Source organism: Tsuneonella deserti, from assembly GCF_014644315.1.
Taxonomy (GTDB): domain Bacteria; phylum Pseudomonadota; class Alphaproteobacteria; order Sphingomonadales; family Sphingomonadaceae; genus Tsuneonella; species Tsuneonella deserti.
In genome coordinates, this window is the sequence record NZ_BMKL01000001.1 from 2,284,918 (window position 1) to 2,510,330 (window position 225,413).

218 protein-coding genes and 1 pseudogene (2 of these 219 only partly in view) are annotated in these 225,413 nt (G+C 64.3%); 121 read left to right on the forward strand and 98 right to left on the reverse strand.

From position 1 onward, the window contains the following. Nucleotides 1-263, forward strand: the end of a protein-coding gene (ribA, locus tag IEW58_RS11310; RefSeq protein ID WP_188645792.1) for a GTP cyclohydrolase II. It extends 802 nt beyond the left edge of the window; 263 of the gene's 1,065 nt are visible here — the last part of the coding sequence; its start codon lies off the left edge, out of view; its stop codon occupies nt 261-263. Here ribA and asd read toward each other — a convergent pair. The 7 genes from asd to recQ form a co-directional block, all read right to left on the reverse strand. Beyond that, nucleotides 260-1,129 carry an archaetidylserine decarboxylase gene (gene asd / locus IEW58_RS11315; protein ID WP_229658560.1) on the reverse strand — a complete coding sequence of 290 codons (870 nt, stop codon included), beginning with the start codon at nt 1,127-1,129 and terminating at the stop codon, nt 260-262. The two genes, ribA and asd, sit on opposite strands and share 4 nt — an antisense overlap. A gap of 59 nt (nt 1,130-1,188) precedes the next feature. Further along, nucleotides 1,189-1,452 (reverse strand): DksA/TraR family C4-type zinc finger protein, encoded by a 264-nt coding sequence (locus tag IEW58_RS11320; protein ID WP_188645208.1) that lies wholly within the window; start codon nt 1,450-1,452, stop codon nt 1,189-1,191. A gap of 49 nt (nt 1,453-1,501) precedes the next feature. Next, a complete protein-coding gene (locus IEW58_RS11325) occupies nt 1,502-2,485 on the reverse strand; it encodes a right-handed parallel beta-helix repeat-containing protein (RefSeq protein ID WP_188645209.1) in 984 nt (327 codons plus the stop codon). A 61-nt stretch (nt 2,486-2,546) separates the two neighbouring features. Next, nucleotides 2,547-2,816, reverse strand: a complete 270-nt coding sequence (locus tag IEW58_RS11330) for a hypothetical protein (RefSeq protein WP_188645210.1) — start codon at nt 2,814-2,816, stop codon at nt 2,547-2,549. A gap of 3 nt (nt 2,817-2,819) precedes the next feature. After that, complete coding sequence (locus tag IEW58_RS11335; RefSeq protein WP_188645211.1) at nt 2,820-3,020, reverse strand: type II toxin-antitoxin system antitoxin; 201 nt, start codon at nt 3,018-3,020, stop codon at nt 2,820-2,822. Between the two features lie 12 nt (nt 3,021-3,032). Continuing rightward, a complete protein-coding gene (locus IEW58_RS11340; protein WP_229658561.1) occupies nt 3,033-3,947 on the reverse strand; it encodes an SPFH domain-containing protein in 915 nt (304 codons plus the stop codon). A 103-nt stretch (nt 3,948-4,050) separates the two neighbouring features. Beyond that, nucleotides 4,051-5,841, reverse strand: coding sequence for a DNA helicase RecQ (recQ, locus tag IEW58_RS11345; RefSeq protein WP_188645212.1), 1,791 nt, complete (start codon nt 5,839-5,841; stop codon nt 4,051-4,053). A gap of 127 nt (nt 5,842-5,968) precedes the next feature. Here recQ and IEW58_RS11350 point away from each other — a divergent pair, with 127 nt between their 5' ends. From IEW58_RS11350 to phhA, 7 genes are all read left to right on the forward strand, one after another. Beyond that, the gene (locus tag IEW58_RS11350; protein ID WP_188645213.1) at nt 5,969-6,280 is read left to right on the forward strand and encodes a hypothetical protein; all 312 of its coding nucleotides are present in this window, start codon (nt 5,969-5,971) and stop codon (nt 6,278-6,280) included. Between the two features lie 96 nt (nt 6,281-6,376). Continuing rightward, complete coding sequence (locus tag IEW58_RS11355; protein WP_188645214.1) at nt 6,377-6,589, forward strand: hypothetical protein; 213 nt, start codon at nt 6,377-6,379, stop codon at nt 6,587-6,589. A 5-nt stretch (nt 6,590-6,594) separates the two neighbouring features. Beyond that, nucleotides 6,595-7,755: an acyl-CoA dehydrogenase family protein gene (locus IEW58_RS11360; RefSeq protein WP_188645795.1), complete on the forward strand. Its 1,161-nt coding sequence runs from the start codon at nt 6,595-6,597 to the stop codon at nt 7,753-7,755. Then, nucleotides 7,755-8,999 (forward strand): CoA transferase, encoded by a 1,245-nt coding sequence (locus tag IEW58_RS11365; RefSeq protein ID WP_188645215.1) that lies wholly within the window; start codon nt 7,755-7,757, stop codon nt 8,997-8,999. The genes IEW58_RS11360 and IEW58_RS11365 overlap by 1 nt, the downstream gene beginning before the upstream one ends. Next, a complete protein-coding gene (locus tag IEW58_RS11370) occupies nt 8,996-10,210 on the forward strand; it encodes an acetyl-CoA C-acetyltransferase (protein WP_188645216.1) in 1,215 nt (404 codons plus the stop codon). The genes IEW58_RS11365 and IEW58_RS11370 overlap by 4 nt, the downstream gene beginning before the upstream one ends. Then, nucleotides 10,210-11,055: an HTD2 family dehydratase gene (locus IEW58_RS11375; protein ID WP_188645217.1), complete on the forward strand. Its 846-nt coding sequence runs from the start codon at nt 10,210-10,212 to the stop codon at nt 11,053-11,055. Before IEW58_RS11370 ends, IEW58_RS11375 begins: the two co-directional genes overlap by 1 nt. A 47-nt stretch (nt 11,056-11,102) precedes the next feature. Then, a complete protein-coding gene (phhA, locus tag IEW58_RS11380; protein ID WP_229658562.1) occupies nt 11,103-12,041 on the forward strand; it encodes a phenylalanine 4-monooxygenase in 939 nt (312 codons plus the stop codon). A gap of 84 nt (nt 12,042-12,125) precedes the next feature. On the opposite strand, the gene IEW58_RS11385 is transcribed toward phhA, so the two are convergent. The 5 genes from IEW58_RS11385 to IEW58_RS11405 all read right to left on the reverse strand — a co-directional run bounded on the left by IEW58_RS11385 (nt 12,126) and on the right by IEW58_RS11405 (nt 17,888). Continuing rightward, a complete protein-coding gene (locus IEW58_RS11385) occupies nt 12,126-12,413 on the reverse strand; it encodes a hypothetical protein (RefSeq protein ID WP_188645218.1) in 288 nt (95 codons plus the stop codon). A gap of 88 nt (nt 12,414-12,501) precedes the next feature. After that, nucleotides 12,502-12,756 carry a GlsB/YeaQ/YmgE family stress response membrane protein gene (locus IEW58_RS11390; RefSeq protein WP_188645219.1) on the reverse strand — a complete coding sequence of 85 codons (255 nt, stop codon included), beginning with the start codon at nt 12,754-12,756 and terminating at the stop codon, nt 12,502-12,504. 89 nt (nt 12,757-12,845) lie between these two features. Further along, nucleotides 12,846-13,655, reverse strand: coding sequence for an undecaprenyl-diphosphate phosphatase (locus tag IEW58_RS11395; protein ID WP_188645220.1), 810 nt, complete (start codon nt 13,653-13,655; stop codon nt 12,846-12,848). Nucleotides 13,656-13,729: 74 nt separating this feature from the next. Next, complete coding sequence (locus IEW58_RS11400; RefSeq protein WP_188645221.1) at nt 13,730-15,901, reverse strand: M13 family metallopeptidase; 2,172 nt, start codon at nt 15,899-15,901, stop codon at nt 13,730-13,732. 148 nt (nt 15,902-16,049) lie between these two features. Next, on the reverse strand, nt 16,050-17,888 hold the full coding sequence (locus IEW58_RS11405; RefSeq protein WP_188645222.1) for an ABC transporter transmembrane domain-containing protein: 1,839 nt from the start codon (nt 17,886-17,888) through the stop codon (nt 16,050-16,052). 148 nt (nt 17,889-18,036) lie between these two features. On the opposite strand from IEW58_RS11405, the gene IEW58_RS11410 reads away from it, so the two are divergent. The 3 genes from IEW58_RS11410 (at nt 18,037) to IEW58_RS11420 (ending at nt 21,140) form a co-directional block, all read left to right on the forward strand. After that, nucleotides 18,037-19,281, forward strand: a complete 1,245-nt coding sequence (locus IEW58_RS11410; protein ID WP_188645797.1) for a polyhydroxyalkanoate depolymerase — start codon at nt 18,037-18,039, stop codon at nt 19,279-19,281. Between the two features lie 75 nt (nt 19,282-19,356). Then, the gene (locus IEW58_RS11415; protein ID WP_188645223.1) at nt 19,357-19,944 is read left to right on the forward strand and encodes an SRPBCC family protein; all 588 of its coding nucleotides are present in this window, start codon (nt 19,357-19,359) and stop codon (nt 19,942-19,944) included. Beyond that, nucleotides 19,941-21,140, forward strand: a complete 1,200-nt coding sequence (locus tag IEW58_RS11420) for a zinc-dependent alcohol dehydrogenase (RefSeq protein ID WP_188645224.1) — start codon at nt 19,941-19,943, stop codon at nt 21,138-21,140. Before IEW58_RS11415 ends, IEW58_RS11420 begins: the two co-directional genes overlap by 4 nt. On the opposite strand, the gene IEW58_RS11425 is transcribed toward IEW58_RS11420, so the two are convergent. The 6 genes from IEW58_RS11425 to IEW58_RS13975 all read right to left on the reverse strand — a co-directional run bounded on the left by IEW58_RS11425 (nt 21,124) and on the right by IEW58_RS13975 (nt 25,628). Then, a complete protein-coding gene (locus IEW58_RS11425; RefSeq protein WP_188645225.1) occupies nt 21,124-21,738 on the reverse strand; it encodes a DUF4126 domain-containing protein in 615 nt (204 codons plus the stop codon). The genes IEW58_RS11420 and IEW58_RS11425 overlap by 17 nt on opposite strands. A 61-nt stretch (nt 21,739-21,799) precedes the next feature. After that, the gene (locus tag IEW58_RS11430; protein ID WP_188645226.1) at nt 21,800-22,369 is read right to left on the reverse strand and encodes a carboxymuconolactone decarboxylase family protein; all 570 of its coding nucleotides are present in this window, start codon (nt 22,367-22,369) and stop codon (nt 21,800-21,802) included. Nucleotides 22,370-22,409: 40 nt separating this feature from the next. Next, nucleotides 22,410-23,588 carry an acetyl-CoA C-acyltransferase gene (locus IEW58_RS11435; RefSeq protein WP_188645227.1) on the reverse strand — a complete coding sequence of 393 codons (1,179 nt, stop codon included), beginning with the start codon at nt 23,586-23,588 and terminating at the stop codon, nt 22,410-22,412. Between the two features lie 33 nt (nt 23,589-23,621). Further along, the gene (locus IEW58_RS11440; protein WP_188645228.1) at nt 23,622-24,071 is read right to left on the reverse strand and encodes a MaoC family dehydratase; all 450 of its coding nucleotides are present in this window, start codon (nt 24,069-24,071) and stop codon (nt 23,622-23,624) included. Between the two features lie 58 nt (nt 24,072-24,129). Beyond that, a complete protein-coding gene (locus IEW58_RS11445; RefSeq protein ID WP_188645229.1) occupies nt 24,130-25,509 on the reverse strand; it encodes a DUF5935 domain-containing protein in 1,380 nt (459 codons plus the stop codon). Then, nucleotides 25,506-25,628 carry a hypothetical protein gene (locus IEW58_RS13975; RefSeq protein ID WP_268237114.1) on the reverse strand — a complete coding sequence of 41 codons (123 nt, stop codon included), beginning with the start codon at nt 25,626-25,628 and terminating at the stop codon, nt 25,506-25,508. Before IEW58_RS13975 ends, IEW58_RS11445 begins: the two co-directional genes overlap by 4 nt. A gap of 67 nt (nt 25,629-25,695) precedes the next feature. Here IEW58_RS13975 and IEW58_RS11450 point away from each other — a divergent pair, with 67 nt between their 5' ends. The 4 genes from IEW58_RS11450 (at nt 25,696) to IEW58_RS11465 (ending at nt 34,545) form a co-directional block, all read left to right on the forward strand. Continuing rightward, complete coding sequence (locus tag IEW58_RS11450) at nt 25,696-26,925, forward strand: TIGR04063 family PEP-CTERM/XrtA system glycosyltransferase (protein ID WP_188645798.1); 1,230 nt, start codon at nt 25,696-25,698, stop codon at nt 26,923-26,925. 44 nt (nt 26,926-26,969) lie between these two features. After that, nucleotides 26,970-28,274, forward strand: a complete 1,305-nt coding sequence (locus IEW58_RS11455; protein WP_188645230.1) for a hypothetical protein — start codon at nt 26,970-26,972, stop codon at nt 28,272-28,274. A 188-nt stretch (nt 28,275-28,462) separates the two neighbouring features. Then, entirely contained in the window at nt 28,463-33,103 is a 4,641-nt protein-coding gene (gltB, locus tag IEW58_RS11460; protein WP_188645231.1) for a glutamate synthase large subunit, read from the forward strand. A gap of 5 nt (nt 33,104-33,108) precedes the next feature. After that, entirely contained in the window at nt 33,109-34,545 is a 1,437-nt protein-coding gene (locus tag IEW58_RS11465; protein ID WP_188645232.1) for a glutamate synthase subunit beta, read from the forward strand. A 22-nt stretch (nt 34,546-34,567) separates the two neighbouring features. Here IEW58_RS11465 and IEW58_RS11470 read toward each other — a convergent pair whose 3' ends face one another. After that, nucleotides 34,568-35,350, reverse strand: a complete 783-nt coding sequence (locus tag IEW58_RS11470) for an enoyl-CoA hydratase (RefSeq protein WP_188645233.1) — start codon at nt 35,348-35,350, stop codon at nt 34,568-34,570. Nucleotides 35,351-35,429: 79 nt separating this feature from the next. Here IEW58_RS11470 and IEW58_RS11475 point away from each other — a divergent pair, with 79 nt between their 5' ends. Further along, on the forward strand, nt 35,430-36,209 hold the full coding sequence (locus IEW58_RS11475; RefSeq protein WP_188645234.1) for an SDR family NAD(P)-dependent oxidoreductase: 780 nt from the start codon (nt 35,430-35,432) through the stop codon (nt 36,207-36,209). 4 nt (nt 36,210-36,213) lie between these two features. Here the strand turns inward: IEW58_RS11475 and IEW58_RS11480 are convergent, their stop codons facing one another. After that, entirely contained in the window at nt 36,214-37,026 is an 813-nt protein-coding gene (locus IEW58_RS11480) for an acid phosphatase (RefSeq protein ID WP_188645235.1), read from the reverse strand. A gap of 242 nt (nt 37,027-37,268) precedes the next feature. Continuing rightward, the gene (ung, locus tag IEW58_RS11485) at nt 37,269-37,961 is read right to left on the reverse strand and encodes a uracil-DNA glycosylase (RefSeq protein ID WP_188645236.1); all 693 of its coding nucleotides are present in this window, start codon (nt 37,959-37,961) and stop codon (nt 37,269-37,271) included. Nucleotides 37,962-38,042: 81 nt separating this feature from the next. Here ung and IEW58_RS11490 point away from each other — a divergent pair, with 81 nt between their 5' ends. Genes IEW58_RS11490 through IEW58_RS11500 form a run of 3 tightly spaced genes read left to right on the forward strand, consistent with a single transcriptional unit; the run spans nt 38,043 to nt 39,923 of the window. Continuing rightward, on the forward strand, nt 38,043-38,663 hold the full coding sequence (locus IEW58_RS11490) for a ribonuclease D (RefSeq protein WP_188645237.1): 621 nt from the start codon (nt 38,043-38,045) through the stop codon (nt 38,661-38,663). Nucleotides 38,664-38,688: 25 nt separating this feature from the next. Then, nucleotides 38,689-39,354, forward strand: coding sequence for an LPS export ABC transporter periplasmic protein LptC (gene lptC / locus IEW58_RS11495; RefSeq protein ID WP_188645238.1), 666 nt, complete (start codon nt 38,689-38,691; stop codon nt 39,352-39,354). After that, on the forward strand, nt 39,354-39,923 hold the full coding sequence (locus IEW58_RS11500) for an LptA/OstA family protein (RefSeq protein ID WP_188645239.1): 570 nt from the start codon (nt 39,354-39,356) through the stop codon (nt 39,921-39,923). The genes lptC and IEW58_RS11500 overlap by 1 nt, the downstream gene beginning before the upstream one ends. Before the next feature lie 9 nt (nt 39,924-39,932). Here IEW58_RS11500 and IEW58_RS11505 read toward each other — a convergent pair whose 3' ends face one another. The 5 genes from IEW58_RS11505 to IEW58_RS11525 all read right to left on the reverse strand — a co-directional run bounded on the left by IEW58_RS11505 (nt 39,933) and on the right by IEW58_RS11525 (nt 46,013). Next, nucleotides 39,933-41,321, reverse strand: coding sequence for an exopolysaccharide biosynthesis polyprenyl glycosylphosphotransferase (locus IEW58_RS11505; RefSeq protein WP_188645240.1), 1,389 nt, complete (start codon nt 41,319-41,321; stop codon nt 39,933-39,935). 83 nt (nt 41,322-41,404) lie between these two features. Then, entirely contained in the window at nt 41,405-42,442 is a 1,038-nt protein-coding gene (locus IEW58_RS11510) for a DNA polymerase III subunit delta (RefSeq protein WP_188645241.1), read from the reverse strand. 3 nt (nt 42,443-42,445) lie between these two features. Next, nucleotides 42,446-42,937 (reverse strand): LPS assembly lipoprotein LptE, encoded by a 492-nt coding sequence (gene lptE / locus IEW58_RS11515; RefSeq protein WP_229658563.1) that lies wholly within the window; start codon nt 42,935-42,937, stop codon nt 42,446-42,448. After that, nucleotides 42,934-45,453, reverse strand: a complete 2,520-nt coding sequence (gene leuS, locus IEW58_RS11520; RefSeq protein WP_188645242.1) for a leucine--tRNA ligase — start codon at nt 45,451-45,453, stop codon at nt 42,934-42,936. The genes lptE and leuS overlap by 4 nt, the downstream gene beginning before the upstream one ends. Nucleotides 45,454-45,560: 107 nt before the next feature. Continuing rightward, on the reverse strand, nt 45,561-46,013 hold the full coding sequence (locus IEW58_RS11525; protein ID WP_188645800.1) for a DUF3576 domain-containing protein: 453 nt from the start codon (nt 46,011-46,013) through the stop codon (nt 45,561-45,563). A gap of 333 nt (nt 46,014-46,346) precedes the next feature. On the opposite strand from IEW58_RS11525, the gene IEW58_RS11530 reads away from it, so the two are divergent. The 4 genes from IEW58_RS11530 to IEW58_RS11545 all read left to right on the forward strand — a co-directional run bounded on the left by IEW58_RS11530 (nt 46,347) and on the right by IEW58_RS11545 (nt 49,513). Further along, nucleotides 46,347-47,114 carry a hypothetical protein gene (locus tag IEW58_RS11530; protein ID WP_229658564.1) on the forward strand — a complete coding sequence of 256 codons (768 nt, stop codon included), beginning with the start codon at nt 46,347-46,349 and terminating at the stop codon, nt 47,112-47,114. A gap of 113 nt (nt 47,115-47,227) precedes the next feature. Next, the gene (phbB, locus tag IEW58_RS11535) at nt 47,228-47,950 is read left to right on the forward strand and encodes an acetoacetyl-CoA reductase (protein ID WP_188645243.1); all 723 of its coding nucleotides are present in this window, start codon (nt 47,228-47,230) and stop codon (nt 47,948-47,950) included. 46 nt (nt 47,951-47,996) lie between these two features. Continuing rightward, nucleotides 47,997-49,271 carry an SAM-dependent methyltransferase gene (locus IEW58_RS11540; RefSeq protein ID WP_229658565.1) on the forward strand — a complete coding sequence of 425 codons (1,275 nt, stop codon included), beginning with the start codon at nt 47,997-47,999 and terminating at the stop codon, nt 49,269-49,271. A 2-nt stretch (nt 49,272-49,273) separates the two neighbouring features. Further along, complete coding sequence (locus IEW58_RS11545) at nt 49,274-49,513, forward strand: ribbon-helix-helix domain-containing protein (protein ID WP_188645802.1); 240 nt, start codon at nt 49,274-49,276, stop codon at nt 49,511-49,513. A 69-nt stretch (nt 49,514-49,582) separates the two neighbouring features. Here the strand turns inward: IEW58_RS11545 and IEW58_RS11550 are convergent, their stop codons facing one another. Continuing rightward, nucleotides 49,583-49,825, reverse strand: coding sequence for a hypothetical protein (locus IEW58_RS11550; RefSeq protein WP_188645245.1), 243 nt, complete (start codon nt 49,823-49,825; stop codon nt 49,583-49,585). 63 nt (nt 49,826-49,888) lie between these two features. Continuing rightward, the gene (gene murA, locus IEW58_RS11555; protein WP_188645246.1) at nt 49,889-51,172 is read right to left on the reverse strand and encodes a UDP-N-acetylglucosamine 1-carboxyvinyltransferase; all 1,284 of its coding nucleotides are present in this window, start codon (nt 51,170-51,172) and stop codon (nt 49,889-49,891) included. A 79-nt stretch (nt 51,173-51,251) separates the two neighbouring features. On the opposite strand from murA, the gene galU reads away from it, so the two are divergent. Then, nucleotides 51,252-52,130, forward strand: coding sequence for a UTP--glucose-1-phosphate uridylyltransferase GalU (gene galU, locus IEW58_RS11560; RefSeq protein ID WP_188645247.1), 879 nt, complete (start codon nt 51,252-51,254; stop codon nt 52,128-52,130). Continuing rightward, nucleotides 52,127-53,473, forward strand: a complete 1,347-nt coding sequence (locus IEW58_RS11565; protein ID WP_229658566.1) for an SLC13 family permease — start codon at nt 52,127-52,129, stop codon at nt 53,471-53,473. Before galU ends, IEW58_RS11565 begins: the two co-directional genes overlap by 4 nt. Here IEW58_RS11565 and IEW58_RS11570 read toward each other — a convergent pair. The 6 genes from IEW58_RS11570 to glnE all read right to left on the reverse strand — a co-directional run bounded on the left by IEW58_RS11570 (nt 53,470) and on the right by glnE (nt 61,248). Beyond that, nucleotides 53,470-54,774, reverse strand: a complete 1,305-nt coding sequence (locus tag IEW58_RS11570; protein WP_188645248.1) for a cytochrome P450 — start codon at nt 54,772-54,774, stop codon at nt 53,470-53,472. The two genes, IEW58_RS11565 and IEW58_RS11570, sit on opposite strands and share 4 nt — an antisense overlap. Before the next feature lie 2 nt (nt 54,775-54,776). Then, complete coding sequence (locus tag IEW58_RS11575; RefSeq protein ID WP_188645249.1) at nt 54,777-56,309, reverse strand: acyl-CoA synthetase; 1,533 nt, start codon at nt 56,307-56,309, stop codon at nt 54,777-54,779. 144 nt (nt 56,310-56,453) lie between these two features. Further along, complete coding sequence (locus IEW58_RS11580) at nt 56,454-57,143, reverse strand: M23 family metallopeptidase (protein ID WP_373284775.1); 690 nt, start codon at nt 57,141-57,143, stop codon at nt 56,454-56,456. 144 nt (nt 57,144-57,287) lie between these two features. Continuing rightward, nucleotides 57,288-58,088: a ferritin-like domain-containing protein gene (locus tag IEW58_RS11585; RefSeq protein WP_188645250.1), complete on the reverse strand. Its 801-nt coding sequence runs from the start codon at nt 58,086-58,088 to the stop codon at nt 57,288-57,290. Continuing rightward, nucleotides 58,085-58,555 (reverse strand): peroxiredoxin, encoded by a 471-nt coding sequence (locus IEW58_RS11590; protein ID WP_188645251.1) that lies wholly within the window; start codon nt 58,553-58,555, stop codon nt 58,085-58,087. The genes IEW58_RS11585 and IEW58_RS11590 overlap by 4 nt, the downstream gene beginning before the upstream one ends. A gap of 2 nt (nt 58,556-58,557) precedes the next feature. Next, nucleotides 58,558-61,248, reverse strand: a complete 2,691-nt coding sequence (gene glnE, locus IEW58_RS11595) for a bifunctional [glutamate--ammonia ligase]-adenylyl-L-tyrosine phosphorylase/[glutamate--ammonia-ligase] adenylyltransferase (RefSeq protein WP_188645252.1) — start codon at nt 61,246-61,248, stop codon at nt 58,558-58,560. On the opposite strand from glnE, the gene IEW58_RS11600 reads away from it, so the two are divergent. Genes IEW58_RS11600 through IEW58_RS13980 form a run of 3 tightly spaced genes read left to right on the forward strand, consistent with a single transcriptional unit; the run spans nt 61,247 to nt 64,216 of the window. Continuing rightward, nucleotides 61,247-63,067: a M28 family peptidase gene (locus IEW58_RS11600; RefSeq protein WP_188645253.1), complete on the forward strand. Its 1,821-nt coding sequence runs from the start codon at nt 61,247-61,249 to the stop codon at nt 63,065-63,067. The genes glnE and IEW58_RS11600 overlap by 2 nt on opposite strands. 10 nt (nt 63,068-63,077) lie before the next feature. Then, nucleotides 63,078-64,058, forward strand: a complete 981-nt coding sequence (locus IEW58_RS11605; protein WP_188645254.1) for an agmatine deiminase family protein — start codon at nt 63,078-63,080, stop codon at nt 64,056-64,058. 35 nt (nt 64,059-64,093) lie between these two features. Then, entirely contained in the window at nt 64,094-64,216 is a 123-nt protein-coding gene (locus IEW58_RS13980) for a hypothetical protein (RefSeq protein WP_268237115.1), read from the forward strand. Here IEW58_RS13980 and IEW58_RS11610 read toward each other — a convergent pair. The 3 genes from IEW58_RS11610 to IEW58_RS11620 all read right to left on the reverse strand — a co-directional run bounded on the left by IEW58_RS11610 (nt 64,213) and on the right by IEW58_RS11620 (nt 68,889). Next, entirely contained in the window at nt 64,213-64,956 is a 744-nt protein-coding gene (locus IEW58_RS11610) for a sulfite exporter TauE/SafE family protein (protein WP_188645255.1), read from the reverse strand. The genes IEW58_RS13980 and IEW58_RS11610 overlap by 4 nt on opposite strands. Before the next feature lie 22 nt (nt 64,957-64,978). Continuing rightward, nucleotides 64,979-67,012 (reverse strand): threonine--tRNA ligase, encoded by a 2,034-nt coding sequence (gene thrS / locus IEW58_RS11615; RefSeq protein ID WP_188645805.1) that lies wholly within the window; start codon nt 67,010-67,012, stop codon nt 64,979-64,981. Between the two features lie 239 nt (nt 67,013-67,251). Further along, nucleotides 67,252-68,889 carry an alkaline phosphatase D family protein gene (locus tag IEW58_RS11620; RefSeq protein ID WP_188645256.1) on the reverse strand — a complete coding sequence of 546 codons (1,638 nt, stop codon included), beginning with the start codon at nt 68,887-68,889 and terminating at the stop codon, nt 67,252-67,254. Between the two features lie 131 nt (nt 68,890-69,020). Here IEW58_RS11620 and IEW58_RS11625 point away from each other — a divergent pair, with 131 nt between their 5' ends. From IEW58_RS11625 to IEW58_RS11650, 6 genes are all read left to right on the forward strand, one after another. Beyond that, the gene (locus tag IEW58_RS11625) at nt 69,021-69,275 is read left to right on the forward strand and encodes a DUF6356 family protein (protein WP_188645257.1); all 255 of its coding nucleotides are present in this window, start codon (nt 69,021-69,023) and stop codon (nt 69,273-69,275) included. A 5-nt stretch (nt 69,276-69,280) separates the two neighbouring features. Then, nucleotides 69,281-70,009: an alpha/beta hydrolase gene (locus IEW58_RS11630; protein ID WP_188645258.1), complete on the forward strand. Its 729-nt coding sequence runs from the start codon at nt 69,281-69,283 to the stop codon at nt 70,007-70,009. A gap of 13 nt (nt 70,010-70,022) precedes the next feature. Beyond that, the gene (locus tag IEW58_RS11635; RefSeq protein ID WP_229658567.1) at nt 70,023-70,838 is read left to right on the forward strand and encodes a tetratricopeptide repeat protein; all 816 of its coding nucleotides are present in this window, start codon (nt 70,023-70,025) and stop codon (nt 70,836-70,838) included. Then, nucleotides 70,835-71,818 carry an LLM class flavin-dependent oxidoreductase gene (locus tag IEW58_RS11640; protein WP_188645260.1) on the forward strand — a complete coding sequence of 328 codons (984 nt, stop codon included), beginning with the start codon at nt 70,835-70,837 and terminating at the stop codon, nt 71,816-71,818. The genes IEW58_RS11635 and IEW58_RS11640 overlap by 4 nt, the downstream gene beginning before the upstream one ends. Nucleotides 71,819-71,967: 149 nt before the next feature. Next, entirely contained in the window at nt 71,968-76,683 is a 4,716-nt protein-coding gene (locus IEW58_RS11645; RefSeq protein WP_188645261.1) for an NAD-glutamate dehydrogenase, read from the forward strand. 44 nt (nt 76,684-76,727) lie between these two features. After that, nucleotides 76,728-77,966, forward strand: a complete 1,239-nt coding sequence (locus IEW58_RS11650; RefSeq protein ID WP_188645262.1) for an NAD(P)/FAD-dependent oxidoreductase — start codon at nt 76,728-76,730, stop codon at nt 77,964-77,966. Here IEW58_RS11650 and queG read toward each other — a convergent pair. Then, nucleotides 77,950-78,969 carry a tRNA epoxyqueuosine(34) reductase QueG gene (queG, locus tag IEW58_RS11655; protein ID WP_188645806.1) on the reverse strand — a complete coding sequence of 340 codons (1,020 nt, stop codon included), beginning with the start codon at nt 78,967-78,969 and terminating at the stop codon, nt 77,950-77,952. The two genes, IEW58_RS11650 and queG, sit on opposite strands and share 17 nt — an antisense overlap. 87 nt (nt 78,970-79,056) lie before the next feature. Between queG and IEW58_RS11660 the strand changes: the two genes are divergently transcribed. From IEW58_RS11660 to msrB, 4 genes are all read left to right on the forward strand, one after another. Continuing rightward, the gene (locus IEW58_RS11660; protein ID WP_188645263.1) at nt 79,057-80,052 is read left to right on the forward strand and encodes an ABC transporter ATP-binding protein; all 996 of its coding nucleotides are present in this window, start codon (nt 79,057-79,059) and stop codon (nt 80,050-80,052) included. Further along, nucleotides 80,049-81,257 (forward strand): ABC transporter permease, encoded by a 1,209-nt coding sequence (locus tag IEW58_RS11665; protein ID WP_188645264.1) that lies wholly within the window; start codon nt 80,049-80,051, stop codon nt 81,255-81,257. The genes IEW58_RS11660 and IEW58_RS11665 overlap by 4 nt, the downstream gene beginning before the upstream one ends. A 115-nt stretch (nt 81,258-81,372) precedes the next feature. After that, nucleotides 81,373-82,701, forward strand: coding sequence for a cytochrome P450 (locus tag IEW58_RS11670; RefSeq protein ID WP_188645265.1), 1,329 nt, complete (start codon nt 81,373-81,375; stop codon nt 82,699-82,701). 50 nt (nt 82,702-82,751) lie between these two features. Further along, on the forward strand, nt 82,752-83,243 hold the full coding sequence (gene msrB, locus IEW58_RS11675) for a peptide-methionine (R)-S-oxide reductase MsrB (RefSeq protein ID WP_188645266.1): 492 nt from the start codon (nt 82,752-82,754) through the stop codon (nt 83,241-83,243). Nucleotides 83,244-83,325: 82 nt separating this feature from the next. Here the strand turns inward: msrB and IEW58_RS11680 are convergent, their stop codons facing one another. The 3 genes from IEW58_RS11680 to IEW58_RS11690 all read right to left on the reverse strand — a co-directional run bounded on the left by IEW58_RS11680 (nt 83,326) and on the right by IEW58_RS11690 (nt 84,364). Continuing rightward, entirely contained in the window at nt 83,326-83,592 is a 267-nt protein-coding gene (locus tag IEW58_RS11680; protein ID WP_188645267.1) for a GlsB/YeaQ/YmgE family stress response membrane protein, read from the reverse strand. 179 nt (nt 83,593-83,771) lie between these two features. Beyond that, nucleotides 83,772-84,071 carry a CtrA inhibitor SciP gene (gene sciP, locus IEW58_RS11685; RefSeq protein ID WP_188645268.1) on the reverse strand — a complete coding sequence of 100 codons (300 nt, stop codon included), beginning with the start codon at nt 84,069-84,071 and terminating at the stop codon, nt 83,772-83,774. Beyond that, the gene (locus tag IEW58_RS11690; protein ID WP_188645269.1) at nt 84,071-84,364 is read right to left on the reverse strand and encodes a hypothetical protein; all 294 of its coding nucleotides are present in this window, start codon (nt 84,362-84,364) and stop codon (nt 84,071-84,073) included. The genes sciP and IEW58_RS11690 overlap by 1 nt, the downstream gene beginning before the upstream one ends. Nucleotides 84,365-84,520: 156 nt before the next feature. Between IEW58_RS11690 and mnmA the strand changes: the two genes are divergently transcribed. Continuing rightward, the gene (gene mnmA, locus IEW58_RS11695; protein WP_229658649.1) at nt 84,521-85,690 is read left to right on the forward strand and encodes a tRNA 2-thiouridine(34) synthase MnmA; all 1,170 of its coding nucleotides are present in this window, start codon (nt 84,521-84,523) and stop codon (nt 85,688-85,690) included. Here the strand turns inward: mnmA and IEW58_RS11700 are convergent. After that, on the reverse strand, nt 85,657-86,031 hold the full coding sequence (locus IEW58_RS11700) for a hypothetical protein (RefSeq protein WP_229658568.1): 375 nt from the start codon (nt 86,029-86,031) through the stop codon (nt 85,657-85,659). The genes mnmA and IEW58_RS11700 overlap by 34 nt on opposite strands. A gap of 11 nt (nt 86,032-86,042) precedes the next feature. Here IEW58_RS11700 and IEW58_RS11705 point away from each other — a divergent pair, with 11 nt between their 5' ends. Further along, a complete protein-coding gene (locus IEW58_RS11705; RefSeq protein ID WP_188645808.1) occupies nt 86,043-87,164 on the forward strand; it encodes a serine hydrolase domain-containing protein in 1,122 nt (373 codons plus the stop codon). Here the strand turns inward: IEW58_RS11705 and IEW58_RS11710 are convergent. From IEW58_RS11710 to pdxH, 3 genes are read right to left on the reverse strand one after another with little or no spacing between them, the layout of a single operon-like run. Next, complete coding sequence (locus IEW58_RS11710) at nt 87,149-87,943, reverse strand: PhzF family phenazine biosynthesis protein (RefSeq protein ID WP_188645271.1); 795 nt, start codon at nt 87,941-87,943, stop codon at nt 87,149-87,151. The genes IEW58_RS11705 and IEW58_RS11710 overlap by 16 nt on opposite strands. Further along, nucleotides 87,940-88,911, reverse strand: a complete 972-nt coding sequence (locus IEW58_RS11715) for a cation diffusion facilitator family transporter (protein WP_188645272.1) — start codon at nt 88,909-88,911, stop codon at nt 87,940-87,942. The genes IEW58_RS11710 and IEW58_RS11715 overlap by 4 nt, the downstream gene beginning before the upstream one ends. Next, on the reverse strand, nt 88,908-89,516 hold the full coding sequence (gene pdxH, locus IEW58_RS11720; RefSeq protein WP_188645273.1) for a pyridoxamine 5'-phosphate oxidase: 609 nt from the start codon (nt 89,514-89,516) through the stop codon (nt 88,908-88,910). The genes IEW58_RS11715 and pdxH overlap by 4 nt, the downstream gene beginning before the upstream one ends. A 147-nt stretch (nt 89,517-89,663) precedes the next feature. Between pdxH and IEW58_RS11725 the strand changes: the two genes are divergently transcribed. The 5 genes from IEW58_RS11725 (at nt 89,664) to IEW58_RS14105 (ending at nt 94,485) form a co-directional block, all read left to right on the forward strand. Then, nucleotides 89,664-90,125 carry a hypothetical protein gene (locus IEW58_RS11725; RefSeq protein WP_188645274.1) on the forward strand — a complete coding sequence of 154 codons (462 nt, stop codon included), beginning with the start codon at nt 89,664-89,666 and terminating at the stop codon, nt 90,123-90,125. 732 nt (nt 90,126-90,857) lie between these two features. Next, complete coding sequence (locus IEW58_RS11730) at nt 90,858-91,835, forward strand: DnaJ C-terminal domain-containing protein (protein ID WP_188645275.1); 978 nt, start codon at nt 90,858-90,860, stop codon at nt 91,833-91,835. Between the two features lie 23 nt (nt 91,836-91,858). Next, nucleotides 91,859-92,896, forward strand: coding sequence for a YihY/virulence factor BrkB family protein (locus IEW58_RS11735; protein ID WP_188645276.1), 1,038 nt, complete (start codon nt 91,859-91,861; stop codon nt 92,894-92,896). Then, the gene (fabI, locus tag IEW58_RS11740) at nt 92,893-93,696 is read left to right on the forward strand and encodes an enoyl-ACP reductase FabI (RefSeq protein ID WP_188645277.1); all 804 of its coding nucleotides are present in this window, start codon (nt 92,893-92,895) and stop codon (nt 93,694-93,696) included. The genes IEW58_RS11735 and fabI overlap by 4 nt, the downstream gene beginning before the upstream one ends. 507 nt (nt 93,697-94,203) lie before the next feature. Further along, the gene (locus IEW58_RS14105) at nt 94,204-94,485 is read left to right on the forward strand and encodes a DUF5681 domain-containing protein (protein ID WP_373284776.1); all 282 of its coding nucleotides are present in this window, start codon (nt 94,204-94,206) and stop codon (nt 94,483-94,485) included. Here the strand turns inward: IEW58_RS14105 and IEW58_RS11750 are convergent. Beyond that, nucleotides 94,451-94,765, reverse strand: a complete 315-nt coding sequence (locus IEW58_RS11750) for an ADP-ribosylglycohydrolase family protein (protein WP_188645279.1) — start codon at nt 94,763-94,765, stop codon at nt 94,451-94,453. The two genes, IEW58_RS14105 and IEW58_RS11750, sit on opposite strands and share 35 nt — an antisense overlap. A gap of 28 nt (nt 94,766-94,793) precedes the next feature. Next, entirely contained in the window at nt 94,794-95,528 is a 735-nt protein-coding gene (locus IEW58_RS13880) for an ADP-ribosylglycohydrolase family protein (RefSeq protein WP_229658569.1), read from the reverse strand. A gap of 758 nt (nt 95,529-96,286) precedes the next feature. Between IEW58_RS13880 and IEW58_RS11760 the strand changes: the two genes are divergently transcribed. From IEW58_RS11760 to IEW58_RS11810, 11 genes are all read left to right on the forward strand, one after another. Next, a complete protein-coding gene (locus IEW58_RS11760; RefSeq protein WP_229658650.1) occupies nt 96,287-97,273 on the forward strand; it encodes a YqaJ viral recombinase family protein in 987 nt (328 codons plus the stop codon). Between the two features lie 220 nt (nt 97,274-97,493). After that, entirely contained in the window at nt 97,494-97,745 is a 252-nt protein-coding gene (locus tag IEW58_RS11765) for an ERF family protein (protein ID WP_188645281.1), read from the forward strand. A gap of 400 nt (nt 97,746-98,145) precedes the next feature. Then, nucleotides 98,146-98,499: a DUF968 domain-containing protein gene (locus tag IEW58_RS11770; RefSeq protein ID WP_188645282.1), complete on the forward strand. Its 354-nt coding sequence runs from the start codon at nt 98,146-98,148 to the stop codon at nt 98,497-98,499. 262 nt (nt 98,500-98,761) lie between these two features. Further along, nucleotides 98,762-99,550: a sulfite exporter TauE/SafE family protein gene (locus IEW58_RS11775; RefSeq protein WP_188645283.1), complete on the forward strand. Its 789-nt coding sequence runs from the start codon at nt 98,762-98,764 to the stop codon at nt 99,548-99,550. A gap of 222 nt (nt 99,551-99,772) precedes the next feature. Continuing rightward, the gene (gene cysD, locus IEW58_RS11780) at nt 99,773-100,687 is read left to right on the forward strand and encodes a sulfate adenylyltransferase subunit CysD (protein ID WP_188645018.1); all 915 of its coding nucleotides are present in this window, start codon (nt 99,773-99,775) and stop codon (nt 100,685-100,687) included. A 2-nt stretch (nt 100,688-100,689) separates the two neighbouring features. Next, on the forward strand, nt 100,690-102,600 hold the full coding sequence (cysN, locus tag IEW58_RS11785; RefSeq protein ID WP_188645019.1) for a sulfate adenylyltransferase subunit CysN: 1,911 nt from the start codon (nt 100,690-100,692) through the stop codon (nt 102,598-102,600). Beyond that, the gene (locus tag IEW58_RS11790; RefSeq protein ID WP_188645284.1) at nt 102,597-103,355 is read left to right on the forward strand and encodes a 3'(2'),5'-bisphosphate nucleotidase CysQ; all 759 of its coding nucleotides are present in this window, start codon (nt 102,597-102,599) and stop codon (nt 103,353-103,355) included. Before cysN ends, IEW58_RS11790 begins: the two co-directional genes overlap by 4 nt. A 36-nt stretch (nt 103,356-103,391) precedes the next feature. Next, a complete protein-coding gene (locus IEW58_RS11795; protein WP_188645285.1) occupies nt 103,392-104,423 on the forward strand; it encodes a polysaccharide biosynthesis protein in 1,032 nt (343 codons plus the stop codon). Beyond that, nucleotides 104,420-105,550, forward strand: coding sequence for a polysaccharide biosynthesis C-terminal domain-containing protein (locus tag IEW58_RS11800; protein ID WP_188645286.1), 1,131 nt, complete (start codon nt 104,420-104,422; stop codon nt 105,548-105,550). The genes IEW58_RS11795 and IEW58_RS11800 overlap by 4 nt, the downstream gene beginning before the upstream one ends. Continuing rightward, nucleotides 105,550-106,704 (forward strand): non-hydrolyzing UDP-N-acetylglucosamine 2-epimerase, encoded by a 1,155-nt coding sequence (gene wecB, locus IEW58_RS11805; RefSeq protein WP_188645287.1) that lies wholly within the window; start codon nt 105,550-105,552, stop codon nt 106,702-106,704. Before IEW58_RS11800 ends, wecB (IEW58_RS11805) begins: the two co-directional genes overlap by 1 nt. Next, a complete protein-coding gene (locus tag IEW58_RS11810; RefSeq protein ID WP_188645288.1) occupies nt 106,697-107,929 on the forward strand; it encodes a glycosyltransferase family 4 protein in 1,233 nt (410 codons plus the stop codon). Before wecB (IEW58_RS11805) ends, IEW58_RS11810 begins: the two co-directional genes overlap by 8 nt. Here the strand turns inward: IEW58_RS11810 and IEW58_RS11815 are convergent. Then, the gene (locus IEW58_RS11815) at nt 107,926-109,086 is read right to left on the reverse strand and encodes a DUF1501 domain-containing protein (protein ID WP_188645289.1); all 1,161 of its coding nucleotides are present in this window, start codon (nt 109,084-109,086) and stop codon (nt 107,926-107,928) included. The two genes, IEW58_RS11810 and IEW58_RS11815, sit on opposite strands and share 4 nt — an antisense overlap. After that, entirely contained in the window at nt 109,077-110,414 is a 1,338-nt protein-coding gene (locus tag IEW58_RS11820; RefSeq protein WP_188645290.1) for a DUF1800 domain-containing protein, read from the reverse strand. The genes IEW58_RS11815 and IEW58_RS11820 overlap by 10 nt, the downstream gene beginning before the upstream one ends. 128 nt (nt 110,415-110,542) lie before the next feature. On the opposite strand from IEW58_RS11820, the gene IEW58_RS11825 reads away from it, so the two are divergent. From IEW58_RS11825 to IEW58_RS11865, 9 genes are all read left to right on the forward strand, one after another. Beyond that, on the forward strand, nt 110,543-111,580 hold the full coding sequence (locus tag IEW58_RS11825) for an acyltransferase family protein (protein WP_188645291.1): 1,038 nt from the start codon (nt 110,543-110,545) through the stop codon (nt 111,578-111,580). A 12-nt stretch (nt 111,581-111,592) separates the two neighbouring features. Further along, nucleotides 111,593-112,186: a sugar transferase gene (locus tag IEW58_RS11830; protein WP_188645292.1), complete on the forward strand. Its 594-nt coding sequence runs from the start codon at nt 111,593-111,595 to the stop codon at nt 112,184-112,186. A gap of 2 nt (nt 112,187-112,188) precedes the next feature. Continuing rightward, nucleotides 112,189-113,082, forward strand: a complete 894-nt coding sequence (locus IEW58_RS11835) for a sulfotransferase family protein (protein WP_188645293.1) — start codon at nt 112,189-112,191, stop codon at nt 113,080-113,082. A 23-nt stretch (nt 113,083-113,105) separates the two neighbouring features. Beyond that, on the forward strand, nt 113,106-114,209 hold the full coding sequence (locus IEW58_RS11840; protein ID WP_308419275.1) for a DegT/DnrJ/EryC1/StrS family aminotransferase: 1,104 nt from the start codon (nt 113,106-113,108) through the stop codon (nt 114,207-114,209). A gap of 1 nt (nt 114,210) precedes the next feature. Next, nucleotides 114,211-115,215 (forward strand): glycosyltransferase family 4 protein, encoded by a 1,005-nt coding sequence (locus IEW58_RS11845; RefSeq protein ID WP_188645295.1) that lies wholly within the window; start codon nt 114,211-114,213, stop codon nt 115,213-115,215. A 14-nt stretch (nt 115,216-115,229) separates the two neighbouring features. Continuing rightward, entirely contained in the window at nt 115,230-116,426 is a 1,197-nt protein-coding gene (locus IEW58_RS11850) for a glycosyltransferase family 4 protein (protein ID WP_188645296.1), read from the forward strand. Further along, nucleotides 116,426-117,760: a nucleotide sugar dehydrogenase gene (locus IEW58_RS11855; protein WP_188645297.1), complete on the forward strand. Its 1,335-nt coding sequence runs from the start codon at nt 116,426-116,428 to the stop codon at nt 117,758-117,760. Before IEW58_RS11850 ends, IEW58_RS11855 begins: the two co-directional genes overlap by 1 nt. 51 nt (nt 117,761-117,811) lie before the next feature. Next, nucleotides 117,812-119,287, forward strand: coding sequence for a hypothetical protein (locus IEW58_RS11860; RefSeq protein ID WP_188645298.1), 1,476 nt, complete (start codon nt 117,812-117,814; stop codon nt 119,285-119,287). An 84-nt stretch (nt 119,288-119,371) separates the two neighbouring features. Next, nucleotides 119,372-120,646: an oligosaccharide flippase family protein gene (locus IEW58_RS11865; protein WP_188645299.1), complete on the forward strand. Its 1,275-nt coding sequence runs from the start codon at nt 119,372-119,374 to the stop codon at nt 120,644-120,646. 820 nt (nt 120,647-121,466) lie between these two features. Here IEW58_RS11865 and IEW58_RS14110 read toward each other — a convergent pair. Both IEW58_RS14110 and IEW58_RS11875 read right to left on the reverse strand, forming a co-directional pair. Further along, nucleotides 121,467-122,225 carry a sulfotransferase family protein gene (locus IEW58_RS14110; RefSeq protein ID WP_188645300.1) on the reverse strand — a complete coding sequence of 253 codons (759 nt, stop codon included), beginning with the start codon at nt 122,223-122,225 and terminating at the stop codon, nt 121,467-121,469. Further along, nucleotides 122,222-122,899 carry an FkbM family methyltransferase gene (locus tag IEW58_RS11875; protein ID WP_188645301.1) on the reverse strand — a complete coding sequence of 226 codons (678 nt, stop codon included), beginning with the start codon at nt 122,897-122,899 and terminating at the stop codon, nt 122,222-122,224. The genes IEW58_RS14110 and IEW58_RS11875 overlap by 4 nt, the downstream gene beginning before the upstream one ends. A 331-nt stretch (nt 122,900-123,230) precedes the next feature. Here IEW58_RS11875 and IEW58_RS11880 point away from each other — a divergent pair, with 331 nt between their 5' ends. Continuing rightward, the gene (locus IEW58_RS11880; RefSeq protein ID WP_188645302.1) at nt 123,231-124,298 is read left to right on the forward strand and encodes a CgeB family protein; all 1,068 of its coding nucleotides are present in this window, start codon (nt 123,231-123,233) and stop codon (nt 124,296-124,298) included. Here the strand turns inward: IEW58_RS11880 and IEW58_RS11885 are convergent. The 5 genes from IEW58_RS11885 to IEW58_RS11905 are packed head-to-tail and all read right to left on the reverse strand — an operon-like array spanning nt 124,279 to nt 130,625. After that, nucleotides 124,279-125,046: a sulfotransferase family 2 domain-containing protein gene (locus IEW58_RS11885; protein ID WP_188645303.1), complete on the reverse strand. Its 768-nt coding sequence runs from the start codon at nt 125,044-125,046 to the stop codon at nt 124,279-124,281. The genes IEW58_RS11880 and IEW58_RS11885 overlap by 20 nt on opposite strands. 3 nt (nt 125,047-125,049) lie before the next feature. Next, the gene (locus IEW58_RS11890; RefSeq protein WP_188645304.1) at nt 125,050-126,267 is read right to left on the reverse strand and encodes a tetratricopeptide repeat protein; all 1,218 of its coding nucleotides are present in this window, start codon (nt 126,265-126,267) and stop codon (nt 125,050-125,052) included. A gap of 3 nt (nt 126,268-126,270) precedes the next feature. Then, the gene (locus IEW58_RS11895; RefSeq protein WP_188645305.1) at nt 126,271-128,481 is read right to left on the reverse strand and encodes a GumC family protein; all 2,211 of its coding nucleotides are present in this window, start codon (nt 128,479-128,481) and stop codon (nt 126,271-126,273) included. A 10-nt stretch (nt 128,482-128,491) separates the two neighbouring features. After that, nucleotides 128,492-129,241, reverse strand: coding sequence for a polysaccharide biosynthesis/export family protein (locus tag IEW58_RS11900; RefSeq protein WP_188645306.1), 750 nt, complete (start codon nt 129,239-129,241; stop codon nt 128,492-128,494). 19 nt (nt 129,242-129,260) lie between these two features. Continuing rightward, nucleotides 129,261-130,625 (reverse strand): O-antigen ligase family protein, encoded by a 1,365-nt coding sequence (locus IEW58_RS11905; RefSeq protein WP_188645307.1) that lies wholly within the window; start codon nt 130,623-130,625, stop codon nt 129,261-129,263. Nucleotides 130,626-130,962: 337 nt separating this feature from the next. Between IEW58_RS11905 and IEW58_RS11910 the strand changes: the two genes are divergently transcribed. From IEW58_RS11910 to IEW58_RS11940, 7 genes are all read left to right on the forward strand, one after another. Next, a complete protein-coding gene (locus IEW58_RS11910; RefSeq protein WP_188645308.1) occupies nt 130,963-132,861 on the forward strand; it encodes a polysaccharide biosynthesis protein in 1,899 nt (632 codons plus the stop codon). A 251-nt stretch (nt 132,862-133,112) separates the two neighbouring features. Further along, nucleotides 133,113-135,269 (forward strand): calcium-binding protein, encoded by a 2,157-nt coding sequence (locus tag IEW58_RS11915; protein WP_188645309.1) that lies wholly within the window; start codon nt 133,113-133,115, stop codon nt 135,267-135,269. A 313-nt stretch (nt 135,270-135,582) separates the two neighbouring features. Further along, the gene (locus IEW58_RS11920) at nt 135,583-137,310 is read left to right on the forward strand and encodes a type I secretion system permease/ATPase (protein WP_188645310.1); all 1,728 of its coding nucleotides are present in this window, start codon (nt 135,583-135,585) and stop codon (nt 137,308-137,310) included. A gap of 17 nt (nt 137,311-137,327) precedes the next feature. Continuing rightward, nucleotides 137,328-138,671, forward strand: a complete 1,344-nt coding sequence (locus IEW58_RS11925; protein WP_188645311.1) for an HlyD family type I secretion periplasmic adaptor subunit — start codon at nt 137,328-137,330, stop codon at nt 138,669-138,671. Further along, nucleotides 138,664-140,262, forward strand: a complete 1,599-nt coding sequence (locus IEW58_RS11930; RefSeq protein ID WP_188645312.1) for a TolC family protein — start codon at nt 138,664-138,666, stop codon at nt 140,260-140,262. The genes IEW58_RS11925 and IEW58_RS11930 overlap by 8 nt, the downstream gene beginning before the upstream one ends. Nucleotides 140,263-141,510: 1,248 nt before the next feature. Next, a complete protein-coding gene (locus tag IEW58_RS11935; protein WP_188645313.1) occupies nt 141,511-142,521 on the forward strand; it encodes an NAD-dependent epimerase/dehydratase family protein in 1,011 nt (336 codons plus the stop codon). A 37-nt stretch (nt 142,522-142,558) separates the two neighbouring features. Beyond that, a complete protein-coding gene (locus IEW58_RS11940) occupies nt 142,559-143,869 on the forward strand; it encodes a UDP-glucose dehydrogenase family protein (protein WP_188645314.1) in 1,311 nt (436 codons plus the stop codon). A 50-nt stretch (nt 143,870-143,919) separates the two neighbouring features. Here IEW58_RS11940 and IEW58_RS11945 read toward each other — a convergent pair whose 3' ends face one another. The 8 genes from IEW58_RS11945 to IEW58_RS11980 form a co-directional block, all read right to left on the reverse strand. Beyond that, entirely contained in the window at nt 143,920-144,498 is a 579-nt protein-coding gene (locus IEW58_RS11945) for a hypothetical protein (RefSeq protein WP_188645315.1), read from the reverse strand. Between the two features lie 86 nt (nt 144,499-144,584). Continuing rightward, complete coding sequence (locus tag IEW58_RS11950) at nt 144,585-145,106, reverse strand: demethoxyubiquinone hydroxylase family protein (RefSeq protein ID WP_188645316.1); 522 nt, start codon at nt 145,104-145,106, stop codon at nt 144,585-144,587. Continuing rightward, nucleotides 145,103-145,573 (reverse strand): disulfide bond formation protein B, encoded by a 471-nt coding sequence (locus IEW58_RS11955; RefSeq protein WP_188645317.1) that lies wholly within the window; start codon nt 145,571-145,573, stop codon nt 145,103-145,105. Before IEW58_RS11955 ends, IEW58_RS11950 begins: the two co-directional genes overlap by 4 nt. Continuing rightward, the gene (locus IEW58_RS11960) at nt 145,573-146,925 is read right to left on the reverse strand and encodes a S41 family peptidase (protein ID WP_188645318.1); all 1,353 of its coding nucleotides are present in this window, start codon (nt 146,923-146,925) and stop codon (nt 145,573-145,575) included. Before IEW58_RS11960 ends, IEW58_RS11955 begins: the two co-directional genes overlap by 1 nt. Before the next feature lie 83 nt (nt 146,926-147,008). Further along, entirely contained in the window at nt 147,009-148,229 is a 1,221-nt protein-coding gene (locus IEW58_RS11965) for a murein hydrolase activator EnvC family protein (protein ID WP_188645319.1), read from the reverse strand. Between the two features lie 19 nt (nt 148,230-148,248). Further along, nucleotides 148,249-148,671, reverse strand: a complete 423-nt coding sequence (locus IEW58_RS11970) for a 23S rRNA (pseudouridine(1915)-N(3))-methyltransferase RlmH (RefSeq protein WP_188645320.1) — start codon at nt 148,669-148,671, stop codon at nt 148,249-148,251. A 69-nt stretch (nt 148,672-148,740) separates the two neighbouring features. Beyond that, on the reverse strand, nt 148,741-149,163 hold the full coding sequence (rsfS, locus tag IEW58_RS11975; protein WP_188645321.1) for a ribosome silencing factor: 423 nt from the start codon (nt 149,161-149,163) through the stop codon (nt 148,741-148,743). A 741-nt stretch (nt 149,164-149,904) separates the two neighbouring features. Next, nucleotides 149,905-150,171 carry a hypothetical protein gene (locus IEW58_RS11980; protein WP_229658570.1) on the reverse strand — a complete coding sequence of 89 codons (267 nt, stop codon included), beginning with the start codon at nt 150,169-150,171 and terminating at the stop codon, nt 149,905-149,907. A gap of 171 nt (nt 150,172-150,342) precedes the next feature. On the opposite strand from IEW58_RS11980, the gene IEW58_RS11985 reads away from it, so the two are divergent. The 4 genes and pseudogenes from IEW58_RS11985 (at nt 150,343) to IEW58_RS11995 (ending at nt 151,918) form a co-directional block, all read left to right on the forward strand. Continuing rightward, nucleotides 150,343-150,564: a hypothetical protein gene (locus IEW58_RS11985; protein ID WP_188645323.1), complete on the forward strand. Its 222-nt coding sequence runs from the start codon at nt 150,343-150,345 to the stop codon at nt 150,562-150,564. Further along, nucleotides 150,564-150,929 carry a hypothetical protein gene (locus tag IEW58_RS11990; RefSeq protein ID WP_188645324.1) on the forward strand — a complete coding sequence of 122 codons (366 nt, stop codon included), beginning with the start codon at nt 150,564-150,566 and terminating at the stop codon, nt 150,927-150,929. The genes IEW58_RS11985 and IEW58_RS11990 overlap by 1 nt, the downstream gene beginning before the upstream one ends. Continuing rightward, nucleotides 150,926-151,090: pseudogene (locus IEW58_RS14115) on the forward strand (transposase); the annotation flags it as partial. The gene IEW58_RS11990 and the pseudogene IEW58_RS14115, both read left to right, overlap by 4 nt. A gap of 30 nt (nt 151,091-151,120) precedes the next feature. Next, nucleotides 151,121-151,918, forward strand: coding sequence for an IS1595 family transposase (locus IEW58_RS11995; protein ID WP_188645325.1), 798 nt, complete (start codon nt 151,121-151,123; stop codon nt 151,916-151,918). Nucleotides 151,919-151,927: 9 nt separating this feature from the next. Here IEW58_RS11995 and wecB (IEW58_RS12000) read toward each other — a convergent pair whose 3' ends face one another. Both wecB (IEW58_RS12000) and wecC read right to left on the reverse strand, forming a co-directional pair. Further along, a complete protein-coding gene (wecB, locus tag IEW58_RS12000) occupies nt 151,928-153,079 on the reverse strand; it encodes a non-hydrolyzing UDP-N-acetylglucosamine 2-epimerase (protein WP_188645326.1) in 1,152 nt (383 codons plus the stop codon). A 179-nt stretch (nt 153,080-153,258) separates the two neighbouring features. Next, nucleotides 153,259-154,560 carry a UDP-N-acetyl-D-mannosamine dehydrogenase gene (gene wecC / locus IEW58_RS12005; protein WP_188645327.1) on the reverse strand — a complete coding sequence of 434 codons (1,302 nt, stop codon included), beginning with the start codon at nt 154,558-154,560 and terminating at the stop codon, nt 153,259-153,261. Nucleotides 154,561-155,293: 733 nt separating this feature from the next. Here wecC and IEW58_RS12010 point away from each other — a divergent pair. Next, entirely contained in the window at nt 155,294-155,542 is a 249-nt protein-coding gene (locus IEW58_RS12010) for a hypothetical protein (protein WP_188645328.1), read from the forward strand. Nucleotides 155,543-156,146: 604 nt separating this feature from the next. Here IEW58_RS12010 and IEW58_RS12015 read toward each other — a convergent pair. Further along, entirely contained in the window at nt 156,147-157,109 is a 963-nt protein-coding gene (locus tag IEW58_RS12015; RefSeq protein ID WP_188645329.1) for a helix-turn-helix domain-containing protein, read from the reverse strand. Between the two features lie 349 nt (nt 157,110-157,458). On the opposite strand from IEW58_RS12015, the gene IEW58_RS12020 reads away from it, so the two are divergent. From IEW58_RS12020 to IEW58_RS12065, 10 genes are all read left to right on the forward strand, one after another. Continuing rightward, nucleotides 157,459-158,061, forward strand: coding sequence for a hypothetical protein (locus IEW58_RS12020; protein ID WP_188645330.1), 603 nt, complete (start codon nt 157,459-157,461; stop codon nt 158,059-158,061). Between the two features lie 80 nt (nt 158,062-158,141). Next, nucleotides 158,142-158,714: a hypothetical protein gene (locus IEW58_RS12025; protein WP_188645331.1), complete on the forward strand. Its 573-nt coding sequence runs from the start codon at nt 158,142-158,144 to the stop codon at nt 158,712-158,714. Between the two features lie 34 nt (nt 158,715-158,748). Next, complete coding sequence (locus IEW58_RS12030) at nt 158,749-159,291, forward strand: hypothetical protein (RefSeq protein WP_188645332.1); 543 nt, start codon at nt 158,749-158,751, stop codon at nt 159,289-159,291. 25 nt (nt 159,292-159,316) lie between these two features. Next, on the forward strand, nt 159,317-159,901 hold the full coding sequence (locus IEW58_RS12035) for a hypothetical protein (protein WP_188645333.1): 585 nt from the start codon (nt 159,317-159,319) through the stop codon (nt 159,899-159,901). 17 nt (nt 159,902-159,918) lie between these two features. Continuing rightward, nucleotides 159,919-160,482 carry a hypothetical protein gene (locus tag IEW58_RS12040; RefSeq protein WP_188645334.1) on the forward strand — a complete coding sequence of 188 codons (564 nt, stop codon included), beginning with the start codon at nt 159,919-159,921 and terminating at the stop codon, nt 160,480-160,482. A gap of 1 nt (nt 160,483) precedes the next feature. Next, complete coding sequence (locus IEW58_RS12045; RefSeq protein ID WP_188645335.1) at nt 160,484-161,077, forward strand: hypothetical protein; 594 nt, start codon at nt 160,484-160,486, stop codon at nt 161,075-161,077. After that, nucleotides 161,074-161,649, forward strand: a complete 576-nt coding sequence (locus tag IEW58_RS12050; protein ID WP_188645336.1) for a spore coat protein U domain-containing protein — start codon at nt 161,074-161,076, stop codon at nt 161,647-161,649. The genes IEW58_RS12045 and IEW58_RS12050 overlap by 4 nt, the downstream gene beginning before the upstream one ends. 24 nt (nt 161,650-161,673) lie before the next feature. After that, entirely contained in the window at nt 161,674-162,423 is a 750-nt protein-coding gene (locus IEW58_RS12055) for a fimbrial biogenesis chaperone (protein WP_188645337.1), read from the forward strand. A 2-nt stretch (nt 162,424-162,425) separates the two neighbouring features. Next, the gene (locus IEW58_RS12060) at nt 162,426-164,903 is read left to right on the forward strand and encodes a fimbria/pilus outer membrane usher protein (RefSeq protein WP_188645338.1); all 2,478 of its coding nucleotides are present in this window, start codon (nt 162,426-162,428) and stop codon (nt 164,901-164,903) included. Then, nucleotides 164,900-165,985: a hypothetical protein gene (locus tag IEW58_RS12065; protein ID WP_188645339.1), complete on the forward strand. Its 1,086-nt coding sequence runs from the start codon at nt 164,900-164,902 to the stop codon at nt 165,983-165,985. The genes IEW58_RS12060 and IEW58_RS12065 overlap by 4 nt, the downstream gene beginning before the upstream one ends. Nucleotides 165,986-166,000: 15 nt before the next feature. Here IEW58_RS12065 and IEW58_RS12070 read toward each other — a convergent pair whose 3' ends face one another. Then, on the reverse strand, nt 166,001-166,300 hold the full coding sequence (locus IEW58_RS12070) for a hypothetical protein (RefSeq protein WP_229658571.1): 300 nt from the start codon (nt 166,298-166,300) through the stop codon (nt 166,001-166,003). Between the two features lie 566 nt (nt 166,301-166,866). Between IEW58_RS12070 and IEW58_RS14120 the strand changes: the two genes are divergently transcribed. Continuing rightward, complete coding sequence (locus IEW58_RS14120) at nt 166,867-167,274, forward strand: PilZ domain-containing protein (protein ID WP_373284777.1); 408 nt, start codon at nt 166,867-166,869, stop codon at nt 167,272-167,274. A gap of 290 nt (nt 167,275-167,564) precedes the next feature. On the opposite strand, the gene IEW58_RS12080 is transcribed toward IEW58_RS14120, so the two are convergent. The 3 genes from IEW58_RS12080 to IEW58_RS12090 are packed head-to-tail and all read right to left on the reverse strand — an operon-like array spanning nt 167,565 to nt 170,540. Beyond that, on the reverse strand, nt 167,565-168,188 hold the full coding sequence (locus IEW58_RS12080; RefSeq protein WP_188645342.1) for a nicotinate-nucleotide adenylyltransferase: 624 nt from the start codon (nt 168,186-168,188) through the stop codon (nt 167,565-167,567). A 2-nt stretch (nt 168,189-168,190) separates the two neighbouring features. Further along, complete coding sequence (locus IEW58_RS12085) at nt 168,191-169,246, reverse strand: aldo/keto reductase (protein WP_188645343.1); 1,056 nt, start codon at nt 169,244-169,246, stop codon at nt 168,191-168,193. A gap of 25 nt (nt 169,247-169,271) precedes the next feature. After that, entirely contained in the window at nt 169,272-170,540 is a 1,269-nt protein-coding gene (locus IEW58_RS12090; protein WP_188645344.1) for a glutamate-5-semialdehyde dehydrogenase, read from the reverse strand. Between the two features lie 239 nt (nt 170,541-170,779). On the opposite strand from IEW58_RS12090, the gene IEW58_RS12095 reads away from it, so the two are divergent. Both IEW58_RS12095 and IEW58_RS12100 read left to right on the forward strand, forming a co-directional pair. Next, nucleotides 170,780-171,931, forward strand: a complete 1,152-nt coding sequence (locus IEW58_RS12095) for a M23 family metallopeptidase (RefSeq protein ID WP_188645345.1) — start codon at nt 170,780-170,782, stop codon at nt 171,929-171,931. Further along, the gene (locus IEW58_RS12100) at nt 171,882-172,316 is read left to right on the forward strand and encodes a bactofilin family protein (protein ID WP_188645346.1); all 435 of its coding nucleotides are present in this window, start codon (nt 171,882-171,884) and stop codon (nt 172,314-172,316) included. Before IEW58_RS12095 ends, IEW58_RS12100 begins: the two co-directional genes overlap by 50 nt. A gap of 12 nt (nt 172,317-172,328) precedes the next feature. Here the strand turns inward: IEW58_RS12100 and IEW58_RS12105 are convergent, their stop codons facing one another. From IEW58_RS12105 to IEW58_RS12125, 5 genes are all read right to left on the reverse strand, one after another. Then, on the reverse strand, nt 172,329-174,023 hold the full coding sequence (locus tag IEW58_RS12105) for an AMP-binding protein (RefSeq protein ID WP_188645347.1): 1,695 nt from the start codon (nt 174,021-174,023) through the stop codon (nt 172,329-172,331). A gap of 48 nt (nt 174,024-174,071) precedes the next feature. Continuing rightward, a complete protein-coding gene (locus IEW58_RS12110) occupies nt 174,072-174,776 on the reverse strand; it encodes a DUF1013 domain-containing protein (protein WP_188645348.1) in 705 nt (234 codons plus the stop codon). A gap of 86 nt (nt 174,777-174,862) precedes the next feature. After that, entirely contained in the window at nt 174,863-175,015 is a 153-nt protein-coding gene (locus IEW58_RS12115) for a hypothetical protein (protein ID WP_188645349.1), read from the reverse strand. A 62-nt stretch (nt 175,016-175,077) separates the two neighbouring features. After that, nucleotides 175,078-175,704, reverse strand: a complete 627-nt coding sequence (locus IEW58_RS12120; protein ID WP_188645350.1) for a glutathione S-transferase family protein — start codon at nt 175,702-175,704, stop codon at nt 175,078-175,080. Then, complete coding sequence (locus tag IEW58_RS12125; RefSeq protein WP_188645351.1) at nt 175,697-176,707, reverse strand: NAD(P)H-quinone oxidoreductase; 1,011 nt, start codon at nt 176,705-176,707, stop codon at nt 175,697-175,699. Before IEW58_RS12125 ends, IEW58_RS12120 begins: the two co-directional genes overlap by 8 nt. A 107-nt stretch (nt 176,708-176,814) precedes the next feature. Here IEW58_RS12125 and IEW58_RS12130 point away from each other — a divergent pair, with 107 nt between their 5' ends. The 4 genes from IEW58_RS12130 (at nt 176,815) to IEW58_RS12145 (ending at nt 182,355) form a co-directional block, all read left to right on the forward strand. Further along, complete coding sequence (locus tag IEW58_RS12130; protein WP_188645352.1) at nt 176,815-177,018, forward strand: DUF1192 domain-containing protein; 204 nt, start codon at nt 176,815-176,817, stop codon at nt 177,016-177,018. Between the two features lie 158 nt (nt 177,019-177,176). Then, a complete protein-coding gene (clpA, locus tag IEW58_RS12135; protein WP_188645353.1) occupies nt 177,177-179,552 on the forward strand; it encodes an ATP-dependent Clp protease ATP-binding subunit ClpA in 2,376 nt (791 codons plus the stop codon). An 8-nt stretch (nt 179,553-179,560) separates the two neighbouring features. Further along, nucleotides 179,561-181,306 carry a M1 family metallopeptidase gene (locus tag IEW58_RS12140; RefSeq protein ID WP_188645354.1) on the forward strand — a complete coding sequence of 582 codons (1,746 nt, stop codon included), beginning with the start codon at nt 179,561-179,563 and terminating at the stop codon, nt 181,304-181,306. A gap of 44 nt (nt 181,307-181,350) precedes the next feature. Further along, nucleotides 181,351-182,355, forward strand: a complete 1,005-nt coding sequence (locus tag IEW58_RS12145) for a ligase-associated DNA damage response exonuclease (RefSeq protein ID WP_188645355.1) — start codon at nt 181,351-181,353, stop codon at nt 182,353-182,355. A 16-nt stretch (nt 182,356-182,371) separates the two neighbouring features. Here the strand turns inward: IEW58_RS12145 and IEW58_RS12150 are convergent, their stop codons facing one another. After that, nucleotides 182,372-182,674, reverse strand: a complete 303-nt coding sequence (locus IEW58_RS12150; RefSeq protein ID WP_188645356.1) for a hypothetical protein — start codon at nt 182,672-182,674, stop codon at nt 182,372-182,374. 81 nt (nt 182,675-182,755) lie between these two features. On the opposite strand from IEW58_RS12150, the gene IEW58_RS12155 reads away from it, so the two are divergent. The 3 genes from IEW58_RS12155 (at nt 182,756) to IEW58_RS12165 (ending at nt 186,218) form a co-directional block, all read left to right on the forward strand. Continuing rightward, nucleotides 182,756-184,348, forward strand: a complete 1,593-nt coding sequence (locus IEW58_RS12155; RefSeq protein WP_188645357.1) for a cisplatin damage response ATP-dependent DNA ligase — start codon at nt 182,756-182,758, stop codon at nt 184,346-184,348. Between the two features lie 21 nt (nt 184,349-184,369). Continuing rightward, nucleotides 184,370-184,882: a DUF1993 family protein gene (locus IEW58_RS12160; RefSeq protein WP_188645358.1), complete on the forward strand. Its 513-nt coding sequence runs from the start codon at nt 184,370-184,372 to the stop codon at nt 184,880-184,882. A 73-nt stretch (nt 184,883-184,955) separates the two neighbouring features. Beyond that, a complete protein-coding gene (locus IEW58_RS12165) occupies nt 184,956-186,218 on the forward strand; it encodes a SulP family inorganic anion transporter (protein WP_188645359.1) in 1,263 nt (420 codons plus the stop codon). Between the two features lie 12 nt (nt 186,219-186,230). Here IEW58_RS12165 and IEW58_RS12170 read toward each other — a convergent pair whose 3' ends face one another. Genes IEW58_RS12170 through IEW58_RS12195 form a run of 6 tightly spaced genes read right to left on the reverse strand, consistent with a single transcriptional unit; the run spans nt 186,231 to nt 190,818 of the window. Then, nucleotides 186,231-186,515 carry a DUF167 domain-containing protein gene (locus tag IEW58_RS12170; protein ID WP_188645360.1) on the reverse strand — a complete coding sequence of 95 codons (285 nt, stop codon included), beginning with the start codon at nt 186,513-186,515 and terminating at the stop codon, nt 186,231-186,233. Then, nucleotides 186,496-187,077, reverse strand: coding sequence for a gamma carbonic anhydrase family protein (locus tag IEW58_RS12175; RefSeq protein ID WP_188645361.1), 582 nt, complete (start codon nt 187,075-187,077; stop codon nt 186,496-186,498). Before IEW58_RS12175 ends, IEW58_RS12170 begins: the two co-directional genes overlap by 20 nt. After that, nucleotides 187,074-187,619 carry a GNAT family N-acetyltransferase gene (locus IEW58_RS12180; RefSeq protein WP_188645362.1) on the reverse strand — a complete coding sequence of 182 codons (546 nt, stop codon included), beginning with the start codon at nt 187,617-187,619 and terminating at the stop codon, nt 187,074-187,076. The genes IEW58_RS12175 and IEW58_RS12180 overlap by 4 nt, the downstream gene beginning before the upstream one ends. After that, nucleotides 187,616-188,167, reverse strand: coding sequence for a GNAT family N-acetyltransferase (locus IEW58_RS12185; protein WP_188645363.1), 552 nt, complete (start codon nt 188,165-188,167; stop codon nt 187,616-187,618). The genes IEW58_RS12180 and IEW58_RS12185 overlap by 4 nt, the downstream gene beginning before the upstream one ends. Beyond that, nucleotides 188,164-189,159, reverse strand: coding sequence for a porphobilinogen synthase (gene hemB, locus IEW58_RS12190; protein WP_188645364.1), 996 nt, complete (start codon nt 189,157-189,159; stop codon nt 188,164-188,166). Before hemB ends, IEW58_RS12185 begins: the two co-directional genes overlap by 4 nt. 45 nt (nt 189,160-189,204) lie before the next feature. Beyond that, complete coding sequence (locus tag IEW58_RS12195) at nt 189,205-190,818, reverse strand: M23 family metallopeptidase (protein ID WP_229658573.1); 1,614 nt, start codon at nt 190,816-190,818, stop codon at nt 189,205-189,207. A gap of 143 nt (nt 190,819-190,961) precedes the next feature. Here IEW58_RS12195 and IEW58_RS12200 point away from each other — a divergent pair, with 143 nt between their 5' ends. The 6 genes from IEW58_RS12200 to IEW58_RS12225 all read left to right on the forward strand — a co-directional run bounded on the left by IEW58_RS12200 (nt 190,962) and on the right by IEW58_RS12225 (nt 196,364). Further along, nucleotides 190,962-193,481 carry a helicase-related protein gene (locus IEW58_RS12200; protein WP_373284778.1) on the forward strand — a complete coding sequence of 840 codons (2,520 nt, stop codon included), beginning with the start codon at nt 190,962-190,964 and terminating at the stop codon, nt 193,479-193,481. 13 nt (nt 193,482-193,494) lie between these two features. Then, nucleotides 193,495-193,806, forward strand: a complete 312-nt coding sequence (locus IEW58_RS12205) for an RNA-binding S4 domain-containing protein (RefSeq protein WP_188645365.1) — start codon at nt 193,495-193,497, stop codon at nt 193,804-193,806. Next, nucleotides 193,803-194,141 carry a ferredoxin FdxA gene (gene fdxA / locus IEW58_RS12210; RefSeq protein WP_188645366.1) on the forward strand — a complete coding sequence of 113 codons (339 nt, stop codon included), beginning with the start codon at nt 193,803-193,805 and terminating at the stop codon, nt 194,139-194,141. Before IEW58_RS12205 ends, fdxA begins: the two co-directional genes overlap by 4 nt. Nucleotides 194,142-194,420: 279 nt before the next feature. Further along, nucleotides 194,421-194,954 carry a CarD family transcriptional regulator gene (locus IEW58_RS12215; RefSeq protein ID WP_188645367.1) on the forward strand — a complete coding sequence of 178 codons (534 nt, stop codon included), beginning with the start codon at nt 194,421-194,423 and terminating at the stop codon, nt 194,952-194,954. 218 nt (nt 194,955-195,172) lie between these two features. Further along, nucleotides 195,173-195,976, forward strand: coding sequence for a head GIN domain-containing protein (locus tag IEW58_RS12220; RefSeq protein ID WP_188645368.1), 804 nt, complete (start codon nt 195,173-195,175; stop codon nt 195,974-195,976). A 55-nt stretch (nt 195,977-196,031) separates the two neighbouring features. Further along, nucleotides 196,032-196,364, forward strand: coding sequence for a hypothetical protein (locus tag IEW58_RS12225; RefSeq protein ID WP_188645369.1), 333 nt, complete (start codon nt 196,032-196,034; stop codon nt 196,362-196,364). Here IEW58_RS12225 and IEW58_RS12230 read toward each other — a convergent pair. Next, a complete protein-coding gene (locus IEW58_RS12230; RefSeq protein ID WP_188645370.1) occupies nt 196,361-197,302 on the reverse strand; it encodes an L-threonylcarbamoyladenylate synthase in 942 nt (313 codons plus the stop codon). The genes IEW58_RS12225 and IEW58_RS12230 overlap by 4 nt on opposite strands. Nucleotides 197,303-197,351: 49 nt before the next feature. On the opposite strand from IEW58_RS12230, the gene IEW58_RS12235 reads away from it, so the two are divergent. After that, nucleotides 197,352-199,088: an acyl-CoA dehydrogenase family protein gene (locus tag IEW58_RS12235; RefSeq protein WP_229658574.1), complete on the forward strand. Its 1,737-nt coding sequence runs from the start codon at nt 197,352-197,354 to the stop codon at nt 199,086-199,088. Then, complete coding sequence (locus IEW58_RS12240; RefSeq protein ID WP_188645371.1) at nt 199,085-199,930, forward strand: ATP-binding protein; 846 nt, start codon at nt 199,085-199,087, stop codon at nt 199,928-199,930. Before IEW58_RS12235 ends, IEW58_RS12240 begins: the two co-directional genes overlap by 4 nt. Here the strand turns inward: IEW58_RS12240 and IEW58_RS12245 are convergent. Then, nucleotides 199,906-201,366, reverse strand: a complete 1,461-nt coding sequence (locus tag IEW58_RS12245) for a PQQ-dependent sugar dehydrogenase (protein WP_188645372.1) — start codon at nt 201,364-201,366, stop codon at nt 199,906-199,908. The two genes, IEW58_RS12240 and IEW58_RS12245, sit on opposite strands and share 25 nt — an antisense overlap. A gap of 62 nt (nt 201,367-201,428) precedes the next feature. On the opposite strand from IEW58_RS12245, the gene msrC reads away from it, so the two are divergent. After that, a complete protein-coding gene (msrC, locus tag IEW58_RS12250; RefSeq protein ID WP_188645373.1) occupies nt 201,429-201,911 on the forward strand; it encodes a free L-methionine (R)-S-oxide reductase MsrC in 483 nt (160 codons plus the stop codon). 107 nt (nt 201,912-202,018) lie between these two features. After that, nucleotides 202,019-202,891 (forward strand): YMGG-like glycine zipper-containing protein, encoded by an 873-nt coding sequence (locus IEW58_RS12255; protein ID WP_188645374.1) that lies wholly within the window; start codon nt 202,019-202,021, stop codon nt 202,889-202,891. On the opposite strand, the gene IEW58_RS12260 is transcribed toward IEW58_RS12255, so the two are convergent. The 10 genes from IEW58_RS12260 to IEW58_RS12305 all read right to left on the reverse strand — a co-directional run bounded on the left by IEW58_RS12260 (nt 202,878) and on the right by IEW58_RS12305 (nt 213,157). Further along, nucleotides 202,878-205,343: a fimbria/pilus outer membrane usher protein gene (locus IEW58_RS12260; RefSeq protein ID WP_188645375.1), complete on the reverse strand. Its 2,466-nt coding sequence runs from the start codon at nt 205,341-205,343 to the stop codon at nt 202,878-202,880. The genes IEW58_RS12255 and IEW58_RS12260 overlap by 14 nt on opposite strands. Further along, nucleotides 205,315-206,061: a fimbrial biogenesis chaperone gene (locus tag IEW58_RS12265; RefSeq protein ID WP_188645376.1), complete on the reverse strand. Its 747-nt coding sequence runs from the start codon at nt 206,059-206,061 to the stop codon at nt 205,315-205,317. Before IEW58_RS12265 ends, IEW58_RS12260 begins: the two co-directional genes overlap by 29 nt. A gap of 27 nt (nt 206,062-206,088) precedes the next feature. After that, the gene (locus IEW58_RS12270; protein WP_188645377.1) at nt 206,089-206,562 is read right to left on the reverse strand and encodes a Csu type fimbrial protein; all 474 of its coding nucleotides are present in this window, start codon (nt 206,560-206,562) and stop codon (nt 206,089-206,091) included. Nucleotides 206,563-206,743: 181 nt separating this feature from the next. Beyond that, nucleotides 206,744-207,166 (reverse strand): Csu type fimbrial protein, encoded by a 423-nt coding sequence (locus tag IEW58_RS12275; protein WP_188645378.1) that lies wholly within the window; start codon nt 207,164-207,166, stop codon nt 206,744-206,746. A gap of 184 nt (nt 207,167-207,350) precedes the next feature. Beyond that, nucleotides 207,351-208,319 carry a ParB/RepB/Spo0J family partition protein gene (locus IEW58_RS12280; RefSeq protein ID WP_188645379.1) on the reverse strand — a complete coding sequence of 323 codons (969 nt, stop codon included), beginning with the start codon at nt 208,317-208,319 and terminating at the stop codon, nt 207,351-207,353. Then, nucleotides 208,316-209,092, reverse strand: coding sequence for a ParA family protein (locus IEW58_RS12285; protein WP_188645380.1), 777 nt, complete (start codon nt 209,090-209,092; stop codon nt 208,316-208,318). The genes IEW58_RS12280 and IEW58_RS12285 overlap by 4 nt, the downstream gene beginning before the upstream one ends. Further along, nucleotides 209,089-209,718: a 16S rRNA (guanine(527)-N(7))-methyltransferase RsmG gene (rsmG, locus tag IEW58_RS12290; RefSeq protein WP_188645381.1), complete on the reverse strand. Its 630-nt coding sequence runs from the start codon at nt 209,716-209,718 to the stop codon at nt 209,089-209,091. Before rsmG ends, IEW58_RS12285 begins: the two co-directional genes overlap by 4 nt. Continuing rightward, nucleotides 209,715-211,553: a tRNA uridine-5-carboxymethylaminomethyl(34) synthesis enzyme MnmG gene (mnmG, locus tag IEW58_RS12295; protein ID WP_188645382.1), complete on the reverse strand. Its 1,839-nt coding sequence runs from the start codon at nt 211,551-211,553 to the stop codon at nt 209,715-209,717. Before mnmG ends, rsmG begins: the two co-directional genes overlap by 4 nt. A gap of 55 nt (nt 211,554-211,608) precedes the next feature. Continuing rightward, a complete protein-coding gene (mnmE, locus tag IEW58_RS12300; protein ID WP_229658575.1) occupies nt 211,609-212,874 on the reverse strand; it encodes a tRNA uridine-5-carboxymethylaminomethyl(34) synthesis GTPase MnmE in 1,266 nt (421 codons plus the stop codon). A 25-nt stretch (nt 212,875-212,899) separates the two neighbouring features. Then, nucleotides 212,900-213,157 (reverse strand): DUF6489 family protein, encoded by a 258-nt coding sequence (locus IEW58_RS12305; protein WP_188645384.1) that lies wholly within the window; start codon nt 213,155-213,157, stop codon nt 212,900-212,902. Nucleotides 213,158-213,252: 95 nt separating this feature from the next. On the opposite strand from IEW58_RS12305, the gene IEW58_RS12310 reads away from it, so the two are divergent. Genes IEW58_RS12310 through IEW58_RS12320 form a run of 3 tightly spaced genes read left to right on the forward strand, consistent with a single transcriptional unit; the run spans nt 213,253 to nt 215,969 of the window. Next, nucleotides 213,253-213,954: a dienelactone hydrolase family protein gene (locus IEW58_RS12310; RefSeq protein WP_188645385.1), complete on the forward strand. Its 702-nt coding sequence runs from the start codon at nt 213,253-213,255 to the stop codon at nt 213,952-213,954. Further along, nucleotides 213,951-215,561, forward strand: coding sequence for an FMN-binding glutamate synthase family protein (locus IEW58_RS12315; protein WP_188645386.1), 1,611 nt, complete (start codon nt 213,951-213,953; stop codon nt 215,559-215,561). The genes IEW58_RS12310 and IEW58_RS12315 overlap by 4 nt, the downstream gene beginning before the upstream one ends. Nucleotides 215,562-215,570: 9 nt before the next feature. Beyond that, nucleotides 215,571-215,969, forward strand: coding sequence for a nuclear transport factor 2 family protein (locus tag IEW58_RS12320; protein WP_188645387.1), 399 nt, complete (start codon nt 215,571-215,573; stop codon nt 215,967-215,969). A gap of 39 nt (nt 215,970-216,008) precedes the next feature. Here the strand turns inward: IEW58_RS12320 and rho are convergent, their stop codons facing one another. The 3 genes from rho to hemE form a co-directional block, all read right to left on the reverse strand. Continuing rightward, entirely contained in the window at nt 216,009-217,274 is a 1,266-nt protein-coding gene (gene rho / locus IEW58_RS12325) for a transcription termination factor Rho (RefSeq protein WP_188645388.1), read from the reverse strand. A 166-nt stretch (nt 217,275-217,440) separates the two neighbouring features. Beyond that, nucleotides 217,441-217,884, reverse strand: coding sequence for a CopD family protein (locus tag IEW58_RS12330; protein ID WP_188645389.1), 444 nt, complete (start codon nt 217,882-217,884; stop codon nt 217,441-217,443). Between the two features lie 31 nt (nt 217,885-217,915). Beyond that, a complete protein-coding gene (gene hemE, locus IEW58_RS12335) occupies nt 217,916-218,941 on the reverse strand; it encodes a uroporphyrinogen decarboxylase (protein ID WP_188645390.1) in 1,026 nt (341 codons plus the stop codon). A gap of 327 nt (nt 218,942-219,268) precedes the next feature. Between hemE and IEW58_RS12340 the strand changes: the two genes are divergently transcribed. The 10 genes from IEW58_RS12340 to IEW58_RS12385 all read left to right on the forward strand — a co-directional run. Beyond that, on the forward strand, nt 219,269-220,111 hold the full coding sequence (locus tag IEW58_RS12340; RefSeq protein ID WP_188645391.1) for a pyruvate, water dikinase regulatory protein: 843 nt from the start codon (nt 219,269-219,271) through the stop codon (nt 220,109-220,111). Beyond that, nucleotides 220,108-220,707, forward strand: a complete 600-nt coding sequence (locus IEW58_RS12345; protein ID WP_188645392.1) for a Maf family protein — start codon at nt 220,108-220,110, stop codon at nt 220,705-220,707. The genes IEW58_RS12340 and IEW58_RS12345 overlap by 4 nt, the downstream gene beginning before the upstream one ends. Next, complete coding sequence (locus IEW58_RS12350; protein ID WP_188645393.1) at nt 220,704-221,555, forward strand: shikimate dehydrogenase family protein; 852 nt, start codon at nt 220,704-220,706, stop codon at nt 221,553-221,555. The genes IEW58_RS12345 and IEW58_RS12350 overlap by 4 nt, the downstream gene beginning before the upstream one ends. After that, the gene (coaE, locus tag IEW58_RS12355) at nt 221,552-222,145 is read left to right on the forward strand and encodes a dephospho-CoA kinase (protein ID WP_188645394.1); all 594 of its coding nucleotides are present in this window, start codon (nt 221,552-221,554) and stop codon (nt 222,143-222,145) included. The genes IEW58_RS12350 and coaE overlap by 4 nt, the downstream gene beginning before the upstream one ends. 69 nt (nt 222,146-222,214) lie before the next feature. After that, the gene (gene dnaQ / locus IEW58_RS12360) at nt 222,215-222,901 is read left to right on the forward strand and encodes a DNA polymerase III subunit epsilon (protein ID WP_188645395.1); all 687 of its coding nucleotides are present in this window, start codon (nt 222,215-222,217) and stop codon (nt 222,899-222,901) included. A gap of 41 nt (nt 222,902-222,942) precedes the next feature. Next, nucleotides 222,943-223,512, forward strand: coding sequence for a ribosome hibernation-promoting factor, HPF/YfiA family (hpf, locus tag IEW58_RS12365; protein WP_188645396.1), 570 nt, complete (start codon nt 222,943-222,945; stop codon nt 223,510-223,512). Nucleotides 223,513-223,596: 84 nt separating this feature from the next. Further along, nucleotides 223,597-224,058 (forward strand): PTS sugar transporter subunit IIA, encoded by a 462-nt coding sequence (locus IEW58_RS12370; RefSeq protein WP_188645397.1) that lies wholly within the window; start codon nt 223,597-223,599, stop codon nt 224,056-224,058. Next, nucleotides 224,045-224,509, forward strand: coding sequence for a PaaI family thioesterase (locus IEW58_RS12375; RefSeq protein ID WP_188645398.1), 465 nt, complete (start codon nt 224,045-224,047; stop codon nt 224,507-224,509). Before IEW58_RS12370 ends, IEW58_RS12375 begins: the two co-directional genes overlap by 14 nt. Before the next feature lie 3 nt (nt 224,510-224,512). Further along, complete coding sequence (locus IEW58_RS12380) at nt 224,513-224,845, forward strand: DUF1491 family protein (protein ID WP_188645399.1); 333 nt, start codon at nt 224,513-224,515, stop codon at nt 224,843-224,845. Nucleotides 224,846-225,045: 200 nt separating this feature from the next. Then, nucleotides 225,046-225,413: the 5' portion of a cell wall hydrolase gene (locus IEW58_RS12385; RefSeq protein WP_188645400.1), read on the forward strand. It continues 292 nt past the right edge of the window; 368 of the gene's 660 nt are visible here — the first part of the coding sequence; its start codon is at nt 225,046-225,048; its stop codon lies off the right edge, out of view.

Sequence of the window (225,413 nt, forward strand, 5' to 3'; positions counted from 1 at the left end):
ACGTGGGCTTCGACACGGTGGAAGCCAACCAGCGGCTCGGCCTGCCTGACGAGGCCCGCGACTTCGGAATTGCCGCGCGCATGCTCGAACTTCTCGGAGCCCGCAGCGTGCGGCTGATGACCAATAATCCCGCCAAGGTGGATGCTCTCAAGGCGGCAGGGGTCGAGATCGCCGAGCGTGTCCCGCACCAGCTCCCCGGGAATCCGCACAACATCCGCTACCTCGCCACCAAGCGCGACCGCGCGGGGCACCTGCTGCTCTAGAGGCGGTCGCCGATCGCCTGACCCATCCTGACGGTGCGGCCGGGTGCGAGGTGCGGCAGCCACTCGACCCGCCCCGGCTCGAACAGCAGCACTACGGTCGATCCGAGGTAGAATCGTCCCATTTCGTCACCGGCGGCGAAAGCGGGCCCGTCCGAGAATTCGTGAGCCTCGATCGCTTTGCCATGAGGAGTCACCCGTCCGCCCCATACCGTCTCCACCCCGGCCACGATCATCGCCCCGACCATCACGCTCGCCATCGTTCCCAACGGCGTTTCGAACAGGCAGGCAAGCCGCTCGTTGCGGGCGAACAGCCGGTCGACACCGCTAGCCGTGACTCCGTTCACCGAGAACAAGTCCCCCGGCACGTAGCGCGTCGACTTGAGGCTACCGCGCGCGGGCATATGCACGCGGTGGTAATCGCGCGGCGAGAGGTAGATCGTGATGAACCGCCCGCCTTCGAACCGCGCTGCCGCCTCCTCGTCGCAGGCCAGGAGTTCCGCTACCGAATAGTCGCGCGCCTTTGCCTGGACGATCCGGCCGCGCTCGATCGGACCCAGCTGGCTGATCGCGCCGTCGGCAGGGCTCAGGACATATTGAGCTTCATCGACCAGCGGACGAGTGCCGGGTTTCAGCGCGCGGGTGAAGAAGGCATTGAAGGTAGGATATTCGCTCGCCGGCAGCGCGGCTTCGCTCATGTCGACATCGTAAGCAGCGATGAAGTTGCGGATCAGCGCGTCCTTGATCCGCGGGGAGGTGTTGTCGGCAACCCGTCCGGCGAGCCGCGACAGCGCGTGTTGCGGAGCCAGGTGTTGCAGGCGGATGAAAGCGGGAGCCAGGTGTTGCAGGCGGATGAAAGCGGATGACATGGCGCGGGCCTATGGGGCAAGGTGCGCTGCCGCGCCAGCGCCGCCGCCGGCGGCAAAACTCATCGCAGCTGGCTGTCCTTGCTGCCTCGCCGGTTGATCGCGGAATGGCGCACCTCGCTGTCCCGCTCCGTCTGGCAGGCGACGCACGTGCGCACGCCGGGTAGCGCGCCGCGTCGGCGCTCGGGTATGCGCTCTCCGCAGTCGTCGCAGAATTCCGCGCTCGGGCCCCGAGCCATTCGCGCGCGCGCAGCCTCGACCGCGTCCTTCACGGTATCGTCGATCTGGTCCTGAACCGCTCCGTCGCGGGTCCAACCGCCTGCCATCGCTCCTGCTCCTTGCGGAACAAACGGGCAGGAAGCGTGGCGGGTTCCTTCAGCGGCGCTTGAACGGCTTCAGGCCAGTGCCGAGCACGTTCGATCCGATCGCGAGCTTGTCGCCAGACCAGTCGGCCACGAAGGCGCTCGTCCGGCGCACATCGGGCGCGAAGCGAGCGTCGTTCCCCGCGATCGCTAGGCCGTCGGCGGAATGCGTGTGGTCTTCGGCAGCGACCGCGATGAACGTGGAGTAATTTTCCTTGTCGCGCCCTTGGACGAACCAGTTGTTGGTGATCTGGCCGCCCGATCCCTCAGGCAGGTCGATCATGTAGTTCGTTCCGCGGCCGGCTGAGTCATCGAAGCTGTTGGCCGCGACCTCCACCATCCTCGCGCGCGATTTGAGATAATGGCCGCCGGTGCCGCGCTCGAAGCGGGTACGGGTCACGCGCAGCTTGCCGTAGTCGCCGACATAGACCGAATGCGCGCAGCCTGCCGAATCCTCGCAGTTGCCGAGGCCCGAAAAGGTGCTCTTGTCGATCACGATCGTCCCGGCAGGATCGCTGCCGGTCAGGATGCCCTGCTGGCTGTCGACGAACCAGCTTTGCGCTACGATGAGATCGCCCCGCTCCAGGCGGACGCCTGCCCCGTTGTGATCGGGCACCGCCATACCGCGAAAGGTCAGCCCGGAAATGCGGGCGGAGCGGCCGCGCAGCACTAGCGCTGCCTTACCCTCGCAGGTGGTCGAATCGAAGATCACGGAGCCGGGCTGGACGGCCAGATAGGTCACGGTGCCCGCTTCCTGCACCGCGCACTCGCGATAAGTGCCGGGCGCGATCGCGATCGAGCCGGTGCCTTCGCCGATCGCCCCGACCGCTTGCTGAAGGGTCGCAAAGCCGCGGCCGCTCTCGATGACAGTGAACGCTGGCTCGCGCGGCTCGGCGAACAGCGCGGCGAGCGGAATGGCCGCCACGGCGGCTGCCGCCAACGCGCCGACCAGAAGGATCGACGGGCGGGCAGGTGCGACGCGGGCGTGGCTTTCCATTCCGCTGGCACTATCGAAGAAGGGTTAACACCGCCCTAAAATTGCGAGTGGTGCCCCTCGCTCAATCACGGTTGCCCCACCGCCACCGCCATCCGCCACGCGTCCGGCGATACGCGACGACCGCGAAGATTATCGTCGCGATGGCAATGCCCGGCAACGCCAGCATCGGGCCGATGTCGCGGCGGGACTCGGCCAGCGTCGCCAACCCGATCACAACCCCGATATAAAGGGCGCTGACCGCCCAGCCCTGCCAGGTAATCGGCAATCCGGCGCCGTACCCGAACCGCTTGGGTGCGAACCAGTCTCCATCTTCGAAAAACTTGTCCAGCATCGCTCAATCTCCCTTGGGCGGGCGCCCTCGCCGTGCCTTCGCGCGCGCCTTGAGCTCGTATCCGCGCGCCTCCAGCGCCTCGCGCAGCAGCATTTCGATCTGCGCATTGGCGCTGCGCAGCTCCGCCGATGCCAGCCGCTCGACCGCGGCGTGGACCGCCGGATCGAGGCGTAGGGCAAAAGCCTTCCTGACGGGCGGAGCCACCGGCTTGCCGTTCTACTGGTAGAGCGTTCCGGCGTTGACCACCGGCTGGGTATCCCGCTCGCTGCACAGAACGACCATGAGGTTCGAGACCATCGCCGCGCGCCGCTCGTCGTCGAGTTCTACGACGTTCTTCTCGCTCAGCATCGCGAGCGCCATCTCCACCATGCCGACCGCGCCTTCGACCAGCGTGGTGCGCGCGGCGACGACCGCTTCGGCCTGCTGGCGGCGAAGCATCGCCCCGGCAATCTCCTGCGCATAGGCCAGGTGGGTGAAGCCGCATTCGTCAACCGTGATGCCGGCCTGCTGCAGCCGGGCAATCAGTTCGGTGCGCAGTTCGGCGCCGACCTCCTCATGATGGCCGCGCAAGGTGACGTCGGCATGGGCGAAGTCGTCGTAGGGATAGCGCGCTCCGATGGTGCGTACCGCCGCCTCGATCTGAACGGTGACAAAGGCCTTGTAATCATCGACGTCGAACAGCGCCTGGGCGGTATCGACCACCCGCCAGACCACCTGAGCGGCCATTTCGATGGGATTGCCGCGCAGGTCGTTCACCTTGATCCGGTCGGAAATGAGGTTGTTTGCGCGAACCGAGACCTTGCTCTTGCCGATCCACGGCCAGATCCAGCGAAGACCTTCGGTCCGGTCGGTCCCTGCGTATGACCCGAACAGGGTCAGCACGGCTGCCTGGTTGGGCTGGATCATGTAGAATCCGATGGCGACGACCCCGGCGACAAGCGCCGCGCCGACCAGCTTGATCACGAAGGCCAGGATAACCGGCTCGGGCGAGCCCTCCGCCGGGATCCCGCTCGCCACCAGCCACACCGCGAAGGCGACGGCCGCCAGCAAGACCAGCAGCATGAGGTATCCATTGAACGCGGCTGCTGGCCGTTCGTTGCTCCTGACCATTCCCTGTTGCTCGACCGACATGACGAATCGCTCCTCGATATAATTATGATATCATATTTATATCGAAAGATGGCGCGGTCAAACTGTTTCCGCAGAAGGGGCCAACCGGTGTGCGCGTACCATTTTAGCGTTCGTGGGCGCGGATCGCGTCGACGAACGCCTGGCCGTAGGCCTCGAGCTTGCGCGCGCCGACGCCGCCGATCTCTGCCAGCTCCCGGAGTGTCTGCGGCTTGAGCGCCGCCATCTCGCGCAAGGTAGCATCGTGGAAGATCACGTAAGGTGGCAGGCCGGCGCTGCGGGCCAGGTCGCGGCGCACTTCGCGCAAGGCCTCGAACAGGGGGTCGCCGACAGGGTTGCTCTCCCCGCCACGCCGCCGGGAGGATTGCGGCGGCACCACGATCTCCACGCTGCGCTCGCCCGTCAGGATCGCCTTCGCATCGCCGCCCAGCTGGAGCCCGCCGTGCTCGGTCGCGACCAGGCTCCCGCGCGCCTGGAGCGCGCGGGCAACCGGCTGGATAAGCCGCGCTTCCTCCGCGTCCACGATGCCGAACACGCTCAGCCGGTCATGACCGCGCTGGACGATCCGGTCGTCCCCCACTCCGGTGAGTACTTTCTGCAGGTGGCCCAGTCCGAAGCTCTGGCCGGTCCGGTAGGCCGCGCTGAGCAGCTTGCGAGCGATCTCGGTCGCGTCGGTCACGCCCGGCGCTTCGAGGCAGTTGTCGCAGTTGCCGCATGCTTCGGGAGGATCCTCCCCGAAGTGTCGGAGCAGCACCGCGCGTCGGCAGCCCGCGGTCTCGACAAGACCGGCAAGTGCGTCCAGCCGCGCGCGTTCGGATCCGCGGCGGTCTTCGGGCACTTCGCTCAATCGCTGGCGTGCCTGGGCGAAATCGCCCGCGCCCCACAGCATCAGAGTCTGCGCGGGGTCGCCGTCACGCCCCGCGCGGCCGGTCTCCTGGTAGAACGCCTCGATCGACTTCGGGATGCCGGCATGCGCGACGAACCGGACGTCGGGCTTGTCGATGCCCATCCCGAAGGCGATCGTCGCAACGATGACCATGTCCTCGGACGCGACGAAGCCAGCTTGGTTGGCGGCGCGCTCACCGGGTTCGAGCCCGGCGTGATAGGGAAGGACGGGCCGGCCGCTTGCGGCTGCCAGCTGCCCCGCCAGTTTCTCCACTTTCGCGCGGGTCGGCGCATAGACGATGCCCGGGCCGGGCTCCGAGCGCATCAGGCCGACGAGCTGGTGAACGATGCTGTCGCGGTGCGCGATGCGGTAACGGATGTTGGGCCGATCGAACCCCGCGACCATCAGCCCTTCCGCGGGAATGCCCAGCTGGACCAGGATATCGTCCCGCGTGTGCGCGTCTGCCGTGGCGGTGAGCGCAAGACGCGGCACCCGCGGAAAGGCATCCATCAGCGGGCGCAGCAGGCGATAGTCCGGGCGGAAATCGTGGCCCCATTCCGACACGCAATGCGCCTCGTCGATGGCGAACAGCGCGATGCGGGCCGACGACAGCAATTCCCGGAAAGCCGGCTGGCTGGCTCGCTCCGGAGCCACGTAGAGCAAGTCCAGCGCGCCCGCGCGGAACGCGTCGAGTGTTTCGCGCCAGTCGGCATCGGCGCTGGTCAATGTCGCCGCGGCGATCCCGTTCGCACGTGCCGAGCGGAGCTGGTCGTGCATCAGCGCGATGAGCGGGCTCACCACCACCGTGGTGCCCTCGATCATCGTGGCAGGAAGCTGGTAGGTGAGCGACTTGCCTGCGCCCGTCGGCATGACCGCAAGGGTCGATCGCCCCGCGAGCACGCGCCCGACCACATTGGCCTGGATGCCGCGGAAATCGTCGAAACCGAACACATCGCGCAACGCCCCGCGCGCGGCGTCCAGGGAGTATGCTTCGCTTGCGACCGTCGCCATTGACGCGGGCCATTGCACAGCGGGCTCCGCAGGGAAATGCGGGCGCCCCTAAAAGTGCGCGGATTGCGGTGGAATCGCGACGCGGGTAAAGGCCTTGCCGACCCATTACCCCAACGGAGAACCCGCCATGAAGAAACTCGCCCTCGTCCTTGCCCCGCTCACTTTCTCTCTGACAGCCTGTGGCGGTACCGATGACGCGTCGACCGCGGCCGAAGCTGACACGGTTGAAATGCCTGCGGACGAGGCGATGGCTGGCGTGACCGCCGAGCCGGCCGCCGATCCGAGCGCCAACGCAACCGCCGACGCCGCCGCCGAGCCGACCGAGGCCGCCACTCCCGCGACCGCGGTCGAGGCAGGCGAGAACGCCGCGGACGTTGCGGCGCGCGCGCAAGCCGCTGCGGCCGCTGCCGAGGCGACCACGGAAGCCGCCCCGCAATAATATGTCGCCTTCGGGCGCTAGAAAACACGAAGCGGGCGAATCGCATCGGCGATTCGCCCGCTTTCCCTTTTTCGCAGGCACGGTATGGCAAGGGCCATGCGTATGCTCGCCTTGGCTCCCCTCGCCCTGCTGGCCGCCTGTGGCCCATCGGAAAACGATCCGGGTCCGGGAGGCGTGACCGTGGGCGAAGCGAAGGCTCTCGATGAGGCGGCCGAGATGCTCGAGCACCGTCGCCTTCCTCCCGAGGCGCTGCCCGACGCAAGCCAGTCGCCCGCGTCATCGGACAACGAAAAAGGGAAAGCGGAATGAACGGTATGGACCCCGAGCTGTTCGAGCAGTTCATCGAGCAGCTTGAACGATACGTGCGCGAGCGGCTCATTCCGGCCGAGCGCGAAGTAATCGAGGCCGACCGCGTCCCGGACGAAATCGTGCAGGAAATGCGCGACATGGGCCTGTTCGGCCTGACCGTGCCCGAGGAATACGGCGGCGCGGGGCTCAATACCTCGCAGTACGCGCGCGTCGTGAAGACGATGGCCTATGCCGCGCCCGCCTACCGCTCCATCTTCTCGATCAACGTCGGCATGTTCAACTCGGCGATCAAGAACGGCGGGACGGAAGCGCAGAAGACCGAGTGGTGGCCGCGCATCGCCGCCGGCGAGATCGCCTGCTTCGGCCTGACCGAGCCGGGCTCTGGCTCCGACAGCGCGGCGATGGCGACCACCGCGCGGCCCGATCCTTCGGGCAACGGCTGGATCCTCAACGGGACCAAGCGCTACATCACCAACGCCCCGCACGCGGCGGTCGGCCTGATCATGGCCCGCACCGAGAAGGAAGCGCTGCCCAAGAACGCGCACGTGTCCGCCTTTATCGTGCCGATGGACACCCCCGGCGTCACCGTCGGCAGCCCCGACCACAAGATGGGCCAGTCGGGCAGCCACATCGCCGACGTGATCCTTGAGGACGTCCACGTGCCGGGCGAGGCGCTGCTGGGCGGAGAGACCGGCAAGGGCTTCGTGTTCGCGATGAAGAGCCTCGACAACGGGCGCATCTCGGTCGGCGCGGCGGCCACCGGCTACGCCCGCCGGGCGCTCGACAGCGCGCTGCGCTACGCCACCGAGCGCAAGGCGTTTGGCGAGCCGATCGCGAACTTCCAACTGATCCAGCAGATGCTCGCCGAAAGCGAGACCGAGATCTACGCCGCCGAGTGCATGATGACCGACGTCACCGCGCGTGCCGACCGCGGCGAGAACATCCTGCGCAAGGCGGCCGCCTTCAAGGTGTTCGCCTCCGAGATGTGCGGCCGGGTGGTCGATCGGGTGGTGCAGATCTACGGCGGCGCCGGCTACCTCGCCGAATACGACGCCGAGCGGTTCTTCCGCGATGCGCGCATCTACCGCATCTACGAAGGGACCACGCAGATCCTCCAGTTGCAGATCGCCAAGCATATGCTGCGCGATTTTGCAGCGCAGGCCTGATGTACCAGCTCCTATCAGACCTGAGCATCGTCGAGGTTTCGAGCTTCGTCGCCTCGCCCACCGCCGGGCTGTACTGCGCGCAGATGGGGGCGGAGGTGATCCGCATCGACCAGATCGGCGGCGGGCTCGACTACGATCGCTACATGCAGACCGCCGAGGGCCGCAGCCTCGCATGGGAGAACCTCAACCGCGCCAAGAAGTCGGTCGCGCTCGACTTGCGCAGCGGCGAGGGACGCGAGTTGTGCGTTGAGCTCGCGCGCAAGACCGGGCAGCTCATTACCAACCTGCCCGAAAAGAGCTTCCTCAGCCACGCGGCGGTCAGCGAAGGCCGGCCGGACATGGTCTCGGTCCGCATCATGGGCTGGCATGACGGGCGCCAGGCGATGGACTTCACCGTCAACGCGGCAAGCGGCTACCCGCTGATGACCGGTCCCGCCGAATGGGACCAGGACACCGCGCCGCCGGTCAACCAGGTGCTCCCAGCGTGGGACTTCATCACCGGCGCCTATTGCGCGTTCGCGCTGATGGCCGCGCTCCACCACCGCGCCGCCACCGGCGAGGGAAGCGAAGTGCGCGTCCCGTTGGGCGACGTGGCGATGGGCACGGTCGCCAATTCGGGCGCGATGGCCGAGATGCTCTATCGCGGAAGCGACCGGGAACGGCTCGGCAACGCGATCTGGGGCGCCCTCGGGCGCGATTTCGTGAGCCGCGACGGCAAGCGCTTCATGGTCGCGGTGCTGACGCCGAACCAATGGAACGCGATGGTGTCGGCGCTCGACATCGCGGAGTCGATCGCCGCGCTCGAAGCCGACACCGGCGTCGCGTTCGCCCGCTCCGACCACAACCGCTTCGTCCATCGCGAGGCACTGTTCGCAATCATCCAGCGCGCTGCGGGCGCGCTCGATTACGCCGAGCTGGCGGACCGCCTGACCAAGGCGGGCGCCACGTTCGAGCGCTATCGCACGATGTTCGAAGCCGCGAACGACCCGGTGCTGGTGGCGGACAACCCGCTGTTCGGGCCCTCGCCCGCCAACCCGAGCGGTTTCGCATACCCCGCCCCGCGCAGCCTAGCGCATCTTGGCGGCCAAGAGCCCGGCAACCCCGCCCCCGCGCCTTACCTCGGCCAGCATAGCGAGGAAGTGCTCGCCACAAGGCTCGGTTTGTCGACCGGGGCCATCGCAGGCCTTATCGATCGCGGCGTGGTCGCGCCGAGCGACAAGGAGAACTTCAGGAAGCACGCATGACAAAACGCCGCGCCGCCATCGTCAGCCCCCTGCGCACGCCGGTGGGCAAGTTCCTCGGCACGCTTGCGCCGCTCGGCGCGGGCCAGCTAGGAGCGGTGATCCTCAAGGCGCTGATCGAGCGCTCGGGCATCGATCCGGAACGGGTCGACGACGTCGTGTTCAGCCAGGGCTACGGGAACGCCGAGGCGCCCGCGATCGGTCACTGGTCGTGGCTCGCCGCGGGCCTCCCGCTCGAAGTTCCCGGCTATCAGCTCGACCGGCGCTGCGGGTCAGGGCTGCAGGCCGTCGTCAATGCCGCCATGATGATCGAAAGCGGCCATGCCGACGTGGTCGTCGCTGGCGGATGCGAGTCCATGTCCAACGTCGAGCACTATACAACGGCCCTGCGCGGCGGCGTGAAGGCAGGTAACGTGGAGCTGTGGGACCGGCTTACCCGTGGCCGCCTGTTGAGCCAGCCGGTCGAGCGTTTCGGGGTCATCAGCGGCATGATCGAGACCGCCGAGAACCTCGCAAAGGATTACGGCATCACCCGCGAAGAGGCCGATGCCTACGCCGTGCGATCACACCAGAACGCCGCCGCCGCGTGGGACGCGGGCAAGTTCGACGCGCAGCTCGTCCCCGTCGAGGTGCCGCAACGCAAGGGCGATCCGCTGGTCTTCGCGAAGGATGAAGGCTTCCGCGCCGACGCCAGTATGGAAGCGCTTGGTAAGCTGCGCGCCCTCGAAGGCGGCGTTGTCACCGCCGGCAACGCCAGCCAGCAGAACGATGCGGCCGCCGCCTGCCTCGTGGTGGCGGAGGACAAGCTCGCGGAACTCGGGCTCGAGCCGATGCTGTGGTTCAATGGCTATGCCGCGGCCGGGTGCGATCCCAGCCGCATGGGCATCGGTCCGGTGCCGGCGGTCGAGCGGCTGTTCAAGCGCACCGGCATGACTTGGGACCAGATCGACCTCGTCGAACTCAACGAGGCATTCGCCCCGCAAGTGCTGGCGGTGCTCAAGGGCTGGGGCTGGTCGGACGACGACAGCCGGCGCGAAATCCTCAACGTCAACGGCTCCGGCATCAGCCTCGGCCACCCGATCGGCGCGACCGGAGGGCGCATCCTCGCCGACATGGCGCACGAGATGGATCGGCGCCAGGCACGCTTCGGCCTCGAGACGATGTGCATCGGCGGTGGGCAGGGAATCGCCGCGGTGTTCGAACGCGCCGCCTGATGCCGGAAACCCGCGACGACTGGTCGGCCTGGATCAGCCGGGAGGAGCGGCGCAGCGACCGTCTCACCCCCGCGCTCGCCGCGCGCTGGCTGGCGACGTTCGACCTTCCCACGTCGACCGAGGGCGCGCTGCCGCAGGGCATCCACTTCTGCCTCTGCACGCCAGACGCGCCGACCGCCGCGCTGGGCGCGGACGGTCACCCCGCGCGTGACGAGACGCCGGACAGCTTCTTCCCGCCCGTCCCGCTGCCGCGCCGGATGTGGGCGGCAAGCGACGTCCATTTCCTCGCGCCGATCGCCATCGGTGCGAGCATCGAGCGCACCTCGCGCATCGCCTCCATCACGCCGAAGTCGGGCAAGAGCGGCGAGATGGTCTTCGTCGAGGTTGCGCACGAAACCCGCGCTGACGGCACGCTGGCCGTGCGTGAGACGCAAACCCTCGTCTATCGCGAAGCGGCGGCGACGGATGCGCCCCTGCAGCCCCCGCCGCGTGGAGAACATCGCTTCGGCGCTGGCGAATGGCAATCGCATCGCGCTCTGGAACCCGGCGAGCCGCTGTTGTTCCGTTTCTCCGCGCTGACATTCAACAGCCATCGTATCCACTACGACCTCCCTTACGCTCGGGGCATCGAGCGTTATCGGGGTCTCGTGGTGCACGGTCCGCTCATGGCGAGCCTCCTGCTCCAGCTTGCCGGACCGCTCAGCCGCTTCTCCTTCCGCGCGGTCAGCCCGGCGATCGCGGGGGAACCGCTACACCTCGTGGTGCGCGAGGACGGCGGCGCGCTCACGCTCGGCGCGTTTGCCGAAGACGGCCGCCAGATCGTCAGCGCGGAGGGATCGCGCTAGCGATTTGCGGGCACCGGGCGCGGGTGCTAGACGTTTCACCTGAAACCATGGCCACTCCAACAACGCCCGAACCCGACTTTACCGACCTGCCGGAAATGCCGGCGGACGTCTTCGCCGCACCGCTCAAGAAACCCGCGCACGTCGGTGAGGACTGGCTCGAGCCCAAACAGGCCGATTATTCGAGCGAAGACGACGCGATCTGGAACGACCTGTTCGCGCGGCAGATGGATGTCCTCCCCGGCCGGGCCGCCAGCGCCTTTATGGCAGGGCTGCAGAAGCTCAACCTCAATCGTGGAGGGGTGCCCGAATTCGGCAAGCTGTCCGAAGACCTGTCCGCCCTGACCGGCTGGTCGGTCGTGCCGGTGCCGATGCTGATCCCCGATCACGTGTTCTTCTGGCACCTCGCCAACCGTCGTTTCCCGGCGGGCAATTTCATCCGCACGCGCGAGACGTTCGACTACATCGAGGAGCCCGACGTCTTCCATGACGTGTTCGGCCACGTGCCGATGCTCACCGATCCAGTCTATGCCGACTACATGCAGGAATACGGGCGCGCCGGATGGAAGGCGATGCGTTACAACCGCCTCAAGGCGCTGGGCGCGCTCTACTGGTACACGGTCGAGTTCGGGCTGATCGAGGAAGCCGGGGGGATCAAGGCCTATGGTGCGGGCATCCTCTCGGGCCCTGCCGAGATCGTCTACGCGACCGAGGCGCAGAGCCCCAATCGCATCATGCTCAACGTCGACCGGGTGATGCGCACCGATTACGTGATCAGCGACCTGCAGCCGACCTATTTCGTGATCGAGAGCTTCGAGGATCTCTATCGCCAGACGGTGGAGCGCGATTTCGACAGGCTGTATCGCAGCCTTGGCCCCGGCTTCACTTATGCCAACAGCGCGGTGATCGATCTCGACAACGTGTTGCACCGCGGCACCCAGGAATACCTTCTTCGCGGGGGACGCGGTAGCGGCGCCCGGCCGGTCTGAGGTCCGGCCCCGGCCAATCGCGTACGCAAAAAACCGGCCCGGGATCACTCCCGAGCCGGTCTTTTTTTGCGCTGTAAGTAAGACTTACTGGGCAGCCGGGGTCGCGGTCGCGGCCGGGCCGGCGGCGCCGGTCTGGTCGGCGGCTTCACCGGCCTGCTCCATGGCGTCGGCCTTGGCTTCGGCCTGGTCGGTCATGGCGTCGGCCTGCTCGTCGGTCATCGCGCCAGCGTCTTCGGCGGCTTCAGCCTGCTCGTTCACGACTTCGGCCTGCTGCTCGCCAGCGTCCTCGGCAGCGTTTTCCTTCGGGCCGTCGCAGGCAGCAACGGTAAGGCCGAGGGCGAGAGCCGACGACAGGGCAATGAGTTTCTTCATTTCAGTCTTCCCCTTCTTGGATGGGAGGCCTGCATAACCAAGCAGGCCGGGTGGTGTAAGCAAAAAATGTCCAAACTTGGGCGGGAGGCTACGAGGCGCGCCGCGCCCAGGCCAGGTTGAACGCCAGGAGCACCGCGGTCGCGCCGGCCAGGGCGATCAGCAACGCTTCGGCGGAAAGCCCCACGAGCAGCGAACCCGAACTGGCAAACGCGCCGACGACCAGCGCACCCAGTACCCCGATCCCCACGTTGAGGGCAATCGACTGCCCGTCGTCTCCCCGGCTGATGATCGAGGCAAGCCAGCCAAGAATGCTACCCAATGCGATCAGCACCACGAAACCCACCGTTCTTCTAGCCTTGATCCATCATAGGTTAGGAGAAGTGCTGCGGAAGCGGTTGGTTCCGCGCACCAGTCATCGCTTTCGCCATCCTTCTAGCGCAACGCCAACCATGCAATCGCCGCGGCGCCGAGCGCGATGCGGTACCATGCGAACGGCGCGAAGCCGCGGCGGGAAACGTAGCCGACGAACAACCTGATGACGATAAGTGCGACGATGAACGCGACGCCGAAGCCGACCGCCACTTCGGTCCAGCCCACGCCAGCCCCGCTCGCCAGTTCCTCGCGCTTATCGATCAGGCTGAGCGCCGAGGCACCGAGCATCGTCGGGATGGCCAGGAAGAACGAGAATTCGGCCGCGGTCTTGCGGCCCACCCCGAGCGCAAGCGCGCCCATGATCGTCGCGCCCGAGCGGCTCACCCCCGGAACGAGCGCAAGACACTGCGCGAGGCCTACCCCCAACGCCTGCCGAAACGGCATGTCGGCCACGCCGGTTTCGTCGCTCGGCGTCACCGCACGCTCGACGGCGAGAATGGCGATTCCCCCGGCTATCAGCGCCCAGGCGACCACGGTCGGGCTTTCGAGCAGGTCGTAGATGTAACCCCTGAGCGCGAAGCCAAGAACCGCCGAAGGGAGGAAGCCCAGCAGCAGGTTGCGGGCAAAACGAAGGCCGGCAGGCTCCAGCTTCAAAACGCCGATGCCGGAGCTCCACAGCGTCCGCCAGTATTGTACCACCACTGCCAGGATCGCGCCCAGCTGGATGACGACGTTGAACACTTCCCACTGCGCGGCATCATAGCCGAACAGTTCGCTCGCCAGGATCAGGTGTCCGGTCGAGGAGACGGGAATGAATTCGGTGAGACCCTCGACAATGCCGAGGAGAATTGCGGTGAGGATCAGGTCCATGCGCCCGGCCTCATGAAGCAAGGGCGGCGCAAGTCAATGACCCGCGCCGCCCCTTTGCGGTCAACCGAAGCCGATTACCAGATGCGGATGCGCTTCTCCGGCGGCAGGTAAAGCGCGTCGTCTGCAGTGACGCCGAATGCCTTGTACCATTCGTCAAAGTTGCGGACGACGCCGTTCACCCGGTACTGCTCGGGGCTGTGCGGATCGGTCCGCAGGCGCTGGCGGGCGGCGTCCTCACGCTGCTGCGAGCGCCAAACCTGCGCCCACGAAAGGAAGAACCGCTGGTCGCCGGTCAAGCCGTCGATCACCGGCGCCTTCTTGCCGCCGAGCGACATCTTGTAGGCCCGGTAGGCGACCGACAGCCCGCCAAGATCGCCGATGTTCTCGCCCAGGGTAAGACGTCCGTTGACGCAGGTCTTGCCGTCGTCGAGCGGGCACAGCGCGTTGTACTGCTCGACCAGCGCGTTGCCGAGCTTGTCGAACGCGGCGCGGTCGGCGTCGGTCCACCAGTTGCGCAGCATTCCGGTGCCGTCGGACTTCGAACCCTGGTCGTCGAAGCCGTGGCCCATTTCATGGCCGATGACCGCGCCGATGCCGCCGTAGTTCACCGCAGGGTCCGCCGTCAGGCCGAAGAACGGCTGCTGCAGGATGCCGGCCGGGAACACGATCTCGTTCTTGGTCGGATTGTAATAGGCGTTCACCGTCTGCGGCAGCATGCCCCATTCGGTGCGATCGATCGGGCCGCCGAGCTTGGACAGCATGTCCCGGTATTCCCACTCGGCCGCCGCCATGCGGTTGGCGAGAGGCTGGCCCAGGGTGATCGCGAGGCCGGGATAGGTTTCCAGCTCGTCGCGGTAGCCGATCTTGGGATCGAACGCGGCGAGCTTGGCCAGCGCCTCCTTCTTGGTCGCCGGGCTCATCCACTTGTTTTCCTGGATGCTGACGCCAAGCGACTTGCGCAGGTTGGCGACCAGATCGACCATCGCCGCCTTGTTCTCAGGCGGGAAGTAGTGCTGCACGTAAGCCGCGCCCACGAGTTCGCCAAGCAGGCCCTCGGCCTCGCCGATCGAGCGCTTCCAGCGGGCCCGCTGCTCGGGCGTTCCGTTCAGGGTCTTGCCGTAGAAATCGAACTGGGCCTGGTCGATGTCGCTCGGCAGAACGGCGGCGTTGGAGTTGAGGAAACCCTTGACCATCCACGCCTGCAGCACCTCCAGCGGGGTGGTTTCCACCAGCTTCATCATGGCCGGGGTGCCGCCGCCGATCTTGGCCAGCGTCGCCTCGTCGAGACCGAGCTCGGCCGCACGCTCGGGGCTCGGCGGAAGGTCGCCGACGATGAAGCGGTCGGTCTTGCCGAAGCCGGAAGCTTCCATCAGCGCGGCGATCGGAAATGCCGGGTCCAGCGCCCCCAGCTCCGCCGGGGTCAGCGCGTTGTACGTGAGGTCGCGGTTACGCCGGGTGGCGCGGTCCCACGAGACCTTGCGCGCCGTAGCGTCCTCGAAGGCATAGACCTTGGCAGCCATGCCGGCGGCATCGTCATATCCGGCCTTGCCGAGGAGGAAGGTCAGGTAATCGCGATACTTCGCCTGGATCGCCTTGCCCTTGTCGCTCTCGTCCAGGTAGTAATCGCGGTCCGGCAGGCCGAGCGCGCCGGAGCCGACAGCAACCGAGTAGCGCGTCGGCTCCTTCGCATCGACGGTCACGCCGCCGCCGATCGGCGAAGGATAGCCAACCGTGCCCCACAGCGTCGCCATCTTGGCAAGCGTGTCGGCCGACCGGATCTTCTCGAGGTAGGGCTGCGCCGGAGCCATGCCGGCGGCGTCGATGGCGGCGGTGTCGTTGAAGGCCTTGTAGGTTTCGACGATGCGCCTTTCGTCGGCGCTCAGCGCGGCCGGGTCCTTGGCCACCAGCTCGTCCACGAGCTTCTTGACGTCCGCGGTCGATTTCTCCGCCAGGAGGTTGAACGCGCCGAAGCGGCTGAACTCGGGCGGCAGCGGGTTGGCCTTGAGCCACTTGTCGTTGGCATAGGCGAAGAAGTCGTCACCGGGGTCGATCGACTTGTCGATCGCCGCGGGATCGAAGCCCCACTTGCCGAACGTCATCGTCGGCAGCGGAGCGGGCGCCGGAGCCGTGGTGGCAGCGGCGGGGGTGGCGGCAGTCGGAGCAGCCGGTGTGTCCCCGGCCATTGCGGGCGCGGTGATGGCGAGCGCGAGCGCGCTGGCGCCGGCGGCGAAAATCCTGATGGTCATGGTGATTCCTTGCTGTCCCCTCGGGGCGCGACATGCCCCGATCCACGGCAGACCTGAAACGCACGCGCGCACCAGGTCAATTCCGTTCGTCGATGGTAGTGGGCGCTTGGTAGAACCTCGCTCCTGAGGCCGGGATGAACGCGGAGCCTCAGGCGGCCTCGGTGGCGCCGAACTGGAGCGCCGCGAGGCGGGCGTAAAGCCCCCCGCCCTCGGCCAGCACTCCGTGGCTGCCCTGCTCGACGATGCGCCCGTCGTCCATCACCACGATCCGGTCGGCCGCGCGCACGGTCGCGAGGCGATGCGCGATAACGAGCGTTGTGCGGTCTTTCATTAACCGGTCGAGCGCGTCCTGGACCAGCCGCTCGCTTTCCGCGTCCAATGCGCTGGTCGCCTCGTCCAGTAGCAGGATGGGCGCCGATCGCAGGATTGCGCGCGCGATGGCGATGCGCTGACGCTGTCCGCCCGAAAGCTGGGTCCCGTTCTCGCCGAGGAAGGTATCGAGCCCTTGCGGCAGCGCACGCAGGAAGCCCTCCGCATTGGCCGCGCGGGCCGCTTCCCAGATATCCTCGTCGCTCGCGTCCCAGTTTCCGTAGCGCAGGTTGTCGCGCGCGTTGGCGCTGAACAGAACCCCTTCCTGCGGCACGAAGGCAATCCGCTTGCGGATTTCAGCCGGGTCGGCGCTGGTCAACGGCACCCCGTCGATGCGGATGGTACCCGCCTGGGGGTCGTAGAACCGCTCGACCAGCTGGAAGATCGTGCTCTTGCCCGCGCCCGACGGGCCGACAATGGCGACCGTCTCGCCCGGCTGCACCTCGAGCGTGAAATCGCGCAGGGCGGGTGTCTCCAGCCTGGTGGGATAGCGAAAGCTGACATTGCGGAACGAGAGCGATCCGCGCGGCGGCTCTGGCAGCGCCTCGGGCCGGGCAGGAGGCGCGATGGCGGGTTTTTCCTCCAGCAATTCGGCCAGTCGGCTCGCCGCGCCCGCTCCGCGCAGGAGATCCCCGTAGACCTCGGTAAGCGCGCCGAACGATCCCGCGACAAGACCGGCGGTGATCACCACCGCGGCGATCGTGCCACCGGTGATCGCACCGCTCGCGACCCCGACTGCGCCGCGGTACATGAGCATGACGATCGCGCCGAAGACGACGAGAATGATCAACGAAGTCATCGCAGCGCGAATGAGGATGCGCCGGCGCGCGGTGGCGAAGCTGCGCTCGACCGCGTCGCGAAACCTCTGCCGCTCACGCTCTTCCTGATTGAACGCCTGGACGATCTTCATCGCGCCCAGCACTTCGGCGGTCATCGCCCCGATGTCGGCGACCCGGTCCTGGCTGGTGCGTGAGACAGTTCGCAGGCGCCGGCCGAACACGCTGATGGGAATGACGATCGCCGGGATGACCAGGACCATCCACATGGTAAGCTGCGGTACCAGCCAGAACAGGTACGCCGTGCCGCCGATCGCCATCAGCAGATTCCTCAGCGCGACCGACACGGTCGTGCCGACCACCTGCTCGATCAGCGTGGTGTCGCTGGTCATGCGGCTGGAGATTTCCTTGGGGCTGTTCTCCTCGTAGAAACCGGGAGCCAGCCGCAGGAGATTGTCCTGCACCCTTTGCCGGATATCGGCCACCACCCGCTCGCCGAGCCAGCTGACGAAGTAGAACCGCATCGCCGTGCCGAGCGCCAGCACCACGACGACGAGCGCCATCAGCTCGAAGGCATGGCGGATGCGGTCCATGTCGCCGCCGCTGGTGAAGCCTTCATCGATGATGAGCTTGAAATAGGCCGGGATCGCCAGCGTCGCGCTGGCCGTGATGGTCAACGCGATCAGGGCGAGCACCACGCGCCCCGGATAGCGCCCGGCCTGGCGCCAGATCATGATCAGGGGCCGCACCGAGCGCGCCGCGTTCGGATCGCGCTGCCTGCGACGGAAGCGGCCACGCCGATCGGAGGAAGTTTCGGGAACGTCCGGCTCGATTTCGTCCATGCCGCGCACATAAGGACCGGCGCGGCTTAAATCCACGCCCTTCACACGCCCGCGGACCCGGCGCGCTGTTTGTGCGTTGCACAAGATTCCGAACATGGGCACGATGCCATACCGCGCGCCCGAAAGGCGCTCTGCCGAGGAAACCGAATTGCTCTACCAGGCATACGAAATGCACCGGACATGGCTCAACGGCGCAAGCGCGTGGGCCTCGATCACCGCGGAATTCCTGTCCAATCCGCGCTATCCGGCAGGTTATCTCGGCATCGGCCCTGCCGCCGCGAGCGCGCTCGAAGTATTCGCCCATGCCGCGCAGAGCCGCGGCAAGCCCGCCTTCGGCATCGAGACGGTGACCGTCGGCGGCCGCGAGCGCCCGATTACCGAGACGGCGGCCTACACCAGGCCGTTCGGCGACCTGCGCCGGTTCGTGCGTCAGGGCCTGCCCGCCGACGCTCCCAGGGTGCTGATCGTCGCACCGATGAGCGGCCACTATGCGACGCTGCTTCGCGGCACGGTCGAACGGATGGTGGAAAACGCGGAAGTCTTCATCACCGATTGGGCCGACGCCCGCAGCGTGCCAACTTCGGAGGGCACGTTCGATCTCGACGATTACATCGACTATCTGATCGAATTTCTCGCCTTCATCGGTCCGGACACGCACGTGCTGGCGGTATGCCAGCCTTCGGTGCCGGCGCTGGCTGCGACGGCGGTGATGAATGCCGACAAGCATCCCGCGCGCCCTGCCACTTTGACGATGATGGGCGGCCCGATCGACACCCGCTGCTCGCCCACTTCGGTCAACGACCTCGCGATGGAGCGCCCGATCGCATGGTTCCGTCACAACGTGATCGCAACCGTGCCGGCGCAGTATCCCGGGGCCGGACGCCGGGTCTATCCCGGGTTCCTCCAGCTCGCCGGGTTCATGAGCATGAACCTCGGCAACCACCTGATGAGCCATTACGAGATGTTCAAGCATCTCACCGCGGGTGACGAAGCGAGCGCCGATGCAATGAAGGCGTTTTACGAGGAATACCGCAGCGTGTGCGACATGACCGCCGAGTTCTATCTCCAGACAGTCGAGGAGGTGTTCCAGAAACATTCGCTGCCGAACGGCACCTTCACCCATCGCGGCAAGCCGGTCGACCTCGGCGCGATCCACGACACGGCGATTCTCGCGGTCGAAGGCGAACGCGATGACATCTCGGGCATTGGCCAGACAAAGGCGGCGCTGGACCTCGCCACAGGGTTGGGAAAGGGAAAGAAAGCCTACCTGCTCGCCGAGGGCGCGGGACACTACGGGATTTTCAACGGCAGCCGCTGGCGGGAGAAAGTCGCCCCGGTCGTGGAGAAGTTCATTGCACGGCACGGCGCGGGAAGGCTGCGTGCCGCCGCTTAACCGGCGTTAAGATCGGAACGTAACTTCGTCACGGGGGGTTGGCCGGTTGTAGCGAGGCAACCGAGGACCACTCCTGTGACCGACAATTCCCCACCGGCGGACGACGCGCCGGTCGCCTATTCAAAGACCGCCGATCCGGACCGCGCGCTGCTTGAGGAGGCGGTGACGATCCGCCGTCCGGCAAACGAGCTCTATGCCTTCTGGCGCCAGCAGGAGAACCTCGCAGGCGTGATGGAGAACGTCGTCAGCATCGAAAAGCTCGACGACAAACGCTCGCGCTGGACCGTCAAGGCACCGGCTGGCCGCGAGGTTAGCTGGGAATCGGTTATTACCAACGACATTCCCGACCGCGAGCTTACCTGGCAGTCCGCAGAAGGCGCCGACATCGCCAATTCGGGCCGAGTCCGCTTCGAGGAAGCGGGCGAGCGAGGCACGGTGGTGCGCGCAACCATCGCCTATGATCCGCCCGCCGGGATCGTCGGCCAGCTCGTTGCGAAACTGTTCCAGCGCGAACCACGCATCCAGACCCGGCGCGATCTTCACCGCTTCAAGCAGCTGATGGAAACCGGCGAGATCACCACCAGCGCGCGCACCCGCGCCCAGCGCGAGAACCGCAACGAAGATCAGACCACGACCCGCGAACTCGAGGAGAACCCGGCATGAAGGCGATCACCTGGCACGGGAAGCACGACGTCCGCTGCGAGAGCGTCGACGATCCCGAGATCCTCAATCCGCGCGATGCGATCATCCGCATCACCTCGACCGCGATTTGCGGTTCGGACCTCCACCTCTACGATGGCTACGTCCCGCAGATGATGCCCGGCGACATCCTCGGCCATGAGTTCATGGGCGAAGTGGTCGAGATCGGCGCCAAGAGTACGCTCAAGAAAGGGCAGCGCGTGATCGTGCCGTTCCCGATCGCCTGCGGCCAGTGCTTCCACTGCAGCAAGCAGCAGTATTCGTGCTGCGACAACAGCAATCCCGCCGACAAGATGGACTTCGGGCGCGAGCAGCTCGGCCAGCCGATGGCGGGCATATTCGGCTACAGCCACCTCACCGGCGGCTACGCGGGCGGGCAGGCCGAATACGTGCGGGTGCCCTACAGCGACGTCGGCCCGTTCGTGATCCCCGATGACAGTCTCGAGGACGAAAAGGTCCTGTTCCTGACCGACATCCTGCCCACCGGGTGGATGGCGGCGGAGAACTGCGACATCCAGCCCGGCGATACCGTCGCCGTGTGGGGTTGCGGCCCCGTTGGCCTGTTCGCGGTGCAATCGGCCTTCCTGATGGGCGCTGCCCGCGTCATCGCCATCGATCACTTCCCGCACCGGCTGGAGCTGGCGAAAAAGTTCGGTGCCGAGACGCTCAACTTCGAGGAAACGAAAGTCTACGAAGCGCTGCAGGACATGACGGGGGGCATCGGGCCCGATGCCTCGATCGATTGCGTCGGCCTGGAGCCGCACGGCCTGTACGTTGACAACATCATCGACCAGATCAAGGTCTCGACCTTCCTCGGCACCGACCGCGGACACGTGATCCGGCAGATCATCATGGCCACGCGCAAGGGCGGCCACGTGTCGATCCCCGGCGTCTATGGCGGCTTCATCGACAAGTTCCCGATCGGCGCGATGATGGAAAAGGGGCTGACGGTGAAGACCGGCCAGACTCACGTGCAGAAATACACCCAGCCGCTTTATACCGCGATCGCGGAAGGCAAACTCGACATGACCTTCCTCATCAGCCACCGGATGCCGCTCGAAGCGGGGCCCGAAGGCTTCCAGAAGTTCCACGACGAGCAGGACACCTACACCAAGATTGTCCTCAAGCCGGGGATGAGCGAGGCTAAGCTGGCGGCCTAGGCTTTGCGGGAGAGTTGCGGCGGCCGAACAGCCGCCGCAGCACCCTGCGCGCGAGCAGCAGCAGCCACACGGTAAGGGCGAGCAACCCAATGGCAATCCCCCCGGCCACGTATGGGTGCGCGTAGGTGAGCCACAGCAATCCGGCGCTGGCGATGTCCTCCACTGTCGAGACGGCCACGTTGCTGAACGGCTCGGGGCTGGTGTTGACCACCGCCCGCGCGCCGGCCTTGCCGCCATGCGCCGCGAGCGCCGCCCCTCCGCCGAGCAGGAATGCAATGGCCTGCGTTGCCGGATCGCTCGGATCGACGATTGCCAGCGCGAGAAGCGCACCGCCGATCGGCCTTACGAAGGTATGCACCGCGTCCCAGGCACTATCGAGCCAGGCGACCTTGTCCGCGAACAGTTCCGCGACCGCCGCCAGCGCCGCGATGCCCATGACCCACGGGTTCGCCAGCGCGTCCAGCGCGTGCAGGTGATCGGGTAGCGGCAGCGCGCCGAGCCGCATCGCCAGACCGGTCGCGAAAACCGCCAGGTACAAACGCCAGCCGGCGAGTAAACTGACACTGCCGGCGAGCCCGAGAACTTCGACTATGCCCATCGCGCCTCTCCTTTGCGCGGTTCAACGCACAGGTGCCCGTTTAGGCCCCGCGGGCCGACGCTCAGCGCCGGTCGAGTTCAGGGTCGGGCTGTTGGTCGCCTTCGAGCTGAACACCGAAGCTGTTCAGCATCATGGACACCTGGGTGTACTGGCCCACCGTGAAGACCAGATCCATCCGGCCCTTGTCGCCCAGCTCCGCGAGGGCGGCCCAGGTCGAATCCGCGACGAACTGGTCGTGGTGGAGCTGGTCGCAGGCGGTCAGGATCGCGTGCTCCAGCGCGCTCCACTGACCGGCGCCCGGCCCGGCCTTGAGCGCCTCGATCTCCTCGCGCGAGATGCCGGAGCGGAGGCCAATGGCGCTGTGCTGGGCGAACTCATAGCCCGAACCGCAGTTGAAGCCGGTCCGCAGGATCGCGAGCTCGCGCTGGCGCGGAGTGAGCGCGTTCCTGCGCGAGAGCACGTAATTGCCCCAGCCGAGGAAAGCGGCGAGCGCATCCGGGGCATGGGCCAGGGTGAGGAAGATGTTGAGCGGCTCGGCGCCCTCGCGCATCACCGGCGCCAGCGCCTCGACCTGCTCATTATCGAGCATTGCCGGGTCCAGCGGGGCGATGCGCGGGGCGCGGAGCCGCATTTTTACAACGGCCTCAAGCAGCGGAGCGATAGGCCCACGATCAAAGCACTTCGAACAGGCCAGCCGCGCCCTGGCCGCCGCCGATGCACATCGTCACGACGACATACTTCACGCCGCGGCGCTTGCCTTCGATCAGCGCGTGGCCGACGCAGCGCGCACCGGTCATGCCGAACGGATGGCCGATCGACACCGAGCCGCCGTTGACGTTCAGGCGATCGTTGGGGATGCCGAGCTTGTCGCGGCAGTAGATCACCTGGACCGCGAACGCCTCGTTCAGCTCCCACAGGCCGATGTCGTCTATCTTGAGGTCGAACCGCTGCAGCAGCTTGGGGATCGCGAAGACCGGGCCGATGCCCATCTCGTCGGGCTTGGTGCCCGCCACCGCCATGCCGACGTAGCGGCCCATCGGGGTGAGCCCGCGCGCCTTGGCGACTTCGGCTTCCATCAGCACCGAGGCGGCGGAGCCGTCGGCGAGCTGGCTGGCGTTGCCGGCGGTGATCGTGTGGCCTTCGCCCATCACCGGCTTCAGGTTCTGGAGCCCTTCGAGCGTGGTGTCGGGCCGGTTGCAGTCGTCCATCGAGATGGTGACTTCCTTCTGGCTCGTCTCGCCGGTCGCTTTGTCGGTCACGTTCATCGTCGCGGTGACGGGGATGATCTCGTCGTCGAGCTTGCCCGAGGCCTGCGCGGCAGCGGTGCGCTTCTGCGATTCGAGACTGTACTCGTCCTGCGCCTCGCGGCTGATGTTGTAGCGCTTGGCGACCACTTCGGCGGTGCCGATCATCGGCATGTAGATGTCCGGGTGCAGCTTGAGCAGCGCCTCGCTCGGCACCAGCTTGCCGCCGCCCGCGGCCATGCCGCTGATCGATTCCAGGCCGCCCGCAACGCAGATGTCCATCCGGTCGACGATGATCTGCTTGGCCGCGGTGGCGATGCTCATCAGGCCGCTCGAGCACTGACGGTCCATCGTCATGCCCGGGACGCTGTCGGGGAAGCCCGCCATGAGAGCGATCTGGCGGCCGACGTTCATGCCCTGCATGCCCTGTTGGCTGGCGCAGCCCATGATCACGTCGTCGATCTCGGCGCCCTTGAGTCCGGCACGCTCGGCGGCGGCCTTGACCGAGAACGCGCCCAGCTCGACCGCGTGGGTGGCATTGAACGCGCCGCGCCCGGCCTTGGCGAGCGGGGTGCGGGCGGTGGAGACGATGACTGCGTCACGCATGGGAAATGTCCTGCTTGGGTATGGAAAATCGGATCAGACGAAGAACTGCATGATCCACTCGGTGATCAGCGCGGGCTTGTCCTCGCCCTCGATCTCGATGGTGATCTCGTGAGTCTGCTGCCACTGGCCAGGGCGCTTTTCCTCGAGCTCCAGGAGCTTCCAGTGGCCGCGGATGCGCTTGCCGCTGCGGACGGGCGAAATAAAGCGGGTTTTGTTGCCGCCATAGTTCACGCCCATCTTCACGCCGTCGACCTTGGGCAGGTCCGAGTTGGCGGAAAGGTACGGGATCATCGACAGCGTGAGGAAGCCGTGGGCGATCGTGCCGCCGAACGGGGTCAACTTGGCCTTGTCGGGATCGATATGGATGAACTGGTGATCGCCGGTCGCCTCGGCGAACATGTTGATCCGCTCCTGGCTCATCTCGACCCATTCGCTGGTGCCGATCTGCTGGCCGACCTTGGCCTTTACTTCCTGCGGGGTCATGCGCCTCTCCTGCGTTTGAAACCACGGTATGGCGCAGCTTCATGGCGCATGGAAAAGCCTAGCGCAACGGCGCAGCCTCTGCCGTTACGGCAAGCGGAGCCACGCGCGGGCGAACCCGCTTGCCACGCGGCGAATCGGCCAGCTTGCACCAGGTCCAGAGCGCGCATTGCACGCCCAGCAAAGTCAGGATGAACGGCTGGTAGGCGATGCCCTGGAACAGCGATCCGACCAGATAGACGATCTGCCCGAACTGCAGCGCGCCCGCGAGCGGCGCCTGCCATTGCTCATCTGCCCCCGCGCGTTTTCTCCAACGGCGCCGGATGCGCTCCATCTGCCATAGGCCCAACCCGTGGATCCACAGCCACAGCATGAGCCCGGGCCAGCCCTGCTCGCCGAGCATCTCGAACACTGCCGAATGGTAGGCGCGCGCCTTGTCGGTGTGGTCCTCGTACCGGACCGCGCTGGTATTGCCGCCATCCGCGGTGCGCACCGGCAGCTTGTAGCTGAACGAATTGCCGCGGTAGGCATCGAAGCCCCCGCCCATCGGGTGGCTGTTGGCGTAATCGATGGTCCATTCCCACACCGCGACGCGGGTGGAGGCGGACCTGTCCTCGTCGTGAGTTTCGAGCGTCCCCATCCGCTCGTAGTAGCTCTGGGGCAGGAACGGCAGCGCCATCAGGCCGAGCATCGCCGCGCCGCCGATGTACAGGAAGCGGCGCTTGACGTCGCGCAGCATGAGCACGCCGAGGACGGCAAGGCATAGCAAGCCGGTGCGCGCCTCGGTCCCGATGGGAATGAGGACGCACGAAAAGATCAGCGCATAACCGAACAGCTTCACCCGCCAGTCGGGCGGAAAGACGGTGCCGTGCTTCATTGCCCACAGGATCAGGGGGATGATCGCGATGGCGACCGTAGCAATGGTCGAGCTTTCGTACATGCCGGTGTTGTTCTGCACGAAGAGGTACAGCACGCCGTAGCCGCCGCCGCCGGTCGCGGTCTTGATCCCGCCGTCGATCACGATCGCGCCCGCGGTGAGCACCATCGTCAGCACCACCGCCTCGAATCGCAGGCGGGTCGTCAGGGTCAGCGGCAGGAAGATTGCAAAGACCAGTGCTTTCCACACCCACTCCCACTTCATCGCAGCCGCTGCGGGGAAATCGGCGTTGGCGGTCGTCACCGCGCACCAGGCGAGCAGGATCGTCAGCAGGACCTGGCGAAAACCGAAGCGCGCGCCGTGCTTGGGATCGGCCAGCAGCCAGCCGCCGAATGCGGCGCAGAAGGCGATCAGCGAGACAGGCAGCGCGGCGACGAAGCGCCAGCCGATGTCCTGCGGCGCGAGCGTATCGATATAGATGTAGGTCAGCACCCACAGGAACGGCCGGCGCAATCCCAGCGCGAGGAACGCCGCGATGAACAGGAACAGGCCGAGGTCGATCACGGCTCCATCGGCTCCTGCCCGGCGGGCGGATCGCGGTCGAGATCGTCGCGGCTCATCAGCCGCACCGCCATCAGCAGCAACAGTCCGTGAGTGAGGGCCAGGGAGAACAGGTCGATCATGCGCCCGTCTGCGCTACACCCACGCGGTTGACGCGCCGTTAAGCCTATCGTGAGACAAGCTGACGGCATGACCCGCGTGCTGCACGTCCTCGACCATTCGCTGCCGCTCCATAGCGGCTATACCTTCCGCACCCGCGCGATCATGACCGCCCAGGCGGCATCCGGGCTGGATGTGCGGGGGATAACCGGACAGCGCCATGCGGCGGACGGGCCGGTGGCCGAAGCGGTCGACGGCCTGTTGTTCCACCGCACGCCAGGCGCCGCCAGCGGCCCGGCGGGGCTGCGCGAGTGGCGGGAGATCGCCCGCCTGGCCGGAAGCATCGAGAAACTCGCCGCCGAATGGCGACCTGACGTGCTCCACGCGCACTCCCCGGCCTTGTGCGGACATGCCGCCCTCCGCGCCGGCCGTGCGCTCGGCATCCCGGTGGTCTATGAAATTCGCGCCTTCTGGGAAGACGCTGCGGTGGGCAACGGCACGGGGCGTGCCGGATCGGTCAAGTACCGTCTCACCCGCGCACTCGAGGACCGGGTCGTGTCCGAGGCCGACGCCGTGTTCACGATCTGCAACGGCCTGCGCGACGATCTGATCGGGCGCGGCCATTGCGCGGGAAAAATCGGCCTGTCGCCCAACGGCGTGGACCTCTCGCTGTTCGGCGATCCACCTCCGCGGGATGATGGGCTGGCGGACAGCCTGGGCATCGGCAACGGTCCCGTGATCGGCTTCATCGGCAGTTTCTACGATTATGAAGGGCTGGACGATCTCATAGCCGCCTTGCCGGAGCTGCGCTCGCGTCATCCCGGCGCATCGCTGCTGCTCGTGGGCGGAGGACCGGTGGAAGCGGCCTTGCGCGCGCAGGCAGCCGCCTCTCCGGCAGGCGAGGCCGTGCGTTTCACGGGCCGCGTGCCGCATGGCGAGGTCGAGCGGTACTACTCGCTGATCGACGTCCTGGCATATCCGCGCAAGGCCAGCCGGCTGACCGAACTGGTCACCCCCCTGAAGCCTCTGGAAGCAATGGCGCAAGGAAGGATCGTCGCGGCCAGCGACGTGGGCGGCCACCGCGAACTGATCGAGGACGGCGCCACTGGCGCGCTCTTCCCGCCTGACGACCCGGCAGCCTGTGCCGCCGCGCTCGCCGATCTGGTTGATGCCCGTCCCGACTGGCCCGCCATGCGCGAGCGGGCCCGCAGCCACGTCGAGGGCAGGCACGACTGGGCCAGGAATATTCGTCGTTATCAGGACGTTTACCACCACCTGATAGGCCGGGGCACGAACCGGGAGCTGTCCGCCGCCGCCTGAGCGCGGCCGGGCCTCGAAAGCTCTCGCGGCAACGGGGTTACAGTGTGAGCGACAAGCCCAATCGAAAGAAGGCCAGCCAGCCTCCGGTAAGCGCGCATCCGGCGTTCCCGGTGATCATCGCAGTGTGGTTCGCCGCGCTGCTGGGAATCGGCAGCCTCGTCCTGCCGATCGGCCTGTTCGAACGTTATGCCGCGGCTATCGGCCTGGCAGACGCATTCGAAGCGGCTCGCCCACCGTTCGGAATGACGGCACGCGCAATCATCGCGCTGGTCGCTGCGTCCCTGGGCGCGCTTCTCGGTATCTTCCTCGCACGCAGGGTTGCTGCTGCGAACGCACCCCGCTCGATCGACGAGGCAGATCCGACACCAGCTTATGCCGCAGACCTGCAGGCCAAGCGGCCCATTTCGGCGCATGAGGAACTATTCGACGGCGGTCTGGACGCGGACGAGCTCCCGCAGGTCTGGCACGACTCCGGCCTGCTCCGGAGGCGGGCCCGAGCGGCTGCCGGCCTCGAGGATGTCGACGAACCCGCGCCAGCCGCATCGCCTGCGCCCGAGGGACTGGAAGTGGCCGACGAGCCGCTCGACCTGTCGGCCTTCAGTGAGCCGGAAGTTGCGGCCCTTCCGGACGAAAGCGTTGCCATGGCCGAACCGGAGCAGGAAATGCCGAACGCCGGGACGGACATCGTTCGCGACGCCCCTGCACTTGCAGGAAGGCCGCTGGGCGAGCTGGGAATGGTCGAGCTGGTCGAGCGGTTCGCGATGGCTCTCCAGCGCCACCGCGAGGTAGCCGACTCCGCGACTGCCGACGTCATGACAGCATCCGCCCCCGCCCCGGCGATCATGCGTGAATGGAACTTCGAGGAGGGCTTCGACCATGATTGGGACGAAGCGAATCCGCTGCCCGATCTGGACCTTCCCTCATCCCTGTCGGTGCCGGACGCGCCCCGCCAGCCGCTCACGCAGGAGCCGGATGAACATTTCGGCGACGACATGGAGGATGACGACAGCACTGCCGAATATCCGTCGTTGCTCGCCATGAAGAGCCCCGTGGGCCTGTCGCGCCAACCGGTCCGCATCGCCGACGATGACGCCGATGCAGTCGACGAGCCGGTCGTGGTGTTTCCCGCCCAGGGCAACCGGAGCACGGCGCCCGCGTCCGATAGCGACGAGGTTGGCGCACCCGCGCCTCGCCCACTCGATGCGCGCCTGGCTCGAGCGCAGGCGGCAGCACGCGCCTATGCCGCCCGAAGCCATGCGGCGCCCACGCCCGGACGGAGTGGCAACCCCAATGAACAGGCCCTTCGCGCGGCGCTGGAAAAGCTGCAGAAATTGAGCGGGGCTGCCTGACCGCGCCCTCGGGCCGAAAGCCGCGCTTTAGCCGGCTCAATCCCCGGCGCGATTGATAAAGCTGCTCCGTTTCGCCAGAAAACCCGTCCGCGATAGTTTTGCTGCGTCCGGTGGCAGGGTGAATCGCGCTTCGTTGCCGAAGCGCCCGGTTTGGCGCGCGTGCGGCAAGTCGGGATGGGTCAGGTTCGATGGATTTTCCGCGCCCCCAGGGGCTGTACGACCAGCGTAACGAGCACGATTCGTGCGGCGTCGGGCTGCTGGCGCACATCAAGGGCGAGAAAAGCCACGAGATCGTCGCCCGCGCGCTCGAAATTCTGGCCAACCTCGATCACCGCGGCGCGGTCGGCGCCGATCCGCTGCTGGGCGACGGCGCGGGCATCCTGATCCAGATCCCCGACCCGCTGTTCCGCAAGTGGGCCGGCGACAACGGCCACGAGCTTCCGCCGCAGGGCGAATACGCCGTCGCCCAGTGCATGATGCCGCAGTCGGACGCTGCCCGGCAGCATGTCACGCAGCAATTCGAGCGCTTCATTCACAAGGAAGGCCAGCGCCTCGTCGGCTGGCGCGACGTGCCGACGACCCTCGACGGACTGGGGCGCGCGGTGGTCGAGCGGATGCCGGTCATGCGCCAGTGCGTCATCGCCCGCGGGCCCAATTGCGCCGACCAGGATGCTTTCGAGCGCAAGCTGATCGTCATTCGCAAGCAGACGCAGAACCCCTTGCGCAGGCAGGAGGAAAAGCTCGGCATCGCCGGGCTGACCCAGCTCTACATCCCGAGCTTTTCCAGCCGAACGATCGTCTACAAGGGGCTGCTGCTGGCGAACCAGGTGGGCAGCTTCTACGACGACCTGCGCGATCCCGATTGCGTTTCGGCCCTCGGCCTCGTCCACCAGCGCTTCTCCACCAACACCTTCCCCAGCTGGCGCCTCGCCCACCCCTATCGCTTCGTCGCGCACAACGGCGAGATCAACACGGTGCGCGGCAACGTGAACTGGATGAACGCCCGCCGCCGCACGATGGAATCCCCGCTGCTGGGCGCCGATCTCGACAAGCTGTGGCCGATCATCCCGCACGGGCAGAGCGATACCGCCTGCCTCGACAACGCGCTCGAACTCCTGCTGCTCGGCGGATACGACCTGGCCCACGCGATGATGATGCTCATGCCCGAAGCGTGGGCGAAGAACCCGCTGATGGATCCGGCCCGGCGCGCGTTCTACGAATACCACGCCGCGCTGATGGAGCCGTGGGACGGCCCGGCGGCGGTGTGTTTCACAGACGGCCGCCAGATCGGAGCCACGCTCGACCGCAACGGCCTGCGCCCCGCGCGCTACTGCGTGACGAAGGACGATCTCATCTGTCTCGCGTCGGAAAGCGGCGTGCTGCCGTTCGCGGAAGAGGACATCGTCCGCAAGTGGCGCCTGCAGCCAGGGCGAATGCTGCTGGTGGACCTGGAGCAGGGCCGCATTATCGAGGACGAGGAGCTCAAGGCCAGCCTCGCCGCCGCGCACCCTTACGCCAGGTGGCTCAAGGCGGCGCAGTACAAGCTGGAAGACCTCGATCACATCGAGCCGGAGCTTTCCGCCGTTCCCGCTCCGACGACCGACCTGCTCGAGCGCCAGCAGGCGTTCGGCTACACGCAGGAAGACGTATCGAAGTTCCTCGAGCCGATGGCGCAGGCGGGCGACGATCCGATCGGTTCGATGGGCACCGATACGCCCATCGCGGTGCTGTCCAATCGGCCGCGGCTGCTGTTCGACTACTTCAAGCAGAACTTCGCGCAGGTCACCAATCCGCCGATCGATCCGATCCGCGAGGAACTGGTGATGAGCCTGACCAGCATGGTCGGCCCGCGCCCCAACCTGCTCGGGCGGGACGCCGGCACGCACAAGCGGCTGGAGGTGTCCCAACCGATCCTCACCAATCAGGATCTCGCCAAGATCCGCTCCGTGGAAGCGGCGCTCGACGGCGCATTCCGCTGCGAGACGATCGACATCTGCTGGGACGCCAGCGCAGGCGCCGAAGGGCTCGAGCTCGCGATCAAGGAGATGTGCTGGGCCGCCACCGAAGCGGTGCTGCAGGACCACAACATCCTCGTCCTGTCCGATCGCGCCCAGAGCGAGGATCGCATTCCCATCCCCGCGCTGTTGGCGACCGCCGCGGTGCACCATCACCTCGTCCGGCAGGGCTTGCGCATGCAGACCGGCCTCGTCGTCGAGACGGGCGAAGCGCGCGAGGTGCACCACTTCTGCGTACTCGCCGGATACGGGGCGGAGGCGATCAACCCCTACGTCGCTTTCGAGACGCTCGAGGAAATCCGCCAGACGCGCCTGCCCCACCTGACCGGCGCGGAAGTCGAGAAGAATTACGTCAAGGCGATCGGCAAGGGCATTTTGAAGGTGATGTCCAAGATGGGCATCTCGACCTACCAGTCGTATTGCGGGGCACAGATCTTCGACGCGGTCGGCCTGTCGAGCGCGTTCGTCGACAAGTACTTCACCGGCACCGCCACCACGATCGAGGGCATCGGCCTCACCGAAGTGGCCGAGGAGGCGGTGCGCCGTCACGCCGCTGCTTACGGCGACAATCCGGTGCTTGAGCACATGCTCGATGTCGGCGGCGTCTACCAGTTCCGCATCCGGGGCGAAGACCATGCGTGGACGCCTTCCACGGTCGCCGACCTGCAGCACGCGGTCCGCGGCAACAGCAAGGAACGCTACGACGAGTTCGCCGCAGGCATCAACGCGCAGTCCGAGCGCCTGCTGACTATCCGCGGGCTGATGGAGTTGAAGCCTGCCGAGACGCCCGTACCGCTCGATGAAGTCGAGCCGGCAGCCGAGATCGTCAAGCGCTTCAGCACGGGCGCCATGAGCTTCGGTTCGATCTCCAGGGAGGCGCACACGACCCTGGCGATCGCAATGAACCGCATCGGCGGCCGCTCGAACACCGGCGAAGGTGGCGAGGAGGCCGACCGGTTCAAGCCGCTTCCCAACGGCGACACCATGCGCTCGAAGATCAAGCAGGTTGCCAGCGGACGGTTCGGGGTGACCACCGAGTACCTCGTCAACTCGGACGACATCCAGATCAAGATGGCCCAGGGCGCCAAGCCCGGCGAGGGCGGCCAGCTTCCCGGCCACAAGGTCGACAAGGTCATCGGCCGGGTGCGCCATTCGACGCCCGGAGTGGGCCTCATCAGTCCGCCGCCGCACCACGACATCTACTCCATCGAAGACCTCGCGCAGCTCATCCACGACCTCAAGAACGTGAACCCGGTCGCGCGCATCTCGGTCAAGCTGGTGAGCGAAGTGGGCGTCGGCACGGTCGCCGCGGGCGTCGCCAAGTGCAAGGCGGACCACGTCACCATCTCGGGCTATGAAGGCGGCACGGGGGCGAGTCCGCTGACTTCGCTGACCCACGCGGGCAGCCCGTGGGAAATCGGCCTGGCCGAAACCCAGCAGACGTTGCTTCTCAACGGTCTTCGCAGCCGGATCGCGGTGCAGGTCGATGGCGGCCTGCGCACGGGCCGCGACGTCGCGGTGGGCGCGCTTCTCGGCGCCGACGAGTTCGGCTTCGCCACCGCACCGCTGATCGCGGCCGGCTGCATCATGATGCGGAAATGCCATCTGAACACCTGCCCGGTCGGTGTTGCGACGCAGGACCCGGTGCTGCGCAAGCGGTTCGCCGGCACGCCCGAGCACGTGATCAACTACTTCTTCTTCGTCGCCGAAGAATTGCGCGTGATCATGGCCGGGATGGGCTTCCGCACAGTGCAGGACATGGTTGGCCGGGTCGACCGGATCGACACCAGGCGCGCCCTGCACCACTGGAAGGCGCAGCAGGTGGATCTAACCCGCGTTCTCCACACCGTCGCGCCGTGGGAAGGACAGACCACGTTCCATTCTGATGAGCAGGACCATGCGCTCGGCGGCGCGCTGGACAACGAGCTCATCGCCTCCTGCCGCCCGGCGATCGATGGGGGCGAGCGGGTTCATCTCAGTTTGCCGATCCGCAACGCCAACCGCGCGACCGGGGCTATGCTGTCGGGCGAGATCGCGAAGGCGCACGGCCATCGCGGGCTCAAGCCGGACACGATTAGGATCGATTTCACCGGCGTGGCGGGCCAGAGCTTCGGCGCGTGGCTGGCGCATGGGGTGACCTTGAGCCTGACGGGTGATGCCAACGACTACGTCGGCAAGGGCCTGTCGGGAGGGCGCATCGTCGTCCGCCAGCCTGACGGGGTGGCGCGCGATCCGGGCCGCAACATCATTGTCGGCAACACCGTCCTCTACGGAGCCATCGCGGGCGAAGCCTATTTCAACGGCGTCGCGGGCGAGCGGTTCGCGGTGCGCAACTCGGGCGCCGTGGCGGTGGTCGAAGGTTGCGGCGACCACGGCTGCGAGTACATGACCGGCGGCGCGGTGGTGATCCTCGGGCCCACCGGACGGAACTTCGCGGCGGGAATGAGCGGCGGCATCGCCTACGTCTACGACGAACACGGCAGCTTCGAGAATCTGTGCAACCTGGCCCAGGTGGAGCTTTCGCCGGTCGATCCCGAACGCGATGCCGAGGACGGAACCGGCCGTCCGCTCCAGCGCGCGCGGGGGGTGGACGACGCCGGGCTTGGCGACATGCTGCGCCACGATGCCGAGCGGTTGCGCGTGCTTATCGAACGGCACAAGCTGCATACGGGCAGCGCGAAAGCCGGTGCCATTCTGGACGACTGGGACAACGCGGTCCGGCGCTTCGTTAAGGTGATGCCGACCGATTACGCGCGGGCGCTGCGCCAGCTCGAGGCCGAACGCGAGGAGGCCGCCAGCGTGGCGGCGGAATAGGCGATATGGGCAAGATCACCGGCTTCCTCGAACACGAGCGCAAGGATCGCGGTTATGCCGATCCGCGCGAACGCGTGCGCCATTACAAGGAGTTCATCGTCCCCCATCCCGAGCCCGACCTGCGCCTGCAGGCGGCCCGGTGCATGGATTGCGGGATCCCGTTTTGCCACACCGGCTGCCCGGTCAACAACCTGATCCCGGACTGGAACCACCTCGTCTACGAGGCCGATTGGAAGGATGCGCTCGACAGCCTCCATTCGACCAACAACTTCCCGGAGTTCACCGGCCGCATCTGCCCCGCCCCGTGCGAGGCGGCGTGCACGCTGAACATCATCGACCAGCCGGTCACCATCAAGTCGATCGAATGCGCCATCGCCGACCGCGGCTGGCGCGAAGGCTGGATCGTTCCCCAGCCTCCCGAGCACAAGACCGGCAAGCGGGTGGCGATCGTCGGCAGCGGCCCCGCGGGCCTTGCCTGCGCACAGCAACTTGCCCGTGCCGGCCACTCGGTAACGGTGTTCGAGAAGAGCGACCGCGTCGGCGGCCTGCTCCGCTACGGCATTCCCGACTTCAAGATGGAGAAGCACCTCGTCAACCGGCGGGCGGTGCAGATGGAAGCCGAAGGGGTGACCTTCCGCACCTCTACCGAGGTCGGCGTCGACATCTCCTTCGCCTCGCTCAAGGAGAATTTCGACGCGGTGGTCCTGGCGGGGGGCGCGGAAGATCCGCGCCAGCTGCTCATTCCCGGGGCCGAGCTACCCGGCGTGCGCCTGGCGATGGAGTTCCTCACCCAGCAGAACAAGCGCAACGCGGGCGACGACGAAGTGCGCGCCGCGCCGCGCGGCAGTCTCGTCGCGACCGGCAAACGGGTGGTGGTGATCGGCGGCGGCGACACCGGATCGGACTGCGTGGGCACCTCCAACCGGCAGGGCGCCGCGAGCGTCGTCCAGCTCGAGATCATGCCCCGCCCGCCGGAGAAGGAGGACAAGGCGCTCACCTGGCCGCACTGGCCGATGAAGATGCGCACATCGTCGAGCCACGAGGAAGGCGTCGAGCGCGATTGGGCGGTGCTGACCAAGCGCGTGGTGGGAGAAGGCGACACGGTCACCGGCCTCGAGTGCGTCCGCGTCGAATGGCGCGAAGGACGGATGGAGGAAGTCAGGGGCAGCGGGTTCACCATCCCTGCGGACCTGATCCTGCTGGCGATGGGATTCGTCGGCCCGCGCAAGGGCGGCCTTCTCGAACAGGCGCGGGTCGCGCTCGATCCGCGCGGCAATGTCGCGGCCGACACGACCGGCTACGCCACCAGCGAAGACAAGGTGTTCGCCTGCGGCGACATGCGCCGCGGCCAGAGCCTTGTGGTATGGGCAATCCGAGAGGGCCGCCAGACCGCGCGGGCGGTAGACGAGGCCCTGATGGGATCGAGCGAGCTGCCGCGCTAGGTAATGATTGCGCCGGGCCAGGTCAGGCCTGGTCGCGCCCGCGCGCCTGGATCGCCGATCTTCGCGCCTCGACTTCCTCGGGCCGGACGCCCCGGTTCGCCGCGCTCGATCGTGCGTGCTCAAGCGCCAGCCCATCTCCGAAGCTCGCCGCGTAGCCGTCGTCGATCAGCGCCTTGTACCCGGCGAGGAATGCGGGATCGATGCCCGCCATGTCGGACGCCAGCCGCCGCGCCTCGGGCAGGAGTTGCCCGCGCGGGACAACCCGGTTGACGAGCCCCCAGCGCTCGGCGGTGACCGCGTCGATGAAATTGCCGGTGAAGCTCAGTTCCTTGGCGCGGCTGATGCCGATCATCCGGCTAAGCTTCTGCGACAAGCCCCAGCCCGGCACGACCCCGACCCGCGCGTGGGTATCGGCAAAGCGCGCATCCTCGCTCGCGAGCAGCACGTCGCAGGCGAGCGCCACTTCGAAACCCCCGGTAATCGCCACCCCGTTGATCGCCCCGATCACGGGCTTGCGGCAGCTTTCGATCGCCTTGACCGGGTTCTCGTCGGCCCCTTCCGCGTTGGCCGCGCCGAGCGCACCCTCGGTCGATCCCAGCTCCTTGAGGTCGAGCCCGGCGGTAAAGGCGCGGGTGCCGGCCCCGGTCAGGATCACCGCCCGCACCGCCGGATCGGCATCGACGGTGCGCATTACCTCGAACAAGCGGTGACGAAGCGCCTTTGAGAGCGCGTTCATCGCCTCTGGCCGGTTGAGGGTGACGGTGGCGATTCCGTCTGCGATTTCCAGGAGAACGAGGTCGGTCATGACCGCCACGCTACCGCATCACGCGGTGCTTGCAATCGCCCCCGCAACGCGGCTCAATGCGGTCAGAGGAGAACCATCGATGCCCTTCAAACCCTTCGACCTGACCGGCAAGGTCGCGCTCGTCACCGGCGGCAACTCGGGCATCGGCCTCGGCATGGCCCAGGGCCTCGCCGCGGCGGGCGCGTCGGTCGCGATCTGGGGCCGCAACGCCGCCAAGAACGCCGCCGCGCGCGAGACGCTGCTCGCGGAAGGAGGCGCGGTCGAGGCGCTGGAAGTCGATGTGGCGGACGAGCAGGCGGTGGTGGACGCGATGGCCGAAACCCTCGCCCGGCTGGGCCGCATCGACACCTGCATCGCCAACGCGGGGGTCGGCGGCGGGGCGCCGTTGACCGAGCAGACGACCGAAGAGTGGCGACGGGTGACCACGGTTAATCTCGACGCGGTCTTCTGGACGTTTCGCGAAGCGATCCGGCACATGGTCGAACGCTCCGAAAAGGGCAATGCCGGCGGTTCGCTGCTGGTGACGAGCTCGGTTTCCGCCATCGACGGGGCGCCACGCAACCAGGCTTATGCTTCCAGCAAGGCAGGGGTGCTGGCGATGGTGCGCGGAACCGCCGTCGAGTTCGCCCGCTACGGCATCCGCGCCAATGCAATCCTGCCCGGCTGGATCGCGACCGAAATGACCGAGCGCCTGCAATCGTGGGATGCCTTCAACGACAAGGCGATCGGCCGAGTGCCCATGCGCCGCTGGGGCGAAGGCGAGGATTTCGCCGGCATCGCGGTCTATTTCGCCTCCGACGCCAGCCGCTTCCACACCGGCGATTCGGTCATCATCGACGGCGGCTACACGATCTACTGAAGGCTCAGCCCTGCGCGAGCGCAGCGGCTTCGGCCGCGCACGAAGTCGGCGCGGGCAACGAGCCTTTCGCTTCCGCCTGGGCCCTGGCGAGATCCTCGCGGAACGCGGGGTCGGACTGGAGCCGGGCGAACGTCGCGGCGGCGAACACCCTGCCCGCTTCGACATCGCTTTCCCAGTGGACGTTGCACACCCGGCGGCTCTCGCCGAACTCGATGCCGCGACGGGTCAGCGCCGCCGCCTTGTCGGGGAACACCGCGGCGAGCAGCAGCCCCGCGCCGTAGCCGATCGCGCTGTGACCCGAAGGGTAGGAGCCATTGTGCCGCAGCGCTTCTTCCGAAGCCGGGTCGCAGGTCGGCTTGTCGTTGACCGTGAACGGCCGCGCGCGGTTGTAACGCGCCTTCACGCCGCTGGTGGAGGTGCCGAAATCGGCCGTCGCCCGGCGGAGCAGGTGCATGATCGCAGGTGTCGCGGCATCCGATATCGCCACCCCCGCGGTGCACGAGAACGCGCCGTTGACCCCGCCAGGGCCGAGGTTGGCGTCGGCGGCCGAGAGCCGGAAACGCTCCGTCCCGTGGAGCGCCAGGCCCGCCGCGCTCAGCGCCTCGTCGCGCTTCATCGCCTCGCTGCCGGCAGCCGGCGGCGCGCCGACCAGCGTCTCGCCGGCTGGCAAAGGGCCGGGGAAGTACGCGGGCCCCATGTCGAATGCTGCCCGCGCAGAGGGCGTGGCCACGGCGACCGGCGCGCCGGCGCTCTCGGGGGCGGCGGCCGTGCAGCCGGCCACTAGCAGTACGAGCGAGCATGCGAAGATGCGGTTCATGGGCGGGAGGACTCCTGCGGTGGACGGCTGCCGTGCTATCGCGCACGCGCCTGCCCTAAAAGCATTTTCCTACAGCCGCTTGCCCGTGCTTGACCGGCGGGATGGATGGGCATGACGCACGCATCGGCACCCGGCCCGTGGAGGCCCCGCGCGGAAGGTTACACTCCGAAGGGCAGATTTCGGCGCAACTTGCTGATATCACGTCAGAAAAACGCAAGGCCGAGTTTTTACTCGACCCCGGTTCAGTGGTCCACGCGCCAGTCGATCGTGCCCCGTCCGTGGCTTTCGAGAAACGCGTTCGCCCGGCTGAAGGGCCGGGATCCGAAGAAACCGCGATAGGCCGACAGCGGGCTCGGATGGGGACTGCGGATCACGAGGTGCCGGGTATTGCCTTGCAGCGCGGGAATGCGCTTCGCCTTGGCTTGCGCATGGGCGCCCCACAGGATGAACACGCTCGGCTCCGCGCGCTCCGCCACCGCTGCGACACAGGCGTCGGTGATCGCCTCCCACCCTTGGCCCGAGTGACTGCCCGCGCGGCCGCCTTCGACAGTCAGGCTCGTGTTGAGCAGCAACACGCCCTGCCGTGCCCAGTGCGACAGGTCGCCGTGTGCCGGCGGCACGATCCCCAGATCGCTTGCCAGCTCCTTGTAGATGTTCGCCAGGCTGGGCGGCACGGCGACCCCTTCGGGCACCGCGAAACACAGGCCCATCGCCTGGCCCGGTCCATGGTAGGGATCCTGCCCGAGGATGACGACCCGCACGGCTTCGAGCGGAGTCAGTTCGATGGCCTTCAGCCAGTCTTCGCGCGCTGGATAGACCGGCTTGCCCGCGGCTTCCTCGGCCGAAAGCCAGCCGGCGAGCCGCCGCGCCTCGGGCGCGGAGAGCACCGGCTCAAGCACCGCGCGCCAGCTCTGGGGGATCGCCTCGCTGTCCATCCGGGACGGGCTAGGCGTCCCGTGACGCCGCCGCCAGCGCCCCTTTCCCTCTATCCCCAATAGGCCTAAGGCCCTGCGCGCATGACCGTTCATTTCCACGAAGAAGACCTGCCGGCCGGCGTGACGTTCGCCGACGGGCCGATCGCCATCGACACCGAGACGATGGGCCTCGTCACCCACCGCGACCGCCTGTGCGTCGTGCAGCTTTCCGATGGTCACGGCGACGAGCACCTCGTCCGCTTCAACCCGGGCAGCGCGTACGACGCACCGAACCTGAAAGCGCTGGTGGGCGATCCCGATCGCCTCAAGCTCTACCACTACGCCCGCTTCGATCTCGCCGCGATGTACTTCTATCTCGGCGTGATGGCCGCGCCAGTGTTCTGTACCAAGATCGCCAGCAAGCTGACCCGCACCTACACCGACCGCCACGGGCTCAAGAACCTCGTGTCCGAATTGCTCGCCGCCGACCTGTCGAAGCAGCAGCAGCTCAGCGACTGGGGCGGACCGGAACTCAACGAGGCGCAGCGCGAATATGCCGCTTCGGACGTGCGCTATCTGCACCGGCTTCGGGAAGTCCTGACAGGGCGGCTGGAACGCGAGCAGCGGATGGACATCGCCCAGGCCTGCTTCGATTTCCTGCCCACCCGCGCCCGGCTCGACCTTGCCGGGTGGGCCGATCGCGACATATTCAGCCACGATTGAGGCGGACGGGCGTTAGAAGGCTGCCATGGTAATCCAGCGCCGCATCGAGACCCAGGAGGCCAAGGAGCTGCGCAATGCGCGCCGTCACTTCGCCGCGCCCGGGGGGCGGCATGACCGCGTCATCTCCTTCCTCGCCAAGGCCTTGCCGATGGCCATCGGAGTGATCGCCGCGCTGATGGTGGTGACGCCGCTCAGTCCGCGCGGAGAGATCAGCTTCCTGCTCGACCGGACGAAAGTCGCGGTGATCGACGAGCGCCTGCGGGTGGACAACGCGATGTACCGCGGCGCCGACGCCCAAGGGCGGCCGTTTTCCCTTACCGCAGGCGAAGCGGTGCAGAGGTCCGGCCGGGAGGGCATCGTTCGCCTGACCGACGTGGTCGCCCGCATCCTGCTGCGGGACGGACCGGCCAGCGTCCAGGCGAGCGCCGGGCAGTACGATATCCGCAGCGAAGTGGTCAGCGTGCCCGATGGCGTCGTGGTCACCGCAGCCGATGGGTATCGCATGGTTGCCAACGGGGTCAGCGTCGACTTGCTCAACAAGCGGCTCGAAGGAAGCGGCGGGGTGTCCGGGGCGATCCCTGCGGGCACCTTTTCCGCCAACCGCCTGAGCGCCGACCTCCAGGCGCGCACGGTGGCCCTGGCCGGCAACGCGCGCCTGCATATGATCCCCGGCAAGCTGAGGATGCCCTGATGACCCGTTTGACGACCTCTCGCCACCTCGCCACCGCGCTGCGGTGGGGCCTTGCCGGCTTTACGGTCACTGCCGCCGCGATGGCCGGCATCCAGGCGGGCGCGCAGGCGATTGCCGGCCACAATTCCAATGCCCCGGTAAATTACGCGGCAGATCGCATAGAACTGCAGGACAGGCAGAACCGCGTCGTGCTTTCCGGGAACGTCGATATCAGCCAGGCGGGCTTGCGCATCCAGGCCGCGCGCACGCAGGTCAATTATACCGACGCCGGCAGCCTGAAGATCCAGCGCATTCTGGCGACGGGCGGCGTTACCGTTTCGCGCGGTGACGAACGTGCCGCGGGCGAAGTGGCGGTTTACGATTTCAATCGCCGCGTGATCACCATGGCGGGCAACGTACGCCTGCGCCGTGGGAGCGATACGCTCAACGGAGGGCGTCTGGTGATCGACCTGAAGAGCGGGGTCTCAAGCGTGGATGGCAGCGCCAACGGTTCGTCTTCGGTCACGGGAGCGGTGCGCAACACCGGCAGCGGACGGGTCAGCGGATCGTTCTCCGTGCCCCAGAACTAGGCGGGTTTCCTAGAACGCCTGCCGGTGGACCATCACGCCGAGGGTCTTGAGCACGATCAGCGCGTCGCGCCACGGGCTCCAGGTGCGAATGTATTCAAGATCGGCCCGAAGCCGGTTTTCGAGATCCTCCTCCTGCGCGGTCGCACCGCGGTAGCCGCGGATCTGCGCCAGTCCGGTGACGCCCGGTTTCAGGGAATGACGGTGCCAGTAGTCGTCGTTGACCTGCCAGAACAGCTTGTCGCCGGCGTAGGAGCCGATCGCGTGGGGACGGGGGCCAACCATGCTCATCTCACCGCGCAGCACGTTCGCCAACTGGGGCAGCTCGTCGATGCTGGTCCGGCGGATGAAGCGGCCGATGCGCGTGACCCGGTCGTCATCTCGTGAAGCGGACCGCTTTCCGTCCGCGTCGGTGTCGTGAACTCTCATCGAGCGGAACTTGTACATTCCGAAAAAGCGGTTCCCCCGGCCGAGGCGGCGCTGGACGAAGAACACGGGTCCTCCGTCCTCCAGCTTGATGAGCAGCGCCACGAGCAGCATGAGGGGCGCCAGGGCGACAAGTCCCGCCAGCGACAGCGCCACGTCGAAACCGCGCTTCAGGACCCGCTGGCGCAAGCCCAAAGGCCCGGTAGAAACGATCAGCGCGCTCCAGCCGTCCTGAACCGACAGCCCAATGGGCGAAAGGTGTTTCAGCTGATCAGTCACCAGCTCGCCGCGGACGCCCGACGCGCGCAGGATATAGGCCCATGCTCCGCGGGCTTCCTCCTCGCAGCTCACGATCACGCGGTCCATGTTGACGAGATATCGCCCGACCCGATCAAGGGCCTCGGGGTCGTCTACGTCGGGCGCCAGCCCATGCTCGGCGGCGTCGAGCCGAATGGCGTGACCGATGGCAACTTGCGGGCCTCCGGCGTCGATGTGCAGCAAGTTGTTGACCGCCGGACCCCACGAGCGGGCGAACTTGCGGATGACGACCGCCCGGCTTGCGGCGATAAGCAGGCCACTCGCGAAAAACCCGCCGGTGAAGACCACACGCGAAAAGTCGGCGGTGCTCTTGGTATAAAACGTGACGAAGATGAGCAGGCCGCCTGCCAGCGCGAGCGCCCCAAGCGCGCTCTTGGCCGCAAATCGCCAGTCCTGCAGCGACTGAATGGAATAGGCCCGCTGATACAATGCCAAGGTGAGATAAAGCGGCATCAGAAGCTGTGCCTGCAACAGTCCGTACTTCACCGGCTTGAAGTTGAGATAGAGCCAACCAGCTAGGCTGAACGCCGCCAGGATCAGGGCCACATCGAGTAGCAGGAATGCCAAGTAGGCGCGCAATCGTGTCCGCTCGAGCGAGGGAGCCAGCGGCGTAATGGTGAGGGCTCTGCGCAGCCCAGGAGCTAGAGGCGCATTCATGCGAGGGCTCCGTGGTTACCCGGCAATGATAACCGACTCGTTTCCAAAAGGAAATCGATTAAACAATCAGGGATATGGCCGGGTCAGCGGCTGGCCGCACGGGTCAGGCGGGTCAGCGCCTGGGCAATCAATGTCTCGCCCGCGCTGCTGTTGCCGAGCAGCTCGCGGTGGAGGTCTATCAAGCGCGCGACAAGCCTCTCCATCCGCGCACCGCGCCACAGAGCCAGCTGCGCGGCGAGATCCTTTTCGTCCTTCCAGAAGATACGCCGGGCGCGGGCTTCGTTGCTGACAAGAGTCGCAGGGTTTTCGCGTGGTCCCAACCGCGCGTTGAGCTGGGCAAGCTGGGCTACCCGCCGCTCAAAGGCCAGCAACAGGCCCACGGGGTTCAGCGACAATTCGCGCATCCGGCGAAGCTCGTCCGAAAGTCGCGCGCTCTTGCCGCCGAGCACCGCGTTGACGACCGGCATGAACCCGTCATCCTCGGTCCTCGCCCCGACAGCGGCGAACGCTTCGGCATCCCCCGCGACGGGAGCTGACGGGCTAGCATCAAGGTACGTAGCCAGCTTGAGCACCTCGGACTGGGCGAGCCTGCTGTCGAGGCCGGCGGCCCTCGCGATGCGCTCCGCCATGTCGCCGGACAGCTTGAGACCCAACTCGTCGCCCATGGTGCGGACTGCGTCGCGCACTTGCGCAAGGTCGGGCGGCCAGAATATGCCTACCAGCGCGTCGGAGCGCTTTTCCAGCAGTTTGGCAGTGCGCGATTTATCGGTGGCGGACGTGGCGACGACCACGACCGGGCAGGCGGCGCCTTCGCCGGCGTCAATCAAGGCAAGATGGTTGGCGAGCGCATCGAATGCCTCGTCCCCGCTTGCACGCACGAAGATGTGGCGCGCGCCCGCAAAGAGAGAAATCGAGCGCGCCTCGTCGGCGAGAAGCACTGGATCACGTCGGAGATCAGCGCCTACGAGATCGATCCGTTCGCCCGGATCGTCCAGCATGGCGACGGTTCGCTGGGCGGCAGCGGCTGCCCCGGCTTCGTCCGACCCGCAAAAGAAGAACACGCACGCCTGGCGAACCGCGCGCGGGGCGACCGCCTGGAAATCCTTCTGGGTCGCTTTCATCCGTTACTTGGCCGCGCGCAGCGTCAGCGCAAGCCGCGTGGTTATCTGCGACGCCACTTCTCGCGCCAGATTCTCCAGCGCCGTCTGTTCGGCAGCGATGGTCGCATATTCGCTGGAAACGACGTCGATGCCGGCATCGGATCCCGCGGTGGCATCGACGAGGATTTCGCCATCGGCAAGATCGACCAATTGGTAGCGGGCGCGCAGCGTGCGCCGCTCACGGCCGATCGTATCGTCGGAGAGAACGCCCAAGCCCTCGAGCCGGTCGTCGAGCCGGACATCCAGCCTGTACCGGGCTGCCCCGCCATCGGCTGCACCGAGGAGATCGATCAGGGCGTTGCGCACCAGCCAGCCCGATTGCCCCTCGATCGCGGGCACCTCGACCGAGCCAAGCCCCCGCGCCACGGCACCGTTGCCCCCGCCGCCGTACATCGGCTGCAGCCCGCATCCCGCGAGCCCCAGACCGAGGGCAAGAGGCGCAAGAAGGCGAATCATGCGACGATGTTCACCAGCCGGTCGGGCACCACGATCACCTTGCGCACCTGAGCTCCATCGAGCGAACGCTGGACCTTGTCCGACGCCAGCGCAAGCGCTTCGAGCTCGGGCCCCGGCAGGCCCTTGGCCACTGTCAGCGTATCGCGCAGCTTTCCCTTCACCTGGACCGCGATGGTGACTTCGTCTTCCACCAGCATTGCAGGGTCGACATCGGGCCACGCGCTTTCCGCGACCAGCCCGGCGCCGCCCATCGCCGCGTGCAGAGATTCGGCAAGGTGCGGCATCATCGGCGAAATGAGGCGAGGCAGCAGACGGAGCGCCTCGGCCCGGTCGGGACCGGGGGCAGCCCGGTCGATCGCGCCAACGAATTCATAGATCTTCGCTACCGCCTTGTTGAACGCCAGGGCCTCCACGTCGGCGGCGACCCCGGCGATCGTCCGGTGAGTGAGGCGAGCCAGCGACTTGTCCCCTTCGCCCTCCATCGAGGGAGTAGCGCTTGCCAGACGCCACAGGCGCTGCACGAACCGGCCGCATCCTTCGATGCCCGCTTCGGACCACGGCAAGTCGCGCTCCGGCGGGGAATCCGAAAGCATGAACCAGCGCACGGCATCGGCGCCGTAGCGGTCGACCATCGCGTCGGGGTCGACGACGTTCTTCTTCGACTTCGACATCTTGACGACCTTGCCGATCGTCACCGCCGCGCCATCCGCCTTCAGGGTGGCGCCGTTGCCCGAGCGCTCCACTTCTTCCGGTCCAAACCAGACTTCCCGCCCATCGGCCCGGCGCGAGTAAGTTTCGTGCGTGACCATCCCTTGAGTAAAGAGCGAAGCAAACGGCTCGGCGAAGTCGATCATTCCAATATGATTGAGCGCACGCGTCCAGAAGCGCGCATACAGCAGGTGCAGGATCGCATGCTCGATGCCGCCGATGTATTGTTCGACCGGCAGCCACCGGGCGACTTCCTCCTTGTCGAACGGCTTGTCGGCAGGTTGGCTGGCAAAGCGCAGGAAATACCAGCTCGAATCGACGAAGGTGTCGAGCGTGTCGGTCTCGCGGGTCGCCGCGCCGCCGCACGAGGGGCAAGTCGTGTACTTCCACGTCGGATGACGCTCGAGCGGGTTACCCGGGGTCTTAAAGTCGACATCCTCGGGCAGCACGACCGGGAGCTGGTCCTCGGGCACCGGGACGATCCCGCACACTGCGCAATGAATGAACGGGATCGGCGTGCCCCAATAGCGCTGGCGCGAGACGCCCCAGTCGCGCAGGCGCCATACAGTTCGGCCCTCGCCGCGTCCTTGGGCTTCGAGCCGCCGAATCACTTCCTGCTTCGCGTCCTCCACGGACATCCCGTCGAGGAACTCCGAATTGACGAGGATGCCTTCGCCCGATTCGGCTTCGCCCGCAAACGGCTCGCCGGCCTCGTCCGCGCGCGCGGCGACGACGCGCGGGATCGGCAACCCGTATTTCGTTGCGAATTCGAAGTCGCGCTGGTCGTGGCCTGGCACCGCCATGATCGCGCCGGTCCCGTAATCCATCAGCACGAAATTGGCGATGAACACCGGCAGGTATGCGCCAGTGAACGGGTGCTTCGCCCCGATGCCGGTATCGAAGCCTAGCTTCTCGGCTGTCTCCAACTCCGCCGCGGTGGTCCCGCCGCGCTTGACCTGCTCGATGAACCTGGCCGCGTCGCAGTTCATCGCCGCCACGCCCTGGGCCACCGGATGGTCGGGCGCGACCGCAACGAACGTCGCGCCGAAGATCGTGTCGGGCCGCGTTGTGTAGACGGGCAGACTGTCGCCGTTCGACAGGTCGAACGAGAACTGCAGGCCCTTGCTCTTGCCGATCCAGTTCTCCTGCATCAGCAGAACCTTGTCGGGCCACTGGTCAAGCGCGCCCAACCCCTCGAGCAGCTCCTCGGCGAACTGCGTGATCTTGAGGAACCACTGCGACAGTTTGCGCCGCTCGATCGCCGCGCCCGAGCGCCAGCCCTTGCCGTCGATCACCTGTTCATTGGCGAGCACGGTCATGTCGACCGGGTCCCAGTTTACCTCGCTCTCCTTGCGATAGACGAGCCCGGCTTCGTAGAGCTTCAGGAACAGCGCCTGCTCGTGCCCGTAATATTCGGGATCGCAGGTGGCGAATTCCCGGCTCCAGTCGAGCGCAAAGCCCAAGCGCTTCAGCTGCGATTTCATGTGCGCGATGTTGGCCCGGGTCCATCCGCCGGGATGAACGCCCTTTTCCATCGCGGCGTTTTCCGCCGGCATCCCAAACGCGTCCCACCCCATTGGGTGGAGCACTTCATGCCCCGTCATCCGCTTGTAGCGCGCCAGCACGTCGCCCATCGTGTAATTGCGCACATGGCCGACGTGGATTCGCCCCGACGGATATGGGAACATTTCGAGCACGTAGCTCTTGGGCTTGCTGCTCGCGCTGTCGGCGCGGAAGCTTTCCGCCTCATCCCAGGCGCGCTGCCACTTCGTATCGGCGGTGGCGGGGTTGAAGCGTTCCGAAGTCATGCTGCTGCCTTAGCCCTCGCCCTCGGCTTGTCGAAGGGCGACTGACACCGCGAGCGCTTGATAATAGTCCTTTACCTGTCGCTCACGATCGGCGGCAGGTCGCCGTGTCAGCCGGCGATGGCCTGACGGCGCAACTGACGCGCCTTGGTCAGGATGATGTCTTCCAGCTTCTGCACGGTGGCTGCCTGCACCGGAGCATCGACCCATTGGCCGCCTTGCGAAACCTGGCGGCTCGCAGCGACGCGCACCGCGTCGGCGCGCAAGTCCCGATCGAGGATCGAAACCGTCATCTTCACCCGTTCATTGGGATCGCGCGGATTGGTGTACCAATCGGTCACGATGACGCCGCCGGCGCTGTCCGACTGGAGGAGCGGTGCGAAGCTCACCGTCTCAACCGCTGCCCGCCACAGGTAGGCATTGACGCCGATGGTCGTCACCTGGCTTGCAGCGAGATCGGCCTTGGGCCGCTCGTTCTGGGCACCGCAGGCGGCGAGCGCGGCAAGGACGGCAGTCACCGCGACGGCGCGGGTCAAACGGATGGGGCGCGAAATGGCGGTCATGCTCGTGGCAACGTCCTCAATGGTGTCTTGCATCGCCTCTAGTCGGGCCGGGCGGCGCGGGCAAGCATCGCCTCCCATCCCTGCCCACCGGCAGTGAACGCGGTGTGAATCGCGTCGCCGCATGCGGGTGTTGGCTGCATGCAACAGTTCGGTCCGTAAATTTGTCCTGCTTTTGGAATGGCTAGCCAAGTGCTTGTCCTGACTTTACCTATTATCTTGATGGGAAGCATCTCCATTGAGTCGTGTCCGGCAAAAGCCGGGTGACTCAGCGGACGTTAAGGCAACAAGGTCTTTGTTCGCGCGCGGGCAGAGTTTTTGTGTGAGGGACAACAGGTGGCAGGCGCAGGCAGTGCGAAAAGCAGGAAGGTGGTCCGGGAGCGGCTCGCTCCTGCCCTGATCGCTGTCTCGCTCGCGCTGGGTGCGGTCCCGACTGCGGGTCTCGCAGTCACTGCGGTCAGCACGGCACCGGTCGTGGCTTCGAAGTCGATTCTTCCGTTTACTCCCGCCAATGTCGATCCCGCAATTGCGCGCCGGGTCGCAGCCAGCATCGCGGCTCGTGGACAGGAGATGCGGTTTACTCCGGCGGGCACTTCGTTGGAGCGTGACCGCGTCGTTACCGTGGCAATCCGTGTGGACCGCGATGTGGCCCGGGCTATCTCCGTGCGCAGTGCCATCAAGGCGGCCCAGGGCGAGGCTGGCCTGGCGCCCTCGCTCGCCGCGCTCTCACCTGCGCGGGTGAATCTCGGCATCTCGCGCGGCTATCAGAGCTTCGCCAAGCCCAGCGCCCCCGCGCTGGATCTGAAGAAGGTCGACTTGCCCGATCTCGCCAGCTTCCGCCCGCGGGAAGGAGTGAAGGACACCCCGGGACGTCTCCAGCCGCGTATCGCTCTGGAGTCGGAAAGCCGCACCGGACGCAGCCGTGGCACCCTCGAAGGTGCCGGCGAGCAGGCGGTTGATCTTGGCGCGGGTTATCGCCTGTCACGCAACCTCAACCTGACCGCCGGCGTGCGCCTGACTCAGGATCGCGACCGCCTCGCGCCCCTGACCGACGCGGTGCGCGACGATCAGGCGGTTTACGTGGGCACCCAGTTCCGATTCTAGCGGCGCCAGCCCTGACACCATCGCCCCGCCCGGCATCCGCGGCGGGGTTTTTGTTGCGCGAGCAACCCGTTCGCCTAGTCTTCCCTGACAATAGAACAGGATGAGGAGCCGTCATGGCGCGCGTTGCAATTGTCACCGGAGGGACCCGCGGGATCGGCGCTGCAATCAGCCTGGCGTTGATGAAGCAAGGCCGAACCGTCGTCGCCAATTACGCCGGCAACGAAGCGAAAGCCCGCGAATTCTCCGACGCTCACGGGATCAGGGCCTACAAGTGGGATGTCGGCGATCATCAGGCATGTCTCGACGGCTGCGCGCAGGTGACGCAGGAAGTGGGGCCGGTTGATATCGTGGTCAACAATGCCGGGATCACGCGCGACGGGACGCTGGCGCGAATGAACTTCGACGACTGGAACGATGTCATGCGAGTGAACCTGGGTGGTTGCTTCAACATGGCCAAGGCGTGCTTTCCCGGCATGGTTGAGCGCGGCTGGGGCCGGATCGTCAATATCGGAAGCATCAACGGCCAAGCGGGGCAGTACGGCCAGGTCAACTATGCTGCCGCCAAGAGCGGCATCCACGGGTTCACCAAGGCGCTGGCACAGGAAGGCGCGAAGAAGGGCGTGACCGTCAATGCCATCGCGCCAGGCTACATCGACACGGACATGGTCGCCGCCGTCCCCCCGCCAGTGCTGGAAAAGATCGTTGCCAAGATTCCCGTCGGCCGGCTGGGCCATGCTGAGGAAATCGCGCGCGGCGTCGTCTTTCTGACAAGCGAGGACGCCGGGTTCGTCACCGGTTCGACAATGAGTATCAATGGCGGGCAGCACATGTATTGAGGGGCCCGAAGTCCCTGCAAACCGCGGGGTGCGAAGAGGTATCCGAGTGACACTCAGCGAAAACCTTCTCGAAAAAGTGCTCGTCCGTGCCGTCCGCAAGGGGGTATTGGTGGTGACGCGCTCCGATGGCACCAGCCGCAGCTTCGGCACCCCTGTTGCCGGCTATCCCGAAGTGGCGATCCGCCTGTGCGACAAGCGTGTCGCGCGCGACGTGCTGACCGATCTCCGCCTGGGCTTTGGCGAGGCCTACATGGACGGACGGATCGCGATCGAGCGCGGCGATGTCATGCAGCTCGTCTCGCTCATGCGCGCCAACAGCCGCTGGGAGGAGGGCCGCAGCCTTGCGCCACCTTCGATGGGGCGGCGCATCGGTAATCGCATTGTCTCGCTCACGCGTTCGTTCAACGATCCGCGCCGCTCGCGTAGAAACGTCGCGCACCATTACGACATCGGCAACGATCTCTACCGCTTGATGCTCGATGTGGAGCATATGCAGTACAGCTGCGCCTACTGGCCCCGCGACGGGATGACTCTCGGCGAAGCGCAGGAGGCCAAGCTGGCCCATATCGCGGCGAAGCTCCATCTCAAGCCCGGCAACAAGGTACTCGATATCGGATGCGGCTGGGGCGGCATGGCGATCTTCCTGGCGAAACGTGCGGGGGTGGAAGTTCTCGGTATTACGTTGAGCGCCGAACAGCTGGATCTCGCCAGGGAGCGGGCGGCTCAGGCCGGCGTGGCCGACAAGGTCCGGTTTGAACTGGTCGATTATCGCGATCTCGCTGCGAGGGGCGAGCGCTTCGATCGGATCGTTTCAGTGGGGATGTTCGAGCATGTGGGACAGCCTCAGTTCGAAACCTTCTTTCGTGCATGCGCCACGATGTTGGCCGACGACGGCGTCATGCTGCTGCACACCATCGGCCGTTTCGGGACACCTGGCAGGACCGATGCGTTCACGGAGAAATACGTTTTTCCCGGCGGCTACATCCCGGCGTTGAGCGAAACCGTCGCCGCGAGTGAAAAGGTGCGCCTCATCGCCACCGACGTCGAGACCCTGCGCCTGCACTACGCTTACACAATCCATGAATGGTACCGGCGCTGCATGGAGCATCGGCACAAGATCGTTGCGCTCTATGACGAACGGTTCTTCCGCATGTGGACGTTCTATCTCGCCGGGGCGGCGACAATTTTCGAGAGCGGGGGAATGGGCAATTATCAGATCCAGTACGTGAGGAACCGGCATGCGCTTCCCATTGCACGTGGTTATTTGCAGGAAAACGAGCAGGCGCTGCTGACCGAGCATGCCAGCTCGCCTGGTCAGTAGAGCTGCCGGTGGAGGGAACCCCCTACCATCCGCCCGTCAAGCGATCGGTCGAGATCGCAGGCCACAAGACATCGATCAGCCTGGAGCCCTGGTTCTGGGACAGCTTGAGGGAAGCAGCGGCGCAGCGCGGCATGGGGATCAACGCTCTGGTCGCGAAGATCGACGAGGAGCGGATCGCTTCGCCGACGCCGTGCGGACTTGCGGGAGCAATCCGCCTTTGGCTGGTCACCAATCTCCCATGAAAAACGGGCGGAGCCGCTATGGCCCGCCCGCTTCTCGCCCCGTCAGGAGCGATCCAGCCCGTTGCTCCTTCAATAGGTCGCCGGGGGATCGCTGGCGGGGAAGCTTTCGTCGCTCGCCTGGTCGGCCTTGTCCCAATCGCGAGCGGTATCGTCGCGCATTGATTCCGGGCCGGCATTTCGTACTGGAGAGGGTCCACTTGAGGGCTGGCCACCGGCAAATGCGGCGCGCCCCTCATGACCGGCGTTCTTCTGGTAGTATTGATATCCGACGTAGCCGAGGGCGCCGAGCGCCGCGAGTTTCAGCAAGGCCATTGCGAGGTCTCCTTCTTGGCTGATCAACGCCGACGGAGGCAGTCGTTTCCCGCAAATGCGACTCTATTCGTCGCCAACCCGCTCCACTTGGGCGCCGACGAGGGCGAGCTTCTCTTCCAGCCGCTCGTATCCGCGGTCGAGGTGGTAGAGACGCCGCACCTCGGTCTGCCCTTCGGCGGCGAGCCCGGCGATCACCAGGCTCATCGAGGCGCGCAGGTCGGTGGCCATCACTTCGGCCCCGGTCAGCTTGCCGACGCCGTGCACGATGGCGGTTCGGCCCGACGTTTCGATGTGCGCACCCATTCGGTTGAGCTCGGGTACATGCATGTAGCGGTTTTCGAAGATGGTCTCGTGAAGCACGCTGGTGCCCTCGGCGACCGTCAGCAGCGCCATGAGCTGCGCCTGCATGTCGGTCGCCAAGCCCGGATAGGGCGCGGTCGACAGGTTGACTGCGCGCAGCGGCCCTTCCGCAGTGACCCGCACGCCCTTCTTTTCGGCTTCTGCACGTACCCCGATATTGCGCAACGCGTGCAGCGTCGCCGACATATCGTGCACCTCTGCTCCCTCCAGCAGTACATCGCCCCCCGTGATTGCCGCGGCGCAGGCGTACGAACCCGCCTCGATGCGGTCGGCCATTACGCGGTAGGTCGCGCCGTGCAGGCGCCTGACCCCGTGGATCGTGATGTCCGAGGTGCCAATTCCCTCGATCTCGGCTCCCATTGCCACGAGCAGGTTGCACAGGTCGACGATCTCGGGTTCGCGCGCGGCGTTGTACAGGCGGCACGTGCCGCTGGCGAGCGCCGCGGCCATCAGCGCGTTCTCGGTCGCGCCGACGGACACGACCGGAAAGTCGTACTCCCCGCCGGGCAGGCCACCATCGGGGGCGCGTGCCCGCACGTAGCCTTGGGCCAGCTCGATCTCGGCGCCGAATGCTTCGAGAGCTTTCAAGTGCAGGTCGATCGGCCGGTTGCCGATCGCGCAGCCTCCCGGGAGCGATACGGTCGCCTCACCCATCCGGGCAAGCATCGGGCCGAGCACCAGGATCGAAGCGCGCATCTTGCGCACCAGATCGTAGGGCGCGACCGTGCCGGTGATCCGCGTCGCCTCCAGCGTCATGACCCGGCCGAAGTCCTCCGGCCGATTGCCCTGGATCACCGTGGTCACCCCGAACTGGTTCATCAGGTGCTGGAATCCATCGATGTCGGCCAGGCGCGGCAGGTTGCGCAATGTCACGGGCTCATCCGTCAGCAGCGCGCACGGAATCAGCGTGAGCGCGGCGTTCTTCGCACCCGAAATGGGGATGGTGCCCGACAGGCGCTTTCCGCCCTCGACGATGATCTTGTCCATCGGCGACGCTCTAGCGCGATTCGAAAGCGCCGCAAGCGGCCGGTTGCGCGGGGCGGGAGCGCTGCTATCCCCGAGGTTGATGAGCAAGCATAAACCGATCCGCAAAGCGGTCTTTCCGGTCGCCGGCCTGGGAACACGTTTCCTCCCGGCTACCAAGGCGATTCCGAAAGAAATGCTGCCCGTCGTCGACCGGCCGCTGATCCAGTATGCAGTGGATGAGGCCCGCGAGGCAGGGATCGAGCAGATGATCTTCGTCACCGGCCGCGGCAAAAGCGCGATCGAGGACCACTTCGACATCGCGTTCGAACTGGAAGCGACAATGGCGGGGCGGGGAAAGGATCTGTCGGTTCTCGAGCCTACCCGGCTCATGCCCGGCGACTGCGTGTATGTCCGGCAGCAGGAGCCGCTCGGCCTCGGTCACGCGATCTGGTGCGCCCGCGACATCGTGGGCGACGAGCCATTTGCGATCTTCCTGCCGGACGAGTTGATGCACGGCAGTCCGGGGTGCATGACGCAAATGGTTGAAGCCTACGGGGAAGTCGGCGGCAACCTCATCAGCGTGCTCGAGGTACCGCCAAGCGAAGTGTCGAGCTACGGCGTCATCGCGCCGGGCGAGGTTTCCGGCAAACTCACGGAAGTGACCGGGCTGGTGGAGAAGCCGCCCGTCGACGAGGCTCCGTCAAACAAGATCATTTCGGGCCGCTACATCCTGCAGCCGGAAGTAATGCACATGCTCGCAGCACAGGAAAAGGGTGCGGGAGGGGAAATCCAGCTGACTGACGCGATGGCGCGCATGATCGGCAGCCAACCATTCCATGCGCTCACTTTCGACGGCCGCCGGTTCGATTGCGGCAGCAAGACCGGTTTCGTCGAGGCGACGCTGGCAATCGCGCTCGAGCGTGAGGACATGGGCGAGGAAGTGCGCACGATGGCGGAGCGTCTGCTGGACGGGTCGTGATCCCGACACCCCCATTCATCGAGGCGATCGGGCTCACCGGCCAGCAAGCGGTGACTTTGGCCGTTCTTGTGGCGGTCGTCGGGGCCCTGATACTGGACCGGTTCCGCGCCGACGTCGTCGCGCTCACCGGAGCGGCGGTCCTGCTGATGACCGGCGCAGTCAAGCCCTCGCAGGTCGAAGTCGCCTTCGCCAGCCCGGCGATCATCGCACTCGCGTCGCTGTTCGTGATCGCCTACGCGATGGAAAGGTCGGGCCTACTCGACCTGGCAATTCGCGGGGGCGTCTGGCTGGCCCGCAAGGCTGGCGCGAGCGGGATCTGGGTCGTCATGACCATCTGCGGCGCGGTGTCGGCATTCCTTAACAACACGCCCATCGTCGTGCTCGCCGCCCCCGTCATCCGCGATGTTTCGACCAGCGTCGGCCTCGACCCTCGCCGCTATCTCATGCCGCTGTCCTATCTCACGGTCCTCGGCGGCTGTTGCACCTTGATCGGAACTTCGACGAACCTGCTTGTCAACGACATGGCACGGGCGAGCGGCAGCGCGACTTTCTCCATGTTCGAGATTGCGCCAGTTGGCATTTCGGTGGCGCTGGCGGGCGGGGCGTTTCTGTTCTTCTTTTCCGCGCGGCTGATCCAGTTCGACAGCCCGGCAGAACCTCCATCGACACCTGCAGCGTTGCTGCCGCGACACGGCGACCAGTCGGCCTCGATCGGCAACGCCGAGGTGTTCGCCCCGCAACACCGGTTCCGCCCCTGGCGCGCGCTTGCTTCGCTGACGGTCTTCATCGGCGCGGTCGCCGCGGCATCGATGGGCGTTGCGCCGATCGCCGCGACTGCCTTCGCCGGCGCGGTTTTGCTGATCCTCATCAAGGTGATCGACGCCGACGAAGCATACCGCGGCCTACGCCCGGAAATCCTCATGCTGATCGCCGGCATGGTGGTGATCGGGGTAGCGATCGAGGAGACAGGACTGGCCGGGGCGGCGACCGACCGGCTGGTGGGTGGCATCGGCCCGCTGGGCCCGCTGTTCGCGCTGATCCTGTTCTATGGAGCCGCGCTTCTGCTCACCGAGATTCTGTCCAACGCAACCGTGGCAGTGTTGCTCACTCCCGTGGCAGTCAGCCTGGCCGAGGGCCTGGCGGTCAGCCCCAAGCCCTTCGTGGCTGCCGTGATGATTGCCGCGAGCGCCGCGTTCGCCACCCCGTTCGGGTATCAGACCAACGCGCTCGTCTATCAGCTCGGCAAGTACCGCTACATGGATTTCGTGCGCGTCGGCCTGCCGCTCGACCTGATCACCTGGGCGGCCGCCTGCGTTACGATCCCAATATTCTTTCCCTTCTAACTGGCGGCCTTGATCCGCAAGGGCAGCGATTTCAGCCCGCCGACGAAAGTCGAGTTCGATCGCTTCGCCTCGCCCGCCAGCTCGACGGTGTCGATTCGGTCGAGCAGTTCCTCGAACAGGATGCGCATCTCCAGCCTGGCAAGGTGCAGGCCGAGGCACTTGTGCGCGCCCGCTCCAAAAGCGAGGTGGCGGTTGTTCTCGCGCGAGGCGTCAAAGCGGCGTGGGTCGTCGAACTGCGACGGGTCGTGATTGGCCGCGACGTAGTTGATCATGATCCAGTCGCCCTTGGCGATCTTCTGCCCGCCGATTTCGGTATCCTCGGCCGCAGTGCGCATGAAATGCTGCACGGGGGTGGTCCAGCGGATCGATTCCTCGACGATTCCCGCGAGAAGCGAGCGGTCAGCCTTTACCTTGGCCCATTGCTCGGGGTCCTGCGCCAGCGCGAGCATCGCGCCCGCCGTGCTGGCGCTGGTGGTGTCGTGGCCAGCCGCAGCGACGATGATGTAGTACCCCATCATGTCGCGGTCGTTGAGCGCCTCGCCATCGACGGTCGCGTTCGCGATCGTACTCGCCACGTCGCCGGTCGGGTTGGCGCGCTTTTCTGCCGTCAGCTTGGCGAAATAAGCCTCGAAATCCTTGACCGCCCCCGCGACAATCTGGGTGATGACCTCGGGCGGGAGGTCCTTCATGCCCGACTGGTTAAGGTCTTCGTCCTGACCGCCGAACATCTGCTGGGTGAGCATGAGCATCCGCGGCTCGTCTTCCTCGGGCACGCCCAGGATCTGCATGACCACGTGCAGCGGATAGGGTGCGGCGACCGTCTTGCAGAAGTCGACCTCCTCCCCGCCCGTAAGCAGCCGATCGACCGCCGCGCGTGCGATGGTGCGGATTTCGTCCTCCAGCCCGCGCAGGTTCTTGGGCATGAACCAGTCCTGCGTCAGCTTGCGGTACTTCATGTGCGTGGGCGCATCGAAGGTGACGAGGCTGGCCACCATATGCTCGCTGCCGCCGGAGAACTTCTTGGCGAATTCGATTCCGTCGGTGGTGCTGAACACCACCGTATGCGGATTGTTGAGAAAAAGGGCGTTCTCCTTCGAGACGCGCATCATGTCCTCGTAGCGGGTGAGCAGCCAGAACGGCGGGTGCAGGCCAGGTTCGGCAGCCTCGATCCGCGCCACCGGCAAATGCTCGCGCAACCAGTCGAAAGTGCCGAGCAGATGATCCCATTCGGCATAGGCCCTGGGATCGATTACCTCCCGGGCAACTTCGGGTGGAGCGATGTTCGAGACAGCGGTAGCCATAGTCATGCCTCCTGAGTGGCGCGCGCCCGATATTCGTCCTTGAGCTTTCGCTTGTAGAGCTTGCCATTGGCCTCGCGCGGGAGTTCGGCGCGGAAATCTATCTCGCGCGGCAACTTGAGCCGGGCAAGCTTGGTGCCAAGGTAGTCGAGCAGTTCCGCTTTGAGGCCTTCACCGGCGCTTCCCATGTCCGCTGGCTGGACGACTGCCACCACCCGCTCTCCCATGTCGGGGTCTGGCGCGCCGATCACCGCGGCGTCGGTTACCTTGGGGTGCGTAATCAGCAGGTTTTCGATCTCCTGCGGGTAGATGTTGACCCCGCCCGAGATGATCATGTTGCTGCGACGGTCTGTCAGATAAAGGAAACCGTCCTCGTCGAGCTTGCCGATGTCGCCCAGCGTGGTCCAGCCTTTCTCGTGGGTGGCTTCGGCCGTCTTTTCCGGGTCGTTATGATAGGCGAACTGGTTCTCGTTTTCGAAAAACACGACGCCTTCGTGGCCTACAGGCACTTCGTTGCCCTCGGCATCGCAGATGTGCGGCACCCCCATGATAGGCTTGCCGACCGATCCGGGATGATCGAGCCACTGTTGCGAGGTGAGGAAGGTCATCCCGTTCCCCTCACTGCCAGCATAGTATTCGAGGATGATCGGCCCCCACCACTGGATCATCGCCTGCTTGACATCGACCGGGCAAGGTGCGGCGGCGTGGATGGCCCGCTTGTGGCTCGACAGATCATACTTGCTACGCACATCCGGCGGCAGCTTGAGCATGCGCACGAAGTGGGTCGGCACCCACTGGCTGTCGGTCACTTTGTACTTCTCGATGGCGGCAAGCGCCGCCTCCGCGTCGAACTTCTCCATCACCACGACGGTGCCGCCCAGGCTGTGCGCCGTCATCGTCCAGCGGAACGGAGCAGCGTGGTAGAGCGGACCAGGTGACAAGTAGACGACGCTCCCATCCGTCGGCCAACCGAAGGCATGGGCGGCCAGCATCAGCAGCGGCGAAACCGCCATGTGATCGGGATCGGGGGGGCTGACCGGCTTGATGCCTTTCGGGCGCCCGGTGGTGCCGGAGCTGTAGAGCATGGCCAGCCCGAGCGATTCGTCGGCGATCGGCTCGGCCGGCATACCGGCGAGAACGGCGGCGGCATCCGCGTCGGTGTCGAACACCAGTTGTTCGACTTGCGGTGCGAGGCTCCGGAGTTCGGCGAGCCGCTCGGTGAACTGCGCCGAGCTTATTAGCAGTTTCGCACCACTGTCCTCGAGGATGTAGGCCACCTCATCGGCCGTCAGATGCGTCGAGATCGGTACCAGGATCGTGCCCGCACGCTGGTTGCCCCAGGCAATCTCAAGGTATTCGGAACGGTTCTCGAGCCAGAGCCCCACCGTGTCGCCCGGACCGATGCCCCGGCTGCGAAAAAGCTGCGCAACGCGGTTGGCAGCCGCCTCCATCTCGCCGAAGGTCACCACCTTGCCGCTGGAGGCCATGATGATTGCCGGATGGTCCGGCCTGGAAAGTGCGTGAGTCGTCGGATGCATCTTGTTCTCCCATCGGGGAGACTAGTTTCATGTCGCAACCGAGCAAGCGAAAAGGGGCGGCGAGATCAAGCTCGCCGCCCCTTTTTTCGCCCTCTCCCGAAGGGCCGCGCCTGCCGTTTTCAGTCAGGCGATAATAGCGTGCGCTCAGCGAGCGGCGAGCGCCGTGCCGCCAGCACGGCCGGTTTCCGCCATGTAGGGAATCGGATTGACCGCCTCGCCCGATACCCGGACCTCATAGTGCAGGTGCGGACCGGTCGAACGGCCAGTGGTGCCGACGTAACCGATAATGTCGCCCTTGTTGACGTGCTGGCCGGCGGCAACCGCCAGGCGGCTCATGTGAGCGTAGCGGGTTTCAAGGTCGCTGCCGTGTTCGATCGCGACATAGAGGCCGTAGCTCGAAAACCAGTCGGCCCGCTCCACCTTGCCGTCAGCGGTGGCGTAAACGGGGGTTCCGACAGGCGCGGCCAGATCGATACCCTTGTGAGCACGCATGCCGCCCAGAACGGGGTGAGTGCGCATGCCATAGCCGCTGCTGGTCGAGCCGACGGCCAGCGGAGCGCGCGAGGGAATCGACACGCCCTTGGTGGGCGCGGTCGGAGTGGAGATCGAAGTCGGGCCACCCTGATCGAGCGAGCGCCAGGTCGAGAAAAGCTGCTTGAACTGCTCGTCGGTGCCCGAAACGCCTGCGGCCTTGGCCTCGCGCACTGGAGCGGCGATATCGGCCGCGGCAGCGCTGGCGTTCGCAAAGGCCGGCGAAGCGCCGATCGTGAAAAATGCGCCAAGCGCTGCGGCTGCGGCGACGATCCGACGCTGGAAAAGGCTTGCGACCAAAATACCCGTCCTTTTTTCATGCGACACCCCCCCGGGCGCCGCAGCGAACCCATTGCGAAAGCGCGCAAAAGCGGCCTTGCAACATTTTTTTGAGACTGATCGGAACCCCCCGCCGTCTCGTGGATTATGGACTAACCGCGAGAAAGTTTACGAAGCAAGCGCGGCGCACGCTGTCAGCGATAAACCGGCTGCCGAACGCGCTGAGTCGTTGAACGGAGGCTTCAGCCCGCCGCGGAAGTGCCTGCGGACTAGCGAAATCCAGTAGCTTTCCGGATGGACGTCCCGTTTCCGGGCGCATTCGGCGAAATGTCTTGCACCCGCCGCGACGTGACGAATTTCGTCGTCAAGGATTCGCTCGAGGATTCGCACCCCCGCTTCATCACCCTGGGCGCGAACCCGCGCGAGCGTTGCGGGAGTCACGTCCAGCCCTCGTGCTTCAAGCACCATTGGCACGATGGCGAGGCGCGCCGCCACATCGTGCGCCGTTTCTTCGGCGGCCTGCCAGAGCCCATCGTGAGCCGGCAGTTCCCCGTATCCGCTGCCCATTTTAGCCAGATGCCGGTCGATAAGCGCGAAATGCATGGCTTCTTCGCCAGCAATGGCCAGGAAGTCCGACATGAACTCTTCGCCCATCTCCCTGCCGAACCGGCCCGCCATGTCGAGCGCAAGGTCGATTGCTACGAATTCGATATGCGCCAGCGAGTGCCAAAGCGCGCGTCGCGTCCGCTCCGAGCCGCCCTTGCCTCGCTTGGGCATCCGGTTCGGCGGCAGCAGCTCGGGCCGCGCCGGACGGGTTGGCCGCTCCGGCATCGGCTCGTCGAAAACAAACTCGAGCCGCCCAAGCCGCCAGTCTCGAGCGACGCGGCGCGCAGCCATGATCTTGGCATGCGGTTCGGCGATTAGGAGCGCGGTGCGGATGGCTCCGCCGACGCTCTGCCTGGTCCTCACAAGCTGCGCGCCGCGTCGAGCACTTCGTTGGCGTGGCCCTTGACCTTTACCTTGTCCCAGATGCGCGCGATGCGGCCTTCTGCGTCGAGCAGGTAGGTCGTGCGGACCATGCCGATGAACTTCTTTCCGTAGAGCTGCTTCTCGGTCCAGATGCCGAGCGCATCGGACAGGCCGCCCTCGGCAGCATCGGTGGCGAGCGGCACGGCAAGAGACTGCTTGGCGATGAACGCCTGGTGTTTCGCTGGCGGGTCCTTGGAAACTCCAAGCAGTGCAACGCCCGCTTTGGCGAAGTCATCCGCGAGAGCGGTGAAGTCCTTGGCCTCGGTGGTGCAGCCCGGGGTGTTGTCCTTCGGGTAAAACCAGATGACCGCCGGCCGACCCTTGAAATCCGAGGGGCGGATGGTCGCGCCGTCAGGTGTCTCGAGGGCGATGTCGGGCATGAGATCGCCCACGGATGGTCTGCTCATGTCTATATGTTCTCCAGCGGTTCGCCGAACGAATCGGCCCATGCAGCGGCCACGTCCTGCCGCGCGGCGCCGAATGCGTGCAAGAGCGAGGGCAAATCCGCGTGACCGCATGCCTCGGCAAGCGCCGCGGCGGGTGCGGGCGGCGGTTCGGCGAGGTCCGGCGCGAGCAGGCGGCCTGCGACGAGCATCCTGGTCATCAGCGCCAACGATTCGCGCAGACCTTCGGGAACGAGGCCCTTCGCCCGAAGTGCGTCCACTGCATTGCCCAGATCGGGATCGAAAGCTGTTCGCTCGCGCAGTTGCAGGAAGTGAACCAGGAATTCGAGATCGACGAGGCCGCCGCGCGCAAGCTTGGCGTCCAGCACTCCCTGCGCCGGCTTGTGCGCGGCCATCTCCGCGCGCATGCGCAACACGTCTTCGCGCAAGGTCGCCGGGTCGCGCGGCTGTCTCAGCACGCCATCGATGATCGCCTGCAGCTCAAGGCGAGCTTTAGCGCTTCCGGTAAGGGGGCGTGCCCGGGCGAGCGCCATGTGCTCCCACGTCCACGCTTCTTCGCGCTGGTAGCGCGCAAAACTGTCGAAACTCACCGCCAGCGGTCCCTGCGTCCCTTGGGGCCGGAGCCGGGTATCGACCTCGTACAGCGCGCCTTCGGCGGTCGGGACGCTCAGTCCCGCGGTAACGCGCTGCGCGAGCCGGTTGAAATAGTGCGTTACGCCCAACGGGCGCCGACCGTCCGATTCCCCGGCGAAAGTTCCGGTGAAGAGGTAGATCAGGTCGAGGTCCGAGGCATGGGTGAGCGTTCCGCCGCCCAGCCTGCCCAGCCCCAGCACCACCAACTCGCCGCCCGGGACACGCCCGTGCACCGCCTCGAACTCCGCGACGGCAGCCGACTGCACCGTCTCCAGCGCCGCTTCGGCAGTGCGCGACAGCGCTTGGCCGATTGCGAGCGGATCGTGCACCGCCGCCACCGTCTGCAGGCCGAGCGCGAAGCGCATCTCGCCGGTCACTCTCCTCACCTGGTCGAGCCGATGCTCGTAATCGTTGCGGTCGTTGCCGATGCGCATGCGCCGGGCGACTTGTTCCACCGGTCCGGGCAGATCGAGCGCCCGCCGGTCGATCAAGGTATCGAGCAGTTCCGGCCGGCGGCCGAGTTCATCGGCCAGCGTCGGCGCCAGCACCAGGATGCGAACCAACTGGTCGAGAAGCGCCGGCCGCTGGACCAGCAGGTTGAACAGGTTGATCGCACTGGGGGCAGCTGCAAGCACCCGCTCCCACCGGTTCAAAGCCTGGTCGGGTTCAGGGGCTGCGGCGAGTCGCTCGAGCAGGGCGGGAAGGAGAGTTTCGAAGGCGGCACGTGCGGGTTCGGAACGCAGCGCGCGGATTCGGCCATCGCTCCAGCCAGCGATGCGCTCGGCTACCCTGTCCGGCTCGGCGAAGCCGAAATCCCCCAGCCGCGCGGCCAGAGCATCCCCGCGTGCGGGAATGCTTGTACCGGAATCATCTTCATCGATCAGGGAATCGTAGCGAGCAGCGACCGCTTCGGTAATCGCGGCGAGCTCTTCCAGGAGCGCACTTGCGCTCATCCCTTCCAGATTCGCGACGTTCTCAAGGTCCTCGCCCGCGGGCAGGACGTGGGTCTGCTGGTCCCCGACCATCTGCAAGCGGTGCTCGATCGTGCGCAGCCGATCGTACGCCTCGCCCAGTGCACGAGCATCCTCGCGCTCGACGATTCCCGCTGCGGCGAGCGCATCCAGCGCCGGCCGGGTACCGCGAGCGCGCAGCGAGGGATCGCGCCCCCCGTGAATCAGCTGGTGCGTCTGAGCGAAGAATTCCACCTCGCGGATCCCGCCGCGTCCAAGCTTGAGGTTAAAGCCAGGACCGGGAGACCGAGGGCCGGAATGACTGGCGCGAATACGCGCCGTAAGCCGGCGAACCTCGCCGATCGCCCCGAAGTCGAGGCTTCGGCGCCAGACGAACGGCCGGATCGCCGCGAGGAACGCCTCGCCCGCGTCGATGTCGCCAGCAGCCGCGCGCGCGCGAATGAAAGCGGCACGCTCCCACGCCAGGGCCGAGCTCTCATAATGCGACAGGGCGCCCTGGAGCGGGATGGCCAGCGGGCTGACCTCCGATGCGGGCCTGAGGCGCAGGTCCACGCGGAAGACGAAGCCATCGGCTGTCACCTCGCTCAGCAGCCGCACTATCTCGCGCGCATAGCGCTGCGCCGCCTCTCCCGCCTCGTCGCGCTCGCGCTTGGGCAGCCTAATCGGATCGTAAAGAAGGATGGGGTCGATGTCGGAACTGTAGTTGAGCTCGCACGCCCCGTGCTTGCCAAGCGCAAGCGCGATCATTCCGGCCGGATCCGCGCCAGGAACCCGCTGGCGAATGGCTGCCCGGATCGCCCTGTCGAGCGATCGATCGGCCAGGGCGGAAAGTTCTTCCGTCACCCGCGCCAGCGGGAATGCGCCGGCAAGATCGCCGATTGCGAGCGCGGCGGAGAAGGCCAGCCGTTCACGCCGCAGGGCACGCCCGACATCGTCAATGCCTTCGCCAGCCTCTCGCGCCCAGTGCAACGCCGCTTCCCCCTGACCCGCTGAAAGGAGATCCGCCAAGTCGGGCAATCGATCGAGGGCGTGCCCAAGGAACGGCGCATGGGCCCGCGCGCGTTCGATCGCTTCCTGCCAGTCCTGCGCCATGCGGCGGACTCAAGCCGATAGGCTCGTCTGGCGCAAGCGGCGCGATGTGCCGAACCCGAGCGGGTTGTGCGGCGCGGGTCAGCGTGGCAGGACCCGCGGAGCTCCCGCAAAAGCCGGAAAGGTCGCCGCCTTGCTCTATCGCCCGCTCGCCGCCATCGTCTTCTTTTCGCTGGCCCTGGCCGGATGCACGACCACCGCGCCCCCTGCGCCCGCCTCCATACCCGATGCGCGCGCGGCCGTCGCGCCATCCATCCCGCTGATGCAGGAAGTGACCAAGCGGCTGTCGGCGGACGATTTCGAAGGCCGGGCGCCGAGCACCGCCATCGAGCCCAAAGTGCTCGATTATATCGTGGCCGAATTCAAGAAGGCCGGCCTCCAGCCGGGTAACCACGGCGAGTGGCTGCAGGAAGTCCCCACCGTCGAGATCACCGGCAGCAACTACACCCCGCTGACCGTTTCCGGGGGCGCGAAGCCCCTGAGCTTCGCTTTTGGTGACCAGTACGTCGCAACCAGCTACCGCGTGACTCCGGTGACGAAGATCCAGGAAAGCCCACTTGTCTTCGTGGGCTACGGCATCAATGCGCCCGAGCTCGGCTGGAACGATTATGCCGGCGTCGACATGAAGGGGAAGACCGCGGTCATCCTGGTCAACGATCCGGATTACGCGATGGAAACGCAGGACGGCCTCTTCAAGGGGCGCCGGATGACCTATTACGGGCGCTGGACCTACAAGTTCGAGGAAGCCGCCCGCCAGGGTGCCGCGGCCGCGATCATCGTCCATGACACCTTCCCCGCCGCATACGGCTGGAATGTCGTCAACTCGAGCTGGACCGGCGCGCAGTACTACGTCCAGACGCCCAACGACGGGATGGACCAGACGATGGCAAACGGCTGGGTGCAGAAGCCCGTGGCCGAGGCGATCCTGGGTGCTGCGGGCAAGAACCTCGCCGCCCTCACCGCCGCCGCCCAACAGAAGGGCTTCAAGGCCGTGCCGCTCGGCCTCAATGTCAGCTTCGGGTTCGACAACGCAGTACGCAAGGCGACCTCGCACAATGTGATCGGCATCCTCCCCGGCACGACGCGCAAGGACGAATACGTGCTCTACTCGGCGCACTGGGACCATCTTGGCCGCTGCACGCCCGACAGCACGGGCGACGATATCTGCAACGGCGCGGTCGACAATGCGACCGGCGTAGGAGCGATTACCGCGCTCGCAGATGCCAATCATCGCGCCGGTCCGACCCCGCGCAGCCAGGTATTCATCGCGCTCACGCTCGAGGAATCGGGGCTGCTCGGCTCCGAATTCTACGCTCAGAATCCGGTCTATCCGCTGTCGCAGACGGTAGGCGGGGTGAACGTCGACGCGCTTCAGCCCGGCGGCAAGACGCGCGATTACTCGATGACCGGAGGCGACAAGTCGGAGTTCAACGACCTGTTCCGGCAGGTACTGGCCGAGCAGGGCTATGTGGAAGCGGCCGAAGAATCCCCGGAGAAGGGAAGCTATTACCGCTCCGACCACTTCAGCATGGCCAAGCGCGGCGTGCCGATGTTCGACCTCGGCCGCGGCAGCGACTTGGTGAACGGCGGGGTCGAAGCAGGCAGGGCGGCCGCCGACGACTACACCGTCAACCGTTACCATCAGCCGAGCGACGAGTGGTCGGATACCTGGGACTGGACGGGCATGACGGCCGACCTGGCGCTCTACTACCGGCTGGGCCGCCTGCTCGCGACGGGCACGACTTGGCCGAACTGGCGTGCCACCGATGAATTCCGCGCGATACGCGACAAGGACTGCGCCGCCAGCCCGGCGGGCTGCTGAACTGCCGCTTATGACCGCGACATTGCCGCCCGAATGGGCACCGCAGGACTGGCTGTGGATCGGCTTCCCGCACGACGCCGAGGAATGGCCGGAGGTACTTGGCCGCGCGCAGGAGCAGATCGCTGCTTTCGCCAATGCCGTTGCCGAAAGCGGCCAGCAGGTGAGGCTGCTGGTCCGCGACCCAGCCAACGAGGCCCGTGCGCGCAGTCTGGTGTCCGGCGCGGTGACGCTGGAACGGCGCTGCTTCGGGGACGTGTGGCTGCGTGATACCGGCCCCTTGGTGCGCTCGGACGGCACGGCTCTGCGCTGCCGGTTCAATGGCTGGGGCGGCAAATACCTGATGGAAGGCGACCAGGCCATCGGCGCCGAACTGGCGCGCGATGCAGGACTGCCGGTGACCGAATCGGACTGGATTCTCGAAGGCGGCGCGATCGACACCGATGGGACCGGGCTCGTCGTCACTACCGAGCAGTGCCTTCTCAACCCCAACCGCAATCCCGAACTTTCGCGCGGCGAGATCGAAGCGCGGCTTCGGCGTGACCTCGGCTTCGACCGGGTGCTGTGGCTGGGGGACGGGCTGCTCAACGACCACACCGATGGGCACGTCGATAACCTGGGCAGATTCGTCGGGCCGAACCGGATAGCCCTGCCGTGCGCCACCGGGCCGGACGATCCGAATGCTCGGATCTATGCCGATGCCAGAAGCCGCGCGGAGGCGTTTGGCGTTGAGGTGGCCGAGATTCCCTCGCCGGGCCTTGTGACCCGCGCCGATTTCATCGAGCCGGCCAGTTACGCCAACTTCGCGGTCACAACGAACCTGGTGGTCGTGCCGACTTTCGACTCGGTGCACGACGAGGACGGGGTTGCCGCGATTGCCGCGCTGTTCCCCGATCGCGCGACCGTTGGCCTGCCGGCAGACGCCGTTCTCGCAGGCGGAGGCGGTTTCCACTGTGCCAGTCAGCAGATGCCGCGACTCAGCAGCGGACTTTAACCCCGCCTTAGTCTTTCCGGTCGCAAGCTGCGTTCATGGCAAGAGCTGTCGCCCGCGTCCTGACGACCGAATCGCCGATGTGCGAGATCATCCGGTTTCTGCTCGCGACGGCCTGTCCGCTCGCACTCATTTTCGCCGGGCGCGCGCTGCCCTTCTAGGCAGTTGCCAGCTTCAGCACGGCTCCGCCCGCGGCCAGGCCGAGCATGCCGCCCGCAATCCAGCGCCAGGCTGTCGGGTCGATGCGCCCAAACGCCCGCGCGCCCGCCCAGTTGCCGATAAACACCGCCGGGTAGAGACCAAGCGCGATGGCCGCCTCCCGCCACGTCGCCACGCCGAGCACGATCGCCGTGAGAGCGCCCGCTGCCTGCGTAACCATGAACACCGACATCATCGAAGCCCTTGCGATGGCCGGGGGTATCGGCCGCCGGACGTAGTAGGGCACCACCGGCGGGCCGGGCATGCCGGCAAAGCCAGTGAGGACCCCCGCGGCAAGACCCGTCGCCACCGTCTCGCCGCGCGCGGGCTTCGCATGCGGACGTGGCGGCAGGAGGACGGCGACAAACGCGCCAAGCGCGATCAAGGCTATCAGCAGCCGCGCGACCGGGGGGGATATGGCCGACAGGCCCAGCACGCCGAGCGGTATTGCCACAAGCGCCGCTGCGGCGATGACCCAGGCCGAGCGCTCGCTTTCGGATACCTGTTTCCGCAGGCTCACGAGACTGATGGCGAACCCGAGCCAGTTGGCCGAGACGACGGCCTCCACCGGCGGGATTGCCAGTCCGAGTATCGGGACCAGTAAAATGGCCATGCCGAAGCCCGCCAGCCCGCGCACGAAACCTGCAACGAGCGCGGCGGCGATACCGGTGGCTATCGCTGCCGCGGTCAGGCCAAGGATCATCGGCGCAGAATCACTGCCCCAATCATCGAGCGGCAGCGAGATCCGGCGGGGTCGCCTCGCGCTTCAGCAATGCGATGGCCTCGTCGAGCGAAATTACCTTCTGGTGCTCGGCCCCCAGGGTACGGAGCGCGACGGTGCCCTCCTCGGCCTCGCGTTTGCCGACCACCAGGAGATGCGGGACTTTTGCGAGGCTGTGTTCGCGCACCTTGTAGTTGATCTTCTCGTTGCGCAGGTCCGATTCGACGCGAATTCCGGCCGCCTCGAGTTGGGTGACAACCCGCTGCGCATAGTCATCGGCGTCGGAGACGATCGTCGCCACCACCGCCTGGGTCGGGGCGAGCCAGACCGGCAGCTTGCCGGCGAAATGCTCGATCAGGATGCCAATGAAGCGCTCGTATGAGCCGAAAATCGCCCGGTGCAGCATGACCGGACGGTGTTTCTCACCGTCTTGTGCAACGTATGACGCATCGAGACGCTCCGGCAGCACTCGGTCGGACTGGATCGTGCCGACCTGCCAGGTGCGGCCGATCGCATCGGTCAGGTGCCATTCCAGCTTCGGCGCATAGAAAGCGCCTTCCCCCGGCAGCTCTTCCCAGCCGTATTCCTCGGTAGCGAGACCCGCATCGACCACCGCCTGGCGCAGCTCGGCCTCAGCCTTGTCCCAATCTGCGTCGGAGCCGTAGCGCTGCTCGGGCCGCAGGGCGAGCTTGACCGAATAAGTGAAGCCGAAGTCGCGATAGATGCCGTCGGCCAGCTCACAGAACTTGCGCACTTCCTCGACGATCTGGTCCTCGCGGCAGAAGATGTGCGCGTCGTCCTGCGTGAACTGGCGCACCCGCATCAGACCGTGCAACGCGCCGTGCGGCTCGTTGCGGTGGCAGCAGCCGTTCTCGTAAATGCGCAGCGGCAGGTCGCGATAGGACTTCAGGCCCTGGCGGAAGATCAAGACATGCGCCGGGCAGTTCATCGGCTTCAGCGCCATCCACTGCGCCTCTTCCGACACCAGCGGTCCCTCGTCCTCGGTGTTGGGCACCTCATCGGGGATGACGAACATGTTCTCGCGGTACTTGCCCCAGTGGCCTGACTGCTCCCACTGGCGGGCGTCCATCACCTGCGGGGTCTTCACCTCGCGGTAGCCGCCGGCGTCGATCTTGCGGCGCATGTAGGCTTCGAGTTCGCGCCAGATTTGGTAGCCCTGCGGATGCCAGAACACGCTGCCGTGCGCTTCTTCCTGCAGGTGGAACAGATCCATCTCGCGGCCCAGTTTGCGGTGGTCGCGCTTGGCGGCTTCTTCCAGCCGGTGGAGGTGCGCGTCGAGCTGCTTCTTGTTGAGCCAGCCGGTGCCGTAGATGCGCGTGAGCTGCGCGTTGTTCTGGTCGCCGCGCCAGTACGCGCCGGCGACGCGCATCAGCTTGAACGCCTGCGGATCGAGCTTGCCGGTCGAGGGCAGGTGGGGCCCGCGGCACATGTCGAGCCACGCGCCCTCGCTGCCGGGCTGGCCCGAGTGATAGACCGTCAGTTCCTCGTTCTCGGGCAGTTCGGCCGCCCATTCGGCCTTGAACGTCTCGCCGTCGGCGCGCCATTTGTCGATCAGTTGCTGCCGGCTCCAGACCTCGCGCACGAGCGGCTTGTCGGCGCGGATGATCTCCCGCATTTTTTCCTCGATCGCCGGCAGGTCATCGACCGAGAACGGCTCGCGGCTGGCAGGCGCCATGACGTCGTAATAGAACCCGTCGTCGGTCGCGGGACCGAAGGTGATCTGCGTGCCGGGCCACAGCGCCTGGATCGCCTCGGCGAGCACGTGCGCGTAGTCGTGGCGCGCCAGTTCGAGCGCCTCGGCCTCGTCGCGGCCGGTCACCAGCGCCACTTGCGCATCGCCCTCGAAGGGGCGGTTGAGATCGCGCAACTCCGCCCCCGAACCATGATCGACGCGCGCGGCCAAGGCCGCCTTGGCGAGACCCGGTCCGATCGCCGCGGCCACATCGGCGGGGGTGCTCCCCTGCGGCATCTCGCGAACGGATCCGTCGGGCAGGCTGATCTTGAGAAGCTCGGTCATCGTCACACTCGTTTCTTCGTCTGGCGCGCCCATGGCAGAAAGCCCGTGCGCGGCAAAGGCGTCAGGAAAACGAGAACCGGTTTCGGGAGCATGACGCCGCTCCACCCGAAACCGGGCGGCGGCGGTGCGCGGGTCTAGGCCGTCACCATCCGCCCCCGGCGCGCCGGGGTGGTGGTAGTCAAGGTAAGGCCGCAAGTGCGCTGCATCGCGGACGGATATATGCCCGGGAGGTTAACGGCTCAACCCTCGGTGAACACGCGCGCGCCGTGATTGGAGGCGAGCCGCCGCGTGTCGCTGTGCTTGCTGTCGCGGCGCCGGACCGTGTCGGCGAAGCGCCACTCGCAAGCTGCTTTCTCCTGCGTCAATTCGACCGCCATGTAGCCCCTGCGCGAGGTGTCGCACCACTTGAGCGGCGCGTTCGCTCCCACCAGCGCCCGGGCGAGCGCGGTCGGCTTGACGAACGGCAGGTAGCTTTCCGCGCCAGGCGAACTGACCGACGTGCCACCGAACTCGACTCCCGCCCCGCCCAGTTCGAACGCCCAGGCGTTATGACTGTCGCCCGAAAGCACCACGAGATTGGCGTCCGCATCGCGCGCCGAGTCGAGCAGGCGCTTGCGGGCTGCCGGATAACCGTCCCACGAATCCATGTTGAACGGGATGCCGGCCGCGGTCGCCGCCAGCAGGCCCGCCATCTGCTCTTGCGCCAGCTTGGCGACCTCGGGCGAGAGATCGAGCGAGACGGTCGGCGGCAGGAGCAGCGAGCCCATGACCACCTGCTGGACCAGCACCTGCCACTTGCGTCCGGACCTGACCGAGGATTTCATGGCGCCCGCCAGCCAGCGCTCTTGCGCCGGCCCCATCATGGTCCGCTTCGGGTCCATGTAAGCACCATCATGAAACGCCTTGAGCGCCGCCTGCGCCTGGTCGGGCGCCATGCCACGTACCACTCCCGACAAATCGAATTGCCTGTCGCGCGCGATGAGCCGTGTTTCGAGCCGGAACAGCGTCGCGAGATCGCCGATGTCATACTGCGCGTAGCTCTCGTCGCTGATCGGCAGCCACTCGGAGCGCGCCTGCATCGCGGCCTTCTTGCGCGCAGTCCACGTCCCCTCGGTTGCCGGCGTGTGATTCTCGGCCCCACCCTTCCAGGTGTCGTTTGCCGTCTCGTGATCGTCGAACACCGCGATCATCGCATAGAGCTGGTGCAACCGCAGGAGATCGGGATCGCTGCGGTAGCTGGCATAGCGCATGCGGTAATCGGCCAGGTGCACCGCCTCGCTCAGCGGCTGCGGGGTGCGTCCGGCTACACGCTGCTTTTCGGTCGGGTAGGTATCGTGATCGTATTCGTAAAGGTAGTCGCCAACGTGCACCGCCAGCTCGAAGGCGTCGTCCTCGGCCGCGTGGGCATAGGAATTGAAATAGCCGAAGCCGAGGTTGGCGCAGCTGAATACGGCCATCCGGAATTTCTCGGTCGCGCCTTCCGGCAAAGTGCGCGTGCGGCCGGTAGCGGAGATCGAGCCGTCCGGCGCGATGAAGCGGTAGTGGTACCAGGTGCCGGGCTTCAGCCCCTTTGCGTTTGCCTTGGCGCACCAGTCGCGCCGCGGTGAGGCGACTGCGCTGCCGCCGCTGGCGATGCGCGCGAAATCGGCGCTTTCGGATACTTCCCAGCGCAGCTTCGCGTCCTGTCCGGTCGCATAGCGGGTCCACAGCAGGACCGACCTCGCCGAAGGTTCGCCGCTCGCGACACCGTGGGTGAACCCTTGCGCCGTCTGGGCACGCAAGGGAGCCGCCGCCATGCCGAGGCCGACGATGCCCCCCGCAAGCAGACCGCGGCGATCGATGGCGATTCCGGGCGGTCCTGGCGGTTGCGATGACATAGCGCGGCGTCTCCCCGAGTGTTCGCAAATGCTTTTCGCAGGCTTGACTTCGCAGACAAGCGGCAAATGCCCGGTTGGACAGCGCGCGCCGGATTGTTAGGACCGGGTCCCGGAATCTGGAGCGAAGCCCAATGTTCAACCGTCTGTTCGTCGATCACCCGCGCTCCGTGGATGAAAACTACGTCGAGCATTTCGCGGTCGCATCGAAGTTCGGCTTGACGATGATTCGCGGCGGCATCTGCGCGCTGATCCATGCCCTGGTGCCCGGCTGGTGCGTCACGACGGGCAGCGACACCATCCAGCGCCTTAACCGCATCATGGTCGAGCAGCGCCGCGCAAAGGGGCGCGCGGTGATGGAGCTTCAAACCGTCGACTGGGTGATCTGACGGGCGTGGGCGAGATCGCGTTCCACTCGCTGCCAGACGGACGCCGGATCGCCTTCCGTCACAATCCGGGAGCCGGCCCGGCTCTGGTATTTCTTCCCGGCTACATGAGCGACATGGACGGCGGCAAGGCGACCGCCGTCATGGCCTGGGCGCAGGAGCGTGGGCGGGAATGCCTGCTGCTCGATTATTCCGGCTGCGGCCGATCGGAAGGTGACTTCGCGGACGGCACCCTCACGCGCTGGCGGGACGAAGTGCTCGCGCTGATCGAGGCGCAGGTCCGGGGCCCGGTCGTCCTTATCGGCTCGTCGATGGGCGGCTGGCTGATGCTGCTGGTGGCGGAACGGTTGGGTAACCGGCTCCACGCCCTCGTCGGCATCGCGGCCGCGCCCGATTTCACCGACTGGGGCCGGTCGGACGAGGACAAGGAAAAGCTCTCCGCGGGTGAAACCGTGTTCGACCCCAATCCTTACGGCCGCGAGCCGACCCCGATGCATCCCGGCTTCTGGGCCGATGCGCAGGCCAGCGGCCGCCTTGACGGCGAGATCGCACTCGACTGCCCGGTACGCCTTATCCACGGGATGGAGGACGAGGACGTACCGTGGGAAGTTTCCCAGCGGCTATGCCACGCGCTGCGTTCGCGCGATATTCAGCTCATCTTCGTGAAGGACGGGGATCACCGGTTGAGCCGCGAGCAGGATATCGCCTTGCTGCTGCGGACCATCGCCCCCATCTGAAGGCCGCTTGCCCATGCTGTCCGTTCTCGTCCCCCTGATCATGCAGGTCGGCATCGCGCCGACTACCGCGCCGGTCAGCGCCGTCCCGCCCGAGCTGCGCGACCGCCCCACCCGCAACGGCGGGACGCCCGATCGTCCGGCCAGCCAGGCGGCGATCGAGGTGTGCCTCGACAGCGCGCGGACCGACCCTGAAAAGGCGCGGGCGCTGGCCGAGGAGTGGGTTTCCCGCACGACCGGTTTGCAGCGCGCCGCGGGTCAACATTGTCTGGGCGTGGCGTCGGCCAACGAAGGCGACTGGGACGCAGCCGCAGCCGCCTTCCTCGCCGCGCGAGACGAGGGTGCCGATGGACCGTTCAGGGCCCGGATGGGCGAGCTTGCCGCCAGCGCGCTGCTTGCGCAAGGCAAGGCTGAAGAGGCGCTCGCCGCTCTCGATGCCGCGAAGAACGAGGCAGCGGGCGATACCGCGCTCGCCGGCACGACGGCGCTCGACCGGGCGACCGCGCTCGTCGCGCTGGATCGGATCGACGAAGCAGCAACGGCGCTTGCCGATGCGCGCGCTCTGGTGCCTTCGGATGCCCATGCCTGGCTCCTCTCCGCCACCCTGTCGCGCCGCACCGGCGATCTGGCGCTCGCCCAGACGCAGATCGAGCAGGCCGCTACCCTCGAACCGCGCGATCCTGCGATCGGTCTTGAAGCCGGCGTGATCGCCGCACTCGCGGGTCGTGACGACGCGGCGCGCAAGTCGTTCGAATCCGTCGTTGCCGCTTCGCCCGACAGCGCGCAGGGCGCGGCAGCGAAGCAATACCTCGCGCAGTTGGGTGAGCGATGATCCCCCTTACGGTCCTTGACCTGGTGCCGGTGCGCGAAGGCGGCACGCTTGCCGAATCCTACGCCGCCACCGTCAGTCTCGCGCAGGCTGCGGAGCGGCTCGGCTACAAGCGGTTCTGGGTGGCTGAACACCACGCGATGGACGGTATCGCCGGCGGCGCGACTTCGGTGGTGCTGGCTCACGTCGGCAATGCGACCTCGACCATCCGCATCGGCTCGGGCGGGATCATGCTGCCCAATCACAACCCGTTCGTGATCGCCGAGCAGTTCGGCACCCTCGACGCGCTGTTTCCGGGCCGGATCGACCTCGGCCTCGGCCGCGCGCCCGGCGCCGGGCCGGAACTTCAGCGCGCGCTGCGCAAGAACCTTCACCAGGCTGCCGAATTCTTCCCGCAAGACGTGGTCGAGCTGCGCGCGCTTTTGACCGGCGAGCCCGAGCTGCCGATCCGTGCGACGCCGGGCTATGGCGCGAACATCGAGATGTGGATGCTCGGATCGAGCCTGTTCGGCGCCAATCTCGCCGCGCAGCTTGGCCTGCCTTACGCGTTCGCCTCGCACTTCGCGCCCGACCATCTCGACGCCGCGCTGGCATTGTACCGCGAGCGCTTCCAGCCCTCGCGATGGCTCGACAAGCCTCACGCGATGGCCGCGATGACGGTGTTCGCCGCCGAAACCGACGCCGAGGCCGAGCTTATCGCCAGTTCGCAGCAGCAGAGCTTCGTACGCCTTCGCACCGGCAACCCCGGCAAGCTCCCGCCTCCGGTCGCCGGATACCGTGACACGCTGCCGATGCAGGCGCAGAGCCTGCTCGCCCATATCGGACAGGCCAGCGCGATCGGCGCGCCCGCCACCGTGCGCGAGGCGGTCGGGCGCTTCGTCGAACGAACGCAGGCGGACGAGATCATCGTTTCGGGCGCTGCGTTCGATCCGGCAGCGCGCGAGCGTTCCCTGGAGCTCACGATAGACGCGTTGCGGGGATAAAAGCATCGTTTGCCGTAGCGGCGGGAACGCGGCTTGCGGTTCATCCGGCAAAGGCCTAACGCGCCACATTGCTGCACGGTGCAGCAACATTGTAACACGGGCCCGCGTGCCTCCACTGGCTGCAACGGGCGGGCTCAGGAGCACGCAGGATGGCCGCCAAAGCCGACGATTCGAACCCGATCTCCCCTCGCAAGCAGGGAGGCGGAGATCGGCTCGCCGGCGCGCTGGCCGAGCGGATGGCCGCGTCGCTCCTGCCAGGCGACACCGCTTTCGCTCCGGAGCAGCTTCGCCAGGCCGCCGATTTTCTTCTCGAAGCGGCCGCCAGGCGCACCAGCGGCGAGCCGGTCGTAACCGTGGAATCCGCGGCCGAAGGGCGGCGCTTCATGCGCATCGCGCTGGTCAACGACGACATGCCTTTTCTCGTCGATTCGGTCGCGGCGACTGTCGCAGCCCACGGGGTCGCCATCGACCGGCTGGTCCACCCCGTCATCCCGGTACGGCGCGACGCGAACGGCGTCCTGACCGATCTGCCAGCCGGGCCTCCCAATGGCGACCCGCGCGAATCGATGATCTATCTCGAGACGCCGAGGCTCGACGCGCGCGAACGGCGTTCGCTGGATAACGACCTCGCGGTGACGCTGGCCGACGTGCGCGCCGCTGTCGCCGATTGGCCGAAGATGCGGGCGGCCATGCGAAACGATGCGGACGCGCTCGGCGACAGCGAGGGCGCGGAACTGCTGCGCTGGCTCGAAGGCGGAATGCTGACGCAGCTCGGCCACCTCACCCGCAAGCGGGACGGAGCGCAGACGAACCTGCTCGGCATCTGCCGAAAGAGCGCCAAGGCGATCCTCGCCGACCAGTCGTTCGAGCGCGCATTCGCCTGGTTCGAAGACGGCGGTCGCGCGCCGCTGATCGTCAAGGCCAACCGGCTGTCCAACGTCCACCGGCACGTCCCGCTGGACCTGTTCATCGTCCCGCTCCACGAAAACGGCAAGCTTGCCGCGCTGTCGGTGCACGCCGGAGTGTGGACGAGCGCGTCGCTCGCAACTCCCCCCGCGCAAGTGCCGCTGCTTCGCGCGCAACTGGCCGCGCTCAACGAGAAATTCGGGTTCGATCCGGCAAGCCACACGGGCAAGGCGCTGGTCCACGCGCTGACGGCGCTGCCGCACGACCTCATCATCGGCTTCTCGGACAACGACATCGAGCGGGTCGCCACCGCGATGATGAGCCTGGTCGACCGGCCCCGGCCGCGCCTGGTTCTGGTCGAGGCGCCGCTCTCGCGCCACCTGTTCGCCTTCGTCTGGCTCCCGCGCGACATGCTGTCGACACAGGTTCGCCTGCGCATCGCGAGCCTGCTTGAGGAAGGTGCCCAGGCCAAGGCGCTCGACTGGAGCCTGCAGGTCGAAGGCAGCACGCTGGCCATGCTGCGTTACGTCCTCGACTATCGCGACAACGCCGGAACAGTCGACAGCGAGCCGCTCGAGGCGGCGATCGAGGCGCTTCTGCGCGGCTGGGGCGAGGCGGTCGAAAGCGAACTCGCAACCGACGGAGACGCTGGCCGGGCAGCGGCGCTGGCGACCCGCTACGCAGACAGCTTCCCCACCCCGTACCGCACGACATACGGGGCCGCCGAGGCTGCGAGCGACATCCGGCGCCTGCGCCGACTGTCAATCGCCGAAAGCGAGAGCGACGGCAGCCGGGCGCTGCGCGGCGTGCGTCTCTATCGGAGCGAAAGCGACGAGGAGGGGCGCCTGCGCCTGAAGGTGTACCAGCATCAGGGCCTGCTGACTCTGTCGGATGCGGTCCCGGCGCTGGAGAACTTCGGCTTCGAGGTGATCGAGGAGCGAGCCACCCCCCTCGACGAGGGCCGCGTGGGCACGATCCACGACTTCATCCTCGCACACGGCAACGGCGAGTCCATTCCGCAGCTCCTCGAACGGGCCGAAGCGCTCGAGCAGGCGATCGCCGCGGTCCTCAACGGAGAGGCCGAGGACGACGCCTTCAACCGGCTTGTCGTCGGAACCTCGCTTTCCGTGCGCGAGGCGGACTGGCTGCGTGCCTTCTACCGTTACCTGCGCCAAGCCGGCATCGGCTTCACCATCCAGACGGTGGTCGATGCGCTCGGCCGCGCGCCGCAAGTCACCCGGTCGCTGGTGGCCCTGTTCGCCGCGCGCCACGACCCGGCTTTTTCCGGCGACCGCGACTTGGCTGCCGAAGAGCAAAACCAGGCTATTCGCCGAGGCCTGTCGCAAGTCGCCGCGATCAACGACGACCGTCTGCTGCGCCTCTATCACGCGACCATCGACGCCGTGCTGCGCACCAATGCCTTCGCCCCTGCCGCGCGCGAAGCGCTCGCGTTCAAGCTCGACAGCGCGCTCGTTCCGGGTCTGCCCAAGCCGCTGCCCTGGCGCGAGATCTTCGTCTACTCGCGCCGCGTCGAAGGGATTCACCTGCGCGCCGGGCCTGTAGCCCGCGGCGGCCTGCGCTGGTCCGACCGGCGGGACGACTTCCGCACCGAAGTACTCGGCCTGATGAAGGCGCAGCGGGTGAAGAACGCCGTCATCGTGCCGACCGGTGCCAAGGGCGGGTTCTACCCCAAGCAGCTGCCCGACATGGCCCGCGACCGCGAGGCCTGGGCGGCGGAAGGGCGCGCCAGCTACGAGGTGTTCATCCGCACGCTGCTGTCGGTCACCGACAACATCGTCGGCGACAAGGTGGTGCATCCCGATAGCGTCGTCATCCGCGATGGCGACGATCCCTACTTCGTGGTCGCCGCCGACAAGGGTACCGCGACGTTCTCCGACGTCGCCAATGCCATCGCGGAAAGCCGGGACTTCTGGCTGGATGACGCGTTCGCCAGCGGCGGTTCCAACGGCTACGACCACAAGGCGATGGGCATCACCGCGCGCGGGGCCTGGGTTTCCGTGCAGCGCCATTTCCTTGAAATGGGCGTCGACGTGCAGAAGGAGCCGGTCCGCGTTGCCGGTTGCGGAGACATGTCGGGCGACGTGTTCGGCAACGGCATGCTCCTGTCGAAGGCGATCAAGCTGGTCGCTGCGTTCGACCACCGGCACATCTTCCTCGATCCCGATCCCGATCCGGCGGCGAGCTGGAAGGAACGCAAGCGGATGTTCGGCCTGCCGCGCTCGAGCTGGGAGGACTACGATCCCAAGCTGATCAGCAAGGGCGGCGGCGTGTTCGCCCGCAGCCTGAAGACCGTCCCACTATCGAAGCAGGTGCGCGAGGCGCTGGGCGTCGACGCGGCCGAGATGGAGCCCGAGGCGCTGATCGCGGCGATCCTCAAAAGCCCCGTCGATCTCCTCTGGTTCGGCGGCATCGGGACGTATCTCAAGGCGTCTACCGAGAACAACGCGCAGGTCGGCGACCCGGCGAACGACCCGCTGCGGGTCGATGCCGCCGACGTCCGCGCGAAGGTGATCGGTGAAGGCGCCAACCTCGGTGTCACGCAGGCAGCCCGGATCGAGTTCGCGCTGGGGGGAGGACGCATAAACACCGACTTCATCGACAACTCCGCCGGTGTCGATTGCTCGGACAACGAGGTGAACATCAAGATCGCGCTCGCGGCCGCCAAGCGCGAGGGGGAGCTGACCGAGCCCAAGCGGATCAAGCTGCTCGAAGCGATGACCGACGAGGTCGCGCAGCTCGTGCTGGAGGACAACCGGCTGCAGGCGCTGGCCCTGTCGATAGCCTCGCGCGGGGGCGCCACGGCGGTCGGTTCCCACACGCGGCTGATTGAGGCGCTGGAGGATCGCGGGGCGCTCGATCGCAAGACGGAAGGCCTTGCCGAGGGCGACGCGCTGGCCCGCCGGGCTTCCGATGGCATCGGGCTTACCCGGCCGGAACTTGCGGTGCTGCTGTCGTCGGTCAAGCTGGTGCTGCAGTCCTCGATCGAGGCCAGTCCGCTGGCGGAGGACCCGCTGCTGGAAGACACGCTGCTCGCCGCCTTCCCCGAGCCGATGCGGGGGCCTTATCGCAAGCAGATCCTGGGCCACCGGCTGCGGACCGAAATCGTGGCGACCAAGCTCGCCAATCGCATGGTCAACCGCCTGGGACTGGTGCACCCGTTCGAGCTGGCCGAAGAGGAAGGCGCCGGGCTCGCCTCGGTCGCCGGCGCCTTCGTGGCCGCCGAGCGGCTGTTCGGTGCGCCCGCCCTGTGGTCCGCGCTCGAAACCGCGGCGATGCCCGAAACGGCGCGCTTGATGTTGTTCGAACGGATGGCGGCAGCCATGCGCGGGCAGATGGCAGACCTCTTGCGAGCGGGAGGAAGTGCGTGCGAACCTTCGCGACTGGTGGACGAACTGGCCGGCGGCGTCGAGGAGCTGTCGGCGGCGGCCGACCGCCTGCTCGCTCCCGAATCGCGCCAGCAGTCGGCGCGGCTGAAGGCGATGTTCGTCGAAGCAGGCGCGCCGGAGCCGCTCGCGGCGCAAGTGGCGCACCTGTTCGATATCGACGGCGTCGTCGGGCTGGCAGGTCTTGCCGGCCATGCGGGGATCGCGCCCATGGCGCTCACGGGCGCATTCACCCGGCTGGGTGAACGGCTCGGTCTCGACTGGGCGCAGGGCACCGCCAAGTTGATGAACCCGTCTGACGTGTGGGAACGCCTGCTGGTCGCCGGCCTGGCGCGCGATTTCCAGCAGATGCGGCTCGACTTCCTGCGCCGCCTGTCGCGCAGAAAGGATGGCAAGACCGATCCGGCAGCGACAGTCGATGCCTGGACCGATGAGCATCGCGACGAGATTCGCCAGTTCCGCTCGATGATTGGCCGCGCGCAAGGGCAGAGCCCGGTGGCTCCCGCCATGCTCGCGCAGATCGCCAGCCAGGCGCGCAACCTGCTCGGGCGCTAGCGCGTTCGCTTGACGGCGCCGCTGTTTGCGGCAAGTCCGCGCGCATGGACAGTGAGCCCCAGCGCGCGGACATCGTCATCGTCGGCAGCGGCCACGGCGGCGCACAGGCGGCGATCGCGCTCCGCCAGCAAGGTTTCGAAGGCTCGATCATGATGATCGGGCGCGATCGCTCGCCCCCTTACGAACGTCCGCCTCTGTCGAAGGAATATCTCGCCCGCGAAAAGCCGTTCGAGCGCATCCTCATTCGTCCGCCCGCCTTCTGGGACGAGCGGGAGGTGACCCTGCGCCCCGGCACCGTGGCGACCGCAGTCGATCCGTCGGCCCATACCATCAAGCTCGCTGGTGGCGGTGAGGTTGGATACGGCAAGCTGGTCTGGGCCGCCGGGGGCGATCCGCGGCGGCTGTCTTGCGCCGGCGCGGACCTGTCCGGCGTCCACGCCGTGCGCGACAAGGCCGATGCCGACCGCATCATGGCTGAGCTCGATAACGGTGCGAAACGGGTGGTTGTCGTGGGCGGTGGCTATATCGGTCTCGAGGCTGCCGCAGTGCTGACCAAGCTCGGCTGCACGGTGACCCTGCTCGAGGCGCTGCCCCGCGTACTGGCGAGGGTGGCGGGCGAGCCGCTCAGTGCGTTTTACGAGGACCAGCACCGTGCCCACGGCGTGGACCTGCGGCTGGGCGCGACCGTCGATCGGATCGAGGGCGAAAACGGCTGGGTCAGGCGGGTCGTTTTGGAGGACGGGGAGGCAATCGCCTGCGACATGGTCGTGGTCGGTATCGGCATCGTCCCCGCCGCAGGGCCGCTGATCGCTGCGGGTGCGGCGGGCGCCAACGGAGTCGACGTCGATGAATTCTGCCGGACTTCCCTGCCCGACATCTACGCCATCGGCGATTGCGCCGCGCACGCGAGCCGATGGGCGGCTGGCGCGGTCATCCGCCTCGAATCGGTGCAGAACGCGCACGACATGGCGACCACGGTGGCCAAGCATATAGCAGGCTTGGAAGAGCCCTATGGCGCTTTCCCCTGGTTCTGGTCGAACCAGTACGATCTCAAGCTGCAGACCGCCGGACTCTCGCTCGGTTACGACGAGGCGGTTCTGCGCGGAGATCCCGCAGACGCGAAGTTCTCGCTGGTGTACCTGAAGGAAGGCCGCGTCATCGCGCTCGATTGCGTGAATGCGACCAAGGACTACGTCCAGGGCCGCAAGCTGGTCGAAGCGCGCGCGGCGCCGGACCGGGGCCTGTTGGCCGATCCGGCAGTGCCGCTCAAGGAGCTGCTGTAAGCTCGCCCAGTGCCCAGCGGGCTGCCTCCGCGACGACGGGATCAGGGTCGGCCGCCAGTGCCCCGACGGGCTCGACAAGCGAGGCGTCCCGCGAATTTCCGGCCGCGACCAGGCAGTTGCGCACGAAGCGGTTTCGCCCGATCCGCTTGACAGGGCTGCCCGAGAACAGCGCGCGGAATCCCGCGTCGTCGAGCGCCAGCAACTCGGCGAGCCGGGGCGCGGCCAGCTCCGCGCGCGGCAGGAATGCCTTGTTCGTAGCCGCCACGCTGGCGAACTTGTTCCAGGGACAAACCACCAGGCAATCGTCGCAGCCGTAGATCCGGTTGCCCATCGCCTTGCGGAACTCGTGCGGAATCGGACCGGCATGCTCGATGGTGAGATACGAGATGCAGCGCCGCGCATCGAGCTGGAAGGGCGCGGGAAAGGCGGCGGTGGGGCAGGCGTCCTGGCACGCGGTGCACGATCCGCAGCGATCCGGGTGCGGCTCATCCGGGAAGAAATCGATCGTGGTGTAGATCGCCCCCAGGAAAAGCCACGAGCCGTGCTGGCCGCTGACCAGGTTGGTGTGCTTGCCTTGCCAGCCGAGGCCGGCCGCCGCGCCGAGCGGCTTTTCCATCACCGGCGCGGTATCGACAAACACCTTGACCTGCTGGCTGGGCGCTTCGGCAACCAGCCAGCGCGCAAGCCGCTTGAGCGCCTTCTTTACGGTATCGTGATAATCGCGTCCCTGGGCATAGACCGAGATGCGCGCCCGGTCCGGCGCTCCGGCAAGAGCCAGCGGATCGGCGGCGGGCGCGTAGCTCATGCCGAGCGCGATCACGCTCCTTGCCTCGCTCCATAACCCCTGGGGCGACGCACGCTCCGCCATGCGGCTCGCCATCCACTCCATGGACCCGTGGCGCCCCTGGTCGACGTATTGCTGCAGCCGTGCCGCGCGCGCAGCGTCGGGCGCGGCCGAGGCGAAGCCCACTGCCGCGAACCCCTCGACGTGGGCCTGCGCCATCAACCGCTCGCGCAATTCACCGAGGCCTTGCTCGTTAACCAAACTTGGGGTTGCTCCCGTTCACGCCGCACGGTTAACGCCGGACGCATGAACGCTCCGCTAAGCGCTTCGCTTCCTCCCGGCAACTTGGCCGAAGCGCCTTCGGGTCCGCTGGCGATCGAGGCCATCGGCCTCGTCAAACGCTTCGAAGGCACGCTCGCGGTCGATGGAGTGGACCTCGCGGTGCCGCAGGGCGCAATTTATGGCGTGCTCGGCCCCAATGGCGCGGGCAAGACCACGACGCTGCGCATGCTCCTGGGCATCATCGACCCGGACGAAGGGGTGCGGCGCGTGTTCGGGCACGAGCGCCCGCACGACATCGCGCGGCTGATCGGCTACCTGCCCGAGGAGCGCGGGCTCTACCCATCGATGAAGGCGGACGAGGCAATTGCCTTCCTCGGGGCGCTGCGCGGAGTGCCGCTCGCGGAGGGACGCCGCCGGGGCCGGGAACTCCTCGAGGAGCACGGCCTGGGTCACGCCGCCGACAAGACCATCCGTCAGCTTTCCAAAGGCATGGCGCAGACCGTCCAGCTCCTGGGAACGCTGGTTCATCGCCCCCGCCTCGTCGTCCTCGACGAGCCGTTCAGCGGACTCGACGCGATCAACCAGGGCAAGCTCGAGGCGATGATCCGTCGCCTCGCCGCGGAAGGCACCACGGTCATCTTTTCCACCCACGTCATCGCCCATGCCGAGCGGCTCTGCGAAGGGGTGGCGATCATCGCGGGCGGGAAGGTACCCTACGCCGGCAGCGTCGACGCCGCGCGGGACCGGATCCCGGCGCAGGTGCGGCTGGAGACTGCCTCGCCCGACGGGGCATGGCGCGCCGCCCTGCCCGCGGATGCGCGCAGCGAAGGGCGCTACTGGCTGTTCTCGTTGCCCGAGAGCGGGATAGAGCCGCTCCTGCGCGCCCTCATCGAAGGAAACGCGGGCATCCTCTCCCTGTCGATCGAGCGCGCCGGGCTGCACGATGCCTTTGTCGAGATCGCGGGTGAGGCAGCCGCGCGCGCGCTCCAGGAAAACAGCGTCACGGAGCAAGGCCGATGAACGACGGCACGTCACGCCTGTCGCTCGCGCAGGCCGCTTATGTGGTGGCGCGGCGCGATTTCCGGGCGATCCTTTTTTCAAAGGCGTTCCTGTTCTTTCTGCTCGGGCCGATCTTCTTCGGCGGGATCAGCATCGGCGCGGCTTCGATCACCCAGAAGGCGGCCGAAAACCGCGATCCGCCGATCCTGGCGGTGACGATGTCGCAAGCCGATACCGACGCCCTGGTTGCCGCGCGTGACCGGCTCGATCAGCTGATCGACCTGCCGCGGATGGAACGCGTCGCCTCGAACGAAGCGGATCCCGGCAAGGTGCTGGCGGATACGAAGCGCAACTTCGGTGCGGTGCTCGCTGGCACTCTCGAAGCACCGCGCCTGATCGGCACGCCCGAGCGGATCGAGCGGTGGCGCGGGGAGGTCGCGCTGGCCGCAGCCGCCGCGAGCGGTAGCGGAACGAGCTATCCCGAAGTGGCCTTGCAACCGACAGCCACCAGCGGCGCGAGCCAGAAGAGCGGCAGGGTCGGCACCGCGACCGGCGCGCTGACGCTGCTTTTCCTGCTGACGATGCTGCTGGCGGGCATGGTGATGTCAAACCTGGTCGAGGAAAAAGCCAACAAGATCATCGAGATTCTCGCCGCGGCGATTCCGATGGACGCGGTATTCCTCGGCAAGCTCGTGGCCATGCTCGGCGTCAGCTTCGTCGGTATAGCGGTGTGGGGCGGGCTTGCGTCGGCAGTGGCGCTCGCGGGCGGGGCCGGCATCGGCATGCTTCCCGCACCCGCGGTGGGGTGGCCGTTATTCGCCGTGTTGTTCCTGGTCTATTTCGCGATGGCCTACCTTCTGATCGGATCCGTGTTCCTCACGATCGGCGCAATGGCGCCGACCGTGCGCGACGTGCAGACGCTGTCCATGCCCGCGACGATGCTGCAATTGGGCATTTTCTTCCTTGCCACCTACTCGACGAGCGACCTGGGCTCGCCGGTCGAACTGGCCGCCACCGCCTTCCCGTTGAGCAGTCCCTACGCCATGGTCTCGCGCGCGGCACAGCAGCCCGACCTCTGGCCGCACCTCGTTGCGCTCGCCTGGCAGGCGCTGTGGGTGTCGCTTTTCGTGCGTTTCGGCGCACAGCTGTTTCGCCGGCTGGTGATGAAGTCGGGTCCGCAGGGGTCAAGGTCCGGCGGCCGATGGCGGTGGTTGCGCGCGCGCTGAATCGCGCTGCCGGTCGGTCGCATTTCGCAACGCACTATTGACAGCGCGGTAAGCAAGCGCAGGATGCACCGTGAAGAGGCGGCCGAAAAGGAGTCGCCCCCAAGGAGAGAGATCGATGGCGACCCAGCCGCTTGAGGCCCCGGCCCAGTGGACCACCGCACCACGCGCGGTTGACGCGCTGGATCAGGCGCTGCGCGAGAACCCGCAGGCGCTGCCGCATCATACCGAAAAGTGGGACGTCAGCCGGTCCGACATCTATGTCGAGGACCGCTGGCAACCGATCTTCAAGGAGATGCGCGCGGCGGGCGATCTGCACAAGGTCAACGAAAGCCCGTTCGGCCCGCACTGGAACGTCGTCACTCACCGGGCGATCCAGCACATCGAGGCGCTGCCGGAACTTTATTCTTCTGCCGACGGGATCACCATCCTCGAGGCCTTGAGCGACGAGAAGCTCGCCGAGCTGGGCCGCGAGCGGTTCGAGCTACCGATGTTCATCGCGATGGACCGGCCCAAGCACACCGGCCAACGGCGCACCGTGGCACCGAAGTTCACGCCTTCGTCGATTGCGGAAATGGAAGCGGAAATCCGTCAGCGCACCGGCGAGCTGCTCGACACTCTGCCGCGCAACAAAGTGTTCGACTGGGTCGATACCGTGTCGATCGAGTTGACCACCGGGATGCTGGCGATCCTGTTTGATTTCCCGTGGCCTGACCGGCGCCTGCTGACGTTCTGGTCCGATTGGGCAGGCGACACTGAAATCGCGCTGATCCGCGAACTGGACATCCAGCGCCAGGGCATCCTGCGCGAAATGGGCGCCTACTTCATGCAGCTGTGGCAGGAACGCGCCAACAAACCGCCCCAGCCCGATCTCATTTCCATGATGATCCACTCGCCTGCGATGAACCAGATGAGCCCGGAAGAATTCATGGGCAACCTGGTGCTTCTGATTGTCGGCGGGAACGACACTACCCGCAATACCATGAGCGGGATCATTCATGCGTTCGACAAGTTCCCCGACCAGCGCAAGCTGTTTGAAAACGATCCCTCGCTGATCCCCAACGCAATCCAGGAAATCCTGCGTTACCAGACGCCGCTGGCGCACATGCGCCGGTTGGCGACCGAGGACAGCGAACTGTTCGGACAGACCGTGAAAAAGGGGGAGCGGCTGGTCCTGTGGTACATCTCGGCCAACCGCGACGAAACCGTATTCGAGAATCCCGACGTGCTCGACATCCGGCGCGAGAACGCGCGGCGGCATCTGTCTTTCGGCTACGGCATCCATCGCTGCGTCGGTGCTCGCCTGGCCGAGCTGCAGCTGCGCGTCCTGCTGGAAGAGATGCACAAGCGGCGCATGCGCGTCCATGTGGCGGGCGACGTGGAGCGGGTCCGGGCGAACTTCGTGCACGGTTTCCGCAAGATGGAAGTCGAGATCACCGAATTCTGAGGACGCATGTTCAGCGGCGGTTGAGCGAGTTGCAGGTAGGGAGAATCCTTATGCTGGCTTCGAAGAACCGCCGCTCCTTCATCTCGTGGCTGGGCGCTGCGGCCAGCGTGCCCGTGCTTGCCGCCTGCGGCGGTTCTCCGGCGCAGGCTCGCGCGTGGCCCAAAGGCCTCAGCGATGCGCAGTGGAAGGCGAAGCTAAGCAAGACCCAGTACTGGGTGCTGCGGCAGGCCGGCACCGAGCGGCCGTACTCGTCCCCGCTCAACAAGGAACACCGGAAGGGCACGTTCGCCTGCGCGGGCTGCGGGAACGCGCTCTATTCCTCCGCGACCAAGTTCGAAAGCGGCACCGGTTGGCCCAGCTTCTGGCAACCGCTTCGCGGTGCGATCGTCACCGACACCGATTACAAGATCGGCGTGCCTCGGACCGAAGTGCTGTGCGCAGACTGCGGTGGACACCTGGGACACGTTTTCAATGACGGCCCCAAGCCGACTGGCAAGCGCTATTGCATGAACGGCGCCGCGATGGTCTTTCGCGCCGCGTGACCGTCAAAGGCGGCATCTGCGCAAAAAAATAGCGGCGAGGGCACGAGCCCCCGCCGCCGTTTCCTGAACTTGGAACTCGTCGTTAGCGGACGCGGCCGCGCTGAACGAGGTTGACGATCGCCAGCAGGACGATGGCGCCGACGATCGCGACGAGGAACCCCGGGAGGTTGAACGTCTGGATGGTGGTGTCCATGCCGAGGAAGGCGTTGGCGATCCAGTTGCCGAGCAGGGCACCGATGATGCCGACGATGATGTTCATGATGATGCCCATCGACGCGTCGCGCGCCATGACCATGCTTGCCAGCCAGCCAGCCACACCCCCGACGATGATAGCGATAATCCAACCCATAACGGCATTCCTCCTGTTATTGCGCCCCTGGTGCGCATCGTACGCCGCAATAAACGGCGCTTGAGGCAGAGCGTTCCCCAGCCTCGTTGGGCCGGTATTCAGGAGAATATCGCAATCGGGCCGGATTACCTAATCGCCCGCCGCTGCGGCAGCCGCCGGTGGGTCCTCGCGCGAGCGGGTCAGTACTTGAGCTGGCGCTCGTAGAGATCGCGGTAATGCTGGATCCGCGTCACCCGCAGACCCTGCATTCCCGAGCGGTCGACAGCACGCTGCCACGACGCGAACTCTTCGAGGGTGAGGTTATAGCGCTCGAGCACCTCGTCGATCGTCAGCAGGCCGCCATTGACGGCCGCGACCACTTCCGCCTTGCGGCGAACGACCCAGCGCTGGGTGTTCGGCGGCGGCAAGTCCTCGATCCCGAGCGGCTCGCCGAGAGGGCCAATCACCTGCGCCGGACGGATTTTCTGGTTCTCGATCATTACTTGTCCCGGTCGCCACAGCCCACCCACGGGGCAGCGGCGGCAATTGTGACACCTGCGCCTTTGCCAGCCGCTAAAGCAGGAAGGTTAACACCGCGTTCGCCCTCCACCGCGCCGGCAATGCCTGCCGCCGCTTCGGGCACGAACCCGCCGCCCGCGCCGACAGGACGGGCCAGCACGGCGCGCAGATCGCGAGTGGCGGAAAGCCGCGCGACGATCTCGCTCCAGTCGAGCGTGCGCAGGGCGCCCTGAGAGCGGAAATCCGCGTCGGGAAGGGAGACGGCTTCGAACATGAGCGTGGGTTTAGGGCCCCATCGGTCAAGAACCGGTAAAGCGCCCATTTACGTCCGGTTAGGACTAACTGCCTGCTGCTCTGGCCTGCACGGGGCGCCGGGTGTATGGGCGCCGCCGTGAACGCCCTGTCCAGCCTCGCCCCGCCCCCGGCCGAAATGCTCGATCCGCTTTCCGCGGCGACGCTGTTCGACCTGCCGCGCCCGGCATCGGCTTGCCGGATCGTGGTGGCGATGTCGGGCGGAGTGGACTCCTCCGTCGTGGCCGCCCTCGCTGCCGCCAGCGGGGCAGAGACCATCGGTATCACGCTGCAGCTATACGACTACGGCGCCGCCACAGGGCGCAAGGGCGCCTGCTGCGCCGGCGACGATATTCGCGATGCGCGCAACGTGGCCGACAATCTCGGCATCGCACACTATGTGTTCGACCACGAAAGCGCCTTTCGCGAGGAAGTTGTCGAGCGCTTTGCCGACGATTATCTCGCTGGCCGGACGCCGGTCCCCTGCATCCGCTGCAACATGGGGCCCAAGTTCACCGACCTCCTGGCGATGGCGCGCGAGCTAGGTGCCGACTGCCTGGCCACGGGCCATTATGTGCGCAGGGTCGCCACTCTCGCAGGGCCGGAACTGCACCGCGCGATCGATCCCGCACGGGACCAGTCCTACTTTCTATTCGGCACCACCAATGCGCAGCTCGAATTTCTGCGCTTTCCGCTGGGTGGCCTCGAGAAGCCGCTCGTGCGCCGGCTCGCTGCCGCTTCGGGGCTGCGCAATGCAGCCAAGCCCGATAGCCAGGACATCTGCTTCGTCCCTGACGGAAACTACGCCGGGATTGTCGAGAAGCTGCGTCCGCAGGGTGCCCGCGGCGGCGCTATCGTCCACGCTGCGACCGGCGAGACGCTCGGCAGCCACAAGGGCGTGATCCATTTCACCGTTGGTCAGCGCCGCGGCCTGGAAATCGGCGGGCAGCCCGAGCCGCTCTATGTCGTGGATATCGATGCCGCCGCGGCCGAGGTGCGGGTCGGGCCCAGGGCGATGCTGGCGGTGGCGTCCGCACGGCTGGTCGAGACAAATCGAATCGGACCGCTGCCCGGCGAGCCGCTGACCGCCAAAGTGCGCAGCCTCGCAAAGCCGGTTCGAGTTTTCCTCGAAGGCACGCTTGGCGAGGGTAAGGACGTGACGATCCGCTTCGCCTCACCCGAATATGGCGTGGCACCGGGTCAGGCGGCGGTGCTTTATGCCGGAGACCGGGTGGTCGGCGGCGGCTGGATCGAATCGACCCAGGGTGCCGGTGATCAATCGTCCCAGCGATCCAGCACGCAGCCGTAGCCTTCACGATAGGTAGCGGTATCGCTGGCGAGGATCAGCATCCGCGCGGTTACGCTTTTCGCCTCGGCGTCTTCCGACAGGCTGACCAGCTCCATTCCCGGAACCTTGTCCTTCGCGCAATCGTCAAGGCTGCGGCCCGCGACGAAACGGCAGGAACAGGCCACCCGCGCTCCATACGCAGAACCGGCACGGGCATAACCGAGCGCTGCCGAGCCAAAGGCGGCCCATAATGCCAGCAGCGCGACCGTGACGCCGCCGAGCCACAGCAAGCGATTGCCATTGTTCCGTCGGCTAGACGCCTTTGCCGTTGCCAAGCGGGAATCCTCCATGCGAATGCGCACCAGCCTTGTCGATGCGCTTGCCCTCTCGCCTTATCGCCACGCTCGCCGTGCTGCCAGCCCTCGCAAGCTGTTCTTCGGAAGGCGATTCGCGGCCGCCGCTGACGAAAGAGGCGCTTGCGGCAATCGCGCAGGAACCAGGCGCGCCCATCAGGCAGCTGGCACGCGAGGTGGACGATCTGTTCTCCAAGGAGGACCTCGGCGAGACCCGTGCGCTCGTCGTGATGCACGGCGGCACCATAGCTGCCGAACGCTACGCTCCGGGCTATGGCCCGGACACGCGCTTCGTCAGCTGGTCGATGGCCAAGACGGTGACGGCGGTCCTCATCGGCATGCTGATAGCCGACGGCCGGCTCCGTCTCGATGAGACGCCGCCGGTGCCGCGCTGGCAGCGCCCGGGCGACCCGCGCGGCGAGATCACATTGCGCCAGCTCCTGCAGATGCGCAGCGGGCTGCGTCATTCCGAAGCGATCGACCCGCCATACGAATCGGGCGAAGTGCGGATGCTGTTCCTCGACGGGCGGGACGACATGGCGGAATTCGCCGAGAGCCAGCCGCTCGAGGCCGAACCCGGTTCCAAGTTCGAGTATTCGAGCAATACGACCGTCATCCTCGCCGACATCGCGGCGCGCGTGCTCACCCGCAGCCGGGATCCCGATGTGCGCCGCCGGGCGGTCTCCGATTACCTCCACAACCGGCTGTTCCGCCCGCTGGGGATGAATTCGATGGTCCCCGAGTTCGACCGCGCGGGCACGTTGATCGGCGGCAGCCTGATTCACGGCACGGCGCGCGACTGGGCACGCTTCGGCGATTTCCTGCGCAACAAGGGCTCGTACAAGGGGACCCAGCTAGTCCCCCGCCGGTGGATCGAGTTCATGGTCACCCCCAGCCCGCGGCGTGGAAACTACGGCGCGCAGACCTGGCTCAACCGGGATCCGCCCGCAGACGACGATCCCCTCTTCGCAACGCGCGGCCCAAGGAGCCTGTTCGCGATGATCGGTCACATGGGCCAGTACGTGCTCGTCGCGCCCGACAGGAAACTCGTCGTCGCGCGGCTCGGCCATTCCGATGAGACCGAGCGCCCGCCGATGGCGCAGGAACTCGCCGATATCGTCGCTCTCTACCCGGGCAGGTAGAAGCTTCCTTCCACCACCGTCGCGCATGGGCCGCCAAGCCATGCGCGATTTCCTTCGAGCCGGCAGGCGAGATCCCCGCCGCGCCTGGAAGCCTGGTGCGCGGTGAAGCTTTCCCGCCCGAATCGTGACGCCCAGAATGGTGTCAGCGCCGCATGGGCGGAGCCGGTGACCGAATCCTCATCCACTCCGCCGCCGGGCACGAACACCCGGCTGACGACATCGAAATCGCGGCCGGGCGCGGTGCAGATGTACTGGTGATCGCCAAGCGCGCCCAGCCCTCTCAGGTCGGGTTCCAACGCCCGGACTTCGTCCTCGTTTGCGAACAGGTAAATGCCGTAGCGGTCCGGGCTGAGCCACACTTCCTGCGGCTGTGTCCCGAGCAGGGCAACTGCCTCGGCGAACTCGCCGCGCGTCGTGGGGATGGCCGGGAGAGCCAGTTCGTATCCGGCATCGCTTCGACGCACCTCGAGAATGCCGGCATTGCGCGTGCGGAAAGTCATCCGGTCGCCGCCGTCGCGCGTCAGCAGGACATGTCCGCTGGCAAGCGTGGCGTGGCCGCACAGGCGGATCTCGGTTACAGGAGTGAACCAACGCAATTCCCAGTCCGCTTCCCCCGTCTCGTCGGGCACGACGAAGGCCGTTTCAGCGAAGTTGTTCTCCTCCCCGATCGCCTGCAGCGTCTCATCCGGCAGCCAGGCATCCAGCGGCATCACCGCGGCCTGGTTACCGGCGAAAGGCTGGGCAGCGAAGGCATCGACATGCCAGTAGGGCAGCTTCATCGGGTGTATCCTTGCGCTTCGGCCGGGAGCAGTTCTTCGGCTGCCGGGCCTTCCTCGTTGACCAGCCCCTCCGGATCGGGATGTATCAGGACTTCGACGCCGGGAAATTCCGCTTCGATCCGCGCTTCCAGCTCGTCCATCACCCGGTGCGCCTCGGCGATGGTCATGCGGGGGTCCACGGTGGCGTGGAACTGGACGAAGTCATGCATCCCCGAAGTCCGTGTGCGCAGGTCGTGGACCCCGCGCAACTCCGGGTGATCGGCCAGCGCGGCGACGAAAGCGGCGCGTTTTTCCTCGGGCCATTCCTTGTCCATCAGGTGGTCGATCGCTTCGGAAGACGCGCTCCACGCGCTCCACGCGAGCCAGCCCGCGATGGCCAGCCCGAAAGCAGGGTCCGCCCGCGCAAAGCCGAGAAAGTGATCGAGCACCAGCGCGGCGATTACCGACACGTTCAGATAGAGGTCCGACTTGTAGTGGATATTGTCCGTGCGGATCGCGACCGATCCGGTGCGGGCGATCACGTATCGCTGCCATCCAAGGAGCACGAATGTCGCCAGGATCGCGATGACCGAAACGGCGATCCCCTCCTCTGCCGAGGTGACGCGGCTTCCCGCCAGCAACTGGTCGGTCGCCCGAAACGCGAGTCCCGCGGCCGACAGCGCGATCAGCACGACCTGGAACATGGCCGCCAGCGCCTCGGCCTTGCCATGTCCGAAGCGGTGCTCTCGGTCTGCCGGCTGGGCCGCGATCCACACTCCGACGAGCGTCGCGATACTGGCCACGAGGTCGAGCAGGGTATCGGCAAGGCTGCCGAGCATGGCGGTCGAATCGCTGCGCCACAACGCCCACAGCTTGAGCGCCCCGAGAAAGGCCGCCATCGCAATCGAGGCGTATGCCGCTCCGCGGGTCAGCGCGCCGTGGTTGGCGCGCGAGGAAGGCTCGCGCCCGGGGGCCGCGGATGTGCTCATGGGTAAAGCAGGGTGCTCGTCCAGCGGTCATCCGCGGCGCGGGTGAACAGGCGGCGATCGTGCAGCCGGTTGGGCCGGTCGAGCCAGAACTCGATTTGCCGGGGCGCGAGGGTAAAGCCGGTCCAGTAAGGAGGGCGCGAAACCTCGCCCGCACCCTTGCAGGCCTCCTCCAGCGCTTCGACCCGCGCGATGTAGGTGGCGCGGTCATCGAGCGGGCGCGACTGATCCGATGCCGCGGAGCCGACCTGGCTGACGAACGGGCGCGAGTGGAAATAGGCATCCGCCTCGACCGGCGATACCTCGGTCAACGGACCCTCGATGCGGATCTGCCGGCGCAGGCTCTTCCAGTGAAAGAGCAGCGCTGCCTGCGGATTGGCGAGGATTTCGCCGCCCTTCCGGCTCTGGGCGTTGGTGTAGAAGGTGAAGCCTTCGTCGCCATAGTCCTTGAGCAGCACCATGCGCACCGACGGGGCGCCACCTGGCGAAGCAGTGGCGAGCGCCATGGCGTTGGGATCGTTGGGCTCGCTCTCGCGCGCTTCGGCGAACCACGCGGCGAACAGGACCATCGGATCGAGATCGGGCACTGCGCTCTGGCTGTCGTTCATCGGTCGGCACTAGCCTGCGCAGGGCGCCTGGAAAAGCTCCTCGTAATCTCGGGTTCCGTATCTCACTGGTCTGCTTGCCTATCCGAAAATTGGGTTCGTTTGGAAATCCCGTTTGCCCGATCTTTTTCATTAGCTTAGCCCGAAGTCATGACCACTGATCGCCAACGTGAATCCAATCGTCGCAACGCACAACGCAGCACCGGACCCAGAACACCAGAAGGAAGGGCCATCAGCAGCCAGAATGCCAGGAGGCACGGCATACTAAGTGAAAGATCAACGTCTGCGGACGAAGATCGCCAACTATTTGATGACCTTCTAAATAGTATCGCAGGTGAGTTTGCGCCGGATGGTCCTATGGAAATACTTCTTGTAGAACGTCTGGCCAACTTGTTTTGGCGCGAGCGGCGCTTAGTTCACACGGAGACGTTATCATTAAATAGAATTCAAGCGGATAACTCGGATCATTTTAATGGTCCCCCAGCGATACTAGCTCTTCCTCTCTTTGACCAACTGCTGTTGGGAAGATATCAGACGATGCTCACCAATCAGATTAACTCGACCATTTCTCAGCTTGAAAACCTTCGGTCTCGGCGACTGAATGACGAATAGCCGGGCACCTCGCCTGCCTTGGCCCAAATTGCTTGCGAGATAGCCAGCGCAACTGACGAACCGGGTGCAAACCACGATTCACCATCGCGGGTCTGGGCCAGTGCGCAAAATCCAGTCGACCGACCTGCCACCGTGCCCATCCTGCCATGTAAGGCGATGGCATCTCGACCCAAATGGCTCTAGCGCCGACAGTCGACGGGCGCAGGGTGCGCGGACACTTCACCGATCTTGGGCACTTAGCCAGCCATGAGCATTGCCGACCTGTACCATCGGTTCATTTTGTGGATTGGCGACGGAACCGGTGCTTCCGATAGCCTGCTGCATGTTCACGCCGGAATGGCCGTCTTGCTCGCAGCAAGGCTGGTTACGGGCCGCTCCTTGGCCACTCCTCTTCCTTTCTTGGTAGTCTGCATTGCCGAGTTGGCGAATGAGGTCCTCGATCGCGCTTACAGCGGAACCTGGCTGTGGGGGGATACCTCGCTAGACATCCTGAACACGCTGTTCTGGCCCTTCGTGCTGATGGTCGGCCTGCGAGCCAGGCGGTCTCGAGAGGCTCGCCGCATACGCGCCTCAGGCAGATAAGCGTAGCGGTTCCAAGCGTCTCGCGTTCGCAGGATTACCGAAGCCCATCCTCGGTCCATGACACTCCAGCATTCACCCGCTGGGCTCACGCGAGGGCGATAGGCGGATCGTCGCTTGCCCTGCACGACTGCCTCACCTAGCTAACACGCCATGGCTGATCCCTATACGACCCTGGGCATAGCGCGCAGCGCGAGCGAAAAAGAGATCAAGAGCGCTTATCGCAAGCTGGCCAAGGAGCTGCACCCGGATCGCAACGCGGACAATCCCAAGGCCGCCGAGCGCTTTTCCGAAGTGACCCGCGCCTACGATCTCCTGTCGGACAAGGACAAGCGCGCCCAGTTCGACCGGGGCGAGATCGATGCCGACGGCAACCCCGCCAACCCTTTCGCCGGGATGGGCGGCGGTTTCGGTGGCGGTGGCGGGAGAGGTTTCCGCCCCGAAGATCTGCAGGGCATGGGCGGGGCCGAAGGAGTCGACCTTGGCGACCTGTTCGAAGGACTGTTCGGCGGCGGCGGCGCGCGTTCGGCGCGTTCGAGCCCGTTCGGCCAAAGCGGCGGTTTCGGCGGCGGCTTCGGCGGTCAGCAGCAGCGTCGCCCTCCCCCGCCGCGCAAGGGCGCCGACATCGCCTATCGCCTGCGCATCTCCTTCATCGACGCCGCGCGGCGAGCGGACCAGCGCATCACGCTCGCCGACGGCAAGACGATCGATCTCAAGCTTCCCGCAGGCGTCGAGGACGGGACGCAAATGCGCCTCAAGGGCAAGGGTGAGCAGGGCCCCGGCGGCGCGGGTGATGGGATCGTGACGATATCGATCGACAGCCATCCCTTCTTCCGCCGTGAAGGCGACAACGTGCGGCTCGATCTGCCGATCACGCTCGACGAGGCGGTAAGCGGGGGCAAAGTGAAGGTACCGACGGTCGACGGCCCGGTCATGCTGACGATCAAGCCCGGTTCGGGAAGCGGCACGACGATGCGCCTTGGCGGGAAAGGCTTTTCGAAGAAGGACGGCCAGCGCGGCGACCAACTGGTGACGCTCGAGATCGATCTTCCCGAGGACGTTACGGAACTGGCCAAGCGGCTTGAGGGTTGGCAGGACACGCGAAACCCGCGCAGCCGGCTCGGGGTCTGACCCAAAACCACGCTCGGGGGAGCATGAGCGAAGAAATCCTGCCCCTTCCCCAGGAACGCGAGATCCACACGCTCTCTCCGGAAGAGCGGCGGCAGGACGCGCTTCGCCACCGGGCAGGCTTTCGCAGCCGGGTGCTGAGCGAAGTGGGTCCGGGCACGCGGGCGTTCGAGATTGCCAAGCGGGTTGCGGTCGGCGCCTATAACGACGGCTTCATCCACGCCGGCAACCTTGCCTACATGACTATCCTGGCGATCTTTCCGTTCTTCATTCTGGGCGCCGCGATCTTCTCGATCATCGGCGAGGAGGGCGAGCGGGCCGCCAGCATCAACGCGATCCTCTACGCGCTACCCCCTCTGGTGGCGAACGTCATCGAGCCGGTCGCCCGAAGCGTTGTCGAGGAGCGCAGCGGGCTATTCCTCTGGCTGGGCGGTCTCGTGGGCCTGTGGACCGTGTCGAGCCTGATCGAGACGATCCGCGACATCCTTCGGCGGGCCTACGGCACCCGCGCCACTCACGCCTTCTGGAAGTATCGCCTGTTTTCGGCCGGGGTGATCTTTGGCGCGGTGGTACTGCTGATGATCAGCCTACTCGCGCAAGTGGTCATCGGCACCGCCCAGGAAGTTATCGACGCCTACTTGCCTGCACTCAGCCATGCGGTTGGCGAACTGCGCCTGACGCGGATCGTGCCAGCGTTCGGATTGTTCGGCTCGCTCTACCTGCTGTTCTACACTCTGACGCCGAAGACCTATCGAAGCCGCCGCTATCCCAAGTGGCCCGGTGCGCTGGCGACGGCGCTGTGGTGGATTGCCGTCACCGTCGCCCTTCCGCCCGCCATCCGCAGCTTCTTCAGCTACGACGCCACCTATGGCAGCCTCGCTGGCATCATGATCGCGCTTTTCTTTTTCTATCTCGTGGGCTTAGGGATGGTCATCGGGGCCGAACTGAACGCGGCGCTGGCGGAAACGCCCGAAGAAGCGGAGAACCGCATCGGCCAGGCCGACGACCGTGCCAGAGCGACCGCGCGTGAACTTGAACGAATGCAGAGGGAAGGTATCGGATGAGCGGTCTCATGGCAGGCAAGCGCGGGCTGATCATGGGGCTTGCCAACGACAAGTCCCTTGCCTGGGGCATCGCCCGCAAGCTTTCAGAGCACGGCGCAGAGCTGGCCTTTTCCTATCAGGGGGATGCATTGGGCAAGCGGGTGATCCCGCTCGCAGCGCAGCTCGGCAGTGACTTCTGCTTCGACTGCGACGTTTCCGACATGACGGCGCTCGACGCGGCTTTCGGCCGCCTGAAAGAACGCTGGCACAGCCTGGACTTCGTCGTCCACGCGATCGGATTCTCGGACAAGAACGAGCTGCGCGGCAAATACCTGGACACCAGCCTCGACAATTTCCTCATGACGATGAACATCAGCGCCTACAGCCTGGTCGCCGTCGCGCAGCGCGCCGCGGCCATGATGAGCCCCGGCGGAAGCATCGTGACCTTGAGCTATTACGGGGCCGAGAAGGTGGTCCCTCACTACAATGTAATGGGGGTGGCCAAGGCCGCGCTCGAAACGAGCGTGAAGTATCTCGCCAACGATCTCGGTCCCGACGGTATCCGGGTGAACGCGCTGAGCGCGGGGCCGATCAAGACGCTCGCGGCCAGCGGGATCGGCGACTTCCGCTACATCCTCAAGTGGAACGAGCTCAATTCCCCGCTGCGCCGCAACGTGACGACCGACGATGTCGGCGGCGCCGCGCTGTACCTACTGTCGAATCTCGCCAGCGGGGTGACCGGAGAGGTGCACCACGTCGACGCGGGATATCACACCGTCGGCATGAAGCAGGAAGACGCGCCCGATATCGCGCTGGATTGATAGCCCCCCACGACAGCTTCCATCCTTTCCCGAGAAGTCTTCCAGAGTTGATCATCCCGCATCGGTGGACGGGCCTGTCAGCTCTCGTCCTACTGCTCGGCGGCGTCTCGTCATTGGCGCCAAAAATCAACATCGGGACCGCTGGGCCAACCCGCTGCAAATTCCCTGCTATCAGGGAAATCAACAGGGAAATCAGCGAGGGAGGGGCTTTTGCGCATTTCCCTCTAGCCCATCGCCATAGAAACTTGGGCCGGTTTTACCTCGGCCGCCCCTATCATAATCGCATTTCTCTCGGCCCAGCTCAGAATGTGCTGCGCAAATAAGCAGGGAATGGTACAAACAGGGAACGCAGCCGGGGGGCTGCAAAAAGGGGGTATATATGGACGGACAGGTGGGATCTGCTGGTGGACCGCGCAGCAAATCTGGCGATGACGAGGTCGGCTAAGGCAAACCGCCGGTTGCCAAACGGTTCCAGAGAGTGGCCGCCCCAAGAAGCAAAAAGCATTTATCGAGGAGTTCGGCGACACGCTCTCGAAAGCGGTGGTCGTGCGGCGCAACGGTAAAAACGTGCGGGTAACCATGCGCAGGTTGGCGGCCGAACAGCTTGCGCTGAAAATGGCCGAAGGCGATTTGGCAGCGATAAAGTTGGCCCGGAACATGGACCTGTATTTTGCGCCGCCTGCCGAGGACGACGATACCATGATCGAGTTCACGCTGAAGCTCGAAGACGATGATCCGCGCCCGCACTGGCAGGTCATCCAAAATGGCTGTGTGGTCGACCAAGGCTAGCATCCAGCAGCGCCTCGCCGGTTTCGATGATCTTCGTGCGCGAGGCGAGGCGCTCGAGCCAGGGCGCGGGGATGGCTCCAAGCCCGTACAAGGCGCCTGCAAGCTGACCGGTGATCGCCGCGGTGGTGTCGGCGTCCTCGCCCAGGTTAGCCGCAAGGAGGACGGCCTCGCGGAATGAAGTCGTGCGGGCGGTCGCCCAGAGCGCCGCCTCGAGCGAGTGGGCGACGTAACCCGATGCGCGCAGCTGGAGGCGCGGCTTGGTGCGCCATGACCCTTTCATGATCTTGGCTATGGCACTTGGGTAGCCATTAGTGCGGGGTGCGAAGAGGCGCTGCGTGGGCGACCTCTGATCGCGTCGGCAAGGAGTTCCGCGAACGCGGCCGAGGCAGCAAGTGCTTAAGGCGCAGCATGGGTCGTTGCGCTCTGCCGCAGGGCAACCTCAGAAAGCTTGGCAGGTCATGCCACCATCGCAGCGCTACTGGCGCGAGCCGCATGAGCGCGCCGTTCCCTGCGCTCATCGGGTCGGCGGAGCCGACCAGGGGGTTTCGGGTGCGGCGCCACCGCTGCAGCGCGGCTGATACGGTGGCGCCTATGTCGAAACAGGAACCGGTACACGAATAAGTGCCGTCACGCCGCCATGACCAGAAACGCGCCATGAGGTCAGCCGGGTCGAGGCTAGGATTAGCGTGGAGGCTTTCGGCATGCGCGAGGGCCATTGCCGTGTCGTCGGTCCACTGCCCGGGAGCCAGGCGGAAGGGGCCGCCGCCGACGATGTCGGTAAGCGGTTCGTAGCTATCACGGGGGCGGAACTCCAGCGTGGTGCCAAGCGCGTCTCCCACCGCCAGCCCGACTAGGGCCCCGAGTGCGCGGCCACGAATCGCTTCTGGCGAGGTGGTGGCCGAGGGTTCTGGGATGGCTTGCACCGAGCGCACGTGTTCTTCTTGCGCCCGGGTCTCGCTCGCGCCCGGGCGCGCCGTGCGTACCATCGCGATGGCCGTATCGGCGTCAACGCCAAGCTCAGTGAGCAGGCGGGCTGCGATCATGCCTGCGCGCCCCAAGCCTCCCTTACAATGGACGAGCACGCCTAGGCCGCTGCGCAACCGCGCGTGGAGAGGGGGGCATTGAGCCGCCAAGCTCCTTCGAACCTGGCGCAAGGGACCGAGACATCGCGGATAGGCAGGTGCAGCCAGTCAATGTGCTCGGCCCGCACAGCCTCGCCGAGTGAGGGAACATGGAGCGCGTTAAGCTCGGCGGACTCGAGGAGGGTGACCACTGCGGCGGCGCCCCAGTCACGGATCACGCCTACGTCTGCAGCGAGGTCGCGCTCCCAAGCCCGGTGAAGGCACTCGCCTGGTGTTTACCCGGGCAAAAGGTGACCCCGATGCGCCCCCCGAAGCAGGGCAAAGCGATGGTGGCAACCTCGAGGCTGGTGCGTGGCACACGGGTATTCGGTGTCGTTCGGGTCATAGGCTCTGCGGGCTCTCAGTGGCGGTTTGCGGGGCAGCCAAGGCCAAGCAGCGGTGGCGCTTTTGACTCGTTAGTCGGTCTGTAGGGCATGCCCCTTGCTTGCTCCTCACCGGGGCCAGGAGCCATGGGGCATATGGCACTCCGCTCCGCTTGGGCGCACGAATGAGCGAACCAGTCACCCCGAAGAGACAGCACCACTGCATAAAATGGTCCGCCTCGCTGCGTTCTCTTCCGTTCGCCTTCCCCTGCCCGCTGAAGCGAGCAAATCCCGAAGCGCCGACCCCAGCAGCGAGGGGCTCGGCATCACAAAAAAGCGAAGGAGCCCCCCATGACCATGACCAGCACGGCCGTGCCCACCGCGAAGAAGGCACCGCGGCGGCGTGCGCCCGCCCTTCCCCCGCCGCCCGCGCAACCCGCATGGCTACCTGGGACGCCCGCAGAGGTGCAGCCAGCTCCTAGCCTTCCCTCGCCTGCCTTACCTCAAGCTGCCCGCTTCCTTGCACCGGCATGGCCATCCCTCGAGGGTCTCGGCCTTTCGCCCGCAGCCCGCGCAGCGCGGGCCCGGTTCATAGGTGGCAGCGACGCGAATGTAATCTTTTTGGGCTCGGACGAGCGCGTGCTGCGCCTATGGCGCGAAAAGCGCGGGGAAGAGGCGCCTGAAGACCTCTCGGGCAACCTCGCGGTTATGCTTGGCAGCTGGAGCGAGGCGTTTAACCGACAGTGGTATGAGCGTGCCACCGGGATGCGCGTGACCCGGGTGAGCGACCAGGTTACCTGCCCGCTGCATGGTTGGCGCGGGGTGACCCTCGACGGCTACCTCGACCATGAGGGCGCGGTGTGGGAAGCCAAGCACACCAACGCCTTTACCAAGTCCGACGAGGCCCTCGCCCGCTACATGCCCCAACTCCAGCACGCCATGGCGGTGACCGGCTCGCAGTGCGCGGTGCTCTCCGTCATCTTCGGCAACGCCAAATGGGAAGTGTTCGAGGTAGCCGCCGACTGGCTTTACCAGGAAGACCTCCTGGAAGCCGAGCAGGCCTTCTGGCGCTGGGTTGAAACCGGTGAGGCCCCGTCCACCCTACCCCCGCCCCCGGTGCCGAAACCGGTCGGGGTGCGAGAAGTTTGCCTGGAAGGCAGCAACGCGTGGGCCGCAGCTGCAGCGGACTGGCTCTCGCACAGGGAGGCAGCCCGCAGTCACCAGGCGGCCGCGACAACGATAAAGGCCTTGGTCGAACCCGACGTCGCCCGCGCTTTCGGGCACGGGATCGAGGCGAAGCGCAGCAAGGCCGGCGCGCTCACCATTAAGGAGCTACAAGCGTGATTGCGCGGGTCTATAGCGCGATCACCGCGGTGGCTGGTGCATTGGCATGCGACGGGGTGGCCAAAACGCGGCTGAATACCCGCGACCAATACCTTTATCGCAGTATAGACGATGTGCTCGAACGCCTGGCACCGCTCTTGGCCCAGAACCGCCTATGTATCTTACCACGTGTGCACGAGCGCCACACCACCGACGGTTCGACGAGGGCGGGACGTTACTGGTGGCGGTAAGCCTGAAGGTCGCGTTTGACCTCGTGTGCGCCGACGACGGCTCGTGCCACACGATCGAGGCCTATGGCGAAGCGCTCGATGCGGGGGACAAGGGCACGCCGAAGGCAATGCAATCAGCCTACAAGTACGCTGTGCTACAGGCATTCTGCGTGCCGGCGGTCCAGCACGAGGATGCCGATTCAAACTCGTTCCGGATCGCAAGGGCAACTAGCTCAACCGGTTCTCCTGACGCAGTTGCGTAGTGTGGCCCCCATGGAGCTGGCCCTTTAGCCGCCGAGCCGCCGGAGGGATGGCCTGATTGGTGCGATGGTTTCCTCGCGGCTGCCCGCACGTGCAACCACATGGATGCCGTCACTGCCCTCAAAGCACAGGCCCGCCCGCTCCTTTTGTCGCTCCAGTGCGAAAGACCCGAACTATACAGGCAGGTGGGTGAGGCGCTCGCAGGGCACGCGGGCAATCTCGCGGCGCAAGACGGGAGGGGCAAAACAACGCTCCCCGGTACGGAGGAAGACACCCCGGCCGGCACTCCAGCGGCGCAATCCGCGAAGGGGCGGTCACCGGTGCGACAGCGCCGGAACGTCCGCCCCGCCATTCCCCCGTCCGGGCTTGCCTCAGTCTCCAAGCCTAACGGAGGAGCCGCCCATGGCTAGTGTCCGCCTCCCTGCGCGCATCAAGCGCCCCCGCAATCGTCTGCCGCGCCGTTCCTGTCCTGCGCACTGCGCTTGGGTACGGCGCCACCGTTGCTGCGTGCCGGGCTGCAAAAACTTGCCCACCGAGTGTGCCCACGTGCGTTCAGGCACCGATGGGGGCACCGGGCTCAAGCCTTCCGACCGGTGGACGATCAGCCTGTGCCGAGCCCATCACGCCGAGCAGCACCGGATTGGCGAAGCTGCATTTGAAGCGTGCTATACGATTGACCTCAAGGCAGTCGCAGAGCGTTTCGCGCAAGCGTCGCCCCATTGGCTCAAACTCGAGGCGCCTGGAGAGCCAATATGATCGCCCTCTGTGACACCTGTGCATTGCAGTACCGCCGCGGGGAGCGCCTTGACGACCTCAAGGCCTACGGCGTTCTCATTATACTCGTAAACACGCTAGAGCGCCTGTCCGGCCAGTGCTGGTCGAGCGCGCCGGCAGGTGCGTTCAGCGCCAGCGCGAAAGTGCTCAGGGCGCTCGCGAGCGCGTTACAAATCAAAGCTCTCAAATTCACGCGCGAGGAAGGCTTTGATTGCGCGTGCGGAGGAAACGAGCCACTAGCGCCGTGAATGTACGCTCTCGATTTTATCAATTTCACCACGCCTTAGCGGGCCTTCTCGTAGGCTTTTTGGTGGGCCTAACCGGGGTTGGGGGAGGCTCGTTGATGACTCCGCTACTAGTGCTGGTGTTTCATGTTAAGGTTCAGACCGCTGTCGGCACCGACTTGCTATTTGCCGCAGTCACCAAGGTCGTAGGGGCCGGAGTCCATCAAGGTCATGGGGCGGTCGACTGGCGGATCGTTCGATGTCTAGCGTCGGGCAGCATGCCGTCGGCATTCTTAACTCTGATCGCGCTCAACACGTTCGTTCACATGAGCCCTGGGGCGAATGACTTAATCTTGATCGCGTTAGGCATCTTGCTGGTAGTGACATCCATTGGTCTCCTCTTTCAACGGCGGCTGCTGACATTAGGTGCGGCCCATGCCTTCGTGCACAGCAAGACTCTGGCGCCAACCGTTGGTCTCGGCGCATTGCTCGGTGTGGTGGTTACCGTCACATCAGTCGGCGCAGGAGCGGTCGGTGCGACGATCCTGCTGCTCATCTATCGGCGCATACCCGTTGCACGGATCGTGGGCACTGACATCGCGCACGCGGTTCCATTAGCGTTGCTGGCAGGAGCCGGGCACTGGCTCATCGGCAGCGTAGACATCAAGCTCCTGAGCGCTCTTCTGATGGGTTCGATTCCTGGGGTGATTTTTGGGAGCCTCTTATCTTCGCGTTCACCAGATCGCCTAGTGCAGACTGCGCTTGCTGCGCTCCTTGCAGTCTCCGGCCTTCGCCTGCTGCTGCCTTGATCAAAGATTTTTAGGATTTCTGATAAACCCTGATCGGCAGGGCGAACCAGTGGATTTCTGCTCCTTGCGCCGTCGCAGGCTTGGTTCGGGCGACGCCACTAGGGCGCCGTGCTTTAGTGGTTTCAGCACTGCGTTAGACTTGTGCCGCTTAACTCCGGGTTTCAGCATCAAATCAACTTTTGCACCTTGTCCCTAGGGCGTATCTGGCCGAGATGGCGCGCGATGACAGCGCAGCTTACGCACCTCCAGCGGCTCGAGGCCGAGGCGATCCACATCATGCGCGAGGTCGTCGCCGAGGCGGAGCGGCCGGTCATGCTCTATTCGGTGGGCAAGGACAGCGCGGTCATGCTGCACCTCGCGCGCAAGGCATTCTACCCGTCGCCGCCGCCCTTCCCGCTGCTTCATGTCGATACGACCTGGAAGTTCCGCGCGATGTATGAGTTGCGTGACCGGATGGCAGACGATTCCGGCATGCAACTGCTGGTCTGGCAGAACCGGGAAGCGGCTGAGCGCGGCATAAACCCGTTCGATCACGGTCCGCTGCACACCGACATGTGGAAGACCGAAGGGCTGAAGCAGGCGCTCGACCATTACGGCTTTGACGCTGCGTTCGGTGGCGCCCGGCGCGACGAGGAAAAGAGCCGTGCCAAGGAGCGGGTTTTCTCGTTTCGCACGGCCAGTCACGGCTGGGATCCCAAAAACCAGCGGCCCGAGCTGTGGAACCTCTACAACGCCCGAAAGAACAAGGGCGAGAGCATCCGCGTCTTCCCCATCAGCAACTGGACCGAGCTCGACATCTGGCAGTACATCATGGCCGAGGGGATCGAGATCGTACCGCTCTATTTCGCCGCGCCGCGTCCAACGTTCGTGCATGACGGGCTGCTGCTGATGGCGGACGACGTCGAGCGGCTCGAGCGCGTGCTCGGTTACCGGCCCGAGATCACCGAGCGCTCGGTCCGCTTCCGCACGCTGGGCTGTTTCCCGCTCACCGGAGCGGTCGAGAGCGAGGCGGCGAGCCTGAGCGAAGTCGTCCAGGAAACGCTGCTCACCACCACATCCGAACGGCAGGGCCGCGCGATCGACAAGGACGCCGGGGGCGCGGGCATGGAAGTCAAGAAGCAGCAGGGATACTTCTGACGATGAGCGAGCCGATCTACCAGACCGATGCGCTCATCGCCGAGGACATCGAGGCCTATCTCGACCAGCATCGCAACAAGACGATGCTGCGCTTCATCACCTGCGGCAGCGTCGATGACGGCAAGTCCACCCTCATCGGGCGCCTGCTCTACGACAGCAAGATGATTTTCGAGGACCAGCTGGCCGCGCTCGAAAGCGACAGCAAGCGGGTCGGCACGCAGGGGCAAGAAATCGACTTCGCGCTGCTGGTGGATGGTCTTGCTGCCGAACGCGAGCAAGGCATCACGATCGACGTCGCCTATCGCTTCTTCGGAACCGAGAAACGCAAGTTCATCGTCGCGGACTGCCCGGGGCATGAACAGTACACCCGCAACATGGTCACCGGTGCCAGCACCGCCGACCTCGCGGTGATCCTCGTCGATGCACGCAAGGGCGTGCTCGTCCAGACCCGCCGCCACAGCTACCTTTGCCACCTGATCGGCATCCGCAACGTGGTCCTCGCGGTCAACAAGATGGACCTCGTCGATTACTCGCAGGAGGTATTCGACAAGATCGTGGCGGACTACTCGGCTTTCGCGTCGAGCATCGGCATCGAGAGCTTCACAGCGATTCCCATTTCCGGGTTCCGGGGCGACAACATCACGCTCGCACCGAGCGCGAACACGCCTTGGTACGCGGGGCCGAGCCTGGTCGATCATCTCGAGACGGTCGAATTGCGCACCGCGGCCGACGCCGAAAAGCCGTTCCGCCTCCCGGTCCAATGGGTCAACCGTCCCAACCTGGACTTCCGGGGGTTCGCAGGACTGGTCGCGACCGGCCGCATCGCGCCAGGAGATCCGGTGCGCGTGCTGCCTTCCGGCAAGACCACCTCGGTGGAGCGGATCGTCACGCTGGAGGGCGACCTCGGCGAAGCCGTCGCCGGACAATCGGTGACGCTGACTTTCGCGGACGAGATCGACTGCAGCCGCGGCAACGTCATCGCTGCAGCCGGCGACCCGCCCGAGGTTGCCGACCAGTTCGAAGCGACGGTGGTGTGGATGGCAGACGATGCCATGCACGTTGGCCGCGGATACTGGCTCAAGCTTGCTACGCAGACCGTTTCGGCCACCGTCGCGCAGCCGAAATACGAGATCGACGTCAACAGCCTCGAGCACCTCGCTGCCAAGACGCTGGAGTTGAACCAGATCGGCGTGGTAGAGTTGACCACCGACAAGCCGATCGTGTTCGAAAACTACGCCCAGAGCCGCGCGCTGGGCGGGTTCATTCTGATCGACAAGCTGACCAACGCCACTGTCGCAGCCGGGATGCTGCACTTTAGCCTGCGCCGCAGCCAGAACGTCCACTGGCAGCCGACCGACATTGGCCGCGACCACCACGCGGCGCTCAAGAACCAGACGCCGAAGGTGCTGTGGTTCACCGGCCTTTCGGGATCGGGCAAGTCAACCATCGCCAACGAGGTCGAGAAGCGTCTCGCGCTGATGAACCGGCACACCTTCCTGCTCGATGGCGACAACGTTCGCCACGGGCTCAACAAGGATTTGGGCTTTACCGAGACCGACCGGATCGAGAACATCCGCCGCGTGGGCGAAGTGGCGCGGCTGATGGCGGATGCCGGCCTGATCGTGCTCACCGCCTTCATCAGTCCGTTCCGGGCGGAGCGCGAGATGGTCCGCGCCATGTTGCCTGCGGGCGAGTTCGTCGAAATCTTCGTCGATACCCCTCTCGAAGTCGCCGAGGCACGTGACGTGAAGGGTCTCTACAAGAAGGCCCGCGCCGGTGAGCTCAAGAACTTCACCGGCATCGACAGTCCTTACGAACCGCCGGAAAACCCGGACATCGTGGTCGACACCGTAACAATGACGGCCCAGGAAGCTGCGCAACACATCGTCGACAGGCTGCTGCCGCTCAAATGAACGATCACGAACTGGCCGCCCACCTCGCGTCCGAAGCCGGGCGCATCCTTCTCGAGGTACGTGAGAGCGGCAAGCATCACGGCAAGGACCTCGGCCGTGCAGGCGATGCCGAAGCGAACGCGCTGCTGGTCGCGGCACTTCGCGAATTGCGGCCCGACGACGGATTGTTGTCGGAGGAGGAGAAAGACAGCCCGATGCGCCTCGGCAAGCCGCGCACGTGGATCGTCGATCCGCTCGACGGTACGCGCGAATATGGAGAGGGCCGGAGCGATTGGGCGGTCCACGTCGCCCTGGCAGTGGAAGGACAGCCTGCGATCGGTGCGGTCGCCCTGCCAGCGCTGCGCGAAGTCCTGCGCACCGATCGCCCCTCTTCAATGCCACCCGCAGTCGCGACGCCGCGCATGGTAGTCAGCCGCACCCGCCCCGCGCGCGAGGCGGAACTGGTGGCTGAAGCACTGGGCGCCGAACTGGTGCCGATGGGGAGCGCCGGGGCCAAGGCCATGGCCGTGGTGCGGGGCGAGGCCGAGATCTACCTCCACACCGGCGGGCAATACGAGTGGGACAGCTGCGCGCCCGCCGCGGTGGCCCTGGCGCACGGTTTCCACGCGTCGCGCATCGATGGCAGCCCGCTGCTCTACAACCAGGCCGATGCTTACATGCCGGATCTGCTGGTCTGCCGCCCCGAGCTGGCCGAGCGCGCTCTGGCAACGATTGCACAAGATGCTTTGATGGTCTGTCGCAGCGCTGGCAGCTAGTCTACTACGTTTCACTTTACCCCTATGCGAGCCGACATGGACCAGAATATCATCTTGATCACCGGCGGTACAGGTTCCTTCGGAAAAACCATCTTACGAGATTTGCTCCAAGCCAACGTTGACGAGATCCGCATCCTCAGTCGAGACGAGGAAAAGCAGGATGCCCTCCGCAACTTAATTAATGACCCCCGCGTTCGCTTCTATATTGGCGATGTACGGGACCGGGCGAGTGTTGACCGGGCAGCGAAAGGAGTCGATGCAATTTTTCATGCTGCTGCGCTCAAACAGGTACCGAGTTGCGAGTTCTTCCCACTTGAAGCAGTGCGCACCAACATCCTTGGCTCCGAAAACATCATTCGTTCGGCGATCGAGAACGTAGTACCAAGCCTCGTATGCCTGTCTACGGACAAGGCGGTCATGCCGATCAACGCAATGGGAATGAGCAAGGCGTTGCTTGAAAAGGCCGCCCAAGCTGCTGCACGTGAAATCGGCCCTCAAGCAAGGACCACGATTAGCTGTGTGCGCTATGGCAACGTCATGTATTCGCGCGGATCGGTCATCCCGCTCTTTGTCAAGCAAATAAAGGAAAGTCGTGCGATTACCGTGACCGAGCCGAAAATGACCCGGTTCCTCATGCCTTTGCGCGACAGCGTGGCCCTAGTACGTTTTGCCTTCACGCATGCACGGCAAGGGGACTTATTCGTTAAGAAAGCTGCCGCCTCGACCATTGCGGACCTGATCGAAGCGCTGAAGGAATTGTTCGGCGTGCCGGACCACCCCGTCGAGGTGATCGGCTGGCGGCATGGCGAGAAGCTCTATGAGACGCTGGCGAGCGCCCAGGAACTGGCGACCGCCGAGGACATGGACGAGTACTGGCGCCTGCGGCTCGACGCGCGCGACCTCAACTACGCGGCCTATTTCGACGAAGGCGAGCGCGAGACGGCGACGCTGCAGGACTACCACTCGCATAACACGCAGCGGCTCGACGTCGCCGGGGTGCGCGACCTGCTGCTGACGCTGCCCGAGATCCAGGCCGAGCTAGCTGATTGGACGGCGAGCCGGGCATGAAGATCGTCGTCACCGGCGCGCGGGGCCTGCTCGGCTGGCACGCCGCCGCGCGGCTGCACGCACGCAACTGCGACGCACGCTTCCGCGGCGATGCGGAGCCATTTGAGCTGGTGTGCCTCGACCGCGATGCGTTCGGCGACGACGCGAATCTCGCCGCAGCGATCTCCGGAGCGGACGCTGTGCTGAATTTCGCCGGCATCAACCGCGGCACCGACGACGATGTCGAGGCCGGCAATCCGGCAATCGCCACGCGGCTGGTCGAGGGCTGCAAGGCCGCCGGCGCCGCGCCGCATATCGTTTACGCCAACAGCGTCCATTGCTCGCGCGACAATTCCTACGGTCGCTCGAAAGCCGGGGCGGCCCGGATCCTGCGCGATTTTGCCGGTTCAAAGTTCACCGACCTAGTCCTGCCGCACATCTTCGGCGAGTGCGCGCGACCTGACTATAACAACGTCACCGCCACGCTGATCGACCGGATTGCGAGAGGCGAGACGCCCGAGATCAACCCGAACGGCGCGGTCGAGCTGCTCCACGCGGGAGAAGCGGCCGACCTTGCGATCGCCGCCGCGCTTGAGGGCGGACCAGACCTGCTCGAACCGCAGGGCCGCAAACTCAAGGTGAGCGAGCTCTACGACACTCTGCTCGGCTTCCACGCCAGCTATACGGGGAACGTCTTTCCCGACCTTTTGGACCCCTTCGACCTAGCGCTGTTCAACAGCTACCGCACCGGGCTTTACCCGCAGCACTATCCGCGCATGCTTAAGCTCAACTCGGACGCGCGCGGCACGCTGTTTGAGGCGGCCAAGGGCGGCAATGCATCGCAGAGTTTCCTATCCACAACCGCGCCCGGCATCCGCCGCGGCGACCATTTTCACACCAGCTTGGTCGAGCGGTTCCTCGTGGTGCGGGGCGAGGCGGTCATCCGCATCCGCAAGGTGCTGACTGACGAGGTCGAGACCTTCACCGTGTCGGGCCGCGAACCGGCGGCAATCGACATGCCGCCCTTGCACACTCACCACATCGAGAACACCGGCAAGGGGGAACTGCTGACCTATTTCTGGGCCCATCGGATGTTCGAACCGCTAAATCCCGACACCTTCGCCGATCCGGTGCTAGGGGCCGATTGATGGGCAAGCTCAAGATCACTACAGTCCTCGGTACGAGGCCGGAAATCATCCGGCTTTCGCGCGTGCTCGCGCGGCTCGACGAGTACGTCGATCACCGCATCGTCCATACCGGGCAGAACTGGGACTACGAACTCAACGAGGTGTTTTTCAGCGACCTTGGCGTGCGCGCGCCGGACAACTTCCTCGGCGTCGATACCTCCAGCCTCGGCACGGTTCTGGGCGGCACGCTGATCGCCATCGAGCAGGAATTCCGCGTGCACCGGCCCGACGCGATGCTGGTGCTGGGCGACACCAATTCCTCGATCGCCGCGATCATGGCGCGGCGGATGAAGATCCCTATTTACCACATGGAAGCAGGCAACCGCAGCTTCGACCGCAACGTGCCGGAAGAGACCAACCGCCGGCTGGTTGACCACATCGCCGACTTCAACCTCGTTTACACCGAGCATGCGCGGCGCCACCTGCTGAGCGAAGGCATCGAGCATCGGCGGATCTATCTCACCGGCTCGCCAATGCGCGAGGTGCTCGACCATTACCGCGATGCTATTGCCGCCTCCGGCGTGCTGGGCGAGCTAGGGCTGGAAGAAGACGGCTACTACGTCGTATCGATGCACCGCGAGGAAAACGTCGACAGCCACGCGCGGCTCGCCTCGCTTGTGGCCACGCTCAACGAACTGGCTGCGCGCTACGATATGCCCGTCATCGTCTCGACACACCCGCGCACGCGCAAGCGCCTCAAGGAGCTCGAGGATGTCGAGCTCGACGAACGGGTGCGCTACCTCAAGCCTTTCGGCTTCCACGACTACAACCGGCTGCAGGCCTCCGCGCGCTGCGTGATTTCGGACAGCGGAACGATTGCCGAGGAGAGCTCCATCCTCGGGTTCGCCGCGATCACCCCGCGCGACGCGATCGAGCGGCCCGAGGCGATGGACACCGGCAACATCATCGTCACCGGATTCGACCGGGAAACGATCATGGCCGCGATCGAAGCGGCGGTCGCCTTGCAGGGCGAGCGAGATGCGAGCGGCAAGGTGCCGGCGATCCCGGCCGAATACGAGGTTACGAACACCTCCGAGCGGATGCTCAAGCTTATCCTTGGCACGGCGAGACTGTCGAACGGATGGGACGGGATCCGGCTGCACGACCATGTGTGACCGTGCCGGGACCGCCCCACGCCGCGTGCTGATCCTCTATCGCCACTACCGGCCGGACAGCCCGCCCTATGCGACCATGCTCGCGATGCTGGCGGAGCGGCTGGCGGGGGAGGGCCACGCGATCAATGTCTGGACCGAGCAGCCTAGCTACAAGTCGAACGATGCTGCGCTCAACTTGCCCGGCGGGTCTAACGAAGGCGGCGTGAGGGTCGAGCGCATGGCGCGCCTGCCGCTCTATGGCCGCCTCGGCGCGATGCGCCTGCTCGACAAGGTGCTGTTCCCGCTGCGGCTGGTGCTCAAGGCGCTGCTTCGCTGCCTTGCGGGTGAGCGCTACGACGTCGTCTGGACCGCAACCATCCCGCCGATCGCACAGGGCCTCGCCGGGCGCATGGTCGCGCGCATCTTCGGCGCGCGGTTCGTTTATCACTGCCAGGACTTGTACCCCGAGATCGCGGTCCACGTGGGTCTTTGGCGCGGGGGCGGCCTGCTGCATTCGCTGAGCCGCAGGGTCGAGCGGGCGACGCGGTCAAAGGCTGATCCTCTGGTCACGCTCTCGCCCGACATGGCCCGGACAGCGACGGCCTTAACCAAGCCTCGCTCGCTCGTCGTCCTTAACAACTTCGCGCTGGAGGAACTCGGCGACCCGGCGGAATTCCCAGAGCGGGGATTCTCGCTCGACGCGTCGTTGAAGCTGACCTTCGCCGGCAACCTCGGACGTTTCCAGGGCCTCGAATTGGTCGCGGAGGGTGTCGCGCAGGTCGACCAGCAGCGCTGCCCGGTCCAACTGCAGTTCATCGGCGAAGGCACCGCGCTTCCCGCGCTTCGCGAGCGTGCGCGGTCAGTCCCCGCGATCGGCTTCGAGCCGCACCGCCCGTTCGCCGAGGCGCGTCCGCTGATCGCCGCTGCGCACGTCGGGCTGGTGGCACTCGAGCCGGGCATCATCGATTTCGCGTTTCCGTCGAAGACCATGACTTACCTCTCGCTCGGCCTGCCGATTCTCGCGCTGGTCGAGAGGGATAGCTCGCTTGCCGCCATGCTTGCCGAGCGCCGGCTCGGTTGGACTATTTCGCGCCGCGAGCCGGAAGCGGTGGCGGATATCCTGCCAAGGGTGCGCAGCGAGGTGCTGGCGGGAGGCTATACCCGCGACCGGATCATTGCCGAGGCAAGCGACCTGTTTGCCTTCGATCGCGCCGCGCAGGTCTGGGGGCGCGACATTCTGCGCTAGGTAAGGCTGACCTGCGTCAAGCCGTTTTGGCCCGGGTACATCGTGCGAATCGCCAGCGCCGGGTCCAGCACGAAGTGATGCGCGACGAGCGAGGCCAGCACCGCCTCGGTGTGCAGCGTCGTGCGCAGGTCTCGGTTCTCGAACAGCTGCGAGGGCGCGAGGCCGGGCCAGTCGGCCTTGATCCCGCTACGCGGCAGGTTACCGCCGAGCGCATAGAGCGCGCTGCCGGTGCCGTGATCGCTCCCGGCAGTGCCGTTAGTCCGTGCGGTGCGGCCGAATTCGCTGACGATCGTCACCAGCGTGCTGCGCCATTGTTCACCCAGCCCAGCGTGCAGCGCGTCGAGCGTGGCCGACAGCTGCTCGGTCAGCCGGTCCAGCCGGCCCAACTGGTTGCTATGCGTGTCCCACCCGGTGCTTTCGATCATCACCACGTCGGGTCCGTCGGGCCGCTTGAGGAAGCCGCTCGCCAGCGTGCCGAGCCGCTGTGCTAGGCCTTGGTCCGAAACGTCCTGCTCCTGCCCAGCGGTGCGGGTTTGCACCGCGCGCTCCCACATGGCGCCGAGGCTCGGGTCGCCGCGGCCGAGTAGGCCGGCGATGCGGCTGTAGTAATCCTCGTCGAACCCGGCGGATGCCGCCGGATCGTAGCTCGCCACCGCGCCGGGTCCGGCCAGTGAGGGCGGGATCTCGTGCGACAGCGCCAGCGCCGAAACCTTGCCGGGTGGCAGCGCCAGCATGCGGTTGAGGACGCCGATCTTTTCCGAATAGGGGCGCGGCCCGCCCGTCTCGAGCAAGTTTTGCGCATCGAAGTGCGAGCGACTCGGATTGCTCAAGCCGACCGCGTGGAACAGCAAGGCTTCGTTGGCGGCAAATCGGTCGGCAATGCTCGTCAGCTTTGGGTGCAGCGCAAACATCGAATCGAGCTTGTGCCGCCCGTCCTCCTCGGCCAGTGCGCCGCGCGTTTTGGCGAAGTCCGGGTCTCCGACCGGCGCGAGCATCGAGAGCCCGTCGGCCGCGCCGCGCAGCAAGACGAACACCATTTTGCGGCCGGTTGCCGCGCCGTTTGCGGCGAGCAGCGGGCCGCCGGCGACGGCATAAAGCGTCCCGGCGGCGCTTGCTGCGAGCATGTTGCGGCGGGTAATCGGGGTTATCAGCGCCATTGGAAGTCTCGGCTCATGAGCAGGAGAGATAGACCCTGCGCCTTGTCGCCCGCGGCGGCGACCGCGCCTCGCGTCACATCGCTCAGCTGGTCGCCGAAAGCGTGAGCCGCGATATCGCGCGGGTCGTAGGCGCCGCTCTTGCGCATCGAGATGATCTTGGCGAGGTTGGCGCGCTTTATCAGCCCGTCGGACGCGAGCCATTCAGCCTGGATGTCGGGGAAGCCCGCCGGCGAGCCCGGCTCCCAGGTTGACTGGCCGAGGCGGCCGAGCCAGGTGGCAATGAAATTGCCCTTTGGCGTCTCGACACCCGCGGTGCGCAGCGCCGATACCGTCCAGTCCCATGGCGACTTGTACTTGAGCATACCCGGCTGCCAGGCCGCGTCCTCGTTTATCAGCGCGAGGTAGGTCGTCTTGAGGTCCCCGCCGCTCGAATGGAAGGCATCGGCGATGCGGCTCACGCAATCCGCCGGGGGGGCGTCGGCGAAAAAGTGCCGGGCGAGCTTGGTGGCAACAAAACTGGCGGCCGACTGGTGCGCGGCGATGTCGAGCAGGATCGCGCGAGCCTGGTTCGCCTCGCCGGGCGGGTAGGTTTTGCCCATGAGCACGCGCGAGCCAGGCTCGTGTCGGTTGGCTTCGAACACGAAGCCGCCGGCGTCACCATCGTCCATCGCCTTGGTGCCGCCCGCCAGCCCTGCGACGGTGTAGCCAGTCAGCGCCTTCGCGAGCTCGATGACATCGGCTTGGACATAGCCAGAGCGCACACCCAGCGTGTGCAACTCCATTATTTCCCGCGCTAAATTCTCGTTGATCCCCGAGTTGCGCCGCTCCTGGGCGCTGCGCCATCTGCCAAGCACGCTGTTCGGCCCGACCGAGCGCGACTGGTCAAGGAAGACCAGCATCGCCGGGTGCGTTTCGGCTGCCAGCACGAGGTCGGCGAACTTTCCGGTCACGTGAGGGCGGATCGCGCTGTCCTCGTAGTCGGGCGCGAGCGAGCGGGTGACCTTGGTGTCGGCCGAAACCGCGAAGTGGTTCGACCAGAAGTTTACGAGCCGCTCGACGAACGGCGTTTGCGTGATCCGCGCCCGCTCGACCCGGTCTGCGATCCGCGCGCGGTAGGCGTCGTAGAAGTTGCGCCGCATGTCGGCATCGGCTGCCGCTTGCATCTGGCTGACGAGCTCCGCGGGGTTTCCGGGCGATGTCGCCACCGCCGGATCCCATCCGGCCAGCTGCTGGATCAGCCAACCCTTGGGGTCGCTGCTCGGTTGCTCGTTGGGTGCGAGCCCGTAACCGAAGCGGTGATGCGCGATGTATGACCGTTGGTCGACCATGCCGGCAGAATCATACCAGCGGACTTAACCTAAGCAAAATGCGGCGGTCAGATTGCCGCGCACTTGTTGCATTATGGCATTTGGCCTAGCAGAAGCCGTCGCAGAAACCGTATCAGGGGAGCCAAGAGTTGATCGAGAAACCGGCCGGCCGCGCGGCAGCGCTCGACCTAGGCCGTTTCATCGCAGCGCTCGCTGTATATGGCTATCACATGCTCTATCTCGACGTGCAGGTGGGCCGCATACCGTGGGCCAGCGCGCTCGGGCCGATCATGTCCTACGGATACCTCGGCGTGAATTTCTTCTTCATGCTGTCGGGCTACGTCATTTGCCGTTCGGCCGAGGGCGCCACCCGGTTCGAATTCGCGCGCAACCGCGCAACCCGGCTCTATCCGGCCTTCGTCATCTGCGGTGTGCTGACCAGCCTCATGCTGATCGTCGCAGGTCACGGTGTGTCGCCCCTGCGGTTCGTCGCCAACATGACGTTCCAGGCCAAGGCGCTGGGCTTTTCCTTCCTCGACCCGGTCTATTGGTCACTTGCCGCCGAGACGCTGTTCTACGCCGCTGTCTTCCTGATCGTCATCGGCCCGGCTCTGCGCTCGCGGCTGCGGATGGTGCTGGTGGTCTGGGCCGTACTGGCCGTGCTGCCGATCGGCGGTCCGGCGGCGATCCTGCTTAACCTCAAATGGGCGCCCTATTTCGGCGTCGGCATCGCGCTGCACCTGATCCAAGCCGACCGGCGCGGTTTCGACAAGGGACTGTTCGCGCTCTATGCGCTGCTCGCGCTTTACGGGGCATGGAGCGAGGCCGGGACTGTCGGCAAGCAATTCGACTTGCGGCCGGCCCCGCTGGTCGCGGCGGTGCTCGTGTTCGCCATGGCAGCGATCCTACCGTGGCTCAGCCGGGTCGAGCTTTCGAAGAGAGGATACACGGTCGCCTTCGTACTCGGAGGGATGAGCTACCCCCTTTACTTGCTGCACAATCAGTTCAACCGCCCGCTGCTCATCGCCAGGTGGGAGCACGGCTTGCTCGCCGTGCTGGTGGAGAACGCGGGTCTGATGCTGTTGTGCTATCTAGTGTTCAAGTTCGAGGAGAAGATCCGCCGCTCGCTGCGTGCGCTCGATTTCGCGCGCTACAGGCCCGGGCGGCGGGTCGAGACCGGTGCCTGACGGGGCCGAGCGGTGACCCGCTATCAGGAAATCCTCAAGCGTGCGTTCGACGTCGTGGTGTCGGGGCTCGCGATCCTGCCCGCCGCTCCGGTCATCGCCGCCTGCGCGCTCGCCGCACGACGCGACACCGGAGCGAGCGGGATCTTCAGCCAGCAGCGCGTCGGGCGCGGCGGCAGGCTTTTCACGGTCTACAAGATCCGCACTATGCGCGCGGTCGGCGGGCCGACGGTGACAACCGCGGGTGATGCCCGTATCACCCCGCTCGGGGCGAAGATGCGGCGCTGGAAGCTCGACGAGCTGCCGCAGCTGTGGAACGTGCTCAAGGGCGACATGAGTTTAGTTGGCCCGCGGCCCGACGTGCCGGGGTTCGCCGACAGGCTGACGGGCGAGGAGCGCGACATGCTGCGGCTGCGCCCGGGCATCACCGGCCCGGCCACGCTCAAGTACCGCGACGAGGAAACCCTGCTCGCCGGGCAGGCCGATCCCGAGCGCTACAACGCGGAGGCTGTCTGGCCGGACAAAGTCGCGATCAACCTTGCCTACATGAACGACTGGTCGCTGGGCCGCGACATCGCGCTGATCTGGCGCACTGTGGCCGGGTCCTGAGCGTGAGCGGTGCCGTCTGGACCCCGGTTGTGATCCTCGGCGCGGGGCGTTCTGGGACCAACATCCTGCGCGACTGCCTAGTGGGCCTACCGGGCTTCGCGACCTGGGACTGCGACGAGATCAATCCGGTCTGGCGGGTCGGGCAGGCGCGGCGGTCGGACGACGAGTTCTCCCCCGCCGACCTGACCCCGACGGCGCGGCGAGTCATCGGCCACGCCTTCGCGCGGATCGCCACCCGCGACCCCGGAACGCGGTTCGTGGTCGAGAAGACCTGCGCCAACAGCCTGCGTCCCGGATTTGTCGATGAAGCGCTCGATGGCGCGCGTTTCATACAAATAGTGCGCGACGGACGCGACGTCGTTCCGAGTGCGATGAAGCGCTGGCGCGGAGAGCTCGAAGTTGACGGCCGCTCATACTTCATCGCCAAGGCGCGCAATACGCCGCTGCGAGAGCTGCCTTACTATCTGTGGCAATTCGCCGTCCGTCGGCTTGGTATGCTCCTCGGCAGGAGTGAGCGGCTGTCGCGCTGGGGGCCGCTCTATCGCGGGCTGGAGGATGACGCCAACGTCCCGCTGTCGCTGATCTGCGCGCGGCAATGGGCGAAGAGCGTCGAGCGGACCAACGACTATCTCGCAACCCTGCCGGCCGAGCGCTGGTACTGTCTTGCCTACGAGGATTTCGTGGCCGACCCGGCGGGTGAATTGCGGAAAGTAGTGCAATTCCTCGGCGCTAAGGTATCCGACGATCAGCTGGCCAGTGCGGTCGGTACAGTCCGCACGAAAAAGGGCGGTAGCGGGAAGGGCCTCGATCTGCTCGATGCGGCGGAACGCGAACCGGCATTAGCGACAATGCAGCCACAGCTGGAGCGGTACAGATACCTAAGGAACGCGGTATGAGGATCTGGCTTTCGCGGCCACACATGGGCGAGAAGGAACAAGAGTATGTGAGCGAGGCCTTCGCCGACAATTTCATTGCGCCGGCCGGCCCGCAGCTCGAGGGGTTCGAGCGGGCGATGGAGGAATATCTCGGGGAGAGCGTCCACTGCCTCGGCGTGGCGAGCGGCTCCGCCGCGCTGCATCTTGCGCTGCATATGTGCGATCCAAACCCCGGCGACGAGGTGTGGGTTAGTTCGATGACCTTTGCCGGCGGGGTTTTCCCGATCCTTTATGCCGGGGCGACGCCGGTCTTCTTCGATCTCGACGAGGCGAGCTGGACGGTCGATCCAGAGTTGCTGGCTGACGCGCTGGGCAAGGCGTCGCAGGCGGCCAAGTTGCCAAAGGCAATCGTGCCGGCCGACCTTTATGGCCAGAGCTGCGACATCGACGCATTGGAGGCAATCGCTGCTCGCTACGAAGTGCCGTTGGTGATCGATAGCGCTGAATCCGCCGGGGCCTCGTGTCGCGCACGCAAGGCCGGAACCGGTGGAGAGATGGCCATCCTCTCATTCAATGGCAACAAGATCATCACCACCGGCGGCGGCGGAATGCTGGTTTCGCGCAATGCCGCGCGGATTGAAAAGGCACGATTCTTATCCACACAGGCGCGCGAACCTGCACCGCATTACGAGCACAAGGAATACGGTTTTAATTATCGACTGAGCAACGTCTCGGCGGCAATTGGCCTCGGTCAGCTAGCGGTGCTCGACAAGCGCGTCGCGGCGCGGCGACGGATCTTCAAGCGCTATGCTCGCCTGCTGGGCGACCTGCCGGGCATCGCCTTCATGCCCGAGCCGCAATGGTCGTATTCTACGCACTGGCTGACCACGCTGACAATTGACCCGGCGCAAAGTGGGGGAGTTACCCGCGAAAACCTGCGGCGCGCGCTAGCAGAGCATGAGATCGAGAGCCGACCACTTTGGAAGCCAATGCACCTGCAGCCACTGTTCCAGGGCACCCGTTATGTAGGGCGCGGGTTCGACGAACGGTTGTTCCGCGACGGATTGTGCCTGCCTTCAGGCAGCGACCTGACTGATGTCGAGCAAGACGAAGTGATCGGTATTGTGAGAGCGTTTTTCAGAGCCTAAAATGGTTGCCGTCGTCCATTACGAACGCGTCTCTCGCCCAAATCGCTTCAGTATCGAGCGTGTCGCTGAGCTACTGCGCAACAATCTCCCGAGCGACATCGCGGTTACCGTGTGGTACGCCGGCGACGGGCTTCGCTCGTGGGTCGGTCGCTGGAGCGATGCGCGAGCGGCTGTCCGCGCTCAGGGCGAGGTGAATCACATCCTCGGCGATGCACACTACCTTGGCTGGCTACTCGATCCTCGGCGCACCATTCTGACGGTGCACGACACGGAGTCGCTCGACCGGATGCGCGGGTTGCGGCGCGCTGTGTTCCGATATCTATGGTACACGCTGCCGTTAGCGCGTTGCGCGAAAGTGGTGACGATTTCGCAGGCTACGCGCGATTCGCTGCTGCGGCACGTCTCGGTACCCGAGCATCGACTCGTTGTCATTCCCGATCCTGTCGCACCACTCGCTGGATCTGAGGGCCGCTCGGATGAGGCCAGATCTCGTCCGCGCAGGATTTTGCACATCGGCACCAAGACAAACAAGAACCTCGTGAACCATGTTGCCGCCCTCGCTGGCCTCGATGTCGAGTTGTGGGTCGTCGGGCGGCTGGATACGGCGCAGCGAGTACTGCTCGATGCCTCCTCATTCAAGTACAAGAACTTCGTTAACATTACCGAGGTGGAGCTCGGCCGCCTTTACCGAGAGGCCGATTGCCTGCTGTTTGCCTCCCTCGTGGAAGGCTTCGGAATGCCCGTTGTCGAGGCACAGTTGATCGGCCTGCCAGTCGTTACTAGCAATCTTTCCTCACTTCCAGAGGTGGCAGGCGAAGGCGCGCTGCTGGTCGATCCGCGCGACCCGGAGGCGATCCGCGCAGCGGTCAAGCAAGTCCTGACAGACCCGGATCTGCGCGCCTGGCTGGTAGCGGCAGGTCGGGACAATGCCCGGCGGTTCGCCCCGGCCACTGTAGCCGAGAGCTACGCGCGGCTATACCGACAAGTAGCTGCTACCGCCGCATGACTCGTCCGGTCGTCATGCTCTTCTGCCGCACGTACCTGCCGGGCTTCCGTTCAGGCGGACCGGTCCGAACGTTAGCGAATCTCATCGACGCCTTGGGCGATGAGTACGATTTTCGCGTGGTCACGCTCGATCGCGACTGGGGCAGCAATGAGTGCTATCCAGGCGTTGATCACGACCGCTCTATGCCGGTCGGCAAGGCGCACGTGCACTATCTCGATCCTGCACGCATCAGTCCCGCGGTGCTGCGCAGCCTCGTGCGCATGGTACAGCCAAGCCTGATCTACCTCAACAGCCTGTTCGACCTTGCGCTCGCCCGCCGCGTGCTGTTGCTCCGGCGCTTCCGGCAACTGCCAGAAGTGCCGGTGCTACTCGCGCCGCGGGGCCAACTCAATCCGGGCGCGCTGGAACTCAAGGCGGCGACCAAGCGGGCCTATCTTGCGCTTCTCAGACACGGCGGGCTGCTCGACTGCGTGCACTGGCAAGCGACAGGCGAGCCGGAAGCGCAGGCGATCCGTGAGGCGTTGGGTGAGGGATTCATTGCGCGCAACACCGCCGGGTTACACGTTGCACCCAACATCAGCTGCGCGCGCTTCGGTGATCCTGAAAAATGGCAGCCGCGCGCATCGAACGAGCCCCTCCGGATCGTCATGCTCGGCCGCGTAGCGCCAATGAAGAACGTCGATTTCGCCATAAAGGTGCTTGCCGCGATGGAGGAGCCGGCGCGGCTCGACATCCTCGGCCCGCTTGAGGACGCAGATCACCTCGCGGCTTGCCGCGAGGCTGCCAAGAGGATCGGTCCGCGCAGAGAGGTCCACTTTCGCGGCCCGGTCGAACCGGCGGACATTCCCGACCTGCTGGCAAGCTACGACTGTTTCCTTTCACCCACGCGCGGCGAGAATTTCGGGCATGCCATCGCCGAGGCCCTGTCGTCCGGGCTGCCAGCGATAATCAGCGACCGTACGCCGTGGCAGGACCTCGCCAAACAGAAGGCTGGGGAGGTCATCCCGCTTGGCAATCCGGTGGCGTTTGCCCAAAAGCTAGACGAACTGGCCCGAATGCCCGGCAACGAATTGCGGCAACTACATCGCTATTGCATCGATTACGCAAAGGCGTCACTGCGGCAAGCTGCGATCCTGGACGCTAACCGTGCGCTACTCGACATTGCGCGGGGACGGGGCGAATCCGAGCTGAATAGGAAAACGTGGTGCTAATGCGCAGCAAAGCCGCCGAACGTCTGCGGAACCTGATCGAACGCAAGACCGCCACCGTCGGCATCATAGGTTTGGGCTACGTCGGCTTGCCGCTCGCAGCCGCCTGCGCGCGGGCCGGCTATAAGACGCGGGGCTTCGACATCGACAGCGCCAAAATCGATGAGCTCAACGCTGGAAGATCGTACATTGACGCCGTGCCGTCGTCGGAGCTTGCGGCGCTTGTCGAAAAAGGCATGTTCACCTCGACCGCTGACTTCGCGCATTTGGAGGAATGCGACATCGTCATCATATGCGTGCCAACGCCACTCGCGCCCGGGCATGAGCCGGATCTGAGCTACGTCGAAAAGTCTACCGCTGCTATCGCGAAGACACTGCGCGCGGGACAGATGGTGGTGCTCGAATCGACGACTTATCCCGGCACCACGACCGAGGTAATCAAACCGACCCTGGACGCAGGCGGATTGAGCGAGGGCACGGACTACTTCCTTGGGTTCTCACCTGAGCGCGAGGACCCGGGTAACCACCGGTTCAGCACCACGACGATTCCCAAGATCGTTTCGGGTGAGAGCACCATTTCAGCCGATTTGGTTTCCGAATTCTACAGCCGGGTGATCAAGAAGGTTGTACGTGTTTCAAGTACCGCTGTCGCCGAGGCAACCAAGATCACAGAGAACGTGTTCCGGGCCGTTAACATTGCGTTGGTGAACGAGCTCAAACAGGTCTTCGACGTGATGGGCATCGATGTATGGGAAGTAATAGATGCAGCGTCGACAAAGCCCTTTGGCTTCATGCCGTTTTATCCCGGACCGGGGCTAGGCGGTCATTGCATCCCGATTGACCCGTTTTATCTCTCGTGGAAAGCGCGGCAGCATGGATTTCCCACACGGTTCATCGAGCTGGCGGGGGAGATCAACCACTCTATGCCGGCCTACGTGGCGTCGCGCCTCACGGAAGCACTGGATTTACACTTCGCGCTCCCAGTGGACCAAGCTCGCATCTTCGTGCTCGGATTAGCGTACAAGCCAAATGTTTCGGACACCCGCGAAAGTCCGGCACTGAGCCTCATCCAACTCTTGGAGAGACGTGGCGCCCGTGTCGATTTTCACGATCCGCTTATTGGTACTATTCCGAACACCCGCGATTACCCTGAACTCGCCGGACGCACTTCCTCACCTTTGGAAGTAGGGAAGTTGTCCAGTTATGACGGCGTGTTAATTGTCACCGATCATTCATCCGTAAACTACGATCTGGTGGCCAAAGAGGCCAAGATGATTGTGGACACCCGCAATGTAATGCGTGGCCGGCTGTGCACGGGCATATTGGTCAAAGCGTAGTGACCGGGGGCGGGAGGTTGACAACCCTTCTTTATTAGGGGCCTGAGTGAAATGCTTGCAATCAATGCAATTATCCAAAAGCACACGGCCTTCATGCTCGTATTGTTACTGGTGGCGGCGCTGATTTCGCCACTTAGCCTTACTAGTTCTACCATTCTGATATGCCTTGGCGGACTCTTGTCGGTCTTCATCGCCGGCGCCGGCCTCACAACCGTTCGATTATTGAAACTGGACGGTACACTTGTCTGGATGCCAATTACGATATTTGTCATATCGTCGGCTTTGTTTTATGGCTTTGGGCCTCTGGCTTTTGTGTTCGGAAGCGAAGGTACGAAGGCATACCTAGCGCTTAGACTCGTGCGAGCGTCGCCCGAGGACTTGCTCCGTGCAACGCAATTGAGCTTTCTTGGCATTACGCTAGTGTTCGCGGGCGCCGCCGCGGCATTAACTTTCTTGGAACGGGAAGGAAAAGCGAAAGCTAAGGACGTCGCAAGAAGTCCGTTTTCTCCCGGAATGCTCGCGGCCGTATTCCTGATAGTAGGCTTGGTCCTGAAATACGCAATATGGTACCCGGCAACATGGGGTGTAGTGGACTTTACTGTGCCTGGTTTTGTGGCACTTTTCGCCGCCCTTGCGGCACTTGGTTTTGGACTTTTCGCCTTTGTAGCCTTTTCACGGGGAGGCGCACTAATTGGCGCTTTTTTTGCGCTCTGGTTGATAGACTTTTTGTGCACGACACTTAACTTTGCTAAATTCGACCTTATGTTGGCGATTGCCTTTCCCTTGGCGGGGTATTTTCTAGCCACTCGTAACTTTGCAGTAACGACTTTCGCGGTTATGGCGGCTCTCGCAACCTACTCCTATTCGCAGCCAATGATGAATTACGCGCGGTACGTAGGGGTGACGGACGAGAACGCTGCTGGTTACGCTGAGCGGGCGGAGACGATCTACTACTACGTTACCGAGCGTCCAGACATAATACAAAACGCAAACTATCTGGATTCGCAGAGATGGTGGACGAGGTTCGAGTTCGCCGCGAAACAGGCCTTTGCCATGAATCTTCGTGATAACGGCGTGACAAGTCAATCGCTTGCGCAGCTTCCTACGGTGTTCATTCCGCGAATCTTCTGGCCCAATAAACCTGAGTTACGCAGCCCCGGCCAAGACTTTTACTACCTGGTCTCCGGTCGCACTACGACGCGAATGTCAATTTCGGTCTACGCAGATCTATATTGGCAATTCGGATGGGTCGGCGTCATCTTGGGCTCGCCGCTGATAGGCATCGGCCTGGCATTGATGACGAACAAGCTCTTGCCGCACATTCGCGCGCGAGACTTCGCTTATTTTCCTCTCGTTCTCATCGGCGTTAGATACGCTTTGGTCGATCCTAACAAATATGTGATAAATGGCGTTCTCTCAACGGCCGCTTTCTTCATACTTTACGCAGTTGCCATCCAGTTCGCGGTCAGAGTTGTAAGCGAGAGCTTCCGAGACAGCGCTTCCAAACATGCTTCCCAAGTTCACTGAACCTTTTAGGTGCGAAGTCTCATCAAGATTTGTGCGCGCCTTGGCGCAGTGGCAATCCGCGCAGGACGGACGACGTCTGCCTTAATGCTCGCGATCGGTTTTCTAAACCTCGCAATCGGCCTTCTAACGACTGTACTCCTCGCGCAGCTCCTGCCAAGGGCGGGCTACGGAGAATACGTCTTGGCCTTGAGCGTCGCTAGTATAGCTGCGCTGCCCGTAGAGCTTGGACTGCCCACCCTCATGATGCGGGAGATCGCCAGGTTTCGCGCCGAGGACAAGAATGAACTCATAGCGGCAATCATAGCCTGGGTATTGGCGTTCGTATCATGTTCCTTCGTGTTCATCGCAGTTGCTTTCCTTGTGTACTACATCACAGTGCGGTCGGAGAAAGTCTCAGAATGTCTCCAGATCCTATCAATGCTCCTTTTGCTCCCGCTTGCGCTTATGAATTGGGCCCGCGGTATTCTCCAAGGGTTTGATAAACCTGTGCAATTTGCTTTGCCGGACAGTATATTTCGCCCCGTGCTTTTGTTAATTTTCGTCGGCCTACTAGTGGTCGCGGGCGCTCTGTCCCCTATGATGGTGATGGCTGCCCATGTAACGGCCGTCTCACTCTGCTTCTGGTGGTCGATTTCTCGCGCCGCGAAGATCTTGAGATCTTCCGGCGTGCGGTGGCGATTTAACCGCTCCGATCTGCGCGCGCGAGAATGGCTGGCTTCTCTGCTGCCGATTACCTTGGTCTCCGGCGTCCGCGTGGTTAACCGGCGCATCGACATTGTGATTGTGGGGGCTCTAAGCTCTACCGCGACGGTTGCCGTCTATAATGTATCTCTCCAGATTACTAGTGTTGTTCTGGTGGCCCAGACAATCCTCAATCAGTCGCTTGGACCCAAGGTCGCAATGGCACACCACAAAGGTAATACCGAGCAGCTGCGCCGGGAAATCGCCGCCAGTTCGATAATTTCCGCTTCTGCCGCGGTGATTTTCAGCGCGACTATCATCTTGGGAGGAAAGTGGGCTATCCCCCGGATCTTTGGTGAGGATTACGCGCATTCCTATAGCCTCGTGTGTATATTGTGCCTTGGGCAACTTTTCAGCGCACTGATGGGTCCTACAGCATTGCTTCTGAACATGTCTCGGCTCGAGGGAAAGACACTACGCACGGGCATCCTCTCTGCGATCGTTGGCATTTCTCTCGCAGCGCTCCTTGTTCCGCCTTTGCATGGTGTAGGCGCAGCCATTGCCGCGAGTGCGACGTTAGTTGCGATCCAAGCCCAGAGATGGTGGATGGTAAAAGAACACATTGGAGTGCGGTGCGATATATTTTCCGCCGTGTCCTTTCTTTTCCACCGAACTTGAGAGGAACCAAGCGAAGTGCATTATTCTGATGAACTAATCTTTTTACACCTCCAAAAAACCGGGGGCAACCATGTCGTCTCCTTACTGGAACAGTATTTCAACTTGTCACAAAAAGGGAAGCATACTGGCATCCTGGGGGGAGTCTCACGTCCGCATGTTTGGGTAGGCATCCGAAACCCTTGGGACTGGTATGTTTCATTGTGGGCCTACGGTTGCCAGTCGGAAGGTAGTCTATGGGCATACCTCACTGCCAGCCGAGTGCAGAGTATGATTAGGCTGACAGGGCTTTATGGCGGACGACCGCCTAGCTGGCCGATAGGAATTCGGCAACTCAAGGCTGTCCCATTCAAGGACGCCGACGCATGGAGGGAGCTTTACAGGGACGCAAGCGATCCTCAGGCCTTCCGACGCTGGCTCCGGCGGCTCCACAGCCATCCTGGTCAACGGCAAACCGGTGAAGACTATTCCGCGATGCCCCTGGCGTCTACTTGTGGGCTGATGACTGTGAGGTATTTGGAAATCGTCAGTGACGATCACAACTGGAAACAGCACCGACTTCAGTTGCGATCCCCCGAGGATGCAGAAAATTATCGCGCAAAGTACTCAGCAGCCACCCGGTTTATCAGAACTGAGAATTTAGAAGCTGACCTTGCTGTTGCGCTCTCGGACACCAATCGGCATGTTCCAGTCAGGGAACTACGTAAGGTACCTACCAATCGATCTCGTCACCACTCCCCAGCTTATTACTACGATGACGAGACTAGATCATTAGTCGCGCATAGGGATCGTGTCATAATAGAAACGCACGGGTATTCTTTTCCTAACCCCTAGCCGCTTGGTCGCATAGCGCTTGGTACTTGGACGCGAGTTCAGGGTCGCGTTCAAGGAGCGGAGACGCGAGACCACTTTCTGCGTCTCGGACTGCGCGAGAAGGATCAATAGAGGTGCGACCGCGATATTGCGGCGTGTGCCGGAATCCCTCAAGGACGCAGGGATCAAATGGAAGGTTCAGAAACTCCAGAGCGGCGCGTATTGCCATTTCAGGCCGCTGAACGAGGTCATCAAAGTGCAATATTGAAAGTTTTGGCCTGTGGTCGAGAGAAGCGCTCAACTCGTATAGGATTTCAACTAAACGTCGCCACCGATACTCTGCTGTGCCCCGCGACTGATTTCCACGCCTCCTAATGGACGATATAACTTGTTCGGGGCCCCTAATAATTCCTATAATGTGCAGATCGGGGGCGCGGCGCTGGTAGTCCTTAATGCTAAGCCTTGATTTGCGAAATCCGCCTAAAGGAATAGGGCTTCCTCGAAGGTGGCGCACGATATTAGATGCCTTTCGCAACTGCATACCGACCCAATCTCGTAGTCGCATTTGAATCGTATGATTTAATTCGATTTGGTGCGGAGCACATAATTTAACCCCGCTGACGGGCTTGGCAAGTATTCGCAAGGATGCGCCCGTTAGCTCTTCGTTAAGCAAGCTAATATCTGGATGACAACTAAGCATAGCTGCCAGGAGCGTCGTTCCAGAACGAGGAGCGCCCAAGACCAATAAGTGAACGTTTTTAGAGCTCATAACGGAACTGCAACGTTTGCATGGTCAAAAGCCATAACATTAGCTCCAGTCCGCTCAATTATATCCTCTCGGATCAAAACAAAGTTAGTTTCGAAAAATCTCTCGAGCTCTGGATGCCAAGCCTGGTGAATCTCGACGCCTTCTGATGTAAGGGCTCCGAGTTTGTAATTGCGCCCTTCAATCCAATTGAAGACATCCCTCAAATTGTACCCAAAGTCCATCCATCGCCAGTTGTACTCGAACTGGCAAATTTCAATGCGTGCAGCGTCAAAGAGTTTTTTCGCGCCCTTTATCACATTAAAATCATTACCTTCGGTGTCAATTTTGATTAGCCGGATGGGGCCGTTGAATGAATTTAGTGGGTATTCATCCAATCGGATCAAAGGAACATCAATGAGATGTCCACGCGCCTCAGGCCCCGCTATTCCGCTGTTACCCGTCTTTTCACCGGTTACGTCGAAAGAAGCCCACCCGCTGTTATCGCTGACAGCAACCCTCTCAAGAGCGACGCAGGCTCCGGATGACGCTTGTATCAGTCGAGATTCCGCCTCACTGGCCTGCGCTGGGGCGGGCTCAAAAGCCCAAAGGAAGGTACGTGCGCGGTCGCTGCCAAGCCTGCGCAAAAGGGCTACGCTCCAGTCACCATGATTAGCGCCCACATCCAAAAATGCCAAGTCACCCTCGGCCGCGCGCCACCAGGGCAACATTTTATCGAGGAGACCGTACTCCCCGTTAACCTCAGGGTGATTGATTAGGTCCCTACGAGCTCCTTGATAAAGGAAGCGCCCCAACTGCCAGATCCGCCGTCTGGGAATGAGCCTCTCGATGGCACCATAGAGGGCCAACTTTCTACGTGCGTTGGACTGGGTTGCTCTCACGGTTCGGCCGTCTAGGTTGTTCGGCTAAGCAGCACCAGAAGTTTTTGAGCGCGAGTAACGCCCGATCTGGAACGTGGCGACAGCAACGGTTAGAGGCTGCTGCAATCTCCTTCAAAGGAACAAGACTTTGACCTCTCGCACGTATGATCGGCGCCCGCTGCTAATCTTCGCGTCGGATTTCTGGGATGGCAGTACGGGTGCCGGATTATGTGAGGGGTTTCGACGCTTAGGTTGGGTCGTCCACCAGATAGAACTAAGGGAATTCGTTGGCCGCAGATCGCGGGGCCCCCTTGGAAAACTGCTCAAGAAGGCGCAACTCATCGACGGCCCCAAGGAATATCGAGCCGCGATCATCGAAAGTTGCCGAGAACTGCACCCAGATCTTTTTCTCACAGTCAAAGGCGTAGCGATCACAGCATCCTTGCTCAAAGCCATTAGAGACATTGGCGTGCCCACCGCAAATTACTATCCTGACGTAGACTTCGGCCATGCGAATATACTTGAGGATGCGATCGCCAATTACGACTATTTCTTTACGACGAAGAGATTTCATGAGAATTTTTTATCTCAACTATACTCTTCTGATCGCTGGAAGTTCGTGCACCACGGTTTTGTGCCGGGTGTGCACGTCCCCCTTTTCCCATCTAACTCCGTCCCGTACCGTTGCGACGTAGGATTTGCCGGAAATTATTCGATCGCCAAGTCTTCGGCCTTAGACGAGCTGGTGGGGCTCAAGCCTTCGATAGATCTGCTTATCACAGGCCCCAACTGGGGCCGCTTGAAAAATTCACCTGGCCTGCGTGGCCGAATTGACCGTGTGGAGAGGCGAGGAATCGCCTATGCCGATTTCGTCCAACGTTGTCGGATAAACGTAGCCATGCATCATGGTGTGGGCCAGCATGGGTGGGAGGATCAGGTCTCAACGCGTACTTTCGAGATCCCCGCATGCGGAGGGTTCATGCTTCATATCGACAATGAGGAGGTTCGCGACTTATTTTCGGTAGGCACGGAGATCGATACTTTTTCATGTGTCGAAGAGCTGTCAGATAAAATTGACTTCTATCTGACAAAAGACGATCTACGCCGAAAAATGGTGGCGCGCGCATATGCTCGCGCAACGAGCGAGCATTCCTATACTCGACGAGCAATCGAAGTTGACCGTGCCTTACACCCCCTCACCATTCGCGAGGCATAGATTCCCACGGGCTGAATCTTCTGGCTCCCTGCTCATAAAGTATCTCGCCGAGAGTCCTGGTCGTCTTGTCTGGGGATAGATCGCAGGAACCCACCACGCTTACATCATCACTATACCCAAAAAGTCGGAAGTCGACTTGGTAAAGTCGGTGCAAAATATTTTTTGACGCTTGCGAAAGCTCCCACGACGGCGCGTCAGGGGTCACATTCAATTGCGGGACAGACGTTTGCACACCCAAGGCGCGGAAAATTGGTTCGATCTCGACGTCGAGATTTTCAACGCGCGCTACTGTGTTTGCGAGCAGCGACCCGTCATAAGCGATCAATAATGAGCACTGCGGCGGAATGCGCAATGTGGGCAAGAGTTCCACAAACCCATCGAGCGACGTAATCGATCGATAAACTGCTCCGTAGACCTGCTGAAACCTTTGATCGTCCCGATGCCGCAGCACGTGATCGAAGAGCGAGCGTGTACGCGCGTATGGATGCCGCACAACGCTGAAGCAGAACATTGCGCTGAAACGGTCGGGCCCAAGCACTTCGCGTGCGGCCTCCAAACCCCAGTGGGAATGAGCACGGAAATCGGTCAGCATCGGATGTCCCGCGCGCGGAAACAGGCGGCGCGCGCATTTTCCTATCAGGGAACGGTCACCAGGCCGCCTGAGCGGCTCCAACGCTGCGGAGACGCTCGTACTCCCCGTTTTAGGGATCCGTACGTAGATAAACTTCCTCGCGTCAGAAACGATCACAAATTATCGCTCGGTAATCTTAAGGGCCGCTAATGCTCCACTCTTCATTTCGCGGCCCGCGCGACCGCGCACCTCCGCCCACTGGAGAGGACAGCCTTCGGGTACTGAAAAGCTTTTATCTGCGGCATCGGGCGAACCATCTCCAAGCTTCAACGCGGTCAGCTCAGTCGAGGTGTTGGCGCATTTCAAATCTATGCGCAGGCCTACATCCTGAAGGGACTTGGGCGGCTCCGGTGTTTTTGCAAGTATCCGGTAAGGTCCTGGAGCTAGGCGGAGTAGCCGCCGTGCGATTACGTGCTCCCCGCCTCGAGTGATTGTAAATGAAATCCCACCTTCAGCCGCTGGCCCGATCGTTATTTGGCCTCCTGTGGCTATCTCCCAATCGATAGGAGGCCACCCGTCCTTTATTATAAACGGTTCTGCTACTTGAGTTGTCGCGGTCCGCTGCCCTGTTAGACTCTCGTAGGTTGAAACGGCGAGCCCGGCTCTTCCCATTTGCACTAACTTCCGGACCAACGTGCGCTGACGAGCCGGATCAAGGCCAGCAGCCACTTCAGGATGATCGGTGACAACTTGCCCGAGCACGGGAGTCGCGGCGCTATGGCTCGTAGCAAATGCCGCATAGTCACCAGTCCAATCCGCTCGCGCAAGCGTAGGAGCGATCTGATTTGCCACCTCCCTGTTAGCGAGCACCTTTGTCAGGGCGGGGAAGACCACCTCCTGCACGTTTTCATTTACCCGCAAGGCCCGATCGAGAAGTGCGAGGCCGCGCGCGATATTTCCGCGGCGAATGGCATCTTCGAAAAGCGCAAGATCGACCATAGCGTCCCGCCGGCCGGTCTTTTCTGCTAATAGAAAATATCGGCGAGCGGCGTCTGGCCGGTGAGCTATCACCATCGAAAGCCCGGCATTGCGCAAGGCAGGACCATTCAACCCCTGACTCTGGATAGAGCGTTTCGCGTAAGCCATTAGATCGTCTGGGTCTGCCTTAAACCCGTTCTGAGCCAGTAGGAATTCGGCGAGCCCATCGTTGGCCGGCGCATTACTGGGGGAAATCTTGGCGGCGATCGAGGGGGAGAACGTTTGCGTTACCTGCCTTATTGTCAACGCGCCAGTCCACGCGAGCGCACAGATCGTCAGGCTGAGAAAGAGGATTAGCCGAGCCCGCGATTCACGATGGGCTACGTGCATTTTGCGCCGATCGCCAGCTTGGCCCATCATTGCTTAGCCCTCTGCCTCAGGCCGATCCTTTCCGTAGCCGTAGCCGTAGCCGTAGCCGTAGCCGTAGCCGTAGCCGCCGCTGCCTTCGCGCAGGCGCGTTACAATCGCCCCGTAGAGTGGGCGCCTAGCAGTCCGCAGTCGCTCGAGCGATTGCTGCAATCCGCGCATCGCAACGCGGTCATACTGAACGACGAATAGTGCACCTTCAACCGCTTGCGCGATGAGAGGCGCGTCGGCCAAACCCAGAAGCGGGGGAGCGTCGATCACCACATGATCGAATTGCCCAAGCAAACGATCAACCAAGTTTTGCATACGCGGCCCCCTCAGCAACTCTGCTGCGCTGGGGGGGGTGGGCCCGGCTGTCATTACCTTCAGGTGCGGGAGAGGGCCGTCTTGGAGAAGATCGTCAACGGTTTCATGACCCGCCAGAAAGTTGCTTAAGCCGACGGTATTCACAACCCCAGTCATTTCCTGAAGTGAGGGCGACCGCATGTCGCCATCAATTAGGATCACCCGAGATCCGGTACGCGCGAGTACAGCAGCCAAAGCCACGGCACTGGTGCTCTTGCCTTCGGCCGGCTGAGTGCTCGTGAGCAGAAAACTGCGTGGAACCCCGTGGTCTGTTGCAAACCCAAGGTTCGAGACGATGGTGAGATATGCCTCTGAAACGTCCGACTTCGGGTCCAGGACTTCCGTAATAAGCTCCGAACGATCTTCTCCGGCATCGGGCACGCCGCCGAGCAACGGGACCCCCAAGCGCATCTTCACATCGTTGAGGTCGCGCAGGCCCTCGTCGATCTGCTGGAGACCAAAGACCGCGAGCCCCGCTAGGACCGAGCCAGCGAACAGGGACAAGAGAATATTTACGAACAGGTTTGGCGAAGAGGGCCGGTTCGGTATCTCTGCGAGGTCGATCACCGCAATGTTGCTCATTCCGACCCCTGCAACCCCTATCTCCTTGTAACGTTGAAGAAGCGCCTCGTAGAGTTGCCGGTTCGTGTCCGCTTCGCGCTGATAGATGTTGTACTGAATGCCCGCACCGCGCTCTTCAGTGATTTGGCCCTTAAGGGCGTTAACCCGCTCTTTTAAACCAGATTCTCGTGCAACCGCCTCGCTGTATTCCCCCTTAATGCTGGCATTAACACGAGCTTCCTCCTCAGCAATCGCTGACGATAAAGACTTTATTTGCCGTTGCAAAGCCTGTGCCGATGGATAACCAGGCTCAAATTGAACCATCATCTGTTCGTATTCGGATCGCGCGATCGCCAGACGCTGGCGCAGTCCCGAAATAGTCTGGTTCGATAGCTCTTCCGGGCTGGAGCCCAATGCACGCAGTCGCCCTTCGGCTTTAATCCGGTCGGCGGTTGCCTGAGCAAGAGCCGCGTTGAGAGCTGTGAGATCATCGGTCGTCAGCGTTCGACGCCCCTCGGTAGTTGTAGACTGCGTGTCCTGACCGCCTGCGTTGATGGTAACGATGCCCTTATTGCGGGCATAAGTGACCAGAGCTCGCTCTGAGTCCTCCAAGCGCGAGCGCAATTCATTCAGGCGCGTCTCGAGGTACTGCCGGGCATCTCCGGTGGATTCGAAGCGCCTGTCAATACTCTCCTGGATGAATTGCTGAGCCCAAGCATTCGATATTTGGGCCGAAAGGGCCGGAGACGCACTGGTGTAAGAAATATCAACCAAGCTCGACCCGCGGACGGGGGTTATCTGCACATGGTTCAACAACATACGAACAGTTTTGTTAAGCGACCCCTCCGATCCAGACGCGCTTTGCCCGGAATTCTTACCCTCATCTCCGTCGGCCCCATGGGCCTTAAAAAAGCTTTCGTTTTGAGGAAGCTGCAGCGACCGAGCTACTCGTTCCGCCAAGGAACGAGCACCCAACAGTGCATACTGGGTCTGATAAAACTCCAAGCTGGAGCCGATCTGGTCATCCTCGAGACCCTGGACGTTGGTAACGTTCTGCTGCTCCCGCTCGATTTGAATGCGAGCCTGAGCAGTGTACTCCGGTGTTGTCAGGAACGTGAGCACGAGTCCCGCGAGAAGCGAGAGAAGGATAATCGCGCCGATCACCCACTTGCGTCGCCTTACGATCTGCCAGTAGTTAACTAGAAGCGGAATGCCGAGCCTCGCGTGGGTCTCGGTCACAATCAGGTCAGAGGGCACAGGCTGAAGAGCCACGGGGGCGTTCATGGCGATATGGGAACTCATTTTGAGGCAATCAGCGCAAGATCGCCACGACAGGCGCGGTGATCAGGCCTGAAGCACTGATGATGTCACGAAAGAGGCGCCTACCAGGCGAATCGCCGACCACAACGATGTCATTTGGGAAAAGCTCTGGATCGTCATAGTTACCGCGCCGAATACCTTCGAGATTATAAAGCGCAAGGTACTTCTGACCGTTTACAGAGCGCTGCACCACTACATCCTGCAGTCGAGCGTATTCACCCGTCCCGCCCGCGGTCGCTACAGCGCGGAGCAGCGTCATGTGACCCATGACCGGATAGAGACCGGGACGGTCCACCTCACCGTCAACGGTGACGACTCGGCTTGTGGTGGACTCGAGGTTGACTGTGACTTGGGGGTCCCGAATGTAGCGGCCGCGGAGCTTTTCCTCAATGCTAGCAGCCAACTCTGAAGGGGTGAGTCCGCCTGCCTGTACCGAGCCGATCAACGGGAAGCTAATCTGGCCACCTGCGTCAATTTGCACACGCCGCTGGGCGAGGCCCTCGATACCATAAACATCCACCGTCAGTTTATCGTAGGGACCAATGAGGTACGGCCGCTCTTGCGCAAGAACATCCGCACGCTCAGGGGGAGGAAGAGCATTATTCGTGGCCAGCTCAATTGAGGGCGACTCCGCATACGTCCGCGGCGCGCTGACGCACCCCGCCGATGGAATGAGGGCAACTATCGGCGCAATTAACCTAAGTGCATTCGCAAAACGCAACGTAGCATCCTTCAAGCTCATAGCAGGTCGCGCTTTCGCCCTAGCCGCTGGGGCGCCTTTTGCGCGAGCCAGCGAAGAGACACAAGGCCGAAAGCGCAGAGAACGCCGCTATCGATGGCGTGCGCAGGGGGTAGTCGGCGATGCTAAACAGCGCGAGAATAACGAGAATGGAGGCAGCGCCAAGGGCTAAAGGCCGGTCGGCCTGCTCAGCGGCTGGAAGGGCGACTGCACGCCAAGCACAACGACCAAGAGCGGCTAACGCGGCGGCGACAATCGCCAGAGCTGGAATCCCTCCGCAAACGGCAAGCTCGAGCCAATCATTGTGCGCATGGTTCACGAACTTAGGTCCAAGCAGACGATCAGGCTCCACCACCTGGTACACCTCGACAAACGTACCGATGCCGGCTCCGCTCCAGCCATACTGGGGGACAAGATCGGCTATGGGCCTCCAAATCTGCAAGCGCAGTTCTTCTGATTGGTCGAGATCACCCAAGCGTTCTACAGATTCGTTCTGACTGAAGAAGGCGATAAGAATAAGGAGGCCTGAAAGGGCCCCGAATGCGAACAGATAAAGCATTCGCGGGTGCCTTTTCCATAGACGGCCGCGAAAGTTTGACGCCAGCGCGGCCAAGGTGGAGGCGACCGCGACTATCGCGGCAAGCAGACCAGCTCGCGACCCTGTGCTCAGTATGCCGAGCGCAAGGAAAAAGATGATACCCGCCCCTAACCCTATCTTGGCCCCGACGGAGGAGGTATACCTTGAGCCTCGGGGGCTTAGATCGCCGTAGTCACCTTCAATGGCAGATCGCGTGATCCACAAGCCCACAATCGGAATGCAGCATGCCAAAAACGCAGCGTTGTGATTCCGATTGGAGAACAGGCCAACGGCGCTTTCAGGGTTTGTCACGCGGTAGAAATACAAAATGTTTCCCTCCGGTCCCAACATCTGCAGCATGCCGAGGGTCGCACTGGTTAGGCCAATGCCGATGAGCGCACCTGTCAGGAGGCGGTTCTCTTCAAGTTGAACTCGCGCGGCGAGCAGAATGGCGGCCCAAGGCACCCAGAGAGACAAGAGTGCGTTTGTCGTTCGCCATGGAATGACCGAAATCGGGCGCCACGGCTGCGGGACTCCTACAGCGTCAGCTGTGGCGACCAGAAGTTCGCGGCCCTGCAACGCGGTCCACATACCCGGGGGCAAGGGGATGAGTTGTACGGCGATCCAAACAGTGAATGCGAGGAAGATGGCAATCGGGAGCCAGTATTGCCTAAGCGTACCCGGAGGTGAAAAATAGAGCGCGTATGCCACCCCCGCCACGGCGATGATGCGGAGCAGCGGAAGGGACAAGATGTCATAGCGCGACCCCCCCCCAAGCAGGAACGTCGCCACGAGAAAGCCGATAAGCACCGAGGTCGCACCGACTTGACCTCGGCCCCTCGATGTACGCCCCGCACCTTTTGCTGAATTCGCCTTTTGGCGAGGAGACTGACTTCGGATTGCAGACATGTGGGTCCGTCCTTGCGTCATTTATGACAGGTGAAGCGGTCATAGGGGAAGTCCGAGGTCCTCGCGAGGAAGCCGCCCACGAGTCAGCTTTGTTCCTCCGAGAACCGCTCACTGGTAAGAGCCAGCGCGCCGAGGTCCAGTCAACCTGAAAGTCCGACGAGGCGCGAGTTATCGCTTCTCAAAGGAGCTAAGTGCGATATCAGGCACACATTTTGGGCGGGAGGTAAGAACGCACGCGATGAAGATAGTCCTGCCGATGTTGGAGTACCTCGCGCGCCTGCGGCGCGGTTACAAGCAGAGTATCGTTATATTGACAGACGCACTGCTCTGTTATCTGGCGATAATCGTCGCGTTCGCCTTTCGTATCGAAGTTCTTTCGTACTGGAATCGCCCAGTTGAGAACCTTCTGTCTATTTCGCTGCCCCTCAGCCTCGTCACCTTCTGGGTGATGGGTGTGTACCGCGCTGTCTTTCGCTACGCGGGGATCGGCATGATGCGAACCCTTTTTAGGGGCTTCGCGATTTACACGCTCTTGCTGTTGGGTTTTTTTGCTGCCTTTCGGCAAGGGGAGGTATCCCGCTCTATAGTCCTGCTGCAGCCAATCATTTTCCTCATGTTGGTTGCCCTGTCGCGCATCACCGGACGTTATCTGTTTGTTGACCTGCTAGGCCGCGGGAGATTTCGCGGGAACGTGCGCACGGTTGCGATCTACGGAGCGGGTGGGGCGGGGCAGCAACTCGCAGGATCGGTCATGAGTGAGCCAGGAACACGTCTCGTGGCCTACATCGATGATGATCCGCGTCTCCACGGACAGAGAATCGATGGTATTCCGATCAAATCACATGACGAGGTCAGCGCGCTTATTGATCGCCACCGCCTGACCGACGTGTTACTGGCTATACCCTCGTTAACCCGGAGTGCTCGCCGGGAAATCGTCGACCGACTTGCCCACCATCCCATCCATGTTCGCACGCTCCCGCAGATGAACGAACTTCTCGATGGACATGTTTCTGTCAGCGATATTCGCGACCTCGACATCCAAGATTTGCTGGGGCGAGAGCCGGTTCGCGCCAATCATCTTCTGCTCGCACGCACCGTTGTCGGAAAAACGGTTCTGGTGACCGGAGCCGGGGGCTCAATCGGAAGCGAGCTGTGCCGCCGCATCCTTGACGTCGGCGCGAGAAAGCTTCTCCTCGTGGAAAATAACGAGTATGCGCTGTACGCGATCGACGCGGAATTGAGGCAATTGGCAGCCGGCCAAAAAGCACGCACGGAGATTGTCCCCTTTTTAGGCTCTGTAACTGACGCCCAGCGCCTCAACTACATCTGCTCCAATTACCGGCCCCACACGCTCTTTCACGCGGCCGCGTATAAGCATGTCCCTCTGGTTGAGGCGAATCCGATTGAGGCCATTCGCAATAACGTGTTCGGTACGCTCGAAACGGTCAAAGCCGCAATGGCGGCGGGGGTAGAAAATTGCATTCTCGTAAGCACAGATAAAGCAGTCCGACCGGCCAACGTTATGGGTGCGACAAAGAGGTCTGCGGAACTTATCTTCCAAGCAGCAGCTGAATTGGGCGTGGATACCACCTTCTCGATGGTTCGGTTCGGAAACGTGCTCGGTTCTTCGGGATCGGTCGTCCCCCTCTTTCGGCGGCAAATTGCGGCCGGGGGCCCGATCACGCTAACGGCGAAAGGCGTCACCCGCTATTTCATGACGATTCCTGAAGCAGCAGAGTTAGTCATCCAAGCCGCCGGCCTCGCGCGCGGAGGGGAGGTTTTTGTCCTGGATATGGGACAGCCAGTGCGCATCGAGGACCTGGCCAGAACCATGATCCGCTTGTCCGGCCTTTCCGTCCGCGACGATCAAGATCCTGACGGCGACATTGCCATTCAGGAGGTCGGGCTCCGACCCGGAGAAAAGCTCTTCGAGGAGCTCCTTATCGGGGACGACCCCCAGCCCACTCTCCACGAAAGAATCTTCATGGCAAGGGAGGCTTCCCTGCCATGGGCAGACTTGACCTCCGCGCTAACAGAGCTTGAAAGCTGCGGAAGCGAGCTGCAAGCGGTTCACCTCCTGGAAAAACTCGTTCCTGAATTTGCCGACCAAAAACGCAAGCAGCTCACGAGCTCCTGATCAGCGCAGCCGCTTGGACGACTGAAAGCGCGTTGCGTTTGACTAACCGCGGCTCTCGAGTCGACCGGTGCGCTAAGGATGAATGCCGTAGCAGAACGGTTAACGACGGGTTGCGATGGACCTAAATTGTCGTTTTTTTGCATTGCGTTCTGATTGCGAACGCGTAAACCATTGACCAGGCTCGCTGCGCATCGGCGGAGCTTTAAGAATTGCGGGCGCGATAGAATTAGTAGGCTTAAGGAGCAGGAAAAATGGCTACCATTAACGGAACTAACACCGGCGAGGTGCTCGTAGGCACGCCGGAAGCCGACCTCATCAACGGACTGGGTGGCAACGACACGATTACCGGTAACGCCGGTAGCGACGAGATTCACGGCGGCGACGGCGGCGATTCGATCACCGGCGACGATGGCGATGACACGATCACGGGTGACGCCGGCGACGACACTATCTCCGGTGGCCTGGGCGACGACGTCATCACTGGCGATGATGGCGCCGACACTATCACCGGCAATGAAGGCAACGACCGGATTAGCGGCGGGCTTGGCGATGATGTCGTCCGGGGTGGTTTGGGCGACGACTCGGTGCAGGGCGACGAAGGCAACGACCAAGTCTTTGGCGGCGCCGGTGACGACTTCCTCGCCGGCAATGCTGGCGATGACACCATCGACGGCGGCACCGAAAACGATACGGTGACATTCTCGGGGGCCACTGGACCGGTCTCCGTATTCCTCGATCGGGGCTTCGCAGTCGGCGAAGGCAACGACACCCTTCTGAACGTAGAGAACGTCGAGGGTTCGGCCTACAACGACTTCCTGTACGGTGATGCGAACAACAACATCATCATCGGCGGCCTCGGCGATGATGTGATGGAAGGCAATGCCGGCTTCGACTACGTGTCGTTCCAGGGCGGCCCGGGCGTCACCGTCCAGTATAACACCGACGGCAGCGGCACCGCCACCGGCCAGGGCTCTGACACGTTCACTGGCTTCGAGGGCGTCGGCGGCTCCGACAACGACGACTATGTCACGGTCGAAGACACCTCGGGCGCCGACTTCCAGCTGGGCGGCGGCGTTGACACGCTGGATTACACGTCCGCATCGGGGTCGCTTTATATTAACATGGGCAACATCGTCGCGGGTGAGCAGGACAACGGCCAAGTCTACAATTATTCGACTGGCGTGTCCGACTCTTTCTCAGGAGTCGAGACTGTCGTTGGAAGCGACTTCTGGGATTACGTCGTGGACAACGCGGGGGACAACACCATCCGGACCCGTGGCGGCGACGACTACGTAATTGCCGGTGACGGTAACGATACCGTACTCCTCGGTGAAGGCGACGATTACTTGGTCGCTTACGGCGCCGGCACCGATGTGTACGACGGCAAGGAAGGTATCGATACGCTCGACCTCAGCGGCGCAGGGCAGGTCGTCGTTGACCTCGCTGCAGGCGCGATGCGCGACGAGTACAACGGCACCGGCACCACCGGCGCGGCATATGCCTCGCTCGACACCGTCCTGAACTTCGAGAACGTCTACGCCGGCAGCGGCAACGACAAGCTGCTCGGAAGCGCTGCAGACAATGTCATCGATGGCGGCGCCGGCAATGACCGCATCACCGGTCGCGGCGGTGCGGACTTCCTGCACGGCAACGACGGAAACGACGACATTCTCGGCAACAACGGCGATGACTTCCTGTTCGGTGAGAACGGCGATGATCATCTTCGCGGCAACGCTGGAGATGACACTCTCGATGGCGGGTTCGGCAACGATGAGCTGAGCGGCGGTCGCGGAAGTGACACGGCTCAATTCCTCCAGGACGTCGATGTCACCGTGAACCTCAGCACCGGCACTGCGACCGGTGAAGGTTCGGACACCCTGCTCGGGATCGAAAACGTCACCACCTCGGGTGGTAACGACACCATCCGCGGCAACGCGCTCGACAACATCGTCACCAGCGGTGCCGGCGACGACAACGTGTTCGGCGGCGCGGGCAACGATGCGATCAACGGACAGGACGGGGACGACAACCTGTTCGGCGATGATGGCAACGACACGTTGGTCGGCGGCCTCGGAGCCGACGACCTTGTTGGCGGAAACGGAGCCGATACGTTCGACTACAACGACGTTGCGGAAGCGCAGGGCGACCACGTGCTTGACTTCAGCCAGGCCGAAAACGACGTGCTCGACTTCTCGAGCATCGATACGAGCGGTGCGCTGGGTGATCAGGCATTCTTGTTCGTCGGCAATAGCGCTTTCGACGCTTCGGGTGATGCGGAGATCCGGTACAACTTCACCAGTGATGGCGATACGCGTATCCAGATCGACATCAACGGCGATGGCACAGCGGACGCGACCATGTTCCTCGAGGGGCAGATTACGCTGACGGCGGACGATTTCGTCCTCTAACGGTGAATTGATCAGTGATTGGGGCCGGGGGAGCAATTCCCCGGCCCTTTTTTTCGGCAAATTAGCTTCTGAGGAAGTCGGCTCGCAGGATTTGATGACGGCGGCCGGTTCCGCGACAATCGGCCTGGCGTCGCCGCAGATTGTTTATGATTCCCGGCGCCTTAATGAGCCGCATGAGGCGGATGACAGAATTGCTAAATGGTGTAATTAGAGATCAAACCCCGCTCCAGTCCGCGATGATCGGATCTCGCTCGGCTAGAGCGAGGGGCGGCCCGAACCCCCTGCGAGCCGAGAAACTGACGGGCCGAACCAGATGATTCATACCTCCGTTTCCCGACAGCTTATTAGCCGCTTTCTGGGCCGGTACCGCAGCACGGTCCGGGTAATTGTCGCAGCGACGATCCTCCTCAACCTGACCCTGTTTGCCGGCGCGATCTACATGCTGCTCGTGTACGATATGATTTTGCCGAGCGGTAGCGTCGCCACCCTTATCGCGCTGTTCGGCATGCTCATCCTCGTCTATCTGTTTCAGGGGATCATTGACGCAGCCCGGAGCGAGTTGCTGCTCCGACTGGCGCGCGGTATCCACCATGACCTGGCTCCGCTTGTTCACCACGCGGCGGTGACGTTACCCTTGCGTCGGGGCGTGCCCGCGGGCGACGGCGCCCAGATCGTCCGCGATCTCGATCAGGTTTACGGTTTTATCGCGAGTCCTGGCCCAGTGGCACTTATCGACCTGCCGTGGGTGGCATTGTTCCTTATCGTGCTGACGCTTCTCCATGTTTGGCTGGGGGTTGCCGCTCTGCTCGGAATTATCGCGATGGCTGCGATAGCTTGGTATGCCAGCGTAAGGACGCAAGATGCGTCGCGCGACCTGGCCCAGATTACCAGCGAACGTAATGCGCGATTGAATACGGAACTGCGGCTTTCCGAGGTCGCCACCGCAATTGGCATGCGGCAACGGCTTTCTGCCCGCAGCGCGGAGGCCGATGAGCGGTACCGAACCGTTCAGGGAGCTCTTTCTACTATTGTAGCACGGTTCGGTGGTGCTGGCCGGGTATTCCGCATTTTCGTGCAATCCCTGATCCTAACCGTTGGCGCGCTGCTGGTCATGGATAACGAGGCTTCGGGCGGAATCATCATCGCTTCTTCTGTCCTCGCAGGGCGGGCGCTAGCGCCGGTGGATCAGGCTATCGCCACCTGGCGGGGTTTCGTCGCCGCCCGGACCGGGTGGGAGCGCATAGTTCAGGCCATCAGTGAATCACCGCCGCCGTCAGCGAGAGAGGTCCAGCTTGACCCGCCGTCGCGCAGTATCTCGGTAAACGGCTTATGGCTCGCTCCGCCCGGCTCGCGAGAGCCGGTCGTGAAAGGAGTAAGCTTTACGCTTCAGGCAGGCGAAGCCCTCGCGATTATCGGTCCAAGTGCGGCCGGGAAGACCAGTTTCATCAAAGCGCTGCTCGGTATCTGGACCCCATTGCGGGGGGAGGTGAGATTCGACGGCGCCCTGCACTCGCACTGGGATGCGGATGTTCTCGGCGCCGCGATCGGTTACGTCCCTCAATCAGTAGAACTGGTCGACGGAACCGTCGGTGAGAATATTGCTCGCCTGGATCCCCTCGCATCCTCGGGCCAGATCATTGAGGCGGCGCGGAAGGCCGGTTTACACGAAACCATTCTTGCGCTCCCAAACGGCTACGATACGCGACTGACATCGGGAGGACTCGAACTCTCTGCTGGCCAGAGACAGCGTCTGGGACTCGCCCGCGCGCTTTTTGGCGATCCCTTCCTCCTGGTTTTGGACGAAGCAAATTCAAACCTCGACCAGGATGGAGACGCCGCCTTGGCCCGCGCGATCTTGGCGCACCGGCAAAAGGGGGGAATCGTGGTAATGATAACTCACCGACCCGCCACTTTGGGGCCGGTAACACATCTAGGGGTAATGAGAGCAGGTCAACTCGCAGACTTGGGCAGCAAAGATGACGTACTTCAGCGGACATTCAAGCAGCCAGCTTCTGTATCCACCCAAGACGCTGCGGCGTAAGGATCTGTGGGATAGACATGGTTAATCGCAATCTCTTGAGCACTGCAGCTCTACCCGACCTTCTTTCAACTTCAGAGCCGCCAGCAACCGAGGACGCGCCCCGCGCTCGCCGCACAATCTACGTTGCGGGTGGAATTATCGCGCTCCTTCTGCTCCTTGCGTTTGTGGTTCCTATAGCGGGAGCGGTGATCGCCCCCGGCAGAGTGGGCGTGGAGGATCAGGTCAAACGTGTGGCACACCCGACGGGCGGGGTCATCGCGGAGATCCTCGTCCAGAACGGCCAGCACGTCAGCAAAGGGCAGCTGTTGATGCGTCTTGAAGACACCGTGTCCGGCGCCGCTGACATATATTCAAGCATGACCGTCGAGCAACTTCTGGCGCAGCGCGCGCGGCTTGAAGCCGAACGACTGGGCGCGAATCGAATCTCTTTTCCGCGTGAGCTCACCACTGCCGCTAATGGCACCGCCCGAGAAGCCATGGCCAACGAGGCAAAACTTTTCGCTCTTCGTCGCAGCGAGGAAAGGCAATTACAAGCCCAACTCCGCGCACGCATTACTCAGAGCAACCAGCAAATTCGGAGCTATCGCGCGCAGATTGCGTCGTTGGTGCGCCAGCAGGAACTGATAAGACCTGAACTTGCGGGTGTGCGGGACCTCTGGGCAAAGGAGCTGGTCACTATCAACCGGTTGAACGAGCTGGAGCGAACCCAAGCAAGTCTCGAAGGCAACATCTCCTCGCTTGAGGCTGACATTGCGAGAGTCGGTGCCCAAATCACCGAATCCAACGAGCGCCTCATCCAGCTTGGTGAGTCGCGTCGGGCAGAGGCCGCGACGGCATTGGCTCAACTCAATACGCAACTGAATGATCAACGCGTGCGCAACGTGTCAGCTGGTGACCAACAGGCGAATCGCGAAATTCGCGCGCCCTACTCGGGCACGATAGAAAAGGTCGCATTCGCCGCTGTCGGCGACGTGGTGCGGCCAGCTGAACCGATCATGGAGATTGTGCCCGACGCCGGCGCGATGGTCGTAGAAGCGATGGTTCGCCCCGAAGATGTGGACCGGCTGCAGACTGGCCAAGCCGCTCGTACGCGGTTCACCTCGTTCAGTCGCGCTGCTACACCCGAATTCGCTGGGCGCGTAACCTATGTCGCTTCTGACCGCACAGTAGACCCCGAGGCGAACGTCGCATTTTTCATGGCACGCGTGAGTATCGACGCCGAGGCGGTTCGCCGAGAGGGGCTTGATCTTCGCAGCGGCATGCCTGCTGAGGTTTACATCGAAACCGGGAGCCGGCCTCTCGTATCCTATCTAGGTAAGCCGCTGCGCGACCAGCTGGCCCGAGCGTTCCGTTATGATTAGCCGCTTCTACCTGTGCATTCCCGCGATATCAGTATTTCTCCTCATCCGGCCGAGCGCGGCAGAAGCACAAGAAGACCCCTCAGGATCCAGACCGGTTATCGAAACCCAGGGCGTTTCGTTTTCCGTCCCTAATACAGCAACCAGTGGGATTGATTACAACACGCCGGTCACCACTCTGACCGATGCGATAGAGCGCTCCTACCTGACTGACCCCGCGCTGATGGCGGAGCGGTCGCGTACCCGTGCGTCGGAGTATCGGCTCGTTGAAGCGAACGGAGCATTCGGACCGCGCGCTGACTATCAACTTCGGTATGGCTACCAATGGGATCGGGCTGATATAGTCTCTGATTTGTTCATTACCCGATCGGGGTGGTCCGCAGCTGCGTCGGTAGCTCTCTCACAACCCATTTTCACCTTTGGTCGGCTAACAGCCGACCGGCGCCAAGCGGAAGCACTCCTGAAACTGCAGTCGGCTTTGGCGCGCGAGGCTGAGCAGGAAACAGTCTTTCAGGTGATCTCCGCGTATATTGGTGTCCTCAGAGATCGCAATGCGTTACAAATTTCCGAGGACAATCGTGCGATACTCGGACAACAGTTCGAAGACACAAAGTCTCGATATCTAGCTCGAGAGGCCACCGTTACCGATCTGCGCCAAGTCGAGACACGAATGGAATTTGCGCAGGCTCAGACTTCAATCGCAAAGGGGGCGCTCGCAGCGACTGAAGCTGATTTTCGCGCCAGCACAGGATCACCTGCAGGAGACCTCGCCCCGCCAAACCCGCTTGTGGTGCCTCCACGCACGCTCGAAGATGCACTGCGTATAGCCGAGAATGATAACCCTTTGCTTGCGGCGGCGAATGCAAGAGAGCAAGCCTCGCGCGCGGTCGCGGCCGGAGCTGCAGCTGCCCGCGCTCCAAGAGTGGACTTCCGTGGACAAGCCGACCTAAATCCGGTCAGCCCGTATAGTAACGAACGGCGACAGACTGGCCTGTCAGGCCAAGTTGTGGTATCAGCGCCCTTGTTCGACGGTGGCGTGCTTGCTGCGCGGGTCGAGCAGGCTCGGGCCGCTAATGATGCGGATTGGCACCTAGTGGATCGAACCCGGCGCGAGTTGGCTGCAGAGCTTAATCAGTCATGGGCGGCATGGATATCTCAAGAAAAGGCGCTAGCCGATCTGTCAGCTGCGGTAGATGCAGCCCAAAGTGCTTACCAAGGCGCACTCGAGCAGCAACGGGCCGGATTTGTCACAACGCTTGATGCTCTTACTCTGGCGCGTGAGCTTCTCACGGCGCGCTCCACACTTAACACGCTACAAGCCGATACGTATATTTCGCGGGCCCGTACGTTGCGAGCCCTTGGCCTATTGAGGGTTTCTTTTTTGCTGCCGGATTTCCGGAACGGTAGTGCTCCCGGCCACAGAAATGGCCCCCCGCTTTGGGGTGTACTCAACCCGCTAACCCCCCTCTTTCGCCAATTCGATGCCCTCTTCCCCCCCCCCGTTAGCCCGAGGCAATCGAGAGATGTTACTGACCCACTCGATCCAGCGAGTATACGAACCCAGGGAGAATTTGCCGAGCGGCCCGCAGACTGAGCGGGCGAGCGCACCTGGGTCGCCAATGGTCGCAATGCGTCTTTCCGAGTCACGCTAACATGGGCTTTGAGGATAATTATGAAATTCTATCAGCGCCTTAAATGCCTATTAGGTCGCCACCAGAGATCCAAGGGAAGAGCTTATCATCTCGAATCGGGTGGAGTTCGCAGTTACTGTCGGTACTGCGGCGTAGCCATGCTTCGGCAGAACCGTGTTTGGACCGTGGACAAGGAAGGGTCTGGCTAGCATGCCAAGGGGCCTTTCGAGCAAACGCACCGGTCTTCCCACGCGAGAATTTGTACATTTCGTCCAATATTCGACCATCAGGCCGCCCGTCCGCCTTGCGCCAAAGGAGATAACTCCATTCTTGCTTGGAGAATCTGACAACACTAGGCTCTGCTGCCTGGGTTTACCCTAGCCTACAATCTTCGTCGCAATGTCAGTGGTTGGAGGGACAAGGCATACTGCTTATTGCAGTCGAGGTTTTATTGATAAAAAGGGCATTGCGGCGCCTCATTGGGTTATTAGCAGCGAGCCCCACCAGTGATGGAATTTTAAGATGAAAAATTTCCGCCGCCTGCTTCTGGCTTCCCTACTTTTGTCGACGCCCCTGCACGCACAAGTGGCGGAGCGAGATACGAGTGAACGGCAGGAGGCAACAACACGGCTCTCCACTTCCTGGATTACCTCAGTTATTTCTCTCGCCACCTTGGTGATTGGAGTCTTACTTATAACTGATGAAGGTGCGCCCAAAAGTCCCTAGAGCAAGACTTCTCTACGTACTCGCGTGACACCTCCGCCGCGTTGGATCGGTATTTCAACGCATATCGGAAATGCGGCACCCGACCTGAGACTAACGAACGAGGTTGCTCTCATCTCCGTTATTAAATTCACGTGTGGTCGGCCGCTGCCTTTAATTTGTCTGACCGGATAATTTCTGAAGACCGGCGAGGTTGTTTGTATCGCGACCCGCGTATTTAACGGACCGCCGGTCAATATTCGCGATTGGAGACAAGTTGGTCAAGAGTCTATGAGGGAAGATCATCACGGCGCTTCTCACGTTGGACTGCGCCCAAATCTTTTCAGCCGTGAACTCCTTTTTTACACCATCGTAGGGCGATGGGGCGCGCCTTGCCCAAGGCTTGAGTTCGTGCTCGCGGCGTCCATACCTAATCTTTGTGTCGAGCCGGCAGCTTTGCCTCCAAGATGGCAGGCATTGATTGGCGGCGTCGTTGGATAGGAGGGTCGATGAAGATTCTTGTCACGGGCTCTGCAGGCTTCATCGGCTTCCATCTCTGCCGGTTGTTGCTCGCTGAGGGTTGCACAGTGGTCGGTTTTGACGGAATGACCGATTACTACGACGTTCGAATAAAGGAACGGCGGCACCAGATCCTCCTTAAGAACCAGTGCTTCTCGGCTCATGTCGGCATGCTTGAGGATTTCGCCAAGCTCGGCACACTGGCTGCGGCCGAGAAGCCGGACGTGATTGTTCATCTCGCAGCACAGGCGGGCGTTCGGTACAGCTTGGAAAACCCGCGTGCCTATATAGAAGCCAACATCGTCGGCACTTTCAATGTGATGGAGTGCGCCCGAGAACTTGGCGTTGATCACTTGCTGATGGCATCCACCAGTTCCGTCTACGGCGCGAACGAACACATGCCTTTTGACGAGCGCGACAAGTGCGACACGCAGCTCACACTCTACGCCGCGACTAAAAAAGCAACCGAGAGCATGGGGCATTCATACGCTCACCTTTGGAACCTGCCGGTCACGATGTTCCGCTTCTTCACCGTCTACGGCCCTTGGGGCCGGCCCGACATGGCGCTGTTCAAGTTCACCAGGGGAATTCTCCAAGGTACGCCGATCGACATATACAATCACGGGAAGATGTTCCGCGACTTTACCTATGTTGTAGATCTCGTGCGCGCTATCCGACTGCTGATCGAGGCAGTGCCTGTGCGCCCCGGGAGCAGCGAAACGATCAAGCCGTGGGACAGTCTCAGCCCTGCCGCTCCCTTTCGAGTGGTTAACATCGGCAACAACGAAACGGTGCGGCTCGAAGAATTTGTCGATGCGATCGAGGAGGCGTGTGGCCGCAAGGCGGTTCGCCGCTATATGGCTATGCAAAAAGGCGACGTGCCAGCTACTTGGGCGGACGCAACACTCCTAGAAAAACTCACTGGCTATCGCCCACGAACTGGAATGAGAGAGGGCATCAGCCATTTCGTTGCCTGGTATCGGGAATATTATCGCGTCTGATTCGTTCAGCGCGGGACGACAACATGAAGAGAGCGCAATGAAGATCGCGATGGTGGGATCCGGCTATGTGGGCTTGGTTTCCGGCGCCTGTTTTGCCGATTTTGGCCACGAGGTGGTGTGCATCGACAAGGATGCCTCGAAGATCGAGCGGCTCGAGAACGGGGTTATGCCGATCTACGAGCCGGGGCTCGATGCGCTGGTTGAGGTCAACGTGAAGGCGGGGCGGCTGTCGTTCACGACCGATTTGGCAGAAGGTATCAAGGGCGCCTCGGCAATCTTCATCGCGGTCGGCACGCCGAGCCGGCGCGGCGATGGCCACGCAGACCTGTCGTTCGTCCACGCGGTCGCGCGCGAGGTGGGCGAGAGCCTGGTGAACGATGCGGTGGTGGTCACCAAGTCGACCGTGCCGGTGGGAACCGGCGACGCGGTCGAGCGGATCATCGCCGAAACCGGATGCAAGCACCGGGTGTCGGTCGTCTCCAACCCGGAGTTCCTGCGCGAGGGCGCCGCGATCGGCGACTTCAAGCGTCCCGACCGGATCGTCATCGGCGCCGAGGACGAGTGGGCACGCGAGGTGATGCGCGAGGTCTACCGCCCGCTGTTCCTCAACGAATCGCCGATCCTGTTCACCAGCCGCCGGTCGAGCGAGCTCATCAAGTACGCCGCCAACGCGTTCCTGGCGACCAAGATCACCTTCATCAACGAGATGGCCGACCTGTGCGAGAAAGTCGGCGCCAATGTGCAGGACGTTTCCCGCGGGATCGGCATGGACGGGCGCATCGGTGCAAAGTTCCTGCACGCCGGGCCTGGCTACGGTGGCAGCTGCTTTCCCAAGGACACGCTGGCGCTCCTCAAGACCGCGGAGGACTATGAAAGCCCGATCCGCATCGTGGAGGCGGTCGTGGCGGTCAACGAGAGCCGCAAGCGGGCGATGGGCCGCAAGGTGCTCGATGCGCTCGGCGGTATGGAAGCCGCGCGCGGCAAGAAAGTCGCGCTGCTGGGACTCACCTTCAAGCCCAACACCGACGACATGCGCGACAGCCCGGCGATCGCCGTCGCCCAGGCGCTGACCGATGCCGGTGTGAAGGTCGCCGCCTTCGATCCCGAAGGTATGGAGCAAGCCCGCCCGCTGATGCCCGAAGTCGAAATGTCCGCCAGCCCTTACGAAGCGATCGAGGACGCCGACGCGATTGCCATCGTCACCGAATGGGACGCGTTCCGCGCGCTGGACTTCGCGCGCATCAAGAGCGTTGCCAATTCCCCGCTCCTCGTGGATCTCAGGAACATCTATCGTCCCGAGGATATGCGGGCGGCCGGGTTCGACTACATCAGCATCGGGCGCGGCTAAGCAAGCAGGCGCCTAATCCAGAGAGCCCCCAGCGTCACTACATCCGGCGATCACGGCTGCGGCGGCTGGGCGGTTCCAGGTTCGTTCGAGGTTGCGGACGGCTGTTCGCCAGGCAGCGTGCCTTCCCGCTCTTTCTCGAGCCGATCCATGTACTGTTTCTCGAGCTGTTCGACCCGCGCCTGCGTTTCGGCCGCTTCGGCATCGATGGTCGACAAACGCTCGGCCCGGGCAGCCGCAATCAGTGCCGAGAAACGAGGATCGGCGCCTTCCCGCTTGTCGGCATAGGCCGCATCGATCAACTGCTGCGTGCAGCCGGTGAATCCGCCGGCACCGGCCGGCGAGCACGACATCGTGCCGAACGATCCGATCATGTCGAGCTTCTCCACCCGGCGAGCCCAGGCCATGTTGGCGGGATCATCACTGAAGCGCAGGGTCTCGGGGATGCGATAGCGATCCGCCTCGGGCAAATGGGCGACAACCACGATCTCGTCGCCTTCCGGGGGAGGGACAGGATCGTTGCCGTAGACGATGACCATCCGAACCTTGTCGCCGCCCGAATCCTGCGCCGCGGCGGGGACAGCGAAGGCTGCAAGCGCCATGAGCGGAATCACAAGCAGTCGGCGGGTCATGTTCTGTCCTCCTCGATCGTGTGCGGGCATTACGGGCTTGCGCCACTGAACATCGGGTGAAGCGCGCGGGCCCGTAGGCCGGTTCCTCAGATACGCTCCGCCAGCCGGATAGCAAAGCGGCAACCCAGCCGGATGGCCCCCGCGAGCAGCGGGTAGGCGGGCGCCTTCTCGGCCCCGGCGGCGATGGCCGCCGCATGATGCTCGCGCTCGTCTTCACGAAATTCCGCGACCATGGCCGTCAGCTCGGGATCGTTGCCGGACCTCTCGAGCTCGTCGAGCTGGTCGGAATAGTGCTTGTCGATTTCTTCTTCGACAGCCGCAGTGCACGCCATCGCCGCTTCCGGGCCGATGAGGGCGGTTGCCGCCCCCAATGCAAACCCGGCGACCGACCAGAACGGCTGAAGCGCCGTGGGCCGTACGCCGCGCCGCGCCATCAACGCATCGAACTTTGCGCGGTGAGCCGCTTCCTGGCGCGCCATCGCGGCAATCTCGCCCGAATGCGGCGCACGGTTGCCCATGACCGCCAGCTGGCCCGCGTAGATGCGCGTCGCGCCAAACTCACCGGCCTGGTCGACCCGTATCATCCGGTGCGATGCAGGTTCGGTCATGCGGGCTTCCTTCGCAGCAGGAGAAGTATCGCTACCCCGGCAACGCTCGAGATAAGGAAATTCCACCCGGCGAGCGAGATCCCGAAGAGGCTCCATTGCACTTCATCGCAGCGCACCAGCGGCGCGTTCATGATAGCCTCCAGCGGATCGCCGCCGCCGAGGGTCGGCGTGCTGCAGGCGGTGAGCCCTTCCCACCAGCCATACTCGACCCCGGCGTGGAAGGCGCCGATCGCACCCGAAATCAGGATCGCCAGCGCGGCGAGTGCGATCCACAGCCGCTTCGGTTCGACGACAGTGGACAGCAATGCCAGGCCGATCGCCGCGAAATGGGGATAGCGCTGCCACCAGCACATCTCGCATGGGTATAGCCCGAAGCCATACTGGCTGAGATACGCCCCGCCCAGCAGCAGTGCCGGTACACCCAGCGCGAGCCGCTGGGCCAGCTTCGCCGAAGGATGCAGCGTCATCAGTTGCGCTTGGCCATCGCGTTTGGTGAAGTCCTGCGGAGAGTCTCCAGCGCGTAGTCGAGCTGGAAGTCCTCTATGCCCTGAGCCTTGAGCTCCTCGGCCGTGAGCTTGAAACGCGGATCGTCCTTGCGATCCTTTTCCAGATCCTCGTCCTTGAGCGCCGCCTCGTTGACCAGGTGTCCGCGCAGGTCCGATTCGCGCAGGCGGAACTTCTCGCGCTTGGCAAGGTCCGGATCGCTGAGCTGCGGCACTTGGATATCGGGATCGATGCCGCCTTCCTGCACCGAATGGCCCGAGGGGGTGTAATAGCGCGCGGTCGTGAGCTTGAGCGCAGCGGTCTCGCCGAGCGGCAGCAGCGTCTGAACGCTGCCCTTGCCGAAGCTGCGCTCGCCCATGATGACCGCGCGGCGGTGATCCTGCAGCGCGCCGGCGACGATCTCACTGGCCGAGGCGGAGCCGGCATCGATCAAGACGACCACCGGCACGCCCGCCGCCATGTCGCCCTTGAACACGCTCTCGGCGTCGTAAACCAGCGATTCGCCCTTGGCCCGGCCGCGCTGGGACACGATCTGGCCCTTGTCGAGGAAGAGGTCGCTCAATGCCACCGCCTCGTCCAGCGAGCCGCCCGGGTTCTGCCGGAGGTCGAGCACCAGACCGTTCATCCGGCCCGCCGCCTCGCGCTTGAGCGCCTGCCACGCCGCAAAGACGTCGGAACCGACATCCCGGCTGAATTCGTTGACCGAGATGTAGCCGACGTTGCCCGCTTCCAGCTTGTGCGTGACAGGCTCAAGATCGATCACCCCGCGGGTCACGGTCACGTCGAACGGTTCATCGCGGCCTGGGCGGAAGATGGTCAGGCGGATCGAGCTGCCCGCAGGCCCGCGCATCTTGGCGACGGCGTCGTCGAGCTCGCCGCCATAAACGAGTTGCCCGTCGAGGTGGGTGATATAGTCGCCCGCCTTGATGCCCATCTTGTCGGCCGGGCTTCCCTTGAACGGCGAAACCACTTTGACTGCGCCGTCGTCGAGCACGACCGAAAGCCCGAGGCCCGAATAGTTGCCGTCGATCATCGTCTCCAGCCGCTGAAGATCTCCTCCGTCGAGATAGGCCGAGTGCGGATCGAGGCTCGCAAGCATCCCGTCGATCGCGCCCCGGATCAGCTTGTCGTCATCGACCGGCTCGACGTAACTCGCCTTGATCCGCTGATAGACCGCGAACAGCTTGGCAAACTGGGGCCCGGCGCGGCCATCGACTTGCGCAAGTCCGGCGGTGGTCGCCGGCAGGAGCGCAACCGCGCTTACGAGCGCGGCGGAGCGCAGGAGCGCGGCAAAACGGGGGGCGGCAAGCTTCATGCGTGATGTCCTAAAGGCTTATCGGTGCTTCTATCGCGGCGCCGCCGTTAACGCCAGATGAGGTATGACGGGCTTCTCGCTGGTCAGCCAAGGAACTCCAGCGGGTTGACCGGGTCGCCTTCCCGCCGCAGCTCGAAGCCAACAGTCGTCTGCCCCGAACCGGCCACACCGAGCGGCGCCCCGGCGACCACTTCGTCGCCGACCGCGACATCGACCCGCGCAAGTCCCGTGACGAGGCTGGTGAATCCTCCGGCATGCTCGATGATGACGATCCGGTCGAAGCCCCGGAATGGCCCGGCGAAGACGATGCGTCCTGCTCCGGGCGCGACCACCTGCGCACCGTCGATGGGCAACAGCGCCAGGCCGCGCGAACGCGCCCCGCTGTCGCTTGCTTCGCCGAAGCCTGCCACCGTGCGGCCCGCGACTGGGAGCTGGAACTCGGGAGCCGGCGCGGAGGCAACCTGGACCTCCGCACGCTCTATGACTTCACTGGCAGAGGGCCGTGGTGGCCGCAGCAGCGGGCCGGGCAGCGCTGCAAGCTGCCGGCGTAGCGTGCCCGCTTCGCCAAGCTGACCGACGAGCGCGTCGAGATCGCGGGCCTGCTCGGCGAGGGCCAACGCCCGTTCGCCCTCGCGCGCGGCGGCACCGGTTGCCTGGCGCGAGGCAAGGCGTTGGCGCGATTCGAGCGCCGCGAGCGCGCTGCGGCGCTCGCCCAGAAGGCGGTTGGCGCTTGCCAGCGAAGCCACCGCCGCCCGGGCCGCTGCCTCGATTCTGCGCGCATGGGCAATCTCGGCGCGCAGGTCGGCGGTCCTGCGGCGCACTTCCGGCAAGGTCGTGTCGAGTATGGCGCGGAGGTAGACCGTTTCCTTGAGTGAGCCCGGGCGCAGGACGGAGACGATCAGCGGTCGCCGGGCAAGCTTTTGAAGTCCGGCGGTGAGCCGGACGAGAGGCTCTCGCCGCGCTGCGAGGCGCCGATCGAGCGCAACCCGCTCCCGGTGCATGAGCGCGATCCGCGCCTGGGCTGTGGTAATGCCCGCTTCGGCCTCCTGGATTCGGGCGGCGAGCGCGGCGGCCTGGCTCGCGGTCTTGTCGGCCGAAGCACGGGCGCCCGCAGCGGCGACCTCGAGCCGCCGGGCGCGTCCAGCCGCAGCGCGAGCATCAGCCTGTGCGCGAACGAGCGCGGTGCGGGTCTCGTCCACACCGCCATAGGAAGCGGCGCGTTGTGCCTGAGCCGATGGCCATGCCACTGGCCCGCCCGCCACAAGCGTGATGACGGCAGCGGCGAGGTAGATGCGCGGGCGCATGGGTGAGGCCTTAGCCTGTTTAACCGCTGCGATGATAGGGATGACCAGCAACGATGGTGGTCGCCCGGTAGAGCTGCTCTGCCAGCATGGCCCGGGCCAGCAAGTGTGGCCATGTCATCGCGCCCATCGCGAGCAGCAAGTCGGCGCTGGCGCGATCGGCATCGCCGTGGCCGTCAGCCGCCCCGATGACGAAGCGTGCTTCGCGCACGCCCTCGTCGCGCCAGTGAGTGAGAGTGTCGGCCAGCTCTTGCGAGGAAAGCTGGCGCCCGCGTTCGTCGAGCAGCACCGTGCGCAGCGGCGATGCGGCTTCCGGTATCCTTCCCCCGGTTTCCGGCAGTTCGGTGACGCGAAAGGGCCACGTCATGCGCTTTTCGTAGCGCGCGATCAGCTCCGCTTCGGGAGAGCGAGCGATCTTTCCCCGCGCCAGAATGTGCAACAGCATGCCAGCAGAGTTAGGATGAGCTGGCAGCGGGCCGCAAGCCCCGCAGCCCCTTCCTTTCCTGACGAAAAGTCAGGCGCTGCCCGAGGCAGCAACCTCCTTGTCGTCACCGAAGCCCCACATCCGTTCCAGGTTGTAGAAACTCCGCACTTCCGGGCGGAAAAGGTGGACGACCACGTCGCCAGCGTCGATCAGCACCCAGTCGGCGGCGGGAAGCCCTTCGATACGGGCGTTGCCGAAGCCAGCCTGCTTGACCTTCTCGGCAAGCTTTTGCGCCATCGCGGCTACTTGGCGGGTCGAGCGCCCCGAGGCGATGACCATGAAGTCCGCGATGCTCGACTTGCCGGCCAACGGGATGGACACGATTTCCTGCGCCTGGTCGTCATCCAGCTGCGCCATTACCAGCGCGTGGAGCCTGCTCGCGGGGGTTTCACCCTGCGGCATGCGCGCGCGGGTAGAGCCAGCCTCGGCCGGCAAGGGTTGCGCCTGATTCATAGGCGGTGGTGATGCTCCTGTTAGAAAAAGCGCTGGTCACGCTCGATGCAACGCGCATCACGGCAGGCGGGTTTCCTGCCAAGCGACCAGACGGTGGGGAATTGAGGCTCGAAGAGCCGTCCTGGCGGTTCATCGGCTGAAATCTCGTCCCGCACGGCATGCCACCGCCGTGGACCGGGAAATATCATTGGATGGCAACTGCGCCAGGTGCGGAAACCTCCGGTCTCGCCCGCATTGCAAGAGGCCAGTCACGGCGCGGGCGTCCGTTTTTGCCTGACCGCCAGCAGTTGGCCGGCGACGCTGAAGATCATACGGTGACAGTGGAGACGCCGCAACGGGTGATTTCCTAAGTGGATATGGCCGCCCATCGCTGGGCCCTCCCACGCTGTCTTAGCTTGTTCGGGCCGCCATGGTTGCAACAACGTGAGCGAGTCCACTGAAGTGTTTTTTGTTTGGTTAGGAACACGGCTTGCGCGGCTGGCAGGGACGCTGCCATCAGGAAACAAAACTGCGGTTTATCGGTGATTTGTGAAGTTTACGAACGCGGTGGACCAAGTCCCTTTGATGACTTACTGTTGAGCCGGCGTGCAGCTATCCGTCCACGAGCTAGCGGCGCGCCGACAAAAAGACACACACGCCCAGGATCGGGGAGAACAAAAACGGGCTCAGCAAAGATAGGCCGGCCTAAAGTGGCATGCAGTGGTTCCGAAGGCGTTTGTCCGTTGCGGGGCGGCTTATCCGTCATTGAAACGCAGCTATCAGGCTTCTGGCGGCCGAGCGCAGGATACACACATGGTCTTCGATCTCGGATATTTGCCGCATCAAGCCCATTTTTCGCGGGCCGGCGAACGCGGAACGAGCCTCCAAGACCTGTTCGCTATGTTTCCCGACGAAGCGTCTTGTTTGCGCCATGTGTTTACGGTCCGCTATGGTAACGATCCTCTCTGCCCGCGCTGTCAGCAACCGTGCCGGTGGTCGATCGACCGTCATCAGCGTCAGTTCGTCCACCATCGCTGTAAGACAAGCATCGCGCCATGCGCCACCACCCTTATGGGACGCTCGCGGATCCCGATAGGCATGTGGTTTTATACCATGCTACACCTGGCAAATTCCCGCGAAAGCATCAGCACATCTTTCCTCTCACGCCACTTGGGCGTCTCGCCTCCCGCGGCTCACCGAATGCTCATTCGCATTCGCCTGCACCTGGCCGCGCTCGATCACCGTGAGGTTATCGGAACCGCGGGAGAAGAGGTGTACGTCCGGGTCGAGCAGATCGGCGGAATGGTTACCCTCGGCAAGCGAAAACCCAACCGGGCGCAGGTTCTGCTGATTCGGCCGACCAGGCAGTCCGAACGATTGTTCTGGACCGCAATCGTCCACACCGGGTGCGCGGACTCTTGATGCGCCGGCTGGCCGCGGGCGTTCGCGTAGTGACGGCGTGCGCCGAGACCGCACGTCTGGTCACCTTCTATGGTCAGTATCGGACCCCTGACTTGGCAATGCCAGTGACACCATGGAACGCAGCTGATCGCCTGCCCGATCCGATCACGGGGTTCCTGACTGCGTTCCGGCGCGGCATGCAGCTCCAACACCAGTCGGTCTCGCCGAGATACTTCTGGCTGTTCCTCAAGGAATACGAATTCCGCTTCAACCGGCGCGCGCGCTCGTCGGAGATCTTCGGGGACATGATCGGCCACTTCCCAAGCGTCGGCGACGAGACCATAGCATCACTTCGCGCAGCCTATTGTGATCTGCGTGAGCAATGACCAGTGCGCGGCCCGCTACGACGGTACGGGAGTTCTTCGCCCGATTTCCTAACGATCAAGCATGCCTCGAGCACGTCTTTAATGTTCGCTTTGGAGAACACTCTCCCTGCCCTCGATGCGGCGCCATGGGACGGTGGTTTCCGCTTAAGGGACGCCGCAAATACGTGCATTGTTGCCGGCGGCAAGTGTCCGTGCTCGAGGGCACCGTTCTCTACCGTTCGAATCTGCCTCCGATGGCATGGTTCTACGCGATGCTGTTAATGGCCAATAGCTCGATAGGCATGCGCACCAGCTTCCTGCGTAAGCAACTAGGTCTCGGTATAAAGAGCACAGCCCGGCTTGGCTTGCTCATCCGACTTCATATGGCAAGCTGCGACCGCCCCAACCAGCTCGGTGGGCCCGGCAAAATTGTGTATGTCGATGAAGCCCTCGTGCCCTACGTCAAGAGAGGTCGCGGGGCGTTGCAGCAGCGCACACCTTTGATTGTCATGGGTTTTGCTTGCGAAGACCAAGTCATCTCGGGTTTTATTCCCAACCGCACCAGCACAACCTTTCTGGCGGCGATCAACCGTTTTGTTAGGCCCGGCAGCGTTATCATCACCGACGGTCATGCCAGCTACAAGGGGCTGCGCTCTCGCGGCTGGCAGCACGTCGTGGTTAACCATTCAGTTGCCTTCCATGACTTCCGCGGCAACACGCTCAATCCGATAGAGACTTACTGGCGTGTGCTAAAGCGGACTGCCTTCGGCTACCGGCAGTTCGATAGCGAAAATGCTTGGCTATACCTCGCCGAGGTGGAGTTCCGCTATAATAGGCGGCGCAGCGGAGTTGCACTGTTCGAAAGCTTGATCGGCCGCTTTGAAGCAATCGGTCGGGAGGAGCGACTGCGACTCGAGCGTTGTTACGACTGGCGGCTGTGCACTCCACGCGGTAATCGCAGCGCGCCCTTTGGGCATTCGAACACCTGGGAATACCCCGGATGCCACTAAACCGCCTCATCAGGCCATCGGCATCCGCGGTGGTTTACCTTCGCCAGCGAGCAGCTCGACAATACGGGAGGCCGCTTGTCCGTCTCCATAAGGATTATGGGCCATGGCCATGGCTGCGTAAGCCCGATTATCATCGAGGAGAAGCTGGGTTTCGGCGATGATGCGCTGGGTGTCAGTCCCCACCAGCTTGGCCGTCCCAGCTAACACCCCCTCGGGACGCTCGGTTGTGTCCCGCATAACCAAGACCGGTTTGCCAAGTGCGGGCGCCTCTTCCTGAACTCCGCCGCTATCGGTCAACATCAGCGTCGAAATGCGGAGCAGTCGGACAAAGTCCGGATAAGAAAGTGGGTCGGTCAGCGCTACATTGGGCAAGCCGCCGAGCCTGTCGCGCACTTTGGCTCGCACATTGGGGTTAGGATGGACAGGGAGGATAATCGCGACATCTGGCCGCTCGGCCAGCGCAGCAACAGCTGAGATGATGTTGTCCATCCCGTCACCTAAATTCTCTCGTCTATGAGTAGTCACCCCGATGATCTTCTTGCCTGCAAAACGCGCCTCACAGTCGCGCAGCACGCTACCGCCGGGAGAACCGCTTACCGACTTGGCATCGACCCAGTGCAGGGCGTCTATCACTGTGTTTCCGGTGACGTGAACCTTTTCGGCGGGGATATTTTCGCGGCGCAGTGCACCAGCAGCCACCTCGGTGGGCGCAAAGTGCAGCTCAGCGACGCTGCCGATGATCTTTCGGTACGCCTCCTCAGGCCAAGGGCTATAAATTTCGCCGCTGCGAAGGCCCGCTTCAACATGCGCTACCGGAATCTTCCGATAATATGCGGCCAGGGCGCCGCCCATCGCAGTCGCGGTATCGCCCTGGACTACCACCCAGTTGGGTCTGATGCGATCGAGAACCGAACCGACGCCGGTCAGTAAGTTTGCGGTAAGCTGGTCGAGCGACTGATCGGTGCGCATCAAGTCAAGGTCGATGTCGGGCTCAATTCCCGCTAAATCAAGGACCTGATCGAGCATCCCGCGGTGCTGGCCAGAGACACATACTTTACTGAGAAAACGCGCATCCTTCTCCAGTGCATGCACCAACGGAAAGAGCTTGATCGCTTCCGGCCGCGTTCCGAACACAGTGAGGATCTTCATTCGTTTATTCATTGCCTGACTTCTGCTCCCAAGACGCACCCAAAAACAGGATAGACCCTCAGCTCCCTTCGTTCACCGTCGTGTCATAGGAGTCGTAGCGCTAGCCGAGAGGCAGCGAAGGCCCCTTGCGCTTATTCTGATTGGTACGGGGACTCCCCTATTGGAAACGCGCCCAACGGACCGCGGCCCCATTAACTGGCAACACGTAGCTTGGGCATGAGGTTGCCAACCGGTGAATCCGGCCAAATTCCACGCGTGTCATAGACGACCACGTTGGCTCGTTCTTCCAATGGGACGACGCGAAACACGTCGTGATCGACCAGCACGATCAGCACGTGGCAGGTCTCGAGCGCCTGGTCGAGATCGATCAACAACGCACCCGAACCGGAGAACTCGCCGGGAAGCTCTTGCGCATAGGGTTCGACCACCCGCACGCGCTCGCCAAACTTGCGGGCCAGGCTCGCGGCGACGAAGCGCGCCGGGCTTTCGCGGAAATCGTCGATGTTCGCCTTGAAGGCAAGGCCCAGGCAGGCGACCGTGGCGTGCGGATTGGCCTCGACGAGTTCGCTCGCCCGCGCCAGCACGTGGTGCATCTTCGTATCGTTCACCTCGCGCGCCGTGCGGATAACTTTCGCCTCATCCGGCGCGCCGTTGACGATAAACCACGGGTCCACCGCGATGCAGTGGCCGCCGACACCGGGACCCGGCTGGAGGATGTTGACGCGCGGATGCCGGTTGGCGAGGCGAATCACCTCCCACACGTCGAGGCCCATGCGGTCCGCGATCATCGACAGTTCGTTGGCGAATGCGATATTGACGTCGCGATAGGCGTTCTCGACCAGCTTGGTCATCTCTGCGGACCGGGCGTCGGTCGTCACGCAGGTGCCACGCACGAAGAGTTTGTAGAACTCAACTGCCTTGCGCGCGCAGCGCGAGGTGATCCCGCCGATCGAGCGGTCGTTGTGAGTGAGCTCCTCGAGAATGCGTCCGGGCAGCACCCGCTCTGGACAGTAGGCGATCGACACGTCGGGGGTCTCGCTGGACAGGCCGGGCATCCTGAGGTCGGGCCTAAGTGCCGCGAGCCGGTCGCGCACCAGTTGGGTAGTGCCGACCGGGCAGGTTGATTCCAGGATGACGACGTCGCCCTTCTTGAGCACGGCAGCGAGGCTGGCCGCCGCCGCCATCACATAGCTGACATCGGGCGTGTGGTTCCCGTCTTTCTCGAAGGGAGTGGGCACGGCGATGACGAAAACGTCGGCGGGCACGACCTGGGTCGACGCCGTGAGCAGGCCCCGTTGGACGACTCCCTGCACGAGGCCGTCGAGATCGACCTCCTCGATGTGGATCTCACCGCGGTTGATAGTGTCGACGACCGATTGCGAAAGATCGACGCCTGTGACCCGGCAATTAACGCGGGCGATGATCGCCGCCGTTGGCAGGCCAATATAACCGAGGCCGATGACGCATACATCGGGTTTGCCTTCGCCGCGCATGATGAATCCCGTAATTGCCTAGCTGATGCGTTAAGGCTGTGAGGGTAAAGATTGCGGTAATGACCCTTGGCTTTGCGTGATCTTCCTATCCCGCGTATAATGCAGAACATGCCGGGTGACGCTTGCGCAGAAGCAGCGTTAACTCAGGGCGGCTGCTGTCACCCAGTTCAATACGCTGCCGGTGTGGTGATTATCGCTTGGAGAAGTGAGAAGGATATGAACACCGACCCTACCCAGAATCCTTGGCCGCCTGCGCAAAAAGACTCGAGGTCTGCCCGAGCGGATGAGGTGCAAGTGGCGGTCGTGCACAAGATTGCGGCCGAAGCGATTGAGCAATCAGAGAGGTTGCCGGTCTGGAACCCCGCTATCGAACACCGGGACCGCCGTCGTGGGAGTCCGATACTGTGGGAGTTCTGGGTTTTTGCCTTGATCCTCATTGCAGCGATCTTGGACGGTTTGTACCAATGGTTCAGGTTCTTGCTGTAAACGGGTGAAGAGCCTGCCCCCGCAACCGGGTAGTAGATCACGGGTGCCAATCCGGCGTCCACCTGGCGCATCAGAAGATTTTGTGTCCTTTGGAAACCCGTCCGGAAAGGCGACTATGATTCCCGAAGATTCTCTGGCGATGCGGACCAAACACCGAAATGGTTGATGGGTAAGGTTTTCTTTTTTAGGACTCGCCTAGGAATTTCGTGTATACGGAAATCGCAAAGCCTGCACATGGAGGTAAAGTATGCATGAAGTCGGTCTTTCCGCTACAGTGGCTTTGACTCGATTCCGCCAGCTGGCAGCGGGTGGCGCGGCTCTCGCTCTTCTGGTAGGCCCGGTGGCAGCTCAGGCTGCGCCCCAACGCGCTGCTGCTCCGGTCGAAGAGGGAAGCGAGCTGCGCAGTTCATGGGTTCTGGGAATTTTGGCCCTGGCTGCGTTCATCACTGCTATAATCATCGCCACCAAGGATCATAATCATCCGGTCAGCCCCTAGGCCAAGCTGCGCCTAAATCCGAATGGGACGTTGAAAGTTTGACGCCGCAGCACCTCATGCGTGCAGATTGATTGCGCTAGCGTTCGTGTCAGGTTATTTGAAGGCAGGGCGGGCTAGGTGGGTGGTCCGGCTTTTTGCGCGCATTCGCCCACTTGGCAACGAGCGCCGCGTATTGGCAGCGTCGAATGGCTGAGCATTTTGCAGGGCTTGACCGCAGCCGCTAAATCGCCACGATCCAATCCGGTCGGTTATGCCGCCTAGGTGTCAGCTGTTGCCATTGTGAACACGCCCTTTTCATACCAGCGAGGATGCACTCGCGCGAACATAATTCATCGTCCGACAATTTCCGGACCTCCGTGAATTACCGCACTACACCCAACCAGCGTTGTCTGGCGAAGGAAAGTATTACGTAGCTTCCGACAACGATGAGTGCCTCGGGACGACGGTGTCTCCCGGACCCGATCTTCCATTGCCGGGTCCAGCTTCCCCGACTATGCGTACTCTCGTCCCTTAAATTCGTCCTGGTTTGCAGCGCCAGACCCGGCGGAAAAACCCGCATCAACAAGGCAGGCCTGCTGGGACCCGCGGCGTGCGAGGGGCGAGATTACTCCCGGTCTCTCAATCCAGAAATTGAGCGCTTCCACTGCGCAGGTCCGACCCCGAATCGTTCCTTGAACACCCGGGCGAACGTGTCCTCGCTCCGATAACCGCAACGGTAAGCCAGAGAAGAGATGCGTTCTCGGTTATGGACGTCGTTGCTGAGCTCTTGAATCGCGCGGTGCAGTCTGCGTTTGCGAATAAATGTTGCCACGCCGCCATGCCGGTGAAACATTCGATATAGCGTCGCTCGAGATGCTCCGAATTCCGATCCGAGCACTTCAGCCGACAATTGCGGATTGGTGACGTTCGCATCGACAAAACGCCATATCCTCGCAAACAACGAGCCATCTTCGGGACTCGACTGCGCGGCTTCCGGCTCTTCCCAGACAAGGGCAGCCTTGAGCAAGGCAATCGTGAGCGTGCCGAGGACTTCGAGATCGAAAGCATCCGACGTCGGGCATAACTGCGCCAGAGTCTCGAAGTGTCGCGCGCAAACTCGCGACCGCGCAAGGCCTGCGGGTAACAGCCGGGAATGAGGGGAATCGGCCCAGATGAACGCTAGCATCCGACGGGGGATCACTAGCGTGTAACAGCTGAACACCGATGCCACCGAGGTGAAAGCACACCCGAGGTCAAGGCAGGAGAGGTCCCAGGGGTCGGCCCTATGGTGGCGGCCTGCGATTTCGCATTCGAAGCCCCCCTGCGAATACATCTGGATCAGCAAATTGTCAGACGCACCGCGGGTCAGGACGCGCTCGTCCCGCACGAAGCTTTGCGCAGTGCCCGTGGTCACACTGAACAGTACCTCTCCCAGAGCGTAGGATTGCAAGGTAGCTCGAAAAGGCGTCTCGAGAGGCTCGACATCGAACAGCGGTGCGAGGGCTTCGCGCCATGCTGGCAGATCCGCAGGGTGCTCGGGTGACCAGGCGTATCTGACGAACTCGCGCGCAGTTATCTGGTTTGTCATCCGCTCCCCCCAAGGGCTGCGACAATTTGGCCGATTCGCTCTAGCGCGAGCACCGACGAACGGCCCGACCGAGCACACAATGCCGTAAGACGTCTCAATTTGCCATCGCGGAATCTCAACAAAGGTTAACCGCGTTGACCGAAACAGGCTAACGCCAGCACCCTTTTGTTCAGGTTCTCACGGCCTGGAGCACGACGCTGATGCTGAAAAAGCAAAGCTTTTCCGTGCCGCGTCAACCCCGCTTGGTTAACCGACGCACCCGGAGTTTGGTATATTTCCGGATGTCTCGCGTTCGCCGAAGTTGCTTTTAAGCGACCGGCCCCAAGGGGCTGCGATGGAGGGAAAGCGAGTGCTTCGTTCGATTCTGGCGACGATTGGCATGCTGGCTGCGGCGCTTGCCGCGACGCCTGCGGCTGCCCAGTTGTCGCAGACCATCTACGAAGGGCAGAGCATTCCGCTCACCATCCCGGTCACCGCCTCGGTGGGAGGCCGCTGTCAGTTCGCAACTAACGGCGCACCTTCGGGAACGTGGGACGCCGGCTTCATCGACGAGGCGGCCTGGCAGCACGACTTCGGCTTCACACTCGAATGCAACACCGCCGCGCGGGTCGCGGTCGTCTCACTAAACGGTGGGCTTAAGGCACCGGTCGGCGGGAGCGACCCCGGCTATGTGAACCTGGCCCCGTACACGGTAACGCTCAACCTCGACGGCAATACGACGACCGCGAGCGATTTCTGCGCGGCTGCCGCTCTCAAGGCCTCCGCGCCCGGCACCTGCGCCTTTCGCGGCCCTGCTTCGACGACGGCGGGCCTGCGGTTGGCGGGTCCCTCGCAGAACCAGACCGATTCCTACTTGCGTGTCAGCGCTCCTGCTTTTGCGGGGCCGGGCACGCTGGTCGCGAGCACGGCTTATGCCGACACCCTAACCATAACCATAGCGGCCGCTCCGTGACGGCGACCGCTCTCTTTTCCGCGGAAACGGATCGCACCGCAACAACCCTGCCGATCGGCAGCAACTCGAAGGATGGACCAATGAAGAAGATTGCCCTGGCCGCCTTGGCGCTCACGACAGCGATGGCGACCCCCGCCACCGCCGCCACCGGTGACGTCACCGGCACGATCAACATTACTGGCTCGGTCGCCCCCAAGTGCTTCGTGCTGCCAGGCGCCGGCTCGACGTTCGGCACCACGGTCAACATGGGCGAACTCGCCAAGACCGATGGAACGCTGCTCGACAGCACGACGCTGTCCTCGACTTTCGCCAGCCAGGGCAGCACCGCGCTCACTGCCCAGGTCCTGTGCACTTCGGCCAATCCGAACGTGTCGGTAACTGCCGAACCGTTGGCGAACGTGGCCCCTGCCGTGACCGGCTACGACAACACGGTCGACTACACGGCTGATGTTACCTTTACCCAAGTCGACGGAACGACCGTGGTTTCCGACCCTAGCGATAACCCTGTCGCCACGACGGCAACGCTCTCCAGCCGCCTCAACGGTAGCGGAACCAATGTCTCGGTGGCGACCAGTGCATGGACCGCCTCGGGCGTTCTCGTCTCGGGCGATTACACCGGGAAGATCACCGTTCTCATCTCGCCGGGCGCGTGACGTCCACGGTCTTCCGAAAGAAGGAAACGCAAAAATGCGTAAATGTCTCCTGATGCTCGCGCCCGTGGTTCTCGCAGCCGCCCCGGCGGCTGCGAGAACCGCTGACGCAACCGGCACCGTGCTGATCGACGGCACGGTGGCCCCGCGGTGCCTCTTTACCACCCCTTCCGCGACGATCTCGCTTAACGAGATTTCGCTGCAGGGCAGCGACGGGAACGCCGGGCGCTTGAACACTGCGGCCGTCAACGGGCGTACCGCGACACTGGTGGGTTGGTGCAACAGCGCCGCCGCCGGGATGACCGTTGAAGCCTTTCCTCTGATCAACACGGCGGCGAACGCGACGGGGTTCACGAACCGGGTCGATTACACAGCCATTGCTACCGCCAATGCGGCATCTGGAAGCGACACCTCCACCGTCGTAGGAGCAGGCACCCCGGTCGGCGTCGGTATGTTCTCAGGCAATGTGGACGTTGCTCTGTCGAGTGCATCGGCACCCGGGAACGACCTGCTGGTGGCGGGCACCTACAACGGTTCGGTCGAGGTGACGCTCTCCCCCATCTTCAGCCCGCCTTCCTGAAACCGGCCGCGTCGGAGTACCTGACATGCGCATCCCGTTTATCACCCCCACCCTTGCGCTGGCTCTCGCCGGGACGTCCGCGTTCGCACAGTCGACCGATAGCGACACTGCCGACGTGGCCATCGAAGGCAACGTCACCCCGCTGTGCGTGCTCGGTGAGCCTTCCCAAGCGTCGGTCAGCCTCGGCAACATGATTGCCACGTCGGGTTCGCGGGTCGGCCGGATCCGGGCGATAGGAAACCAGAACGTGACCCTGCCAGCGAGCTTCTGCAACTTCGCCGGATCGGTCGCTACCATCGCGGCTACCGCGCTCGTGGAAACCGCCGGCGGCACCACGGCGCCGCCTCCCGGGTTCTCCCGCGCGGTGAACTTTACCGCCCAGGTGGGCCAGTGGGGAGGCGGAAGCGCCTCTGCCAGCAGTGCCGCGACGGCCAGCGGGACCAATGCCACTAACGAGGGTACCAGCGCAGTTCAGCCGCTCCCTCGCCAGACCGACCTGTCCGTCGAGCTCTCGGGGTTCTCGGTACCGGGCGACGCACTCCTCGTTTCCGGCGATTACTCTGGCCTGGTGCGGGTGACGCTCGGACCGGCGGCGGTCTCGCCCAACTGATGAAAAGGGAACCGAAAATGCACCCGCGTATCCTCATCGTCGCCGCTTGTGGCATGTCCATCATGCCGGTTGCGGCACAAGCCCAAGAATCGGCGGCTACCGACACGAAGTCTTTCGCGGTGACGGGGAACGTCCCGGCGCTCTGCTCGGGTGGAACACTGGCCGGCGATGAGGGCACTTTCGATCTGGGGGTCCTGATCAACACTTCGACGGGCCTCTTGCGCACCGACTTGTCAGCGCCGCCGCAAACCCTGACAGGAGCGTTCTGTTCCGCGCAGAGCACGATTACGGTGGCCGCGACGCCGCTGGTTGCCCAGAACTTCACGGCGACTCCGCCGACGTCGTTCAGCCGGTCGGTGGACTACACAGCGACGGCAGCGGGCTGGACGCCAGGCGCGGCCGTTTTCAACACCGCTGCATCCGCAAATCCGGCCGCCAGCCAGTCGCGGGGGACTCCCTTCAGCGGTGACATCGCGGTTTCGGTGTCGGACTTCGCTACCACCGGCGGAAACGCCCTGCGGCTGGTCGCCGACGATAACTACCGCGGTACCGTAACCGTGACGCTGAGCGCGGCGAACTGACATGCGCACCGCGGCGCTCCTGACGGTCACGGCGTGGGCAATGCTCGCGGCTCCGGCCGCGCTCGCGCAGTCGGAGCCGGAAACGCGCGCATTCCCGGTAACCGGGCAGACGCCGCAAGTGTGCACCTTGCAGCAGGGGAACCTGCGCACGGGCGAGCTCATCAACTTCCGCGGCGTCGATGGAGACAGCTTGCGGGTGCTCGAACTGACCGATCCAAGGACTCTCGCGGCGCAGTCGGCCCGGGCGACCGTGTTCCTTTCGGCCGTCTGCAATTTCCCGCATCGCATACGGCTGGAATCGCAGGATAACGGGCTATGGCCCATAGAGGGCCCCGTCGCTCCGAACCGGCCGAATTTCGCCAGCGCGCTTCCCTACCATGTCGCATTCGCATGGGCTGACCGAACAGGCTCGCTCGATGCGGATGCCAAAGTGCGGCGCGCCCGCGAAACGCGGGCTGACATCGACATCCCCTCGGCGGGGGATCTTCGGCTCGACATCGAACTCGATGCCGGAGCCTCGAATACCCAGTACGGCGCACCTGTCTTGGCGGGCAGCTATGCCGACACCCTTCGCATATTCCTGGAGCCCAGATGATGGGACGTCTCCTAATAGCGGCCGCATTGCTGGTGCCGGTGACAAGTCCGGCTGCGGCTCAGGACCTTGCCAGCGCGAGCGAGGCGGTGCGCCTGTTTGCCGAAAGCGCGCCCAGTTGCGTGGTGACCTCGGCTGCTTCGGCATTAGGCGCCGTCAACGCGATCTTCTCGCCTGATGCCACCGGCGGCGGCGCGGTCGCGATCACCCAGCTGGTCGACCCCCAGACCTCCCAGCCGCGCGCGGCGAGCATCGAACTAGCCCTCCCCGTCGTCTGCAACGCGGCGCACCGCGTGCTCGTGACCAGCGACTCCGGGGGGCTGTTGCGTGAGGGTGGCCAGGCGGGCAATCGCCTCAACCCGAATGCGTTCGGCGATCTCCTTCCTTACGATATCGCCGTCGATTGGGGCGCCAATTCAATCGCGGGCAACTCGGCCGCGGGCGGCATCGAGACCGCACAGCCGGCGCAAAACGGGGAGCTGAGGTTGCGCATCGGCACTGCCGAGGGCGGCGGCCTGCTGACCGCGGGCAACTACACCGACACTGTGACGATCCGGTTCGAACCGGCTTCGTAAACTGGATTACTTCGAGGGACGTATATGAAGAACCTGTTCTACCGGTCGGTCGCCGCAGTCTGCCTGGCCACCGCCCCGATTGCCCAAGCGACGGCGATGACAGTCCAGCCGGTCGTGCTGGACCTGCAGACCACCGGCCGCGACATGTCGCAGGTGATTACGGTGGAGAACACGTTCGCCACCCCGCTGCCCGTGGAGTTGCAGGTCCAACAGCTTGTACTGACCGAAGACGGAGTCAAGCTCACCGGAGTCGATCCGGGCGACCTCCTGGTGTACCCACCGCAAGCCCTAATCCAGCCCGGGCAAACCCAGGCGTTCCGGGTGCAGTATGTCGGCGATCCCGACCTTACCGAAAGCCGGCACTACTACATCACCGTGGCCCAGCTTCCGGTGAAGCTGCCCGAGGGGCAGTCAGCGATCCAGATCCTGTACAATTTCCAGGTGCTCGTCAGCATCGGGCCAAAGGGCGGCAAACCGGCTCTTGCGGTCGTCGGCAGTACGATCGCTTCGGACGGCGCGGGACACAGCACGCCGCTCGTAACGGTACGCAATGATTCAGCGAACTACGGATACCTGTCGCAAGGCAAGCTGCGGGTCGTGGCCCGCGATGCTGGCGGCAAGGAGGTGCTGCGCGAGACGCTCAACGGGCCGGAAATACAGCAGCGGATGGGCTTCGGCCTGATCGGCGGCCACCAGGTGCGCAAGGTCCGCCTGCCGGTCGAACTGCCCACTTCGGCCGGCACAGTCGAAGTGACTTTCTCAACGGGCGAGTGACCATGCTGCGCAAGCGCCTCCTGCTGATCCACGTTGGCGTAAGTCTACTGGCGCTGGCCACGCCTTCGCTGTCGGTAGCGGCTGACCAGCTTGAGCCGCCCGTTGCGGCGCCAACCCGGATGGTCAACCCCACCGGCCGCGACGTCGTGCTCACCGTGCCGATGAACGACGGGGCGACATACCTTGGCGACGTGCCGATCACTTTGGGGACAGACCAGGCAATACGACTGCCGGCGGACCGGGTCCTGCAACTGCTGAGCGAAGTGCTCGCGCCCGACGTCCTGCAGGCGCTGCGTGCAAGCTTTCCGTCTTCCTCGATGGTCACCCCTGCGGACTTTGCGCCCTCGGGCATCCAGGTGGCGTACGATCCCCAGCGGATCGAACTGGTGTTCACGATTCCGGTCGAACGGCGCGGATCGCGCTCGGTCGCCGTCACCTCGCTCGACCAGGAGCGGCTGGGCGAAGTGCTCACTCCGCTCGACGCCAGTGCATACCTGAACGTACGCGGCTCGTTCGACCTCGTCGAGGACGGGTTCGACGAAGGTTTCGAGAACCCGAACATGCTGCTCGATGGCGCGGTCCGTCTCGGGGGGGTCGTCGCCGAAAGCGATGCGATATGGAGCCCGGGCGGCTTCGGGCCCGATTTCCAGCGCCTCGGTAGCAGGCTCGTGTACGACGATACCGGCAATATTATGCGGTGGACTGCGGGGGATCTCGAGACGACCGGGCGTGGGTTCCAGTCGGTTCCGGACATTGCTGGCATTTCACTGTACCGCTCATACGGCGTCCTTAATCCGCAGCAGATTATTCGACCGCGCGGTGATCGCAGCTTCCGCTTGGAAAGGGCCTCAATCGTGGAGGTGCTGGTCAACGGCCAACAGGTCCGCAGGCTACAGCTCGCCCCCGGTAACTACGACCTGCGCGACTTTCCTTTTGCCCAAGGCGCGAACGACATCCGACTCAACGTGCTGGATGACACCGGGCGTACGGAAATCCTGCGGTTCAACGTTTTTCTCGACCAGACCCAACTCGCCAAAGGCCTCAGCGAGTTCGGGCTGTACGCGGGCATTCGTGCGCCGCTTCGCCGGTCGGGGCCGCACTACACCGACGATCCGATGTTCAGCGGATATTATCGCCGCGGACTGAGCGACTACGTGACCGTGGGAGTCAATCTTCAGGCGGACAAGGATGTACAGATGGGCGGTGTCGAGGCGGTCATGGGTACCTCGATCGGCACGTTCGGCCTGCAAGCAGCTGTCAGCCATTTCGATGGCGCTGGTAACGGCGTGGCGTTGTTGGGCACCTTCCAGCGGCTGATCCAGCGCGGAGACGGCCAAAGCGATACGCTCAACCTATTCGCGGAGCACCGCAGCAAGAACTTCGCGCCGATTAGCTTCTTCCTCCCCGACAATCCGTTCGAATTCGAGGTCGGCGGCGGCTACAGCCATGCCTTCACCGACCGGGTATATGCCGGCGTCGACGGACGCTACGGCAAGGGACGGGGCGCCAAGCCGGACGTGGCCAGCGCCCGGCTGACCGCGGGATGGCGGATAACAGATGCCGCGACTCTCAACTTGGAGGGCCGATACATCAAGGATTCGCAGGGCGACGAAGTCAGCGCGTTCGCCTCGCTGACGGTGCGCCTTGGTCGCTATTCCTCGGTTCGCGGCGAATTCGATACGCGCGGCGACAGGGCGCGCGTATCGTATCAAACCCTGCGCGGATCGGGGGTCGGCAGCTACAACGTCACCGCCGATGCGGAAACGAGCCGCTTCGGCAGCGGGCTCAGCGTCAACGCGAACTATTTTGCCAACCGCGCGGAGTTGGGCTTCAGCCACTACGGTTCGTTCAACGGACGGTTCGGCGACAGCGTCAGTCAGCGCAGCAACTTCCGGTTGGGCACCTCGATCGCCGTTGGCGGCGGCGCGGTGTCGATCGGCCGCCCGATCTACGACAGCTTCGCTATCGTCAGGCCGCACCGCTCGCTCAAGGGCGCCAATGTGGTCGTCGATCCGACCACGTTCGGCTACGTGGCCGAAACCGGTGCGCTTGGAACGGCAACGATGCCGGGCCTCTCCTCCTACGCCGAACGCACGGTGCCGGTCGATATCGAGAACGCCCCGGCGGGTACCGACATCGGCCAGGGCACGTTCCGGCTCTTCCCCGGTTACCGGAGCGGATACATGCTCGAGGTCGGGTCGGACTACAACGTGACTGCACTCGGCACGATGCTGAACGCGGACGGCGAGCCAGTCGCGCTCGTTTCCGGGAGCGCGCGCGAGATTGCACACCCCGAGCGCGCGCCAGTTATCGTGTTCACCAATCGCCAGGGCCGCTTCGGCGCGGCCGGTCTCGCTCCGGGCAAATGGCGCGTCGAGATGCTCGACGAAGCCCGCTCGGTCTATATCATCGATGTGGCGCCAGAGACGCAGGGCGTGCTGCGGCTGGGTGAAATCCGGCCCTCAGGGGAAAATCAATGACCAGGTCCAGATACGTACGCCGCTGCCTCGCCGGATTGGCTCTTGCATCTGCGCTCGCCTGGGGCGGGGCGGCAAGCGCCGCGACATGCGGCATCACTGGCAGCGCGACGGCGACTGCGGCCACGTACGATCCCTTTAGCCCAACCGGCCTGCCCACCACCCTCGTCACTTTGCAACTCACGCGCGTGAATGGCGGCGGCGGGGAGAAGACGAATACGGTCAATTTCTTCCTGAAAAGCAATTCGACCGCTGCCGATGGAACCTCGATCGTCCCCACTTCGGTCGCGGTCGATGGTCTTGTGACCGGTCTGAACCTCGACATCTTCTACGACTTCAACGAGGCGCCGCCGATCTATGCTCCGACCACCCTCAATCCGTCGCCGGCGAAAAAGTATCTGAAGATCGAATTCACCGGGAATAACGCCGCCTCGGACTTCGCCACCGTGACTTTCCAAGTCACCTTGCCGGCGAACCTGGACCTCAATGCTTCGACGACGCTTCCGTTCGATGCGATTTTTGCCTGCTCGACGACTGGCGGTGGCGGGCAGACGCAGCAGACAGGCTCGATAATCAATGCGGTGACTTTTCCGATCACCGTGCTCAGCGCGCTGCAGGCATCCTACGGCGGGACCGCGCTCGACTTCGGAGAGATCGGTGACAAGACGACTGCGCAGGTTCAGGCTGCGCCGCTCACTTACGTTACGGCGCCGACCAACTATGTCCGCGTGCAAAGTTCGGGACCTTATGAAGTCTCGCTTACGTCCGCCAACAACTATTACATGACGCCGAGCGGAACCGCGACGGGTGACCCGCTGCAGAAGGTGGGTTACAACCTCAAGTTCCTAGGGGTCACTCGCAATCCAGGGGGCACCATGCCGATTGCGACGATCTGCCCGCGAGCCGGGGTCGGTACTGCGGCAGAAGATCATCTTAATATCCAGGCACAACTGGCCGAAGGCGGCGCAGGAAAGGTCGTCTCGCCCACCTACCTCGATACGCTCACGGTCACCATCGCCCCAAAAGCGGCGATGACGACGCCCACGTCAGGGGGAGAATGCTCGGGCCTCAGCGGACAGTTCTGAGCCTGCGGCCTTACTCTAGAGCGGCTCGATGCGGAAGCTCAGTGAACCGCCCTCTACGCCCTCGGGCAGAGCAACCGCCAAGCTGTGACTGTCGACGGCGGGCCTGTCTGACTGGCTGATCACCGTGGTCCCATCCTGCGATAGCGTCACTTCGGTGCCGTCGACAATCAGGCGCGCTTTCGCAAGCGACGCGGAATAGTCGGCGTGCACCCGGTATCCGCGCGGACTGTTGCAGAATTCGTTAAGCTGTCCCAGGCTGGCGGTGCCCGGTTCGGCGGCCACGATATTGGATGTGACACGGGCGTGACAGATCACCGGGACGAAGCCGCCGATAGAAATCTGGGTGGACGGGCTCCCGAGGGCAACGCCTGTATCTATGCCAATCGCTGGGGTACCTAGGAGCAATACCCCAATGCCTAAGACACTGGTCATTCTCAAGGCAGTCATGACACTAATCTCCATCAGCTATCTGCCGATGAATAAGCGCTAATGGTTAACGTCCAGCCGATGAAACACAGTTAACGATTGTTAGCCGGGGGGTCTTGCCTTGCCTCCCTTCGTCATTTTGACACAAAGGGCTGAGTACGAGGGGGTGACGATCCCCGAAGTCGCACTTTCTTGAACGCAGCCCTCGGCACTAGGCGATGTGATCGAGACGGCGTTCGCGGCGCGTGTGTCGGCCTGTTGCAATTTTACTTGAACTGAGATTTCACCCCCGTTTCGCTCCTTTTGGTGCGGACGAGGAGCCATATCCGGAGTAAACTCAGCACGTGGATGAAGGCGATTTCTTGTTCGTGGCACGGAATGGCTCAATATGGGCATGTTGGCTTAGCGGGAAGCCGGCTGTGGAACTCGGTCCGGAGCAGGAGATTCGGACGGCAATGGAGCAGATTTTAGGGTCTCCCTGCTTAGCGAAAGCCGCCGTCGGCGCTCCCTTGGCAAATTCTATCGAGCACTCGCCACCCACTGCCGCTCCGGCCCAACCCCGTCATGTGATTGAGCGGACGGCACCTCGGCATGAGCTGACTATCATCGGACGAATTTTTACTAGCGTTGGTTCTCGCGACGTAACCATTCGGGATCTGTCCGAGACAGGATGTCATTTCCTGGATTTAGCAAGCGAGTTGCGACCCGAGACCCGTTTAACAATCAGGATTGGCACAATCGGGCCGATCGAAGCAACGGTCCGATGGCGCAAAAATCAGAGCGTGGGTATTCAGTTCAGAACAGCCCTCTATCCCTCTGTTTTTCAACATATCTGCGATCAATTTGACCTGCGCAAACGATGACTACTCTCGTCAACCAGACTGCAAGTTAATCCACTCACGTCCAGCCGCATTTGTACGCGTAAGGAAGCGCCGCATCGGTGCTGGTTCTCTCCATTCAGTTATGATGACGACCGCGACTGAGAGCGGGAGATCGTTCACAAAAGGCCGAAATGGCCCAGTGAGGCCAACCGGCGCTACGCAATCTACGACGCGATGAGCGCGAGAAACTCGGCTATAGCGCAATTCCGACGACGGACAGACTCAGACGTCCGGCTGGTGGTCTAGGAACGAGGGCGGGTGGCATCCGCGTATCAATCGATGAGGCGTCCGCTAACCCCGTCCCGTGGCCTGCTGCGAGCGTAGCGGTCGGCCCATAGCGGTTCGGCCTCGCGCAGGGCGGTGGCCGACATCGGATCGGGATCGAATCCGATCCATGCAATCATCGGCAAGCGGCTTCCGGCAGCGAGCGCGCCGGGCGAAACACGGTAGCGGCGCAGCCACGACATGGCCGGGCTGGTGAACGCCTTCCGCGCGTATCCGGGCCGCGCGAACACGGCGATCGGCATGGTCCTGGCAATCGCACGCCAATCCTTCCAGCGATGGAACTGGGCAAGATTGTCTGCCCCCATGATCCACACGAACCGGCGTCGTGGGAAGCGCCGCTGCAATGCGCGAAGCGTGTCGATGGTGTACCGCGTGCCCAACTCGCGCTCGATTGCCGTCACCCGGATCGGCGCTCGCCGGGCGGCGTCGCGGGCCGAGGCAACCCGTGCGCCAAGGGGGGCCATGCCGGCGGCAGATTTCAGCGGGTTACCAGGAGAAACCAGCCACCACACCTCGTCCAGCCCCAGTTCCGCCAGCGCCGCGAGGCTGATCTGGCGGTGCGCCCGGTGAGCCGGGTTGAAACTGCCTCCCAGGAGGCCGGTGCGGATCACCGTCAGCCTGGGGTGCGGCGCGGCGAGACCTTCTCGTCGCGGTAGCTGCCTTGAAAGCCGAGCATCCAGCCGGGGTATTCGTGCGGCAAGCGGCTGAGCTTGTCGAGCTCGTCCCACTCGTCCCGCGTGAAGGTGACCTCCCCCGCGCCGATGTTGTCGGCGAGCTGGTCCGCCCGCTTGGCGCCCACGATGACGGTCGAAACCACCGGCTGGTGCAGCAGCCACGCGAGCGCGACCTGTGCGACGCTGACGCCCTTCGACTGCCCGATCCGGTTCATCGCGTCGATCAGGCCATAGGCGCGATCCATCTCGACCGGGGGGAAATCGAACGCTGCGCGACGGCCTTCCCCCTGGCTGCGATTGTCATCTCCGCGAGTATATTTACCGCTGAGGAGCCCGCCGGCGAGCGGCGACCAGACCATAAGGCCAACTCCTTCGCTTCGCAGCATCGGCACGATCTCGCGCTCGAGGTCCCGCCCTGCGATGGTGTAGTAGGCCTGGAGCGAGGCGAATTTCTCCAGCCCCAGCCGCTCGCTGAGGCCGAGCGCCTTCATGATCTGCCACGCCGCCCAGTTGGACACGCCGACATAACGCGCGCGGCCGGTCCGGACGATGTCGTCGAGAGCGCGCAGCGCTTCCTCCATCGGTGTCTGCGAGTCCCATCCGTGGACCTGGTAGAGATCGACATGGTCGAGCCCGAGCCGTTCGAGGCTCGCATCGATCTGGTGCATCAGGTGATAGCGGCTGACGCCTGCATCGTTGGGCCCCTCGCCCATGGGTCCCATCGCCTTGGTGGCGATCACCACGTCCGAACGCGCGAGGCCGAGGTCCTTGAGCGCCTGGCCGACGAAGCGTTCCGACTGGCCGCGGGTATAGACGTTGGCGGTATCGATGAAGTTGATGCCGGCGTCGAAGGCCTGCTTCACCAGCGCGGTGGAGGCCGACTGGTCCAGTCCCGCCACGTTTGCGAAGCGCCCCGGATCGGTCCCGAAAGTCATCGCGCCCAGGCACAGTTCGGAAACGATCAGCCCGGTCGAGCCCAGTCGGTTGTAACGCATTGCAGTCTCTCCTTTGTCGAGCGAACTAGCCCCTCACCTGGCCGTTCCCCCGCACCAGCCACTTGTAGGTGGTCAGGCCCTCCAGCGCGACCGGCCCGCGCGCGTGCAGGCGCCCCGTCGCGATGCCGATTTCGGCGCCGAGCCCGAACTCTCCCCCGTCCGCGAATTGCGACGAGGCATTGTGCATCACGATCGCCGAATCGACTTCGGCAAGAAAGCGCGCGGCAATCTCGGCGTCCTCGGTAACAATCGCATCGGTGTGGTGCGAACCATGCGCTGCAATGTGCGCCAGCGCGGCCTCCAGCCCGTCGACCACCGCCACCGACAGCACGGCGTCGAGATACTCGGTATCCCAGTCCTCGTCGCTTGCGGGCTTGATGCGCGGGTCGATCGCCTGCGCACGCGCATCGCCGCGCAGCTCGCAGCCCGAGTCCATCAACGCCCCGAGCAACGCGGGAGCGTCGGGAAATGCGGCATCGACCAGCAGCGTCTCCATCGCTCCGCAGATACCGGTGCGGCGCAGCTTGGCGTCCAGCGCAATACGGCGGGACATGCCGGGGTCGGCGGCAGCGTGCACGTACGTGTGGTTGATGCCGTCAAGATGAGCCAGCACGGGCACGCGGGCGTCTGCCTGCACTCGCGCCACCAACGCCTTGCCCCCGCGCGGCACGATCATGTCGATGAGGCCCGCGCCCCCGAGCATCGCACCGACGAGTGCGCGATCCTGGCTGCCGACAAGCTGGACGGCGTCTTCCGGCAATCCTTCCGAGACAATTCCGCGCACGAAAGCGGCATGCAGCGCGCGGTTCGACTCCACCGCCTCGCTCCCGCCGCGCAGAAGCACCGCGTTCCCGGCTCGCACGCACAGGGCCGCCGCATCGACGGTGACGTTGGGCCGGCTCTCGTAAACGATCGCGATGACGCCGATCGGCACGCGCACTCGCTCCAGAACCAGGCCATTGGGCCGGGTATCGCGCGAGATCACCTCGCCGAGCGGGGATTTGAGACCGGCGACGGCGTCCACCGCCGCAGCGATCGCGGCAAGCCGCGCCGAATCGAGCCGAAGCCGGTCGAGCATGGCGGGTGAAAGTCCCGCCGCCTCGCCGCGCGCCATGTCGCGCGCATTGGCCGCCAGGATTGCGGCTTCCTCTTGCCGCAGCGCCCGCCCCGCCGCCCGTAGTCCGGCGACCCGTTGTCCGTCGCCCATCCGTGCAAGCAGGACCTGCGCCTTGCGCGCCTGCCGTGCCATTCCGGCAACGACAGCCGAGGGATCGAGGAGGTCTGCATCGGCCATGGAGAAATCGCCTAGCAGCGGCGGCTGCGGCTGTCAGGAGCGAAACAAGCCTGGGGTTTGGCACCAAGCACCGCTAAGGAATGTTTACGCCCGAGGGCGGAAAGTTCCGGACCATTTCCTCGCTTCATCGCATGACTCGCCCGACTCGCCCCGAGTCATCGTGAGTCGATTCGACCGGGAACCTCACCTTTGATAGCGGCCCGCCCGCGATAAGACGGGTTATAGGGGTCGTACCTCACATGAATTCAGCCGCCAGCGGATCGTTGAGCCGCTTGCGCGCCTGGTTCCCCGACCGCGAGTTCTTCATGCGGTCGCAGGGACAGGTTCGCTTTATCAAGATCACCGGCAAGGTGCAGATGATCGCCGCCAGCGCGGTGATCGGCGCGCTCGTGGCGTGGGGCCTGTCGATGGCGGTGATGGGGTGGCTGCAATATCGCGCCGCTGCCGATCGCCTCTCGCTGCTCGAGCGCGAAGCCCAGGTCGCCAACGCCGAGGAACGCGTCGGCGCTTACCGCGACGACATCGGCGCCGTGGCCGACGACCTCAAGCGCCGCCAGACGTTCATCGAGGAGATGGTCGACTCGCTTCCCGCCGACGCACGAGAAGGGGAGACAGTAACCGATTCGACCAGCGAGGCTTCGAAAACCGTTTCCAAGGTGAGTGCCGCCATTCCCGAAGCAGCCGCGCTCGCCCGCATCGAGGCGCGCCAGCTCGCTTTCGTCGAAAGGCTCACCCGCTACGCCGATCGCCGTGCGGAGCGCAGCGCGAAGGCGATCCGCCAGCTTGGTCTCGATCCCAACGCCATGGTGCGCGCCGCGGGCCGCGGGGCGATGGGTGGTCCGCTCGAACGCTTGTCCACCGCGAGGGACGGGTCGATCGATCCGCGGTTCGAGCGGCTTGGGCTCAGCCTCGCGCGGATGGAAGCGCTCGATCGCAGCCTTGCCGGCATTCCGCAGTATCGCCCCGCCAACGTCGAGATGCTGACCAGCAGCTACGGCGTGCGCCGCGACCCGTTCACCGGCGCCGCCGCGATGCACTCGGGCCTTGATTTCCGCGGCCCGATCGGTGCGCCGATCTATGCCGCCGCCAAGGGCCGGGTGAGCTTTGTCGGCCAGCGTTCCGGCTATGGCAACGTGATCGAGATCAGCCATGGTAACGGAATGGTCACCCGCTATGCGCACATGTCGCACTTCGCCTCGCGCGTCGGACAGGAAGTCGCCCCCGGCGACGTGATCGGCGCGATCGGCAGCACCGGCCGTTCGACCGGCCCGCACCTGCACTTCGAAGTGCGCATCAATGGTCGCGCGGTGAACCCGCGCCCCTTCCTGGAGGCAGCGCCCCATGTTCTCAAAGAAGCCCGCCGAGTTCAGGGAGAGCCAGCCCGTGGCTAGAGCGCCCGTCAGCGGATCGACGTTCTCGGTCATCGGCAGCGATGTCGTGATCAAGGGCGACATCTCGGCCACCGTCGACCTTCATGTCGACGGACGGATCGAAGGCGACATCCAGTGCGCCAGCCTCGTCCAGGGCGAAGGCAGCCATGTTGAAGGGGCCATCGTGGCGGAAACCGCCCGGCTTGCCGGATCGGTCACCGGCTCGATCACCGCGCGCGAGCTGGTTATCCTGCGTAGCGCGCGAATTCACGGCGACGTGCACTATGACGCGCTGACGATCGAGCAGGGTGCCGAGGTCGAGGGTCGCTTCGCCCACCGCGTGCCGGGCAAGGTCGCTCCGCCGAAGGCCGAGGACGGCGAGCCGAAGCTGACCCTGGCAAGCTGATCGCGGGCGGGTTCAGATCGCCGCGGCGACCTCCGCTCTCAGCGCCTTCCGGTCGAGCTTGCCGATCATCGTCTTCGGCAGCGTCTCGCGCACCGTTACCGCGCTGACCCGCTCGTGCTTGCCGACCCGGGCGTTGAGCCATTCGGCCAGCGACTCGCCGGTGACGCTGTCGCCCTCGTTGAGCGTGACGAACGCCGCCGGAGTCTCTCCCAGATAAGGATCGGGCAGACCGAGCACGAGCGCCTCCTTGATGGCGGGGTTCTCCAGCAGCACCGCTTCGACCTGGCTGGGGAAGACCTTGAAGCCGCCGACCGCAATCATGTCCTTGATCCGGTCAACGATGGTGATGAACCCCTGCGCGTCGATCACCGCGACGTCACCGGTGCGCAGCCAGCGTATCCCGCTCGCTTCGACGAAAGCCTCCGCCGCCGCCTCCGGCAGGTTCCAGTAGCCCTGCATCACCTGCGGTCCCGCGACCGCCAACTCGCCCGGCTCGCCGGCGGGAGCGGCGCGTGACGGGTCTTCCTTGTCGAGCAGGCGCACCCGGGTGTGCGGCAGGACCTGGCCGATAGTGCCTGCGCGCCGCTCTCCCAGATAGGGGTTGGTGGATACGACGCCGGAGCTTTCGGTCAGGCCATAGCCTTCGACCAACCGCGATCCGGTCGCGGCTTCCCACTTGTCACGTACCGGTGCGGGCAGCGGCGCGCCGCCCGAGATGCACACATTGAGCGAGGAGAGGTCGGTTTTCGGCAGCCGTGGGTGATCGAGCAGCGCCTGGAACATCGTCGGCACACCGGGCAGGGCAGTTGCTTTTACGCGGTTCTGAAGTTTCAGCGCCTGCCCCGCCTCGAACCGCGGCAACATGGCGATGCAGCCTCTCTTCGCCACTGTACGGTTGAGAACGCAGGTGTTGGCGAAGACATGGAAGAACGGCAGCACGCCCAGGATCATGTCGCGGCCTTCGAACGGGTCAATGGCATCGACCTGCAGCGCGTTTGCCGCCAGATTGGCGTGGCTCAGCATCGCCCCCTTGGGCCGGCCGGTGGTGCCTCCGGTGTATTGCAGCAACGCAAGGTCGGTCGGGCTGACGGGAGGCAACGGGCGTATCTGCCGGTCCAGCGCGTCGTCCCAGCGAACCACGTCGCGGCGATCGGGAACCTCGCCGAGGCTCTTTCGGCCAAACATCGTGAGCGCGACCCGCTTGGGCCAGGGCAGCATCGCGCTCAGCGATCCCACCACCAGGGTCTCAAGCGCAGAGCCATCGAGCACTTTCAGCGCGGTCGGCAGCAGACTGGCGACATCGACCGTGACCAGCAGCCGCGTGCCCGAATCCGCCACCTGCGCTTCAAGCTCCTCGACCGTGTACAAGGGCGAGAAATTGACTGCCACCGCGCCCGCCAGCATCGTGCCGTAATAGGCGGACAGGTAGATCGGCACGTTCGGCAGGAACAGGCCGACCCGGTCGCCGGGACCGATGCCGCGCGCGCGCAAGCCGAATGCGAAGGCGCGCGCCTCGTCCAGCACTTGCGCATAAGTCTGGCGGCGACCCATGAAATCCGTCGCCGGCGCATCGGGCGCCTCCCGCGCTGCCCGCTCCAGCAGGCCGGGAACGGTGAGCGAGGGAAGCGGCACATCCCAGGCGCATGGGTGCCGGTAATCGGCCGGCGACGGATGCCCGTCGGGATCGGACACGCTGCTTACATCCATGTCAGCATGGATGGGGCAAGCGCATCCGCTTGGCAAGGTCGCGAGAGTTTACTCGGCTTCGGCGTCGCTCGCGCGGCGGGCCTCGAGCCATGCGGCCGCCTCGGCTTCCTGCGCGGCCTCTACTGCAGCCTTGGCATTGGTGTCACGCTCCGCGCGCAGTTCCTCGATCAGCGCATCCCGGTCGCTGCCGAAGCGCGCATCGCGTGTGCCCGCGTCTTCCTCGAGCCCGGCCTTCTTCGCTGCCTTGGCGACCATCGCGTCGAGCTCGCGCTGGGAGCACAGGCCCAGCGTCACCGGATCCTTCGGCGTGATGTTGGCGATGTTCCAGTGCGACCGATCGCGGATCGCGGTGATCGTGTTGCGGGTGGTGCCGATCAGCTTGGAGATCTGCGCGTCCGAGACTTCCGGATGGCTGCGCAGGATCCACGCGATGCCGTCCGGCTTGTCCTGCCGCTTCGATACGGGAGTGTAGCGCGGTCCCTTGGTGCGACTGACCGCGACCGGGGCCTTGTGCATGCGCAGGCGGTATTCCGGATCGGCCTGGCCCTTCTCGATCTCCTCGTTGGTCAGCTCCCCCGAGTGAACCGGATCGCGCCCGGTATACTTGGAGCCGGCCAGATCGTCGGCCATCGCCTGCACTTCGAGGATGTGCAGGCCGCAGAACTCGGCGATCTGCTCGAACGAAAGCGCCGTGTTGTCGACCAGCCAGGTGGCGGTCGCATGCGGCATCAGCGGAGTGGGTTGGTCGGCCATGAGAGGATCCTGAAAATAGAGAGGCCGCCCCTCTCGGGGCGGCCGTGTGGGTCCGATCTAGGCCATGCGGTGCCGCTCCGCAAGCACTAGGCGGCGGCGGGGAGTTCCCGGGCATGGCGTCGCGCCTGGATGGGGCGGAACGCGCGCACCATGACCTTGGCCAGCGACTCGCGTTTGGCCAGCCCGAAGACCCTGCCCTGGTTGTTGCCGATCAAGCCTTCGTCCCAGTCGCTCGGCATGCTGCATCTCCTGTCGTTGGCAGGAGCGTCATAGCATCGCGTGCTGACGGTTTTATGACAGCTCACTCCATCGGCACGAAGCCTGGCAAGGCAGCCATTCGCCCAAGCCAGGCGCACACGTGCTTGTGATCCTCCAGCCGGAACCCGCCCATTTCCGCCACGTGGGTGTAGGCGAAAAGCACGACGTCGGCGAGGCTGGCCTCGCTCCCGACGAACCACACGCGCGAGGCGAGGTGATTGTCCATCAGCTCGAGCGCGTCCTCACCCGCGATGCGTTTCGCCGGCACCATTGCGCGTTGCTGCGGGGAAAGATGCGCCTCGCCGATGAAGGAAAGCCAGAAGCGCAGCGTCGCGATGTTGGGTTCGTGATTGTACTGCTCGAAGAACATCCACCGGAGCATGTCGGCCCGGTCGAAGCGGTCGCCCGGCACCAGTCCGGTGCCCTCCGCGAGATACCAGCACGCCGCGTTGCTCTCGGGAAGGAATCGGGCGCTTTCGCCAGAGCCGATCTGCAGCACGGGAATACGACCGTTCGCGTTGACCTTCGCGAGAAATTCCGGCGTGCGCGTCTCCCCCCGCATGATGTCATACCGGCGCAGCTCCAGCGGAATACCGAGCAACGCCGCGGTCAGGCGTATCTTGTAGCAGTTGCCGCTGAGCGGGTCCTCGTGAAGCGTAAGGTCAGCCACCGGCGACTTTTAGCACGATCTTGCCGATGTGGTCGCCCCCTTCCATCCGCGCGTGCGCGGCGGCGGCCTCTGCGAGCGGGAAGGTCTGGTCCATGACCGGCCGGATCGTACCGTCGGCGACCAGGGGCCATGCGTTCTCCGCGATCTCGTCGGCGAGGAATGCCTTGAACTCGGCCGAGCGCGCGCGCAGCGTCGATCCGGTCAGCATCAGGCGCTTCCTCATCACCAGCGCCATGTCGATCGTTGCCTTGAGGCCGCCGAGAACCGCGATGGTCACGTGCCGTCCATCCTCCGCCAGGCAGGCGAGGTTGCGGGGCACGTAATCGCCCGAAACCATGTCGAGCACCACGTTCACGCCTTTTCCGCCAGTGAAGGTCTTCACCTCCTCGACGAAATCCTCCTGGCGGTAATTGATGGCGAGGTCTGCACCGAGCGCGCGGGCGGCATCGCACTTGCCGCTCGATCCGGCGGTCGTGATCACGGTCAGGCCGAACGCCTTGCCGAGCATGATCGCCATCGTGCCGATTCCGCTCGTCCCGCCGTGCACCAGCAGCGTTTCGCCCTCTCGCGCGAAGCCGCGCTCGAACACGTTGTGCCACACGGTGAACAGCGTTTCCGGGAGCGCCGCAGCTTGTGCCATTGGCACGCCAGCAGGAACGGGCAGGCAGTGGCGAGCGTCGGCAAGGCAGTATTCGGCATATCCTCCGCCCGAAACGAGCGCGCAGACTTCGTGGCCGATCAATTCGCTGCCTGCGCCCTCGCCCGCTTCGACCACCCGTCCGGCGATCTCCAGTCCCGGAATCGGCGAAGCCCCCGGCGGGGGTGGGTAAAAGCCCTGGCGCTGAATGACATCGGGCCGGTTGACGCCCGCATAGGCGACACGGATCAGCACTTCGCCCGGCCCCGGCCGCGGCACCGGCTGGCTTTCGGGCCGGAAGACCTCGGGACCGCCGGGCGCGTCGAAGCCCATCGCGGTCATCGTGTCGGGAAGGCTTGCGCCCATGTCTGCACCCCCTGTTGCGCGAAAGCGACAACGCCTTGCGGCAGCCGGTGGACTAGCGGCGCAAGCCATTGACAGCAAGCGCGCCGCCTTGCGATGCTGGAACCCTGATGGACGAAGAAGACCGTCCCCGCCCGAAAGGTGACGCGGCGAGCCTCCTCGCGAAGGAGGACCTTTCCCCGTATTCGCAGAACGAGCTGCAGGAGCGTATCGCCCTGCTCGAAGCCGAGATCGCGCGGGTCGACAAGCACAGGCTCAAGGCCGCGGCGCATCGCAGCGCCGCGGATGCGCTGTTCGGATCCCCCAAGTCGTGACGCGGCGCGCCTCGCAATTGCGCGAGGCGCTTCCCATATCGGCGGCAAGCGCCTCTCCGGCGTCGCTTCCACCCAGGCGTAAAAGCGCCGTTCACCCACCCCCATCATAAATCGTGCCCTGGCGGACCGCCGCCGAACCCGACGAAAGACCCAGACGAATGCCCAGTTTCGCCCAGAACCTCGAAAAGACCCTCCACGCCGCGCTCGCCGGCGCAGCCGAGCGGCGTCACGAGTACGCGACGCTCGAGCACCTGCTGCTCGCGCTGATCGATGACGAGGACGCTGCGCAGGTGATGGCAGCCTGCGGCGTCGATGTCGCCGAACTGGGCGAGGTCGTGCGCCGCTACCTCGACGAGGAATACCAGAAGCTCGAAACCGCCGACGACGCCGATCCGCAGCCCACCGCCGGCTTCCAGCGGGTGATCCAGCGCGCGATCCTGCACGTCCAGTCGAGCGGCAAGGACACTGTCACCGGCGCCAACGTGCTGGTGGCGCTGTTCTCGGAACGGGACAGCTACGCGGTCTATTTCCTCCAGCAGCAGGACATGAGCCGATTGGATGCGGTGAGCTACATCAGCCACGGCATCGGCAAGGGCGGCAAGCAGATCGATTCCAAGCCCCCGACCGGCTCGGGCGAGGCCGAGGGCCAGCCGCAGGAAAAGGCCGACGCCAAGAGCGGCAAGGACGCGAGCGCGCTTGACCAGTTCACCGTCAACCTCAACGAGAAGGCGAAGAGCGGCAAGGTCGATCCGCTGATCGGCCGCGGGCCGGAAGTGGACCGTACGATCCAGATCCTCTGCCGCCGCTCGAAGAACAACCCGCTCTACGTGGGCGATCCGGGCGTGGGCAAGACCGCCATCGCCGAAGGCCTCGCGCGCAAGATCGTCGAGGGCGACGTGCCTGAAGTGCTGCAGGACGCGGTGATCTACAGCCTCGACATGGGCGCGCTGCTCGCCGGGACCCGCTACCGCGGCGATTTCGAGGAGCGGCTGAAGCAGGTCGTGACCGAGCTTGAAAAGATGCCCGAGGCGGTGCTGTTCATCGACGAGATCCACACCGTGATCGGCGCCGGCGCCACGAGCGGCGGGGCAATGGACGCCTCGAACCTGCTGAAGCCAGCGCTCAGCGGCGGGACGATCCGCTGCATCGGCTCGACCACCTACAAGGAGTTCCGCAACCACTTCGAAAAGGACCGCGCGCTGCTGCGCCGGTTCCAGAAGATCGACGTGAACGAGCCGACGGTCGAGGATACGGTCAAGATCCTGAAAGGTCTGCGCACCGCGTTCGAGGAGCACCACAAGGTCACCTACACGCCCGACGCGATCAAGACCGCGGTCGAGCTGTCGGCGCGCTACATCAACGACCGTAAGCTGCCCGACAAGGCGATCGACGTGATCGACGAGGTCGGCGCGATGCAGATGCTGGTGCCGCCGTCGAAGCGGAAAAAGAAGATCACCGCGCGCGAGATCGAGGCCGTGATCGCAACGATGGCGCGCATCCCACCCAAGAGCGTGTCGAGCGACGACAAGAAGGCGCTGGAGCACCTCGAGCGCGACCTGAAGCAGGTCGTCTATGGGCAGGACGCAGCGGTGAAGAAGCTGTCGACCGCGATGAAGCTCAGCCGCGCGGGCCTGCGCGATCCCGACAAGCCGATCGGCTCGTTCCTGTTCTCGGGTCCGACCGGCGTCGGCAAGACCGAGGTCGCGCGCCAGCTCGCCAGCATCATGGGCATTCCGCTGCAGCGGTTCGACATGTCGGAATACATGGAGCGCCACTCGGTGAGCCGTCTGATCGGCGCACCTCCGGGCTATGTCGGCTACGACCAGGGCGGCCTCCTGACCGACGCGGTCGACCAGCAGCCGCACAGCGTCCTCCTGCTCGACGAGATCGAGAAGGCGCACCCTGACCTGTTCAACATCCTGCTGCAGGTGATGGATAACGGCCGCCTGACCGATCACCACGGCAAGACGGTCGATTTCCGCAACGTCGTGCTGATCATGACCACCAATGCCGGCGCATCCGACATGGCGCGTCAGGGCATCGGGTTTGGCGACGTTTCGAAGGAAGACGCGCAGGACGAGGCGGTGAAGAAGATGTTCACCCCCGAATTCCGCAACCGTCTCGATGCGATCGTGCCGTTCACCTACCTCGGCCGCGAAACGGTCGCGCGGGTGGTCGACAAGTTCATCCTCCAGCTGGAGATGCAGCTTGCCGAGCAGAACGTGCACATCCAGTTCGACAGCGACGCACGCGGCTGGCTGGCCGACAAGGGCTACGACAAGCTCTACGGTGCCCGGCCGATGGCCCGCCTGATCCAGGAGAAGATCAAGCAGCCGCTCGCCGAGGAACTGTTGTTCGGCAAACTTTCGGCCGGCGGCGAGGTCCACGTCAGTCTGAAGGACGGGCAGCCCGCGTTCGAGCTCACGCCGGCTCCTCCGAAAGCGGCCCGAAGCAAGTCGCGCAAGGACAAGACGGAGCCTTCCCAGCGCAAGACCGCGCCGGAAGCCAGCGACGACAAGACCAGCCAGGAGTAACAGGGAAAATGAGGGGGGCAATTCGCGCACTCGGCGCCGCCGGACTATTGTTGGCCGCGGCGCCGGGCGTCTTTGCGCAAGACGATCCGGCCACACCGCCGCCACTGTCCAAGCGGACGATACAGAGCGGCCTGCCGCTGACCGCAAACCAGCAGGCGACAGGGCTCGACACGCTCGACCTCTCCCTCAAGGTCGATCCGGCTGCGGCGACGGTCGAGGGCACGGCGCGCTATGGCTTGACCGCGCTCGGCCCGATGAACCGGGTCGAGTTCGATCTGGACCCGCGCTACGTCATCTCGTCCGTGCTGCTCAACGGGAGCGCGGTGGCCTTAAGCAACTGGCGCAACGACGACGGCCAGCTTTCGATCGACTTGCCTTCCGCCGCTGCGAAGGGTGACAAGCTCAGCGTCGCGATCACCTATGCCGGCCGTCCACACATCGCCGAACGGCCGCCTTGGGATGGCGGGATCATGTGGAAGCAGACGCCCACTGGCCAGCCGTGGATCGCCACGGCGAACCAGATGGAAGGCTGCGATATCCTCTGGCCCTGCATCGACAGCCCGGTGAAGCGGGTGGGCGTGACCGACATCGCCTTTACGGTTCCGGCGCCCCTGGTGGCGGCCGGAAACGGCAAGTTCATCGGCCGCAGCGACGAGAACGGCTGGACGACCTGGAAATGGCGCGCGCGCAACCTCAACATGTACGCGCTGACCCTGAACATCGGCCCGTTCGAAAAGATCGAGCGCACCTACCAGAGCCGCTTCGGCAACAGCATTCCGATTGCCTTCTGGCATCTGCCAGGCCACGCGAAACAGGCCGGCGCGCTGGTCGACCAGATCGGCGATTCGATCGCGTTTTTCGAGCGCACGATCGGGCCCTATCCGTTCGGGGACGAGAAAGTCGGCCTGGTCGAAACTCCGCACCTTGGAATGGAGCACCAGACGATCAATGCCTACGGCGCGGGATTCAAGCCCTCGCCGGACGGGTACGATTGGCTGATGGAGCATGAATTCGCGCACGAATGGTTCGCGAACCAGCTCGCCCAGACCGAAACAAACCACATGTGGCTGCAGGAAGGTCTCGGGTCCTACATGCAGCCGCTCTATATGCAGCAGGCCCGCGGCGACTGGCTGTATGACGCGATGCTGTGGGATTCGCGCAAGAAGATCGTCTCCAAGGTGCCGCTGGTGCCGGACGAACCCCTCACCAGCACCTATTACAACGATCGCGAGGCCGGCTGGGGTAGCGACATCTACACCAAGGGGGCCTGGATCGCGCACACGCTGCGGGGACTGATCGGAGACGAGGCATTCTTCACGGCGCTGCGCCGGCTCGTCTATGGGCGCGACGATCCAAGGCCCGGTAATTTCACCCCCCAGTTCCGGACCACCGCGGACTTCCAGCGCGAGGCGGAAAAGGCGAGCGGGCGCGATCTCGGCTGGTTTTTCGATGCCTACCTGCGCCAGGGTCCGCTGCCGAAGCTGACCGTAGCGCGCCAGGGCGGGGCGCTCGATCTCACCTGGTCGACCGCCGGCGGCACGCCGTTCCCGATGCCGGTGGAGGTGCGGGTCGGGTCCCGTGTTGTCCGCGTGCCGATGACGAACGGGCGCGGACGCGTTCAGCTTGGGCCTGACGCGGGCGATTATGCGATCGACCCGGAGGCCAAGATCCTCCGCTACGATCCGGCGATCGAGACATGGCAGGCCGCGGAAAAGGCCGCCGCAGCGGAAAAGTCCAAGGGAAGGACTTCCTGAGGAGCGGCGCGGAACCGCCATAACGCGCCCTTCGTTGGCGTACGATGGCACCGCCGTTTTCGTGGATTCGACCAGAGCCGCATGGCATTCACGTGGTTCCGGCGGACACGTGGGTCGATCCGTCGCGTCCCGTCGATCGCGCGCTCGTCACGCACGGCCACGCCGACCACGCGCGCGGCGGGCACGGCCAGTCGATCGCCACGCCCGAGACGCTGGCAATCATGGACTTGCGCTACTTCACTCGCGATGGCGCGACCCCGGTCGCCTACGGCGAAACCATCCGCCTTCGCGGCGGGGTGGACGCGACTTTCATTCCCGCAGGACACGTGCTCGGCAGCGCCCAGATCCTGCTCGAACACGCGGGCGAGCGGGTGGTGATCACCGGCGACTACAAGCGGCGCCCCGATCCCACCTGCCCCCCCTTCGAGGTGGTCCCCTGCGATATCTTCATCACCGAAGCGACTTTCGGCCTCCCGCTGTTCTGCCACCCCCCGATCGCGGACGAGATGACCAAGCTGCTCGGCCGGCTTGCCGCGCACCCGGACCGCTGCGTGCTGGTCGGCGCCTACGCGCTCGGCAAGGCGCAGCGGGTGATCGCCGAACTCCGCGCGGCCGGACATCACGAGCCCATCTACCTTCACGGCGCGCTCGAGAAAATGTGCCGGCTGTACGAGGAGTTCGGGGTGCCGCTGGGCGAGTTGCGGCTCGTCAGCGAGGCAGCCAGGGACGAGATGCGCGGGCGCGTGGTGGTCTGCCCGCCCGGCGCGCTCAACGACCGCTGGAGCCGCCGGCTGCCCGATCCGATCACCGCGATGGCTTCGGGCTGGATGCGCGTGCGACAGCGCGCCCGGCAGCGCAACGTCGAGCTGCCGCTGGTCATCTCCGACCACGCCGACTGGGGTGAGCTCACTCGCACGGTCGAGGAGGTGAACCCGCACGAAACCTGGATCACCCACGGCCGCGAGGAAGCGCTGCTGCGCTGGCACCAGCTTCACCAGCGCCGGGCGCGCGCCCTCGCCCTCGTGGGTTACGAGGACGAGGATGATTGAATCACTTCACCCCGGGTTATTTGATGGCAGCGAGATCGGCCTCGATCCTGGCAAGGATCTCGGCGGACAGCTTGTCCGGCGCGATCGACGAAAGCTGGCGCAGGCTCATGCCCTTGAACATCTCGTACTGCGGATGCGCCGCCAGTTCGGGCAGGTCGGCATCGAGCACCGCCTTGCCGGCCGCATCGCCGACGATGGCTTCTACCGGCGTATCGAGGTTGAGGCGCGCAGCCGGCGTCTGAGCGGCGGGGGCGGTATCGGCTGCGGAAGCCGCGAACGGAGAGATCGCCAGGGCGGCGGCGGCGAAAATCATGCGCATGGAGAGAAATCCTTCTGGTGCGTCGCCTCCCCTCGGGGCGGGCAGGGCGGCACCCTAAACGGCGCGGAGGCGCCCCGCTAGATGGAAGAGTTCGCCGCCCTGATCGATGCCTTGGTCTATACCCGCAGCCGCAACGAGAAGCTGCGCCTGATTGCAGAGTATCTGCGCGCCACGCCCGATCCGGACCGCGGCTGGGCGCTCGCGGCGCTGACCGACGGGCTGGACTTTCCCGCCGTCAAATCGAGCACCATCCGCAACCTGCTCATGGAGCGGATCGATCCGGTGCTGTGGACGCTCAGCCGCGATTTCGTAGGCGATACCGCCGAAACGGCGAGCCTGCTGTGGCCGGCGCCCGACATGCACCCCGATCCGCCGAGCGTGAGCGAAACGGTGGAGACGCTCGCTGCGATGACCCGCAAGTCGGTCCTGGCCGAACTGCCGCGCCTGCTCGACCGCCTCGATCCGTCAGGCCGCTATGCCCTGCTCAAGCTCGCGACCGGCGCCATGCGGATCGGCATTTCCAGCCGTCTCGCGAAAGTTGCATTCGCACAGGCGTTCGACGTTACTGTCGAGGAAGTCGAGGAGCACTGGCACGGTCTCACCCCGCCCTACGGACCGCTGTTCGACTGGGCAGCGCATGGAGCCGACGCGCCCGATACGGCGAACATGCCGACCTTTCGCCCGTTCATGCTGGCCCACCCACTGGAAGATACCGTCGTCGATCTCACCGACTACGCGGCCGAGTGGAAGTGGGACGGAATCCGGGTGCAACTCGTCCGGATGGGCGGAGAAACCCGGCTCTATTCGCGCGGGGGCGACGACATCTCAGGTACGTTTCCCGAACTGCTCGACGTCCTGCCGATGGACGCCGTGCTCGACGGCGAGTTGCTGGTGCGGGGCAGCCACCAAGGCGGCGAGCAGGGCGGCGCGGCCAGCTTCAACGCGCTGCAACAGCGCCTCGGTCGCAAGGTCGTCTCAAAGAAAATGCTCGCCGAGTACCCTGCCTTCGTGCGGCTCTACGACGTGCTGATCCTTGAAGGCGAGGACTTGCGCGAACGGCCTTGGGTCCAGCGGCGCAAGGTTCTCGAAGACCTGGTGCCACGCCTGCCCGCCAGCCACTTCGACCTCAGCCAGGTCGTCGAGGCGATCGACTTTGATCAGCTTTCCGAAATCCGGGCCGGCGCGCGGGACGAGGCGATCGAAGGCCTCATGCTCAAACGCCGCGATTCGCCTTACATCGCGGGGCGCAAGACCGGCCTGTGGTACAAGTGGAAGCGCGATCCGCTGCTGATCGACGCGGTGCTGATGTATGCCCAGCGCGGCTCCGGCAAGCGATCGAGTTTCTATTCGGACTATACGTTCGGCTGCTGGGACGGCGACCCCGATGCAGGCGCCGAACTGTTGCCCGTGGGCAAGGCGTATTCGGGCTTCACCGACGAGGAACTGAAGAAAATCGACCGCCACGTGCGCACGCACACGGTCAATCGCTTCGGACCGGTGCGCGAGACCGACCGCAGCCTGGTGTTCGAGCTGGCGTTCGATTCGGTGCACGAGAGCAAGCGCCACAAGTCGGGCCTGGCGATGCGTTTCCCGCGCGTTCACCGGGTGCGGTGGGACAAGCCCGCGCACGAGGCGGACCGGATCGACGCGCTGAAGGCGTTGATCAGGGATTAGGCGGCGCGTATCGCGCGCCCGATGCAGACCAACGAACTCCTCCTCACCACCTACGACAACATGCTCGGCTCGCTCGACGCCTGGCTCGCGAAAGCGCAGGAACACGGGGACGACGCGCTGCTGGAACACAAGCTGGCGGACGACATGTTCCCGCTCGCGCGCCAGATCCGCTTCTGCTGCAACCTCCCCGGGGAGGCGATGGCCGGCGCGGCGGGAGTAGCCTTCTCCTCAAGCGACATGGACGACACCACCTTAGGCGCTGCGCGCGAGCGCGTCGCCGCGACGCGCGCCCTTATCAAGGGGTGGCGCGACACCCCCTTCGGCGGCGACGAGGACCCGGTCCAGCTCAGCCTCGCCAATGGCATGACATTCGACCTCGATACCGCTGCCTACGTGCGCGACTGGGCGCTGCCGCAGTTCTACTTCCACCTGATGACCGCCTACGCCATCCTGCGCGCGGCGGGCGTCCCGCTCGGCAAGGCCGACTACGTCGGGTTCATGTTCCGCTATCTGCGCCAGCCGCCTCAAAGCTGAACCGCTGCCCGAGCGGCGCATCCGTACATGACCTGATGGGCCGAGCGACCTTCTCCGCCTAGGCGGATCGGCGATGAGGCCCAAGTTGCTGACCACCATGCGCGGCTACGCGCCGGGCATGTTCCTTGGCGACGCACTGGCCGGCACCAGCGTCGCGCTCGTCGCACTCCCCCTCAGCATAGCCATCGCGATCGCCTCGGGCGCACCGCCCGCCGCAGGGTTGGTAACCGCCGTGGTGGCCGGATTCCTGATCTCTGCGCTGGGCGGAAGCCGGGTGCAGATCGGCGGGCCGACCGGTGCTTTCATCGTCGTCGTCTATTCGATCATCGCCCGGTACGGCTACGACGGGCTGGTGCTGGCCACGCTGATGGCGGGCGCGATCCTGCTGGTCGCCGGTCTGCTGCGTGCGGGCAACCTGATCGCCTACGTGCCGGAAGCCGTGGTCAACGGCTTCACGATCGGCATCGCGATTGTGATCGCCAGCAGCCAGCTCAAGGATTTCGTCGGCATCGAGGCTGCCGCCCTGCCGGCCGATTTCCTCCCCAAGATGGCGGCGCTGTGGGCTGCGCGCTCCAGCGCCGACTGGCCAGCCATGGGCGCCGGGATCGCCGCCCTGGTATTGATCATCATGCTGCGCCGGATGTTCCCCCGCCTGCCCGGGCTCATCGTCGCGGTGGGCGCCGTGTCGGCGGGGGTCGCGCTGCTTTCGCTGCCAGTGGCGACGATCGCCAGCCAGTACGGTGAATTGCCCCGCGGCCTGCCTGTCCCGCATCTTCCGCACTTAACCGTCGAGCGGATCACCCAGCTGCTCCCTTCCGCGTTCGTCATCGCTTTCCTTGCCGCGGTCGAATCGCTGCTCTCCGCGATGGTGGCGGACCGGATGATCGGCGGCAGCCACCGGCCCAATGCGGAGGTGCTGGCGCAAGGGTGGGCCAATATTGGCTCGGCGCTGTTCGGCGGGCTGCCTGCGACCGGCGCCATCGCGCGCACCGCCACCAACGTGCGCGCCGGGGGCAAGACACCGGTGGCGGGAATGGTCCACGCGCTGGTGATCCTCGTCGTCATGCTGCTGGCCGCGCCGCTGGCGGGTTATCTGGCGATGCCCGCGCTCGCAGCGCTGCTGATGATGACGGCGTGGAACATGAGCGAGCCGCACAAGTGGCGCGGATATTGGGCCGCTCCGCGAGAGGAACGTTTGCTGCTGCTCCTCACGCTCACGCTCACGGTCCTTGCCGACCTGACGGTGGCGATCGGCGTCGGCGTCGCGTTCGGGCTTGCACTGCGGCTGCGGCAGAGCAAGCTTCAGGCGGGGGAATGGCACGTCCCGAATCGCTGAGGAACCGGAGCGCTAGGGCGGCGGAATCTGGACCAGTTTCTCGCGCGAAGTTGCGCCGCGCAACAGCGTGAGGCCCGACGGCGCCACTCCGAGCGCGTCGGCGAGCAGGCGCATGACCGCCTCGTTCGCCGCCCCGTCCGCAGGCTTCGCCCGGACCTTGACCGCCAGCTTGCCCGCGCCAATCGCCATATTCTCGCTTCGCGCCCCGGGCGTGACGTGAAGCGCCAGCCGGCCCGCCGGGTCGGCCAGCGCGCGAATGTCGCTGGCCGGCGGAAATTCAGTCCTGGGCCGCGCCATCGATCGCGGCGCGATGCGCGCGGGCGTTTTCGACGTAATGCGCCACGCCCATGCGCATCCCCGCCACGGCCATTTCGTCGAGATCGCGCATCTTGCGCGCCGGGCGGCCTCCCCACAGCTCGCGCGCGGCCATCACCTTGCCCTCGGTCAGCATCGCCCCGGCGGCGAGCATCGCATCGGAGCCGATCACCGCCTTGTTCATCGCGATCGCGCCGAGGCCGACGAAGCCGCGATCCTCGATGACGCATCCGTGCAGCATGACCATGTGGCCCACGAGCACGTCGTCCCCGATCAGCAGCGGCGAGCCCTCGGGATCGCCCGGACGCGCGGGATCGCAGTGGAGCACACTGCCGTCCTGGATGTTGGCCCGCTCGCCAACGACGATGCGGCTGACATCGGCGCGCAGCACGCAGTTGTACCAGACGGAACTGTCGGCCCCGATCGTCACGTCGCCGATGATGGTGCAGCCCGGCGCGATAAATGCGCTGTCATGGATCTGCGGGGTCTTGCCGTGGATCGAGACGATCCGCACGCCCGGGCGGCCGGGAAGCGTTGTGGTCATGCGCGGTTCTCCCAGGTCTGGCGATCGATCGTATAGACGATGTGATGGCGCGTCGGCGGTTCGAAACGCGGGTCGTCGTAATCGAGCTCCGGACCACGACGCATCCCGAGACGTTCCATCAGGCCCCAGCTCGCGGTGTTCTCGATGATCGTCAGTGCGACCACTTCGTCCGCACCGAAGGTGGTGAAGGCCGCGTCGAGCGAGGCGGTCGCGGCTTCCCTGGCATAGCCCTGTCCCCATGCATCCTGACGCAGCCGCCAGCCGACTTCGATCGCGCCGGTGACCGAGGAGCCCGGTGCGTCGGCGCGCTTGATCCCGCAAAAGCCGAGGATCTCGCCGTCCGTCTTGCGCTCGACCACCCAGAAGCAGAACCCGTTGGTCGCCGCGCAGCGTTCGACGCGCGCGCGGGTGGCGGCCATTCCCTCATCGTCGAGCACGCCGCCGAGCCAACGCATCACCTCGGGCGTGTTGGTGACGGCGAAGAAACGGGGCCAATCGTCGTCGCGCCATTCGCGCAGGACGAGGCGTTCTGTCTCGATCATCGGTCCATCTCCATCCAGTCCGCCCGCGCCAGCCGGTACACCGTGGTGGGGTTGTCCTGCGGCGGATAATCGTCATCGACGTAATCGAGGTCGCCGCGCCGCGCGAACCCGAGACGTCGCATCAGCGTGCTCGACGCAGCATTGGAATCGCTCGTCTGCCCCCAGACCTCGTCGTCGGCGAGGACGCGGAAAGCATGGTCGAGCACGGCACTGGCCGCTTCCCGCGCATACCCCCGGCCCCAGGCCGTGGCCGCCAGGGTCCAGCCGATCTCGCGCTTGCCCACGATCGGAGCGGGAGCCTTGGGGCCGATCGAACCGAGGCCGCAGCGGCCGACCGGCGCTCCCGTCTCGCGCAAGGTTACAGTCCAGAAGCCGATGCCGTGATCCGCGAAGGCGGCCATATCGCGGGCGTGGCGTTCCGCCAGCTGTTCCGGAGTGGCCACTCCGCCAAGGTGACGGGTAACCTCGGGAGTGTTGAGCGCCGCGAGCCGGAACGCCAGGTCTTCCTGCGCCGGCGGGCGCAGCACCAGGCGCGCGGTTTCGATCATGCTCCCAGAAGCCGCGCCGCGTGGGCCGCGTGATATGTCAGGACACCGGAGCAGCCAGCGCGGCGAAACGCCAGGAGCGTTTCGAGAACCAGCGCGTCGCGGTCTCCGGCTCCGGCCGCCGCGGCAGCCTCGATCATCGCGTACTCACCGCTCACCTGGTAGGCGAACACCGGCACTTCGAACCGCTCCTTCACCCGGCGCACGATGTCGAGGTAAGGGAGGCCCGGCTTGACCATCACGCTGTCGGCCCCTTCGGCGAGGTCGAGCGCGACTTCGCGCAAGGCTTCCTCGGCATTGCCCGGGTCCATCTGGTACGATTTCTTGTCACCCTTGAGCAGCCCGCCCGAACCGACCGCGTCGCGGAACGGACCATAGAAGGCGCTGGCGTACTTGGCCGCGTAAGACATGATCTGCACGTTGGCGTGGCCGCCCATCTCCAGCGCCATGCGGATCGCGCGCACCCGGCCGTCCATCATGTCGGACGGGGCGATGATGTCGGCGCCCGCCTCGGCCTGGTTCATCGCCTGGTCGACCAGCACCGCCACGGTATCGTCGTTGGTTACATAACCCTGGCGGTCTATCAGCCCGTCCTGGCCGTGGCTGGTGTAGGGATCGAGCGCAACGTCGGTCAGCACCCCGATGTCGCTTCCGCACGCGTCCTTGATCGCACGGATCGCGCGGCACATCAGGTTATCGGGATTGAGCGCCTCGGCCCCTTCGTCGCTGCGGCGTTCGGCCTGGGTGTTCGGGAACAATGCGACGCATGGAATGCCCAGATCGAGCGCTTCATTCGCACGTTTCACGATGCCGTCGATCGACCAGCGCGACACGCCGGGCAGGCTGGCGATCGGCTCCTCCACCCCCGATCCCTCGGTCACGAACAGCGGCCAGATAAGGTTGGCCGGGGCGAGCACGGTCTCGCGGTGAAGCGCCCGGCTCCAGGCGCTGGCACGGGTTCGGCGAAGGCGGAGGTTGGGGTAGGAAGCGGTCATCGGCGGCGGTGTTGCCGCAATCCGCCTCGCGGCGCAATCGGCCCGCTAGCGCGGATCGATCCGGTCGATCTCGCGCGCCGGCCCGGCCGCTCGCTCCTCTTGCGGCGAGGGTACGATATCAGCCAGCGCGGCACCGACCGGCACGGTCTTGAGCTGCGCAAGCACGCCCCGGAAGCGGGCCAGGTTCTCGCCCGCGAGAAGCGCTCGCGTGACGAACGCGACGCTGGCGGGGTTGATCGCCTGCCCGTTGCGGTACATCTCGTAATGCAGGTGCGGGCCGGTCGAGAGGCCGGTCGAGCCGACGTAACCGATGACCTGGCCGCGCCTTACGTTTTGACCAGCGGAAACCGCCATCCGGCTCATGTGGCAGTAGCGCGTCGCGATCCCTCCCGCATGGTTCAGCTTGACCGCATTGCCGCAGCCGCCCGCGCGACCGGCCGATGTGACATAGCCATCGGTTACCGCGACGATCGGCTGGCCATAGGCGGCATGAAAATCCATTCCCGCGTGCCGGCGCAGATAGCCCAGGATTGGATGCCGCCGCATGCCGAAGCTCGAGGTAATTCGTCCCGGCACCGGCTGCAGCAAGCCGGCGCGCTGCTCTCCGACGCCGGAGGCTTCGAAGAACTGCCCGCTGGTTCCCCAACGCATCAGTTGCGCGCGCGGCTTTCCGCCCCGCTCGATGCCGGCGTAGAGCAGGTCGCCCGCCTTGCGCTCGCCCGTCGCGGCGCGGCGATAGGAAACGATCATGTCGAAAGTGTCGGTCGGCCTGACGCCATCTTCCAGATCGACCTGGCTGCCGAGTTCGCGGAGGTACTGCTGCACGGCGCTTGCCGGCGCACCGGCCGCGCGCATCGAGCGGTAGAGGCTGATTCCCGCCAGGCCGCGAATGCGCAGCGGGGTGGAATCCACCCGGATCGGCTTGCGTTCCAGAACCAGCCCACTGCCCTGCCGCTCGACCTCGAGCGCGAGGTCGAAGCGTGCCCGGAACGATAGCGAATCGAGCGGGCGCGGCGCATCGGCGGCGGGCCTGCGCCCCAGTGTGATGTCGACCTGCGTGCCGGGCGCGATCTGGCCAAGCGGTACGGTCTGGGCGACCATCGCCTCGATCCGGGCCGCATCGCCCTCGCCGATCCCCGCACGTTGGAGCATCCGGCCGAAGCTGTCGCCCTGGGCTAGCGTCGCAGTAAGCGAGATCGTCGGCCTTTCCGGCGCAGCTCTCAAGGGCACGACGGCGCGGGTCGCGCCCATGTGACGACCACTGTCGGCCCCCAGCGCGAGCGGCATGATCATCTGGCTGCGAAATTCGTCGCGCACCTCATCGTCGACCCGTGTCGCGGGCGCGGCTTCGAGCGGCGCGAACCCCGGCCAGAAGGCCAGGCTGACCGCCGATAGTCCCACGAAAGTGCCCAGGCCGCGAAACCAGCGGCGGCTTCCGATCGCATGGGCCAGGTCAGGGGCGAGATCCACGCCGGCCAGCCGCTCTTCCGCTTGCCAGCGCCAGGCATCCCATTTCTCGACCAGAGTGCGGACCAGGTCGGCGGCTTTCGGCTTGCTGGTGCATTCGATCGGCACGTGAGTCAGCGCGGCGGCGCTCCAGCCCGGCGCGCCGTTGGCGGGACCCTGTCCCGATGCCTCGATTTCGCGCGGCTTGAACAAACGCGCCCTCCAAATTGCCTGCCAGCGGAATCCCTGCCGCTGTCGCGCGCTTTTCCTGCCCGAACGAAGTTAACGACGGCCTAATTTCAGCTACTTGGGATAACGGCACCACGCGGTTGAAGCCGGCCGCGCGCGGTGCCACATTGCGATGCGTGACCATCAAGGCGGTCCTCGGACCAACGAATACGGGCAAGACCCACCTCGCCATCGAGCGGATGTGCGGCCATTCTTCGGGAGCGATCGGCTTCCCGCTGAGGCTTCTTGCCCGCGAGGTGTACGACCGGGTTGTCGCGCTCAAGGGCGAGAAGTCGGTTGCGCTGATCACCGGCGAAGAGCGGATCGAGCCCAAGGGAGCGCGCTACTTCTGCTGCACGGTCGAGGCGATGCCGAGGCTAGGCGGCGGACCGGAGGGCCCCCTCGCCTTCGTTGCACTCGACGAGGCGCAACTCGCCGGCGATCGCGAGCGAGGACACATTTTCACCGACAGGTTTCTCAATACCCGTGGGCGCGAGGAGACGATGCTGCTGGGCTCCTCGACCTTGGAGCCGATGGTCCGTTCGCTTCTTCCCAAGGCGGAGATCGTAACCCGACCACGATTCTCCACGCTCACCTTTGCGGGCGCGCGCAAGCTCTCGCGTCTGCCGCCGAGGAGCGCGATTGTCGCCTTCTCCACCGAGCAGGTATATGCGGTAGCCGAGATGCTGCGCCGGTTCCGCGGCGGCGCGGCGGTGGTCATGGGGGGCCTTTCCCCCGAGACGCGCAACAAGCAGGTGGCACTGTTCCAGTCGGGCGAGGTCGATTACATCGTCGCAACCGACGCGATCGGCATGGGGCTCAACCTCGACGTGGCTCACGTCGCATTTGCCGGCCTGACCAAGTTCGACGGGGTGCGCCAGCGCCGGCTGACCCCGGCGGAGATGGCGCAGATCGCAGGACGGGCGGGCCGGCATCAGAAGGACGGCAGCTTCGGCACGCTTTCGGGCACGGGCGGCACGAGTCCCGAATTCACCGACGAGGAAGTCTATGCCATCGAGGAGCACCGCTTCGCCCCGTTGGCTGCGCTCTATTGGCGCGAGCCGGAGCCGCGCTTCGAAAGCCTCGCCACCCTGATTGCCGATCTCGAAGCGCATCCTCGGCAGGAGGGCCTGGTCCGCGCGCCGGAGGCGGTTGATCTGGCCGTTCTCAAGCGCCTTGCCGGCGAGCCGCTGGCGCGCGACGTCAGGACGCCGGGAGCTGTCCGGCGATTTTGGGAAGCGTGCAGCTTGCCCGACTTCCGACAGAGCGGGGCTGACACCCATGCACGGTTCGTCGCCCGGCTGTGGCAGGATCTGCGCGACGGACACCTGGGCGCGGACTACGTTGCAGCGCGGATTGCCGAACTCGACCGGCCGCAGGGGGACATCGATACTTTGCAGGGGCGGATCGCCGCCATCAGATCGTGGGCCTACATTTCCCAACGGCCGGACTGGGTGCTGGCGCGTGACGAAATGGCCGCTCGTGCCCGCGCCGTCGAGGCACGTCTCTCGGACGCGCTGCACGCGCGTCTGACCGAACGCTTCGTCAATCGGAGGACGACCATCCTGATGAAGAGCCTTGGCGCCGACGCGGCACTGCTGCCGGTGACCCTGTCGGATGATGGCAGGGTAATGGTGGAGGACGAGCCGATCGGCCATCTGGAAGGCTTTCGCTTCGTGGTCGACCCGCTCGCCAGCCATAGCGACCGGCGAATGCTGCTCGCCGCCGCGGAGAAAGCACTTCCCGCCCTTCTCGGTGAACGCGCGAGATCGCTGGCAGACAATTTCGCGGTGGAATTGTCGGGCGGCATCATCCGCTGGCAGGGTACGGATCTCGCGCGCCTCGAACCGGGCGTGTCGGCGGTCAGTCCCAGGCTGGTTCCGGCTCGGGAGCTGAGTGCAATACCTGAAGGCGGCCGCCGTGCGGTCATTTGTGCGACCGAAGCCTGGCTTGCCGAGCAGTTGGCTCCCCTGGCTCCGCTCGCCAGGCTCGAAGCCGCCACCCGCGATCCTGCTGCCGGCAGCCAGGCTCGTGCGCTTCTTCTGAATCTCGTTGCGGGGCACGGCGTGATTATGCGCGAAGACGCGGGCATCGAGCACCTCCCGCGCGAGCTGCGCCCGTTCCTGCGCCGCCTTGGCGTCACGTTTGGCGCGCTCGACGTTTTCGCTCCCGCTTTGCTCAAGCCGGCTGCCCGACGCGCCCTGCACGAGGCCGGGATCGACCGTCGCCCGTTGGCTCCAACCATGCCGCCCGTCCTCCCTTCCGCGAGGGTGCTCCCCGCGGGATATCGCAGGGCGGGCACGCAGGCGGTGCGGGTCGACGTTGCCGAGAAGCTCATACGGGCGGCGCACGATGCACGGGAAAGCGGCGCCGGCAACTCCGCCGGACGGGCGCGCGCCCGCCAGTTTGCGCTCGATCCTGCTTTGGCGGTTTCGACCGGACTCAGACGCGACAACTGGGTGCGTTTGCTCGGCACCGCGGGCTTCAAGGTGCAGCGGGCACGCACCCTGCCCGACAATGCCGCCGGGCCCCCCGCGCCCGACCGCTGGAGCTGGCGGCCATCGCGCAGGATCGCGCCCAACCGGCCCCAATCGCCCGCTCGCGAAGGTTCTGCCTTCGCCGCGTTAGCTGGTCTGATGCAGTCCTGACGGGGCGGCACAGGTGAGAATCGACAAGCTTCTGTGGCAGCTGCGGTTCACCCGGACACGCAGTCTGGCCCAGTCCCTGGTCGCCGGGGGCCACGTGCGCCGCAACGGAGCGCGGGTGCTCCGGGTCAGCCAGGATGTGGTCGAAGGCGACCGGCTGACTTTGCCGCTGCCTGCCGGTGTCCGCGTGATCGAAGTGGTAGCGATGCCGACGCGTCGCGGTCCGTCGGCGGAGGCCCAGGCCTGTTACCGCACGCTTGACCCGCACGGAATTCCCGCCATAGCACCGGGCGAACCGCAATCGCAGGCAAGGGGCCAGCAGCAATGACCTACGTCGTCACCGACGCGTGCATCAAGTGCAAGTACACCGACTGCGTCGAGGTCTGCCCGGTCGATTGCTTCTACGAAGGCGAAACGATGCTGGTCATCAATCCGTCCGAGTGCATCGACTGTGGCGTGTGCGAGCCCGAGTGCCCGGCGGAGGCCATCCTCCCCGATACCGAGAGCGGTCTCGAGCAGTGGCTCGAGCTGAACGCGAAGTTCTCGGCCGAGTGGCCCAATATCACCCAGAAGAAGGATCCGCCGGAAGACGCGGACGAGCACAAGGGTGAAGAGGGCAAGTATGACAAGTTTTTCACGCCCGAGCCTGGCGAGGGCGACTGAGTCGCGCGCTCAGGAGGCCTCCGGGCGCCTTCCCTGTTCGGCTATCGCCCGACAAGACTGGCTATGTCCGCTGCAGCATTCTTCTCACCCCCGCGGGGTGGAAATTTTGTTGCGAGCGTGTTATATAATCCATCAATCCCGTTGGTGAGCGATTCCCGACGGCGAAGAGAACAGCAAAGGGCGCCCACAACCCTGCGAAAAGACAGGCTATTCGACCGGCGAGGTCCGGTGGACAGCCCGATTCTTTTTCGCCGGGGATCGCCCGCGAAAGGATCTTTGATGGCTAGCCAGGCCCCTGCTTTCGATGTCGGTGATTACGTTGTTTATCCCAAGCACGGTGTGGGCCGTGTGGTCGAGCTTCAGAGCGAAGAAATCGCGGGCATGCAGCTCGAGTTGTACGTTCTCCGCTTCGAAAAGGAACGGATGACCCTCCGCGTCCCGGTCAACAAGGTTGAATCGATCGGCATGCGCAAGCTTTCGAGCGACAAGACCCTCAAGGAAGCGATGGAGACCCTGAAGGGCAAGCCCAAGGTCAAGCGCACGATGTGGAGCCGCCGCGCCCAGGAATACGAAGCGAAGATCAACTCGGGCGATCTTGTGTCGATCGCGGAAGTGACCCGTGACCTTTTCCGCCCCGAGGATCAGCCCGAACAGTCCTATTCGGAACGGCAGATCTTCGAAGCGGCTTCCAGCCGCCTTGCACGCGAGCTCGCGGCTATGGAGAAAACCGACGAGCCTGCCGCCCTTGGCAAGATCCTCTCGGTCCTGCGCGAGCATGCGCCGAAGTATTACGAGACCGCGGACGAGGCCTGAGCTTTTTCGCCGCACTGAGATCTTAAGGCGCCCTTCCCTCCGGAAGGGCGCCTTTTTCGTTAGGTTCCGGCCACGCTCGCCGCCCGGATCGACGAGCGACATCGTGCAGCCGATCAACCGCGTCAAAAGCCGTGATATCGGCAAGGTCCAGCGTTGCCCGCGTCCGTGCACTGTATTATAACAGCAATACGGATAAAACATCGATTGAGGTTTTTGCCATGCTCCAGAAGATCTTGAAGGGTGTCGTGCCTGTGCTGGCGTTCGCCCTGGCCGCCGGGGTTTCCGGATGCGACGGCCACATCTCCATCAACGGAAAGGACGGCGTGCCGCTGTCCGAACTTGATCTTGACGGAAAGGCGCCCACCAGTCTTGTGCTCGCCGGGCCCGACACGGTCATCGTCAGCAAAGGCGAAAAGCTCACGATAGAGGTAGGGGGCGATGCCGACGCGGCGGAGGCACTTCGTTTCACCCTTGATGACGAAACGCTCGGGATCATGCGCCAGAGCGGCTGGAAGGGCGACGGCAAGGCGACCGTGCGCGTTACCATGCCGAACCTTGAAAGGCTGACATTGGCCGGGTCGGGCACGGTTCAGGCTGATCGCATCACCGGCGATGCCGAGACCGTCGTTGCCGGCAGCGGCTCGGTCCAACTCGCTGGGGTCGATGCGAAGAAGCTGGAAGTGACCATAGCGGGCTCGGGCTCGCTCGCCGCCGCCGGGCGCGCCCAATCGCTCGAATTGAGCATCGCCGGTTCGGGCTCGGCCGACATGGCAGGGCTCAAGGTTGATGGGGCGGAAGTCACCATCGCCGGTTCAGGCGACGCCAGCTTCGCCTCCGACGGTACCGTCGAGGCGACGGTTATGGGTTCAGGCGATGTGACGGTGACCGGCAAAGCCAAATGCACGATCAAGTCGATGGGTTCAGGGAAGTTGAACTGCCACAGCGGAGCGCGTCCCTCGGACGGACCACCCGCGGCGCCTGCCGCTCCCACGGCCCCCGAGGCACCACCGACGCCTGAATAAATTCATCGCTCCGCAACGACAGTAGCCCTAAGACCGCGCAACGAAAGGAAACTCGATGCGCGGTCTTTCAATTGTGCTGCTCGCGTCAGCGTCGTTCGCGCTATCCGGCTGCCTGGCAAAGACTGCCTTCGACGTCGCGACTGCCCCGGTACGGGCCGCTTCCAAGGCCGTTGATCTGGCGACAACCAGCCAATCGGAGGCCGACGAAAAGCGAGGTCGTGAGATTCGCAAGCGCGAAGAGCGGCTGGGCGAGCTCCAGCGCGAGCGTGAAAAAAATGAGAAAGCTTGCCTGTCCGGCAGTTCGCAGGCGTGCGACCGGCTTTCCGCCATCAATGCTGAAATCCGCATCCTGCTGCCGCAGGTTCCGGTCGAGCCTGACGACGATTAGGCTGCCGCACGGCGCAAGCGATCGTTGATCGCGGCCCCTATTCCCTCATCCGGGACTGGCGCGACCGCGACCCGCGCAAACGGCGACAGGGCGGCCGCGTGCAGGCATGCATAGAGATGCGCGGCCGCTTCGGCGGTGTCAGCACGCGGCGAGAGATTGCAGTGACCGGAAAGACCGCCGAAGCCGATGAAGAACTCGTCGTCCTGTGCGGTCAGCGCGCCAAGCCGCACCGGCTTTCCGGGTGAGTAATGCTGCGGCAACTGACCAGGAGCCTCGATCATCGCGCTGGTGACTGGGCGCGGCTTGCCCAGCGCTGACTGCAATTCGAGCTCCGTCACCGGCCCGGCCCGCAATAGCTGCCAACCATCCTCTCTAAGCGCCACGATAGTCGATTCGAGTCCCCGTGCGCACGGTCCACCATCGAGAACGGCGGCGATGCGCTGGTCCAGCGTCCCCAGTACGTGGTCCGCGGTGGTGGGGCTGACCGCACCGCTGCGGTTCGCCGAAGGTGCTGCGAGTGGCAACGCGCTGAGCTCGAGAAGCTTCCGCATGATCGGGTGCGCCGGGCAACGCAGCGCGATGGTGGACAACCCTGCCGTCACCGCAGCGGCGATGGCGGCTTCCGGACGCCGCGGCAGGACAAGAGTCAAAGGCCCGGGCCAGAACCGCTCCGCAAGCAGTCGCGCGCGCCCGTCGAAATCTGCCAAGCGCTCCGCCTGTGCCAGGTCCGGCACGTGGACAATCAATGGATTGAAATCCGGGCGGCCCTTGGCGCGATAGACTGCCGCGACAGCCTCGGCACTGTCCGCACGGGCAGCGAGACCGTAAACCGTCTCGGTCGGCACCGCGACCAATTCGCCCGCGACGAGCAATTGGGCAGCCCGCGCGAGCCCGGCGTCATCGGCTGTCAACCGCTCGGTCCTGTGCTTGTCGCTCATCGCGACCCGCTATAAGCGTGACCGCGGCCGACCCCAAGGAGAAGCGCACGTGTACCGACCCGCCACCGCCGACCAGTTGCTCGCTCTAGAGGTCTGCGCCGGGATCGGCGAACTTGCCCGCAGCGAAAGGTTCGCGGCCGCCGACGCGGAGATGGTCACCGCCATAGTCGAGGGGATCGGAGCGTTCTCGGCAGGCGAGTGGGCGCCGCTCAACCGCATCGGTGATCTGGAGGGGGCACGGCTGGAAAACGGCGTCGTCCGCCTACCGGAAGGCTTCGCAGAAGCTTACGCCCATTACGTCGATCAGGGTTGGAACGCGATTGCCGCCCCTGCCGAATGGGGCGGACAGGGATTGCCCTTCGCGCTTGGATGCAACGTGCTGGAAAACCTCGGCAGTGCAAACTTCGCCTTCAACCTTCTGCCCATGCTGACCACTGGCGCCATCGACGCGCTCGAGCAGCACGGGTCGGAGGCCCAGAGGGCGCTCTACCTGCCGAAGATGATCAGCGGCGAGTGGTCGGGCACGATGAACCTGACCGAGCCGCAAGCGGGCAGTGACCTGGGGGCGCTGCGGTCCGCGGCCACTCCGATCGAAAGCGGCGACCATGCGGGCAAATACCGCATCTCCGGCACGAAAATCTTCATCACCTGGGGCGATCACGAACTCGCGGAGAACATCGTTCATCTGGTCCTCGCGCGTCTGCCCGATTCTCCGGAAGGGAGCAGGGGGATTTCGCTGTTCGTGGTGCCGAAGTACCTGGTCAATGCCGATGGGTCAGTCGGCCCGCGCAACGATCTCCGCTGCGTCAGCGTGGAGCACAAGCTGGGCATACATGCGTCTCCCACCTGCGTGATGAGTTACGGAGACAACGGCGAATGCATCGGGGAACTGGTCGGCGCTCCGAACCGCGGATTGATGGCGATGTTCACGATGATGAACAACGCCCGTATCAATGTTGGCAATCAGGGCGTGCAGATTGGCGAGCGGGCTACCCAGGCCGCGCTGGCCTACGCGCGGGATCGGATTCAGTCGGTGCGCGCAGGTTCACCCGACAGGAAACCGGTAGCGATAATCGAGCACCCCGACGTGCGCCGGATGCTGGTTCGAATGAAGGCGCTGACCGAAGGCGCGCGAGCGCTGCTCTACTACACGGCGGGGCAGGTGGACCGAGGCACCCTTGGTGATACAGAAGCGGCGGCGCGTGGGGAATGCCTGGTGCCAATGCTGAAGGCGTGGGGGACGGACATCGGAGTCGAAGTCGCCAGCCTTGGCGTGCAGGTCCACGGCGGAATGGGTTTCATCGAGGAAACCGGCGCGGCGCAACATTACCGGGATGCCCGGATCGCCCCGATCTACGAGGGCACCAACGGGATCCAGGCAGCGGACCTCGTCACCCGCAAGCTCGGACTGGAAGATGGCGCGTCGCTCGACGCGTTGCTGGGCGACATCAGCCGCGACGCGGGCGAGGAAACGGGGCTGGTCCGGCTGGCAGAGGAATGCCGTTCGATCGCGGATTGGATGCGCGGTGAAGCGACCCTTGACGATCGGCTGGCAGGAAGCGTCCCGTTTACAACCATGTGCGCCGTAGCAGTCGCGGGGTGGCAGCTTCTCCGTCAACGCAGAGCGATCGAGCAAGGCACTTCGCCATCCCTCGCCGCGTCCAAACAGGTGAGCGTCCGATATTTCCTCGATCACATCGTGTCCGAGACCATGGGGCTGGCCGCGGGTGCGCGCGGGGGATCGACGTTGCTCTATGAGCTCTCCAATGAGGCGCTCTGCGCATGAAAGATCCGCTCGAGCGGATTGCGGCCGCCCTTGAGCGGATCGCGCCCGCCGAGAACGATCCTGCAGACTGGAATTCCGCGCCAGCCTATGTTTGGGACGGGGCCCGGCCTCGGGCCATCGCGCGCATCGCCGCGCCGCCTTTTCAACTTCTGTTCGGGATCGACCGGCAAAAACACCTTGTGAGCGAGAACGTCGCTCGTCTCGCGCGCGGTGCGGCGGCACACGACATGCTCCTTTGGGGCGCACGCGGGATGGGAAAGAGCGCGCTGGTTCGTTCCGCAACTATCGCCGCGCAAGCCGATGCCTCGGGCGCATTGGCGTTGGTCCAGGTCGTCCCCGACGCGCTGACCATGCTGCCGGCATTATTTTCGCAGCTCGGCGCATGTGGGCGCAGCTTCCTCGTCTATCTCGACGACCTTGGCTTCGCTGAGGGGGACACGGTGGGTCCTCGGCATCTGCGCGGCTGGCTGGAAGGCGGCGTGGACGCACGGCCTGCCAACGTCCGTCTGGCGGTCACCAGCAACCGTCGGGCGATCGTCCCGCGCCACGGGTCGGAACAGGACGATCCGCTCAATCCGCGTGACGCGCTGGATGATCTTCAGGCACTGGCCGACAGGTTCGGCCTTTCGATCGGCTTTCACGCCGCCGGACAGGACGATTACCTCGCCATGGTACGCGGCTATGCTCAAAGCCTCGGGCTGGATTGGGACGAGGCCGAAGCGCTCGAATGGGCGAAGCGCCGCGGCGCGCGTTCCGGCCGGACGGCCTGGCAGTTCATTACCGAACTTGCCGGCCGGGCGGGATTACGTATCGAGGGTTACTCGTTCGTCTCGCGCACGTAATCCTCATCGAACGTCGCCTTCTGCCCGCGCAGCTCTCGCTGCGGCGGCATGCGATTGCCGCCGAGGCGCTGGATTGCAGGGGCTGGAGCCGCCCCGGGAGCAGTGACCCGCCAGATGATGCCTGACGTATCATCGCTTACCAGCAGGGCACCATCGCGGGCAAAGGCGACCCAGGTGGGGCGGCCGCGGGTGGTCTTGCCGTCCTTGGAAAGGAAGCCGGTCAGGATCGGGACCAGTTTCCCGGTCGGATTTCCACGCGCATCGAACGGAACGTAGACGACGTCGTAGCCGGACTTGGGAAAACGGTTCCAGGAGCCATGCCGAGCGATCACTGCCCCCGATGAGAATTGAGATCCAAGCGTGCTGCCGTTGCCGGCGAAGGCGAGGCCCAGAGCCGCAACGTGCGGCCCGAGCGCATATTCCGGCAGACGGATATAGCTCGGATTGAAGCCCGCGGGCTGGAACGCGTCGACCCGTTCGTCAAAGTTGTGGCGCCACCAAACCCAGGGCCAGCCGTAATCGGCACCGATCGGAACATTGGTGAGGTAATCGGGGACGAGGTCGGAACCCAGCATGTCCCGCTCGTTGACCGTTGTCCAAAGTTCGCCACTCCAGGGGCTGAACGCCAACCCGTTGGGGTTGCGCATTCCGCGCGCGAAAAGGCGCTGGCGTTTGGTATCGAGGTTATAGTTCCAGATCGCGGCACGGCCTTCTTCAGCTTCAATGCCGTTCTCGGCGATATTGGACGCCGACCCGACTGCGATGTAGAGGTCCCTCCCTTCGGGAGAAATCACCAGGTTGCGCATCCAGTGATTGCCGCCCGGCGGCAAGTCCATCAGCTTGACCGGCTTGCCACTGAGCTGCGTGGATCCGAGGGCGTAGGGAAACGCCAAGACTGCGTCATGGTTGGCGACGTAAAGCGTGCCATCTGCCCAGGCCATTCCCGACGGGGAGGCCAGTGCCGGGTTTGCCAGGAGCGCCACCTGCTCGGCCCTGCCATCGCCATCCACGTCGCGGAGCAGCGCGATCTTGTTGGCTGACGGTCCGCCCGCGCCGGCTTTGCGGAAAAGAAACTTCTCGACCAAACCGGTGATACCACCCGATACTTTTGCAGGCGGCCGGTTGGTCAGCGCGACCAGCACGTCTCCGTTCGGAAGGACCGCCATCGTCCGCGGATGATCGAGCCCATCGGCAAAACGCGTGACGGCCAGGCCTTTCGCCGCGATGGGCGCTTCGCCCGCTTTCCAGCCCACCGGCTCGGCAATCCCGACTGTCGGAAAGCTTTCCGCTCTCGGATCGGTCAGCCGCGGATCGGTTCCGGTCACAGCGCCGATCGGCACTTGCGCCTTATCCGGGGTGGCGAGGTAGGCGACGACGCCGATGATCACGAGAACAACGACGAGGACGACTGCGAGGGTTTTGCGGCCAGTGCTCATGGCGAGTTGTTAAGGCGCTGTGCGGCTTGCGGCAACGCAAGGCTGCGCTACAGGCGGTTACGATGTACGATTTTCGCGCCGATCCAGCCTCATCCAAACCGGAAATCTACCGGCAGCTCTGCGATGCAGCACTCGCCCTTACCGAGGGAGAACGCGATGGTATCGCCAACATGGCGAATGTAGCCGCACTCCTTTGGGAATATTTGCCCGATCTGAACTGGGCGGGATTCTACCGGGCAATGGGCGATGAGCTTGTCCTGGGTCCCTTCGCCGGCCGCCCGGCCTGCATTCGCATTCCGTTCGGTCAAGGCGTGTGTGGTGCAGCGGCGGCAAGTGGACAGACCCAGTTGGTCGCCGATGTGAACGCCTTTCCCGGTCACATCGCGTGCGATGCCGCTAGCCGATCGGAGCTCGTCGTACCGGTAATGAAGAATGGCGAAGTGCTCGCCGTGATCGACCTCGATAGCCCCACGCCCGCCCGCTTCGATGCCGAAGACGCGGCGGGGATCGAGCGGTTGGCCGGCGCGCTGGCGTCCCGGCTGTAACCGACCCGTTTCGGGACGCGTCCCGCCAGCCCGCTTTGGCCTATGCACAGGACGATGCTAAATTTTTCGTTAACGCGCGGGGAGTCGCGCACATAACGGGGAATGTCATGCGCGTGTCAGCCTGCGATCTGTCTTTTTCTTGCTGCGCCGCTGCAGTCGCCCTCGCATCCGCCACTCCGGTTTTCGCGCAGGACTACGAATACGCGCAGCCTCTTCCGGAAGCTGACATTACATTCCGCAGCGACCCCGTGGTCCAGGCATTGCCGGGTACTCCGGCACCGTCCAGCGATTATTATGTCGAGGAGCCGGCCGCGACAGCGTTGCCGTCCCTGCCCCCGCCAATGACGAGGCGGCCGGATATTCATCCGGTGGCCTATCCGCCTGTCCATCCCGGAGCTTACGCGCCGCGAGTGGATTACCAACCGTACCCGCATCCGGACCAGGGATATCGAGGACCTGCGTTTTTCGACCGGGATGCCTGGATCGGCGATTGCCATGACCGGATTCGCGGCGTTCCTCGCCGGGAACGGGCGGGCGTGATCGGCGCGCTGCTTGGGGCGGTCTTCGGCGGAGTGATCGGCAATCGGGCCTGGGATTCGGAACGACTCGGCGGAACTCTGCTGGGGGCCGGTGTGGGCGGGGTCGCCGGCGCCGCTATCGGCAGCGCAGTGGAAGCTGCGGGCGATCGGCGCCGCGAAGACGAATGCGCCATGTATCTGGATCGTTACATGTCGGGTGCATACTCGACCGCTGGATATCCGCCGTATTACGGGTACGGCTATCCCGGCCATGCTTATGGCTACGGCGGAGGCTACGCATTGGTGCCTGTTCTGGTTGCCATTCCCCAGCGACAGGTCGTCCGAGAAACGGTGACAGAGGAATGGGTCAAAGAGCCGGTCCGAACCCGCACTATCCACCGTTCTCGCTCCGTCCCATCGCCGCGTCCGGACAAGCGGATAAAGATGATCAAGGGGCGCTGACCGCCAGCGTGGCGCGCTGGCGACGATCCCGCGATTTCTTAGTGCTCAGCTCCGGCCCGTCCTCGATCTGCTGGGCGACAGTCATCGGTTCGCAGCGAAGTGGTGGCTGGCCTTCCTGGTCAAGAGAAGCGCTGCCGAGCGAAACGAGGCAGGCCTGTCCAGGGTGACCGACCATCAGGCGACTATCCTGGGAACCCGCGTTGATTTCGGCGAACCCGTCAAAGCCTACGATCGTAGTTTCTCCTGACGGCAAGGAGCGGACCGGCAGCCCCGCCGGTAGGGGCCGCCCCGCCAAGTCCACGAGCTGGCGAAGCACGGGACGAAAGCGCAGGGTGTCGATCTCCACCAGCGCGACCGCGCGGCGAGGAACGCGAATAAAGTGGGTCGTTTCACGGACGAGTGCGTCGGCGGGCAGCTTGTCAGCCTTTACGTCGATCTTGATCGTCGCCTGCGCCGGGATGTTCTGCACCAGCAACAGGCCCTTGTCGTCGGTGACCCCAACTTCCTGATTTTCCCGGGTGATCGGGATTCCGCCCACGCGACCCGTGCGAACGAGTGCGTAACTCCCACCGCTCTGGTTGCGCGCGAAGACAGATCCGCCGGCGATAAGCAGCGTTCCACGAGCGTTGCCGCGCGCTGCGAACACGCCATTGACCTCTTCGAGCTGTCCGTCGAGCAGGATACGCCGCTCGCGCCAGGTCAGACCACCGCTCAGCCGCTGGTTACCACCGGATGCGGTGGCGGAAGCGCGGTAGCCGATATCCCCGTCTTGCTGCGCATCATGGGCATAAGTTGCAGAGCCGGAGAGACGCCCATCGTCGTAACTCGCGTAGGCTCCAGCGTTGGTTCTCCCACCCAGACTGATGGAGAGCCCCAAGGCGCCCGACACGGCAGAACCACTCGCGCCACGGCGAACACCCGCCCCGGCGAAGAAAGTCGCGCGAGACGACAATCGAGCGCGGAGGTTGGCGTTGAGCACCTCGCTGGATCGGTCGGCCAAGGCTGTAGGCCTGATGCCGCGATATTCGTGGCGCGCGTAGGATAGCTGGAAATTGGTGTCGCCGCTGAAACGATAGAAGAATTGCCCTGCGAACTCGCGCGGAGGTGCTTCGTCTCCCAACCGGGTGGCGACGTCGCGGTAACTCACACTGGGCAACGTCGCGCGGATGCTGCCGCCCAGCCTGCTGCCGTACGATTCCAGTCCGAGATGCAGCAGTGTGCCACTACCCGCTGCCGAATCGCTGCTCACGCGCGCCTCGACCGTTGCCAGCGCAGCCTCCGCAATCACGAAGTCGCCACGTGCACCGGCATTGGCCGTACCGCGTGTCCACTCTGCGCTGCCCTCGACGGTCAAACGCGGCGAAAGCCCCCGCCTGACATAGGCGGTGGCCGCAAGCTGGCCGTAATCGTTGTTCTCATAGCCATATCGTCGTCGGACGAATCCCGCATTGACCGCATAACCGGTAGTGCGTGGAGCAAGCAGCCGGTCCGACACGTAGAACCGGGCGGTCTGAACAACCTCACGGCCGAGCGCGTCGCGCAAAATAACCGACGCCTCGCCGCGACCAGGCTGGGTCGGCACGTTGCGCACCGAGAAGTCGCCTGGCGCGACTTCTCCCAGCGAGTAGCGCTGATCGCCGGTGAGCACGTCGACCGTCGTGGGTACGGCCACGCTGCCCGAGAATCCAGGAAGCGGCACGGTCACCAGGTCGGGACGCAGATCGAAGTCCGAGGCGATCTGGATTCCCCCCATGCGAACCGCGCGCTGGCTTTGGCTGCCGGCACTGACGAAATCTCCGATGGAAGCCGCCATCCCACGATCGGGCATCGCGAACCTGGCCACCGTATCGAGGCGAAGCAGTCCCGGTGAGCCAACTTCCGGATCGGTGGTAGCGCGCGCAGTGCTGTCGAGCGCGAAGTTGCCATAGACGATGGTAGCGGAGACAAGCCCCCCTACGCTCGAGTTCCGTCGCGATACGGTTGCGGTCAGGTCGTAGTCGACGCGCAGAGCAAGCAGCGGGCGGCTCTCGCTCATAGTCTCGGCACGGCGGGCGAAGTCTTTCAGGTTTTCGCCGTCGTTGTTGCGGAAGAGCTCTACCTCGAGGCGCTGGCGCAACCCATCATAGTTCCACTTGTAGATTTTCAGCGCATCGAGCCGCACCTGCCCGCTCGCGCCTTCGGGCACCGGCAGGCCCGCGGCGCGTGCATCGTCGGCCTCGACGGTCATGTCGCTACCGCTGCCGGCCACTGTGATCATCCGCGGGTACGCCTGGCCATCTACTGTAATTTCGGACAGCCGTGGTCCGTCGTCCGGACGGACGCTCTGAGCCGTCAGACCCTTGGGTAGTTCGAACGGATCGCTCTGCGCCGCCAGCGGCGTGCCGGCTACCGCAGCAGCAGCTGCGAGAAACGCAAAAGAAGGCCTAGCTGCAAGTCGAGCGAGGCTGGGCATCGACCGTCCGGCCGTCGACCGAGGCGGTGACGGTCACCGGCCCCAGCGAACAGGCATTCTCCACTGGCCAGGCGATGGTCGAGTTTCCGAGGACATAGCGCAGCGAATTGCGCTCGATCGGCACCGCGGTGCCGCTCGCTGTCTTCACTTCAAGCTGCATGATCCGCGCTGTCGCGCCACCGGTGTTCGTAAGCTCGATGCCGTCACCGCCGATTCGCCACTCGAACTGGGCGGGAACGGCTTTGGAGCGATCGAGGAACATCGGTACGGTAAAGCGAATGCGCGCTTCGGCGGCACCCGAACGGGCAGCCGCTGGATCGGGCAACTGATCGACGATCAGCCGGTATCGTTTCTCCCCTGGCGAGGCAGCACCGTTGCGCAACACGCGCACGATCTGGGTCTCTCCAGGAGGAATGGAGGCAATGGACGGAGAAATGGTCAGGTCCGAACTCGGTACGTAAACGTCTTCTCCGGACGCCTGGGACCAGGCGAAGAGACGTGACTGAACAGGCAGCGGACGAGACGAAGTATTCGTAAGCATGACAGTCGCGCCGCGCGCGGCATCGTCGATTTCGATGCGTAGCGGGCTGATGGCGAGACCCGCGCCGAACTCCGATGGAGTGGCCGGCGCGGGGCTCGTCGCGACGATCCCGAAGAGCAACGATCCGCCCACCGCCAGTGCGGCCTTGGCGCGCATCGATTTGGTGAAGCGGATCATGGATTTACCTCTTGCGGGAACCGTGGATCAGTAAGAAACCGTGACGGTAACGGTGTCCTTGTAGTCACCTGCGGCGACCGCGGTCTGGACAGGAATGCGCCCGTAAAGCGTTGCGGCCTTTTCAGTGCCATCGCCCACGCCGGTGGTGCCCACGGTCGGGGTCCAGGCGGTCGTACGGCTGGCGTCCGAATAGACGTCGTACTTGACGAGGGCCGTAGACGTCGCCGACGCCAGCTGGCGCTGGGTTCCCGACGCATTCGCGCCGTAGCTCACAAACACCGAGTAGGGTGCCAGCGGCGTGCACTTCACGGTGGTGGCCGAGCTCGTCTCGATCGCTACGGCGAACGAATTGGTCGTGCCGAAATCAAGCGGCTGCGCGGTCACGCTGCACGAAGAGCTGACGTTGAGCGAAACCTGGACAGTGCCAGTAGCGGTACCCGCAAGCGCAGGCGTGGAGGCGAAAGCAGCGACAGCCACGATGCCCAGAGCAATCTTACGCATTATATATTCCCCTAACAGTCCGGCTAATGAGCCGAAGCGCCGTATAGGTAGAACTGCTTGCCAATTCGCTAATCCTCACCGCGAGGTTCATCTCGTTATCCGGTAAAATACCTAGGCTTTCGTAGTTAAGGTCGAGTAAACGCTGCGGCTTACTCCGCTGAGCATTGCAGCATCAACCGAATCAGAAATTGAGGGTGACGAGCAGCGTGTCGGAATAGTCGCCGGCAACGATCTTTCCGGTGTTCTGGACTCGGCCATAAAGGACGAATTCTACTGGCGCCCCGGTGCCCGAATTGCCGGCCACGTTCCGCGTCTTCCCCCGGCCCCATACATTGTTTCGCGGGCTGTCCCGGTAAACATCATATGAAACGTAGCTGCTGGTCAACGCACTGAACATGCGACGGTTAGCGCTGGCGCCATTCGCGTACAGGCCGGTATCGATATCAATGTCGAAATCGGTATTGGGTGTGCACTTGACGGTTATCGTCGTGGTGGCGTCGATCGGATTCGTACCGGTAATGCCGGTCGCATCAAAGGTGAGCGGACGGGTTTGAAGCGAACACCCAGTGGTTACCCGCACGCGGACGGGCAGGGTATTGGTCACTTGACCGGCCAGCGCTGCAGTCCCGGACACGCCAAGCGCGCCGGCTACAGCTATGCTGGTGATGTGGCGCAATGACCTCGTCACACACTCCCCCCGACGATCCAGGAGCGGTGATTAGCGGTTTTCCATTAGGGCAAGGTAAACGTGCGGGAAACAATGTCGCAGTGCTGATGCACTGTTACGCCTAGATGTCTCCGCCGGTAAGTCTTTGGCAAATAAGATCAAGTTGATCCAAAGTGCGATACTTGATCGTTACCGCGCCCGATCGCGGATCGGTGTCCGTCTTGATCTGGACGTTAAGGCCAAGGAACTCCTCAAGATGTCGCTGGACCGCGGCGATGTCGGCATCCTTTGCCGGATCGCGCGCGACCCGGGCGGGCCTGCGTACTGATTCGCCCTCACCACCCCGGCGTACGATCCTCTCGACGTCGCGAACCGAGAGGCCATCGCTCACGGCACGACGGGCGATCTCTTGAGCGGCCTCGTGGCCAATCAAAGCACGGGCGTGCCCCATCGAAAGCGCCCCGTTTTGCACCAGATCGAGCACTGCATCGGGTAATTGCAGCAAGCGCTGGATATTCGCCACGTGGCTCCGTGATTTGTCGACCAGGCGGGCGATTTCGCCTTGGGTCATCCCTTCATCTTCGGACAGGCGCTGGTAGGCTCGCGCTTCTTCGACCGGATTGAGGTCCTCGCGCTGGAGGTTTTCGATCAGCGCAAGTGCCATAACCTCCCGCTCGCCGAGTTGACGGACTAGCGCCGGAATTTCGTGGAGCTGCGCGCGCTGGGCTGCTCGCCAGCGCCGCTCGCCAGCCACGAGGCGGTAGCCTCCCCCGTCTGTTGGGGTAACAATGATCGGCTGGATAACACCGCGCTGGGCGATGGACTGAGCCAATTCCTCGAGAGCGGCGTCGTCGAATCGTTTTCGGGGTTGCCCTGGAAGGGGCTCGATCGCCGAAATCGGCAGCATCATAAGCCCCTCGCGCCTCACCTGCGCCGAATCGGTGCCGGAGGCGGCTTCTTCCACGACAAGCGGCTCTTCGCGTCGCGTCTCGCCCATCAAAGCACCCAGGCCGCGGCCAAGTTTCTTGCGGGTGTCGTTCTTCGGACGCTCCGGAAGCGAAAAGCGAATCGGGTCGGCCTGTTCGCTCATGCGGCTTTCCTCTGCTCGGGAAGGCGGCCGATCAATTCTCGGGCCAGTGCAATATAGGCGCGGCTTCCAGGGCAATTGTGATCATAAACAAGAGCCGGCAGGCCATGACTGGGGGCCTCCGAAAGCCGGACATTGCGGGGAATGACCGATTCGAACACGAGTGGGCCGAGGCAGGACCTCACGTCTTCGGCCACTTGATCGGTCAGGCGGTTCCTCCGATCGAACATCGTGAGCACAACCCCGATGATGCCCAGATCAGGGTTGAACCTCTGCTGCACCCTCTCCACCGTCTGAAGAAGCTGCGACAAGCCTTCCAGGGCAAAGAATTCACATTGGAGTGGCACGAGCAGTGTATCGGCCGCTCCCAGCGCATTGAGGGTCAACAGGCCGAGTGACGGAGGGCAGTCAATAAAGGCAATATCGTGACCCTTGTGGCCCCCTAGAACCTTGTTCAGCCGACCGGTCCGGTCCTCCACCGACACCAGCTCGATCTCGGCACCCGACAAGTCGACCGTCGCGGGTACGATATCGAGACCCGGAATGCCCGTCGGTTGAACGCATTCGGCAAGTGTGATGTCCTCTACGAGCAGATCATAACTCGAGCTACCGCGGTCTTCGCTCCCAACTCCCATCCCCGTAGACGCATTTCCTTGGGGGTCGAGGTCAATAAGCAAGGTTTTCCAACCAGTTGCAGCCATCGCGGTGGCGATGTTTATGGCGGTGGTCGTCTTGCCGACCCCTCCCTTCTGGTTAGCGATGGCAATAGTGATCATCCGCTGCTGTCTCCGGCGAACCTACCGACAATAATCCCCGATTCGGGGTCGGTCTGCGATTGTTCCACGTGGAACATATGTCGCTCTCTTTCTGAGAAGTCGGATAACTCTTGCTCCGCAGAACGTCCCTTCGGCAACAACCAAACGGTGTCGTTTGTGGAAAAGCGTCGGGCCAGCTTCAGCAGCTTCTCAAGCGGCGCAAACGCTCGAGCGGAAATAACATCGGCCGAGAAAGCCTCAACGTCTTCGACCCGCCTTCCCTCGACGCGACAATGTTTGAGCTCCAGCTCTGAAACTACGCACTCAAGCCATTCTACCCGCTTCCTTCGTGATTCAACGATTATAAGGTCTTGGCTTTCGCGTACCAATCCCACGACCACGCCAGGGAAACCCGCTCCGGTTCCGAGATCCAACCAAATGCCTGTTTCACGTGGAACGTGATCAAGGAGTTGCACGCTATCGGCGATGTGGCGCTGCCAAATCTGGTCGAGCGTAGCGCGAGCTACGAGATTTTGCCTCGAATTCTCGGCAATTAGCATTTCGACGAATCGCTCAAGACGTGTCAACGCTGCGCGACTACACCGCGCCGACACGAAATCGCGTGCTTCTTCCTCAGTGGTAATCACGTGAGAGCTTGCGCCCGGCGGACGTGGACCAGCAACGCAGCAATCGCCGCGGGTGTAATCCCGGGTACGCGTGCTGCGGCACCCAGGGTCTCTGGACGAGCGGCCGAAAGTCGACCGAGCATTTCATTCGAGAGGCCTGGGACGCTCGAAAAGGAGAAATCCGACGGAATGGCTACCGCACCGCTAGTGCGCAGATCGCGAAGCTCTGCCTCTTGTCGTGCGATATAGGGCGCATACCGCGCATCTTCCGCAAGTTCATGGCCCACTTCGTCTGCGAGAAAACCCCCGGGGAGGAGGCGTGCCAGCGCATCCGGAGACAAGCTATCGTGGGCCAGCCACTCTCGCAGCGGACGTGTTGCGCCCAGTTGCTTCCCGCTTCCTATATCGGCTCCCTTAACCGGCGAGTCCAATTTTGTGTCCCATTCGCTTCGTTTGTGCTCTCGCTCTTTAAACCACGCGAGCCTGGCTTCCGACACGCATCCCACCGAAATAGCCATCGGCGTGATGCGCGACGTTGCGTTGTTCGCTCGCAGACGGAGACGATATTCGGCGCGTGCCGTAAGCATGCGGTATGGCTCCGTCACGCCGTGGAGCGTCAGGTCGTCGATCATCACAGCTATGTAGGAATTGCCCCTATCAAGCCCAGGCGTGTCTCGTTCGAGCACCTTGCAAGCCGCACTCAATCCAGCCACGATTCCCTGAGCTGCAGCCTCCTCATACCCGGTCGTGCCATTGATCTGGCCAGCACAATATAGTCCCGGCATGGTTTTGACCTGCAAACCGCTGTCGAGCGCTCGAGGGTCGATATGATCGTATTCGACGGCGTAGCCAGGCACCGTGATCTCGGCCTGTTCTAGCCCCTCCATCGAGCGGACGAAGTCCAGCTGAACATCGGTCGGTAGCGAGGTACTGATGCCGTTCGGGTAAACGGCGCTGGTATCAAGGCCCTCGGGCTCGAGGAAAACCTGGTGGCCATCGCGATCGCCAAAGCGTTGGACCTTGTCCTCTATGGAGGGACAGTATCGCGGGCCTTGCCCCTCAATCGCCCCGCTGAACAACGGCGAGCGGCCAAGATTATTCCTTATGATATCGTGGGTGCGCCAGTTGGTGCGGGTGATCGCGCATCGAAGCTGGGGGTTCTTTCGGCGCTTTGTGAGCGGCGACATCGTCCAGCGTTCCTCGTCGGATGGCTGCTCGGCAAGCCGCGACCAGTCGATCGTTCGCCCGTCGATCCGAGGCGGTGTGCCAGTTTTGAGGCGTGCAATGGGAAGTCCTGCATCGCGCAACTGGCGGGCAAGGCGAACTGCGCCTTTCTCTCCTATCCTGCCCCCTACGAACGCTTCCTCTCCCCGAAAGAGTTTCCCGCCCAGAAATGTACCGGTGCACAAGATAACCGCGTGGCAGGAGATACCTTCACCATCCGCCAGCACCACACCGCTCACGCGGTTTTGATCGAACGTGAGTTCTGAGACTTCTCCCGCCAACACCGACAAGTCCCCTTGGCAACGCAGGGCAGCCTGCACCGCGGACTTGAATAGCGTTCGATCCGCCTGAACCCGCGGGCCCCACACCGCGCTCCCTTTCGATCGGTTGAGCATGCGATAATGTACGGCTGCAGCATCGGCCGCCTGGGCAATTATCCCATCAAAAGCGTCCACCTCGCGTACAAGGTGGCCCTTTCCAAGCCCGCCAATGGCCGGATTGCAGCTCATAGCTCCCACGGTGGCGGGGTCCAAGGTGACTAGGGCGACCTTGAGCCCCATTCGTGCCGCTATGGCAGCCGCTTCGACTCCGGCATGCCCTCCGCCCACCGCAATGATGTCGTAATGGTCCATTGGTTGGAAATAGTTCGGGAGTCCGGCCCGGTCAAAGTGTGTTCCACGTGGAACATCACTTCCCTATACAAAACCGGGCAAACAGCGCATCGAGCATGTCCTCGGGGGAAGCTCTCCCCGTCAATCGGTCGAATGACGTGCGTACCACCCGCAGATATTCCGCAAGAATGAGCGGGTCGTTGTGATGTTCGGCGAGCGCCCGGTGAGCTTCTGAAAGGATAGCGTGTTGGCGCCCATTGAGAGCGACCTGCCCGGGGACGGGAAGGGTCTCCCGCGCTCGATCGATCAGCTTCGTGCTCAATTCGTCCACGCCCACACCCGTCACCGCGGAAACGCGGGATACCGCCGCGCACTTGTGATTGCCGAGATCGATCTTGGCATCGATTTCCCAAGAGCCGTCGGGACCTCGACCCTCCTCGCCGAGCCAGAGCACGAGATCTGCGGTATCGAACGCGGCTTTGGCGCGCGCTATGCCTTCGCTCTCTATCTCGTTGTCGGCATCGTCGCGCAGGCCGGCGGTATCCAGGAAGACGAACGGAACCCCGTCAATTGCTACAGGCCTTTCCAAGATATCCCGGGTCGTCCCGGGAGAGGGTGCTGTGATAGCAGCCGATTGTCCTACCAAAGCATTGAAAAGGGTAGATTTTCCGGCGTTAGGGGGGCCAGCCAGGACAACCCTGAATCCTTCGCGAAGAGGCTCCGCTCGCGGCCTCGCAAGCCACGTGGCAATTTCTTCCGCCAATAGAACCGTCCGCGCCGAAAAATCTTCGGGCAAGATGGAGACGTCATCTTCGTCCCCGAAGTCGAGCACGGCTTCCACTTCTGCAGCGAGTTCCAAGACGCGAGCACGCCATTCGTCCACCTGACGAGACAAAGCCCCTCCTGCCATTGCCATGGCGGTGCGCCGTTGAAGCTCTGTCTCCGCGGACAGGAGATCCGCCAGACCCTCCGCTTCGGAAAGGTCGATCCTGCCATTTGCAAAAGCGCGCCGCGTAAACTCGCCGGCCTTGGCCTGGCGCAGTCCTTCGACTTCTCCAAGCGCGCGCACGACAGCAGCAACTACCGCGCGGCCGCCGTGCAGATGCAATTCGGCGACATCCTCCCCGGTTGCGGTGTTTGGGCCAGGCAGCCAGAGTACCAGAGCCCTGTCGAGCTTTTCTCCCGCTGCGTCGTATAGCGTCCGGGTTTGCGCGCAACGGGCCGCAGGAAGTCTTCCGCCCAAGGCTGTCAGCGCATTCGCGGCGGCGGGGCCGCTGATGCGGATCACAGCGATCGCAGCGGGAGGCGCTCCGCTCGAGAGGGCGAAAATCGTGTCCATCAATTGCCGAGGTGGACGCCGAACGGCGTCAGGAATCTTTGGGATCCTCGCTTCCGCGGGCGCCCTTCCCCGCGTTCTCCATGAAATTCTGGAAGAACTTTAGTCCAACCTGGCCCATTGGCGCCACCTGGTTCGCGTATTCCTGGAGCTTGTCGATGCTGCCCACGCCCTTCATCGCCTTGGCCATGAGATCGACGTAGACCTCATTGGCCTTGCCCACGTCAGGCAAGCCCATGAAAGTACGCGCCTCTTCTGGAGTGCAATCGATCTCGATATGGACCTTCATGGCCGGCTCCTGCGTTGTGGCGGCGATACCTGTCACAGGGATTTGGCAAAGTCTATCGACGGGGTTTAGGCAGAGCCAGTCAAAGGGAGACGATCATGGGCGAAACGGTGCAAATTCCCACATTCGAGGGTGCAGAGAGTTTTCCGGTCTATCACGCAATTCCCGCCGGGGAGGCCAAAGCGGCCATCATCGTCATTCCGGAGATCTTCGGCGTGAACGCGGGTATCCGCGAAAAGTGCGATACATGGGCAGCTGCGGGTTATCTGGCGGTCGCCCCCGACATCTTCTGGCGCTTTGCCCCGGGGGAGGAACTCGATCCCGACGTTCCCGAGCAATTCCAGCGTGCGCTGGAAAACATGGGGAGGTTCAAGGGCGACGACTGCATTAGGGACATCGAGGCTCTCATCCACCATCTCAAGCGGGAAGCGGGCTGCGCAAAGGTCGGCCTGGTCGGATTCTGCCTGGGCGGTTTTATTGCCTACACCGCCGCGGCACGGACGGACCTCGACGCTTCGGTCGGATACTACGGAGTTTCGATCGACCAGCATCTCGACGAAGCGCATGCAATCGCAAAGCCGCTAATGCTGCACATCGCCGGCGCCGACCATTTCGTGACCCCGGAGGCGCAGGCAGCCATCCACAAGGCGTTTGACGGTCATCCGCGGGTCACGCTCTACGATTATCCCGGACTGGATCACGGTTTCGCGGCGCAGACCGGCAATCGCCGTGACGAGGAGGGAGCGCGGCTTGCCGACTCTCGTACCGAGGCGTTTTTCGCGGAGCACCTCGCTGCATGATCAACCGAGCCCGCTGGCGCTGGTCGGCCAACGTCGCCACGCGCTTCGCGGTGCCCGGCCTGCTGCTCGCCCTGAGCCTGGTATTCGGACTGTGGTGGCGCTGGGGACTGATCGCCACGCTGCCGCTGCTGGCGGTCGCATTGTGGGACTTCGTGCAACCGGAACACACTTTGCGCCGAAACTACCCTCTGCTCGCCCGGGTGCGCTGGATGATGGAGGACTTGCGCCCCTACGCGCGAGCGTACGTTGTGGAAGGAGATCTGGAGGGCCGTCCGTTCAACCACGACGAACGCGCGCTGGTCTATGCCCGAGCCAAGGGCGAACTTGATTCCCACCCTTTCGGCACCGAGCTGGACGTTTATTCCGACGAATATGAATGGCTCTCCCATTCGATCGTGCCGAACGAGAGCGCCCCGCTGGAATGGCGGGTGTCCGTAGGCGGTCCCCAGTGCGCGAAGCCGTATTCGGCAGCCCTGCTCAACATCTCCGCAATGAGCTTCGGATCCCTTTCCGCAAATGCGATCATGGCGCTCAACAAAGGCGCCGCGGCGGGCGGGTTCTACCACGACACCGGCGAAGGCGGCCTGTCGAGGTATCACCGCGAATACGGCGGAGACCTCGTATGGGAGATCGGCAGCGGATATTTCGGGTGCCGTGATGACGAGGGCCGGTTCGATCCGGCACGCTTTGCCGACACCGCCCAGCTTGAACAGGTCAGGATGGTCGAGATCAAGCTCAGCCAAGGGGCGAAGCCGGGGCACGGTGGCGTGCTTCCGGGGTCCAAGGTCAGCGCCGAGATCGCCGCCGCGCGCGGAGTTCTCCAGGGCAAGGATTGCATCTCTCCGGCGGCTCATGCGACTTTCTCGACCCCCATCGGGCTGCTCGAATGGGCCGCCCGATTGCGCGTCCTGTCCGGCGGAAAGCCGGTCGGCATCAAGTTGTGCGTGGGCCAGCCGCATGAAATCTTCGCCATTATGAAGGCCATGCGCGAGACCGGTATCCGGCTTGACTACATCGTTGTCGATGGAGCTGAGGGCGGCACGGGAGCGGCGCCCGTGGAACTGTCCAACCGCGTCGGCACGCCGCTGCGCGAGGGGCTGATGCTTATGCGCGATGCACTGGTAGGCTGCAGCCTCAAAGGCGATGTCAGGCTGGCAGCGGCCGGCAAGGTTCATTCGGGAGCCGGCATGGCGATGAACTTCGGACTGGGCGCTGACTGGTGCAATGCCGCCCGCGCCTTCATGTTCTCGCTCGGCTGTATCCAGTCCATGCGGTGCCACGACGATACCTGCCCCACGGGAATCGCGACTCAGGACCTGACCCGCCAGCGTGGCCTGGTGGTCAGCGACAAGGCCGAGCGGGTCGCCCGCTTCCAGCGCCAGACGCTCCACGGCCTGCGAGAGATGGTGGTCGCGATGGGACTGGAAAACCCGTGGCAGATCACTCCGCCGCACATTCATGAGCGGCTCGACAGCGCCCGAGCAACATCGATCGACCAGATCCACCGCTTCCTCGCAGACGGCGCCTTGCTAAACGATCCGGACGCAACGCAGTATGCCCATCATTGGCGAGCCGCCCGCGCGGACAGCTTCGCCAAGGTTGGTTAGGAGGAAACGATGAGCGCGGAAAACGGGCTGAAGAACTGGCACCGGGTGCTCGAAGGCGGCAACCAGCCGGACGCGCTGGCGGAGATCATCCGCGAAGACGCGGTGTTCCATTCCCCCGTCGTGCACACGCCGCAGGAAGGTCGCGCGAAGGTCGTCAGCTATCTCGCCGCCGCCGGTGTCGTCCTGAATACCGACAAGTTCCGCTACGTCCGGGAATTCAGCGCGGGGGACCACGCCCTGCTCGAGTTCGTCACCGAGCTCGATGGTATCCACATCAACGGCGTCGACATCATCACCTTCGACGATGAAGGCCTCATCAAGGACTTCAAGGTCATGGTCCGTCCGCTGAAGGCGATCAACAAGGTCTGGGAATTGATGGGCGCGCAGCTCGCCCGCGCTGCTCAATAAGTTCTGGCGGCTCGATCGCTCGAGCCGCCAGCCTCACACCTACTGGTTCATGGTCGCGAAGAAGTCCTCGTTGGTCTTGGAATCCTTCATCTTGTCGAGAAGGAATTCCATCGCATCGACGGTGCCCATCTGCATCAGGATGCGGCGCAGGACCCACATCTTCGACAGCTTGTCCTTGTCGACCAGCAGCTCTTCCTTGCGAGTGCCGGACTTGCCGACGTCGAGCGCCGGGAAGATGCGCTTGTCCGCAACCTTGCGGTCGAGGACGATTTCCGAGTTACCGGTGCCCTTGAATTCTTCGAAGATGACTTCGTCCATGCGGCTGCCGGTATCGATCAGCGCGGTGGCGATAATGGACAGCGAGCCGCCTTCCTCGATGTTGCGCGCGGCGCCGAAGAAGCGCTTGGGCCGCTGCAATGCATTGGCGTCGACGCCGCCGGTGAGCACCTTGCCGGAGCTTGGCACCACGGTGTTGTAGGCGCGACCGAGGCGCGTGATCGAATCGAGCAGGATGACGACGTCCTTCTTGTGCTCGACGAGGCGCTTGGCCTTCTCGATCACCATCTCGGCAACCTGGACGTGGCGCGTGGCGGGCTCGTCGAAGGTCGAGGAGATCACCTCACCCTTCACCGAACGCTGCATGTCGGTTACTTCCTCCGGCCGTTCGTCGACCAGCAGGACGATCAGGAATACTTCGGGGTGGTTGTCGGTGATTGCCTTGGCGATGTTCTGCAGCAGCACCGTCTTGCCGGTGCGCGGCGGGGCGACGATCAGCGCGCGCTGGCCCTTGCCCTGCGGCGAGATGATGTCGATGACCCGCGCCGACTTGTCCTTGACGGTCGGATCGGACGTATCGAGCGAAAGCTTCGATTCCGGGTAGAGCGGGGTCAGGTTGTCGAAATTGGTCCGGTGGCGGACCGCATCGGGGCTGTCGAAATTGACGCTCTTGAGGCTGGTCAGGGCGAAATAGCGCTCACCATCCTTCGGCGCGCGGATCTCGCCCTCGACCGTGTCGCCGGTGCGCAGACCCCATTTGCGGACCTGGTTGGGCGAGACGTAGATGTCGTCCGGGCCGGCCAGATAGTTCGCCTCGGGGCTGCGCAGGAAGCCGAAGCCGTCCTGCAGCACCTCAATCGTGCCGACGCCCATGATCGGCTCTTCGTATTCCTCGTCCTCGGCCAGTTCGCGCAGGATGCAGAACATGAGGTCCTGCCGGCGCATCGTGCTGGCGCCTTCGACGCCGAGGTCTTCGGCCATCTCGACGAGTTCGGCCGGGGCTTTCTTCTTGAGGTCTTTCAAATGCATTGTCGTGTTCCGGTATCTGGAAAGTGCGGCCGGCCGGTCGATGGGCTTGGGGAAAGCAGACCGTGCCCCGAATGCTTTGACGGGGCGGCAAAAGCCGGTTGATTGGCGGGAAATAAGCGTGCGCCGGCGCGCCGTCAATCGGCCCGGGGCTCGATTGGCCGCAAGCTCAGAATGGCCTGACGATCACCAGGATGACGATCACCGCGGCGACCACCCCGGGAACCTCGTTCAGCAGCCGCAATTGCTTGCCGGTCAGTTGCCGCTCACCTCGCGCAAGGTTCTTTGCATAGCTCGCCAGCCATCCGTGATAGCCTGAGAGGATGAGGACCAGCGCGATCTTGGCGTGCAGCCAAGCCTCGCCCCACAAGTGCTGCGTGGTCGCAAGCAGGATCCCGAGCACCCAGACGACGATGATCGAAGGCAGGAGGATAATCTTGAGCAGCTTGCGCTCGCGGCTTGCCCATTCCGCCTCCTCGGGCGACCCGGGCGCGGCTTCCTGGTGATAGACCAGGTAGCGCGGGAGCATGAACAGGCCCGCCATCCAGAAGATCACGAATATGACATGCCCGGCCTTGAGCCACAGGTAGGTCATCGCCAGCACGCTCTGCATTGTTGCCATCTAGGAAGTTCGGACGCCATCGTCACCCCCGCCATGCCCTGACCGTGCGTATGAGGTCTTCGACATGCGAGATCGGGGTGTGCTGGCCGATGCCGTGGCCAAGGTTGAACACGTGCGGCCGACCGGCGAACGCCTGGAGAATGGCCTGAGTGCGGTCCATAAGCGCTCGCCCTCCCGCCAAGAGCAGAAGCGGATCGAGGTTGCCCTGTACCGGCATACCCGCAGGCAATTCGCGCGCGGCCCACACGGGATCGATCGTCTCGTCCACGCCCACGGCATCGACCCCCGTTTCGCGTGCGTAGTCTGCAAGCTTCGCGCCCGCGCCCTTCGGAAATCCGATAACCGGCACGCCGGGGCAGTGCTGATGGATCGCGGCCGCAATCCGCGCATTCGGGCCGATGACCCAACGTTCAAGCTGGTCCGGGGCGAGACTTCCAGCCCAGGAATCGAACAACTGCACCGCCTCCGCGCCCGCGGCGATCTGGCCGACGAGATAGTCGACCGTGACGGCTTCGATCGCGCTAATGATCCGGGAAAAAGCGGCCGGATCGCGATAGGCAAGCAACCGGGCCTCGTGATGGTCCTTCGATCCTTCCCCAGCCACCATGTAGGTCGCCACGGTCCACGGGCTTCCCGCAAAGCCCAGCAAGGTCGTCTCAGGGCCGAGCGCGGCCTTGACCAGCCCCACCGTCCGATAGATCGGATCGAGGCGCTCAGGCACCGCCTGGAGAGCCTCCAGGGCGCTATCGACGAGCCGGGGGCGCAGCCGCGGTCCTTCGCCCGGCCCAAAGGTCAGATCCTGTCCCATTGCGTAAGGGACGATCAGGATGTCTGAGAACAGGATGACGCCGTCGAAACCGAAGCGGCGGATCGGCTGTAGCGTGACTTCCGCTGCCGCCTCGCTGTCATAGACCAGGGCCAGGAAGCCGCCTTTTTCCGCTCTCAGCGCGCGGTATTCGGGCAAGTAGCGGCCGGCCTGGCGCATCAGCCACATGGGGACCTGATCGCCCCGGCGACCGTTCAGAGTGTCGAGAAGCGCGCCGGGCATCGTTCCTTTATTCCAATACAAATAGATTCTTAGAAGAGATGAAGGAGTCTGTTGGCCCTGTGGAAACCGGGGATTGCGCCGCCCTGCCCGATTTCTCCCGGCCTGAACAGCTTCGGCGCATCGGCGAATCGCCGGACTCGCGCGTCAACCGAAGCTTCTCCCCGCTATCCCCAGCCTGTCGAGAACCTTGTCGCCATGTCCACAACCCGCCGGGCCGCAGGCTGGTAGCGGGCATGGAATCGCCCGCTTCGCTTGTCCCCAGTTTGCTCCCGTGGTTTATGCCGCACATTCTCCACAGGTCGGCGAGCAAGAGCTCCAATCACTCCCATGGCGCGCATTCACCTCCATCTGCTGTCGGATTCCACCGGCGAAACGCTGGAGATGATCGCCAAGGCCGCGCTCGCGCAGTTCGATGAAGCGGACGTCCAGCGGCACTTTTGGCCGATGGTGCGAAGCAAGCAGCATATCGACCGGATCGTGCCTGATATCGCCGGTTCTCCCGGCCTGGTGCTGTTTACCCTCGTCAATCCCGATACCCGCGCCAGGTTGGAGGAGCACTGCCTCACCCTCGGGCTGCCCGCGGTGCCCGTCCTCGACGCGGTGACCGAAGCGCTCGAAGCGCACCTCGGGCAGGAGGCCCACGGTCGTCCCGGAAGGCAGCACTCGATGGACGCTGCCTATTTCGCACGCGTCGAGGCCATCCAGTACACTATCGCCCATGACGACGGTATCGGTCACGAGGACTGGGAGGAGGCCGACATCCTGCTCGCAGGAGTGTCGCGCAGCTCGAAGACGCCGACCAGCATCTATCTCGCCAATCGCGGATACAAGGTGGCCAATATCCCTCTGGTGGTCGAGAGTCCGCCTCCGCGTGCCCTGTTTACCTTGCGTCGCCCGCTGGTCGTTGGGCTGACCACCGCCCCCGATCGATTGATCCAGATCCGCCGCAATCGGTTGCTGACGATAGCGGACGGGCAGGAAAGCGACTATGTCGACGCCGACCGCGTGGCTGCGGAGGTCAGGTTCGCCCGCCGACTGTTCGCCGACAACGACTGGCCCGTCATCGATGTCACCCGCCGTTCGATCGAGGAAACTGCTGCGGCGATCATTCGTCTGCTCGGGGAGCGCGATGCACGGGAAGCCCTGCCCGAGCGAATGGGGCCGGTATGACGAGTTCTGCGCCCCTGGTTCTCGCTTCGAAGAGCACCTCCCGTAGCGCCATGTTGAAGGGGGCGGGCGTTCCGTTCGAGACCGTCCCCGCTTCTGTCGACGAACGTGCCATCGAAGCTGAATTGGGCCAGGCCCCGCCCGGCGAGGTGGCGCTGGCTTTGGCAAAGGCCAAGGCGCTCGCGGGCGCACGCGCGCACCCGCAGCGGCTGGTGTTGGGCAGCGACTCGCTGGTTACCTGCGCCGGGCGACGGTTCGACAAGCCGGCCAGCCGGGAACAGGCGGCAAGCCACCTTGCCTGGTTTTCCGGCCGCAGGATCGAATTGCATAGCGCGGCTGCTCTGGCCCGCGACGGGGTAATCCTGTGGTCGGGCGGAGAGGTCGCCAGGCTGACGGTGCGCGACCTGTCGCCGGATTTCATCGAGGCCTACCTCGACCTGGAATGGCCCGCCGTCAGCCATTGCGTCGGGGTGTTCCGCATCGAAGGTCCAGGGGTGCAACTGTTCTCTCATATCGCCGGCGATCACTTCACTGTTCTCGGCATGCCGCTGCTGCCCGTGCTCGGCGCCTTGCGCAGCTTGGGGGAGTTGCCGGGATGAAGAGATATGCCGAGGTGATCGGCGATCCGATTGCCCAATCGAAATCACCGGCGATCCACGGCTTCTGGATCGAGCGGCTGGGCATTTCCGCGGATTACCGCACCAGCCGGGTCACGCCTGGAGACGTGGCGGGTTACTTCGAGGAGCGCCGCGCCGATCCGGACTGGTGTGGCTGCAACGTGACGATGCCGCTCAAGCAGGCGGTTATCCCCGCCCTCGACCGGCTCGAACCGCTTGCCGCGCGCATCGGCGCGGTCAACACGGTCGTGCGGGAAGGCAGCGACCTGGTTGGCTACAATACTGACGCCGGGGGCTTTCTCGAACCGCTTACGCGTGAACTTGCCGAGACACATTATTTCCGCACGGCCCGGGTGATGGGGACGGGAGGCGCTGCCCGAGCGATCGTCGCGGCACTCGCGGCACAACATTTCGTCATCGTTCTCGCGGGACGCGAGCCCGCCAAGGCGCGAGCCATTCTCGACGAACTGGATCCGGGGGGAGAACATCATGCGATCGATCTGGCTCATTTCGCCGATCCCACCGAATTTGCCTTCGACGATCGTGAAGGCTGCCTGGACCTGGTCGTGAACGCCAGTCCGCTGGGGATGCGCGGGCAGCCGTCCCTCCCGTTCGACTGTAGTCACGCACCTCCCGGGGCGATCGCCTACGACATCGTCACCGATCCCCTGGAAACGGCCTTCCTGGCTACGGCGCAGCGTGCCGGACACCGCACGATCGACGGGCTGGCGATGCTGATCGGTCAGGCGGCGCTGGCGTTCGAGAAATTCTTCGGCGTCGCCCCGCCGCGCGGCGAGGACGAAGCGCTCCGAAGGATTTTGACGACATGAGCCGTCCCTTCATCCTTGGCCTCACCGGCTCGATCGGAATGGGAAAATCCACGGTCGCGGCGATGTTCGAAGCCGCCGGGGTGCGGGTATTCGATGCCGATGCGGTGGTTCGAAGGCTCCAGGGCCCAGGCGGACCGCTTCTCCCGGCGATCGAAGCCGCTTTTCCCGGATCCACGGGGCCGGAAGGGGTCAAGCGCGAGCACCTTGGAGCGCAGGTCTTCGCCGATCCGGATGCTCTCGCCCGGCTCGAGGGGATCGTCCACCCCGCCGTTGCCGCGGAACGCCACGCCTTCATGATCGAACATGCCGGTGAACCGCTGGTCGTTTTCGACATCCCGCTCCTGTTCGAAAAAGGCGGCGCCGAGAGCGTCGATGCGGTCGCGGTGGTCTCGGCGCCGGCGGAGGTTCAGCGCGCCCGCGTTCTCGCCCGCCCCGGCATGACGCCGGACAAGTTCGCCCACATCCTTTCGCTTCAGGTTCCCGACGCCGAAAAGAGGGCGCGGGCGACTTTTGTGATCGATACCGGAACGTCGCTTCTGGCGACCGAGAACGAGGTAAAGGCGCTCATCGCGAATTTGCGAACCGATTGAATCTCGCATCCCGAATTGGGGCGGCGGCTCTTGCCAGCCCGCATTCTCGGGCCGATAAGACAATTACTGATGCGTGAGATCGTGTTCGATACGGAAACCACCGGGCTCGACCCGCGGACGGGTGACCGGATGGTCGAGATAGGCTGCATCGAGCTGGTCAATCGCGTGCCCACGGGCGCCACGTACCACGCCTATTTCAACCCGGACCGCGACATGCCGGAGGCGGCGGAAGCCGTGCACGGCCTTTCCGCGGCTTTCCTCGCCGACAAGCCGCGCTTCCGCGACAAGTGTTCCGAACTGCTGGAATTCATCGCCGACGCGCCTCTGGTAGCTCACAACGCAGGATTTGATTTCGCCTTTCTCAACCACGAGCTTGACCTGTGTGGGCTCGAAGCGGTGTGCATGAGCCGGATGGTCGACACCGTCGGTATCGCGAAGCGCCGCCATCCGGGTGCGAAGCTGTCGCTTGACGCGCTCTGCACCCGCTACGGGATCGATCGCAGTCACCGGGTGAAACACGGCGCGCTGCTCGATGCCGAGTTGCTGGCGCAAGTCTACGTTGAGCTTACCGGCGGCCGCCAGATCGGTCTCGAACTGGCAGGCGAGGTGAGCGATACGACCGTGATCGCGATGCCGACATCCGTCGTGCGCGAACGAATATTCCGCGCGCCCCGCCCGCATTTTGCTACGCCCGCGGAATTATCACGACATGCCGCTTTCATCGGCCGGATCGAGGGAGCGATCTGGGCCGCCTGACGTTGATGCAGGGTTGCACAAGAACAGGAGATAGATCGACGATGGATATTCGCGTTTCGGGTCACCAGATCGAAACCGGCACTGCGCTGCAGGAACATGTCAGCGACCGCCTCAACGCAATCGTCGAGAAGTACTTCAATCGGGCTATCTCCAGTCACGTCACGTTCGGCAAGGCACCGAACGGAGCGTTCAGCTGCGATATCATCACCCACGTCATGCAGGGCCTGATCCTCAAGGCGCACGGAGTGGCGCAAGACGCGCATCAGGCGCTGGACCAGGCAGCCGAGAAGATCGACAAGCAGCTGCGCCGATACAAGCGCCGCCTTCATGACCGGAGCGAGCAATCCGCCTTTGCCGCCGGCCAGGAAGAAGCCGCCTACACCATTCTGGCAGCGCCGGATGCCGAGGCCGAGGAGGTCGAGATGGCCGACTCGCCCATCATAATCGCCGAGACGACGGCCGACATTCCCGAGACAAGCGTTGCCGACGCAGTGATGATGCTGGACCTGCGCGACACCAACGCCATGCTGTTCAAAAACGCTGGCACGGGCCGGCACAATATGGTCTACCGCCGTCGCGACGGATCCGTCGGCTGGGTCGAGCCGCGCTGACACCGTCATCCGCCGCCCTTTTCCGCCTCTTCGCGCCCTGCCGGCATGCGGCAAAAAGCGTCAATATTCGAAGACTCAGCTTTCATGAATGCGATCTTCAAGCTCCTGCCCCAGGCAGTCTGGGTAGCCTCCCCCGCGGATAAGGCGGCGGTTCTGGAGCAGCTCGCCGCGCGTTTTGCGCAGGTTTATCAGTTGGACCAGTCCGTCGTACTCGAGGGGATGCAGGAGCGAGAGGCGCTCGGCAGCACTGGCTTCGGGCGCTCCGTAGCGCTGCCTCACGCGCGGATCGACGGGCTGGCACGGCCGGTGGCGGCTGTGATGAAACTGACTTCTCCCGTCGACTTCGCTGCGGCGGACGGACTGCCGGTCGATATGGTGATCGGCCTGTTGTCTCCGGTCAACGCGGGGGCAACGCACCTTCATGCGCTGGCTGCCCTGTCGCGCCTGGTCCGGGACGAGGATATGCATCGCGCAATGAGCGAAGCCGGCGATCCGGAAATGCTCTACGCCCTTCTGACCAACGCGCTGGATCGTGACGCGGCCTGAGCAACCCGCCGGCGCGGAGATTCATTACCGCGCGCTCGAGCGGCTTTACCGCGCCGCGCCAGTCAACGTGCTGTTTCCTTCACGCCTGGAGATCGTCGGAGAAGGGCGCTCCCGGCTGACCTTCGACGTGACACCTGATGTGTATCACGCCGCAGGCGCGGCGCACGGAACGATCTACTTCAAGATGCTCGACGACGCAGCTTTCTATGCGGCCAATACCTTGGTCACGGATCGTTTCCTGCTGACGACTTCATTCAACCTGCACTTCACCAAGCCGGTCCGTGCGGGACAAGTTATCGCGGAAGGACGCTGGATCAGCGGGCGCAAGCGAGTGCTGGTCGGGGAAGCCCGACTGATCGACAGCGAGGGCGACGAGATCGGTCGAGGCACGGGCACCTTCATGCGGTCCCGCATTCCGCTGTCGGGTTTGCCCGGCTATTCTGGCCTTTGACCGTTGGAAGCGCGTCTTCCGGCCCACATCGAAGCGGCAGCGATCCGCCGCGTCGCCGAATCGCAGGGCGGGTTTGCCACGGTTCTTGCCAGGGGTGAGCACGACGCTGGATCGATCGTTCTTGTCCTATTGTGTCGTGGTGAAGAACCGGAGCTTTTCGAACGTATGCCTCAAATGGACGGGAACCGAATATTCGCCCGCAGTCTCAAATTCGGCATTGAAAATAAACGGGAAATTTCGGCGATTCTTGAAGGGCGACGGAGATCGGACCCGGATTTATGGTTAATCGAGGTAGACGTCCCAGATAAGGAACGGTTCGTCGCAGCCTTGCCCTGAAAATTTGACTTCGCAGGTGCAGCAATTACCTGACCGCTCACCTTAACGGACGCAGGCGGCTCGGGACGACATGGGGTCGACCAGTCAGCGCGCAGACGGGGGGCAGCCGGCAGGCTGAATAACGTGAACTCATCTAGCGCGGTCCACGCGCGAGTTCCCGGCCTGCGACAGTGCGGCTCACCGCCTTGATCGACACATCAATGACGTTTCACCGTGCCACGATCGCGGCTTTTGTCGCGACTGCCTTTCTTACGCTTTTCGCCGCCGATGGTTCCGGCGCCAACGCTGAAGTTAGCGAGAACCGCCCGGTCGTTACCACGGCCCTGACCGAAGAAACCGTGCCGCAGGCGACACCCGCCGCGCCTCCGGTCGAATTCGTTTCCAATGAAGTGGTCCAGCCGATCGCGGAGCCGACGAGCGCCGCGACGCGCCCCGGCGACGCGGACTCACTCAGCGAGCTCGTCGGCAAGATGCCACGCGACGCCTCGCTGTCGCGCGAGATGGAGTGCCTGGCGGGCGCCATTTACTTCGAATCGCGGGGCGAACCGCTCGATGGCCAACTCGCCGT

Coding starts and splice junctions, on each gene's coding strand:
- IEW58_RS13980 (WP_268237115.1), top strand. CDS start 64,094: ATGGCAAGAGCTGTCGCCCGCGTCCTGACGACCGAATCGCCGATGTGC.
- IEW58_RS12100 (WP_188645346.1), top strand. CDS start 171,882: ATGTTCTCAAAGAAGCCCGCCGAGTTCAGGGAGAGCCAGCCCGTGGCT.
- cysD (WP_188645018.1), top strand. CDS start 99,773: ATGACAGCGCAGCTTACGCACCTCCAGCGGCTCGAGGCCGAGGCGATC.
- IEW58_RS12085 (WP_188645343.1), bottom strand. CDS start 169,246: ATGCGTTACAACCGACTGGGCTCGACCGGGCTGATCGTTTCCGAACTG.
- thrS (WP_188645805.1), bottom strand. CDS start 67,012: ATGACCGAGCTTCTCAAGATCAGCCTGCCCGACGGATCCGTTCGCGAG.
- IEW58_RS11420 (WP_188645224.1), top strand. CDS start 19,941: ATGAAGGCGATCACCTGGCACGGGAAGCACGACGTCCGCTGCGAGAGC.
- IEW58_RS12145 (WP_188645355.1), top strand. CDS start 181,351: ATGGCACCGCCGTTTTCGTGGATTCGACCAGAGCCGCATGGCATTCAC.
- IEW58_RS11605 (WP_188645254.1), top strand. CDS start 63,078: ATGACCGCGACATTGCCGCCCGAATGGGCACCGCAGGACTGGCTGTGG.
- IEW58_RS11620 (WP_188645256.1), bottom strand. CDS start 68,889: ATGTCATCGCAACCGCCAGGACCGCCCGGAATCGCCATCGATCGCCGC.
- IEW58_RS11965 (WP_188645319.1), bottom strand. CDS start 148,229: ATGCGCCCGCGCATCTACCTCGCCGCTGCCGTCATCACGCTTGTGGCG.
- IEW58_RS12060 (WP_188645338.1), top strand. CDS start 162,426: ATGCTGCGCAAGCGCCTCCTGCTGATCCACGTTGGCGTAAGTCTACTG.
- IEW58_RS12125 (WP_188645351.1), bottom strand. CDS start 176,707: ATGGGCGCAAGCCTTCCCGACACGATGACCGCGATGGGCTTCGACGCG.
- IEW58_RS12035 (WP_188645333.1), top strand. CDS start 159,317: ATGCGCATCCCGTTTATCACCCCCACCCTTGCGCTGGCTCTCGCCGGG.
- IEW58_RS11525 (WP_188645800.1), bottom strand. CDS start 46,013: ATGACCGCCATTTCGCGCCCCATCCGTTTGACCCGCGCCGTCGCGGTG.
- IEW58_RS11645 (WP_188645261.1), top strand. CDS start 71,968: ATGGCCGCCAAAGCCGACGATTCGAACCCGATCTCCCCTCGCAAGCAG.
- IEW58_RS11660 (WP_188645263.1), top strand. CDS start 79,057: ATGAACGCTCCGCTAAGCGCTTCGCTTCCTCCCGGCAACTTGGCCGAA.
- queG (WP_188645806.1), bottom strand. CDS start 78,969: ATGGCGCAGGCCCACGTCGAGGGGTTCGCGGCAGTGGGCTTCGCCTCG.
- galU (WP_188645247.1), top strand. CDS start 51,252: ATGAGCAAGCATAAACCGATCCGCAAAGCGGTCTTTCCGGTCGCCGGC.
- IEW58_RS11550 (WP_188645245.1), bottom strand. CDS start 49,825: ATGGCCTTGCTGAAACTCGCGGCGCTCGGCGCCCTCGGCTACGTCGGA.
- IEW58_RS12040 (WP_188645334.1), top strand. CDS start 159,919: ATGCACCCGCGTATCCTCATCGTCGCCGCTTGTGGCATGTCCATCATG.
- IEW58_RS12025 (WP_188645331.1), top strand. CDS start 158,142: ATGAAGAAGATTGCCCTGGCCGCCTTGGCGCTCACGACAGCGATGGCG.
- IEW58_RS11845 (WP_188645295.1), top strand. CDS start 114,211: ATGGTTGCCGTCGTCCATTACGAACGCGTCTCTCGCCCAAATCGCTTC.
- IEW58_RS12220 (WP_188645368.1), top strand. CDS start 195,173: ATGCTCCAGAAGATCTTGAAGGGTGTCGTGCCTGTGCTGGCGTTCGCC.
- IEW58_RS11575 (WP_188645249.1), bottom strand. CDS start 56,309: ATGCATCCGACGACTCACGCACTTTCCAGGCCGGACCATCCGGCAATC.
- IEW58_RS12270 (WP_188645377.1), bottom strand. CDS start 206,562: ATGCGTAAGATTGCTCTGGGCATCGTGGCTGTCGCTGCTTTCGCCTCC.
- IEW58_RS11800 (WP_188645286.1), top strand. CDS start 104,420: ATGAAGATCGTCGTCACCGGCGCGCGGGGCCTGCTCGGCTGGCACGCC.
- wecB (WP_188645326.1), bottom strand. CDS start 153,079: ATGAATAAACGAATGAAGATCCTCACTGTGTTCGGAACGCGGCCGGAA.
- hpf (WP_188645396.1), top strand. CDS start 222,943: ATGGATATTCGCGTTTCGGGTCACCAGATCGAAACCGGCACTGCGCTG.
- leuS (WP_188645242.1), bottom strand. CDS start 45,453: ATGACTTCGGAACGCTTCAACCCCGCCACCGCCGATACGAAGTGGCAG.
- IEW58_RS11640 (WP_188645260.1), top strand. CDS start 70,835: ATGATCCCCCTTACGGTCCTTGACCTGGTGCCGGTGCGCGAAGGCGGC.
- IEW58_RS11385 (WP_188645218.1), bottom strand. CDS start 12,413: ATGAAGAAACTCATTGCCCTGTCGTCGGCTCTCGCCCTCGGCCTTACC.
- IEW58_RS12175 (WP_188645361.1), bottom strand. CDS start 187,077: ATGACCACAACGCTTCCCGGCCGCCCGGGCGTGCGGATCGTCTCGATC.
- IEW58_RS11840 (WP_308419275.1), top strand. CDS start 113,106: ATGGGCGAGAAGGAACAAGAGTATGTGAGCGAGGCCTTCGCCGACAAT.
- IEW58_RS12340 (WP_188645391.1), top strand. CDS start 219,269: ATGGCGCGCATTCACCTCCATCTGCTGTCGGATTCCACCGGCGAAACG.
- IEW58_RS11355 (WP_188645214.1), top strand. CDS start 6,377: ATGCGTATGCTCGCCTTGGCTCCCCTCGCCCTGCTGGCCGCCTGTGGC.
- IEW58_RS11480 (WP_188645235.1), bottom strand. CDS start 37,026: ATGAACCGCATCTTCGCATGCTCGCTCGTACTGCTAGTGGCCGGCTGC.
- IEW58_RS11650 (WP_188645262.1), top strand. CDS start 76,728: ATGGACAGTGAGCCCCAGCGCGCGGACATCGTCATCGTCGGCAGCGGC.
- IEW58_RS11810 (WP_188645288.1), top strand. CDS start 106,697: ATGTGTGACCGTGCCGGGACCGCCCCACGCCGCGTGCTGATCCTCTAT.
- IEW58_RS11935 (WP_188645313.1), top strand. CDS start 141,511: ATGAAGATTCTTGTCACGGGCTCTGCAGGCTTCATCGGCTTCCATCTC.
- IEW58_RS11635 (WP_229658567.1), top strand. CDS start 70,023: ATGCTGTCCGTTCTCGTCCCCCTGATCATGCAGGTCGGCATCGCGCCG.
- IEW58_RS11930 (WP_188645312.1), top strand. CDS start 138,664: ATGATTAGCCGCTTCTACCTGTGCATTCCCGCGATATCAGTATTTCTC.
- IEW58_RS12345 (WP_188645392.1), top strand. CDS start 220,108: ATGACGAGTTCTGCGCCCCTGGTTCTCGCTTCGAAGAGCACCTCCCGT.
- IEW58_RS12050 (WP_188645336.1), top strand. CDS start 161,074: ATGATGGGACGTCTCCTAATAGCGGCCGCATTGCTGGTGCCGGTGACA.
- IEW58_RS11920 (WP_188645310.1), top strand. CDS start 135,583: ATGATTCATACCTCCGTTTCCCGACAGCTTATTAGCCGCTTTCTGGGC.
- rho (WP_188645388.1), bottom strand. CDS start 217,274: ATGCATTTGAAAGACCTCAAGAAGAAAGCCCCGGCCGAACTCGTCGAG.
- hemB (WP_188645364.1), bottom strand. CDS start 189,159: ATGACCGCTTCCTACCCCAACCTCCGCCTTCGCCGAACCCGTGCCAGC.
- IEW58_RS12265 (WP_188645376.1), bottom strand. CDS start 206,061: ATGATCCGCTTCACCAAATCGATGCGCGCCAAGGCCGCACTGGCGGTG.
- IEW58_RS12105 (WP_188645347.1), bottom strand. CDS start 174,023: ATGGATGTAAGCAGCGTGTCCGATCCCGACGGGCATCCGTCGCCGGCC.
- pdxH (WP_188645273.1), bottom strand. CDS start 89,516: ATGAACGACAGCCAGAGCGCAGTGCCCGATCTCGATCCGATGGTCCTG.
- IEW58_RS11435 (WP_188645227.1), bottom strand. CDS start 23,588: ATGCGTGACGCAGTCATCGTCTCCACCGCCCGCACCCCGCTCGCCAAG.
- IEW58_RS11865 (WP_188645299.1), top strand. CDS start 119,372: ATGCTCGCGATCGGTTTTCTAAACCTCGCAATCGGCCTTCTAACGACT.
- lptC (WP_188645238.1), top strand. CDS start 38,689: ATGGTAATCCAGCGCCGCATCGAGACCCAGGAGGCCAAGGAGCTGCGC.
- IEW58_RS12115 (WP_188645349.1), bottom strand. CDS start 175,015: ATGCCGAGCGACTGGGACGAAGGCTTGATCGGCAACAACCAGGGCAGG.
- IEW58_RS11475 (WP_188645234.1), top strand. CDS start 35,430: ATGCCCTTCAAACCCTTCGACCTGACCGGCAAGGTCGCGCTCGTCACC.
- IEW58_RS11925 (WP_188645311.1), top strand. CDS start 137,328: ATGGTTAATCGCAATCTCTTGAGCACTGCAGCTCTACCCGACCTTCTT.
- wecB (WP_188645287.1), top strand. CDS start 105,550: ATGGGCAAGCTCAAGATCACTACAGTCCTCGGTACGAGGCCGGAAATC.
- IEW58_RS12230 (WP_188645370.1), bottom strand. CDS start 197,302: ATGAGCGACAAGCACAGGACCGAGCGGTTGACAGCCGATGACGCCGGG.
- msrC (WP_188645373.1), top strand. CDS start 201,429: ATGTACGATTTTCGCGCCGATCCAGCCTCATCCAAACCGGAAATCTAC.
- IEW58_RS11665 (WP_188645264.1), top strand. CDS start 80,049: ATGAACGACGGCACGTCACGCCTGTCGCTCGCGCAGGCCGCTTATGTG.
- dnaQ (WP_188645395.1), top strand. CDS start 222,215: ATGCGTGAGATCGTGTTCGATACGGAAACCACCGGGCTCGACCCGCGG.
- IEW58_RS11690 (WP_188645269.1), bottom strand. CDS start 84,364: ATGTTCGAAGCCGTCTCCCTTCCCGACGCGGATTTCCGCTCTCAGGGC.
- asd (WP_229658560.1), bottom strand. CDS start 1,129: ATGTCATCCGCTTTCATCCGCCTGCAACACCTGGCTCCCGCTTTCATC.
- IEW58_RS11350 (WP_188645213.1), top strand. CDS start 5,969: ATGAAGAAACTCGCCCTCGTCCTTGCCCCGCTCACTTTCTCTCTGACA.
- IEW58_RS12305 (WP_188645384.1), bottom strand. CDS start 213,157: ATGAAGGTCCATATCGAGATCGATTGCACTCCAGAAGAGGCGCGTACT.
- IEW58_RS11705 (WP_188645808.1), top strand. CDS start 86,043: ATGCGCTTGCCCTCTCGCCTTATCGCCACGCTCGCCGTGCTGCCAGCC.
- IEW58_RS11910 (WP_188645308.1), top strand. CDS start 130,963: ATGAAGATAGTCCTGCCGATGTTGGAGTACCTCGCGCGCCTGCGGCGC.
- fabI (WP_188645277.1), top strand. CDS start 92,893: ATGAGCGGTCTCATGGCAGGCAAGCGCGGGCTGATCATGGGGCTTGCC.
- IEW58_RS13880 (WP_229658569.1), bottom strand. CDS start 95,528: ATGATCGCAGCCCGCCTGCTCACTGAGCTTGGCGTTGACGCCGATACG.
- IEW58_RS12090 (WP_188645344.1), bottom strand. CDS start 170,540: ATGGCCGATGCAGACCTCCTCGATCCCTCGGCTGTCGTTGCCGGAATG.
- IEW58_RS12370 (WP_188645397.1), top strand. CDS start 223,597: ATGAATGCGATCTTCAAGCTCCTGCCCCAGGCAGTCTGGGTAGCCTCC.
- IEW58_RS11710 (WP_188645271.1), bottom strand. CDS start 87,943: ATGAAGCTGCCCTACTGGCATGTCGATGCCTTCGCTGCCCAGCCTTTC.
- murA (WP_188645246.1), bottom strand. CDS start 51,172: ATGGACAAGATCATCGTCGAGGGCGGAAAGCGCCTGTCGGGCACCATC.
- IEW58_RS11715 (WP_188645272.1), bottom strand. CDS start 88,911: ATGAGCACATCCGCGGCCCCCGGGCGCGAGCCTTCCTCGCGCGCCAAC.
- IEW58_RS12330 (WP_188645389.1), bottom strand. CDS start 217,884: ATGCAGAGCGTGCTGGCGATGACCTACCTGTGGCTCAAGGCCGGGCAT.
- IEW58_RS11680 (WP_188645267.1), bottom strand. CDS start 83,592: ATGGGTTGGATTATCGCTATCATCGTCGGGGGTGTGGCTGGCTGGCTG.
- IEW58_RS12030 (WP_188645332.1), top strand. CDS start 158,749: ATGCGTAAATGTCTCCTGATGCTCGCGCCCGTGGTTCTCGCAGCCGCC.
- IEW58_RS11950 (WP_188645316.1), bottom strand. CDS start 145,106: ATGACCGAACCTGCATCGCACCGGATGATACGGGTCGACCAGGCCGGT.
- IEW58_RS11985 (WP_188645323.1), top strand. CDS start 150,343: ATGCTCATTCGCATTCGCCTGCACCTGGCCGCGCTCGATCACCGTGAG.
- IEW58_RS11570 (WP_188645248.1), bottom strand. CDS start 54,774: ATGGCTACCGCTGTCTCGAACATCGCTCCACCCGAAGTTGCCCGGGAG.
- IEW58_RS11815 (WP_188645289.1), bottom strand. CDS start 109,086: ATGGCGCTGATAACCCCGATTACCCGCCGCAACATGCTCGCAGCAAGC.
- IEW58_RS11590 (WP_188645251.1), bottom strand. CDS start 58,555: ATGAGCAGACCATCCGTGGGCGATCTCATGCCCGACATCGCCCTCGAG.
- IEW58_RS12095 (WP_188645345.1), top strand. CDS start 170,780: ATGAATTCAGCCGCCAGCGGATCGTTGAGCCGCTTGCGCGCCTGGTTC.
- IEW58_RS11500 (WP_188645239.1), top strand. CDS start 39,354: ATGACCCGTTTGACGACCTCTCGCCACCTCGCCACCGCGCTGCGGTGG.
- IEW58_RS11325 (WP_188645209.1), bottom strand. CDS start 2,485: ATGGAAAGCCACGCCCGCGTCGCACCTGCCCGCCCGTCGATCCTTCTG.
- IEW58_RS11330 (WP_188645210.1), bottom strand. CDS start 2,816: ATGCTGGACAAGTTTTTCGAAGATGGAGACTGGTTCGCACCCAAGCGG.
- IEW58_RS12010 (WP_188645328.1), top strand. CDS start 155,294: ATGCATGAAGTCGGTCTTTCCGCTACAGTGGCTTTGACTCGATTCCGC.
- IEW58_RS12055 (WP_188645337.1), top strand. CDS start 161,674: ATGAAGAACCTGTTCTACCGGTCGGTCGCCGCAGTCTGCCTGGCCACC.
- IEW58_RS11855 (WP_188645297.1), top strand. CDS start 116,426: ATGCGCAGCAAAGCCGCCGAACGTCTGCGGAACCTGATCGAACGCAAG.
- IEW58_RS11375 (WP_188645217.1), top strand. CDS start 10,210: ATGCCGGAAACCCGCGACGACTGGTCGGCCTGGATCAGCCGGGAGGAG.
- IEW58_RS12350 (WP_188645393.1), top strand. CDS start 220,704: ATGAAGAGATATGCCGAGGTGATCGGCGATCCGATTGCCCAATCGAAA.
- IEW58_RS11470 (WP_188645233.1), bottom strand. CDS start 35,350: ATGACCGACCTCGTTCTCCTGGAAATCGCAGACGGAATCGCCACCGTC.
- IEW58_RS12310 (WP_188645385.1), top strand. CDS start 213,253: ATGGGCGAAACGGTGCAAATTCCCACATTCGAGGGTGCAGAGAGTTTT.
- IEW58_RS12150 (WP_188645356.1), bottom strand. CDS start 182,674: ATGCGCATGATTTTCGCCGCCGCCGCCCTGGCGATCTCTCCGTTCGCG.
- IEW58_RS11400 (WP_188645221.1), bottom strand. CDS start 15,901: ATGACCATCAGGATTTTCGCCGCCGGCGCCAGCGCGCTCGCGCTCGCC.
- gltB (WP_188645231.1), top strand. CDS start 28,463: ATGGATTTTCCGCGCCCCCAGGGGCTGTACGACCAGCGTAACGAGCAC.
- IEW58_RS12255 (WP_188645374.1), top strand. CDS start 202,019: ATGCGCGTGTCAGCCTGCGATCTGTCTTTTTCTTGCTGCGCCGCTGCA.
- IEW58_RS12155 (WP_188645357.1), top strand. CDS start 182,756: ATGGAAGAGTTCGCCGCCCTGATCGATGCCTTGGTCTATACCCGCAGC.
- recQ (WP_188645212.1), bottom strand. CDS start 5,841: ATGGCGACGGTCGCAAGCGAAGCATACTCCCTGGACGCCGCGCGCGGG.
- IEW58_RS11610 (WP_188645255.1), bottom strand. CDS start 64,956: ATGATCCTTGGCCTGACCGCGGCAGCGATAGCCACCGGTATCGCCGCC.
- IEW58_RS11670 (WP_188645265.1), top strand. CDS start 81,373: ATGGCGACCCAGCCGCTTGAGGCCCCGGCCCAGTGGACCACCGCACCA.
- IEW58_RS11795 (WP_188645285.1), top strand. CDS start 103,392: ATGGACCAGAATATCATCTTGATCACCGGCGGTACAGGTTCCTTCGGA.
- IEW58_RS12160 (WP_188645358.1), top strand. CDS start 184,370: ATGCAGACCAACGAACTCCTCCTCACCACCTACGACAACATGCTCGGC.
- IEW58_RS12240 (WP_188645371.1), top strand. CDS start 199,085: ATGAAAGATCCGCTCGAGCGGATTGCGGCCGCCCTTGAGCGGATCGCG.
- IEW58_RS11735 (WP_188645276.1), top strand. CDS start 91,859: ATGAGCGAAGAAATCCTGCCCCTTCCCCAGGAACGCGAGATCCACACG.
- mnmG (WP_188645382.1), bottom strand. CDS start 211,553: ATGGACCATTACGACATCATTGCGGTGGGCGGAGGGCATGCCGGAGTC.
- IEW58_RS12185 (WP_188645363.1), bottom strand. CDS start 188,167: ATGATCGAAACCGCGCGCCTGGTGCTGCGCCCGCCGGCGCAGGAAGAC.
- phhA (WP_229658562.1), top strand. CDS start 11,103: ATGGCCACTCCAACAACGCCCGAACCCGACTTTACCGACCTGCCGGAA.
- IEW58_RS12180 (WP_188645362.1), bottom strand. CDS start 187,619: ATGATCGAGACAGAACGCCTCGTCCTGCGCGAATGGCGCGACGACGAT.
- IEW58_RS12170 (WP_188645360.1), bottom strand. CDS start 186,515: ATGGCGCGGCCCAGGACTGAATTTCCGCCGGCCAGCGACATTCGCGCG.
- IEW58_RS11465 (WP_188645232.1), top strand. CDS start 33,109: ATGGGCAAGATCACCGGCTTCCTCGAACACGAGCGCAAGGATCGCGGT.
- IEW58_RS12215 (WP_188645367.1), top strand. CDS start 194,421: ATGGCTAGCCAGGCCCCTGCTTTCGATGTCGGTGATTACGTTGTTTAT.
- IEW58_RS11895 (WP_188645305.1), bottom strand. CDS start 128,481: ATGAGTTCCCATATCGCCATGAACGCCCCCGTGGCTCTTCAGCCTGTG.
- IEW58_RS11725 (WP_188645274.1), top strand. CDS start 89,664: ATGACCACTGATCGCCAACGTGAATCCAATCGTCGCAACGCACAACGC.
- IEW58_RS12065 (WP_188645339.1), top strand. CDS start 164,900: ATGACCAGGTCCAGATACGTACGCCGCTGCCTCGCCGGATTGGCTCTT.
- IEW58_RS11430 (WP_188645226.1), bottom strand. CDS start 22,369: ATGCGGCTCCGCGCCCCGCGCATCGCCCCGCTGGACCCGGCAATGCTC.
- IEW58_RS11600 (WP_188645253.1), top strand. CDS start 61,247: ATGCGGCGGACTCAAGCCGATAGGCTCGTCTGGCGCAAGCGGCGCGAT.
- msrB (WP_188645266.1), top strand. CDS start 82,752: ATGCTGGCTTCGAAGAACCGCCGCTCCTTCATCTCGTGGCTGGGCGCT.
- IEW58_RS12015 (WP_188645329.1), bottom strand. CDS start 157,109: ATGACAAACCAGATAACTGCGCGCGAGTTCGTCAGATACGCCTGGTCA.
- IEW58_RS11440 (WP_188645228.1), bottom strand. CDS start 24,071: ATGACCCCGCAGGAAGTAAAGGCCAAGGTCGGCCAGCAGATCGGCACC.
- IEW58_RS11405 (WP_188645222.1), bottom strand. CDS start 17,888: ATGGACGAAATCGAGCCGGACGTTCCCGAAACTTCCTCCGATCGGCGT.
- IEW58_RS11970 (WP_188645320.1), bottom strand. CDS start 148,671: ATGCTGTTGCACATTCTGGCGCGGGGAAAGATCGCTCGCTCTCCCGAA.
- rsfS (WP_188645321.1), bottom strand. CDS start 149,163: ATGAATCAGGCGCAACCCTTGCCGGCCGAGGCTGGCTCTACCCGCGCG.
- IEW58_RS11955 (WP_188645317.1), bottom strand. CDS start 145,573: ATGACGCTGCATCCTTCGGCGAAGCTGGCCCAGCGGCTCGCGCTGGGT.
- IEW58_RS11365 (WP_188645215.1), top strand. CDS start 7,755: ATGTACCAGCTCCTATCAGACCTGAGCATCGTCGAGGTTTCGAGCTTC.
- sciP (WP_188645268.1), bottom strand. CDS start 84,071: ATGATCGAGAACCAGAAAATCCGTCCGGCGCAGGTGATTGGCCCTCTC.
- wecC (WP_188645327.1), bottom strand. CDS start 154,560: ATGCGCGGCGAAGGCAAACCCGATGTATGCGTCATCGGCCTCGGTTAT.
- IEW58_RS11425 (WP_188645225.1), bottom strand. CDS start 21,738: ATGGGCATAGTCGAAGTTCTCGGGCTCGCCGGCAGTGTCAGTTTACTC.
- IEW58_RS11820 (WP_188645290.1), bottom strand. CDS start 110,414: ATGGTCGACCAACGGTCATACATCGCGCATCACCGCTTCGGTTACGGG.
- IEW58_RS12110 (WP_188645348.1), bottom strand. CDS start 174,776: ATGGCCGACCAACCCACTCCGCTGATGCCGCATGCGACCGCCACCTGG.
- IEW58_RS14120 (WP_373284777.1), top strand. CDS start 166,867: ATGGAGCAGATTTTAGGGTCTCCCTGCTTAGCGAAAGCCGCCGTCGGC.
- clpA (WP_188645353.1), top strand. CDS start 177,177: ATGCCCAGTTTCGCCCAGAACCTCGAAAAGACCCTCCACGCCGCGCTC.
- glnE (WP_188645252.1), bottom strand. CDS start 61,248: ATGGCGCAGGACTGGCAGGAAGCGATCGAACGCGCGCGGGCCCATGCG.
- IEW58_RS11770 (WP_188645282.1), top strand. CDS start 98,146: ATGGCTAGTGTCCGCCTCCCTGCGCGCATCAAGCGCCCCCGCAATCGT.
- IEW58_RS11850 (WP_188645296.1), top strand. CDS start 115,230: ATGCTCTTCTGCCGCACGTACCTGCCGGGCTTCCGTTCAGGCGGACCG.
- IEW58_RS11360 (WP_188645795.1), top strand. CDS start 6,595: ATGGACCCCGAGCTGTTCGAGCAGTTCATCGAGCAGCTTGAACGATAC.
- IEW58_RS11750 (WP_188645279.1), bottom strand. CDS start 94,765: ATGAAAGGGTCATGGCGCACCAAGCCGCGCCTCCAGCTGCGCGCATCG.
- IEW58_RS11915 (WP_188645309.1), top strand. CDS start 133,113: ATGGCTACCATTAACGGAACTAACACCGGCGAGGTGCTCGTAGGCACG.
- IEW58_RS11625 (WP_188645257.1), top strand. CDS start 69,021: ATGTTCAACCGTCTGTTCGTCGATCACCCGCGCTCCGTGGATGAAAAC.
- IEW58_RS11900 (WP_188645306.1), bottom strand. CDS start 129,241: ATGAGCTTGAAGGATGCTACGTTGCGTTTTGCGAATGCACTTAGGTTA.
- IEW58_RS12140 (WP_188645354.1), top strand. CDS start 179,561: ATGAGGGGGGCAATTCGCGCACTCGGCGCCGCCGGACTATTGTTGGCC.
- mnmA (WP_229658649.1), top strand. CDS start 84,521: ATGCTCGATCCGCTTTCCGCGGCGACGCTGTTCGACCTGCCGCGCCCG.
- IEW58_RS11505 (WP_188645240.1), bottom strand. CDS start 41,321: ATGAATGCGCCTCTAGCTCCTGGGCTGCGCAGAGCCCTCACCATTACG.
- IEW58_RS11370 (WP_188645216.1), top strand. CDS start 8,996: ATGACAAAACGCCGCGCCGCCATCGTCAGCCCCCTGCGCACGCCGGTG.
- IEW58_RS12315 (WP_188645386.1), top strand. CDS start 213,951: ATGATCAACCGAGCCCGCTGGCGCTGGTCGGCCAACGTCGCCACGCGC.
- IEW58_RS14110 (WP_188645300.1), bottom strand. CDS start 122,225: ATGAGCTCTAAAAACGTTCACTTATTGGTCTTGGGCGCTCCTCGTTCT.
- IEW58_RS12260 (WP_188645375.1), bottom strand. CDS start 205,343: ATGCCCAGCCTCGCTCGACTTGCAGCTAGGCCTTCTTTTGCGTTTCTC.
- ung (WP_188645236.1), bottom strand. CDS start 37,961: ATGGACAGCGAGGCGATCCCCCAGAGCTGGCGCGCGGTGCTTGAGCCG.
- hemE (WP_188645390.1), bottom strand. CDS start 218,941: ATGCCCGGCGCGCTTCTCGACACTCTGAACGGTCGCCGGGGCGATCAG.
- IEW58_RS12320 (WP_188645387.1), top strand. CDS start 215,571: ATGAGCGCGGAAAACGGGCTGAAGAACTGGCACCGGGTGCTCGAAGGC.
- IEW58_RS11940 (WP_188645314.1), top strand. CDS start 142,559: ATGAAGATCGCGATGGTGGGATCCGGCTATGTGGGCTTGGTTTCCGGC.
- IEW58_RS11395 (WP_188645220.1), bottom strand. CDS start 13,655: ATGGACCTGATCCTCACCGCAATTCTCCTCGGCATTGTCGAGGGTCTC.
- IEW58_RS12285 (WP_188645380.1), bottom strand. CDS start 209,092: ATGATCACTATTGCCATCGCTAACCAGAAGGGAGGGGTCGGCAAGACG.
- IEW58_RS12165 (WP_188645359.1), top strand. CDS start 184,956: ATGAGGCCCAAGTTGCTGACCACCATGCGCGGCTACGCGCCGGGCATG.
- IEW58_RS11760 (WP_229658650.1), top strand. CDS start 96,287: ATGACCAGCACGGCCGTGCCCACCGCGAAGAAGGCACCGCGGCGGCGT.
- IEW58_RS11790 (WP_188645284.1), top strand. CDS start 102,597: ATGAACGATCACGAACTGGCCGCCCACCTCGCGTCCGAAGCCGGGCGC.
- IEW58_RS11730 (WP_188645275.1), top strand. CDS start 90,858: ATGGCTGATCCCTATACGACCCTGGGCATAGCGCGCAGCGCGAGCGAA.
- IEW58_RS11890 (WP_188645304.1), bottom strand. CDS start 126,267: ATGATGGGCCAAGCTGGCGATCGGCGCAAAATGCACGTAGCCCATCGT.
- cysN (WP_188645019.1), top strand. CDS start 100,690: ATGAGCGAGCCGATCTACCAGACCGATGCGCTCATCGCCGAGGACATC.
- lptE (WP_229658563.1), bottom strand. CDS start 42,937: ATGATTCGCCTTCTTGCGCCTCTTGCCCTCGGTCTGGGGCTCGCGGGA.
- coaE (WP_188645394.1), top strand. CDS start 221,552: ATGAGCCGTCCCTTCATCCTTGGCCTCACCGGCTCGATCGGAATGGGA.
- IEW58_RS11320 (WP_188645208.1), bottom strand. CDS start 1,452: ATGGCAGGCGGTTGGACCCGCGACGGAGCGGTTCAGGACCAGATCGAC.
- IEW58_RS11945 (WP_188645315.1), bottom strand. CDS start 144,498: ATGACCCGCCGACTGCTTGTGATTCCGCTCATGGCGCTTGCAGCCTTC.
- IEW58_RS11450 (WP_188645798.1), top strand. CDS start 25,696: ATGACCCGCGTGCTGCACGTCCTCGACCATTCGCTGCCGCTCCATAGC.
- IEW58_RS12225 (WP_188645369.1), top strand. CDS start 196,032: ATGCGCGGTCTTTCAATTGTGCTGCTCGCGTCAGCGTCGTTCGCGCTA.
- IEW58_RS11960 (WP_188645318.1), bottom strand. CDS start 146,925: ATGAAGCTTGCCGCCCCCCGTTTTGCCGCGCTCCTGCGCTCCGCCGCG.
- phbB (WP_188645243.1), top strand. CDS start 47,228: ATGGCGCGCGTTGCAATTGTCACCGGAGGGACCCGCGGGATCGGCGCT.
- IEW58_RS12245 (WP_188645372.1), bottom strand. CDS start 201,366: ATGAGCACTGGCCGCAAAACCCTCGCAGTCGTCCTCGTCGTTGTTCTC.
- IEW58_RS12045 (WP_188645335.1), top strand. CDS start 160,484: ATGCGCACCGCGGCGCTCCTGACGGTCACGGCGTGGGCAATGCTCGCG.
- IEW58_RS12280 (WP_188645379.1), bottom strand. CDS start 208,319: ATGAGCGAACAGGCCGACCCGATTCGCTTTTCGCTTCCGGAGCGTCCG.
- fdxA (WP_188645366.1), top strand. CDS start 193,803: ATGACCTACGTCGTCACCGACGCGTGCATCAAGTGCAAGTACACCGAC.
- IEW58_RS11860 (WP_188645298.1), top strand. CDS start 117,812: ATGCTTGCAATCAATGCAATTATCCAAAAGCACACGGCCTTCATGCTC.
- IEW58_RS11990 (WP_188645324.1), top strand. CDS start 150,564: ATGCGCCGGCTGGCCGCGGGCGTTCGCGTAGTGACGGCGTGCGCCGAG.
- IEW58_RS11510 (WP_188645241.1), bottom strand. CDS start 42,442: ATGAAAGCGACCCAGAAGGATTTCCAGGCGGTCGCCCCGCGCGCGGTT.
- IEW58_RS13975 (WP_268237114.1), bottom strand. CDS start 25,628: ATGATCGACCTGTTCTCCCTGGCCCTCACTCACGGACTGTTGCTGCTG.
- IEW58_RS11340 (WP_229658561.1), bottom strand. CDS start 3,947: ATGTCGGTCGAGCAACAGGGAATGGTCAGGAGCAACGAACGGCCAGCA.
- IEW58_RS12130 (WP_188645352.1), top strand. CDS start 176,815: ATGGACGAAGAAGACCGTCCCCGCCCGAAAGGTGACGCGGCGAGCCTC.
- IEW58_RS11490 (WP_188645237.1), top strand. CDS start 38,043: ATGACCGTTCATTTCCACGAAGAAGACCTGCCGGCCGGCGTGACGTTC.